Annotated in this window: 228 protein-coding genes, 2 tRNA genes, 2 other RNA genes and 2 pseudogenes (2 of these 234 running past the window's edge); 74 read left to right on the forward strand and 160 right to left on the reverse strand. The window is 37.2% G+C overall.

The features are described 5' to 3' along the window. From G6R40_RS07385 to G6R40_RS07395, 3 genes are all read right to left on the reverse strand, one after another. Window positions 1–776: the 5' portion of a pyruvate dehydrogenase complex E1 component subunit beta gene (locus G6R40_RS07385; protein WP_165133619.1), read on the reverse strand. Its footprint begins 208 nt before the window's first position; only the first 776 of its 984 coding nucleotides appear in the window; it begins with the start codon at window positions 774–776; its stop codon lies beyond the left edge, outside the window. A gap of 107 nt (window positions 777–883) precedes the next feature. Continuing rightward, window positions 884–1303, reverse strand: coding sequence for a DUF2147 domain-containing protein (locus G6R40_RS07390; protein ID WP_165133622.1), 420 nt, complete (start codon window positions 1301–1303; stop codon window positions 884–886). 130 nt (window positions 1304–1433) lie between these two features. Next, complete coding sequence (locus G6R40_RS07395) at window positions 1434–3353, reverse strand: LTA synthase family protein (protein WP_165133625.1); 1920 nt, start codon at window positions 3351–3353, stop codon at window positions 1434–1436. Window positions 3354–3452: 99 nt separating this feature from the next. Here G6R40_RS07395 and G6R40_RS07400 point away from each other — a divergent pair, with 99 nt between their 5' ends. From G6R40_RS07400 to G6R40_RS07415, 4 genes are all read left to right on the forward strand, one after another. Beyond that, entirely contained in the window at window positions 3453–4187 is a 735-nt protein-coding gene (locus G6R40_RS07400) for a CDP-alcohol phosphatidyltransferase family protein (RefSeq protein ID WP_165133628.1), read from the forward strand. 46 nt (window positions 4188–4233) lie between these two features. Next, window positions 4234–4998, forward strand: a complete 765-nt coding sequence (locus G6R40_RS07405; RefSeq protein WP_165133631.1) for a 3'-5' exonuclease — start codon at window positions 4234–4236, stop codon at window positions 4996–4998. A 9-nt stretch (window positions 4999–5007) separates the two neighbouring features. Beyond that, complete coding sequence (locus tag G6R40_RS07410) at window positions 5008–5616, forward strand: fumarylacetoacetate hydrolase family protein (RefSeq protein WP_165133634.1); 609 nt, start codon at window positions 5008–5010, stop codon at window positions 5614–5616. Between the two features lie 128 nt (window positions 5617–5744). Beyond that, entirely contained in the window at window positions 5745–6188 is a 444-nt protein-coding gene (locus G6R40_RS07415; protein WP_165133637.1) for a universal stress protein, read from the forward strand. 84 nt (window positions 6189–6272) lie between these two features. Here G6R40_RS07415 and G6R40_RS07420 read toward each other — a convergent pair whose 3' ends face one another. Next, the gene (locus G6R40_RS07420; RefSeq protein WP_165133640.1) at window positions 6273–6506 is read right to left on the reverse strand and encodes a DUF6341 family protein; all 234 of its coding nucleotides are present in this window, start codon (window positions 6504–6506) and stop codon (window positions 6273–6275) included. 43 nt (window positions 6507–6549) lie between these two features. On the opposite strand from G6R40_RS07420, the gene G6R40_RS07425 reads away from it, so the two are divergent. Both G6R40_RS07425 and G6R40_RS07430 read left to right on the forward strand, forming a co-directional pair. Beyond that, window positions 6550–7458, forward strand: coding sequence for a DUF6427 family protein (locus G6R40_RS07425; RefSeq protein WP_165133642.1), 909 nt, complete (start codon window positions 6550–6552; stop codon window positions 7456–7458). Between the two features lie 2 nt (window positions 7459–7460). Beyond that, on the forward strand, window positions 7461–8042 hold the full coding sequence (locus G6R40_RS07430) for a DUF3109 family protein (RefSeq protein WP_165133645.1): 582 nt from the start codon (window positions 7461–7463) through the stop codon (window positions 8040–8042). Between the two features lie 6 nt (window positions 8043–8048). Here G6R40_RS07430 and rnpB read toward each other — a convergent pair. The 4 genes from rnpB to G6R40_RS07450 form a co-directional block, all read right to left on the reverse strand. After that, an RNA gene (gene rnpB / locus G6R40_RS07435) (RNase P RNA component class A) lies at window positions 8049–8357 on the reverse strand. 351 nt (window positions 8358–8708) lie between these two features. Continuing rightward, on the reverse strand, window positions 8709–10976 hold the full coding sequence (locus G6R40_RS07440; protein WP_165133648.1) for a TonB-dependent siderophore receptor: 2268 nt from the start codon (window positions 10974–10976) through the stop codon (window positions 8709–8711). 196 nt (window positions 10977–11172) lie between these two features. Then, window positions 11173–12249: a PorV/PorQ family protein gene (locus G6R40_RS07445; protein WP_165133651.1), complete on the reverse strand. Its 1077-nt coding sequence runs from the start codon at window positions 12247–12249 to the stop codon at window positions 11173–11175. After that, window positions 12249–13154: a DMT family transporter gene (locus G6R40_RS07450; RefSeq protein WP_165133654.1), complete on the reverse strand. Its 906-nt coding sequence runs from the start codon at window positions 13152–13154 to the stop codon at window positions 12249–12251. The genes G6R40_RS07445 and G6R40_RS07450 overlap by 1 nt, the downstream gene beginning before the upstream one ends. 70 nt (window positions 13155–13224) lie before the next feature. On the opposite strand from G6R40_RS07450, the gene G6R40_RS07455 reads away from it, so the two are divergent. From G6R40_RS07455 to G6R40_RS07485, 7 genes are all read left to right on the forward strand, one after another. Next, entirely contained in the window at window positions 13225–14010 is a 786-nt protein-coding gene (locus G6R40_RS07455; protein WP_165133657.1) for a TerC family protein, read from the forward strand. A gap of 555 nt (window positions 14011–14565) precedes the next feature. Further along, entirely contained in the window at window positions 14566–16194 is a 1629-nt protein-coding gene (locus tag G6R40_RS07460) for an acyl-CoA carboxylase subunit beta (RefSeq protein ID WP_165133660.1), read from the forward strand. A 30-nt stretch (window positions 16195–16224) separates the two neighbouring features. Beyond that, complete coding sequence (locus G6R40_RS07465) at window positions 16225–16851, forward strand: hypothetical protein (RefSeq protein WP_165133663.1); 627 nt, start codon at window positions 16225–16227, stop codon at window positions 16849–16851. Window positions 16852–16972: 121 nt separating this feature from the next. Then, window positions 16973–17245 (forward strand): DUF2089 family protein, encoded by a 273-nt coding sequence (locus G6R40_RS07470; RefSeq protein WP_165133666.1) that lies wholly within the window; start codon window positions 16973–16975, stop codon window positions 17243–17245. A gap of 4 nt (window positions 17246–17249) precedes the next feature. Then, window positions 17250–17834, forward strand: coding sequence for a hypothetical protein (locus tag G6R40_RS07475; protein WP_165133669.1), 585 nt, complete (start codon window positions 17250–17252; stop codon window positions 17832–17834). A gap of 10 nt (window positions 17835–17844) precedes the next feature. Next, window positions 17845–19197 (forward strand): alpha/beta hydrolase family protein, encoded by a 1353-nt coding sequence (locus G6R40_RS07480; RefSeq protein WP_165133672.1) that lies wholly within the window; start codon window positions 17845–17847, stop codon window positions 19195–19197. Between the two features lie 65 nt (window positions 19198–19262). Beyond that, window positions 19263–19925: an HAD family hydrolase gene (locus G6R40_RS07485; protein ID WP_165133675.1), complete on the forward strand. Its 663-nt coding sequence runs from the start codon at window positions 19263–19265 to the stop codon at window positions 19923–19925. Window positions 19926–19960: 35 nt separating this feature from the next. Here the strand turns inward: G6R40_RS07485 and G6R40_RS07490 are convergent, their stop codons facing one another. The 14 genes and pseudogenes from G6R40_RS07490 to lptB form a co-directional block, all read right to left on the reverse strand. Further along, window positions 19961–21352, reverse strand: a complete 1392-nt coding sequence (locus tag G6R40_RS07490; RefSeq protein ID WP_165133678.1) for an arginine decarboxylase — start codon at window positions 21350–21352, stop codon at window positions 19961–19963. A 90-nt stretch (window positions 21353–21442) separates the two neighbouring features. Further along, complete coding sequence (locus G6R40_RS07495; protein WP_165133681.1) at window positions 21443–22057, reverse strand: thiamine diphosphokinase; 615 nt, start codon at window positions 22055–22057, stop codon at window positions 21443–21445. Beyond that, entirely contained in the window at window positions 22058–22642 is a 585-nt protein-coding gene (locus G6R40_RS07500) for a cob(I)yrinic acid a,c-diamide adenosyltransferase (protein ID WP_165133684.1), read from the reverse strand. It lies immediately after the preceding gene. Between the two features lie 42 nt (window positions 22643–22684). Further along, window positions 22685–23266, reverse strand: coding sequence for a hypothetical protein (locus G6R40_RS07505; protein WP_165133687.1), 582 nt, complete (start codon window positions 23264–23266; stop codon window positions 22685–22687). 132 nt (window positions 23267–23398) lie between these two features. Next, entirely contained in the window at window positions 23399–25129 is a 1731-nt protein-coding gene (locus G6R40_RS07510) for an ABC transporter ATP-binding protein (protein WP_165137578.1), read from the reverse strand. Between the two features lie 259 nt (window positions 25130–25388). Continuing rightward, entirely contained in the window at window positions 25389–25808 is a 420-nt protein-coding gene (locus tag G6R40_RS07515; protein WP_165133690.1) for a DUF6691 family protein, read from the reverse strand. Window positions 25809–25897: 89 nt separating this feature from the next. Further along, on the reverse strand, window positions 25898–26461 hold the full coding sequence (locus G6R40_RS07520; RefSeq protein ID WP_165133693.1) for a YeeE/YedE family protein: 564 nt from the start codon (window positions 26459–26461) through the stop codon (window positions 25898–25900). Window positions 26462–26471: 10 nt separating this feature from the next. Next, the gene (locus G6R40_RS07525; protein ID WP_165133696.1) at window positions 26472–26681 is read right to left on the reverse strand and encodes a DUF6132 family protein; all 210 of its coding nucleotides are present in this window, start codon (window positions 26679–26681) and stop codon (window positions 26472–26474) included. Between the two features lie 31 nt (window positions 26682–26712). Next, a complete protein-coding gene (locus G6R40_RS07530; protein WP_165133698.1) occupies window positions 26713–27351 on the reverse strand; it encodes a methyltransferase domain-containing protein in 639 nt (212 codons plus the stop codon). A gap of 9 nt (window positions 27352–27360) precedes the next feature. Next, window positions 27361–27675, reverse strand: coding sequence for a rhodanese-like domain-containing protein (locus G6R40_RS07535; protein ID WP_165133700.1), 315 nt, complete (start codon window positions 27673–27675; stop codon window positions 27361–27363). Next, entirely contained in the window at window positions 27675–29084 is a 1410-nt protein-coding gene (locus G6R40_RS07540; RefSeq protein ID WP_165133702.1) for an MBL fold metallo-hydrolase, read from the reverse strand. The genes G6R40_RS07535 and G6R40_RS07540 overlap by 1 nt, the downstream gene beginning before the upstream one ends. A 184-nt stretch (window positions 29085–29268) precedes the next feature. Continuing rightward, window positions 29269–30060, reverse strand: coding sequence for a sulfite exporter TauE/SafE family protein (locus G6R40_RS07545; protein ID WP_165133704.1), 792 nt, complete (start codon window positions 30058–30060; stop codon window positions 29269–29271). Window positions 30061–30272: 212 nt separating this feature from the next. Beyond that, window positions 30273–30896, reverse strand: coding sequence for a Crp/Fnr family transcriptional regulator (locus G6R40_RS07550; protein WP_165133706.1), 624 nt, complete (start codon window positions 30894–30896; stop codon window positions 30273–30275). A 341-nt stretch (window positions 30897–31237) separates the two neighbouring features. Continuing rightward, a pseudogene (lptB, locus tag G6R40_RS07555) lies at window positions 31238–31963 on the reverse strand (LPS export ABC transporter ATP-binding protein); the annotation flags it as partial. Between the two features lie 224 nt (window positions 31964–32187). On the opposite strand from lptB, the gene G6R40_RS07560 reads away from it, so the two are divergent. Continuing rightward, complete coding sequence (locus tag G6R40_RS07560; RefSeq protein ID WP_165133709.1) at window positions 32188–32958, forward strand: TrmH family RNA methyltransferase; 771 nt, start codon at window positions 32188–32190, stop codon at window positions 32956–32958. A 51-nt stretch (window positions 32959–33009) separates the two neighbouring features. Here G6R40_RS07560 and G6R40_RS07565 read toward each other — a convergent pair whose 3' ends face one another. Beyond that, window positions 33010–33240 (reverse strand): hypothetical protein, encoded by a 231-nt coding sequence (locus G6R40_RS07565; protein ID WP_165133711.1) that lies wholly within the window; start codon window positions 33238–33240, stop codon window positions 33010–33012. Window positions 33241–33422: 182 nt separating this feature from the next. Between G6R40_RS07565 and G6R40_RS07570 the strand changes: the two genes are divergently transcribed. Together G6R40_RS07570 and G6R40_RS07575 are read left to right on the forward strand one after the other, a co-directional pair. Beyond that, window positions 33423–34601, forward strand: coding sequence for a hypothetical protein (locus tag G6R40_RS07570; protein ID WP_165133713.1), 1179 nt, complete (start codon window positions 33423–33425; stop codon window positions 34599–34601). Next, window positions 34591–35220 carry a hypothetical protein gene (locus tag G6R40_RS07575; protein ID WP_165133716.1) on the forward strand — a complete coding sequence of 210 codons (630 nt, stop codon included), beginning with the start codon at window positions 34591–34593 and terminating at the stop codon, window positions 35218–35220. Before G6R40_RS07570 ends, G6R40_RS07575 begins: the two co-directional genes overlap by 11 nt. Window positions 35221–35275: 55 nt before the next feature. On the opposite strand, the gene G6R40_RS07580 is transcribed toward G6R40_RS07575, so the two are convergent. The 4 genes from G6R40_RS07580 to G6R40_RS07595 all read right to left on the reverse strand — a co-directional run bounded on the left by G6R40_RS07580 (window position 35276) and on the right by G6R40_RS07595 (window position 37788). Continuing rightward, window positions 35276–35491, reverse strand: a complete 216-nt coding sequence (locus G6R40_RS07580) for a hypothetical protein (protein ID WP_165133719.1) — start codon at window positions 35489–35491, stop codon at window positions 35276–35278. Between the two features lie 176 nt (window positions 35492–35667). After that, window positions 35668–36240, reverse strand: a complete 573-nt coding sequence (locus tag G6R40_RS07585) for a 5-formyltetrahydrofolate cyclo-ligase (RefSeq protein ID WP_165133722.1) — start codon at window positions 36238–36240, stop codon at window positions 35668–35670. Then, the gene (locus G6R40_RS07590; protein WP_165133725.1) at window positions 36241–36471 is read right to left on the reverse strand and encodes a ferredoxin; all 231 of its coding nucleotides are present in this window, start codon (window positions 36469–36471) and stop codon (window positions 36241–36243) included. A gap of 21 nt (window positions 36472–36492) precedes the next feature. Then, on the reverse strand, window positions 36493–37788 hold the full coding sequence (locus G6R40_RS07595) for a peptidase U32 family protein (RefSeq protein ID WP_165133728.1): 1296 nt from the start codon (window positions 37786–37788) through the stop codon (window positions 36493–36495). A 344-nt stretch (window positions 37789–38132) separates the two neighbouring features. Here G6R40_RS07595 and G6R40_RS07600 point away from each other — a divergent pair, with 344 nt between their 5' ends. Beyond that, window positions 38133–39653: a trypsin-like peptidase domain-containing protein gene (locus G6R40_RS07600; protein ID WP_165133731.1), complete on the forward strand. Its 1521-nt coding sequence runs from the start codon at window positions 38133–38135 to the stop codon at window positions 39651–39653. A 52-nt stretch (window positions 39654–39705) separates the two neighbouring features. Here the strand turns inward: G6R40_RS07600 and G6R40_RS07605 are convergent, their stop codons facing one another. The 3 genes from G6R40_RS07605 to G6R40_RS07615 all read right to left on the reverse strand — a co-directional run bounded on the left by G6R40_RS07605 (window position 39706) and on the right by G6R40_RS07615 (window position 43412). Further along, window positions 39706–40599, reverse strand: coding sequence for a DUF72 domain-containing protein (locus tag G6R40_RS07605; protein ID WP_165133734.1), 894 nt, complete (start codon window positions 40597–40599; stop codon window positions 39706–39708). Window positions 40600–40713: 114 nt separating this feature from the next. Further along, window positions 40714–42369, reverse strand: a complete 1656-nt coding sequence (locus tag G6R40_RS07610) for a ribonucleoside-diphosphate reductase subunit alpha (protein WP_165137581.1) — start codon at window positions 42367–42369, stop codon at window positions 40714–40716. A 68-nt stretch (window positions 42370–42437) separates the two neighbouring features. After that, window positions 42438–43412, reverse strand: a complete 975-nt coding sequence (locus G6R40_RS07615; protein ID WP_165133737.1) for a ribonucleotide-diphosphate reductase subunit beta — start codon at window positions 43410–43412, stop codon at window positions 42438–42440. Between the two features lie 419 nt (window positions 43413–43831). Here G6R40_RS07615 and ssrA point away from each other — a divergent pair. The 3 genes from ssrA (at window position 43832) to G6R40_RS07630 (ending at window position 46951) form a co-directional block, all read left to right on the forward strand. Continuing rightward, window positions 43832–44230, forward strand: a transfer-messenger RNA (tmRNA) gene (ssrA, locus tag G6R40_RS07620). 135 nt (window positions 44231–44365) lie between these two features. Next, the gene (locus tag G6R40_RS07625) at window positions 44366–44809 is read left to right on the forward strand and encodes a hypothetical protein (RefSeq protein ID WP_165133740.1); all 444 of its coding nucleotides are present in this window, start codon (window positions 44366–44368) and stop codon (window positions 44807–44809) included. A gap of 276 nt (window positions 44810–45085) precedes the next feature. Beyond that, window positions 45086–46951, forward strand: coding sequence for a DEAD/DEAH box helicase family protein (locus G6R40_RS07630; RefSeq protein ID WP_165133743.1), 1866 nt, complete (start codon window positions 45086–45088; stop codon window positions 46949–46951). Here G6R40_RS07630 and G6R40_RS07635 read toward each other — a convergent pair. Beyond that, a protein-coding gene (locus tag G6R40_RS07635; RefSeq protein ID WP_404850127.1) for an IS3 family transposase occupies window positions 46927–48284 on the reverse strand; the annotation gives its coding sequence in 2 pieces (ribosomal slippage) (window positions 46927–47946 and window positions 47949–48284; 1356 coding nt in all). The genes G6R40_RS07630 and G6R40_RS07635 overlap by 25 nt on opposite strands. Before the next feature lie 298 nt (window positions 48285–48582). Between G6R40_RS07635 and G6R40_RS07640 the strand changes: the two genes are divergently transcribed. After that, window positions 48583–49218: a hypothetical protein gene (locus G6R40_RS07640; protein WP_165133746.1), complete on the forward strand. Its 636-nt coding sequence runs from the start codon at window positions 48583–48585 to the stop codon at window positions 49216–49218. Window positions 49219–49291: 73 nt separating this feature from the next. Here G6R40_RS07640 and G6R40_RS07645 read toward each other — a convergent pair whose 3' ends face one another. From G6R40_RS07645 to G6R40_RS07660, 4 genes are all read right to left on the reverse strand, one after another. Continuing rightward, window positions 49292–49651: a winged helix-turn-helix transcriptional regulator gene (locus tag G6R40_RS07645; RefSeq protein WP_088656295.1), complete on the reverse strand. Its 360-nt coding sequence runs from the start codon at window positions 49649–49651 to the stop codon at window positions 49292–49294. Window positions 49652–49731: 80 nt separating this feature from the next. After that, the gene (gene tet(36) / locus G6R40_RS07650; RefSeq protein WP_088656287.1) at window positions 49732–51651 is read right to left on the reverse strand and encodes a tetracycline resistance ribosomal protection protein Tet(36); all 1920 of its coding nucleotides are present in this window, start codon (window positions 51649–51651) and stop codon (window positions 49732–49734) included. A 252-nt stretch (window positions 51652–51903) separates the two neighbouring features. Further along, a complete protein-coding gene (locus G6R40_RS07655; RefSeq protein WP_088656288.1) occupies window positions 51904–52953 on the reverse strand; it encodes an integrase core domain-containing protein in 1050 nt (349 codons plus the stop codon). Window positions 52954–52958: 5 nt separating this feature from the next. Next, the gene (locus G6R40_RS07660) at window positions 52959–53240 is read right to left on the reverse strand and encodes a hypothetical protein (protein WP_045089652.1); all 282 of its coding nucleotides are present in this window, start codon (window positions 53238–53240) and stop codon (window positions 52959–52961) included. A 173-nt stretch (window positions 53241–53413) separates the two neighbouring features. On the opposite strand from G6R40_RS07660, the gene G6R40_RS15155 reads away from it, so the two are divergent. Then, complete coding sequence (locus G6R40_RS15155) at window positions 53414–54862, forward strand: IS1595 family transposase (protein ID WP_228455817.1); 1449 nt, start codon at window positions 53414–53416, stop codon at window positions 54860–54862. Next, the gene (locus G6R40_RS07670; protein ID WP_038694170.1) at window positions 54859–55362 is read left to right on the forward strand and encodes a trimethoprim-resistant dihydrofolate reductase DfrA49; all 504 of its coding nucleotides are present in this window, start codon (window positions 54859–54861) and stop codon (window positions 55360–55362) included. The genes G6R40_RS15155 and G6R40_RS07670 overlap by 4 nt, the downstream gene beginning before the upstream one ends. Window positions 55363–55565: 203 nt before the next feature. On the opposite strand, the gene catB is transcribed toward G6R40_RS07670, so the two are convergent. Continuing rightward, window positions 55566–56195 (reverse strand): type B chloramphenicol O-acetyltransferase, encoded by a 630-nt coding sequence (gene catB / locus G6R40_RS07675; protein WP_010256763.1) that lies wholly within the window; start codon window positions 56193–56195, stop codon window positions 55566–55568. 395 nt (window positions 56196–56590) lie between these two features. Next, window positions 56591–57817: an EreD family erythromycin esterase gene (ere(D), locus tag G6R40_RS07680; RefSeq protein ID WP_165131291.1), complete on the reverse strand. Its 1227-nt coding sequence runs from the start codon at window positions 57815–57817 to the stop codon at window positions 56591–56593. 357 nt (window positions 57818–58174) lie between these two features. Between ere(D) and tet(X) the strand changes: the two genes are divergently transcribed. The 3 genes from tet(X) to G6R40_RS07695 all read left to right on the forward strand — a co-directional run bounded on the left by tet(X) (window position 58175) and on the right by G6R40_RS07695 (window position 61962). Next, window positions 58175–59341, forward strand: a complete 1167-nt coding sequence (gene tet(X) / locus G6R40_RS07685) for a tetracycline-inactivating monooxygenase Tet(X) (RefSeq protein WP_005783159.1) — start codon at window positions 58175–58177, stop codon at window positions 59339–59341. A gap of 229 nt (window positions 59342–59570) precedes the next feature. Further along, on the forward strand, window positions 59571–61253 hold the full coding sequence (locus G6R40_RS07690; RefSeq protein WP_221628977.1) for a class I SAM-dependent DNA methyltransferase: 1683 nt from the start codon (window positions 59571–59573) through the stop codon (window positions 61251–61253). Next, on the forward strand, window positions 61186–61962 hold the full coding sequence (locus tag G6R40_RS07695) for a hypothetical protein (protein ID WP_165133749.1): 777 nt from the start codon (window positions 61186–61188) through the stop codon (window positions 61960–61962). The genes G6R40_RS07690 and G6R40_RS07695 overlap by 68 nt, the downstream gene beginning before the upstream one ends. 277 nt (window positions 61963–62239) lie before the next feature. Here G6R40_RS07695 and G6R40_RS07700 read toward each other — a convergent pair whose 3' ends face one another. The 4 genes from G6R40_RS07700 to G6R40_RS07715 form a co-directional block, all read right to left on the reverse strand. After that, a complete protein-coding gene (locus tag G6R40_RS07700; protein WP_165133752.1) occupies window positions 62240–62767 on the reverse strand; it encodes an antirestriction protein ArdA in 528 nt (175 codons plus the stop codon). Between the two features lie 359 nt (window positions 62768–63126). After that, window positions 63127–64335, reverse strand: coding sequence for a TCR/Tet family MFS transporter (locus G6R40_RS07705; protein WP_131540172.1), 1209 nt, complete (start codon window positions 64333–64335; stop codon window positions 63127–63129). 220 nt (window positions 64336–64555) lie between these two features. Then, window positions 64556–65605: an integrase core domain-containing protein gene (locus tag G6R40_RS07710; RefSeq protein ID WP_088656288.1), complete on the reverse strand. Its 1050-nt coding sequence runs from the start codon at window positions 65603–65605 to the stop codon at window positions 64556–64558. Window positions 65606–65610: 5 nt separating this feature from the next. Further along, complete coding sequence (locus tag G6R40_RS07715; protein WP_045089652.1) at window positions 65611–65892, reverse strand: hypothetical protein; 282 nt, start codon at window positions 65890–65892, stop codon at window positions 65611–65613. 237 nt (window positions 65893–66129) lie between these two features. Between G6R40_RS07715 and G6R40_RS07720 the strand changes: the two genes are divergently transcribed. From G6R40_RS07720 to G6R40_RS07750, 7 genes are all read left to right on the forward strand, one after another. Then, the gene (locus G6R40_RS07720) at window positions 66130–66702 is read left to right on the forward strand and encodes a Crp/Fnr family transcriptional regulator (protein WP_088656289.1); all 573 of its coding nucleotides are present in this window, start codon (window positions 66130–66132) and stop codon (window positions 66700–66702) included. A 62-nt stretch (window positions 66703–66764) separates the two neighbouring features. Next, entirely contained in the window at window positions 66765–67613 is an 849-nt protein-coding gene (locus G6R40_RS07725) for an SDR family oxidoreductase (protein WP_088656290.1), read from the forward strand. Between the two features lie 109 nt (window positions 67614–67722). Beyond that, complete coding sequence (locus tag G6R40_RS07730; protein ID WP_317164490.1) at window positions 67723–68109, forward strand: translesion error-prone DNA polymerase V autoproteolytic subunit; 387 nt, start codon at window positions 67723–67725, stop codon at window positions 68107–68109. Then, on the forward strand, window positions 68106–68471 hold the full coding sequence (locus G6R40_RS07735; protein WP_088656292.1) for an iron chaperone: 366 nt from the start codon (window positions 68106–68108) through the stop codon (window positions 68469–68471). Before G6R40_RS07730 ends, G6R40_RS07735 begins: the two co-directional genes overlap by 4 nt. Window position 68472: 1 nt before the next feature. After that, on the forward strand, window positions 68473–69729 hold the full coding sequence (locus G6R40_RS07740) for a Y-family DNA polymerase (protein ID WP_088656293.1): 1257 nt from the start codon (window positions 68473–68475) through the stop codon (window positions 69727–69729). A gap of 3 nt (window positions 69730–69732) precedes the next feature. Further along, window positions 69733–70059, forward strand: a complete 327-nt coding sequence (imm45, locus tag G6R40_RS07745) for an Imm45 family immunity protein (protein ID WP_088656294.1) — start codon at window positions 69733–69735, stop codon at window positions 70057–70059. A 72-nt stretch (window positions 70060–70131) separates the two neighbouring features. Then, window positions 70132–71346: an IS256 family transposase gene (locus tag G6R40_RS07750; protein ID WP_175617476.1), complete on the forward strand. Its 1215-nt coding sequence runs from the start codon at window positions 70132–70134 to the stop codon at window positions 71344–71346. 288 nt (window positions 71347–71634) lie between these two features. Here the strand turns inward: G6R40_RS07750 and G6R40_RS07755 are convergent, their stop codons facing one another. The 10 genes from G6R40_RS07755 to G6R40_RS07800 form a co-directional block, all read right to left on the reverse strand. Further along, window positions 71635–71856, reverse strand: coding sequence for a hypothetical protein (locus G6R40_RS07755; protein WP_165133755.1), 222 nt, complete (start codon window positions 71854–71856; stop codon window positions 71635–71637). A gap of 122 nt (window positions 71857–71978) precedes the next feature. Next, window positions 71979–72614: a hypothetical protein gene (locus tag G6R40_RS07760; RefSeq protein ID WP_165133758.1), complete on the reverse strand. Its 636-nt coding sequence runs from the start codon at window positions 72612–72614 to the stop codon at window positions 71979–71981. 12 nt (window positions 72615–72626) lie between these two features. Next, the gene (locus G6R40_RS07765) at window positions 72627–73547 is read right to left on the reverse strand and encodes a relaxase/mobilization nuclease domain-containing protein (RefSeq protein ID WP_165133761.1); all 921 of its coding nucleotides are present in this window, start codon (window positions 73545–73547) and stop codon (window positions 72627–72629) included. Beyond that, window positions 73540–73989, reverse strand: a complete 450-nt coding sequence (locus G6R40_RS07770; protein WP_165133764.1) for a plasmid mobilization protein — start codon at window positions 73987–73989, stop codon at window positions 73540–73542. The genes G6R40_RS07765 and G6R40_RS07770 overlap by 8 nt, the downstream gene beginning before the upstream one ends. Before the next feature lie 69 nt (window positions 73990–74058). Then, entirely contained in the window at window positions 74059–74967 is a 909-nt protein-coding gene (locus G6R40_RS07775; protein ID WP_165133767.1) for a toprim domain-containing protein, read from the reverse strand. 358 nt (window positions 74968–75325) lie between these two features. Further along, on the reverse strand, window positions 75326–76318 hold the full coding sequence (locus tag G6R40_RS07780; RefSeq protein ID WP_165133770.1) for a RepB family plasmid replication initiator protein: 993 nt from the start codon (window positions 76316–76318) through the stop codon (window positions 75326–75328). Next, window positions 76318–76605: a DUF3853 family protein gene (locus G6R40_RS07785; RefSeq protein WP_165133773.1), complete on the reverse strand. Its 288-nt coding sequence runs from the start codon at window positions 76603–76605 to the stop codon at window positions 76318–76320. The genes G6R40_RS07780 and G6R40_RS07785 overlap by 1 nt, the downstream gene beginning before the upstream one ends. Before the next feature lie 243 nt (window positions 76606–76848). Further along, window positions 76849–77772 (reverse strand): hypothetical protein, encoded by a 924-nt coding sequence (locus G6R40_RS07790; protein WP_165133776.1) that lies wholly within the window; start codon window positions 77770–77772, stop codon window positions 76849–76851. Further along, window positions 77769–79043, reverse strand: a complete 1275-nt coding sequence (locus G6R40_RS07795) for a site-specific integrase (protein WP_165133779.1) — start codon at window positions 79041–79043, stop codon at window positions 77769–77771. The genes G6R40_RS07790 and G6R40_RS07795 overlap by 4 nt, the downstream gene beginning before the upstream one ends. A gap of 254 nt (window positions 79044–79297) precedes the next feature. After that, complete coding sequence (locus G6R40_RS07800) at window positions 79298–80149, reverse strand: T9SS-dependent choice-of-anchor J family protein (protein ID WP_228455818.1); 852 nt, start codon at window positions 80147–80149, stop codon at window positions 79298–79300. A 294-nt stretch (window positions 80150–80443) separates the two neighbouring features. Here G6R40_RS07800 and G6R40_RS07805 point away from each other — a divergent pair, with 294 nt between their 5' ends. The 3 genes from G6R40_RS07805 (at window position 80444) to G6R40_RS07815 (ending at window position 89642) form a co-directional block, all read left to right on the forward strand. Continuing rightward, a complete protein-coding gene (locus G6R40_RS07805; RefSeq protein ID WP_165133785.1) occupies window positions 80444–82264 on the forward strand; it encodes a transcriptional regulator in 1821 nt (606 codons plus the stop codon). A gap of 252 nt (window positions 82265–82516) precedes the next feature. Further along, a complete protein-coding gene (locus G6R40_RS07810; protein WP_165133788.1) occupies window positions 82517–88603 on the forward strand; it encodes a T9SS type A sorting domain-containing protein in 6087 nt (2028 codons plus the stop codon). 79 nt (window positions 88604–88682) lie between these two features. Next, window positions 88683–89642 (forward strand): phosphatidylinositol-specific phospholipase C, encoded by a 960-nt coding sequence (locus G6R40_RS07815; RefSeq protein ID WP_165133791.1) that lies wholly within the window; start codon window positions 88683–88685, stop codon window positions 89640–89642. A 40-nt stretch (window positions 89643–89682) separates the two neighbouring features. Here the strand turns inward: G6R40_RS07815 and G6R40_RS07820 are convergent, their stop codons facing one another. From G6R40_RS07820 to G6R40_RS07970, 31 genes are all read right to left on the reverse strand, one after another. Next, window positions 89683–90369: a hypothetical protein gene (locus G6R40_RS07820; RefSeq protein ID WP_165133794.1), complete on the reverse strand. Its 687-nt coding sequence runs from the start codon at window positions 90367–90369 to the stop codon at window positions 89683–89685. 18 nt (window positions 90370–90387) lie between these two features. Next, entirely contained in the window at window positions 90388–91758 is a 1371-nt protein-coding gene (locus tag G6R40_RS07825; RefSeq protein ID WP_165133797.1) for a DUF4403 family protein, read from the reverse strand. Window positions 91759–91855: 97 nt separating this feature from the next. Further along, a complete protein-coding gene (gene rplQ / locus G6R40_RS07830; RefSeq protein ID WP_165133800.1) occupies window positions 91856–92365 on the reverse strand; it encodes a 50S ribosomal protein L17 in 510 nt (169 codons plus the stop codon). An 8-nt stretch (window positions 92366–92373) separates the two neighbouring features. Beyond that, window positions 92374–93369, reverse strand: a complete 996-nt coding sequence (locus tag G6R40_RS07835) for a DNA-directed RNA polymerase subunit alpha (protein ID WP_165133803.1) — start codon at window positions 93367–93369, stop codon at window positions 92374–92376. A 32-nt stretch (window positions 93370–93401) separates the two neighbouring features. After that, window positions 93402–94010 (reverse strand): 30S ribosomal protein S4, encoded by a 609-nt coding sequence (gene rpsD, locus G6R40_RS07840; protein WP_165133806.1) that lies wholly within the window; start codon window positions 94008–94010, stop codon window positions 93402–93404. 19 nt (window positions 94011–94029) lie between these two features. After that, window positions 94030–94419, reverse strand: a complete 390-nt coding sequence (rpsK, locus tag G6R40_RS07845) for a 30S ribosomal protein S11 (protein WP_009087288.1) — start codon at window positions 94417–94419, stop codon at window positions 94030–94032. A gap of 15 nt (window positions 94420–94434) precedes the next feature. Further along, the gene (gene rpsM, locus G6R40_RS07850; protein WP_165133809.1) at window positions 94435–94812 is read right to left on the reverse strand and encodes a 30S ribosomal protein S13; all 378 of its coding nucleotides are present in this window, start codon (window positions 94810–94812) and stop codon (window positions 94435–94437) included. A 16-nt stretch (window positions 94813–94828) separates the two neighbouring features. After that, complete coding sequence (gene rpmJ, locus G6R40_RS07855) at window positions 94829–94945, reverse strand: 50S ribosomal protein L36 (RefSeq protein ID WP_007839480.1); 117 nt, start codon at window positions 94943–94945, stop codon at window positions 94829–94831. A 46-nt stretch (window positions 94946–94991) separates the two neighbouring features. Next, entirely contained in the window at window positions 94992–95207 is a 216-nt protein-coding gene (gene infA, locus G6R40_RS07860) for a translation initiation factor IF-1 (protein WP_165133812.1), read from the reverse strand. Between the two features lie 7 nt (window positions 95208–95214). Beyond that, a complete protein-coding gene (gene secY / locus G6R40_RS07865; protein WP_165133815.1) occupies window positions 95215–96597 on the reverse strand; it encodes a preprotein translocase subunit SecY in 1383 nt (460 codons plus the stop codon). Window positions 96598–96607: 10 nt separating this feature from the next. After that, window positions 96608–97057: a 50S ribosomal protein L15 gene (gene rplO, locus G6R40_RS07870; protein ID WP_165133818.1), complete on the reverse strand. Its 450-nt coding sequence runs from the start codon at window positions 97055–97057 to the stop codon at window positions 96608–96610. 70 nt (window positions 97058–97127) lie between these two features. Beyond that, the gene (rpmD, locus tag G6R40_RS07875; RefSeq protein ID WP_165133821.1) at window positions 97128–97310 is read right to left on the reverse strand and encodes a 50S ribosomal protein L30; all 183 of its coding nucleotides are present in this window, start codon (window positions 97308–97310) and stop codon (window positions 97128–97130) included. 10 nt (window positions 97311–97320) lie between these two features. After that, entirely contained in the window at window positions 97321–97836 is a 516-nt protein-coding gene (rpsE, locus tag G6R40_RS07880; protein ID WP_165133824.1) for a 30S ribosomal protein S5, read from the reverse strand. Between the two features lie 20 nt (window positions 97837–97856). Further along, window positions 97857–98207: a 50S ribosomal protein L18 gene (gene rplR, locus G6R40_RS07885; RefSeq protein ID WP_165133827.1), complete on the reverse strand. Its 351-nt coding sequence runs from the start codon at window positions 98205–98207 to the stop codon at window positions 97857–97859. Between the two features lie 17 nt (window positions 98208–98224). Then, window positions 98225–98770: a 50S ribosomal protein L6 gene (gene rplF, locus G6R40_RS07890; protein ID WP_165133830.1), complete on the reverse strand. Its 546-nt coding sequence runs from the start codon at window positions 98768–98770 to the stop codon at window positions 98225–98227. Between the two features lie 19 nt (window positions 98771–98789). Next, on the reverse strand, window positions 98790–99188 hold the full coding sequence (gene rpsH / locus G6R40_RS07895; protein WP_079667189.1) for a 30S ribosomal protein S8: 399 nt from the start codon (window positions 99186–99188) through the stop codon (window positions 98790–98792). Window positions 99189–99338: 150 nt separating this feature from the next. Beyond that, window positions 99339–99608 carry a 30S ribosomal protein S14 gene (rpsN, locus tag G6R40_RS07900; protein WP_165133833.1) on the reverse strand — a complete coding sequence of 90 codons (270 nt, stop codon included), beginning with the start codon at window positions 99606–99608 and terminating at the stop codon, window positions 99339–99341. A gap of 4 nt (window positions 99609–99612) precedes the next feature. Further along, window positions 99613–100164 carry a 50S ribosomal protein L5 gene (gene rplE / locus G6R40_RS07905; RefSeq protein ID WP_165133836.1) on the reverse strand — a complete coding sequence of 184 codons (552 nt, stop codon included), beginning with the start codon at window positions 100162–100164 and terminating at the stop codon, window positions 99613–99615. Window positions 100165–100174: 10 nt separating this feature from the next. Beyond that, a complete protein-coding gene (rplX, locus tag G6R40_RS07910; protein WP_165133839.1) occupies window positions 100175–100504 on the reverse strand; it encodes a 50S ribosomal protein L24 in 330 nt (109 codons plus the stop codon). Window positions 100505–100523: 19 nt separating this feature from the next. After that, window positions 100524–100892 carry a 50S ribosomal protein L14 gene (gene rplN / locus G6R40_RS07915; protein ID WP_165133842.1) on the reverse strand — a complete coding sequence of 123 codons (369 nt, stop codon included), beginning with the start codon at window positions 100890–100892 and terminating at the stop codon, window positions 100524–100526. Beyond that, window positions 100892–101146, reverse strand: coding sequence for a 30S ribosomal protein S17 (gene rpsQ, locus G6R40_RS07920; RefSeq protein WP_165133845.1), 255 nt, complete (start codon window positions 101144–101146; stop codon window positions 100892–100894). Before rpsQ ends, rplN begins: the two co-directional genes overlap by 1 nt. A gap of 14 nt (window positions 101147–101160) precedes the next feature. Further along, window positions 101161–101346, reverse strand: a complete 186-nt coding sequence (rpmC, locus tag G6R40_RS07925; protein ID WP_165133848.1) for a 50S ribosomal protein L29 — start codon at window positions 101344–101346, stop codon at window positions 101161–101163. 13 nt (window positions 101347–101359) lie between these two features. Next, window positions 101360–101785, reverse strand: a complete 426-nt coding sequence (gene rplP / locus G6R40_RS07930; protein ID WP_165133851.1) for a 50S ribosomal protein L16 — start codon at window positions 101783–101785, stop codon at window positions 101360–101362. Window positions 101786–101870: 85 nt separating this feature from the next. After that, entirely contained in the window at window positions 101871–102590 is a 720-nt protein-coding gene (gene rpsC, locus G6R40_RS07935) for a 30S ribosomal protein S3 (RefSeq protein ID WP_165133854.1), read from the reverse strand. Window positions 102591–102598: 8 nt separating this feature from the next. Further along, the gene (gene rplV, locus G6R40_RS07940) at window positions 102599–102997 is read right to left on the reverse strand and encodes a 50S ribosomal protein L22 (protein WP_165133857.1); all 399 of its coding nucleotides are present in this window, start codon (window positions 102995–102997) and stop codon (window positions 102599–102601) included. A 2-nt stretch (window positions 102998–102999) separates the two neighbouring features. Beyond that, entirely contained in the window at window positions 103000–103278 is a 279-nt protein-coding gene (gene rpsS, locus G6R40_RS07945) for a 30S ribosomal protein S19 (RefSeq protein ID WP_079667180.1), read from the reverse strand. Window positions 103279–103280: 2 nt separating this feature from the next. Further along, a complete protein-coding gene (gene rplB, locus G6R40_RS07950) occupies window positions 103281–104102 on the reverse strand; it encodes a 50S ribosomal protein L2 (protein WP_165133860.1) in 822 nt (273 codons plus the stop codon). Window positions 104103–104125: 23 nt separating this feature from the next. Next, window positions 104126–104416, reverse strand: coding sequence for a 50S ribosomal protein L23 (gene rplW, locus G6R40_RS07955; protein ID WP_165133863.1), 291 nt, complete (start codon window positions 104414–104416; stop codon window positions 104126–104128). A 6-nt stretch (window positions 104417–104422) separates the two neighbouring features. Continuing rightward, a complete protein-coding gene (gene rplD, locus G6R40_RS07960; RefSeq protein WP_165133866.1) occupies window positions 104423–105052 on the reverse strand; it encodes a 50S ribosomal protein L4 in 630 nt (209 codons plus the stop codon). Then, window positions 105043–105666, reverse strand: a complete 624-nt coding sequence (gene rplC, locus G6R40_RS07965; RefSeq protein WP_165133869.1) for a 50S ribosomal protein L3 — start codon at window positions 105664–105666, stop codon at window positions 105043–105045. Before rplC ends, rplD begins: the two co-directional genes overlap by 10 nt. Window positions 105667–105877: 211 nt before the next feature. After that, entirely contained in the window at window positions 105878–106318 is a 441-nt protein-coding gene (locus G6R40_RS07970; protein WP_165133872.1) for a low affinity iron permease family protein, read from the reverse strand. A gap of 149 nt (window positions 106319–106467) precedes the next feature. Between G6R40_RS07970 and G6R40_RS07975 the strand changes: the two genes are divergently transcribed. Then, entirely contained in the window at window positions 106468–107448 is a 981-nt protein-coding gene (locus G6R40_RS07975; protein ID WP_165133875.1) for a hypothetical protein, read from the forward strand. Between the two features lie 3 nt (window positions 107449–107451). After that, window positions 107452–110130, forward strand: a complete 2679-nt coding sequence (locus tag G6R40_RS07980) for a hypothetical protein (RefSeq protein WP_165133878.1) — start codon at window positions 107452–107454, stop codon at window positions 110128–110130. Between the two features lie 79 nt (window positions 110131–110209). Here the strand turns inward: G6R40_RS07980 and G6R40_RS07985 are convergent, their stop codons facing one another. Continuing rightward, the gene (locus G6R40_RS07985) at window positions 110210–110782 is read right to left on the reverse strand and encodes a DUF3667 domain-containing protein (protein WP_262887640.1); all 573 of its coding nucleotides are present in this window, start codon (window positions 110780–110782) and stop codon (window positions 110210–110212) included. 229 nt (window positions 110783–111011) lie between these two features. Next, on the reverse strand, window positions 111012–111812 hold the full coding sequence (locus tag G6R40_RS07990) for a class I SAM-dependent methyltransferase (protein WP_165133881.1): 801 nt from the start codon (window positions 111810–111812) through the stop codon (window positions 111012–111014). A 189-nt stretch (window positions 111813–112001) separates the two neighbouring features. Here G6R40_RS07990 and G6R40_RS07995 point away from each other — a divergent pair, with 189 nt between their 5' ends. From G6R40_RS07995 to G6R40_RS08015, 5 genes are all read left to right on the forward strand, one after another. Then, window positions 112002–113018 (forward strand): nucleoid-associated protein, encoded by a 1017-nt coding sequence (locus G6R40_RS07995; RefSeq protein WP_165133884.1) that lies wholly within the window; start codon window positions 112002–112004, stop codon window positions 113016–113018. Window positions 113019–113082: 64 nt separating this feature from the next. Beyond that, window positions 113083–113442 carry a hypothetical protein gene (locus tag G6R40_RS08000; protein ID WP_165133887.1) on the forward strand — a complete coding sequence of 120 codons (360 nt, stop codon included), beginning with the start codon at window positions 113083–113085 and terminating at the stop codon, window positions 113440–113442. A 77-nt stretch (window positions 113443–113519) separates the two neighbouring features. Continuing rightward, window positions 113520–115901 (forward strand): TonB-dependent receptor, encoded by a 2382-nt coding sequence (locus G6R40_RS08005; protein WP_165133890.1) that lies wholly within the window; start codon window positions 113520–113522, stop codon window positions 115899–115901. 38 nt (window positions 115902–115939) lie between these two features. Beyond that, window positions 115940–116500 (forward strand): hypothetical protein, encoded by a 561-nt coding sequence (locus G6R40_RS08010; protein ID WP_165133893.1) that lies wholly within the window; start codon window positions 115940–115942, stop codon window positions 116498–116500. A gap of 161 nt (window positions 116501–116661) precedes the next feature. Further along, window positions 116662–117996 carry a trigger factor gene (locus G6R40_RS08015; protein WP_165133896.1) on the forward strand — a complete coding sequence of 445 codons (1335 nt, stop codon included), beginning with the start codon at window positions 116662–116664 and terminating at the stop codon, window positions 117994–117996. A gap of 276 nt (window positions 117997–118272) precedes the next feature. Here G6R40_RS08015 and G6R40_RS08020 read toward each other — a convergent pair whose 3' ends face one another. Further along, the gene (locus G6R40_RS08020) at window positions 118273–119145 is read right to left on the reverse strand and encodes a M23 family metallopeptidase (protein WP_165133899.1); all 873 of its coding nucleotides are present in this window, start codon (window positions 119143–119145) and stop codon (window positions 118273–118275) included. A gap of 216 nt (window positions 119146–119361) precedes the next feature. Between G6R40_RS08020 and G6R40_RS08025 the strand changes: the two genes are divergently transcribed. After that, window positions 119362–120372 (forward strand): NAD(P)H-dependent glycerol-3-phosphate dehydrogenase, encoded by a 1011-nt coding sequence (locus G6R40_RS08025; protein ID WP_165133901.1) that lies wholly within the window; start codon window positions 119362–119364, stop codon window positions 120370–120372. 205 nt (window positions 120373–120577) lie between these two features. Here the strand turns inward: G6R40_RS08025 and asnS are convergent, their stop codons facing one another. The 7 genes and pseudogenes from asnS to G6R40_RS08060 all read right to left on the reverse strand — a co-directional run bounded on the left by asnS (window position 120578) and on the right by G6R40_RS08060 (window position 125608). Further along, on the reverse strand, window positions 120578–122026 hold the full coding sequence (asnS, locus tag G6R40_RS08030; protein WP_165133903.1) for an asparagine--tRNA ligase: 1449 nt from the start codon (window positions 122024–122026) through the stop codon (window positions 120578–120580). A gap of 315 nt (window positions 122027–122341) precedes the next feature. Beyond that, window positions 122342–122884, reverse strand: coding sequence for a ribosome maturation factor RimM (gene rimM, locus G6R40_RS08035; protein ID WP_165133905.1), 543 nt, complete (start codon window positions 122882–122884; stop codon window positions 122342–122344). Window positions 122885–122896: 12 nt separating this feature from the next. Beyond that, a complete protein-coding gene (locus G6R40_RS08040) occupies window positions 122897–123454 on the reverse strand; it encodes a 30S ribosomal protein S16 (protein ID WP_165133907.1) in 558 nt (185 codons plus the stop codon). A 122-nt stretch (window positions 123455–123576) separates the two neighbouring features. Then, the gene (locus G6R40_RS08045) at window positions 123577–124086 is read right to left on the reverse strand and encodes a nitroreductase (RefSeq protein ID WP_165133909.1); all 510 of its coding nucleotides are present in this window, start codon (window positions 124084–124086) and stop codon (window positions 123577–123579) included. Between the two features lie 35 nt (window positions 124087–124121). Continuing rightward, window positions 124122–124535 (reverse strand): annotated as a pseudogene (locus tag G6R40_RS08050) (GNAT family N-acetyltransferase); the annotation flags it as partial. A gap of 91 nt (window positions 124536–124626) precedes the next feature. Next, entirely contained in the window at window positions 124627–125076 is a 450-nt protein-coding gene (locus tag G6R40_RS08055; protein WP_165133911.1) for a hypothetical protein, read from the reverse strand. An 82-nt stretch (window positions 125077–125158) separates the two neighbouring features. Beyond that, window positions 125159–125608 (reverse strand): copper resistance protein CopD, encoded by a 450-nt coding sequence (locus G6R40_RS08060; protein ID WP_165133913.1) that lies wholly within the window; start codon window positions 125606–125608, stop codon window positions 125159–125161. Between the two features lie 307 nt (window positions 125609–125915). Between G6R40_RS08060 and G6R40_RS08065 the strand changes: the two genes are divergently transcribed. Further along, window positions 125916–128069, forward strand: coding sequence for a M3 family metallopeptidase (locus G6R40_RS08065; RefSeq protein WP_165133915.1), 2154 nt, complete (start codon window positions 125916–125918; stop codon window positions 128067–128069). Between the two features lie 79 nt (window positions 128070–128148). Next, a complete protein-coding gene (locus tag G6R40_RS08070; protein ID WP_165133917.1) occupies window positions 128149–128526 on the forward strand; it encodes a YchJ family protein in 378 nt (125 codons plus the stop codon). Window positions 128527–128528: 2 nt separating this feature from the next. Here the strand turns inward: G6R40_RS08070 and G6R40_RS08075 are convergent, their stop codons facing one another. Further along, complete coding sequence (locus G6R40_RS08075; protein WP_165133919.1) at window positions 128529–128768, reverse strand: VF530 family DNA-binding protein; 240 nt, start codon at window positions 128766–128768, stop codon at window positions 128529–128531. A 128-nt stretch (window positions 128769–128896) separates the two neighbouring features. On the opposite strand from G6R40_RS08075, the gene G6R40_RS08080 reads away from it, so the two are divergent. The 3 genes from G6R40_RS08080 to G6R40_RS08090 are packed head-to-tail and all read left to right on the forward strand — an operon-like array spanning window position 128897 to window position 133300. Then, complete coding sequence (locus tag G6R40_RS08080) at window positions 128897–129049, forward strand: hypothetical protein (protein WP_165133922.1); 153 nt, start codon at window positions 128897–128899, stop codon at window positions 129047–129049. A gap of 6 nt (window positions 129050–129055) precedes the next feature. Then, entirely contained in the window at window positions 129056–130261 is a 1206-nt protein-coding gene (locus tag G6R40_RS08085; RefSeq protein WP_165133925.1) for an exonuclease SbcCD subunit D, read from the forward strand. Continuing rightward, the gene (locus G6R40_RS08090; RefSeq protein ID WP_165133928.1) at window positions 130262–133300 is read left to right on the forward strand and encodes an AAA family ATPase; all 3039 of its coding nucleotides are present in this window, start codon (window positions 130262–130264) and stop codon (window positions 133298–133300) included. It begins immediately after the preceding gene. 209 nt (window positions 133301–133509) lie between these two features. On the opposite strand, the gene G6R40_RS08095 is transcribed toward G6R40_RS08090, so the two are convergent. Together G6R40_RS08095 and panD are read right to left on the reverse strand one after the other, a co-directional pair. Beyond that, window positions 133510–134511, reverse strand: coding sequence for a lysylphosphatidylglycerol synthase transmembrane domain-containing protein (locus tag G6R40_RS08095; protein ID WP_165133931.1), 1002 nt, complete (start codon window positions 134509–134511; stop codon window positions 133510–133512). A gap of 4 nt (window positions 134512–134515) precedes the next feature. Further along, on the reverse strand, window positions 134516–134866 hold the full coding sequence (panD, locus tag G6R40_RS08100) for an aspartate 1-decarboxylase (RefSeq protein ID WP_165133934.1): 351 nt from the start codon (window positions 134864–134866) through the stop codon (window positions 134516–134518). A 335-nt stretch (window positions 134867–135201) separates the two neighbouring features. Between panD and G6R40_RS08105 the strand changes: the two genes are divergently transcribed. Then, complete coding sequence (locus G6R40_RS08105; RefSeq protein WP_079668296.1) at window positions 135202–135492, forward strand: HU family DNA-binding protein; 291 nt, start codon at window positions 135202–135204, stop codon at window positions 135490–135492. 59 nt (window positions 135493–135551) lie between these two features. Here G6R40_RS08105 and G6R40_RS08110 read toward each other — a convergent pair whose 3' ends face one another. From G6R40_RS08110 to G6R40_RS08120, 3 genes are read right to left on the reverse strand one after another with little or no spacing between them, the layout of a single operon-like run. Beyond that, complete coding sequence (locus tag G6R40_RS08110; RefSeq protein ID WP_165133937.1) at window positions 135552–136199, reverse strand: acetyltransferase; 648 nt, start codon at window positions 136197–136199, stop codon at window positions 135552–135554. Between the two features lie 11 nt (window positions 136200–136210). Beyond that, window positions 136211–136816, reverse strand: coding sequence for a sugar transferase (locus G6R40_RS08115; RefSeq protein WP_165133940.1), 606 nt, complete (start codon window positions 136814–136816; stop codon window positions 136211–136213). Between the two features lie 50 nt (window positions 136817–136866). Beyond that, on the reverse strand, window positions 136867–138021 hold the full coding sequence (locus G6R40_RS08120; RefSeq protein WP_165133943.1) for a glycosyltransferase family 4 protein: 1155 nt from the start codon (window positions 138019–138021) through the stop codon (window positions 136867–136869). A gap of 188 nt (window positions 138022–138209) precedes the next feature. On the opposite strand from G6R40_RS08120, the gene G6R40_RS08125 reads away from it, so the two are divergent. Both G6R40_RS08125 and G6R40_RS08130 read left to right on the forward strand, forming a co-directional pair. Then, window positions 138210–138755, forward strand: a complete 546-nt coding sequence (locus G6R40_RS08125; RefSeq protein WP_165133946.1) for a hypothetical protein — start codon at window positions 138210–138212, stop codon at window positions 138753–138755. Between the two features lie 87 nt (window positions 138756–138842). Continuing rightward, window positions 138843–139898, forward strand: coding sequence for a lactonase family protein (locus G6R40_RS08130; RefSeq protein ID WP_165133949.1), 1056 nt, complete (start codon window positions 138843–138845; stop codon window positions 139896–139898). A gap of 458 nt (window positions 139899–140356) precedes the next feature. Here the strand turns inward: G6R40_RS08130 and G6R40_RS08135 are convergent, their stop codons facing one another. The 8 genes from G6R40_RS08135 to G6R40_RS08170 all read right to left on the reverse strand — a co-directional run bounded on the left by G6R40_RS08135 (window position 140357) and on the right by G6R40_RS08170 (window position 150527). Continuing rightward, a complete protein-coding gene (locus tag G6R40_RS08135) occupies window positions 140357–140905 on the reverse strand; it encodes a hypothetical protein (RefSeq protein ID WP_228455820.1) in 549 nt (182 codons plus the stop codon). Window positions 140906–140915: 10 nt separating this feature from the next. Next, window positions 140916–143372: a DUF6923 family protein gene (locus tag G6R40_RS08140; protein ID WP_165133952.1), complete on the reverse strand. Its 2457-nt coding sequence runs from the start codon at window positions 143370–143372 to the stop codon at window positions 140916–140918. A 614-nt stretch (window positions 143373–143986) separates the two neighbouring features. Next, a complete protein-coding gene (glyA, locus tag G6R40_RS08145; protein WP_165133955.1) occupies window positions 143987–145258 on the reverse strand; it encodes a serine hydroxymethyltransferase in 1272 nt (423 codons plus the stop codon). Between the two features lie 199 nt (window positions 145259–145457). Next, a complete protein-coding gene (locus tag G6R40_RS08150; RefSeq protein ID WP_185670480.1) occupies window positions 145458–145925 on the reverse strand; it encodes a regulatory protein RecX in 468 nt (155 codons plus the stop codon). Between the two features lie 114 nt (window positions 145926–146039). After that, a complete protein-coding gene (locus tag G6R40_RS08155) occupies window positions 146040–146759 on the reverse strand; it encodes a DUF6090 family protein (RefSeq protein WP_165133958.1) in 720 nt (239 codons plus the stop codon). Between the two features lie 290 nt (window positions 146760–147049). Continuing rightward, window positions 147050–147511, reverse strand: a complete 462-nt coding sequence (locus tag G6R40_RS08160) for a hypothetical protein (protein ID WP_165133961.1) — start codon at window positions 147509–147511, stop codon at window positions 147050–147052. Further along, the gene (locus G6R40_RS08165) at window positions 147511–147891 is read right to left on the reverse strand and encodes a RidA family protein (RefSeq protein ID WP_165133964.1); all 381 of its coding nucleotides are present in this window, start codon (window positions 147889–147891) and stop codon (window positions 147511–147513) included. Before G6R40_RS08165 ends, G6R40_RS08160 begins: the two co-directional genes overlap by 1 nt. Window positions 147892–147941: 50 nt before the next feature. Next, window positions 147942–150527, reverse strand: a complete 2586-nt coding sequence (locus tag G6R40_RS08170; protein WP_165133967.1) for a putative LPS assembly protein LptD — start codon at window positions 150525–150527, stop codon at window positions 147942–147944. A gap of 45 nt (window positions 150528–150572) precedes the next feature. Here G6R40_RS08170 and G6R40_RS08175 point away from each other — a divergent pair, with 45 nt between their 5' ends. The 4 genes from G6R40_RS08175 to G6R40_RS08190 all read left to right on the forward strand — a co-directional run bounded on the left by G6R40_RS08175 (window position 150573) and on the right by G6R40_RS08190 (window position 152422). Next, on the forward strand, window positions 150573–151868 hold the full coding sequence (locus G6R40_RS08175) for an N-acetylmuramoyl-L-alanine amidase family protein (protein ID WP_410497359.1): 1296 nt from the start codon (window positions 150573–150575) through the stop codon (window positions 151866–151868). A gap of 60 nt (window positions 151869–151928) precedes the next feature. Further along, window positions 151929–152003 (forward strand) — tRNA-Glu (locus tag G6R40_RS08180). An 81-nt stretch (window positions 152004–152084) separates the two neighbouring features. After that, window positions 152085–152339, forward strand: a complete 255-nt coding sequence (gene rpsT, locus G6R40_RS08185) for a 30S ribosomal protein S20 (protein ID WP_165133973.1) — start codon at window positions 152085–152087, stop codon at window positions 152337–152339. An 11-nt stretch (window positions 152340–152350) separates the two neighbouring features. Beyond that, window positions 152351–152422, forward strand: a tRNA-Glu gene (locus G6R40_RS08190). 73 nt (window positions 152423–152495) lie between these two features. On the opposite strand, the gene G6R40_RS08195 is transcribed toward G6R40_RS08190, so the two are convergent. The 23 genes from G6R40_RS08195 to G6R40_RS08305 all read right to left on the reverse strand — a co-directional run bounded on the left by G6R40_RS08195 (window position 152496) and on the right by G6R40_RS08305 (window position 179425). After that, window positions 152496–157622, reverse strand: coding sequence for an Eco57I restriction-modification methylase domain-containing protein (locus G6R40_RS08195; RefSeq protein ID WP_165133976.1), 5127 nt, complete (start codon window positions 157620–157622; stop codon window positions 152496–152498). Then, window positions 157615–158295, reverse strand: a complete 681-nt coding sequence (locus G6R40_RS08200; protein ID WP_024565606.1) for a hypothetical protein — start codon at window positions 158293–158295, stop codon at window positions 157615–157617. Before G6R40_RS08200 ends, G6R40_RS08195 begins: the two co-directional genes overlap by 8 nt. Before the next feature lie 75 nt (window positions 158296–158370). Then, complete coding sequence (locus G6R40_RS08205) at window positions 158371–160743, reverse strand: JAB domain-containing protein (RefSeq protein ID WP_024565605.1); 2373 nt, start codon at window positions 160741–160743, stop codon at window positions 158371–158373. Between the two features lie 12 nt (window positions 160744–160755). Next, window positions 160756–161478, reverse strand: coding sequence for a hypothetical protein (locus tag G6R40_RS08210; RefSeq protein WP_024565604.1), 723 nt, complete (start codon window positions 161476–161478; stop codon window positions 160756–160758). Further along, entirely contained in the window at window positions 161468–162316 is an 849-nt protein-coding gene (locus G6R40_RS08215; protein WP_024565603.1) for a M23 family metallopeptidase, read from the reverse strand. Before G6R40_RS08215 ends, G6R40_RS08210 begins: the two co-directional genes overlap by 11 nt. Next, window positions 162306–164300: a type IV secretion system DNA-binding domain-containing protein gene (locus G6R40_RS08220; protein ID WP_024565602.1), complete on the reverse strand. Its 1995-nt coding sequence runs from the start codon at window positions 164298–164300 to the stop codon at window positions 162306–162308. The genes G6R40_RS08215 and G6R40_RS08220 overlap by 11 nt, the downstream gene beginning before the upstream one ends. Window positions 164301–164548: 248 nt before the next feature. Beyond that, window positions 164549–165418, reverse strand: coding sequence for a DUF4138 domain-containing protein (locus G6R40_RS08225; protein WP_024565600.1), 870 nt, complete (start codon window positions 165416–165418; stop codon window positions 164549–164551). 2 nt (window positions 165419–165420) lie between these two features. After that, the gene (traM, locus tag G6R40_RS08230) at window positions 165421–166629 is read right to left on the reverse strand and encodes a conjugative transposon protein TraM (protein WP_024565599.1); all 1209 of its coding nucleotides are present in this window, start codon (window positions 166627–166629) and stop codon (window positions 165421–165423) included. Beyond that, window positions 166625–166978: a hypothetical protein gene (locus G6R40_RS08235; RefSeq protein ID WP_024565598.1), complete on the reverse strand. Its 354-nt coding sequence runs from the start codon at window positions 166976–166978 to the stop codon at window positions 166625–166627. The genes traM (G6R40_RS08230) and G6R40_RS08235 overlap by 5 nt, the downstream gene beginning before the upstream one ends. 2 nt (window positions 166979–166980) lie before the next feature. Beyond that, on the reverse strand, window positions 166981–167595 hold the full coding sequence (gene traK / locus G6R40_RS08240; protein WP_024565597.1) for a conjugative transposon protein TraK: 615 nt from the start codon (window positions 167593–167595) through the stop codon (window positions 166981–166983). A gap of 5 nt (window positions 167596–167600) precedes the next feature. Beyond that, entirely contained in the window at window positions 167601–168851 is a 1251-nt protein-coding gene (locus G6R40_RS08245) for a type IV secretion system protein (RefSeq protein WP_029738611.1), read from the reverse strand. A gap of 2 nt (window positions 168852–168853) precedes the next feature. Beyond that, complete coding sequence (locus G6R40_RS08250; RefSeq protein ID WP_228414504.1) at window positions 168854–169564, reverse strand: hypothetical protein; 711 nt, start codon at window positions 169562–169564, stop codon at window positions 168854–168856. Window positions 169565–169688: 124 nt separating this feature from the next. Further along, the gene (locus tag G6R40_RS08255; RefSeq protein ID WP_024567401.1) at window positions 169689–170354 is read right to left on the reverse strand and encodes a hypothetical protein; all 666 of its coding nucleotides are present in this window, start codon (window positions 170352–170354) and stop codon (window positions 169689–169691) included. Window positions 170355–170356: 2 nt separating this feature from the next. Further along, entirely contained in the window at window positions 170357–171064 is a 708-nt protein-coding gene (locus G6R40_RS08260) for a hypothetical protein (protein WP_024567402.1), read from the reverse strand. A gap of 43 nt (window positions 171065–171107) precedes the next feature. Beyond that, entirely contained in the window at window positions 171108–171653 is a 546-nt protein-coding gene (locus G6R40_RS08265; RefSeq protein ID WP_228050503.1) for a hypothetical protein, read from the reverse strand. Window positions 171654–171816: 163 nt separating this feature from the next. Then, window positions 171817–174891 (reverse strand): TraG family conjugative transposon ATPase, encoded by a 3075-nt coding sequence (locus G6R40_RS08270; RefSeq protein WP_165133979.1) that lies wholly within the window; start codon window positions 174889–174891, stop codon window positions 171817–171819. Continuing rightward, on the reverse strand, window positions 174863–175177 hold the full coding sequence (locus G6R40_RS08275) for a hypothetical protein (RefSeq protein WP_024567405.1): 315 nt from the start codon (window positions 175175–175177) through the stop codon (window positions 174863–174865). Before G6R40_RS08275 ends, G6R40_RS08270 begins: the two co-directional genes overlap by 29 nt. A 1-nt stretch (window position 175178) precedes the next feature. Further along, window positions 175179–175502: a DUF4134 domain-containing protein gene (locus G6R40_RS08280; protein WP_024567406.1), complete on the reverse strand. Its 324-nt coding sequence runs from the start codon at window positions 175500–175502 to the stop codon at window positions 175179–175181. 36 nt (window positions 175503–175538) lie between these two features. Beyond that, window positions 175539–176072, reverse strand: coding sequence for a hypothetical protein (locus G6R40_RS08285; RefSeq protein WP_024567407.1), 534 nt, complete (start codon window positions 176070–176072; stop codon window positions 175539–175541). 62 nt (window positions 176073–176134) lie between these two features. Then, window positions 176135–176788, reverse strand: coding sequence for a ParA family protein (locus tag G6R40_RS08290; RefSeq protein ID WP_024567408.1), 654 nt, complete (start codon window positions 176786–176788; stop codon window positions 176135–176137). Window positions 176789–176790: 2 nt separating this feature from the next. Then, complete coding sequence (locus tag G6R40_RS08295; RefSeq protein WP_024565586.1) at window positions 176791–178260, reverse strand: relaxase/mobilization nuclease domain-containing protein; 1470 nt, start codon at window positions 178258–178260, stop codon at window positions 176791–176793. Next, entirely contained in the window at window positions 178257–178607 is a 351-nt protein-coding gene (locus G6R40_RS08300) for a hypothetical protein (protein WP_024565585.1), read from the reverse strand. The genes G6R40_RS08295 and G6R40_RS08300 overlap by 4 nt, the downstream gene beginning before the upstream one ends. A 23-nt stretch (window positions 178608–178630) precedes the next feature. Continuing rightward, window positions 178631–179425 (reverse strand): hypothetical protein, encoded by a 795-nt coding sequence (locus G6R40_RS08305; RefSeq protein ID WP_024565584.1) that lies wholly within the window; start codon window positions 179423–179425, stop codon window positions 178631–178633. A 1220-nt stretch (window positions 179426–180645) separates the two neighbouring features. Between G6R40_RS08305 and G6R40_RS08310 the strand changes: the two genes are divergently transcribed. From G6R40_RS08310 to G6R40_RS08325, 4 genes are all read left to right on the forward strand, one after another. Beyond that, window positions 180646–181896, forward strand: coding sequence for a site-specific integrase (locus tag G6R40_RS08310; protein ID WP_165133982.1), 1251 nt, complete (start codon window positions 180646–180648; stop codon window positions 181894–181896). Window positions 181897–182425: 529 nt separating this feature from the next. Beyond that, a complete protein-coding gene (locus G6R40_RS08315) occupies window positions 182426–183499 on the forward strand; it encodes a DUF932 domain-containing protein (RefSeq protein WP_165133985.1) in 1074 nt (357 codons plus the stop codon). Between the two features lie 52 nt (window positions 183500–183551). Further along, the gene (locus tag G6R40_RS08320) at window positions 183552–183962 is read left to right on the forward strand and encodes a hypothetical protein (RefSeq protein WP_165133988.1); all 411 of its coding nucleotides are present in this window, start codon (window positions 183552–183554) and stop codon (window positions 183960–183962) included. Window positions 183963–183964: 2 nt separating this feature from the next. Continuing rightward, window positions 183965–184480, forward strand: coding sequence for a hypothetical protein (locus G6R40_RS08325; RefSeq protein ID WP_165133991.1), 516 nt, complete (start codon window positions 183965–183967; stop codon window positions 184478–184480). Between the two features lie 253 nt (window positions 184481–184733). On the opposite strand, the gene G6R40_RS08330 is transcribed toward G6R40_RS08325, so the two are convergent. Together G6R40_RS08330 and G6R40_RS08335 are read right to left on the reverse strand one after the other, a co-directional pair. Continuing rightward, window positions 184734–185117 (reverse strand): response regulator transcription factor, encoded by a 384-nt coding sequence (locus G6R40_RS08330; protein WP_165133994.1) that lies wholly within the window; start codon window positions 185115–185117, stop codon window positions 184734–184736. Between the two features lie 309 nt (window positions 185118–185426). Continuing rightward, entirely contained in the window at window positions 185427–186200 is a 774-nt protein-coding gene (locus G6R40_RS08335) for an XRE family transcriptional regulator (protein WP_165133997.1), read from the reverse strand. 77 nt (window positions 186201–186277) lie between these two features. Between G6R40_RS08335 and dinB the strand changes: the two genes are divergently transcribed. Next, window positions 186278–187417 carry a DNA polymerase IV gene (dinB, locus tag G6R40_RS08340; RefSeq protein ID WP_228455821.1) on the forward strand — a complete coding sequence of 380 codons (1140 nt, stop codon included), beginning with the start codon at window positions 186278–186280 and terminating at the stop codon, window positions 187415–187417. A 14-nt stretch (window positions 187418–187431) separates the two neighbouring features. Beyond that, window positions 187432–190371, forward strand: a complete 2940-nt coding sequence (locus G6R40_RS08345; RefSeq protein WP_165134003.1) for a DNA polymerase III subunit alpha — start codon at window positions 187432–187434, stop codon at window positions 190369–190371. Here G6R40_RS08345 and G6R40_RS08350 read toward each other — a convergent pair. The 19 genes from G6R40_RS08350 to G6R40_RS08440 all read right to left on the reverse strand — a co-directional run bounded on the left by G6R40_RS08350 (window position 190368) and on the right by G6R40_RS08440 (window position 203371). Further along, window positions 190368–190658, reverse strand: coding sequence for a helix-turn-helix domain-containing protein (locus tag G6R40_RS08350; RefSeq protein WP_165134006.1), 291 nt, complete (start codon window positions 190656–190658; stop codon window positions 190368–190370). The two genes, G6R40_RS08345 and G6R40_RS08350, sit on opposite strands and share 4 nt — an antisense overlap. Then, entirely contained in the window at window positions 190639–190950 is a 312-nt protein-coding gene (locus G6R40_RS08355; RefSeq protein WP_165134009.1) for a helix-turn-helix domain-containing protein, read from the reverse strand. Before G6R40_RS08355 ends, G6R40_RS08350 begins: the two co-directional genes overlap by 20 nt. Before the next feature lie 175 nt (window positions 190951–191125). Further along, on the reverse strand, window positions 191126–191413 hold the full coding sequence (locus G6R40_RS08360) for a molybdenum ABC transporter permease (RefSeq protein WP_165134012.1): 288 nt from the start codon (window positions 191411–191413) through the stop codon (window positions 191126–191128). Window positions 191414–191526: 113 nt separating this feature from the next. Continuing rightward, window positions 191527–191976 carry a DUF3872 domain-containing protein gene (locus G6R40_RS08365; protein WP_165134015.1) on the reverse strand — a complete coding sequence of 150 codons (450 nt, stop codon included), beginning with the start codon at window positions 191974–191976 and terminating at the stop codon, window positions 191527–191529. Window positions 191977–191987: 11 nt separating this feature from the next. Further along, window positions 191988–192548 carry a conjugal transfer protein TraO gene (locus G6R40_RS08370; protein ID WP_165134018.1) on the reverse strand — a complete coding sequence of 187 codons (561 nt, stop codon included), beginning with the start codon at window positions 192546–192548 and terminating at the stop codon, window positions 191988–191990. A 21-nt stretch (window positions 192549–192569) separates the two neighbouring features. Further along, a complete protein-coding gene (gene traN, locus G6R40_RS08375; protein ID WP_165134021.1) occupies window positions 192570–193472 on the reverse strand; it encodes a conjugative transposon protein TraN in 903 nt (300 codons plus the stop codon). A 24-nt stretch (window positions 193473–193496) separates the two neighbouring features. Further along, a complete protein-coding gene (gene traM, locus G6R40_RS08380) occupies window positions 193497–194834 on the reverse strand; it encodes a conjugative transposon protein TraM (RefSeq protein ID WP_165134024.1) in 1338 nt (445 codons plus the stop codon). Beyond that, entirely contained in the window at window positions 194821–195108 is a 288-nt protein-coding gene (locus G6R40_RS08385) for a nitrogen regulatory IIA protein (protein WP_165134027.1), read from the reverse strand. The genes traM (G6R40_RS08380) and G6R40_RS08385 overlap by 14 nt, the downstream gene beginning before the upstream one ends. Window positions 195109–195128: 20 nt before the next feature. Further along, window positions 195129–195566 (reverse strand): hypothetical protein, encoded by a 438-nt coding sequence (locus G6R40_RS08390; RefSeq protein ID WP_165134030.1) that lies wholly within the window; start codon window positions 195564–195566, stop codon window positions 195129–195131. Between the two features lie 10 nt (window positions 195567–195576). Then, window positions 195577–196200, reverse strand: coding sequence for a conjugative transposon protein TraK (gene traK, locus G6R40_RS08395; RefSeq protein ID WP_165134033.1), 624 nt, complete (start codon window positions 196198–196200; stop codon window positions 195577–195579). A gap of 26 nt (window positions 196201–196226) precedes the next feature. After that, window positions 196227–197222, reverse strand: coding sequence for a conjugative transposon protein TraJ (gene traJ, locus G6R40_RS08400; RefSeq protein WP_165134036.1), 996 nt, complete (start codon window positions 197220–197222; stop codon window positions 196227–196229). Window positions 197223–197224: 2 nt separating this feature from the next. Then, window positions 197225–197857 carry a DUF4141 domain-containing protein gene (locus G6R40_RS08405; protein ID WP_165134039.1) on the reverse strand — a complete coding sequence of 211 codons (633 nt, stop codon included), beginning with the start codon at window positions 197855–197857 and terminating at the stop codon, window positions 197225–197227. Window positions 197858–197884: 27 nt separating this feature from the next. After that, on the reverse strand, window positions 197885–200386 hold the full coding sequence (locus tag G6R40_RS08410) for a TraG family conjugative transposon ATPase (protein WP_165134042.1): 2502 nt from the start codon (window positions 200384–200386) through the stop codon (window positions 197885–197887). After that, window positions 200383–200715, reverse strand: a complete 333-nt coding sequence (locus tag G6R40_RS08415) for a DUF4133 domain-containing protein (protein WP_165134045.1) — start codon at window positions 200713–200715, stop codon at window positions 200383–200385. The genes G6R40_RS08410 and G6R40_RS08415 overlap by 4 nt, the downstream gene beginning before the upstream one ends. An 11-nt stretch (window positions 200716–200726) precedes the next feature. Further along, complete coding sequence (locus tag G6R40_RS08420; protein ID WP_165134048.1) at window positions 200727–201032, reverse strand: DUF4134 domain-containing protein; 306 nt, start codon at window positions 201030–201032, stop codon at window positions 200727–200729. Between the two features lie 207 nt (window positions 201033–201239). Further along, a complete protein-coding gene (locus G6R40_RS08425) occupies window positions 201240–201866 on the reverse strand; it encodes a conjugal transfer protein TraD (protein ID WP_165134051.1) in 627 nt (208 codons plus the stop codon). A 10-nt stretch (window positions 201867–201876) separates the two neighbouring features. Further along, window positions 201877–202194, reverse strand: a complete 318-nt coding sequence (locus G6R40_RS08430; RefSeq protein ID WP_228455823.1) for a DUF3408 domain-containing protein — start codon at window positions 202192–202194, stop codon at window positions 201877–201879. After that, window positions 202191–202592: a DUF3408 domain-containing protein gene (locus G6R40_RS08435; protein ID WP_165134054.1), complete on the reverse strand. Its 402-nt coding sequence runs from the start codon at window positions 202590–202592 to the stop codon at window positions 202191–202193. Before G6R40_RS08435 ends, G6R40_RS08430 begins: the two co-directional genes overlap by 4 nt. Before the next feature lie 11 nt (window positions 202593–202603). After that, on the reverse strand, window positions 202604–203371 hold the full coding sequence (locus G6R40_RS08440; protein WP_165134058.1) for a ParA family protein: 768 nt from the start codon (window positions 203369–203371) through the stop codon (window positions 202604–202606). Window positions 203372–203828: 457 nt separating this feature from the next. Here G6R40_RS08440 and G6R40_RS08445 point away from each other — a divergent pair, with 457 nt between their 5' ends. The 4 genes from G6R40_RS08445 to mobC all read left to right on the forward strand — a co-directional run bounded on the left by G6R40_RS08445 (window position 203829) and on the right by mobC (window position 207911). Further along, window positions 203829–204077: a hypothetical protein gene (locus tag G6R40_RS08445; RefSeq protein WP_165134061.1), complete on the forward strand. Its 249-nt coding sequence runs from the start codon at window positions 203829–203831 to the stop codon at window positions 204075–204077. Between the two features lie 2 nt (window positions 204078–204079). Further along, window positions 204080–204544, forward strand: a complete 465-nt coding sequence (gene mobA, locus G6R40_RS08450; protein ID WP_165134064.1) for a conjugal transfer protein MobA — start codon at window positions 204080–204082, stop codon at window positions 204542–204544. Continuing rightward, a complete protein-coding gene (mobB, locus tag G6R40_RS08455) occupies window positions 204519–205808 on the forward strand; it encodes a conjugal transfer protein MobB (protein WP_165134067.1) in 1290 nt (429 codons plus the stop codon). The genes mobA and mobB overlap by 26 nt, the downstream gene beginning before the upstream one ends. Window positions 205809–205910: 102 nt before the next feature. Beyond that, window positions 205911–207911, forward strand: coding sequence for a conjugal transfer protein MobC (gene mobC / locus G6R40_RS08460; RefSeq protein ID WP_165134070.1), 2001 nt, complete (start codon window positions 205911–205913; stop codon window positions 207909–207911). Between the two features lie 63 nt (window positions 207912–207974). Here the strand turns inward: mobC and G6R40_RS08465 are convergent, their stop codons facing one another. Both G6R40_RS08465 and G6R40_RS08470 read right to left on the reverse strand, forming a co-directional pair. After that, window positions 207975–208871: a helix-turn-helix domain-containing protein gene (locus tag G6R40_RS08465; protein WP_165134073.1), complete on the reverse strand. Its 897-nt coding sequence runs from the start codon at window positions 208869–208871 to the stop codon at window positions 207975–207977. Window positions 208872–208988: 117 nt separating this feature from the next. Continuing rightward, window positions 208989–209852 (reverse strand): helix-turn-helix domain-containing protein, encoded by an 864-nt coding sequence (locus G6R40_RS08470; protein WP_165134075.1) that lies wholly within the window; start codon window positions 209850–209852, stop codon window positions 208989–208991. 131 nt (window positions 209853–209983) lie between these two features. Between G6R40_RS08470 and G6R40_RS08475 the strand changes: the two genes are divergently transcribed. The 7 genes from G6R40_RS08475 to G6R40_RS08505 all read left to right on the forward strand — a co-directional run bounded on the left by G6R40_RS08475 (window position 209984) and on the right by G6R40_RS08505 (window position 218545). Beyond that, on the forward strand, window positions 209984–210433 hold the full coding sequence (locus G6R40_RS08475; RefSeq protein ID WP_165134077.1) for a pyridoxamine 5'-phosphate oxidase family protein: 450 nt from the start codon (window positions 209984–209986) through the stop codon (window positions 210431–210433). A 4-nt stretch (window positions 210434–210437) separates the two neighbouring features. Beyond that, a complete protein-coding gene (locus tag G6R40_RS08480) occupies window positions 210438–210620 on the forward strand; it encodes a MarR family transcriptional regulator (RefSeq protein ID WP_165134079.1) in 183 nt (60 codons plus the stop codon). 571 nt (window positions 210621–211191) lie between these two features. Further along, the gene (locus tag G6R40_RS08485; RefSeq protein ID WP_165134081.1) at window positions 211192–212598 is read left to right on the forward strand and encodes a TolC family protein; all 1407 of its coding nucleotides are present in this window, start codon (window positions 211192–211194) and stop codon (window positions 212596–212598) included. Between the two features lie 14 nt (window positions 212599–212612). After that, on the forward strand, window positions 212613–215777 hold the full coding sequence (locus G6R40_RS08490) for an efflux RND transporter permease subunit (protein ID WP_165134083.1): 3165 nt from the start codon (window positions 212613–212615) through the stop codon (window positions 215775–215777). Between the two features lie 2 nt (window positions 215778–215779). Further along, complete coding sequence (locus G6R40_RS08495; RefSeq protein ID WP_165134085.1) at window positions 215780–216877, forward strand: efflux RND transporter periplasmic adaptor subunit; 1098 nt, start codon at window positions 215780–215782, stop codon at window positions 216875–216877. Window positions 216878–216879: 2 nt separating this feature from the next. Then, window positions 216880–217602, forward strand: coding sequence for an NADPH-dependent F420 reductase (locus G6R40_RS08500; protein WP_165134087.1), 723 nt, complete (start codon window positions 216880–216882; stop codon window positions 217600–217602). Window positions 217603–217717: 115 nt separating this feature from the next. After that, window positions 217718–218545, forward strand: coding sequence for an RteC domain-containing protein (locus tag G6R40_RS08505; protein WP_165134090.1), 828 nt, complete (start codon window positions 217718–217720; stop codon window positions 218543–218545). 52 nt (window positions 218546–218597) lie between these two features. On the opposite strand, the gene G6R40_RS08510 is transcribed toward G6R40_RS08505, so the two are convergent. Together G6R40_RS08510 and G6R40_RS08515 are read right to left on the reverse strand one after the other, a co-directional pair. Next, window positions 218598–224030: an N-6 DNA methylase gene (locus G6R40_RS08510; RefSeq protein WP_165137596.1), complete on the reverse strand. Its 5433-nt coding sequence runs from the start codon at window positions 224028–224030 to the stop codon at window positions 218598–218600. Next, complete coding sequence (locus tag G6R40_RS08515) at window positions 224017–224454, reverse strand: DUF1896 domain-containing protein (RefSeq protein ID WP_165134093.1); 438 nt, start codon at window positions 224452–224454, stop codon at window positions 224017–224019. Before G6R40_RS08515 ends, G6R40_RS08510 begins: the two co-directional genes overlap by 14 nt. A gap of 172 nt (window positions 224455–224626) precedes the next feature. Between G6R40_RS08515 and G6R40_RS08520 the strand changes: the two genes are divergently transcribed. Continuing rightward, complete coding sequence (locus G6R40_RS08520; RefSeq protein WP_165134096.1) at window positions 224627–224803, forward strand: histone H1; 177 nt, start codon at window positions 224627–224629, stop codon at window positions 224801–224803. 36 nt (window positions 224804–224839) lie between these two features. Here the strand turns inward: G6R40_RS08520 and G6R40_RS08525 are convergent, their stop codons facing one another. The 6 genes from G6R40_RS08525 to G6R40_RS08550 all read right to left on the reverse strand — a co-directional run. Then, the gene (locus G6R40_RS08525) at window positions 224840–225721 is read right to left on the reverse strand and encodes an ORF6N domain-containing protein (RefSeq protein WP_165137599.1); all 882 of its coding nucleotides are present in this window, start codon (window positions 225719–225721) and stop codon (window positions 224840–224842) included. Then, window positions 225711–227804, reverse strand: coding sequence for a type IA DNA topoisomerase (locus G6R40_RS08530; RefSeq protein WP_165134099.1), 2094 nt, complete (start codon window positions 227802–227804; stop codon window positions 225711–225713). The genes G6R40_RS08525 and G6R40_RS08530 overlap by 11 nt, the downstream gene beginning before the upstream one ends. A gap of 2 nt (window positions 227805–227806) precedes the next feature. Then, the gene (locus G6R40_RS08535) at window positions 227807–229288 is read right to left on the reverse strand and encodes a DUF3945 domain-containing protein (protein ID WP_165134102.1); all 1482 of its coding nucleotides are present in this window, start codon (window positions 229286–229288) and stop codon (window positions 227807–227809) included. 95 nt (window positions 229289–229383) lie between these two features. Next, window positions 229384–229665, reverse strand: a complete 282-nt coding sequence (locus tag G6R40_RS08540) for a helix-turn-helix domain-containing protein (RefSeq protein WP_165134105.1) — start codon at window positions 229663–229665, stop codon at window positions 229384–229386. A 25-nt stretch (window positions 229666–229690) separates the two neighbouring features. Further along, window positions 229691–230044, reverse strand: a complete 354-nt coding sequence (locus G6R40_RS08545; protein WP_165134108.1) for a helix-turn-helix domain-containing protein — start codon at window positions 230042–230044, stop codon at window positions 229691–229693. Between the two features lie 264 nt (window positions 230045–230308). Continuing rightward, window positions 230309–230686: the final stretch of an RteC domain-containing protein gene (locus G6R40_RS08550; protein ID WP_165134111.1), read on the reverse strand. It continues 468 nt past the right edge of the window; only the last 378 of its 846 coding nucleotides appear in the window; the start codon falls outside the window, past its right edge; the stop codon is at window positions 230309–230311.

The following is a 230686-nucleotide window of genomic DNA, read 5'->3' on the forward strand; positions in this document are numbered from 1 at the left end:
AAAATCACTAATCTGTTTGTCTTTTTCACAGATTCTAAAATCGTATCATAATCCAAAGGTCGTACAGTTCTAAGATCGATAACCTCTACAGAAATCCCGTCTTTCTCCAAATCAGCAGCGGCTTGCATCGCCAACTTCATAATTTTTCCGAAAGACACCAAAGTTACATCTTTACCTTCTTTTTTGATATCTGCTTTTCCGATTGGAATATAGTATTCTTCTTCTGGAATTTCCATTTTGTCACCATACATCTGTTCTGACTCCATGAAAATAACAGGATCATTATCCTGGATTGCTGTTTTCAAAAGTCCTTTTGCATCGTAGGGATTAGATGGCACCACAACTTTAAGACCTGGACAGTTGGCATACCAACTTTCAAAAGCCTGAGAGTGCGTTGCTCCTAATTGTCCTGCAGAAGCAGTGGGCCCACGGAAAACAATTGGGATATTCCATTGTCCACCACTCATTTGGTACATTTTAGCAGCGTTATTGATAATTTGGTCAATCGCAACCATAGAGAAGTTGAAGGTCATATATTCCACAATTGGTCTATTACCATTCATCGCAGAACCTACTGCAATACCAGTAAAACCAAGTTCGGCAATTGGCGCATCGATAACTCTTTTTGGACCAAACTCGTCCAGCATACCTTTTGAAGCCTTGTAAGCTCCGTTGTATTCGGCTACTTCCTCTCCTACTAAATATATGGATTCGTCCTTGCGCATTTCTTCGCTCATAGCTTGAGCAATGACTTCACGAAAAGTATATTCTTTCATGTATTGAAAAATTTAGACTACAAAAATATAGATTTTTTTTTATTATTCACCTAACATAAAAAAGCAAGCCCAAAAAGAGCTTGCTAAATTTCTATAAAAACGCAATATTAATCTGCTTTTTGCCAAGTTTGAGTTCTTCCTAATAAAGAAATTCCCATATAACCTCTTACATTAAGCTTATCGCCATCTCTTGTAATCGTGCACTTATAGGTTTTTCCATTTTTAGGATCTGTAATTGTTCCTCCTGTGAACTCGCTTCCATCTTTTGATAAACCGCGGACAACTTCCATACCTAAAATTGGTTTTCCTTTTCTGTCATCTTTACAACCTGTACAATTAGGATCTGCAGGTTTTATCAGCAACTGTACAACTTTTCCGTAATACTTTCCATCGGATTTTTTAAATATCTCAACATAGGATTTTGCCTTTCCTGTTTCGTCATCAATCGTTTTCCATTTTCCTTCGATTTGCGCAAAAGACATTGCGCTAATGAATATTGTTGCGAAAGCAAGCATGATTTTTTTCATAATTTTAAATTTTATAACAATGTTATGATAAAGGGATCTTGTTAAAGTTAAATTAACTTTGGATAAAAATAAATAAATATTCTATACCTACAAGCTTTTTTTAATTATAGAATCTAAAAATGATATGCTATTAATACAATTTTCGATTAATAACACGATCCATATAATCTTGATACCAAGCTTTTACCTTTAAAAGATCAAACTCTTGTTGTTTAGACCTTGGCTGATTAATCAGATTTTCTGTAAGCCCCAAATCCGCTTTATTATAAATCCCAATTACATCTTTGCCATCGAAAGTATAAATGTAATCGCCGATAATCATTTGTTCTTGTATCGAATTAGAGTTCACAATAATATTTGGTTCTTCTTTATCGGACACCAAACTTCTTCCCCAACTTCGTATTGATTTTTTATACCCCATCAAATCTGCTAAAGTTGGGTAAATATCAATTTGTTGTACAAAACGCTTGTCAACACCTTCTAGTTTATATTTCGGATTTGGGGAATAAAACAACATCGGAATTGCAAAACGGTTCATTGCTTTTTGATATTCATCATAATGTATCATATTGGTATGGTCCGCGGTTATCACAAAAATTGTGTTTTGGAACCAAGGTTTTATAGAAGCCGTTTCAAAAAATCTCTTCAAAGCCATGTCGGTATATTGCATCGGCTCATGAATTGCCAAAGGTCCTTTTTTAAACTTCCCATTATATTGTTCCGGAATCTTGAATGGATCATGAGAAGATGCTGTGAAAATCGTTGACATAAATGGTTGCGTTTTCCCAATATTATTTGCGAAATACTGGAAGAAAGGTTCGTCCCAAATAGCCCAAATCCCATCAAAATCCTCATCATTATTATACTCATCTTTCCCAAAATAATGTTTGAAACCAAGAATATTTCCAAAACCTTGGAATCCCATACTGCCATTGGGCGCACCATGATAAAAACTCGTGTCATACCCCATATCATTCGCTACAGAAACGATAGATTGAATTTTTTGATTGGAATAAGGCGAAGACGTAAAAGCGTCCGTCAAACTAGGAATACCTGCCAAAATAGAACTCATCCCATGAATGGATTGACGACCATTAGCAAAAGCATTAGTGAAAATTAAACTATGCTGCGCCAAACTATCCACAAACGGCGTGTAAGACACATAATTTTTAATATTTGATTCTTTATTAAAAGCGCCAGAATATTCTTTTCCAAAACTTTCTACAATAAAAATAACAATATTCGGCTTTTCCTCAACTTCGCGTTCATAATATTTATATGGCTGAATTTCCTCAGTAATAAACGCTTCATCAACAAAATGTACGAGCTTAAAACTATTGGTATTTATAGTTCTAAAAAACGAAAAAACACTATTGAGAACAACATTTGCTAAAGTTGGATTCTTGACATGTTTGTTAGCATCAACCAGATTAATGGGTCTTGTACTGTGTTTAAAATCGCCGCGAATACCACCAACAACCAAAGTCGCCGTTACACACAACATCAAAATGCTTGACACAAAATAAACAACTAAATTCTGAGGTTTTCGATAATTGACTTTAACAGGTTTATACAAAAACACCCAAAAGACCATACAAACTATAAAACTTATTGGCACAAGCGGGCTTTGCAAAATCCCATTGAAAAAGACTTTCCAAAGATTTGACTCGTGTTCTACAACAGACAAAACCGACGATGTTAAACGTGATTGACTGAATTTAAAATAAACAAAATCACCAAAGTTGAAAGAATATGCAATTCCGTTTGTTATAAAATACCACCAACACAAAAATTTTTGATATCCAGCTTTTGTATTGACAACAATAGGGACCAAACTCAGCAAGATAAACACCGAATTGACATACAAAATCGCTGTTGTATCGAATGCCGTACCGTAATATGAAATGCTAAAATAATCGCCAATACTATCTATCGGCAACAAATCTTTATTAAAAATCCAAAACAAAAATCTTGCGATTTGATAGAAAAAAAACACTAACGCAAGGCGATATATCAGGACCAAAAATTCCTGCCATCTAACATCTTTCATCTTGCAAAAATACAGATTTTAGTATTTTAGAAACAGAATCATCTATTTTCTTTACAGAATTCTTAGATGGCCGAACTCAATATTTTGTATTTTTGTCTCATGAATTTCATTAAAAACAACCTAGCCAACGCTTTTACGCTTGCCAATTTATTTTCTGGTTGCGTAGGTGTCATCCATTTATTAAACAACGATTACAAAACAGCAGGCTTTTGTCTAATCCTGTCTTTGGTGCTGGATTTTTTCGATGGATTTGTAGCGCGTGCGTTAAAATCCAACAGCAATCTTGGCGTACAACTGGACTCGTTAGCGGACATGGTGAGTTTCGGATTTTTCCCGGGCGTTGTCCTTTACAAATTTTTGGAAGTCTACGGTCATACCGCTTTCGGAATCGATTTTCCTTTTGAGATCAAATATCTAGGATTTTTTGTGACTTTATTTTCGTGTTTACGATTGGCGATTTTCAATCTGGACGAAGAGCAAACCTATTATTTCAAAGGTCTTAATACGCCGACTAATACTGTATTTTTATTTGGTTTATACTTTTTAAATCAAAATCAAATTGCTAGTAACACAGCATCCTTTTTAGAATTAAATAATATTCTAAATGCGGAGGTATTAATCGTTTTAACCATCATTTGTAGCTGGCTTTTGGTAAGTCCTATTAAAATGATTTCAATGAAATTCAAGTCGATGAAATTGGAAGACAACCATCCAAAATTGGCTTTATTAATTGGCGGAATCATCTTGTTAATCGCATTAGGCGTCAATGCTATTCCGTTTTTGGTGATTTATTATATTCTCATTTCGTTAGTATTTCAAAAACAACTTAAATAGATCTAAAGTCTAAAAAAATTAATTCATAATTCATAACTAAAAAAGAATGAATCTCAAATTATATAAACCCCTTTGCGTTTTCGATTTAGAAACAACAGGAACCAATGTTTCTACCGACAGAATTGTTGAAATGTCTATTCTAAAAGTTAATCCAGACGCTTCTAAAGAAACCAAAACGTGGTTGGTAAATCCTGGAATGCCAATTCCGGAAGCTTCAAGCTTGGTACACGGCATCTATGACAAAGATGTGATGAATGCGCCTAGCTTCAAAGATATCGCTCCAAAAATTTTAGAAATGATAAAAGATTCGGATTTGGGTGGTTTCAATTCTAACCGTTTTGACATTCCTGTTCTGGCAGAAGAATTACTTCGTGCAGGAATGGATTTTGACCTTAACAAGCACAAATTTGTTGATGCACAAACGATTTTCTTTAAAAAAGAACCGCGTAATCTTGGCGCAGCTTATCAATTCTATTGTGGAAAAACTTTAGAAAATGCACATTCTGCCGAGGCGGATACTTTAGCAACTTTCGAAGTTTTGGATGCTCAAATCGCAAAATACGAGGATCTTCCAAATGACATCCAAGGTCTCAGCGAATATTCTTTCCATCAAAAAAATGCTGACTTAGCAGGTTTTATCGGTTATAATGATAAAAATGAGGAAACTTTCAACTTCGGAAAATACAAAGGACAAACGGTAAAAAGCGTTTTCCAAAAAGACCATGGCTATTACGGTTGGCTGCAAAATGCGGACTTCCCATTGTACACGAAAAAGATATGGACAAAAATCCAATTGATGAGCAAATTTTAAAATCCAATCATGAAAATAATCTGCATAGGCCGCAACTATTCTGAACACGCCAAAGAGCTAGGAAACGAAATTCCCGAAAATCCTGTCATTTTTATAAAACCCGACACAGCGGTTCTTAAAAAAGATACAGACTTCTATATTCCCGAATTCAGCAAGGATGTGCATTACGAATTGGAAGTGGTTGTTAAAATCTCAAAAGGCGGAAAATATATCCAAAAAAATAATGCTTCCAAACATTATGATGAAATAGGATTGGGCATCGATTTTACAGCGCGTGATCTCCAAAGTCAACTGAAAGCAAAAGGTCTTCCTTGGGAACTTTCAAAAGCTTTTGATGGTTCTGCTGTTGTGTCTGAATTTCTGAATAAAGAGGATTTTAATCTGGAATCGCTTCAATTCTCTTTATCGAAAAATGGTGAAAAAGTCCAAGATGGCAACACGAATGATATGATTTTTGATATCGACAGCATTATTGCATTTGCTTCTCAATACTTCACATTACGCGTGGGCGACCTTATCTTTACAGGAACACCAAAAGGTGTCGGAAAAGTTGAAGAAAACGATATTTTAGAAGGTTTTCTAGAACACAAAAAACTTATATCACTTCGTATCCAATAATTATTTAATAAAGAATTACTATCTTTATAAAGAGAAAATGATTAATTAAAAATTAATAGTATTAAATTATTAATTCGCAATTAACATCAAATATTTCAAATAGTTATAACCTTGAAAAATATTTCACCATGAAAAATATTATTCTTCCAATCGATTTTTCTGATAGCACCGACAAGCTTATAGATTATGCTATTTCTTTCGCTAAAGATGTGACTGCAAAAATCCATCTTATCCACGTAAGTCCAACTGATATTGGATTTGTAATAAGTGACATGGGCTATCAATACTTCCCCGAAGTTGAGGAAAACGAGTTGAAATACGAATTAAAAGAACTCAACCGACTAGAACAATATGTAATTGCACAAGATATTGATGCAACCCATATTCTAAAACAAGGTAATGCAGCGGAAGTTATTATGGATTATGTCAAAGAAAAAAATGGAGATTATATTGTCATGGGTTCTCATGGAAGAAGTGGGATTTATGATGTTTTTGTAGGTTCATTAACAAAAGATCTAACTAAAAACGCAAACATCCCTGTCGTTGTTGTCCCATGTCGAAAAGAAAAATAGTGGTACTAAAACCATATTCCTAATAGATAAAACAAAGCCTACATTATTAATAATGTAGGCTTATATTTAATATAATCAATTTATTTAACCTTCGTTTTTGTAAAGTTTGGGATCGTAGTAAGGGAATTTGCCTTCTGTTTCAGAATGATACTCTTTATCCTTATCACCACCTAAAGTAACTACCAAAATGTAGCACCAATAAATGAAAAATCCAGAAGCTACGATAAATAGCACCCAGTTTATGATATTTCCTGCAAAATCAAAGAACCCGAAAGTCCATGTGAAAACACTACCTAAGAACAACCAGAAAGATGTCATTGCTTTTCTTTTTTTAAATTAACTTTGCACAAATTTATAAAAAATGTTTCGATTACTTTCTAAAGAAAGCAATATTTTTTCAATTCCCGTTTATATCGGTTTTCTACTGCTTATCATCATTGCATTCAACGCTATGGATATCAACAGGTTAGACGCTATATCCGCTGTTATTACATTTGCTGGGATTTCGTTGGGATATTTTTTATTTAACAAGCTGGACCTTACCTATCAGACACATTTACCTTTATTCCTTTACACTTTTTATGTGTTTGCCTTTTATCCAGGAGACCTCAGCATTGGTCTGGCTATCACACTTTTGATCAACTCTTTTTTACTTTTAATATTAACCTCAACCAGCGACAAGCTGAGAAAAGGCTCTTATCTTCTGGTTGGCGCCTTGCTGTGCATCAACTATTTGTTTCTACCCATTTTTTGGCCTTTAATCTTCTTTGTCATCATCCATATTTTTGTAACTTCTGGAAAGGCTTTGGCCAATTTGTTTCGCTTATTTTTTGGAGCTTTGTTGATTCTAATCATCTATTTCAGCGTGATGTACTGGATGGATTACGAAAGTTGGGATAATAAATATTGGCCTTTGAGCGCCAATTTCAAAATGGTGAACGAGTTTTCGAATCTCTATTTTATAACGCCTATTATTTTAATGATAATCTATGCGGTGTTGGACCACTTCAGACATTTCAATGAGAAAAGTCCTACCAGCAAATATAAATATACTTTTTTGCTGCTTTTTTCCTCCGCATTTTTAATATCCATAATTTTGTACATGGGAACTTATTACGAAATGCTATTGGTACTAGGTCTTCCTGTAAGTATTATTTTAAGCCGAATGCTAAAGTTTTTTCCTAAATATTGGATGCAAGAACTTGGACTTTGGACCATCATTATGTCGCTGTTTTTGTTTAAAATAGCACCTTATATATTTCAAATTTAGATATGATTCAGTTAGATGATAAATTAATTTCCGAAGATATTTTTTCTGAGGAATTTGTATGCAACCTTTCCAAATGCAAAGGTGCATGTTGTGTAGATGGTGACACTGGCGCACCGCTTGATGAAGACGAACTTCCTATTTTAAAAGAGATTTTCCCGAAGATAAAATCTTATCTACGACCAGAAGGCGTTTTGGCAATAGAAGAACAAGGCACGCATGTTATCGATAACGAAGGCGATCTTGTAACGCCATTGGTTAACAATGCAGAATGTGCTTATGTTATTTTTGATGAAAAAGGCTGGACAAAATGCGGCATCGAAAAAGCTTATGAAGACGGGATTATCGATTGGAAAAAGCCGATCTCCTGTCACCTCTATCCCATACGTGTTACCAATTACAAAACCTTCACAGCACTTAACTACCACGAGTGGCCTATTTGTAACGACGCTTGTACACTAGGAAAAGAATTAAAGGTTAAAATTTATCAGTTCCTTAAAGAACCTTTGACAAGAAAATATGGCACCGAGTTTTATCAAAACCTAACGGACGCTGCCGAAGAGTGGGAAAGAGAATTTAATTCTTAACAAAAAAATAAAAGAAGCGCTATAAGCCGGATTCTGTGCCCTCCCAAAAGAGGGTGCTTGTTATTTATCTGATTTGCAAATTACTCTGCAACTTTAGCTGCTTACCCCTCGCCAACGACCGAGCCGACCTTAACTGGCGATATACTTAGCATTGCACCGCATAGAGTTTACCTGGTTTCACTACAGCCGAACTGTACCTGCTTTCTGTTGCACTTGTCCTACGCTCGCGCGTGACGGATGTTATCCGCTATGCTGCTCTGTGGTGTCCGGACTTTCCTAGCCTCCCGAAGGATTCTCAACAAGCCGCACTTCTTTTATGCGCCAAAAGTATTACTTTTTAAGCTATATAAAAAAGTTTTTTATTCAATAAATTAATCACTGCTGTCAGCTTTTTTTAACAACAAACGCTTGAGATGCGAAAATAGCAAGCTTGGTATCCATCAAAAGCAAGCTTGTTAATGGGCAATAGCAAGCTTGTCATCGGGTCATGACAAGCTTGCTATTTTTTGACCCTCGCAAAGCCGCTCTAGCAGGGCTTTACAGAAGGGCTAATTTTTGATTTTAAAAAACAATTTAATGACATGTTTTTAGGCTTAAAAAAAATAAAACCCCAAAGCTTTTAAGAGAACTTTGAGGTTTATAAATATAGTGTAGATATAGTAAATATTAAAGCTTATAAGTCAATGTAACATAGAAATTACGTGGTGCAATTGGATTAACCGAGTAGTTCTCGTGTACGTTATAATTAACGACATCAAAAATGTTATTAACTTTGGCCTGAATCATGAATTTCTTCCACTCGTAGCCTGCTGAGAAATAGACCGTCGTATAGTCTTTCAGTTCAAAAATGCGACTTACGCCATTACGGCCATCCAGGCTAGAAGAGCCACCGTTTTTGGTATCGTTCCACCCGGCAAGACGATCACCGATATAATAGGCTCCTGCACCCAGTTTAAGCCCTTTTAGCTGGTCTGTGAATTTATAAAACACCGACAAATTGGCTGTTGTAGCTGGTGTTCTTACCAATCTTTGTTTTTCGACATAGCCTGTTGTTTCGGGCGTATCCAGATAGACAGCGTTGTTGTACGAGAAACCTCCTATTATTGAAAGATTGGGTGTTGGGTTACCTGTAATATCCAGTTCTACACCGCGGCTTCTCATTTTGCCTGAGTATTCTTTTAACATGCCCGATGGATCAATTTGGTTGCCATTTTCATCCAAGGCATTTTGATAATAATTTTGATAAATAATTTGATAAACAGAAAGGTTGAGCGCTACTGCATTGTTCCAAAAATTCTTTTTCGCGCCTACTTCGTACTGATCGATATTGGTAGGTTTCAAGCCTTCATTATTAATATCTATCCCAACATTATTTGAAAAGGAATTGGTATAAGTTGCAAAAATGGACAAGTTATCATTCGGCATATATACAAGTCCTAGCTTAGGAGAAATAGCTTGGTCCGACGTTTGCGAATTTTTGACAATTGTCTTACCATAAGCCTTTCCTGCTACGGCATATTGTGTTTTTAAAGACGGCATGTTTTCAACATACGACCAACGAAGTCCTGCAATAACTTTGAAGGTTTTGCTAAGGCTAATGAAATCTTGTGCATAAACACCGAGTCTTCTTGATGTTGTTCTGGTTTTGCCAAAAGTTTTTGAGTCTGGCATGGTTCCCGAAACCCAAGTTGATGGATCATCCAGATACAGCAAGTCTGTTGGGCTTCCGTTATTCCCGTAGATATAGGATGTTCCGTATTCTTTATTATTAGCAGGATTAAAGAACGTGAACGAATCCGATTGTCCAAAGTCGCCATCGGCACCTATTAGAACTTTGTGCCCAATTTTTCCTGTATTAAATTCTCCATTTAAGTTAACCTGAACAGATCCGTAGTTTTGCTCGCTATATGTTTTGGAAAGATTTCTTTTATATCTATATCTGTTATCAGCCGTTGTTTCCCAAGAAACCCGCTCTGTTGAGAAATAGTCTTTCGTATAATTTTGGTAAGATGCAATTGCGTCTAGCGTCCACTTATCGCTTAACTGGCGTTTGTAAGTAACAGTGGTTGACGTTTGTTGAACATTTTGATACTGCCAAGGTGTTCCCAAAAAAGCATTTATAGGAAGCATATCATTCAGTTTATAACTCTTATCGGTATTAATGATACTTCCGATTCCAAAATCAGGCGTTGAATCATTTTTAAGATAATCCGCTTCAACAATCAATTGGGATTTCTCTCCAAGATTAAATATAAATGATGGATTAACATAGAATTTATCCGAACTAACAATATCTCTGAAACTATCAGCATGTTCATACGCCATATTGATTCTCGCAGCAACATTTTTAGAAAGTGGTCCATAGACATCGACTGTTGGCTTGTAGCTATTCCAACTTCCCACGTTCATACTAGCACTTCCTCCAAAGTGGAAACGAGGTTTTTTAGTAATCATATTAATAACACCACCAGCAGCGGTATTGCCGTACATCATCGCGTTGGCACCTTTAAGAACCTCAACACGCTCTAGTCCAGAAATTTCTGGAAAAACACCACTGTTAACGCGACTTCCGTTTTTGAAAATATTGTCGTTTCCTAAAATAAAACCTCGCCCACCAAAACTATCTTGCGAGTTTCCACGAGATGATGTGATATAAACGCCATTTACATTTTGTAAGACATCGCTTAACTGTTTGGCTTGTTGTTCTTCAATAACTTCATGGGTTACAATTGCAATAGGTTGTGGCGTTTCCATCATCGTGAGATTGGCCTTATACGACAGAGGTTTTGCTTTGTTTGGATTACCAGTTTTATGCAAAAGCACATCTTCAATCTGTTGAATCCTTGCTGTATCGCTTACGACTTCATATTTCATCTGGCCAAATGCGAAACCAGAAATTGTGATTAAACCTAATGCAATTATATTCTTATTCATTGTTATACTTATTTAGAAAGATTTAAAATAACAATGCGAATTTAGGAATTCTTAACTTTTAGACAAATTTATTTTTAACAATTCTAAATAAAAACACAAACAATAATGCAAGTAATTGATTTTCAAATACAAACAAAACATGATATTTCTCAACAAAAACTATTGAGAATAAAATAAAATATGAAAACTCGAAAAATTAGTTTCGGAAAGCTTGCATATCAAGCTTTAGAGAAAAGAAGTTTGAATAAAAATTGGAACCTCCAATTCCGGAATTCGTAATCGCATAGTCCAAAGTAAGGCCTTTATATTTAATACCTATACCAGCGCTTGGCTGAAAAGAAACTTTCCTTTTTAAACTTTCAATATCTGTAATATTACTGAACTGATTAACACCCAATCTCACAAAAACCATATCTTGGAATGCTAGCTCAGCACCAGCATAAGGTGTAATACTTGCAAAATCTGTTGATATTAAAGAAGGCGTTTTAGCAAAATCAATATTAAGTCCAGCTTCTGGCAAAAGTTTCAAATCTCGGTTGATTTCAAAAAGGCGACTCGCTCCGACATTCAGCTTTGGCATTGTAATTTCCAACTTGTCGGCTGGCGCTGGGTTAAATTCTTCCCCATTGACAATAGTTGACAATTCTTTTTCGTTAATCGTCCAGAAATTGACTGTTGTCGTGGCATCGCGCAACATTGCACCATAGTTCCAACCATTATCTGTTTTATAAATTGCACCAAGATCGAACCCGAATCCATAGCCACTCGCGAATTTTCCGATATTACGATACACGATTTTTGCATTAACCCCGATATTCAATCGGTGATTTCCAGATGGATTAAACGCATAAGACAAAATCGCGGCGTAGTCTGCAGTCGAAAAAGATGAAATTTTATCATAATCGATATTGCCTTCTGGATCGATCATTTGGGTTGTGTTAAGAATATTATCAACCCCTAAACGTACCAAAGAAATCCCAAAAACACCATTCTCAACAGATTTGGCAAAAGCAACATAATCGTATTTGGCAATCGATTCAAAATACTCGGCATGCATTGCGGAGGCTTGCCAATCGCGTTCTACACCATTAAGCCCTGCGGGATTCCACATCGGCGCATAGACATCTTCTTGATTTGAGATTACCGCACCGCCCATACCAAGACCACGTGCGCCAGCGCCAATGTTTAAAAATTCATTAGAATACTTACGAATGATTTGGGCATTCGACAAACTAATAAGCAAAAGGCATATAAAAAATAAATGTTTCTTCATTAATCTATTGTCTTGTTGGCTTCGACTGTTGCTAGTTTTTTTCTTCTTTTGGACTTTATCAAACCATTAACTACGATGGATAAAATCATAACAGCAGAAGCGATATAAAATATCGGACTCATATGTTCTGACGCGCCAAAGATAAAAAAAGCTAATATAATCCCATAGACCGGTTCAAGATTAACTGTTAATATCAACGTAAATGGTGAAATATACTTCATCAGTTTAATACTTTCAAACATCGGATACGCCGTAAACAAACTCGCTAATAAAATTACTAACGCATAATCATGCATACTTATTTCGTTAAGGAAAGATAATTGTCCTGTTAGCAAAAAAAACAATGAAATAATCGCCCATCCACCAAATATCTCATAGAAAATAATATTACCAGACGATACTTTGCCATACATTTTACCATTAAAAACAGAAAAAACAGTTCCACACAAAGCACAAATGATACCGTAGAAAATCCCCAATTTGTATTTCATTTCAGCATTGAAAATGAGTAAAATGCAGCCAACAATAACAATCCCAATCAATATTTCCAGCCAATCTATTTTTCTACGAAATACAATAGGCTCTATAAAAGCGGCAAACAATGTTGACAGGGACAAACACGACAAGGCTATAGAAACATTCGACACCTTTATCGACTCGAAAAAGAAAAACCAATGTGCCGCCATTACGCTACCAATACCAATTAACCTCAGCAAGTTTTTGCGATCTACTTTCAGACTTTCTTTTTTAATAAATCTTAAATAAATAAATAAAAAAAATGCTGTAAAAAGCATCCTATAAAATACCAATAACGCAGCATCTATCTGAATTAATTTTCCTAAAATAGCGGTGAATCCCCACAAAAAAACAATGAGGTGTAATCTAACGAGATGCGAACTTAACATTATGTAAAAGTATTGTAAAAACTTAATGCAAACTTATAAATAATAAAAGTATTTTTGCAAAAATAAAAGTATGGAATTTCTACAAATATTCGCCTCAGTAGATGCGCTCATCGCACTACTCACCTTAACTTTTCTAGAGATAATCCTCGGGATAGACAACATTATTTTCATCTCAATAGTTACTGGAAAATTACCACAAGACCAACGCAAGCGTGCAACCAGAATAGGACTTTTCCTTGCCATGTTTATGCGTATCGCTTTATTATTTGGGATCACTTGGCTCATCGCTATGAAAGCATCGCTCTTTAGCATCAATTGGGGTTGGTTCAGCGCAAACTTCACGGGACAAGCCCTGATACTTTTTGCCGGTGGTATATTCCTGATTTATAAAAGCACCAAAGAAATCCACGAAAAAGTGGACAACAAAGGCGAACACGAAAAAGAATTAGCCACAAGTTCTGGCGCAAAATCTTTCGCAAATATCATTTTCCAAATCCTTTTAATCGACTTGGTATTCTCGGTTGATAGCATCTTAACGGCAGTCGGGATGACCAATGGCGTACAGGGCGCACTACCTATTATGATAACTGCCGTTGTCATTTCCGTTGGTGTTATGATGTTGTTCGCGGTGCCAGTCGGTAATTTTGTTAATCAAAATCCATCTATCCAGATATTAGGTTTGGCCTTTTTAATTTTGATTGGTTTTATGCTTTTAACAGAAAGTATGCACCTATCAGGCGCGATTCTTGGCGGACAAGAAGTGGGCGCAGTGCCAAAAGGCTATTTGTATTTTGCCATATTCTTCTCTCTCGTTGTCGAATTCCTCAACATGAGAATGCGTAAGAAAAAAGCTTAAATTTAAAATCAAATCATAGTCCCCACTTTCTCCATTGACAAGTGGGGACTTTTTTTATAAGCTCTACGTTCAACAATCATGTAATGTCAATTTCAAAAATACAGAACCACATAATTTTAGTTTTAAGGAATTCGATCTAGATATTAATTAAATTTCTTGTTGTTTTTAAAAGTTTAAAAAATCCTCCAACCCAAATCTTGGACTCGCCGACCTTTAGATTTAGGTTCCAAATAGAAGCCTTGCTGTTAATTAATGAAAATTATAGGTTAATAACCGAAAACTTGCGCTTAATAGCGTTTAATTTTTGGGGAACTAAGCTTAAATTCAGGCTTCATAAATCAAAATTTCTGGTCCAGAACCCCAAATTTTGAGTTCACAAAGCCAAAGGCTTGTATTTTTTACGCCAACACATCTATCTATAACCACAACGGATATGTTCTCAACCACAAAAATCACGTATATAAGCCCAAATTATAAGCAATAAATTTTAATTAAAGCTTCAAATTTTGTCCGTATCTATAAAAACGAGTATTTTTAAAGCAATAAAAATAAATAATGGATTTAGAATTCAATAAACGAGAAGACCAAAACAAGCTGAAACTTTCAGAAATAAACAGGCACTATAATAAAATCAAAAAAGGTGGCGGTGACAAGGCTTTACAAAAGCAACACGACCAAGGCAAATTAACAGCCCGCGAACGTATCGACTATCTTTTGGACAAAAACACAGATAGCATAGAAGTAGGTGCTTTTGCTGGCTATGACATGTATGAAGAACATGGCGGATGCCCTTCTGCTGGCGTTGTCGTGGTAATAGGTTATGTGTCTGGAAAACAATGTATCGTGGTTGCCAACGATGCTACCGTAAAAGCAGGCGCTTGGTTCCCGATAACAGGAAAGAAAAACCTTCGTGCACAAGAAATCGCTATGGAAAACAGATTGCCAATTATCTATCTTGTAGATTCTGCAGGTGTATATCTTCCTATGCAAGACGAGATTTTCCCTGACAAAGAGATGTTCGGGCGGATCTTCCGCAACAATGCAAAAATGAGTTCTGCAGGCATTGTACAGATTTCGGCGATTATGGGAAGTTGTGTTGCAGGTGGCGCTTACCTTCCGATAATGAGTGACGAAGCCATGATTGTTGATGGTACAGGAAGTATTTTTTTAGCGGGAAGCTATCTTGTAAAAGCCGCAATTGGCGAATCCATAGACAACGAAAGCCTAGGCGGCGCAACGACACATTGCTCTATTTCTGGCGTTACAGACTACAAAGCTAAAGACGACAAAGACGCTTTGGACCGTATCAAAACGATTATGAAATCTATTGGCAGCTACGACAAAGCTGGTTTTGACAGATGCGAAAGCTTTCCACCAAAAGAAAACCCAGACAACATTTTTGGCATTATGCCTGTTGGTCGTTCTGAGCAATACGACACGTTTGATATTATCAAATGCCTTGTTGACAATTCCGAATACGAAGAATACAAACCAGACTATGGGAAAAGCATTATCTGTTGTACCGCAAGAATCGATGGCTGGAGTGTAGGCATTGTCGCCAATCAAAGAAAATTAGTAAAAAGCGGTAAAGGCGAAATGCAGTTTGGAGGTGTCATTTATTCGGACTCTGCAGATAAAGCAACGCGTTTTATCGCCAACTGTAACCAGCGAAAAATTCCTTTGGTATTCTTACAAGACGTTACGGGTTTTATGGTAGGTTCTAAATCTGAGCATGGCGGGATTATTAAAGATGGTGCGAAAATGGTGAACGCCGTTTCCAACTCTGTGGTTCCGAAATTCACCGTCATCACAGGAAATTCTTACGGCGCAGGAAACTATGCCATGTGTGGAAAAGCTTACGATCCTAGATTAATCGTTGCTTGGCCTTGGGCAGAGCTAGCTGTTATGGGCGGACAACAGGCAGGAACTGTTCTTCTCCAGATCCAAGAATCTGCACTTAAAAAACAAGGAAAACAGATTACAGAAGAAGAACGCAAAGAGATTTTAGACAAAATTGTTGCTAACTACAACAAACAAATTGATCCAAAATATGCAGCAGCAAGATTATGGACAGACGCAATCATCAACCCAATAGACACCAGAAAATGGATAAGCATGGGTATAGAAGCCGCTAACCATGCACCAATAACAGAAAAATTCAATCTAGGTGTGATACAAGTTTAGAAATAACACAACAACAATAAAAAACACAATATGAAAAAAACTTTAAGCTTGGTTTGTATTAACCTAAGCCTTTTTGCTTTTGCACAATGTAACATCATTGGTCCTGGTATCATCAAAACAAATGAGAAAGCCAGCTATCGCATCGAAACCGAAAATGCACAATGTACGAATTGCTACAAATGGGCAATCCAAGAAAATAAGGATTTCATTAAGGGTGACGCACGAAAGAGCGCAATCGATATTATAGCAAATAGAGAAGCGAATGTTGTTTTATCTTTAGCGGTCTTAACCACGTCTGGCATTGAGCAATGCAGCCGTCACATTGACATCGCTGTCGCGGATCACAAAGTGTTTGATGAACATCCAGAACCTATTGATGAAAAGACTTGTGATATACCAAACCTAAATTACACAGAAGTAAAATATGCTTTGGGAAAACTTATTTTGATTCCCGAGCAAGACAATCCCGACTTTTCTTACACTTGGATTAGCACACTAAAAAATGCTGAAAAAATAGAATCCAAGGAAAGGAATCCTCAGTTTTCCTATTCGGATGAAAATCCAATAGAAACAATCCAGTTGGTTTTATCTTCTAAGAAGTGTACAAAACTGTCCATCAGAACTTATAAAGAAGAATTCTGGCAACAAAATCAATAGAAGCTTATCAAAGCCTTTCCATCGCGAAAGGCTTTTTTTTATAATATTAATTAAACTTTATTAATTAAATGTTTAATTTAATTAAAATGTTTTTTAACTTTGTTAAAGTAAAAATCAAACTATGGAAATGAAACTTCCTATTTTTTGTCCCAGTTGCGAATCTGCATTACGGGTTTCTCAAATGACTTGTAATAATTGTCCAACCACTGTGAATGGCGATTTTGATTTGCCTTTGTATCTAAAACTTAATAGAGAAGATCAAAATTTCATCTTAGAATTTTTCTTGAGCAGCGGCAGCATTAAAGAAATGGCGAAACAAGCCAATATCTCCTACCCTACAATGCGCAACAAATTGGACGACCTTATCGAAAAAATAAATTCATTAAAATCTTAAAACCATGAATTGGACTATACTCTTCAACCCTTTAGCAAAACTTCCTGCAAAACCCATTCTTCTTGTCGGAATTATTAGTGCCGTTATTGGCTCATTTATTTCGCAGTTCAATCATACTATATTTGATGGGTTAGTTGATGCGCACACTTATCAACTACTCACTTATACACAAGCCATTACAGCCAATTTGGTCAATATTATTTTGCCTTGTGTATTTTTATTTATTTTGGGGCGATTTATCAATCCAAAAACCAGAATGATTGATATTCTTAACACTTCTTTCCTATACAGAATTCCAATTTATATTATTCCGTTTGTTACAAGTTTTCCAAGTATGAAAAGCATCGAAGCTAAGATTAATGAACCTATGATGAGCATCAAAGATCTTCAGTTTTCATCCGACGAAATAACGATGCTTATTATTTTCTCCTGCATCAGCCTTGCCATTCTTGCATATGCGATTGCACTTTTGTTTATGGGATTCAAAACAGCGACTAATGCTAAAAAAGCTTGGCATTATTTGGCTTTTGTAGGTGTATTTATCCTTTGCGAGATTTTAAGCAAATTCATCATTCATTCTTTTTTATAAATTCAGAATTATGAAACAACAATTTTTAATATTAGCATTTTTATTGACGGTGTTTTTTATAAATGCCCAAAATATTATTGGTAGCTGGAAAGGGGAAATTGAATTTTCTGGACAAAAATTAACCTTAATTTTCAATCTAACAGGAAGTCCAGACAATCTAAAAGCTACTATGGACAGCCCAATGCAAGGAGCAAAAGATATCCCAATACAAAAAGCAAGTTTTATTGGTAAACAACTTAATATTAATGCAGAAAACCTAGGCATTACGTATTTAGGAATTTTAAAAGACAATAAAATCTATGGGAAGTTTATGCAAAGTGGATTGAGTTTTGATCTTATATTAACACCATTTGACACTAAAAACACTTCTGTTTTTAACCGTCCACAAACTCCAAAACCTCCATTTGATTATCCTATGGAAGAAGTAAGTTTTGTAAACCCAAATGATAAAAATATTTTAGCAGGGACTTTAATCCTCCCAAAAGACAAAAAAAACTTCCCTATCGTTGTTTTAATAACTGGTTCTGGAAAACAAAATAGAGATGAAGAACTATTCGGACATAAGCCTTTTGCTGTTATTGCTGATGATTTTGCGAAAAAAGGAATTGGAACTTTAAGACTAGATGACCGTGGAGTTGGCAGTTCCAGCGAAGGAAATATCAATGATACTTCAACGAATTATGCAGAGGATATTGGTGCAGCTGTAGATTTTTTAGTAAAAAAAGCTTATAAAAACATTGGACTTGTTGGTCACAGCGAAGGTGGAATGATTGCACCAATGGTTGCAGTTAAAAATCCAAATGTCAAATTTATCATTTCATTGGCGGGTCCAGGAGTTCCAATAAATGAATTGATGTATCAGCAAAATGAAGATATTTTAAAACAAATGCAACTTCCAGAAGACATTATCAAAAAGGATTTGAGCAATAAAAAGTTAATGTTCGATTATCTGGCTACTTATAATGGAAAAAACATTAAATCTGATTTTGATAATTTCTTAACTATAAAACTATCAGGAATTTCAGAACAAGAAAAGAAAGCTTACTTAGAACTCACAATGCCTTGGATGTTGTATTTTATTCAATATAAACCTTCGGAAAATTGGTCTAAAATTAAAATACCAGTATTGGCTCTTAATGGAAATCTTGATACACAAGTTGCAGCAAAGCCTAATCTTGACGCTATAAAAACAGCTTTAATAAAAGCAAAAAACAAGAATTTCAAAACTAAAGAAATCTTAGGTGCTAACCATTTATTTCAAACTGCAAAAACCGGAAGTCCCAACGAATATTCACAAATTGAAGAAACATTCTCACCGAAAGTTTTAGACATAATGAGTGAGTGGATTTTAAATTTAAAATAACGATAAAGCCTTTTCAAAATTTGAAAAGGTTTTTTCTTTCCTTATCTTTGCAAAAAATTAAAAAAATGCCTTTAAAAGCTGTTTTATTCGATATGGATGGTGTTATTGTGGATACCGAGCCACTGCATCGCAAGGCTTATTTTGGGATGTTTGATTATTACAATATGACCGTAGATGATGCATTGTTCAGCACTTTTACAGGTCGCACAACAGATAGCGTTTGTCTAGAACTTATCGAGCGTTTTAACATCCAAGCTGATAAATATGATTTGATAAAAAAGAAACGCGATATTTTCAAAGTTTTGTTCGACAATGACCCTGAATTTGATTTAATTCCAGGAGTAAAAAAATTAATTCAACATTATTTTGATAATGATATTAAATTGGTTTTGGCTTCTTCAGCAAGTAGCATAACTATTGAAATGGTTTTTGAAAAGTTTGAATTAGATCCCTATTTTATCGGAAAAATTAGTGGTGCAGAACTAAAAGAATCGAAACCCAATCCCGAAATATTTTTAAAAGCAGCCAGCATTGCCAATGAACCTATTGAAAACTGCATGGTAATTGAGGATTCTACTAATGGTATTTTAGCTTCTCACAGAGCTGAAATTTTCTGCGCCGCTTATAAAAGCGAACATACTTTACAACAAGATTATGCTCTAGCCAATATTTTGGTTGCCGATTTTAAAGATTTGGAATTGGAAAAAATTTCTCAATATTTTAATTAAAAAAAGCTGGAAGAGTATCCAGCTTATACTACTTTTTAATAACCTAAAAGTTTCAGTATATCTTGAGGTTGTTGCTCTTCCTGAAAGACTTTGTATATAAAATTACCTTCTTCATCTTGATCGATCAGGATATGTTTCGGTTGTGGAATTAAACAATGGTGAACACCGCCATAACCACTAATGGTATCTTGGTACGCGCCCGTATGGAAAAACCCAATATATAATGGCCTTGTGTCGTTATAGACAGGAAGATAAATGGCATTGGTATGCTGTTCAGAGTTATAATAGTCATCTGAATCACAAGTTAAGCCTCCTAAAAACACCCTTTCATAAGTATCGTCCCAACGGTTAAGTGGCAACATGATAAAGTGACGAGAAATTGCCCAAGTATCTGGCAATGTTGTCATAAATGACGAGTCAATCATATTCCATTTTTCTCTATCGTTTTGACGCTTCTGAGAAATCACACGATAAAGTGTAGCACCGCTTTCCCCAACAGTAAAACTACCAAATTCGGTGTAGATATTTGGTGCTTCCACGCCTTCTTCATCACAGAATTTTTTAATTTGAGAAACAATCTCATCAATCATATATTGATAATCGTAATCAAAATTAAGAGAGGTTTTTATTGGGAAACCTCCACCAATATTTAAAGAGTCTACTTCTGGCGCAATTTTTTTCAAACGTGCGTACACGCGAAGACATTTGTACAATTCGTTCCAATAATAGGCGGTATCTTTTATACCTGTATTAATGAAGAAATGTAACATTTTTAGTCTTGCATTAGGGTGATCCGCTATCTTCTGACTATAATATGGGATAATATCACGATACCCAATTCCTAAACGAGAGGTATAAAATTCGAATTTCGGTTCTTCCTCAGAAGCGATACGAATTCCGATGTTAAAAGTTGTATCAATGCTTTCTGTCAGCTTATCAAGCTCACGATAATTGTCCAAAATGGGTGTAATATTTTCAAAACCAGAATTGATCATTTCCGAAATTTTCATTAAATAATCATCGGTTTTAAAACCATTACAAATTACTTCGATATTTTTATCTACTTTTCCTTTTGTATGGAGACTTTTAACGATGTCCATATCAAAAGCCGAAGAGGTTTCGATAGAAATATCATTTTTAATAGCTTCTTCCAAAACGAAAGCAAAATGGCTTGATTTTGTACAATAACAATATCGGTAATTTTTTTCGTATCCATGCTTTTCAAAAGCTTCTCTGAACCAAGATTTGGCACGTTGGATATTGTGAGAAATTTTCGGAAGATAATTGAGTTTTAAAGGGGTTCCGTATTGTTCAACAACGTCCATTAAAGGAATATCGTGGAAGGTCAATTTATTCTCCTCAACATTGAATTCTTGTGTTGGAAAATAAAGAGTCTGGTCAATTAACTCCGAATATTTTATTTTCATTTCTTAAATCCTGATTTTACAAATTATACATCTGCAAAATTAAATAAAAAAAGATGCTAAATGCACCTTTTAATATATTTTATGACAAACTTATTGTCCTATGAAAATTAATAAGTTTCCTTTTGCATATTGGATGACAACTTCATCATTTTCAGCAATATTTCTTGTGCCTACGCGTTCACCCATTTTCAGATCTTCTTTATAAAGTGGCCATTTCAAACCCTGTGTTGTTATGCTTTCTGCTTTTGGGAACGGAAAAAGTGAAATTATTTTGTCTTTTACACCAGAAATATTAAAGTTTTTTGGAATAAAATAATAACTCGAAAACTCATCAAAAAAACGAATTTCCATTTTTGTTCTCATAAAATCGGCAACACTTAGATTGCCCAGAAAATGATCCATCTCTCCACCACTCGCACCATAAACATCTACATTAGGAATCCCTTTTTCTAAAATTATTTCTAAGGATTTCTGGAAATCTGTTTTGTTTTGATCGGGAGTAAGGATAAATTTTTCATTAACAAAATCCAGACGTTCGTGCGAATCAAAATCTCCCGAGATAAAATCGAGTTTAGAAACAATTTCTGAATCAAATTTTAAAAGATAATCCAACGCGCCATCCGTACATGCAATAAGTTTATAACTAAAAAACTCGGGCAAATTTTTAGGCGGTTCACCGTTTATAAAGAGCAAAGCTTTGTTCATTTATTTCGGTGCTCTTTCGTTAGGAATCCAATATTCTTCTGGCTCATTCTCGATTTTTGAAATGTATCTTGCCAATACAAAAAGATAGTCGGAAAGTCGGTTCAAATATTTTATCAATTCTGGACGAACTTCTTCGGTTTCGTTTAAGAAAACAAGACTTCTTTCGGCTCTTCTGCAAACGGTTCTTGCGACATGAAAATGTGTTGCTGCTTTTCCACCGCCTGGTAAAATAAAATATTGTAAAGGCTCCAGTTCTTCTTCAAAAGCATCTATCCAATGTTCTAATTCTTCGATTTCCGATTCAGAGATGATTAGAGATAATCGTGATTTTCCGTTGGCTAAAAACAATTTATCGCTAGGTGTTGCAGCTTCGGAACCTACCGTAAACAAATCAAACTGAATTTTTCGCAGTTGTTCCAAAACAGGAATATCATGCACGTAAGATTTTGCAACGCCAATAAAAGCATTGAGTTCATCAATATTTCCGTAAGATTCTACCCTTGCCGAAGCTTTGGAAATTCTTGTTCCACCGTAAAGTCCTGTTTCGCCTTTGTCGCCCGTTTTTGTATATACTTTGAATGTCATTGCTGTAATTTTAAAGTCTAAAATTAATATTTTTAAATGATTTTAAGAGGCAACTTCCATAAATTGATAAATAACTCCTGTTTTAGGATTTACAATAATGGTAGACTTATTAGGTAATCGGTTGATTTTGTAGAACTCAATAGAATGATCTGTTTTTACTTCATTTAAAAAATTAGAATCAAAAGTGCCTTCGGGAATAAATTTTTCAAAAAAACTAAATTGATCTATAAATTTTTTACCATCAATTTTTCTTGCTTCTTTATCGGATTTTACCTCATCGGTTGTAGGTTGAGCCGCCATAAGTTGTAATAAAGCTGCTTTGTCTGCTTTGTATTTTAAGAAATAGGCCGGACTTCCGTTCGGAAATTTTATTTTTTTGCCCTTAAATTCTGTAATTAAATGAGGCTCTGCTCCAGAAAAAATCTGCTCAAACTGAACATCTTCGGCTTTAGTAATAGAATTAATAGAGGTATTAATGGTTTCGTTTAAAGTATTTTGAACAACTTCCTGCGTTTTTTGCTTAGCTGTTTCTGTAGCTTTGTCGATGCTTTCATTAATCTTTTCTTCAACTTTATTGCAAGAGACTAAAAATAATGTTGATAGTATAATAACGTAATTTTTCATTTCAAAAATTTAACTTTTTATCGCAACAATTTACCTGCCAAGATTTATTTAGCATTTAGCTTCAATTTGTAAACCACAAAATAAAATTCAAGCTAAATATTGAAAATAAAATATTTTGAATATTTCAAAAAATCAATCTTCTTCTTTAAAAGTTTTCACCAATAAATCGAGGTTTAAACTTCTTGCCGAAGCATCAAAAATTTCTTTGTAAACGCCCTCCTGATGGTATAATTCGTCATGTGTTCCGTTTTCCACAACGCGACCTTTTTTCATTACATAAATCCTATCCGAATCGATAATTTGAGATAAAGAATGAGAAATAATAACCACCGTTCTCCCTGCTTTTATGGCATCTAATGAGTTCTTAATTTGTTCCGTAGCAATCGCGTCCAAACTCGCAGTGGGTTCGTCCAAGAAAATAATGGGTGGATTTTTCAGGAATAATCTTGCAATCGCAATTCGCTGTTGTTGACCGCCAGAAAGTTGCGTTGCATCATGTTGATAGGCCGTTGGCAAATCCAGAATTTGTTCATGCAAATAGGCTTTTTTTGCAGCTTCTTCAACTTCTTCAAAACTCGCATTCATATCGCCGTAACGAATGTTATCTTCGATGCTTCCTTTAAAAATATGATTTTTCTGAAGCACCAATCCTAAATCACCTCTCAAAAAAGTATTGTCATATTCATTAAGATTTACCCCATCTAAATGAATATTACCCGAATCTGGAAGATAAAATTTGCACAACAAATTAATAATACTCGATTTTCCTGCGCCTGAAAGTCCGACCAAAGCAGTGGTTTTTCCAGCTTCTATCAGCATATCGACATCAAGAAGAGCTTGCGTACCGTTGGGGTAAGTGAAATTAACATTTTGAAGTTTAAACTCACCTTTAATTTCTTTTTCCACAAAACTGCCGCTGGGTTCTGCTTCTTCATCCGCATTTAAAATATCAAAATAACCTTCGGCATAAATCATGGCATCGTTCATATCATCATAAATCCTGTGCAACTGACGAATAGGCGAAGAAACGTTGTTAAAAAGCATGATGTGAAGCATAATTGCGCCAATCGTCATTTGCTGATCGAGCACCAAATACACCGTTAACAATATGATTAAAACCACACCAATTTGTTCGATAAAAGTTTTTAAACCATCATAAAAAAAGTTGGTTTTACGCGTGTACAACTGACTTTCCATAAGTTGCATCTGCAAATCGTATTGTTTTTTACCTTCAAATTTTTCACGGACAAAACTTTTAATCACCAAAATAGAATTAATGAGATTTAAAAGTCCAGAGGTCTTTTCCTCACGTTGATTTCTAAGCTGACGACGAACGCCAGAGAGTTTTTTTGCTTGCATATTGCTCACCCAAAAGTAAATCGGAACAACAATTGTGGAAACCAATCCCACATACACATTTTGCATATACATCACCACCAAAGCGATAATGGAAGTCGTAAACAAGGGCAAAATATCGATGAAAAAATTCTGAACCAATTTTGTTAAACTCTCAATTCCTCTGTCGATGCGGGTTTGAAGTTTTCCAGATTCGTGGTTTTCATCATTAAAATAAGCAACTTTATAGGTTAAAATTTTATCAATTGCGCGTTGAGCCAATTCTGAACTTACATTAATTCGGATTTTTTCACCGTAAAATTTTTGTCCAAAATTGATGAAAATATTAGCGATTTCTTTCACCAAAAGAATAATGGTGACGACGATTAACACATGAATCCCTTCTTGCATCGGATTTGGTAAATCTATTAATTTCTGAACCTCATCCACCGTATATTTAAGAACAATTGGGTTCACCTGTGCTGCCAAAGCGCCCAATAAAGTGAGAAGCAACGTCCAAAAAATCATTAAACGATAAGGCTTAATGAAAGGTTTGAGCTGTTTAAAAATTCCAAAAATGGTGATAGTTCTGTTAAAAGGATTTTTCATATTCTTTCGCGAACCTTAAATTTAGGAAAAAAAGATAAACCGAATAGAGAACAAAAAGAAAGAGCAAAGATTTTGTTTTCACTCATCTTTGCTCTTATATCTTGATTCTTGGCTCTTGGCTCTTGAATCTTAATTCTTGATTCTTGATTCTCGATTCTTGACTCTTGATTCTTGATTCCTAATGTGGAAGTTTCTCTCTGAATTTCCCGTACACCCAAGTTCCGAGGATTGCTGACAATAAGGTAACACTTACCACCAAAGCACCCGTTCCTATTTGTGCAAACAATGGTCCTGGGCAAGCACCTGTAATCGCCCAACCAAATCCGAAGATTAAACCTCCGTAAATTTGACCTTTATTGAATTTTTTATCAGCGATTTTTATCGGTTCGCCATCCAAAGATTTTATTTTGAATTTCTTAATCAACCAAACTGAAATCATCCCAGTAACCACGGCACTTCCGATAACACCGTACATGTGGAAAGATTGTAAACGGAACATTTCTTGAATTCGGAACCAACTGATGAGCTCCGCTTTTGTAATAACGATTCCGAAAAATATTCCGGCTATTAAAAACTTTATATAATCTATTGTTTTCATTTTTTATTTTTAAAATTAATAGATTCAAGACTTTATTTTAAAGTTAACTTAAATCTTGACTCTTGGCTCTTGATTCTAAAACCTCAACTCTACAAAGACAAAATCCAAGGCATTACAAAATTAGCAACGATAAATCCGCCCAACATAAAGCAAATAGTTGCCACCAAAGAAGGCCATTGTAAATTTGCCAATCCCATAATGGAATGTCCACTTGTACAACCTCCTGCGTAACGCGTTCCGAAGCCTACCAAGAAACCTCCCACCACGAAAAGGAAAAAACCTTTCAAAGAAAATAAAGTTTCCCAATTCATAAAATCGGCTGGAATAATGCTCGAAAAATCTGTAATTCCGTAGCCCGCCAATTCAGTTTGAAGATCAGGATTTACAGCAACAGCTTGTCCATTAGAAAGAAAATTGAAAGCGACAAATCCACCAATTAAAATTCCGATAACGAAAACTAAATTCCAGATTTCACTCTTCCAATTGTATTTAAAAAACGGAATATTCGCTGGTGCACAAGACGCACAAATGTGTCTTAAAGACGAAGAAATTCCGAAGGTTTTATTGGCTAAAATAAGTAATATAGGCACCGTAAGACCAATGAGTGGCCCCGCAACATACCATGGCCAAGGTTGCTTGATAAGTTCTAACATTTTTTATAATTTATTCTTTAATTTTATTTTTATCTTTTTTAAACATTGAAAAAAATACACCTCCCATAAAAGCACCATAAATACTGCTGTTAAAAGGTTTTGATGTAATAGCGCAACTTCCTGTGCTACATCCTATAAAATTCCAATACAGAAATCCTGCAATAGCACCAACAACAGCGCCTAAAATGACAATTTTATTGTTTTGAAAAAAAGTATTCATATTGTTTCAATTTGGAGTTAATGGGACAGAATTATTTTACAACGAGTTCTACAAAAACTTCTGACCCTTTTCTTGGAGGGATAGAATTGTAACATTCTTCCATTTTTTTAATCTCAAAATAAGGTTCGAAAATCGGTTTGTACTCACATGGACAACCACCAAACGGCGGACCTTGTTTCTTGAAAGTGGTATCGAACATGACGCCTACAATTTTACCTTTTGGTTGCAAAAGTTCGGCAGCTTTTTTAGCGTAATCTTTTCTCATTAATGGCGGAATAGCACAGAAAAAAGTTTGTTCCAGCATTAAATCATACTCACCTTTATGTTCGAAAAAATCGCCTAACAAAACTTTTATTTGAGGATCATTTCGGAATTTACTTTGAAGAATTTCCACCGCTTTTGGTGCAATATCAATTAACGTAATATCCTGAAATCCGTTTTTTAAAAGATATTCAGCTTCATAAGCATTTCCGCAACCTGGAATTAAAATCGAGATATTTTTATCCTCAACTTTGTCCATATAATCGGTAATTGCGGGCGATGCGTAACCAATATCCCAAGAAGTTTCGCGATTTTCCCAACGCGTTTCCCAATAATTTTTATCCAAAGGAAGATCGCATTGCGTAACGCAACATTGCATATCTGTTTTGTTATGGTCTTCTGTATTCATTTTTCACTTTTAACGGGTAATGTTTTTCATATTTTGCAAAGAACCGCCATTAAAAACATTGGTAATTCCGGCTTGTTTTAAAATAGATTGCGCTTGTTTGCTGCGCATTCCACTTCTGCAAAATACAACAATATTTTCCTTATTTTTTAATGATTTTACTTTAGAAGAAATTTCATTCAACGGAATATTCACCGCATTTTTTACACTTCCAGAAGCAAATTCACCTTTAGAGCGAACATCTATTAAAGTAGCTCCGTTATTGATAACTTCGACTAGTCTTTCCGAATCTTCGGAGCCAAAAAGTTTTTTTAAAAATCCGAACATTATGACATTATTTTAGATTGACAAACAAATTCAGTTTTGGGAACATCTGTTTTTGAAATGGCATTGAAACCACCTTCAACTTCAGAAAAATTATGATAACCACGCGCTTTCAAAATACTTGCAGCCATCATACTTCTGTATCCACCCGCACAATGTATGTAGAAATGTTCATCAGCTTTCACCTCTCCAATCCAGTCATTAATATACGCCAAAGGTCTTCTGTAAGCGTTTTCTACGTGTTCAGCTTCGTATTCGCTTTCTTTACGAACGTCTATTACTTTTACATTTTCATTAAACTCAGTTTTAAATTGCGTTGCAGAAATTCTGTTCACGGTATCAATTTCTTTCCCTGAATTTTTCCAAGTTTCAAAACCTCCCTCTAAAAATCCTAAAGTATGATCGAAACCAACTCGGCTCAATCTGGTAACGGTTTCTTCTTCATCACCAAGATCTGTAATCAACAAAATAGGTTGTTTAACATCTTTTATCAAAGCGCCTACCCAAGGTGCAAAATCGCCTTTAAGACCGATATTTACAGATTGAGGAATATAGCCTTTTGCGAAATCTGCAGCCGAACGAACGTCTAAAATTAAGGCTTCTGAATTTTCTACAACCTCCTCAAATTCCGTTACAGAAAGCGCTCTCAAACCATTATTAAGAACCTCATCAAAATTTTGATAACCCTGCTTGTTCATCGCTACATTCATCCCAAAATAAGCGGGAGGCGGCAACAAACCATCTGTAACAGCTTTTATAAACGCTTCTTTATTAGGTTGATTAAGGGCATAATTGGTTTTCTTTTGGTTTCCTAAAATATCCACCGTTTCTTTCTGCATATTTTTACCACAAGCCGAACCCGCGCCATGAGCAGGATACACCGTAACGTCATCCGCTAAAGGCATAATTTTATTTTGTAAACTGTCGTAAAGCATTCCCGCCAAATCTTCTTGTGTCATGTTTGCAGCTTTCTGAGCCAAGTCTGGACGACCAACATCTCCTAAAAACAATGTATCTCCAGAGAAAATTGCAGTTTCTTTTCCGTTTTCATCGATCAAAAGATAGGTGGTACTTTCCAAAGTATGTCCAGGTGTATGAAGCACTTTAATTTTGATATTTCCAATTTCGAAAATTTGTTCATCTTCTGCGATAATAGCTTCAAAATCTGGGTTGGCTGTTGGTCCGTAAACAATTGCCGCACCTGTCTTTTTACTTAAATCTACGTGTCCACTCACAAAATCTGCGTGAAAATGGGTTTCGAAAATATATTTTAAACGAACATTATCTTTTGCTAGTCTATCTGTATAAGATTGCGTTTCACGAAGCGGATCTACAATCGCAGCTTCACCATTTGAAACAATATAATAAGCTCCCTGAGCTAAACATCCTGTATAAATTTGTTCTATTTTCATATTCTTTATTTTAGTTGTACAAAGTTCTTGATAAATAAATTCCTGCACAGTTACTTTTGTTACATTAGGAGTTTTTTAGAAGTTAGAGGTTAGAAATTAGATTTTAGACTTTAGACTTTAGACTTTAGACTTTAGACTTTAGACTTTAGACTTTAGACGAAACTAATTCAAAACTTCTAATCGATTAAAAAAACATTTCTTTTACGATGACAAAAATGCCCATCACAAGGACAAACCAACCAAAAGCGGGTTTTAGTTTTTTACCATCAATATTTCTGGAAAGTCGGCTTCCTATTAAAATTCCTATAATTGCCATTGTGGTAATGCTCAATAAAAACTTCCAATTGACTTCTCCAAAGTGTGCATAAGAGGTTACAAAACCGAACGCAGAATTAATAGCGATAATCAGTAAAGATGTTCCGATGGCTTTCTTCATAGGAGTTTTCAGTAAACTTACCAAAGCTGGAATAATTAAAAATCCGCCACCCGCACCTACAAATCCTGTTATAATTCCTACCAAAAAACCTTGAAAAACCACCAATGGATAATTGTAATTTTGATGAGAGGTATTATTTGGTTTTGTATCTTTTTTTATCATTTTAAATGCAGCCATCAACATTAAAACCGCAAAAACAAGCATTAAAAAATTACTTTTGGTGACTTCAAAACCACCAATGTTGAAAAGTACGTCTGGAATATGAGGTAAAATTTGCTGTCTGGAAATATACACTCCAATTATTGAAGGGATACCAAATGCAAAAACCGTTTTAAAATCTATTAATTTATTTTTGAAATAAGTGGTTGACCCCACAAAACTGGTTGCTCCCACTACAAAAAGCGAATAAGTAGTGGCCAAAACAGCGTCTACATGAAAAAGATACACCAATACAGGAACCGTAAGAATACTTCCGCCACCGCCGATTAATCCTAAAGAAATTCCTATTAAAATTGATGCTAAAAATCCTGCTATCTCCATTCTCTTGTTTTGTAATGCAAAATTCAGCAAATCAAAAGAGATGCACAGCTACTTTTGTTACAAAAGGATTTTTTGGTTGATGGTTTTTGGTTTTTAGTAATAAGTTGTAAGTCTGAATATCGGCTGAATTTTTACGAACGAAGTTCAAGAAAACTAATTTCTTGATTCTTGACTCTTGGTTCTTGACTCTTGGTTCTTGGCTCTTGATTCTCCTAAAGCAAAGTAATTTTGTTGCGTCCAAGTTGTACTTCACCGTTTTCTTCGAGTTGCTTCAGAAGGCGAGAAACCACTACACGCGCAGTTCCCAACTCGTTAGCAAGTTGTTCGTGAGTAACGTTGAGGCTATTAGATTGTGTGAGTTCAGCTTTCTTTTCGAGGAGGTTTAATAATCGTTCGTCCACTTTTTTAAAAGCAATTTCGTTGATGATTCCAAGAAGTTCTTCGAAACGTTTATGATACAATTTAAAAATATAATCCAACCATTCTGGATGATCTTTTATAAACTCTGAAACTCTGGTTACTGGAAGAAAAAGTATTTCGGCATCTTCCTCTATTTCAGCTTTCACTTTACTGGTTTCGTTGTGTAAACCACCCAAAAAAGACATAATGCAAGATTCGCCAGCTTTAATATAGTACAAAAGTATTTCTCGACCATCTTCCTCAGTACGCACCACTTTCATAGCACCTTTTGTGACAATAGGAATCGATCGTATTTGAGAATTTTCGTCCACAATAATATCTCCAGCCTGATAGTTTTTTATCATGCTGTATTCATATAATTTTTCTAGAAGTTCCGGTGTGGACTGAAATTCTTGTTTTAATTCTGGGCTTTCCATTTTTATATTGTTTTAGTATCAAACGATGTTAGAAACTTCATTTTCTGACTGGAAAGTTTTTCGGCTTGGTTTTTAATTTCGTCCAAATTTCTATTAGGTCGCAATTCTATTTTTTGGAGGATGAAAGAATTGTGTGCGTTTTTGTCCACCACTTCAGCAAAAATATGTTCGATTTCAGAATTGGCCAAAGAAGCAAAACTGATATCCTCAAAACCATGAAGAAGTTTTAAATCGCTTGTATTTTGGAAAGTATCATCTGCATAAGATTGAAATTCTATTTTTGAATCAAAATCTCCAGCCCAGATATTATACACCCAATGTTTTGATTTTGGTTTATCTTCAATTTTCTGATAAACGAAGTTTTCACCCAAATAGGCTTCACGAACTTGTGGATCATTCGCTAAATCTTCCGGAAGACCTTCTTTTAAGATTTTCCCTTCGAACATAATGTAGGTTTTATTGGTAATCGCTAAAGTTTGCTGCACATTGTGGTCGGTAATTAAGATTCCAATATTTTTGTCCACCAAACTTCTCACAATTTTCTGAATATCTTCCACCGCAATCGGGTCAACCCCCGCAAAAGGCTCATCTAGAAGGATAAAATTCGGACTTGTTGCTAAACAACGGGCAATTTCTGTTCTACGTCTTTCACCTCCAGAAAGCAAATCGCCACGGTTTTTCCGAACATGTTCTAAAGAAAACTCTTCAATCAACTCATCACATTTCATCTGCTGTTGTTTTTTGGAAAGCTTTGTCAATTGTAGAACTCCTAAAATGTTATCTTCCACAGACAATTTTCTAAACACAGAAGCTTCCTGAGCCAAATATCCGATTCCTTTTTGAGCTCTGCGATACATGGCATCGCTGGTGATTTCTTTATTATCGAGGAAAATTTTACCAGAAGTAGGCTTCACCAATCCAACAATCATATAGAAAGAAGTAGTTTTACCTGCTCCATTGGGTCCCAACAAACCTACAATCTCACCTTGTTGAACCTGTACCGAAACACCTTTTACCACCTTTTTAGGTCCGTATTCTTTAATTAAATTTTCTCCTCGTAGAATCATACAACAAAGATAAATATTTTTTGAATCTAAATAACTTTCTATAAAGGACTTCGGTGTTGAATTTTTTAGCCCCGATTGAACGGTATGTCTGAGCTCATCTCGAAAGAAAGGCAAAAGAGCTGGCTCGAGATAGCGAGTAGTGAAAGCGGGAATAGCTCCTGAAAAGCTATCAAAATTTGGAAAAAGCTAAAAATATTACCGTAATTTGCTGAAAAATTGCTGAAATGCAGATTATTGAAAGTTTTCAAAACGAAAAAATAAAGAAAATAAGCCGTTGGCTGACTAAAAATAGTGATCGAAAAAAAGCGGGAATTTTTGTGGTGGAAGGACAACAAGAGAACGAACGTGCTTTGCAATTTGGTTATGAAGCGATTGAGTTTTATATCGCACCTCAAATTTTTGGAGGAACAAATCCTTGCGAACCGATCCATTTTGTAAGTAATGCTGTCTATGAAAAGTTGGCTTATCGCGGGACAACAGAAGGTATAATTGGGGTTTACAAAAATAAAGAACTGAATATCGATTCTTTAAAAATAAAAGACAACTCAACAGTTATTATTCTGGAAAGCATTGAAAAGCCTGGAAATCTAGGAGCTATTTTAAGAAGCTGCGAAGCTTTTGGCATTGACGCATTAATTGTTACAGATCCTAAAGTTGATTTTTTTAATCCGAATGTTATCAGAAGTAGTGTTGGTTGTCTTTTTGGAATGAATTTTTGCGCGGTAACCAATGCAGAAGCCTACGAATTTTTGCAAAAGGAAGATTTCGAGATCTATACCACTTTCATGTCAGATGGCGCCAAGGATTTAGCGTCTAGAAATATGACGGTAAAAAGTGCTGTATTATTTGGGACCGAACATTCGGGCCTGAGTGATTATTGGAAAGACAAAGGAAAAAACACCTTAATTCCTATGGTCGGCAGTATAGATTCTTTAAACTTAAGCAATGCCGTGGCAATAACTTGCTATGAAGCTTTAAGACAAAAAAGGAAATAAAAAAAACCGTTTCGAAATTCGAAACGGTTTTCATTTACAAATAATTTTTAATTATTTTGTAGCTTCTTTAACTTCAGCAGCAGCATCTTGTACTTTAGCAGCAGCAGAATCAACAGTTGCAGCAGCAGAATCAACTGTAGCAGCAGCAGAATCAACAGTTGCAGCAGCAGAGTCAACCATAGCAGCAGCAGAATCAGTGTTAGCAGCGTCTACGTTTTCAGTTTTTTTACAAGCTACAAGAGCAACAGCAGCGATAGCAGCTACAAATAATGACTTTTTCATAATAAATTAAATTTAATTTTGTTTGTTATTTTAAATGAATTCTTTTCTGTTCTTTCAATTTGAACAGGACAAAGGTATGGTGAGAAAAATATTTGTGTTAGAAAATTAATTGTAATATCTTTGTAAAATAGTTTTACAAATAAACATTACTGTAATACAGGTAATTATAAATTTTTCAAATATTGGACAATTTAGAAATTTTATACTTTGAACAGCTAAAAAAGGAGGTAGAAACTAAGTATTTAGAAAATCACACCCCTTCTCAAGCTGATATTAGCAAATGGAAAGGAATAGATATTATCTACTTCCAAGAAGATTTGCGAAAATATGCTAAAGGCAACATCAGCGAAAAATCTTTTTACACTTACTTCAAAACGGCTCCTGTAAAGAAATTGCCGAGAATTGACATGCTAAATTTGTTATCAAATTACGCAGGTTATGAATCTTGGTTTAATTATAAAAAATTAAAACCTATTGAACTTCCTAAAGAATCTATCCAACAAGAAGTTATTTTTGAGGAAAAGGCTCTAGTAAATGATAATACATCTACGGAACAGGACTTACCTCTAACAAATTCTATAGAAAATACAGTTCCAAAAATATTAAATACTTTAGAACCTGAAGCCGAACAAGAACAACTAATCTCAATAGAAAAAAAGGACATTCTAAAAGAAGAAATAAATAATATTTTACAAATAAACAGCACTGATAATCAAACAACAAAAGAAAAAAAACAGATTAACAACTCTAATTTTTTTAAAAGAAATATCTGGTATTTGATAACCAGTGTATTAAGTCTTTTAATTTTATTTTTAATTTTTAGAGATCAATGGTTAATTAATGATTTTACGTATAGCTTTATCGATTCGGATAGAAACACCTTAATTAAAGACGAATTGGATGTTAAAATCTTAAATGAAAACGAATCTCCAATTCTCATTCGTGTTAAGCCGAATGAACCTTTTAGATACAGCACCAAAAGTAAAACTTTAACCATGATTGTATCGTCGCCATTTTACAAAACAGATACAATAAAACGCAATCTAGAAACAGCACCAAGCAACGAAAATATTGAACTAAAACCGAATGATTACGCCATTCTGTTGTACTATTATTCTCGTTCTATTAAAGATTTCAAAAAGAAAAGAGAGCAACTCAATCAATTAATTAGTGATAACGCTCAAATAACCCAGGTTTATGACAACGAAACATATGGCGTAGAGCGACTTGACAAACAAAAATACATTAGCCTTGTAACCTTACCAACAACTGCTTTGGAAAACCTGAATGTGATTGACACACAGATGAAAAATGGAAAAATTGTACTTATCCGCTTTAAAATTTCTACCAATGAAAAGTAAACTACTACACGGATTATTCGTTGCAATTGCAATAGTTTCTATGGCGTCTTGTAACAAAAAATACGAAGGCGACACGACTATCAACGATGTTAAATATAAAAATAACCGCAATACTATCCCTTCCATAAAAATGGATAGTGCACAAGCGATTAACACCATTACAAAGCAAAAGATACAAGATCTCTTGGATCTTTCCACGCTTTATATCTCAGGAAATAAGGACACTGAAATAGATTCTGTAATCTATGCACAAATGCAAAGTTACTTTTTGAAGCCCGATTCCTTGCAATTGAAACCTCTTTTCAAAGATCTGGATAGTCTAAAAGTACGCTACGCCAACATCAACAAATTAAGCATTCAGCGGCAAATAGTTGGCAAAGACACTTTTGACATTGCAAAATTCAATGTTGAGTATTTTAATAATAAAAAATTATTCATAGGAAGTTACGAACGTGACGCACAATATGTCTTAAAATCGGTTCCCACAAAAGCAAATAACGAATTTAAGTTCTATTTCAAGAATTTTTATGATGAATTGAATAAAAAAGAAGATAGCATAAAAACGATTATCATACCACCAACAACAACAAATTTACCTAAAGCATCTTCTGGAAAATAAAACAATAAAGCCACCGAGACTCGGTGGCTTTATTTAATAATTTAGTTTCGGATGATTATTTAACCGCCTCAACAGCTTCTTTAACTTCAGTTTTTACAGAGTCAACTTTCGCCTGAACCGAATCAACTTTTGCAACAGCAGTATCAACTTCTTTAGATAAAGAATCCATATCTGTAGCTACTGAATCAACTTTTGTATCAACTGTTTCTGCTTTCTTACAAGATACTACTGCTAATGAAGCGATAGCTACTGCGAAAAATACTTTTTTCATAATAAATGGTTTTTTAATTATTAATATATAAAATCTGTGTTTCGTTCTTTCATTTTGAACATTCCAAATTTATAACACTAAAAACTATGAATAAAATAATTCGCTTGTAATGTTTTTGTAATCTATTTTACAAATTTAAACACTGATTTACAATGAATTAAAACAAATCGAAACTTTTAAAATACAAAAAAATAATTAGGAGTTATTAAATAATCTAGCCGAACATCTGTTTTAAAAACATTATCAACACACTCAACTGGCTTATAAAAAGAAAGACCAATTTTTGAAATAACTTTATTTTCCTCAAAAAACTTATCATAAAATCCTTTTCCGTAACCAATTCTATTTCCTAACGGATCACAGTAGACCAACGGCGTGATGCAAATATCAAACTCAATTTCTCCATAATCCAGATTGCTTACAGGCTCTTGGATATTCCATTTGCTTATTTTAAATTCAGAATCTGGATTGATTTCAATAGAAATAATTTTATCACCGACGACTTTTGGAACAAAAATTCTAATATTATGTTTGAAGCAATAATCAAAGAAAAAGCTGGTATCTATCTCATTTTTCGAAACAATGGGCAAGAAGCAATGGATTTTAGAATTTGCTTTAATTTCAAAATTAGAAATAAAAGTGTCAAAGATTTCTTTAGAAAATAGAAAAACCTCGTCTTTTGACAAGGTCATTCTTTTTTCTAAATATTTTTCTCTTAAAACTGATTTTTGTTGAAAAATAGTATCCATCTAAATTTCTTTAACTGAAATTATATTAACCGGACAAGCTTTTGCTGCTTTATCACAAGATTCAAAAGCGTCTGGAGATGGTGTTTTTATTGTAAAAAACCCTTTTTTCTCTATGGATTTAAGAAGCACAGATTTCCCATCTTTTTTAGACATTCTAAAATAGTCTGGTGCAAACTCTGCACAATAATTACAGCCGATACACTTATCTCTTTGCAATGTTACAATAACCATTAACTCTGAATAAATTTAAAATTAATGAGAATAAACACCTTCTTCTACATTATTCTGCTGAGTGCCTGGCTCTTCAACCTTAACAACTTTATAAAGTTTATCAGAAGGACGAACTCTAAAGTCGGTTTTAAAAGTTACAACGTCTGATTTTGTCGCTTTTGTAGCATCATCTTTAGCATCTACTTTGAGACCTTCTATTACCATCTCTTGTGAACCTGTCGTTGGGCCTTGGATCAAAACGGTATCGCCTTCAGCTAAATCATAAGCTTCGATTAAAAATTCAGCAATCTCGGATTTTGGATAATAGTGTCTTCCTTTTCCGATATAGACTTTTTTCTGTGTCGCACTAGAACCAGAATTAGCAGACCACTCTCCTAACTCTTGACCAAGATAATATCCAGACCAGAAACCGCGGTTATAAACCGTTTCTAATTGCTTCATCCATTCCGCAACTTTTTCTTGAGAGAAAGTACCTTCCGCAACACTATCGATTGCTTCACGATAACATTTGGTTACCATCGCAACATATTCTGGAGCACGTCCACGTCCTTCAACCTTCAAAACTTTAACCCCAGCATCTGTAATTTGGTCTAAAAATCCGATGGTACAAAGATCTTTTGGCGACATCATATATTCGTTATCCAATTCGATTTCGAAACCAGAATCTTGATCGATTACAGTATATTTTTTACGACAATTTTGCTTGCACGCACCTCTATTTGCTGATGAGTTGTGAGAATGAAGGCTTAAATAGCACTTTCCTGAAACCGCCATACATAAAGCACCATGACCAAAGATTTCAACTTCTACCAAATTACCAGAAGGTCCTTTAACCTGTTCTTTTTCAATTTGGCTACAGATTTTTTTAATTTGGCTAATACTTAGCTCACGGCTCATCACCATTGTATCTGCAAACAAAGCATAAAACTTAACCGTTTCAATGTTGGTTACATTAATCTGCGTCGAGATATGCACTTCCATACCGATTTGTCTGGCATAAGCAATCACTGCTTGGTCCATAGCAATTACTGCTGTAAGATTGGCTGCTTTGGCTTTGTCTAGGAGTGTTTTTATGATTGACAAATCATGATCATATATAATTGTGTTGAGCGTCAAATAAGTTCTAACACCTTTTTCTTCACAACGTTTTGCAATCTCTGGAAGATCGTCAATTGTAAAATTCATGGAAGCGCGAGCACGCATATTAAGCTGCTCTACTCCGAAATAAACAGAATCTGCCCCATTGTCAATCGCCGCTTGTAACGAAGTAAAATCTCCTGCGGGAGACATTAGTTCTATTCTTCCTGTTTTTGTCATTTTATTATCAATAAATTTTTGCAAAGGTAATTAATTTATTCTTGATTAAAATAATTCCCAATTGATAGTTTTGTTCGTTTACAATCACCGTTTCTATGACAAGATTTCATATTGCTGAACAAATATTGACAAAATTTCCTATTACATAATGAATAGAAGTTAGGATAGTATTATAAAAAGACTTTAAAACAGTTTAAAAAACTCTTAAAATCAGTCAATATTTATTAATTTATATTTAATAATGGTTAAATTTTGTTAAATATGTAACACTAAGTTTTTAGTTTATACTTATTTAGCATTAAATTTGTTAGACAATAATCAAAATAAAAAAAAAGAGATATAAAATGAAGAATACTTTAAAAAAACTAATGCCATTAGCTGTTGTGGGTGTTTTATCTGGAGCTACTACTTTTGGAGCTATTAAATATTTCGATCCGCAAAACTCAGGAGAAGATTTCTCTTATTTCACAAAATCAAGTCCGAAAGCTAACTTCGTAGGCATGAATTCGGCGGCTGTAGGTGACGACTTTGTAAAAGCTTCCAAAACTACCGTTCCCGCAGTTGTTACCATAAAAAATTATTCTGACAGATCCGCACAAAGAGCACCAGACAAAGATTTATTCGATTTCTTTTTCGGTAACCCATTTGGTCGCGGTGGTCAACCACAGCAACGTCAACAAACACCTAAAAACATGCCTTCTGGTTTAGGTTCTGGCGTTATTATCTCACCTGATGGTTATATCATTTCTAACAATCACGTTATTGCAGGTGCTAATAAACTTGAAGTTGTATTAAGCAATAAAAAATCATATATCGCAAATCTTGTAGGAACAGATCCTAACACAGATATAGCATTATTAAAAATTGAAGAAAAAGGCTTACCTTATCTTAATTTCGCAAATTCTGATGCGGTAGAAGTTGGGCAATGGGTTTTAGCTGTTGGTAATCCGCTGGGACTTAACTCAACGGTAACAGCTGGGATTATTTCAGCAAAAGGTAGAAGTATCGATCTTCTTAGCCAACAATCGAGAACACCAATTGAAAGTTTTATCCAAACGGATGCTGCTATTAATCCAGGTAACAGTGGCGGGGCTTTGGTTAACGTAAGTGGTGACCTTATTGGTATTAATACCGCTATCTCATCCAATACTGGCTACTACGAGGGTTATGGTTTTGCAGTTCCTTCTAATTTAGCAAGAAAAATTGTTGAAGATATTAAGAAGTTTGGTTTGGTGCAAAGAGGCTTCTTAGGTGTTGGTACACTTGATCTATCCAACGACAACCAAGTTATGGCATACAATCAAGAGAAAAAAGCCAATTTAAAAACAGGAAATGGTGTCTATGTACGAGAAGTTAGTGATAATAGTGGCGCGGGCGATGCAGGAATAAGAATTGGAGATGTTATTACGAAAATAGATAATACAGACATCAATAGCTACGCAGATTTGTCATTCGTAATTGGCAGCAAACGTCCTGGCGACAAAGTTGCACTTACCTATACAAGAAATGGTAAAGCGACTACGACTACGGTAGTTCTTAAGGATCAAAAGGGAAATACTTCAGCAAGAAGCAAAGCCGACCTTAGCGTGACAGAAAAAATTGGTAGCGACTTTGACCCATTAAGTGACCGAATTAAAACCAACTACGGACTAAACAGTGGCGTTATCGCAAGAAATGTTGTTGAAAATAGTGAAATGGACAAAATTGGCGTGGTAGATAATTATATCATTATCGAAATAAATGGCAAACCTGTTAACAGTCAAAAAGATGTAGAAAAAATCCTTAACGATTATAAAGGAAATGTCCAAGTAAAGTATGTTGACGAATATGGCAGAATTACCACAAGAGGATTCAAAATGCCATAATAAAATATGAGTCATAAAAAGAAAAGCAGCTCGGTTGAGCTGCTTCTTTTATTTAAAACAAAGTCAATTTCGATGGCTCCGTAGCCATTTGCGGAATATGGAGGTTTTCGCCCCAAGTTTTATTTAATTTCTCAATAAAATGTACAGATAACAAAGGTGAGGCTTTTTCAATGTTTTGGTGTACGAAAAAATACAAATGTTCTAAACCTTGTTCTTTCCAAATTGTCAAACGCGTCAACCAATCGTCGAGTCTTTTATAATCGCTTTCTGCATTGGCACCAACATAGCGTATAAAGGCAACGGGCGTAGTCAATCGCATGTGCAACATATCGCGTCGTCCCGCTGTATCAACAATAATATTTGTAATATTATATTTTTCAAAAAGCTCACAAGTTTGGTTAAAAACCTCTTCGTCTGTAAACCATTCTGTATTTCGGAGTTCGATAGCCAAAGGCACATCACGAGGCCAATCTTTGACAAATTTTTCTAACCGATCGTAATCTTTAGGTTTAAAATTATCGTGCAATTGTAAAAAAACCATTCCCAACTTTTCATCAAAATTCATAACGGACGTTACAAACTGCGTTACAGGCTCTGTGACGTCTTTCAGTCGTCGAAAGTGCGAAACGGTATTGGTAATTTTTGGAAAAAATTTAAAATCGTCTGGTGTTTTGTCTTTCCATGTTACGACTTGCTCAAGCGAAGGCATTCCGTAGAACGTTGCATTCAGCTCAATCGAATTAAATTGTGTAGAATAATAGCTTAATTCGTCTTTTGTTCCTTTTGGGTAAAAGCCTTTTAGGTCGGTTTTGTTCCATTTGGCGCATCCAATTTCGATGTCTATTAGACCAGATTTATTTAGATTTAAAATCGTTTTAGTTTGTGGATGATCAGTTGGTAAACTGAAATCTATTTTTGAAGGATCTTCAACTTGTCCGAATTTCATTTTAATACAATTTAAAGTTTAAAGTTAGAAAAAATTGTTTTATTTCATTTTTAAATCTAAAATAAAAAAGCCATAGAAAAATCCATGGCTTTTATATCAATTATTTATTATCGTTTAAGCTTCGCAAGAAGAACATGAAACGAAGTTGACCATCAGTTCTTTAGAAACCGAAGAACTTCTTTGATAGTATAGGGTTTTAACACCTTTTTTCCAAGCTTCAATCATCAAATAGTTAACATCTTTAACAGGCATTGTTGACGGTATCTGCAAGTTAAGCGATTGCGCTTGGTCAATATATTGTTGTCTTTGCGCTGCCTGAGAAATAATCTCCATCGGAGAAATCTCTCTAAAGGTTTTAAAGACTGCTTTTTCATCTTCTGTTAAACCTTCCAGATGTTGTACAGAGCCGTGGTTAAGCATAACATTTCTCCAGGTTTCTTCGTTATCAAGACCTTTTTCTTCTAACAATTTAGCCAAATATTTGTTCTTACGCATGAAGTTTCCTTTTGCCAAACCAGCTTTATAATAGTTGGAAGCGAATGGCTCAATACCTGGCGAGGTTTGTCCCAAAATTGCAGAACTGGACGTTGTAGGCGCAATAGCCATCAAAGTTGTATTTCTCATGCCATAGCCTTTCAACATATCTGACTCGCCATAGATATTTGCTAACTCACGAGATGCTTGTTCGGCTTCTTCTTTAATATGTCTGAAAGCGCGTGCATTGAATTGTGTTGCTTCAAAACTTTCAAACGGAATCATATTTTTTTGTAAATACGAATGGTAGCCTAAAACGCCTAAACCTAAAGCACGGTGTCGCATCGCGAAGTTACGTGCAGAAGTTAGGTAATAGTTACCTTCGGTTTTTTCAATAAATTCTGATAAAACTGCGTCGAGGAAATAGATAGCCAATTTAACAGCATTGGTATCTTTCCATTCGTCATACAATTCCAAATTCATGGAAGAAAGACAGCAAATGAAAGATTCATTGGTTGTTGATGGCAACATAATCTCCGAACAAAGATTACTTGCATTAACCATCAACCCTGCATCTTTATAGACCTGAGGTTTGTTTCTGTTAACATTATCTGTAAAGAAAATATATGGCAAACCTTTTTGTTGACGGCTTTCCAAAACTCTTGCCCAGATTTTACGTTTTTCCATATCGCCATCTACCATATCTTGCATCCAATAATCTGGAACACAAATCCCTGTAAATAGATTTTGAATGGGACTTCCGATATCTTTAATCGACAAAAATTCTTCAATATCACCATGGTCAACATCAAGATAAGCTGCAAAAGCACCGCGTCTTACGCCACCTTGGGACACAACATCCATCGCGGTATCAAATAACTTCATGAACGATACTGCTCCAGAAGATTTTCCGTTGTCTGTCACGGCTGTTCCACGATTTCTTAATTCTCCAAAATAACCAGATGTCCCACCACCGATTTTGGTTTGCATGATAACCTCACCCATTTTGTGTGTGATCCCTTCGATGCTATCAGGAATATGAACGTTAAAACACGAAATCGGCAATCCTCTTTGCGTTCCCATATTGGCCCACACCGGAGATGAGAAGCTAATCCAACCTTTGACAATCATTTCTTTGAAAGCCGGTTGCAATTCAGGCTTAAATAATCTTTTCGCTGCGGCCGTTGTAATACGGTCTATTGCACCTTCTACAGTTTCTCCTTTAAGAAGATAGCCTCTGTTAAGCATTTGCTCGGACTCTTCGTTGAGCCACCAGATATCGATATTTTCGTCCATCATAGATTGGTTATATTGGGAATCACAAGGTGTGATGTTATATTTAAAATTAAAAAATAAAATTGAGTTTAGAACAAATCGTTTGCTGTAATCGATTTGTCGTGCTTTGTATAATCAACTGGTCTTTTTGCAAAAAAGTCGTCCATAGAATTGGCAAAAACCTCTTCTTCGAACCATACCATTGGCTTGTATTGTTCTGGAGAAACATTGTAACGGGTTTTCATTCCGATTTTCTTTAAAGAATCATCTACACGGTATTTCATAAAGTTAAGAAGATCTTCTTTTGAGAAGTTGTCCAGCTCGCCATTCATAAAAATCCAATCAAGAATCTCTGCTTCCAATGCGATAGACTCATCCACTAAAGTATAAATATCTTCGATGTCAGAATCGCTTAATAAGTCTGGTTGCTCTTCTCTGATTTTATTAATTAAATAAATACCAGCATTGGCATGGATCTGTTCGTCCACCGACGTCCAAGCAATAATGTTGGATACATTTTTCATAAAACCTTTGAACCTTGTAAACGACAAAATAATCGCAAACTGAGAAAACAAAGACACATTTTCTATTAGGATCGAAAACAACAACAATGAAGAAACGTATTCTTTGGGCGTTGTAGAATTAGCGTGTTTCAAAACATTTGAAAGGAAATCAATTCTTTTACGAATTGCTGGAATTTCAATAACCTTATTAAACTCCTCATTGTAACCCAAAACTTCTAACAATCTAGAATAAGCTTCGGAGTGACGGAATTCGCATTCAGCAAACGTTGCTCCCAATCCATTGAATTCTGGCTTTGGCAAATGGTTGTAAAGATTACCCCAAAATGTTTTAACAGAAACTTCAATTTGAGCAATAGCCAAAAGAGCATGTTTTACAGCCATCTTCTCATGTGGTTGTAGCTGAGAATGAAAATCTTGCACATCTGCCGTAAAATCTACTTCAGAATGCACCCAAAACGATTTGTTAATAGCTTCCACAAATTGTAAAATCTCTGGATACTCAAACGGTTTGTAGCTTACTCTTTTATCAAAAATGCCCATAATTTTTACTTTTTATTCGCGTTTTATACTATTTGTGATGTAATTTAGATCGATTAAAAACGACTACCTATTTCAATTTCAAGAGATTAAATGTTTTGATTTTGAAATAAATCAGCCTCACAAAAATAGAAAAGGAAAGTCTAAAAAAAAATCGAAAAGTCCCGAAAAGTCCCAAAAGCATGTTAATATTTTAAAAAGTTTTCCACAGAATTCGCCAAGACCTGATTAACAAGCGGTTAAGCAAACCTCCTTGTTGTTTTATTCCATTTCAACCAATCCAAGTTTAAACATCCAAACATAAACGGCTAATTATCAGCATTTAAAAAACAAACAGAACCACTTAGAGCTTTTTCTATTCTGTAGATTATCCCAGTTAATAAAAAACACGATATAATTTTTGTATCTTTGCAGACACTTATGGGGTTGACTGGTTTCGACAGCAAGACCAATGCATAAGTAAGCATGCAGAGAACCGTAGCGCGATCTCTTAAATCCCTTGCTACAAATTTTTAACTGGCAACGAAGAGTTCGCTCTTGCAGCTTAATCCGAAGTTTAGTAGGCACAAGCGCTTTCCCGAAGATAGTAAGGAAGCAAGATGTCTCGCCATCGCTCTGTTCTGCGGCGTTGGATTTTGGGGCATAGGAATGCAGAAATAAGGTTTTGGGCACTTTGACCAAAGCTCGAAAATTTTAGAAGATAAGCTCAAAGTTGGCGGTCTGTTGTCTGCTTTGGGTCGAAAACCAATAACAGAATAAGCATGTAGAAAGCCTATGTATTGCTTGTTTGGACGAGGGTTCGAATCCCTCCAACTCCACAATCGCACCTGTAAATCAATGATTTACGAAAATTACACCCAAAATTACACCCAATTTTTTAAAATTGGGTGTTTTTTTTGAATTACATTTTAAGGATTCTATAATTTTCTATCAATTGTTTTTGTAATTTTGATTTTATGCTCAAACACATTAATTCTATCGAATATTTTTACTTTCAAATAGGTGGTTATTTTGAAGGGAATAGACAGATAATTATTAAAGATAATTATTTTGAGTTGATGAAATCACAATACGGATTTTCAGAAAACATCTTATCTAAAGAAAATCACTTAACAATCAATTCAATAAGTAGCTTAATAGAAGTACTCAATGATATTTCTCTCTTATCTTGGGACGAAAACTATTCAAATGAGGATGTAATGGATGGCACACAATGGGAAATTGAAATAAAATACAATAATCTTAAAAAAATAAAAAAATCCTTTGGAAGCAATCAATTTCCTTACGTTGACAAAATAAATAACACCATCTCTTCCAAAAATTCAGATAATACTCCAGATTTTTTAAAATTGATAGTTGTACTCAATAAAATAGTTAAAAAGAAAAATTTCTTTTACTAAATCTTGCAACCTACTTCTATTTTAGATTCAAAAAACTCACAATTTATATTAGGTTAAAGGTATTTTTCATTAATTCTATAACTTTTAAATCAGGCATATTATCTTTAATGTGTCATTTTATTTTAACTATTTTCAAAATTTATTTTTAATTCCCTACTTAATAATAGTTAAGATTATTGAATTGAATTTAAAAAGAAATGAAAATTATGTTTTTCCGTAATTTTCTTTCATTTGCTTTTTGTAATTTTGAGAATTATATAATTCTTAAAAACAAATATGCCGAATAAATTTCTATCTATTCTTGATAAATACCGTAAAATTTCATTTTCTGAAAAAGATAAAGGAGAACGTTTTGAAAGACTAATAAAAGCCTATTTATTAACTGACCCTAAATATTCAAACTTATTCAAAAAAGTTTGGCTTTGGAATGAATTTCCATCAAAAGCTGATTTGGGAAGCACGGATACAGGAATAGATTTAGTTGCATTAACCAATAATGGCGATTATTGGGCGATACAATGTAAGTGTTATGCTGAAGATACAACCATAGACAAGAAATCTGTAGATACTTTTTTGGCTACTTCTAGTAGAACATTTAAAGATGTTGAAACTATAAAAACCGTTCACTTTGCTCAAAGATTATGGGTTTCTACATCTAGTAAATGGACAAATAATGCCGAAGAATCACTTAAAAATCAAAGTCCACAAGTTTCTAGAATTAATGTTCACGATTTAGCAAATGCACCTGTAGAATGGGAAAAATTAGAAAACAATATTACAGGCGAACAAGCAAGAACCAAAAAATATCCTCTTAAAAAACATCAAAAAGATGCTCTTGAAAAAACACATGAATATTTTCAAGAAAATGAAAGAGGAAAACTAATTATGGCTTGTGGAACTGGTAAAACATTTACTTCGCTTCGTATTGCTGAAAATGAAACCAATGGAAAAGGGTTGGTTCTTTTTTTAGTTCCTTCTATCGCACTTCTTGGACAAACTTTGAATGAATGGAGTGCACAATCTTTAGAAAAGATAAATCCAATCTGTATTTGCTCTGACCCAGAAATTACCAAGAAAAAAACTAAAGTTGAGGATATTGATACTTCTTCAGTAATTGATTTGGCTTTGCCTGCTTCTACCAATGTTCCCAATATTATTCATCAATTCAAAAGTTTAAAATTATATTCTAATGATGGAATGACAGTGGTTTTTTCTACCTATCAATCTATTGAGGTCATTTCTAAAGCACAGAAAGAATTAGCCAAAATTTATCCTGAATATTCGGAATTTGATTTAATTATTTGTGATGAAGCACACCGAACGACAGGCGCAAAATTGGCTACAGAAGACGAATCTGCTTTTACCAAAGTACACGATAATGACTTCATTAAAGCCAAAAAAAGGCTTTATATGACCGCTACTCCTCGTTTGTACGACCAAGAAACCAAAAGCAAGGCAGCTCAAGCCGAAGCTTTACTTTGGTCTATGGACGATGAAAAAATTTATGGCGAAGAAATTTACAGAATTGGTTTTGGCGAAGCCGTTGAAAAAAAATTACTTACCGATTATAAAGTTCTCATTCTTACTTTGAGTGAGAACGATGTTCCGCCAGTAATTCAGAATATGATTTCTAATGGGGAACACGAAATAAAAATAGATGATATGCCGAAATTAATCGGCTGTATCAATGCACTTTCTAAACAAGTTTTGGGCGATGAAGGTTTAATAAAATCTACAGACCCTAATCCTATGAAACGTGCAGTTGCGTTTTGTTCTACCATTGCAAATTCCCAAACTATTACCCAAACTTTCAACGGAATATCTGGGGAATATATTGAAGTGTTACCTCAAGAAAATAAAGATGTTACGGTTTCTGTAGCCTCAAAACATATTGACGGTTCTATGTCTGCCACACAAAGAGAAGAACTTCTTACTTGGCTAAAAGATGAACCCAAACAAGATGAATGTAGAGTGCTTACCAACGTAAGATGTTTGAGTGAAGGTGTAGATGTTCCTTCGCTTGATGCAGTAATGTTCCTTTCTGCTAGAAATAGTCAGGTGTACGTCTTCAAACTAAATTGGACAGTTTCAGTTAAATCCTTAAGGAGTATTTCGGATTATAAATTTATTAATTTTTGTTGATTATACAACTGTCTTCTTTTTTTGATAGAATGCTCTTTTATTTGCTTTCTTTTTTCTAAAATCTGCTCAGATCTTCCAAAATAGACATCGGCTGGAGTCAAGTTGTTTAATGACTCGTGGTAACGATTTGTATTGTAATTATTTACAAATATTTCCAATGCCTCTATGAGTTCTTCTGGATGATAAAAATGATTCAATTTCACCACGTTTTTCATCGTTCTGTGATAGCGTTCAATTTTGCCCTGAGTCTGGGGATGCATGGGTCTTCCATGAACCTGTTTCATCTTCAAATCCTCTTTCAGATAGGTTTTCAGCTCATTTGAGATGTAACAAGGTCCGTTGTCTGAAAGTAATCTGGGTTTGACTTTGGACTTCAATTTTGCTTTTTCAATCGCTGTATTTACCGTTCTTTTTACATCTTCGGCTTTCATCGAATCACAAAGTTCCCAATGAATGATATATCTGCTGTAATCGTCTAAAATCGTACTTAGATAGTACCAACCCCAACCCACAATTTTGAAATACGTGAAATCCGTCTGCCACATTTGATGTACAAAATTGGTTTTATCTTTAAATTCATTTGCAGCAGCAATCAAAAAATGATTAGGTGCCGCTATCAAGTCCCTTTGCTTTAAGATCCGATAAACGCTTGATTCTGAAATAAAAATACCTTGTTCATCTGTGATTTTATGTGCCAATTCTCTGGAAGAAAGCTCGGTATGTTCTAGTGCGATTTCCACTACCAAATCTTTTTGTTCCTCGGGGATGCTGTTCCATTGTCTTTTGCTCTTTCTTTTTGAGGTTTTTAAGCCATCATAACCATTTTCAAGATATTTTTGATACCATTTATAGAAAGTGCTTCTTGCAATTCCAAAGCTCTCCAAAGTACGCTTGACGCCTATTTCACTGGTGGTAACGCTTTGAATTAGTTCGTATTTCTCTCCTGCTGATAATCTCATATATTTTCTGTATTTATGGATCAATCCAGCATGTCTAAACTTTTTTTTACGATGTCGTAACGCAGAACCAAATCAGCTACCATCTCTTTGAGCCTGGCATTTTCCTTTTTTAAATCTGATACTTCATCACTGGTCGCTTCCCTTTCAACATCTCCGTTGAGTCGTTTTTTACCAGCTTCCATAAATTCTTTGTTCCAAGCATAAAACTGAGATTGGGCAATGCTGTGTTTCCTGCATAATTCTGCTACAGAAGTCTCAGCGCGAAGTCCTTCCATCACGATTAAAATCTTTTGTTCGGCTGTAAAAATCCTGCGCGTATTCTTGCGAATGTCTTTTACAAATGTTTCTGTACTTTTTTTCTTCGGTGTTCCCATAATTAAAGCTAATTCTTTTTTTGAAAACACTCCTTAAGTTTTTATATTATAATGTCCACTTTTTGCTGACGATTTACAGGAAGAAGTAATTAAAATTATTCTAATTTCAAAATCATCAAAATGGAAAAATTTAATAATTGAAATAGAAAAAGATAAATATTTAAGAGGACATATTGCAATTTTATTACACTTTGCAGATATATTTGAACATTATAACAATGATCCAACGTTAAGTTGGGACAATGAAACAGAAAGAATAATTTTTGATAATCTTTCAAAATATTTTTCAATTTATAAAATGTTTTTTGATGATAAAGGTTTAAAAAATTATGAAAATGAAAATTTTAGAAGCGCTATGCTTTGTATAGGAGATTATCTAATATATTCTAAAAATTGGAATTTCATTCAAAATGAATCAAGAGATGTAAGTTGGAAAAGATTATTTAGGGAAGTTAATAATTCGAAATTTAGAAATAATATAAGTGTTCTAAAAGATTTATTTGATGAAATTGATTTAAAACTTTCTGACAAACAAAATTTACAAAGTATTATTAAGAAATATAAACCAAATGTAAATGATTGGAGGTTGGAGTTTGTCAATAATCCAGAAACCATAAAATTAATGACATACTATGTTAAATTTAATGAATCTTCTAGTGAAATTTATCTTTTAAATGCGCCAAAATTTAGTTCAAATGCAATTGATTTAGATATATACTTAATAAAAAAACAACTAGAGAAAAAAGGCATTTCATCGAGAATATTATTTGACGAAAAATATTGGAAATCAATTATCAAAGGAATTGGTAATAGACAAAGTAAAGTTATACATTATGGCATTAAAGAGAAAAATTTTGTGGTAATACAACATGGAAAAGAGGATTTTGTATGTATCCGAGAAATTGTAATAGCTGCCACAAAACAACTCAGCTAAATTATATTATCGATAGAAATAGTGCCTATATATTCTTTGGATATATAAGCACTGTTTTTTATTTAAAGTCCATTTAGTCTTCATCTTCAGCATTAAACAACTCCTCATAGAACTTTCTATTTTCCTCGCCCCATTGGTCCAATGCGTCTAGAATAGGAAATGCGGAACGACCTAAATCAGTCAGAAAATACTCAGTACGAGGTGGTTGTTCTGCATAAATTTTTCTATCTATAATCTTATACTCCAACAATTCTTTAAGTTGTTGATTTATTACACGTTCTGTTGCATCAGGCACCTCCTTGAATATCAGACTTGGGCGTAGTGGCTTATCTCGAAGTGCTTCTATGATGCAAATTTTCCACTTTCCGCCAAGCACCTGCATAGCAATGCTATAACCACATTCTAGATATATAGGGATTTTTCTTTCAGACATAATTGTATAGTTAATTTGTAGGAACAAGATACAAAAATAGTGCGAGAATGCATTCTTTGATTATTTTGCTTATCATTCTCTTATCCTAATTCCTTCTCAAACATATACATCAATTTATCTTTTTCATTCAGTTCTACACTTCTGCTTACCTTTTTATTGGTGATTTGATAGCCCGAAAATCGAGTAACAAAAATGCCCAAGCCTTGAGTGTAGGAGCTGACTTCTGCTGAGTATTCTTTACTAGTATCTAAAGGAATTTCACCCAAAATAGTAGTCCAATCACCATCTGAAGTAATAGTAGATATTTCGCCTTGCATCTTGTTGATGTCTGTAATAGCCCTAGCATTCACAGCTATTGGAATTTGCAATTTAAAATCTAAGATTGGCTCCAACAACTCAACATCAGCTTGTTGTAAAGCCAATCGAAAAACATAGGGAGCTAAACTTCTAAAGTCGGCAGGTGTGCTCACTGGACTATAATAGATTCCGTGAGAAAAAGTGACTTTAAGGTCGGTTACTTCCCAGCCATACAAACCCGATTCACAGGCTTTCTTGACTCCATCGAATACTGCATTCTGAAAAGATTGATTCAAGTAGCCCAATGAAATATCGCTCTCTATCGTAAGTCCCGCACCGATTGGCAAAGGTTCTATAATCAAGCCAATAGATGCCCAATAAGGATTAGGTGGCACTTCGATATGAATGGTGTATTCCGATTTCGTTTTCAGACGTTCCTTATAAATCGTTTTCACCTCTTCAAAGTAAGCATCTACCGAAAATCGCTCCTCCAACAAAGTCAAAATAACTTCCCGTTGAGTTGCTCCATAAAGAGAAACTTCTAGCTCATTATTATCAGCATTGATACCAAACGTTAAAGATGGATCTTCTACCGATAATACATTCATAGCAGAAATTAATTTACTCCTATCCTCTACTTTGGCAGGATGTATAGATGATTTGAGAGCAGGACTAGGAATATTCAATTTATCAAATAAACTTGGCATTGTTCCTAAATAATCACCTACCATCAGACTTTCGGCATGGTCTAAAATTGCAATATCGTTTGTAGAAACTTCATCTACATCTATTTCGTTTCCAGCGTAAAAGGTCTTTAAACTTCTTATTTTCAGATTCTCATCTGAGCCATTGAGGTTGTATGATTTTCTTGTTCTAAGGCTTCCCCCTATAATCTTTAGATAGGCTCGTTTCTGTTCCTTCTTATTATGCTCAATTTTATAGACATAGGCAGATAAATCGTTCTCTTGAGGTAGAGATGTTTCAATAAAAGTAGTGATTGAGTTTAGCAAATCTTCGATACCAATGCCATACATTGCTGAGCCATGGTAGATAGGATGTAGTTTAGCGAATTGAACAAGATGAATCATTGAACTCCAATAGTCTGAATTTGAGAGTTGCGTATCGCTTAAGTATTTTTCAAGCAAAGAATCATCTTTCTCCAAAATTGTTTCTCTGTCCTTTTCTGATATGTTGTGTATTGTACAGCTAGAAGTTAAAATCTTGCCATCAACGGATTGCATAAGAAGAATATCTTTTGAAAGGCTATTTTGTATTTCGAAATAAAGCTGATTTAGATTTACTCCCTCTCTATCTATTTTGTTGATAAATAGAATGGCTGGAATTTCTAGTTGTTGCAAGACATTGAACAACAATCTCGTTTGAGCTTGAATACCCTCTTTAGCAGACACCACAAGAATAGCACCATCTAGCATTCTAAAAGTGCGTTCCACTTCTGCTAGAAAGTCCATGTGTCCAGGAGTGTCGATAATATTAATCTTTGTATCGTTCCATTGAATAGACGTTGTAGAAGCTCTAACGGTGATACCTCTTCGTTTTTCAATATCCATCGAATCGGTTGTGGTATTACCTTTGTCCACACTTCCACGTACCTCAGTTGCTCCACTAGCAAATAGCAAGTTCTCAGTAATGGAGGTTTTTCCTGCATCAATATGTGCAAGAATACCTATATTTATAGTTTTCATTTGATTTTGTAAATAATATAGCGGATGCTTTGTAGAAATGCATCACATAAAAAATACATCCTTGATGGTAGAATGTACCACAAGAACTTGAATTCGTATTTCTAATTATATTATTTACTGCCGCATAGTGTGACAAAGGTAGAAAATAAATTTTAAAATCAACTGTATTAGCCCGTAATAACCGAGCACATTAATTGTATTTAATCTTTTTTATTACTTTTGTATCGGACAAGCTGATCCGATGGTGATATATTATACCGAAGGATTTATTGAAGGGGTGTTACTGTAAGTAATTGCCCCTTTTATCATTGACTGAAGAGCTATTTCATTTCTTCGTGGCATTGAGCCACTTGAAATGAGGACAAGCTGAACCTCAGGATCCTTATTGCCCGATGGTATGTCATCATTTTCTTTTCGCTGGCTTTCGGCGTACTTTTCCCTGTATTCTACAGGAGAACAGTATTCCAGTCTATGAAATATCCAATCCGTGTTGTAGTCATTAATAAATTGATTAATACTGTTATAAGCTTCCTCAAAGGAAGAAAATGTTTCTGTTTGCAACACCTGTTCTTCCAGGGTGCGGTGAAACCGCTCTATTATCCCGTTGCATTGCGGTGACCGTACAAACGCTTTGGACACCTCCAATCCCAGGAATTTCATTTCATTCATAAAATCAGCAGAGTCATACTGCGAGCCATGGTCGCTTCTTAATTGCAACTTCATTCCTTTACACACATCCTTACCTACCGAACCGAAAGTCTTCCGTACAGCGGCCCTAACAGGCTCCATGGCGGCAAACCGGTTGCCTTTCCTTGCAATATGCCATGAGATAATCTCATCGTTAAAGTGATCGATCACACCAAAGAACCAATGCCAACCTGACCCATCAATCCAAAACCTCTTCCCGTCAGTGGCCCACATTACATTGGGTGCATCCGTGATTATAGTACCATCATGTTCGCGCTTATTCGTCTTCCCGGGCCTTCTGTAGGGGCTCAGCAGGTTGTTTTCCCGCATGATGCGGTTCACACGTGCCTTGCCGGCTACCAGAGCGTTTATCTTCCTTTTACCCATGCGCTTCTTCACTTTCAGATAACCTTCAGCGTTGAATGTACTCTTCTTAATTTCTTCCTTAATCTCCTGTAAAACCTCTTCATCGCTATGCTTGGGTTTTCTGCCCCGTTTCCCTGTTTTGGGAGTAGGGTTTTCATACCAGGTGCTGCTGCTGTAGCCGACTACCTTGAATATCAAACGCTTCGGATATGGTTTCCCGGTTAATGGATAATGTTCCTCTATCAGCATGGAGATTATTTCCTTTTTAGTTTTGCTGCCAATTCGTTCTTTTTTTTTGTGAGTTCGAGCTCCATCTGCAGTTGCCCGATCTTACGCTCGGCAGCACCCAGCCTCGAATCGTCGGGTTTACGTTTGAACCCGTCGGTACCACTCTCGATAAATTGATCCCGCCAAAGGTTGATATCAGCCAGAGTAACTCCGTATTCACGGCTAAGCAGCTCCGGATCCTCTCCACGCAACAAGGATAAAACTAATTCAGCCTTGATTTTCGATGTAAAATTTTTCCTCTTTTCCATAGCAGTTGTAAAAATAACTTTTATTTTTTACTGCTCGGTTTATTTGAGGGCTAATATATAGTGCAAATATAATAGGTAAAATATTTAGAATCAACTTGAAGTAAAAAAATAATCTGATTCTCCGCAAACACACCTAATATTTTTAGTATATTAGCGCTCAAAAAGCAGGGATTATGAACATATTCAGTTTTACGGCTCATTTCGGTTCGGAGGAAGATTGTCGTTTGCATTTCAAGGAGCAGCGTGATAAGGAAGGGGTTGTCTGCAAGCGATGCGGGGGCACTTCCCATTATTGGTTACAGGGTAAATGGAGTTATGAATGCAAAGGTTGCCGTTTCCGCACCTCGTTGCGCAGCGGTACGAACATGGAGAGCTCCAAGCTGCCGTTTCTGGTGTGGTACAAAACGATGTTCCTGATGAGTTGCACAAAAAAGGGATTCTCCACCAACGAACTCCAGAAGCAATTAGGATTGAAGCGTTACGAACCGGTATGGGCGATGGTACACAAACTCCGCAGGGCGATGGGCAACCGGGATGCAAGGTATACACTGGAAGGGATGATAGAACTGGATGAGGGTTACTTTTCGGTGGCCAGTAAGGAAATCGAGCGAGGCAAGGGTACACGTGGCCGGGGAGCCGAGGGAAAGCAGAACGTTGCGGTGATGGCCGAAAGCACCCCGTTGGAAGATATCGAAACGGGCAAAAAGGAGAAGCATGTGCGTTATTTCAAGGCCAGGGTACTGGATAGCCATCAAAGTGAAGGAACCAACGGGTTGTCGGTTGCTGCACCATTGATCATCAACTATATTGATAGCGCAATGATGTTGGCTGATTTTAAAAAAGCACGCGACTTGAAACCAGATGCGATCATTTGTACCATGCATTGGGGAACTGAATACCAAAGCTTGCCCAACAGTTATCAGAAAAAATGGGAAAAGTTTTGTTATGACCAAGGCGCAGATATGGTCATAGGTGGTCATCCTCATGTTTTACAGCCTGTTGAATTGAAAGAAGTTAACGGGAAACAGCGGCTAACAGCTTGGTCACTGGGTAATTTCGTGTCCAATCAGCGGGATCGTTACAAGGATGGCGGTATGATTTTGCGGGCTGATTTGGTAAAAAGTAGCGAGGCAGTCAACATTGAACACGTGACACATACCTTCACTTGGGTTTATCCGCGTCAAGAAGCTGCAGTGAAACCATTTTATATTCTACCGGAGTTTGATTATGGCATCCATCGTCCGGATTTTTTCACCCCTGAGGTACAAACCAAAAGCAACTTGTTTTACACCGATTCAAGAGCACTTTTTCAAAGTCATTCGAAAGGATCTGTTGAATATAAGGTAGATGCTGATTCCACGGTTGTGACTCATTACAAATTGCTTTTGTCAGGGTATTATGCCCAAGAGTATTCAGAAGGGATACTTCGCAATCCAATTAATTTCTCAAAAAAATTCACCCCAACGATCCACAAGGTGGTGGCTCCGGATGGAACCTATCATTGGGTAATTGGTTATTTTCTCACGGAAGAAGAGGCCAGGGGAACACAGGTTCACGATGCAGTAATTCCAAATCCCCGCATGGTGTTCATTTCACCTACAATTTACAAAGTACTTCCATGAAAGTAGCATTGATTGTTGCTGTTGATCAGCAATTCGGTATTGGAAAGAACAATGATTTGATGTGGCATTTGCCTGCAGATATGAAATTTTTCAAAGAAACAACCACGGGACATATTGTGGTTACAGGTAGAAAAAACTACGATTCCATTCCGGAACGTTTTCGGCCGTTGCCCAACCGCGAGAATGCGGTCTTAACACGCAATACCGAATATCATGCTCCTGGAGCAGTTGTTTTTTCTTCCTTGGAATCCTGTTTGGATCATTATAAAAATGAAGTGGAACGAACCGTTTTCATAATTGGAGGCGGACAAATTTACCGAGAAGCTTTAGCGCTTGATTGTGTTCAAGAGATGTTTATTACCCATGTGCAGGGCGAATTTGGTGCAGATACCTTCTTCCCGAAATTCGAAGCTGTCGCTTGGAATGTTGAAACGGTAGCAACCCAAGCAGTGGATGAGAAAAATGCCTATGCGTTTGAAGTGAAAAGGTATTGGAGGTAACGTGATTACTTGATGAGAAATAAGAAATCATTGTCTACCTACTTTCGTTATATTTGATCAAATAAAGAAACAAACCTGCACAAAAACATCAAGTATTATGCTGTTTTGTACAGAAAAGCCGTATCAATAAATAAGTTATGTGTAATTTTAGCCGCAAACGCAGTTAAAACAAAAAGGCTCCGAATTTCGGAACCTTCTTTTTATCATTTCATTTTTCTAAAAAACTTGTACAACAAATCGATTTTATTTGAACAAAGAATTGGCATTGCTTCAAAAAGGGTTTCTTCATCCCATTCCCACCATTTCATTTCCTGCAATTTTTGGATGTCATCATCACTAAATCTCTTTTTTATCAATTTGGCTGGATTTCCCCCTACAATTGAATAAGGTTCAACATCTTTTGTAACCAAAGCACGACTGCCAATAACAGCTCCATCTCCTATCTGAACTCCTGGCATTATCATAGCTTCACTACCAATCCAAACATCATTCCCAACAACTGTATCTCCTGCTTTTTGAAATCCATCTTGGCTTTTACTGAAAACATCAAATTCAGACATATAAAAAAATGGAAAACTGGAAATCCAATCATATTTATGACCTTGATTACCTGCCATTATGAAACTTGCACCGCTCCCTATTGAACAATAAGAACCGATAATTAGTTTATCGACATCATTCCTGTCCGGAAACAGATAACGAGCACAATCGTCAAATGAATGACCGTGATAATAACCAGAATAATAAGAATATTTACCCGAAATTATATTGGGATTAGTTATGTGGTCTTTGATTATTTTTCCTTTAAAAGGACTTTCGAAGTAATTTTTCATTATTTAACATATTTAATTTACAATAAGAGACAATAAGGAAACGAAGAATAATACTAAACTATTCTCTTCCTATACGTTGCGTAAAGTAAATTTGCTAATCTGATAATTTCATCTGACAAAGATACTAAAAAACTACACATAACATCGCATTGGCAAAATGGCGGGTTAAGTTCAAAATTCAACTTTTGTGCTTTTTATTCCGCCGAATGTGTCCCACATTCAGCTTTTTTTTAATAATTTAGCTTCTGTGGAAACACATCGGCTACGTCACTGCTAAATTGAACTTTCGGTTCAATTTATCCGCCACTTCGCCAATGCGTTTCCCGTTATGTGAAAGAATAAAACGGCACCTCCAAAAAAGAAAGTACCTTTTCGAAATCAAATTTACATTATTCTCAATCCACTATTTCTGAAACAGTTGATTTTTCTATTAGGAAAATCCCATCAAAAGAATCTACTATTTCAGTTTTTAGATATATAGAATCAAAACGAATCTTACTACAATTTTTTAATTCCTTACTTTTATTGATTATTAAACAGCATTCTTTTCCTGATAATTCCTGCATAAAAAATTCAACAGAATCCGACTCTGGAGAATCAAGTGGAAATTTATCAACCCTAAAACCAAATTGATAATCATTATCAGGATACAATGCGGCAGTTTCTCCACGTAGATTAGTTATTGCAAATGCTTTGTATTTTTCTCCAAAAGTCATCGAAAGTCTTTGCCCCATTGGATAACAACTAATAAATCCGTCAAAATCCACCGGAGTTTTTTGAATGTGAGCATTGTGGGCAACTAAAATAATCTTTTTACCAAGTGAATTTTTCAAAAACCAATCAATACTTTCTGCCATATACTGGTCTTTTGCTCCCATATCTCCCTCAATTCCCTTTTCAGTAATGAAGCTTTCCATAGCATCAGCATTATAATTCATATAAATCAAGCCTTTAACTTGATGAAGTATCGATTGAAACTCTAAACTTTCCAGTTTTGGTTGAAGAGTGACCAAACGAATGTAAACTTTTAATAGCAATGCTTTTAATTCATTATGTTCAGCTTCATCAAAAAGCGATAAATTTAACGCAAGCTGAGAAGTCGAATAGAAATCAAATTTCTCAGCAAGATTTAAAATCTTCTGTAAGACATCAGAAGAAACGATTGAAAGTCTTTGCAAATAATCAGATACAATACGAAAGTTTGGAAAATAAGAACCTCCATTTTTAGGAATATCCACACCTAAAAAGGTAATTTGATTATTATTGTCTTGATTATACCGACGAAGCCATAGCAAAGTATCTTTAAACTCATTTGGATAATAAAAGTGTGACAGTAACTTATCCAAATCGTCGAATGGAATTTGTGATTTTATCCACTTATCAACTTCTAATCCTTCAGAAAAACCAAACTCAAATGCCAAGGTGTCAAAATCACATTCAGTTACTAAAAACTCAATAACTTGATGCCTGAATGTAAAAAACTCTTTTATGAAATGTGCGTTTTCGCCTAAACCAACAATTGTAGAAGAATCAAAATATTCTCGAAATCGAAAAAGACTTTGTTTTATGGATGTATTATTTTCCGAATTAAACGGAAAAGTTAAGGGTTTTATATTTTTCATTATTACCTTATTTTAAATTAAAAATTAACGTACCAAATAGCAACCGTCTCAAAAAGACGATTTAATAATTTACTTTAATTTTTAATTACCAAGGCTTGCTGAAATACATAAAATGTGAATTATTTGAATACAAAGATACTAAAAATTCCTTCACATAACATCGCATTGGCAAAATGGCAGGTTAAGTGCTAAATTGAAAGTTTCTGCATTTTATTCCGCCGAATGTGTTCCACATTCGCTTTTTATTTGTAAGTTAGCTCTGTGGAAACACATCGGCTACGTTCTCGCTAAATTGAACTTTTTGTCCAATTTATCCGCCACTTCGCCAATGCGTTTCCCGTTATGGGCCATTTTTGAATGACAATGCGAATAGATACAGACAAACAAATGAATTTACTTAGTGATAAGAACGTTGCAATAATTGGTGGTGGACCCGTTGGACTGACTATGGCAAAATTATTACAGCAAAACGGCATAGACGTTTCAGTTTACGAAAGAGACAACGACCGAGAGGCAAGAATTTTTGGTGGAACCCTTGACCTACACAAAGGTTCAGGTCAGGAAGCAATGAAAAAAGCGGGATTGTTACAAACTTATTATGACTTAGCCTTACCAATGGGTGTAAATATTGCTGATAAAAAAGGCAATATTTTATCCACAAAAAATGTAAAGCCCGAAAATCGATTTGACAATCCTGAAATAAACAGAAATGACTTAAGGGCTATCTTGTTGAATAGTTTAGAAAACGACACGGTTATTTGGGATAGAAAACTTGTTATGCTTGAACCTGGTAAGAAGAAGTGGACACTAACTTTTGAGAATAAACCGAGTGAAACAGCAGATTTGGTTATTCTTGCCAATGGCGGGATGTCCAAGGTAAGAAAATTTGTTACCGACACGGAAGTTGAAGAAACAGGTACTTTCAATATACAAGCCGATATTCATCAACCAGAGATAAACTGTCCTGGATTTTTTCAGCTATGCAATGGAAACCGGCTAATGGCATCTCACCAAGGTAATTTATTATTTGCTAACCCCAATAATAATGGTGCATTGCATTTTGGAATAAGTTTTAAAACACCTGATGAATGGAAAAACCAAACGCAGGTAGATTTTCAAAACAGAAATAGTGTCGTTGATTTTCTTCTGAAAGAATTTTCCGATTGGGACGAACGCTACAAAGAATTGATTCATACGACGTTGTCATTTGTAGGATTGGCTACACGGATATTTCCTTTAGAAAAGCCTTGGAAAAGCAAGCGCCCATTACCCATAACAATGATTGGGGATGCCGCACATTTGATGCCGCCTTTTGCAGGGCAGGGAGTAAATAGTGGGTTGGTGGATGCCTTGATATTGTCTGATAATCTAGCCGATGGAAAATTTAATAGCATTGAAGAGGCTGTTAAAAATTATGAACAGCAAATGTTTATCTATGGCAAAGAAGCACAAGAAGAATCAACTCAAAACGAAATTGAAATGTTTAAACCCGACTTTACGTTTCAGCAATTGTTAAATGTATAAAATGGAATAAAACGGCACATAACAAACAAATTGGCAATAGAGCCGGTGAAGTACTTCTATTGAACTTTTGTGCAATGTTGAAGATTAGTAATTCTATTCAACATTTGTGCTAAAAGTCGGCTCCATCGCCAATTTGCCAGCCGTTGGCGGCAAAGCTAACGGACGACCGTGCTAACATCAGCAGTCCGACAAAAATCCGTTTTGACTTTGTTGCCGTAACGGAACGGCAATGGCAAAAAAAGAAGTACTGACAGATTTTTGGGTAAGAGATATACTCAAAGAAGCAAACATAGATTTACATCCACAAGGAAGCAACATCAAAGAAATTGACGAAGCCCTAAAAACCGCTTCAAAAGCAGGAACAGGCAAAGTCGGATTTCCTGAATATTGCGGAGTTGTCAAAGATTTTGTTCTCATCATTGAAAACAAAGCAGACGTTTCGCAACACATCAAACGCAACGACAAAGACGTAATTTGTAGCGAAGTTGCAAACGTGAAAAACTATGCTGTAAACGGTGCGTTGTTTTACGGATTACACTTATCAAAAAACACATCTTACAAAAAAATCATTGCCTTTGGAATTTCGGGCAATGAAAAACGCCACAAAATCTCGCCTATTTTTATTGACGAAAGAGGCGGTTACAAAGAGTTGGAAGACGTTGAAACGTTTACACTTTTCAACGAAAAGAACATTGACGAATACTACACAAAAACCATTCTCAAAGAACAAACGCCAGACGAAAAGACAACCGAAGAAATTCTGAAAGACGCAAAAAATCTTCACGAAGATTTGCGGAATTACGGCAGTATTCAAGACAAAGACAAACCTTTGATTGTTTCGGGAATTTTGTTGGCATTGCGAGAAATGGAATACAAAGGTTTCAACATTGACAGCTTAACAGGCGACCAAACCACAACAGACGGAGAAAAAATTTACGAAGCCATTGAGAAAAACCTGAAACGAGCCAACGTAGCACCGCAGGTAAAAAAAGACAAATTATTGAGCCAATTTTTGGTAATCAAAGATACGAAAGCGATTAACGAAGTCAATGAATATTTAAAGAAAACGCCACTCAAACATTACACCGAATTTCTTTACGAGAACATTTACAAAAACATCAAATACATTCATTCGGCAGAGGATTATTTGGGGCGTTTTTATGGCGAATTTATGTCGTATTCGGGTGGAGACGGACAAAATTTAGGCATTGTATTGACACCAAAACACATAACCGAACTGTTTTGCGAGTTGGCAGAGTTAAAAACAACTGACGTTGTTTTTGACCCTTGTTGCGGAACAGCAGGTTTTTTGATTGCTTCAATGCACGATATGTTGCAGAAAACGGACAATCCGAAACAACAAGCCGACATTAGAAAAAATCAGTTGCACGGTTTGGAGTTACAGCCGTATATGTTCACGATTGCAACAACCAATATGATTTTGCGTGGAGACGGAAAAAGTAATTTGGAGCAAGAAGATTTTTTGAAACAAAATCCTGCACAATTACAGCTCAAAGGTTGCACCGTTGGAATGATGAACCCACCCTATTCAATGGGAAGCAAAAGCAATACGAGTTTATACGAAATCAATTTTACCGAGCATTTGCTCAATTCCATAACCCAAGACGGAAAAGTAATTGTAATCGTTCCTCAATCTTCAATGACAGGAAAATCCAAAGAAGAACAAGCGATAAAAGAAAACATTTTAAAACATCACACATTGGAAGGCGTGATAACGCTGAACAAAAACACATTTTACGGAGTTGGAACAAATCCGTGCATTGCGGTTTTTACAGCAGGAGTTCCGCACCACAGTGCAAAGTTCAGAAAAGTTTACTGTAACGATGAAAACCTATTTATCAATAATTTTTGTTTTATTTTTTTCTATTTCTTTCGGACAAGGCATACTTGAACCCGGTGTGCGTTTAAGAGATGAAGGAAAATATGACGAATCTATTAGCTATTATCTTAACCAAAAGAAAAAGGGACATTGGGATTGGGGATTTAAGTATAATTATACAAAAGTTCTTGCGCTAGCAGGACAAGTAGATAGTTGCTTTTTCTATTTAGAAGAAAATATTAATGAACGAATTGCAGTACAATCTTTAAGTGACATAGAATTTATTGGAATTAAAGAAGATAAAAGATGGACAACTTATGAGGAAAGCGTAATTAATAAACATATTCCTTGTAAGGACGTAACTTTTAGTGCCGAGATCTTTAGAATTATAGCTTTATCAGAAAAAGAGAATACTAATATTAAATTACTTTTTGAGTTAATAAATAAAAAGGGATGGCCAAAAAAAAGTCAAGTAGGAGATGCCTCTAATTATATATTTGCTAGATTAAGATATGAAGATTTGTTTTTAGTACAAGCTAAGAAACACTTAAAAGAATTAGAAGAGTTGTGTATAAAAGGCGAGATTGACTGTAAGTATTTTGCCGATACATATGATTTAATACAAAAGAAGGCTAAGAAACCGCAAAAGTATGGGACGATTTTTAATATAGATTATGATAACGATTTTAAAAGAATCTATTACAAATTTGTCGATGAAAAAAAAATTAATAAATGGAGAACTGAAATAGGACTAAAAAAATTGGAAGAATATAGTGGTTAAAGCAATTATGGCTAATATTGTATTGACGAAATGGAGATTTTAGAGATAAATTATCCCCCTTTTTTTTGTTGTAAAATTAATTCTTAACAGCTCTATGTTTACTATTGAATCCAAACAATCCTAAATCATATTCTAAAACTTTACTAATTAATAGTTTACTTTAATTTAAAAATGAACACCCTTATGAATAAAGTATACGGAATATAAAGACAATAAAGCAAAAGGAGTTATCTAAAAATCAGGTAACTCCTTTTGTTATATATTAATCAAAAAATGATTAGCTATTTCTAAATACATGACCATTTTCGTAAGTATAATCACTAATAAAAAGGTCTCTAGCAAAGCTATCATAATCAAAGTATGATTTGACAAAATCAGAAAGATCATAACATTCATTAACTATCTGATAGGCGAAGTCTTCTTCACTACTATAATGTCCTTGATAATCCTCTTCAAATAGTTCAAATAAAGCATCTATATTCTCTGATGTAATATCATGATTGTCAATACTTATCCAAGCTGAAAAAGCCTCTAAAGTAGTATACTGTAAATCTGATACTTTTTCAATAATTGAAAAGATATTTTCTGAAAGGTTACTTTCTGAGATTAACTCAGATGGAATATTTTCCCAATCTTGAAACATAAACTCTGGATCTGTTTCATCAGAATGAAGTTCTGAGCAAAACTCATAAAACTCTTCAATGGAGCTAAAGTTATTTAATTCAATCCAATCTCCTTTAATTGAACCATTGTTATACTTAGCATAAGTACCAACATAAACTTTTGAGTGCATTAAATTTTCCATGATACATAGTATTATGACCTTAGGGTCTGGTTAATTTCAAAGCACTTGAGTTTTGATTTTTAGATTACATCAAGTTTTATAAAATAAATACGCTCAAAGCTTGAGGAAGATTTATTGAAGTAATTCAGAGGACTTGAACTTGTAAAGACTAAAAAGCTAAAAAACTTTGCCTATTGAAATACTAGAGCAAAGGCTCTTAACTATAGAAATTAAATTTGAGTAAACGAATAGGCTAATTATTGAAGTTTGTAGTTGATAAAGTAATAAGAAAGATTAATGGGAGTTTGAAAAGGTTTTTTTTAAATGTTTTACACATCCCCCCTCAAATATTTATGAATAGAGGATGTGTAATGATTAAGTTATTTTCTACTGTACTGTATTATTAAATATAAACTAGTGCTAATTAATAGTGCTGATAGTATAAAGGCAATACCTGGTAAGTATAATGGAGCATTGTCTTGTGTAAAAAAATAAAAACAATAGGTGAAAATAGGAGGACCTATTATAGTTGTTAACCCGTTTAAGCTTCCCAATACTCCTTGTAATTCTCCTTGATATTGTTGATTAAGAGATTTAGACAGCATAGATTGAAAGCCTGTCTGATGAATACTTCCCAGTAAATAAAGTGTAATTCCTATCCATAGTTGTTGTACTGATGTACTAAATCCCAATAATATTAATCCTATACAACTTACAATTAACCCAATGTAGATAAGCTTCTGATCAGATAGTTTTTTTGAAAGGTATTGGAGAAAATAGGCTTGTACTACAAAACCTATAATTCCTATTATAGTTAGAGAAAATCCTACGTGTTGTTTACTCCAATCAAATTGCATCATAGTAAAAAATGACCAAGTACTCTCCATACTGTGTGAAGCCGTTGATAATAAAAAGAATACGAAAAATAAAACTGTAAGTTCTTTAAATTGTTTAATACTTTTCAAGGTTTGTAAAGGAGAGAGGCTAGCAAAGCTAATTTGTTTTTTAGTACGCAAGTTATTTGTCTCAGGAAAGTAAAAGTATCCATAAGTGACGTTTAATAAACCTAAGATTCCTGCAAAGTAAAAGGGGTAGGTTAGGTGGTACTCTCCTAATAACCCTCCTACTAAAGGTCCAATAATAAAGCCAATATTAAACGCCGCGTTTAAATAACCAAAATATTTGGTTCTGTTAGTACTAGTTGTGATATCCGTAATTGCAGCGGAAGCTACTGCGAATGTAGCTCCTGTAATACCGGCTATTAACCGACTAATAAACAACACCCAGTACTCAGTAGCTACAGCCATTATAAAGCAATCTATAGAGAATCCAAGTAAAGAAAGCAGTAATACATTTCTACGTCCATAATAATCACTTAGAATACCAAGAATAGGTGCAAATATAAATTGCATAAATGCATATGCAAGGGTAAGTATTCCGCCATACTTGGCAGCTGTACTTAAATCAGCGTTTAAGACTTTTTCTAATAATTCGGGTAATACTGGAAAGATAATACCAAATCCAGCACTGTCTAATATAATAGTGATTGTAATGAATATTACAATACTGTTTGTTTTGTTTGATGTCATGATTATATATAATAAAATAACTGTACCCTAAAGTTTAGGTACTATCTAAATTTTCTAAGTTTCCTTTTAAAAAAGGATAACTATAATTCTCAATGTTATTTTACTATTGCTGCATAATAGTGCAAATATAATGTATTAGCCCGTAATAACCGAGCACATTAATTGTATTTAATCTTTTTTATTACTTTTGTATCGGACAAGCTGATCCGATGGTGATATATTATACCGAAGGATTTATTGAAGGGGTGTTACTGTAAGTAATTGCCCCTTTTATCATTGACTGAAGAGCTATTTCATTTCTTCGTGGCATTGAGCCACTTGAAATGAGGACAAGCTGAACCTCAGGATCCTTATTGCCCGATGGTATGTCATCATTTTCTTTTCGCTGGCTTTCGGCGTACTTTTCCCTGTATTCTACAGGAGAACAGTATTCCAGTCTATGAAATATCCAATCCGTGTTGTAGTCATTAATAAATTGATTAATACTGTTATAAGCTTCCTCAAAGGAAGAAAATGTTTCTGTTTGCAACACCTGTTCTTCCAGGGTGCGGTGAAACCGCTCTATTATCCCGTTGCATTGCGGTGACCGTACAAACGCTTTGGACACCTCCAATCCCAGGAATTTCATTTCATTCATAAAATCAGCAGAGTCATACTGCGAGCCATGGTCGCTTCTTAATTGCAACTTCATTCCTTTACACACATCCTTACCTACCGAACCGAAAGTCTTCCGTACAGCGGCCCTAACAGGCTCCATGGCGGCAAACCGGTTGCCTTTCCTTGCAATATGCCATGAGATAATCTCATCGTTAAAGTGATCGATCACACCAAAGAACCAATGCCAACCTGACCCATCAATCCAAAACCTCTTCCCGTCAGTGGCCCACATTACATTGGGTGCATCCGTGATTATAGTACCATCATGTTCGCGCTTATTCGTCTTCCCGGGCCTTCTGTAGGGGCTCAGCAGGTTGTTTTCCCGCATGATGCGGTTCACACGTGCCTTGCCGGCTACCAGAGCGTTTATCTTCCTTTTACCCATGCGCTTCTTCACTTTCAGATAACCTTCAGCGTTGAATGTACTCTTCTTAATTTCTTCCTTAATCTCCTGTAAAACCTCTTCATCGCTATGCTTGGGTTTTCTGCCCCGTTTCCCTGTTTTGGGAGTAGGGTTTTCATACCAGGTGCTGCTGCTGTAGCCGACTACCTTGAATATCAAACGCTTCGGATATGGTTTCCCGGTTAATGGATAATGTTCCTCTATCAGCATGGAGATTATTTCCTTTTTAGTTTTGCTGCCAATTCGTTCTTTTTTTTTGTGAGTTCGAGCTCCATCTGCAGTTGCCCGATCTTACGCTCGGCAGCACCCAGCCTCGAATCGTCGGGTTTACGTTTGAACCCGTCGGTACCACTCTCGATAAATTGATCCCGCCAAAGGTTGATATCAGCCAGAGTAACTCCGTATTCACGGCTAAGCAGCTCCGGATCCTCTCCACGCAACAAGGATAAAACTAATTCAGCCTTGATTTTCGATGTAAAATTTTTCCTCTTTTCCATAGCAGTTGTAAAAATAACTTTTATTTTTTACTGCTCGGTTTATTTGAGGGCTAATATAAATTTTAAAATCAACTATCCTAAATCGTTATCTTAGAAAATCCGTTCATACCTATTCCTGATGAACTAAACACCGAACAAGAAGATGACATAGTGGGATTGTGGAGCTGGGATGGGAAAGGAAAAGTTGTTGTAAATTGTACATTTCATAATAAATGATTGCTAAATTAGATACACCATATGAATCAACTAATAAACTATATCAAAACCTATGTCGCATTATCAGATGAAGAGTGCGAAGTGCTCATGTCTTTATTTGAAATAAGGAAACTGCGAAATAATGAGGTGTTTTTTGAAGAAGGGCAAATAGCAAATGAACTCTATTTTGTAACGAAAGGCTGTATCCGATTATTTTACAAAGTGGATGTGGATGAGAAAACAGCTTTTTTCTATTCGCAAGGGCAATTTATATGTGCTGGAGAAAGCTATAATCTAGGTATTGCTGCTAAAGAGAATTATCAGTCTATGGGTCAATCTGAGATAGTTATATTGGATAAGAAGAAGGTAGAAACTTTGCTCCAAAAAGATTCCAAGTTTGAAGCAATAGGACGTATAGCTACCGAAAATGAATTGATTGCCAGTCAAAAGATAATTGCATCTTTTGTTACTCAAACAGCCGAAGAGCGATACCTTGAATTATTAGAAAGCAATAGCGAACTTTTTCAGAATGTGCCTCAACAATATATTGCATCTTTCCTCGGTGTATCACCTGAAACATTGAGCCGCATCAAAAGTCGCATTCTGAAACGATGATTTCTTGACAATCGTCAAGTACAATAGCTAATTCATCACCCTATCTTTACAGCAAAAAGGACATGAAAAAAGTATTAGTTGCTGGAGCTACTGGTTATTTAGGGAAACACATTGTCAATGAGCTAAAAAGTAGAGGATACTGGGTAAGAGTATTAATCAGAAAAGAAAGCCAAAAGAAATTGTTCAAAGATGTGGACGACTTTTTTGTAGGAGAAATAACCATGCCCAAAACACTTGTTAGTATTGCAGAAAATATAGATTGGGTGTTTTCTACCATTGGCATCACAAGGCAAAAAGAGGACTTGACTTACATGGATGTAGATTATCAAGGAAATGTGAACTTGTTATACGAAGCTAAAAAATCAGGAGTAGAGAAATTTGAATATATTTCTGCCATTAATGGAGATAAACAAAGACACTTAAAGATTTTTGAGGCAAAAGAACGTTTTGTAAATGAATTGAAATCGTCAGGTTTGGACTATTGCATTATGCGTCCTAATGGTTTTTTCTCAGATATGAAGGACTTTTTAGAAATGGCTAAGAAGGGGCGAGTTTACTTGTTTGGTGATGGACAGTTTAAGCTCAACCCTATAGATGGTAAAGATCTAGCAGTTGTTTGCGTTGACAAAATGATTGCTGGCAACAGAGAGGAAACTGCTGGAGGACAAGAGATACTGACACAAGAGGATATTGCCAAAATAGCATTGCGAGTTTTGAATAAACCTCTCAAGATTACTTTTCTGCCAGATTGGACTCGCAAACTCTCTATTTGGGTGTTGCGAACATTCACATCTTCCAAAGCATATGGTCCATTTGAATTTTTCCTTTCAGCTATGGCTCAGGATAATATTGCAAATCAATATGGCAAGTTAAAGTTGGAGGATTTTTATATGACGATTTTGAAGGAATAATTATTGCCAAATAGAATCTATCAAGAATAAAAATATTCTTTCCTACCTTTGCTCCATGAATAAAACAAACCTCAAAATACATCCATCCGACCAAAGTCTAGAACTCTCTTTGCCCTATGCAGATGGAGGAATCAAGGCTGGGTTTCCTAGTCCAGCGCAAGACTATATTGAAAGTGCTATCGACTTGAATAAGGAGTTGATAAAACATCCTGCATCCACTTTCTATGGACGTGTAAAGGGTGATAGCATGATAGATGCTAATGTGCATGATGGCGATATTCTAGTGATTGACAAATCGCTAGAGCTTCAGAACGGTGATATGGCCGTTTGCTTTATTGATGGTGAGTTCACTATCAAATACATCAAACTAGAAAAAGATGTTATTTGGCTAGAACCAGCCAACGAGAATTATGAACCAATAAAAGTGACAATCGAAAATGATTTCTTAATTTGGGGAATTGTAACGTATTGTATTCAAAATAAGAGGAGGAGATGAAAGAAGAAACAATAGAAACATACATCCAAAAGTTTCCTGAAAATATTCAAGAGATTTTAAAGAGAGTGCGAGAAATAATTTTGTCGTGCAACACTGAATTAGAAGAAACTATAAAGTACGGAATACCAACTTTTATATTACATGGTAATTTGGTGCACTTTGCTGCATATAAGAAACATCTAGGCTTTTATCCAGATCCGTCAGGTGTTGAAGCTTTTAAAGATAAATTAGAAGGATATACCATATCTAAAGGAGGTATACAATTTCTATACACTGAATCCATTCCTTACGACCTTATTGCTGAAATTACACTATTTCGTGTAAAAGAGAATATAGAAAAAGCACAAAAGAAGTCTGTTTAATATGATAGGACTCATCGACTGTAATAATTTCTTCGCATCATGTGAGCGAGTTTTCAATCCAAATTTGGATGGAAAACCTATTGTTGTGCTTTCGAATAATGATGGAGCAATAATTGCAAGAAGTGAAGAGGCTAAGAGGTTAGGTGTGAAGATGGGTGTGCCATTCTATCAAATCAAAGACTTAATAAGACAACAAAATATCAATGTATTCTCTTCAAATTATACACTTTATGGAGATTTATCAAGGCGAGTGATGTCCATTTTAGCTGAGCAAGTTCCCGAAATAGATGTGTATTCTATTGATGAAGCATTCTTGGACTTGGCTGGTATCGAAAACTTTTCAGAATTTGGACAGAAACTAGTGAGAACAACTTGTCGAAGTTCTGGTATACCTGTCTCACTTGGTATTGCTCCAACACGCACTTTAGCCAAATTGGCTAATAGCTTTGCCAAACGATATCCTGCTTATAACAAAGTTTGTATAATGGATTCTGATGAAAAAAGAATTAAAGCTTTACAGAAGACTCCAGTAGGATACATTTGGGGCATAGGGAGGCAAACGACCAAGACTTTAGAATATTATGGAATCAAAACAGCTTACGATTTAACTCAAAAATCTCGTTCATGGGTGCGTAGCAAGATGACTGTTGTAGGTGAACGTACTTGGTTAGAACTACATGGAGAGCCTTGCATCACTTCTGATTCTGTAGTTGAAAAACAACAAATTTGCACCTCTCGCAGTTTTGGTGAAATGGTTACAGACTTCGATTCTTTACGAGAATCTATTGCTAACTTTGCATCAGCTTGTGCTGCGAAGTTGAGAAAACAAAATTCATTAACACAGGGCATGATTGTTTTTGCTTATACCAATCGCCACAGAGAAGATTTACAACAATATTTTCCATCTAAGGCAATGCAATTTTCTTTCCCTACTGCTGATACAATGGAGATAATCAAGCATGCTAGTTGTGCTCTGAAAGAGATTTACAGAGAGGGTTATGAATACAAAAAAGCTGGAGTTATACTTACGCATATCATCAGCGAAACCAATTATATGCACGACCTTTTTGACCCAAGAGATAGAGAAAAGCAAAAACGCATTTCGCAAATGATAGATTCCATCAATCAGAAGAATGGCACAAACTGCATTAAACTAGCTGCTCAAGGCGTTGGAAAGGCTGATTGGAATCTGCGAAGAGATTTTCTATCAAAGTGTCCTAGTACGAAGATTGGGGATATAATAGAGATAAGAGGATAGAAAATGGAACAAAGATCAAGATTACTAGACTATAAGCAAGATATAAGTAGAGGGTGTGTATTTCGCTGTAAAGCAAAATATCCCTATGAGGAGGTCGTAGACTTTATGGTTGCCGAGTCTTTTGATAATGGAGAATTACGTTATGTCTTGTATGTTATATCTGGATATAAAGCAGGTTCTCTATTGGTAAGATTACCTAAAGATGCACTATCCACTAATTTCGGTCTAAATTGGAAGTGGGTTGTTGAGAACTGGAATGATTGGATTTACTTAGATTGTGGAGTTGAGGATGTTTGGGTAGTAGAAAAATCAGTTCCTACTCTTGATTAAAGGAGACTGTAAAGTAAACTGTGTCAAATAATAAATTCATTTTTTTATTACTTTTACACAATAGTTTACATTATGGAAGATTTTGATTACAAGTCCTTTCAAGCCAAGGCGCTGGAGCAGCTAAAAGCCGGCAAGCCTCTTTTAGGAAAAGACGGTGCATTTGCGCCATTACTGGAGAACCTTCTGAATGCAGCATTGGAGGGTGAGATGGATGTTCACATGGATGAAGAGGAACGCTTATCGGGTAATCGCCGCAATGGATATAATCGCAAGCAAGTTCAGACTTCCCTGGGTGAGGTTACAGTTCACACGCCACGAGACAGGGATTCCCGGTTTGAACCGGAGTTTATCAAAAAGCGGGAGCGTATATTGGCCGAAGGTGTAGCTGACCGCATCATTGGCTTATACGCGTTAGGCAACAGTACGCGGGAGATCAGCGACTGGATGGAGGAGAACCTGGGTAATCGGGTTTCAGCCGATACAATCAGCGCCATTACCGACAGGGTGCTGCCTGAACTTCAATCCTGGCGTACCCGTCCCCTTGATTCAGTCTATCCCATAGTATGGATGGATGCCATCCACTACAAGGTCATGGATGATAAAAACCGACCGGTTACCCGCGCCATTTACAATGTGCTCGGCGTTGACCGCAACGGGCATAAGGATCTGCTGGGAATGTATATTTCCAGGAGTGAAGGTGCCAATTTCTGGCTCTCGGTACTGACTGATTTACAAACACGGGGAGTACGGGATATTTTAATAGCCAGTGTGGATAATCTGGCCGGTTTCTCCGATGCGATCAATAGTGTGTTCCCGGAAACCATCGTTCAGAGCTGCATTGTGCATCAGGTGCGCAACTCCCTTAAATATGTTGCCAGCAAGTATCAAAAAGCCTTCATGAAGGATCTCAAGCCCGTTTATCAGGCTGTAAGCAAGGAACAGGCAGAAGTGGAGCTGGACAATCTGGAGTTGAACTGGGGCGAACAATATCCACTGGTGATAAAATCCTGGCGGGACAACTGGCATAAACTATCAGCCTATTTCCAATATACTGACGCCATCCGGCGACTGATCTATACCACCAACACGGTGGAGGGATACCATCGTCAGATTCGCAAGGTGACAAAAAACAAAGGGGTTTTCACAAACGACACGGCGTTGGAGAAACTGGTTTATCTGGCCTACCGTAATATACGTAAAAAGTGGACTATGCCCTTGAAAGATTGGGGACAGACAGCCCAGCAACTGGCTATCCTTTTTCCGGATAGATTTAAACTTTTCGATTAATTTATTGACAATAACAGGAATTCAATATTTTTCATTAGTTTTGTGGTGACCAACAAAACGATGGCGATGCTTTGCACCATTGGAACATAAAAACGATTAGGGGGTCGACCCCTAACCGTTTTTGACCAACTAAAACTCAGGTCTCAGCATTACCCATTAGAAAAAAGGTGCCCAATTAACTATAAAAATAAAACCTGACACAGTTTAATTTACACAACCAGGATTTGGTTTTCGAGAATAGGAAAAAGGTAATTGACTATATTGTCAATTCTATGATTTAATTTAAGATTATGACTTTGATGCGTTTTCAGTACAAAATTTATCCACCACCATTCCAAGCTGAAATATCGTTTTTACTTGGTGTCGTTTTTTCAGAGAATGAATAATTTTCTCAATAGAAGACTTTGAGTATATGGAGAAATTTTTTGTTTCTTTAAAATTTTCAGCTATCTCATTTTGACTGTAACCTTTCTTGAGTAACTCAATAATAGCTTTCTCTACATCGTTCATTTCGAGCATAATTTTTGGTAAAAATACATTTTTATTTGAAAAATGAGTTTGTAGAGAAAGCTAATTTTTATTTAGGTAAATCTTTAACCAGCAACAATGAAGTTTTTGTAGTAATTTTAAAACTATTTTTCTAATCTCGCCTCAAAACCCTCCTTAAATCTCAAAAAATCTTCTGCTTTTTTAGGATTATTTTTAATCCAAAGTTGCATAATTTCAGTGTTTTCTTTTAGGATTTTTATTTCTTTTTCATCAATTATTCTTTTTCCTTCACCAGCAATTTCATTTAAAATATCTTGGCGAAGTACGGTTTTTGCTTTGATGCTTTCTTTATACCAAGTTGTTGCGGAATTAATGGAAAAAATCAAAGTGAAAATCCCCAAAATAAAAGTTCCAAATCCTCCCCAAATAAATTTCCCATTCCTTTTTATTTTCCTTTCCAGGTTGCCATAAAAATCAATGGTTTCCTGAGAGAGTACTGTTTCTGTTTTGGTAGGAATATTGGCAAGAAATTCAACTCTTTTTATTTGTTCCAGCTCATAAAAACTCAATATTTCCTTATAGATTTCTTTCACTACTTCAAAATCTAATTGTTTTTGACCAATCGCCAAAACTAAATCTTCAATATCTGCACTCAATTTTGCATTAGATTTCAGATTTTCGATGTTGGATGTAACTGCTTTCTCGTTTGATTTTATCACATTTTCAAGCAATTCCATTCCATTGCTTTTCGTTTCTTCGTTTTGTTTTTGATTTTCCATTTTTTGATTTTTTTATCTTGATTTTCTCTTCTTTTTCCTTAATAATTCGTCGTCTGAATTGAAGACATAAGTTGGTTGTAAAAATTGCTCAATTGCTTTTCCAACTTCTTTAATTACGGAATTGCTTTTTAGTTCATTTCCATTAATTTCTTGGTTAGAATTTTCAGAAAAAATAGTTTCGTTATTTAATTTCTTCTCATTATTTTCATTCAGAATTGCTTTGATGTCTTTAATTTTCAACTTGTTGGTAATTTCAGAAAGTTTGTACCCTGACTTATAAATCCTTTCTGTATTGGGATTTTTGTCTTTCTCCATCACAATTCGCATTCCCGAAACGCCAACTTTCGCATTCGTAGATAACTGAACTTCAAAACCTTTTGCCTTCATTTTTAGAATAAGTTCATCAAAGTTTTTCGCTGTTTTTAATGTTTCTTTTAAGTTTTTTAGCATCAATGCTTTTTTCTGAATCCCTATTTCCACATCGGTTAACAACCCTTTTTCTTTGCAAACTGCTCGAACTGCTTCTCCAAATCTTCGTCCAATATCGTGTGATTTTACCGTACATTTCCCTGAAATGTCAATTCTGTTCACAATAAAATGAAGGTGTTTTTGTTTTGTGCTGTTATGAATATCCAATCGAAATTGGTTGTTTTCGGTCACTCCAATTTTTTCTAAAGCTTTGGTGGCAATTTCTGTAAATTCTTGATCCGTCAAATTTCTTCCGATTTCGTCTGGCTGAGAAATATATCCCGTTAAAGCCCATTTTTTCACGTTTGAATTTCTATCTGCGACGGTTTTCATTTCTTGAAATTGAGCTTCAGTCGTTGAACTCAAAATGCAATTAGAAGCCACCATTTCCGCAGTTCCTTTGTCGTTTCCGTTGTATTCTAAAGCGATTTTGGTGATGGTTCTTGTGGTCGCTGAATTATTCATTTTTCTGAATTTTTGAATATAAATAGTGATGAATCAAATCGACTGTAGTTTCAATTTTTGCTAATATTTCTTTCTTATTTTCAAAAACAGTCCATTCTCGATTTCGCAACAAATTGGTTATTTTTTTGAAATTATTACCAAATTGAAGTAATGTTTCATCGGTTTTAAATTCATTGATTTTTAATTCTTTTTCAAACAAAACATTTCGGATATAAGTTGATAGTTTTAGCGGAGATTTTTCTTGTTTTTGAAGGAGTGTTTCATATTCAGAATGGGTCATTCGTATCGAAATCACTTTATCTAATTTTTTATTTTCTTTGGTTTTCAAACCACCTTTCCTACCTAATTCTTGGAAATGTTTTTTTCTTTTTTCCTGAGCAATTTTGACTTCATTTTCTTGGGTGGCTTGGTTGATAAATTCTTGTAAAAAATCGTTTTTCATTGCTTTAATTTCAGAGTTTTAAAAAATATTTCTGACGATAGGAAGAAATCAAAAATCCCAATTTTACAATCAGCGACCACGCTTATTGTAAACTTTGGGTACTTTTTGCACTAAAGAACCGCCGAGTTTTTCTTCTAAGTTTGGAGAAGACATTGCCCAATCATTCAAATCCTTGAAATCTTTGTACAAAATCCTGTCATCTTCCACATTTTCAAATTCCTTCTTAAGAGTTTCTATAGCTCTATTCCCTGCTTCGTCATTGTCAAAATAAAGCCCAATATTTTTGTGATTTTCGAGTAAACTTTTAATTTTAGAAATCATCGAAACTGAATTTAAAATGATGTAATCAGACTTTTCATCGCTCAAAGATTTTTCTATATTTTTAAAGGAGAGAAAATCAAAAAAACCTTCAAAGATTTTCAAATTTTCAGAACCATTTTTAATCATTGAAACATCTTTTTTTCCTAAACAAATTTTGGAATATTTATTGCGAATTTCGTAACCTCCAGAATCGTTTTTAAAACCAATTCCGAAGTAATTTTTGTCATTCATTCGATAATGAATTTCTTTTAAAAATTTTCTTTGTTCCCAAACTTTTCTATTTAATAAATATTGAATTAAAGCAGGGTGTGAAATTTCATCTTCTACCACTAAAATTTTATAATTTTTTTCTTCAATTTCTTCTAAATTCTCTTGCTTCTGAAAGGAAGATGAAAAATCCATTTCTGAAATGATTTTCAAAGCTTCTGAAACCGAACATTTTTTGATTTCTTGTACCAAAGAAATTGAATCATAAACTTTACCTGTACCAAAATCTAGTGCCGTGTTTTTTTTCAAACTCACGGAAAGGCTCGGAACTATTTCTTCTCTATTAATGGCAAAATACATCGCTAAATCTCCAGAAATTTTGGCTGGAAAAACATTTAATCTTGCCAACAATTCTGTTAATAAAATATTCTTTGCTTGTTTAATATTCATTTTTTTTGATTTTTTTTCTTTTCAAAAGCAAAAAATATCGGAAACATTATCTTGCTTTATGGAGTTTTTTATTATTTTTAAATTATTGAAATTGAACATATTATAGTTTGTTCATTTATCCACATTTATTATTTTTTTTATAGAAATTAAAAAATTAATAACATTAATATAATTAAGCATCAATCTATTAATGCTTAAAATCTTTGATAGATACTATGAAATTGGATTTCTTTTTTTCAAAAAAACGGAAACATTATCCCTAATTGCGGAAACATTATCCAAAATCTCGGAGATAATATCTTTTATTACGGAAATAAAATCCACTAATGCGGAAACAAAATCCCTATTTTCGGAAACATTATCCTTTTATTTCTTCTAAAAGTTTGAAAACCGCTTTTATATAATTTTCTCCATCCAAACCATTTTTAATTTTCCTTTTTAAAATTCTTGATAAGCTTTCATAATCTCTGATTTGATAAAGATTTTTCATTATTTTTACTTGATTATCATTAAGCTTTCTCTTTACTTTTAAATAGTTTAATGCGCGATTGATTTGTAAAGTTTCTAGTGTAGGAAACTCTATATTTCCAACAGATTCTTTAGTATGATAAATGACAAACAGAAAAGTGTCTTTTGTTCGAGAATAGTTGAAACTTATGTCATTAAAGGTGTCCAAATCTGCCTTTACTCTTTTCAAAAAATCTCTATCAAAACGATAGCTTCCTTCATATTTATTTGGTGGAATATTAAGCTCTTTCAAAATCTGTCCATACTCTTTTGTTACTTGTTTGATTTTTTTAAATTTTAAAATCCACAAAAGGAATCTCAACGTGTTACTAACTGATGTTTCATAAGGTAAATCTTTAAGTAATGAAAAATAATGATTCATATTGAGCAAATTCTTCATCACCGCTTTATCCATCTTAAAATAGATATATTTGTGATTCCAACTCGGCTCTAAAATAAAGGGTACTGCCCTAAAACCATTGATTTTCTCATCTTTCAACCTCATCCAGTTTATATTTGTCATGCTTATTAAGGCTTCTTGTATAGTAGCATTTTTCATTATCTGTTTAGGATTAAGCTGATTCAAAGGAATTGCAAATTCAACAATACTTTGATTAGTCCAGCCTTGGTGATAATCGTCAATGGACAACTGAAATTCTCTTTTAGTATCAAAAGATTTCACATTAATAAAAAGAGACTGCTGTTCTTTAATGGCTGACAAAATCATTACAATTATCCGTTGCTCAATAATTGAGGTATTCTGGGTAATCAAAATTTCCCTAAAATCATTGGAAATCAAAACTTTCTTTCGGGATTTTGGTACAAAGACTTTCTCCGACTTCATTATCTGCCGATTTTTTGGTTTTTCTTTAAAAGTTCCAATGCTTTTTCTACATCGATGATTATTTTCCTTCCATTTTGAATGATTGCTTCATTTATTACACCGCTCTTTTTTAGTCTTTTTGCGGAAGATTCACTACAATTTAGAAGTTTTTGGATACCAGAAATACCATAAACATATTTCTTTTCAGTAGGTTCATTCGTTGTTGAAATTCCGGATATACTTGACTGGATGAGTTCCACTAACTCACTACCTTGCATCTGCCATATTGGCTTTTCTTTTAGGTTCATTTTTTGAAATTTTTCTGTTAAACAATAGCCGTGTACTTTGGCATTTCTATGCTCGAACAGGACAAATTTCTAAAGTTTTTTTGGTGGTATTTTGTGGTAAAAAGTATATTTTTTTTGTAAAATAAAATAGCAAATAATTGAAAATCAATCATTTGCTTTAAAGTATTTATTTTGTTTTGTGGTTTTTCTCCAATATAACATTTAATTAATGTTATTTGGTATCAAATCTTTTAAAAACCATTGTTATTTGACACAAAAAAAATCGTAAAAAATTTTATTTTCATCTTTTTTATAGCCATGTTTTGATATTGATCCTTTGTTTAAATCTAATAAACTGCAAACATGACTTACCCATTTATCTTTATTTAATTTTAAGCCTTTAACTTTTTTTGATAATTCATTCAAAGGAAAATTGATTAAAGTTCTATTTGTAACACTTTTTTTACAATCTGTTTTTGGGTTTCTATTATTGATTATCAAATGAAAATTTTCTTTCGTAAGGATTTCTATATTAATAATTTCATTTTCAGCCAAAATTTTCCATAATTCATAAGTATAGTCAAACTTAAAAATATCTTCATCCATTTCTAAAACTTCCTCATTGGGAAAAGAATTTCTAATCTCTTTTAGTATTTCTGATGATGCATGATAAGCAAGTGTATAATAATCTTCCTTAATCCATAAAAACACCTCCTTACCAATTTTAAATTCAGAATTTATTTTTACTATCTCAGTTTTGAAATAGTCACATTCCTTATCTTTTAGCCAATCAGGCATTTTATTTTTTTCATCTCTAATTTCTCTAATATCATTTTCAAGGATAGAAATTTTATTTAAATATCTATATTCTAAAAATTTTATAAAGAGCATCTCTCTATCAAAATTCTTAATTTTATTATAATTAGACTTATAATTTATTTTATATTCTTCAAGTGTTTTGATCAAACTATTTAATATGGCAGGATCAATTTTATTTTGAATGATAATCATAATCAATCTCTCAAAATCAATATTTTCTAATTTTGTAAAATCAAACTTGTTTTTCTTTACTATATTATATTCATTTTCATCATAGATAAAAGTATCTAATAACAAAGATTGGTTTAAATTCTTAAAAATATCTTTGATTTCTCTTATTTGTGCTAAAATTTCTTCTGGAATTATCATATTTTATCAAATTTTTTCATAGCATTAGCCTTAATGTTATCAGCAATATCTATGTAAGGTTTCATAGATTTGTAGTCAGAATGTCCCGTCCATTTCATTACCACGTTTACAGGTATTCCAAGTGAAAGAGCATTGCAGATAAAGGTTCTTCTTCCTGCATGAGTTCCTAGAAGTTTATATTTTGGTGTTACTTCGTCTATTCTATCATTTCCTTTGTAGAATGTAATTCTTATAGGTTCATCTATTCCTGCTAATTCTGCAAGTTCTTGCAAATAATCGTTCATTTTTTGGTTAGAAATTACTGGCAAGGCTTTATTTTTGGCAAAAGGAATTTTTTTATATTTTTCTAAAATTTCTTTAGTATTTTTATTAAGTTCAATTACTAAACTATCGCCAGTTTTAACGGTTGTGATTTCAAAATAATCTTCTTTTATGTCGGAACGCTTCAAATTATACGCATCACTGTATCTAATTCCGCTGTAGCAAAGGAAAATAAAGACATCTTTCACTCTTTCTAAATAAGTTTTATTGTTGGGTACTTTATATTCTTTCAGCTTTTTCAGTTCTTCTTGGTTTAGGAATATGATTTTCTTTTGAGTAGATTTTAATTTTGGTTTAAAGGTTTCGTAAGCAAAATTATTATTATATCCTTTAGATTTTGCCCATCTCAAAAACCATTTCAAAAATCCTATTTGTTTTTCGATGGTACTATTTCTCATTTCGGGTACACTCCTTAAAAATTCCACATAATTCGTTAAGCCTTTCTCATTTAAATATGAAAAGGATAATTTAGGGTTGAAATCCCACAAATGATTTTTTACTGTTCCAAATTTTTTGTAAGTAGAAGTAGTCCAATTTTTCAATCTACCATTTTCTTTTACAAATTCATCAAAATAGTCAAAAAACAGTTTCTCTTTAATTGGGCTTCCTTGATTTTCGATGGCTAAATTGAATAGATGCTTTATTTCCTCTTTATTTGGGATTCTTTCTTCAATTTCAAATCTCTTAAAAATATTTTGTATTTCAAGTTCGTATTCAGATAACTTTGCATTGATATCCGATGCAGATTGTTTGAGTTTATTTGTGCAGTTGTTTCTTACTTTTCTTTTAGAACTGTCCCATTTGTCCATATCTATTCTGATACCAGTAGAAAGTTCAATTCTATTTCCAGAATAAGTTAGTCGAATTCTTATTGGTACATTGTCAGAAATTATTTTACCTTTATACTTTCTGTTCTCTAAATCAAAGACTATACTTCTTTTAATAATCATTTTTTTACACCCATTTTTACACCCACAAATGTATGAATTTTATGAACATTTAAGATACTAAAAGAAATGAAGTTTTTATAATCTATTGATTTTCAAATCAATTAAGTTTTAATGACACTTAAAGAAACTAAAGGTTAAAATCCCTCCAACTCCACTAGAATCCGCGCTAAACCAATGGCTTAACGCGGATTTTTAGTTTTTGTCATAGCTATTCTCGTAGTAGCCTTTCCTAGTAGCCTCACGCAAACGGCTCATTAATCCTTGATAAACCTCAAGATTTCATGTTTATTTTCTGTATAAATGTTAATGATATAAACACCTTTGTTCAATTGTCTTACATCGACACTATTTAAGTTTTTGCTTTTTTTCTCAAAAACTTTTTCCCCATCAATAGATAAAATTACAACTTTGTGAATCTCTTTCTTTGAATTGATAAACAAAATATCTTTAACAGGATTTGGGTAAATTTTAATTTCGTGTGCAACTGAAGCATTCGTCGTGTGCAATGTTTTGGACTCTGTATATTCTACTGTATCAATCCCTATAAAATCCGAGTTCATACCTTCTAAGCCAGCATTAGTAACATAATAACGAAAAGCAATGCGTCCCGAAGTAGGCTGGTCGAGATCCGAAATTGTAACTGTGTACTTTTTCCAATCTGTAGGATAATCTGTTTTTGTAAGAGCCGGATTAATTGTAAGTAGGATTTTAGAAAAATCACCAACATCTGTCGCAGAATTTCCTGTGTCTGTGCTAGCTCCATTATTACTAAAACGCACTTCTAAACGATCTGGAATCGTGTTCAGCCTTTTTCTCGTGTAAAAACTAAAAGTATCGCCATTTCTAAAAATCCTGTTCGGCGTTATCAACCAATTGCTAATGTTATTATCGTTTCCAAAACCGCTTGCATTGTTATAATTGGCCGCAATATAATCTTTTGCGCCTCCTTCGTAGGCAGAAAAAACTTTAACATCGCCTTGCGACCAATCATTCTGTCCTAATGCAGAACTCTGATTTTTCATGTGCCAATCTTTGTACGCAAGATCCTGAATTTCGACAAAATTCTCGATATAAGATTGCGCTTGCATCTGAGCTCCAAAGCCCATGACAAGAAGAGATAAAATCAGGTTCGAAAATTTATATTTTTTTTGGATTGTTTTTGCCTTGTTATTAAAAGACTTTGTGCATGTAGTGTTCATAAATAATTGGAAAGCTCAAAAAAACAAAAAAATCGATGATAAGATAAAAATTTGAGCGTTACAAAAGCGCTACAATTAACTTAAAACAATCAAATCTTTTAACAATCAAGCAATTGCGTATTTAATAATTTTATTTAGAATTATTAATAATTTGATTAAAATAATCCAATATGAACAATTTTATGCCTACAATAATCAATTATGACAATAAATTCAATTGTTGAAAAATCAAAATTAGTTATCTTTGACAGTTATTCTACTATACTTTCCATGAAGAGGTTTTTACTATTTTTTTATCTTATCAGTATTTCATTTTCCAAAGCGCAATCTTTAACTTCTGAAGAACTAATAGAAGCTTGGTCCGACTCTTCTCTGTATCAAACAATTTCCTATCATAAAACCGAACAAGATCTCTATAAAAATTTTAACAACAAAAACGCGCTTGACATGGTTAAGAAAATTGAGTTGCACTTGCGCGAAAAGCCAGACATTCGTATTTCTTTAAGATTATTGATGTATAGTGAGGCCATATTCTATATGTTGAACATGAAAACTGACCAGTATTCTATGAATAAATTAAAAAAAGCCATAGAAGAAGATGTTAAAAAAATTGGAGACGAACAGTTGTCACTTGAACTGCAAAGTGTTTACAATGAAAAAGACTACACCTACGATACTATAAAAAACCTAGACGACAAATACAAAGTTATTTATCAGCAAGAAAAAATTGGTGAAAAATATTTCCCAACATTATACAGGAGGCATTTTTATTTATCTTATAGATATTATGGAAGACAAGATTTTAACAAAACTATTTCTCATGCAAAAAAAGGCCTTGTGCTTTTAGAAAAGGATAAAAACATTGTAGACTATAAGGTCTATTTTAGACTTTTGGATCTCTTAGGCGCTTGTTATAACGAAATAAACCAACCCGAAAAGGGTCTATATTATTATACAAAACTAGATCAAGTTTCTAATGATTTTTTTAAAAATAATAGAAAACCAATCTATTATTTCCCGGGAGACCACAATACGTTTGACTGGTCTATAGTAGCCAAAGGAGGAATAGGTCAAGCTTTGATATTACAGAACAAATGCAACGATGCAAAGCCTTTACTTACAGAAAGCTACATAAAATCTCACGAACAAAAAGAATATTACAACGAGGGGAAAGTCTTAGCATTACTTGCACAATGTGATTTTAACGAAGGAAAATACAAAGAAGCACTTACTAATTATGATAAAGCCTTAACTGCAACCAACCTGACTGGCGCTGACAAGAACACAAGATTAAAAACACTTCTTGGCTTGTCCAAAACCTACAAAGCATTAGGAAAAAAAAATGCATCTGAGAAGTATTTCACTAAATATATTGATGAAAAAAATGCGCTTAAAACCAATCAAGACAATCCTAACGAAACCAGACAGTCAGAAATTAACAAAGCTATTAAGACAAAAAGTATTGTTAGGCTTTTAGGAATTTTCGTGGTTGTAGGTTTGATAATTATTTTTCTCTTGGTGTACTTGTTTCGTCGGTACAAAAAAGGTGCGAAATTATCGCTAAGAGAAAAAGAACGAAAGCTCAAACAGAAAGACATCTTAATTGAGAAAACCAAAGAAGAGCAGATCAAAGTACAAACACAGATTAAAGAATTTAAAAATAAACTGGAGGAAAAGTCCAAATTAATAGAAGCCATTGAAAGCCAACAAGTGGACTCAGAAGAACTGAAAGCGCTAAAAAGCTCTACTATTTTGACCAACGAAGAGTGGGAAATTTTTAAACAAAAATTCATAAAATTCTACCCCTATTTTATCCTAAAATTAATACAAAAATATCCACAACTTACCACCGCAGAAATAAGATACCTTTGCTTGATAAAGCTAAATATGTCAAGCTCACAAATAGCTTCTACTTTGGGAATTTCACCTTCATCTTTACGCGTTACGTGGTATCGAATAAAGAAAAAAATAGAGCTTTCAGAACAAATTCAGGCCTATGAGTTTGTAGAAAAAAATATTTAATCAAACTCTCAAAACTAAAAACCCGCATAAAACCGCCCAAAACAACCAACTGACTAACAGTAACTTAAACTTTGTAACGAATTTGTAACTCAAAATTACACAAAGAGGTTTACTGATTATTTGATATTTGTTGCGGATACCGATAGTATCCAAAAACTTTAATAACTGTTCTATTCTACCTTGTAGTGATAGGAAAATGATACTCGGAGAAATATCTTAAATAATCAACCTTTTTAAATTAATTTTTTAAACATGAAAAGACAAATCTTTACATTGGGTTTGCTGTTAACAGTTGGGCTAATTAATGCTCAAACAGCAAATAGCAACAATGTATTTTATGTGAAGCAAGGGGCTTCTACAGCAAATAGCGCAGGTAATTCTTGGGAGAATGCCCATGGTGACCTTGGTGCAGTGCTTGCAAAAGCTAAGCAAAATGGTACTGTCGCTAAAATATATGTTGCAAAAGGGACGTATAGCCCTACAAGAGACAAGACTTACAATGTTCAAAATGCAAACAATAGAGATTTAAGCTTTAGAATCCCTCATGACGTGTCTGTATATGGTGGCTTTAATCCTGAGAAGGGTATTGTAACAGAATCTCAGAGAAATTTTTCAAAAGACAATGAAACTATTTTATCGGGTGCATACAATAATGCTGCATATTATTACAATGTTGTTGTTGTGCAAGAAACAGATTTTGGAACCTTAGATGGAGTTAGCATTGTCAATGGTAAGGCTGATGGTACCAATTCTGCTAACGGGTTGTTCAGAGGCTTTGGTGGAGCTGTACATGTTAAAGATGCTACTTTGAACATACTCAACTCACGTTTTTATAATAATTATGCCGTTGACCGTGGTGGTGCTATATATGCGGAGAGATCAAATGCTAAAATCACATTGATTAACACCGAGATCTACAACAATAAGGCTAATGGTGACGGTAGTGCGGTTTATCTTAGTGAACAAGCAAAAGCATATATTGTAAACTCTACGATTGTTAAAAATGCTTCAGAAAATACTAGTAACGGAGGTGCATTACATGTAAGACGAAGTGGTAAGTTTTATGTTTACAATACTATCCTTTGGAATAATACCAAAGGAGGCGGAGGTCTTTCTGGGATGTCTGGAGGATCGGCTTCAGATTTTGTGATGAGAAATTCTATTGTTAATAACAACACTGCGAACTATTACGGTGAGCAATATAGAAATTTGGTATATCATGAATATCCTCAGTTTACTGATTATGCGAATAATGATTTTAGTCTAAAAAGTACAAGTTATGCAATCGATAAAGGTAAAGTTTCTTATCTCGATGAAAACGGAGGAGGCAATACTCGAGACCTTAATGGTAATCCTAGAAAAAATGGAACTCGTCTAGATATTGGTGCATATCAAAATCAAAAACCATTTACATTTGGTAGCATAGTCTATGTTAACCCCAACGCAACTGGAGGGAATGGCTCTGGCAACAGTTGGGAAAATGCATTGCCTAATCTTGCTGATTTATTACAATTAGTAAATTTTAGAACAGAGAAATCAGCTACATTAATACCGGGTAGTACAAATTATCAAGATAATTTCGCTGGGACGACAATATATGTAGCAAAGGGTCAATATCAACCTATATACAACGCATTTGATTTTAATCTAGATGCTGATCCTAAAAAAACGAGCTTCTTACTATCTAAAAATGTTAAAATATACGGAAGTTTTGATCCAGAAAATGGCATTATAACATTAGCTCAGAGAAATATGAACTCTAGTTTATCCGAGCTATATGGACCTAATAGAAAACATGTCGTTATAGCGGCAGGAGCAAAATCTACTGGCGCTGTATTGGATGGCTTCAAAATCAGAGGTGGTAACGCTGATGGTGGCGATAACATGGATGTCAATGGACAGTCTCTAAGTAGTAAATTTGGAGGTGGTCTAATGATCCAAGGCGCTAAAATAAAAACAAATAAATTAATATTCACAGGTAACAAAGCATTAGAACGTGGAAGCGCAATATATGTTGAAAAATCTGATGGTGAACTAGTTATTTCTAATAGCTTATTACATAATAACGAACCATCAAAATTTGATACAACATTAGAGGGTAGTGCAATTTATCTAAACGATAATGCTGTTGCGAAAGTTATAAATACTACGGTAGCGAATAACCTTTCTAACAGTGACAGCGGTGGTGCTCTGCATGTAAAAGCAGGTGGTAAGTTTTATATTTACAATACTATTTCCTGGAACAATATCAACACTTCGCAAAAATTATTGAATCTTACGGGTGGTTCTAGTAATAGTTCCAATTTTGAAGTTTACAATTCTATAATTAATGCCAATAGCAACCCAGATGGTGAAGGAGGAAATGGTCACAATAATGGTGATAATGCTGGAAAAATCAATTTCAGATCTTTCAATCCTTTATTTGTAAATTCCCTAGGAGGTAATTATACTTTACAACAACTAAGTTCAGCAATTAATCAAGGTGATAATAATTATTACACTACTTATGTGGGCAGTATTCCTGACCAAGACATATTTGGTAAGTCAAGAGTCGTAGATGGTACAATTGATATTGGAGCATTCGAGAACGAAGCACCTATTAAACCAGACGTAGCCAATACTTTATATGTTAAAAAAGACGCTACTGGAACAGGAAATGGAAGTAATTGGATCAATGCATTTAATGAACTAGCCGATGCTTTAAAATGGGCTAACCAACAAAGCAGCTTCAAATCCTTTACAGCTGAAAATCCTTTAAAAATTAAAGTTGCATCTGGCACATATGAGCCTTTATATAATCCAGCTAATTTAGAACGTGAGACAGATACAAAAAATCGTTCTTTTGTAATGGTTAAGAATGTTCATGTTTCTGGAAGTTATGATCCAACTACAGGCAAGCAAACTAGCGTTTTAGGAGATAAGAAAACTGTCCTTAATGGAACTAATAGTTATCACCTAGTAATTGCTGCTGGAGAAAATTCTAACAATTCTGTTTTAGAAAGTTTCCAACTTCAGAATTCTACTGCAAATGGAACTAATAGCTACAATGTTAATGGCCATGATATTAATAGAGATAAAGGCGCAGGTGTATATGTGGTAGCAGAAAACTCTAGCAAACCTGTTCATTTATATTTAAAAAATATAGTAGCTAATAATAACAAAGCTAACGAAAGAGGTGGATTTGTATACGCAGACAGAGATGGATCCAATCTTTACATGTTCAATACTTTAGCATATGATAACGTTGTAGCTAATGGTACAGAAGGTGGTAGTGTTGTCTTTTCTAATAATAAGGCGAAAGTAAATATTATTAATTCAACCATCGCAGATAACAAATCTAATAATGCTGGAGGTGGCGCATTACACGTAGCAGACAATGGAACTTTTAATATCCAAAACAGTATTATTTGGAATAATAAAAACAAGTCTAATGTAAACGCCAATATGACTGGTGGTATCGATGCCAATTTTGTAGTTAATCGTAGTATTATGAACAAAGATGGTAACCATGGTAATGATTCTCATGATAATGGAGAAAATAATGGAAAAATCAACTTTTTGATTTACGATCCAGAATTCAAAGATGCCATTAATAGAGATTACTCGTTAGATTCGACAAACGCTAGTCCTGCTTTAGACCAAGGTGACTACGAAATTTATAAAAGTTTAGCAAAACCTTTCACTGGAGAGGATTACGATATAGCAGCTAACCCAAGACTTTTTGGTAAACTAGATTTAGGAGCTATCGAAAATCAATCAGAAAATGTAATAAAACCAAGTGCAGACAATACACTTTATGTAAAGAAAGGAGCAACTGGTAATGGATCAGACTGGAACAATCCTGTAGGAGAACTTGCAGATGCTTTAAAATGGATAAACCAAAGAATTGATCCTGTTGGAAAATTAACAATAAAAGTTGCAAAAGGTACTTATACTCCAAAATATAATGCTGTAGATTTTAACAAATATTCTGCAGAAGTTGATAAGACCTTCTTAATGGTAAAAAATGTTCATATCTATGGTGGCTATGATCCTGACAACGGTTCACAGAGAAATACACAAACTGCACAAACCATTTTATCGGGTAATGATAAAAGTTATCACGTTGTGGTATCTGCAGGAGATAAAGATGCTGATGTAAATGTTTTCAGTAAACTTGATGGTGTAACCATTACAGGAGGTAAAGCTAACGGATTAGGTGGTGCTACAATCAATGGTGAAGGCATTAACCAACATTATGGAGCTGGTATCTATGCTGATAATACCCGTCTGAAAATTCATAGTTCTATTTTCAAAAACAATGAAAGTATTACTGGATCTAACGGAAATTATGGTAGAGCAGCTGCTCTGTATGCGGAAGGCAATAGTGATATTGTACTATCTAACTCTTTACTATTTAAAAATAAGATAGACGGAGAAGGAAGTGCAATATATGCAAACGACGGTGATACCTCTGTTAAGATTGTAAATACAACAATTGTAGACAACCTTACTACATCTAGTGGTCCTACAGGCGCTGTACATATCGCCAATGGTGCAGATTATTACATTCAAAACTGTATTGTTTGGAACAATAGAAACAAGAATGGTTTTGCAAACCTTACAGGAGGTGATAGTAATGATTATGGATGGAATGTTAACAATTCTATTATCAACAGAAAAAGTAACCTTGTGGGAGATGGAGATGGTCACAATGACGGCGAAAATGGAGGTAGAATCAACTTCAAAAGCTATGATCCAAAATTTGTAGACGCTGCAAACGAAGATTATTCATTGCAACCAACAAGTTCTGCTATTAATGCTGGTGATAAAAACTATTATCTAGCAGTAGGCTCGGCAACTGACTTGGATGTCTATGGCAATACCAGAATTAAAGAAAATTCTATCGATATTGGCGCTATTGAAAGTATCAAATCTGTAGCAAAAAATCCAATAGCACTTTATGTTGACTCTAATGTATCATCTACTAGTGACAAAACAGGAGACACTTGGGCTAATGCAATGCCAAACCTTGCAGATGCGTTACAATGGGTAAGCAGAATGAATAATACATATACTGCACAAAACCCATTAAAAATCTATGTCGCTAAAGGTACACAAAAACCAATGTATAGTTATAATACTAAAACTTACAGAAATGACCAAGGTAGACCTTCTAGTGATGACGATAATGAAAAAATCGATTCTGATTTCGAAGTTGATATTAATGGTGACAAGAAAAAACATGCATTCTTTATTCCTAACAATGTAATTGTATATGGTAACTACAATCCAGTAACTGGTATTCAGGAAAAAGGAGATGCAATTCCAGGAACAATCCTATCTGGTGCTGTTGATAAAAACCATCATATCATTGTAACATCAAAAAGCAACGGAAAAAATGTAGTAGCTTCGTTAGAGAATGTTATTATAGAAGGAGCTGACGCAGTGGGAGAAGGCAATGTTAATGGTATTGCACATTATTATGGCGGTGGCGTTTATGCAGAAGACGCAACGATTAATCTTAAAAATGTTGTCGTAAGAAACAATAAAAGTGACGAGCGCGGAGCTGGGTTATATGCCGAGAAAAATGCCAAAATCAATGTAGTAAACTCAATTTTACACAATAACGTGAGCAATGGAGATGGTAGCGCAATGTACTCTAATGACTATGCATTAATTAAAGTTGTTAATTCAACAATCGTTAATAATACTAGTAACACAAACGAGAACGGCGGTGCACTACATGTTAAAGCTAAAGGAAAATTCGAAGTCTATAACAGCATCCTATGGAACAATAAGCGCAAGGGAGGTGTTATTACTAACCTTACAGGTGGTAACGAAACCTATTTCACCATTGCTAATACAGTGATGAATCCAGGAAGTACACCACATTTAAGTAACAACATCAACTACTTTACATTCGATCCAGAATTTGAAGATGTTGACAACAATGATTTTAGATTAAAATCTACAAGTGAGGCTATCGACCGAGGTAACAATGATGATTATATCGCTTCAGGAAATGACATCAATATTGACCTTGATGTATTAGGCAATAAGAGATTAGAAAATCTGGTTATTGATCTTGGCGCATACGAGTACTTTAAAGACAGTAGTTTATCAACTGTCGACAACAATACTCACGCCACGGCTAAGGTATATCCAAATCCAACATCTGGTGTTTTCATTATCGATTCTCCACAACAGGAAACGGTTGCCATCTACAACATCACAGGACAGTTTATTAAAACCATCAATGTGAAAGTAGGTAAAAATCAAATTGATATTACGGGATTACCAGCGGGTCTTTATATCATTAAAGCCCAAAAATCAAGTCATAAAATTATTAAGAAATAATATGACAATTCATCAATAATTGAATATTTAGCAGCACGAACTACGTTTTGTGCTGCTATTTTTAAAAAAAATAGTCATTATGAAAATAAATAAAATTTACTTTTTGTTACTTTTCTCCATATTACCTCTTTTGTCATTTCATACAACTGACAAAAAGATTACAACAACGCCACAGGCTAATAACTGGATGAGTTTTTTTGGAGATAACAGACCTTTACATTTTATTTCTATACCTGGCACCCATGATTCTGGCGCACTCCATGATGGCAACACTTTGGGATTTACCACGTATGCGAAAACCCAAGACTACTCCATCGCAGACCAGCTCAATTTTGGTATTCGGTATTTAGATATTAGATGTAATTATAAAGATGGCGAGTTTAAAATATACCATGGCTCTGTGGACCAAAAACAAGATTTTGATGATGTGCTAAAGACATGTCGATCTTTTCTTGCCGCTAATCCATCAGAAACGATCATTATGAGTGTTAAACAAGAAAAATCAAACATTACTAACAATACCTACTCACAGCGCTTCTATCAATATACACAAGCTTATCCTAATTTGTTTTATCTGGGCAATAAGATTCCGAATTTGGGGAAAGTAAGGGGGAAAATTGTTCTGGTAAGACGCTTTATATCAGGAGATAATTTTGGAATCAATACTTATTCTAATTGGCCAGATAATGCAATAGCCGACGTGACCAACGCCGACAAAGTGAATTACTATTTTCAAGATGTCTATAAAGTGCAATCTAATACTACTAAATTTAATCAGATAAAAGAAGTTAACGACCTCAGTAAAAAAGAACAAAGCATGAGCAGAGACAATAGAAAATTCTATTTTAACTTTACCAGTGGACAATTGCAAGGTTCTTCGGGAAACAAAATAAAAAATGTCTCCAACGTTATCAATCCAAAAATACTTGACTATTATGCCGAAAGTGAAAATCAAAACAATTACTTAGGAATGGTCATTGTCGATTTTGCAACAGCCAATTTGGCCAGAACAATTTATATGACAAATTTTAATCAATAGTATTTTTTTTTAAGTATTATCTAACAAAAAAGTTCTGAAATTATTCAGAACTTTTTTTATTGAGAATCATAATGATTTGCTTCATGGTATTAAAATCAAAATCATTGGTCTTTATATTTTTATTAATGGTTTCTCCTTTATCTGGAAAAAGAGCAATAAGTTTCTTTTTATTCTTAGGAAATTCAACAAATTTACCATCTGCTAGTCTAAGATAATATACATCTGGTTCTTCTATGAAACGGTTTGGCATATCTTTATCAAAAGACGAAGCAGCATATTCTCCTTTCTTAAATTTTCTCGAAATCCTTCTATATGCGCTAACATCTTGTCCATTAATATATTCAAACAAGTAGCCTTTAATTTTCTTTCCTTTATACGTGTATTCCGCAAGTATGACCGTATTTTTTAAATCTGGAAAATATATTGGGCTGTACCAATCCTCTTTTCCCATAAGCAGCATTTGTCCGTTTTGTAGAAATTCAAAAGCATCCAAAGATGCATTATACCGCACACTTGTCAACTTTTCATTATTACCGATTTTGGCTTCTCTGAAGCTGTCATTTCCCAAATAAGGATTTCCTTCGGTTTCCAAATTAGCTTTGTACCCATCTTTCAATAATAAACTTCTCGCATCATTACTCATATTCTGAATATGCATAGGCGCACTTTCTTGTGCAAAGGCAAATGCTGAGATTAAAACACTAAAACAAATTGATTTTATTTTCATATTTTTTCTTTAAATATACTAAAAATTCAGTCCAGAAATTACCAATTGTAATTTCGCTTTGGTATCAACCACAGCGGTAATGTAGGTAAGTGTTAAGATAAATTGACTTGGTTTCAGATCCACAACTTGTCCCGCTAATTTCAAACCTGGAAAATACTCTTTATTAAAGCTTTCCTTAATACTTTCTTTAGAAGACGCAATCATATCCTGCATCGGGATACCATATTCTTGTTCAAGCATTTTTCGAATTTTACCCTCGAACAAGACAGTAACTGCTTTTTGAAAAACATTTTTGGTTTTAAGATTAAAATCGGTATCGGATAATACTATTTTTTGATTCGCTTCATCATAAGCTGGTTTTCCTTTGACAGTTGACGTCCCATTGACATAACCCGATGTCCGGATCTCAAGGACTATCTCATCTTTATCCGGAAAAACCGAAATCGCTTCTACTTTAACTTTTCTAGAAGGACTTCCTAGTTCTATTTCTTTATTCAAAAACTGTTGTTCTGCCAAAATTGTGGCCTGGTGAAAACTGATATTCGTTGTTGTCTGCAACACAAAATCATCCGAAATGTCGCTTTTAGAAATATAATTAGGGACTTGTTTTACCAAAGCAGAAGCGGACGGTACTAGCCCAACAAAAGTCTCAGAAACCAAAGCCAGCCCAACATTCGTTTTTATTTTATCGGCAAAAACTTCGATAGGTTTAAGATAAGTTTTTTGTGGTGTTATTTTCAACCACGTATTATATTCTTGCGAAATGTTAATCGGCTTTGCAAATTGATTCCATGCCAAAACCAAGTAAGGTTGTAGCTTAAACGAACTTTTAATTTGTGTATCTATCACAGAAGTGAATTTGTTTTGTTGTTCCTTTAAAGTCGATTCTACAAAACTTGCAATGGGTATCTTTACTTTTCCATAATCCAATACAGGCTTGTCTTTCCACACAAATCCTGCACTTTGCGTCGAGGTTGTTAGCGTCCAATCTGGATTGGTAGAAATGCTGGAAATAAAATTCATCACCAGATTAAAACTCGTGTCTTTGTAAACATACACGCCCATTGTGCCATAACCTTTTTCTGCCCAAATCTGTAAAGGGACAGAAATCATCAACCGATTATTCGTCAAAGCTTTTATTCTAATATTTGATTGCTTGTTAACCTTAACTTTGAACTGATCGTTGTTGTTATCTGTGAAAGATTTGTCTTCATAAATAGTCCCTGTAACCGATTGGTTAACAAGGTGTTCAATTTCTGAAATAGGAATCTCAATGGGAAGGCTGATATTGGAAGGAATTTTTGGGAGATCTATCGCATTTACCTCGCTATTTTGGTTAAAAGCCCATAAAAAACTTAGGCTAAATAACCAACTAAAAAAATACTTCATACTGCATATTTCGACAAATGTAATAGATTTCTGCCAAGTATAAAAATAAAAACGCCTTACAAATTGTAAGGCGTTTTTGGTATCGGTAAAAACTGAATTATTCTTCAGTTTTTTCTTCTGTAGAAGTTTCTGCAGCTGGCGTTTCTTCAACTTTCGTTTCAGCAACTGGAGCTGTTTCCTCTTTTTTAGTAGCAGGTTTTCTACTTCTTCTTGTTGTTTTCTTCTCTTCTGCTTTAGGGTTGTAAAGCTCGTTGAAGTCCACCAACTCGATCATAGCCATATCTGCTGCATCACCAAGTCTGAAACCAGTTTTGATGATTCTTGTATAACCGCCGTTTCTTTCAGCGATTTTTGGTGCTACAGTTCTGAAAAGTTCTGTAACAGCTTCTTTACTTTGTAGGTAAGAGAATACAGTTCTTCTGTTATGAGTTGTATCTTCTTTAGCTTTAGTAAGAAGAGGTTCAACATAGGTTCTTAAAGCTTTTGCTTTAGCAACTGTAGTGTTGATTCTTTTATGTTCAATTAGGGAACAAGCCATGTTAGACAGCATTGCTTTTCTGTGCGGCGCCGTTCTACCTAAGTGATTGATTTTCTTTCCGTGTCTCATTGTAAGGATTATTTATCAGCGTCTAACTTATATTTTGCAACATCAAACCCGAAATTTAGTCCTTTTGCGTGAACCAATTCTTCAAGTTCTGTTAAAGATTTTTTACCAAAATTTCTGAATTTCATCAAATCAGACTTACTGAAAGCTACAAGTTCTCCAAGCGTTTCTACTTCTGCAGCTTTTAGACAGTTAAGGGCTCTTACAGAAAGATCCATATCTGCTAATTTTGACTTAAGTAGTTGTCTTGTATGAAGTGTTTCTTCGTCGTATTGGATAGATGCTTTAACCGCTTCTGTCTCCAAGGTAATTCTCTCATCAGAGAATAACATGAAGTGGTAGATCAAGATCTTAGAAGCTTCTGTTAATGCGTTTTGAGGACTGATAGAACCATCTGTCTCAATATCCAAAACAAGTTTTTCGTAGTCTGTTTTTTGCTCTACACGATAGTTTTCAACACTATATTGCACTTTTTTAATTGGGGTAAAGATAGAGTCAATCGCAATAGTACCGATAGGTGCATTGTTTGACTTGTTTTGTTCCGATGGAACGTAGCCTCTACCTTTTTCAATATTGAAAGTAATCTCAAAGTTTACATCTTTAGTAACATTACAGATAACTAGGTCATGGTTAAGAACTTCAAAATTGTTCATCCCTTTTCCTAAGTCACCAGCAGTAATTACTTCTTGTCCAGAAATTTTCACATTAACTTGCTCGTTAGTTGCATTTTCTGTTGTAGCTTTTAGACGTAGTTGTTTAAGATTAAGTATGATTTCCGTAACATCTTCAATCACACCTGGAATAGTTGAAAATTCGTGCTCTACGCCTTCTATTTTGATAGATGAAATAGCATATCCTTCCAGAGAAGAAAGCAAAACTCTTCTCAATGCATTACCGATTGTTAATCCAAATCCTGGCTCAAGAGGTCTAAACTCGAATTGACCTTTGAACTCTGTAGAATTAAGTAGGATTACTTTATCTGGTTTTATAAATGTTAAAATTGCCATAGTTTGGTTGAGCAAAAATTTGAAAAAAATTATTATTTAGAGTATAATTCGACGATTAACTGTTCCTTGATGTCTTCCGGAATTTGGATTCTTTCAGGAGCAGAAACGAAAGTACCTTCTTTCTTCTCGTCATTGAATTGTAACCACTCGTAATTTGCTTTTGATGCTAATGCATTAGCTACTACTTCTAGTGATTTTGATTTTTCTCTTACAGCAATTACATCACCAGCTTTTAATAAATAAGAAGGAATGTTTACCAACTCACCATTAACAGTGATATGTTTGTGAGAAACTAATTGTCTTGCAGCAGATCTCGTTTTTGCGAAACCTAATCTGTACACAACGTTGTCTAGTCTAGACTCACATAGTTGTAAAAGAACTTCACCTGTTACTCCTTTGCTTCTATCAGCCTTTTCAAAAAGGTTAGCAAATTGTCTTTCTAAAATACCGTAAGTATATTTAGCTTTTTGCTTTTCAGCTAACTGAATTGCATATTCAGACTTTTTAGCACCTCTTCTTTTGTTAGGTCCGTGTTGTCCAGGAGGTTGGTTTTTTCTTTTTTCGAAATTTTTATCGTCTCCGTAAATTGCTTGACCAAATTTTCTAGCAATTTTAGTTTTAGGTCCAATATATCTTGCCATAATGGGGTAATTCTAAAAATTAAACTCTTCTTCTTTTAGGTGGTCTACATCCATTGTGCGGCATTGGCGTAATATCTACAATTTCGCTAACTTCAATACCTGAGTTGTGGATAGTTCTGATAGCAGACTCTCTACCTGCACCTGGACCTTTTACAAATACCTTAACTCTTCTAAGACCAGCTTCGTAAGCTACTTGAGAACAGTTTTCCGCTGCCATTTGTGCTGCGAAAGGCGTATTCTTTTTAGAACCTCTGAATCCCATTTTACCGGCAGATGCCCAAGAGATTACTTCTCCGTTTTTATTTGTTAAAGAAATGATGATGTTATTGAAAGATGCTTGGATATGCGCCTCACCAATAGCTTCAACTTTTACTTTTCTTTTCTTAACAACTTTAGTTTGTTTTGCCATAATAAATTCTACAGATTATTTACTTGCCTTTTTCTTGTTAGCAACAGTTTTTCTCTTTCCTTTACGGGTTCTAGAATTATTTTTAGTCCTTTGGCCTCTTAAAGGTAATCCCAGTCTGTGACGTATTCCTCGTTGGCATCCTATATCCATTAATCGCTTAATGTTCAATTGCACTTCAGAACGTAATTCTCCTTCAACTTTGATGTTGTCTGAGATAAAACCTCTGATGGCAGCCAATTCATCGTCATTCCATTCGTTGACTTTCTTGTCTTCGCTGATTCCAGCGTTCTTCAAAATTTCTGAAGCTGTACTTCTTCCTATACCGTAGATATAAGTAAGACCGATAACGCCTCTTTTGTTCTTTGGTAAATCAATACCTGCAATTCTCGCCATAATTTAATAGTGGTTGTTAACCTTGTCTTTGTTTAAATTTAGGGTTCTTCTTGTTGATTACGAACAATACGCCTTTTCTACGTACAATTTTGCAATCAGCACTTCTTTTTTTAATAGATGCTCTAACTTTCATTTGAGAGTAATTTTCTTAATTTTATTCTATTATTACATTTAGACAACTAGTATCTAAAAGTGATCCTTCCTTTTGACAAGTCGTATGGAGACATCTCCAGTCTAACCTTATCTCCGGGAAGCAATTTGATGTAATGCATTCTCATCTTACCAGAAATATGGGCAATAAGTACATGCCCATTTTCAAGTTCTACACGGAACATTGCATTGGACAACGCCTCAACAATTACTCCGTCTTGTTCTATATGCTTTTGTTTTGCCATACAATTCTTATACGTCGTTAGATGATCTTGATAATTTAGATTGCATCAACCCGTCATAATGATGGTTCAGCAGATATGTATTAATTTGTTGTACGGTATCTAAGATAACCCCAACCATAATCAATAAGGATGTCCCGCCGAAAAACAGGGCAAATCTATCTGTCTGAACAAACGCTCCGTGCACTATTGCCGGAAGGACTGCAAAGATAGATAAAAAAATCGCACCTGGCAAGGTTATTTTTGACAAAATATCATCCAAGTAATCTGCGGTTTCTTTCCCTGGTCTTACCTTAGGAATTAGACCTCCATTACGTTTTAGATCATCAGCCATCTGATTAACTGGAATTGTAATCGCAGTATAAAAGAATGAGAATATGATAATCAATAATGCGAACAATACGTTGTATTGCCAGCTGAAAACATTTTTGAAGCCTGCCAAAAATGTATTAGACTCATCTACTTTCGTTAACAATCCTGGTACGAACATCAATGCTTGTGCAAAGATAATTGGCATAACTCCCGAAGCATTCACCTTCAATGGAATCCATTGTCTGGCACCTTGCATCAGATTTCTGTTAACACCACCTCTTGCCTGCGCACGACTCACATACTGAATCGGAATCTTTCTTACTGCAACTGATAAAATAATAGCTAATAATACTACTAATAACCAGAACAATATTTCTACTAGAATCATGATAGTTCCAAAACCACCTTTACCCGTCTGCGTTGTAAACTCTTGGATAAATGCTGTTGGAAGATCCGCTAAGATACCTACCATGATAAGGATAGAGATACCGTTACCAATACCTTTATCAGTAATCTTTTCACCCAACCACATTGCAAATACAGATCCTGCTACTAGAATAACAATACTCGGTAGCCAGAACATGATAGAATTTGGGTCAATGTAATATGCGGACTGGAATTGTCCGTAAGGTAAAAAGAACTGCGTCACCGATGTTAAATATGAAGGTGCTTGCACCAAACATACTGCTATCGTTAACCATCTCGTGATTTGGTTTAGTGTATTTCTACCACTTTCACCGTCTTTCTGTAATTTTTGCAAATAAGGAATTGCCATACCCATCAACTGCACAATAATCGATGCGGAGATGTAAGGCATAATCCCTAATGCCATGATAGAAGCTCTTGAGAAAGCTCCACCTGTAAATGACGAAAGTAAACCCAAAAGGCCGGCCCCTTGTTGGTTCCCGCCTTGGTTTTGGTAATGTTGTAGAAGGTTCCCTACTTCCGCCATGTTAATAGCAGGAAGAGAGATATAAGATGCGAATCTATACACTAGGACTAAGGATAGCGTTAATATAATTTTATCGCGCAATTCCTTAAGGTTCCAAATGTTTTTAAGTGTTTGTATAAATTCTTTCATTAGATCTTAATTAAAGAGTGATTGCTTTACCTCCAGCTTTAGTGATAGCTTCTTCTGCAGATTTTGTAAACTTGTTAGCAGAGATAGAAACATTTGCTTTAAGCTCTCCTCTGCCTAAAATTTTGATTAAATCATTTTTAGAAGCTAATCCGTTAGCAACCAATACATCTTTAGTAATCTCACCAGAGATCGATTGTGTATCGATAAGAGTTTGGATACTATCTAGGTTGATAGCTCTATATTCTTTTCTGTTAACGTTTTTAAAACCAAATTTTGGCAATCTTCTTTGTAAAGGCATTTGACCACCTTCAAATCCGATCTTCTCAGAATAACCAGCTCTAGATTTTTGACCTTTGTGACCTTTAGTAGATGTACCACCTTTTCCACTTCCTTGTCCTCTACCAATTCTTTTAGAATTGTGAGTAGCTCCTGATGCTGGTTGTATGTTATTTAAATTCATTACGATTATGATTTTTAAAATTATAATGTAATGATCTTTAGAAAAGACCATTACATTATGTATACATTTATTATTTCTCTTCTTGAACTTCTAGTAAGTGGCTAACTGCAGCAACCATACCTAAGATAGCAGGTGTTGCTTCGTGTTCAACTACTTGGTGAAGTTTTCTTAATCCTAAAGCTTCTAGCGTTCTTTTTTGGGTTTTAGTTCTACCAATAGCGCTTCTTACTTGTTTTACTTTAATCTTTGCCATTGTTTTTATATTAACCGTTAAACACTTTACTTAGGGAAACACCACGCATTCTAGCGATTTCTTCTGGTCTTCTGATATCCAATAATGCTTTGAAAGTTGCCTTTACAACATTATGTGGGTTAGAAGAACCTTTAGACTTAGATAATACGTCTTGTACACCAGCAGATTCTAGTACTGCACGTACTGCACCACCAGCGATAAGTCCTGTACCGTGAGAAGCTGGTCTCAAGAAGATATCAGCACCACCATATCTAGCAGTAGTCTGGTGAGGAATCGTTTTGTTAATAACAGGTACTTTTACTAAGTTTTTCTTAGCGTCCTCAACAGCTTTAGAGATTGCAGAAGCAACTTCTTTAGATTTACCTAAACCGTAACCAATAACGCCATCTTCGTTACCAACAACCACGATAGCAGAAAATCCGAAAGCTCTACCACCTTTAGTTACTTTAGTTACTCTGTTAACAGCAACCAGACGATCTTTTAATTCTAATCCTCCAGGTTTTACTCTTTCTATATTGTCTAACATATTATTTCTGAATTTAAAAATTAGAATTTAAGACCTGCTTCTCTAGCGCCATCAGCCAAAGCTTTAATTCTACCGTGGAATACGAAACCGTTTCTATCGAAAACGATAGTCTCAATACCTGCCGCGATAGCTTTCTCAGCGATTTTCTTACCAACTGCAGCAGCAGCTTCCGTCTTAGTACCATTAGCAACACCTTTCTCACGAGAAGAAGCGAATACTAAAGTTTTACCCTCTTTATCATCTACAATTTGAGCGTAGATTTCTTTATTACTCTTATAAACAGATAATCTTGGTTTCTCAGCAGATCCTGAAATCTTACCTCTAACTCTTCTTTTGATTCTGTTTCTCTTTTCAACTTTTGTTAATGCCATTTTCTTAAATTTTAAAATTAAGCAGATTTACCGGCTTTTCTTCTGATGATTTCACCTACGAATTTCACACCTTTTCCTTTATAAGGTTCAGGTTTTCTGAAAGATCTGATCTTTGCAGCCACCATCCCAAGAAGTTGCTTATCGTGAGAAGATAGAGTAATAATAGGGTTCTTACCTTTTTCTGTCAATGTATCTACAGTAACTTCTTTTGGAAGTTCTACAACGATACCGTGAGAGAAACCTAGAGCCAACTCTAATTTTTGACCAGAGTGTGATGCTCTATAACCAACCCCTACAAGTTCTAATTGCTTAGTAAATCCTGTAGAAGCACCAACAATCATATTGTTGATAAGCGCTCTGTATAGACCATGAAGCGCTTTGTGTTGCTTAGAATCTGATGGACGAGATACTGTGATTTGTCCATCTTTTTCTTCAATCGAAATTCCTTCTGTTAACTCTTGAGAAAGTTCTCCTTTCGGTCCTTTAACTGTAACGATACCATTTGTATTGGAAATCGTAATACCAGCGGGAATTTCTATAATTGCTTTACCAATTCTTGACATTATTTCCTAGTATTAAAAATTAATAAACGTAGCAAATTACTTCGCCTCCTACTTTTTCTTCTCTTGCTTTCTTGTCTGTCATCAAACCTTTTGAAGTAGAGATGATAGCGATACCTAAGCCGTTAAGAACTCTTGGAAGTTCTGCAGTACCTTTGTACTGACGTAGACCAGGTCTAGAAGCTCTTTGGATAGATTTGATAGCGGGCTTGCTAGTTTGTTTGTCGTACTTTAAAGCGATTTTGATAGCTCCTTGAACACTGTTGTCTTCAAACTTGTAGTTTAAGATATAACCTTGGTCAAAAAGAATTTTCGTAATCTCTTTTTTGATTTTCGATGCAGGAATTTCCACCACTTTGTGGCCTGCGCTTTGTGCGTTCCTTACTCTAGTTAGGAAATCTGAAATTGGATCTGTTACCATTTCTTTATTATTATTTGGTTAAGGATAGCTAGTTTTGACCTCTGATGTCAGATTTCGGACATCGGATTACAAATTTGACTTTGTAATCTGATGCCGTCTATCTTATATCTAAGAGTGCCAACTTGACTATCTAGATTAATTTTGTGTTGACTACCAACTTGCTTTTTTAACTCCAGGGATTAAACCTGCATTGGCCATTTCTCTGAAAGTTACTCTCGAGATCCCGAAAGTTCTCATGTAACCTCTTGGACGACCTGTAAGTTTGCAACGGTTGTGTAATCTTACTGGTGAAGCATTTTTTGGAAGTTTTTGTAGCGCTTCATAATCTCCAGCTTCTTTAAGAGCTTGTCTTTTTGCTGCGTACTTAGCTACTGTAGCTTCTCTCTTGCGCTCACGCGCTTTCATTGATTCTTTAGCCATTTCCTTAGTTCTTTTTGAACGGTAAACCGAAGTGAGTTAATAATGCTTTAGCTTCTTTATCTGTCTTTGCAGTTGTCACGAATGTAATGTCCATCCCTTGGATTTTCTTTACTTTATCGATAACGATTTCTGGGAAGATAATTTGTTCGGTAATACCTAAGTTATAGTTACCTCTACCATCGAAACCTTCTGCTTTGATCCCAGAAAAATCTCTAATACGCGGAAGCGCAGAAGAAGTTAATCTGTCTAAGAACTCATACATTTGGTTTGCTCTTAGTGTTACCATAGCACCAATCGGCATACCTTTTCTAAGTTTGAAATAAGCTTCGTCTTTTTTAGACACAGTACCCACTGCTTTTTGTCCAGTGATAGTTGTTAATTCTTCTACAGCATAGTCAACAATTTTTTTGTCTTGTGTAGCTGCACCAAGTCCTTGGCTCACAACTATCTTCACTAATTTAGGCACTTGCATTACTGATTTGTACCCAAATTCTTCCATCATTGCAGGAACAATTTTGTCTTTATATGCTTGTTTGGGTCTTGCGATATATTCCATTGTAATCTAATTATAAAGTTTCACCAGATTGTTTTGCAAATCTTACTTTCTTGTCACCGTCTACTTTGTAACCAACTTTAGTAGCTTTTCCTGTTTTAGGATCAACTAACATCACGTTAGAAATGTGGATAGATGCTTCTTTTTCAACAATCCCACCTTGAGGGTTTTGTGCAGATGGCTTAACGTGTTTTTTCACGATGTTAAGACCTGCTATTATAACTCTGGCGTCTTTACCTTCTTTCTTTATCACTTCAATAACTTCACCAGTTTTACCTTTGATTTCTTTTCTTCCAGTAGTGATGATGACGTTATCTCCTCTTTTGATTTTTAACTTTGTCATTTTCTTAAAATTTTAAAAATTAAAGTACTTCAGGAGCTAATGAAATGACTTTCATATATTCTTTATCTCTAAGCTCACGAGCAACTGGTCCGAAAACACGTGTTCCTCTCATTTCTCCAGATGCGTTAAGTAATACACAAGCATTATCTTCGAACTTGATGTAAGATCCATCTTTTCTACGAACTGCTTTTTTTGTTCTTACTACGACTGCTTTAGAAACTTGTCCTTTTTTTGCATTCCCTGACGGAGTAGAATCTTTGATAGTCACTACGATTTTGTCTCCTACAGATGCATATCTTCTTCTGGTACCTCCCAGAACTCTGATAACCAATACTTCTTTAGCACCAGTATTATCAGCTACTTTTAATCTTGATTCTGTTTGTAACATTACTTAGCTCTTTCTATGATTCTTACTAATCTCCATCTTTTGCTCTTGCTCAAAGGTCTTGTTTCAGAAATTAAAACAGTGTCCCCTTCGTTGCACTCGTTGTTCTCGTCGTGTGCGGTATATTTTTTCGTTTTCAAAACGAATTTACCGTACATCGGGTGCTTCATTTTCATGGTCTCACTAACAACAATGGTTTTTTCCATTTTGTTGCTGGAAACAACTCCGATTCTTTCTTTTCTTAAATTTCTTTCCATTGTAAAATGAAATATTATTGTTTGTTAGTTAACTCAGTATTAAGTCTAGCGATTGTTTTTCTTAAATCTCTGATCTGAATTGGATTTTCAATCGGACTGATTTTATGTGCTAAAGTTAATTTGTTAAGGTTAGCTTTAGCTTCAGCTAGTTGATTATTCAAATCCTCAACGCTTAAGTTTTTGATGTCAGCTTTTTTCATTGTCATTCAGATATTAAAGAGGTTTAACAAAATCGTTAGCAACTACAAATTTGGTAACTACTGGTAGTTTTTGAGCTGCTAATCTCAAGGCTTCTTTTGCTACGTCGTAAGGTACACCACCTACTTCGAACATAATTTTACCAGGTTTAACTACAGCTACCCAATATTCCACAGCACCCTTACCTTTACCCATACGTACTTCCGCTGGTTTTTTAGTAATTGGCTTATCTGGGAAAATTTTGATCCATAGTTGACCTTCTCTTTTCATATATCTTGTTGCAGCGATACGTGCAGCTTCGATTTGTCTTGCAGTGATCCAAGCGCCTTCTGTAGCTTTGATCCCGAACGTTCCGTATGCAAGTTGACTACCTCTTTGGGCAATCCCCTTCATTTTCATTTTATGAACTTTACGGAATTTGGTTCTTCTTGGTTGTAACATAATTTAAATTTTAGATTTTGGATTTTAGATGTTGGATTTTAAAAAAGTAACGGTAATTTAAAATTTAATGGTCTAAAATTTTGAATTATTTTTTATCTCTTGAAGGTCTTCTGTTATCTCGGTCACCTCTAGATGGTCCTCCTTTTTTAGGTTGTCCCACTAGTGGAGAAAGATCTCTCTTACCATATACTTCGCCTTTCATGATCCACACTTTTACACCTAGTTTACCATATTGTGTAAGTGCTTCTCCGATGTGATAGTCAATATCTGCACGGAAAGTTGACAATGGGATTCTTCCGTCTTTGAAAGATTCTGATCTTGCCATTTCTGCACCGTTCAATCTACCAGAGATTTGAACTTTGATACCTTCTGCTCCCATTCTCATTGTAGAAGCGATTGCCATTTTCACAGCTCTTCTATAAGAGATACGGTTTTCGATCTGCTTAGCGATGCTGTCTGCTACTAGTACTGCGTCTAGTTCTGGTCTTTTGATTTCGAAGATGTTGATTTGGATATCTTTTCCTGTCAACTTCTTCAATTCTTCTTTTAGTTTGTCAACTTCTTGACCTCCTTTACCGATGATAAGACCTGGTCTTGCTGTTGTAATAGTTACAGTAACTAATTTAAGCGTTCTTTCAATAAAGATTCTTGAAATTCCACCTTTAGATAATCTTGCTTCAAGGTATCTTCTGATTTTGTAGTCTTCAGCGATTCTGTCACCGTAGTTTTTTCCACCAAACCAGTTTGAATCCCATCCTCTGATGATACCTAATCTGTTACCAATTGGATTTGTCTTCTGTCCCATACCTTGAATTAGTTTTCTTTATTACCTAAGATTAATGTAACGTGGTTAGATCTTTTTCTGATTCTGTAACCTCTACCTTGCGGTGCCGGTCTTAGTCTCTTTAATTGTCTTGCACTATCCACAAATATTTCTTTCACGATAAGGTTAGCTTCTTCGATATCAGCACCTTCGTTTTTCGCTTGCCAGTTGGCCATAGCTGAAAGAAGTAACTTTTCTAATTTGTTAGAAGCTTCTTTCTTTGAGAATTTAAGGATATAAAGAGCTTTGTCAACATTCTCTCCTCTGATGATATCAGCAACTAATCTCATTTTTCTTGGAGAAGAAGGACAGTCGTTCAAACTAGCTTTTACCACATCTTGGTTAGCTGCTTTTCTTGCTAATGCGCTATCTTGCTTTCTTTTTCCCATGATTATCTGCTACCTTTATTTTTGTTACCACCGTGACCTCTAAAAGATCTTGTCGGAGAAAATTCACCTAACTTGTGTCCTACCATGTTTTCAGTAACGTAAACTGGAACAAAAGTTTTCCCGTTGTGTACTGCGATGGTTTGACCTACCATGTCTGGAGAAATCATAGATGCTCTAGACCATGTTTTAATTACAGTCTTTTTGTTAGACTCGATGTTTGCTTGTACTTTCTTCTCTAATGTATGATGAATGAAAGGTCCTTTCTTAAGTGATCTTGCCATAATTATTTTCTTTTAGATACGATGTAACGGTTAGACACTTTGTTTTTCTTTCTAGTTTTGTAACCTTTAGCTGGCATACCGTTTCTAGATCTTGGGTGACCTCCTGAAGAACGTCCTTCACCACCACCCATTGGGTGATCAACAGGGTTCATAACAACCGCTCTTGTTCTTGGTCTTCTACCTAACCATCTGCTTCTACCAGCTTTACCAGATACAGTAAGTTGGTGATCTGAGTTAGATACAGATCCAATCATTGCGAAACATTCAGTAAGGATCATTCTAGATTCTCCTGAAGGCAATTTGATGATTGCATACTTACCATCTCTTGATGTTAACTGAGCTGAAGATCCAGCAGAACGAGCTAATGTAGCACCTTGACCTGGTTTCAATTCGATACAAGAAATAACTGTACCTAATGGAATGTTTTTCAATTTCATTGCGTTACCGATGTTCGGTTCTACGCTTTCTCCTGAAATGATTTTTTGATCAACTTTAATTCCGTTTGGAGCGATAATATATCTTTTCTCTCCGTCTGCGTATTCAACTAATGCGATGAAAGCAGTTCTGTTCGGATCATACTCTACAGTTTTTACCGTAGCTTCAACATCGAATTTGTTTCTTTTGAAGTCGATAATTCTGTATTTCTTTTTGTGTCCACCGCCGGTGTAACGCATGGTCATTTTACCAGTTTGGTTACGTCCACCTGACTTTTTAATACCAACTGTTAGAGATTTCTCTGGTTTGTTGGTAGTAATTTCCTCAAAATTGTTAACAACTCTGAATCTCTGTCCCGGGGTGATAGGTTTTAATTTTCTAACAGACATTACTATTATTTATGATTAATAAATTAATTTACTGCAAAAATATCGATTACTTCTCCAGCTGCTAAAGTGATAACAGCTTTCTTCAATTTGTTGGTTTTACCAACTTGTAATCCTTTTTTTGTATATTTTGAAGAGACTTTAGGCGCATAAATCATGGTTCTAACGTCTGCCACTTTAACACCGTAAGCTGCTTCTACCGCTGCTTTGATTTGGATTTTATTCGCTCTAGTATCAACTAGGAAAGAATAAGCACCTCTCAAATCTGTAAGATAGTTCGCTTTTTCTGAGATAATTGGTTTAATTATAACTGACATGATTTCTTATTTCTTTAAGTTTTCTTGAAATTTTTCTACTGCACCTTCTAAGAACACAATCTCTCCTGCGTTAACTAAGTCATAAGAGCTGATCTCGTTATAAGTCATCACTTTTGTCTTAGGTAAGTTTCTTGAAGATAGATACACATTCTTATTAGCTTCTGCTAAAATGTAAAGAGATTTTTTTCCTTCAAAACCTAATGCATTGTTCAAGTTGATAAACTCTTTAGTTTTAGGCGTTTCGAAGTTGAAAGCTTCTAATACTTTAATAGAGTTATCTCTCATTTTTTGAGACAATACAGATTTTTTAGCCAATCTCTTAAGCGCTTTGTTCAATTTAAAACGGTAATCTCTTGGTTTTGGACCAAAAACTCTACCCCCACCTTTGAAAGTTGGCGATTTGATATCACCATATCTCGCAGATCCTGAACCTTTTTGCTTTTTAAGTTTTCTTGTAGAAGCCGTAATTTCGCTTCTTTCTTTTGATTTATGAGTACCTTGACGCTGAGCAGCAAGATATTGTTTCACTTCTAAGTAAACCGCATGCTGATTTGGCTCGATACCGAAGATTGCTTCGTCTAGAGTTACTTTTCTTCCGGTTTCCTTTCCTGATGTATTTAATACTACTAGTTCCATTTTCTGATAATTACATAAGAATTTTTAGCTCCCGGAACAGCACCTTTTACTACTAAAAGATTTTGCTCTTCATCTACTTTTAACACTTGAAGGTTCTGTACAGTCACCTGCTTGCCTCCCATTCTTCCAGCCATTCTCATCCCCTTGAATACTCTTGAAGGATCTGATCCCGCACCGATAGAACCTGGAGCTCTAAGTCTGTTGTGCTGACCATGAGTCGCCTGCATTACACCTCCAAAGTTGTGTCTTTTAACAACCCCTTGGAAACCTTTACCTTTTGAAGTCCCTGTTACATCAACATACTCACCTTCAGTAAATAAGTTAACTTTAACTTCTTCTCCTACTTTTGCATCAGCGAATCCATTATGGAATTCAACCAATTTCGCTTTAGGAGCTGAACCAGCCTTTTTAAAATGACCAGCTAACGCTTTTCCAACGTTCTTCTCACTCTTGTCATCGAAACCTAACTGCACAGCCTCGTAGCCGTCGTTCTCAATGGTTCTGACCTGTAAAATCGAGCATGGACCAGCTTGAATAACTGTACAAGGAATGTTTTTTCCTTCTTCGTTAAACAAAGATGTCATACCGACTTTTTTACCAATAATACCTGACATTGTTTAATATTATATTCTTAATTCTTGTATTAACACTCAGCATTTTACGGGTTTTTGTAATGTTCTATGTCTGAAATAGGCATACTCCTTCCCTAAAATGAGTGTGCAAATGTATGAATATTTTAATAAACTCCAAAAAAAATTTAAGAAATTATTTGATTTTTTGATAGTTAGCCTATTTTGAACAAACTTTACAGTCAAAGGCTTGCGATTAAGTATTTTTAAGTTTTGCTGAATGATTTTTCACAGCTGCATCTATCGAATGTGATTTATGAATATCGGATTCTTTCTTTGCTAATTCTGCTAATTTCACAAAATAAGTATGCAGCTGATCCAGATCCTTCTCCGTGAGATCTTCTATATCCACCATACGATTGCTAGCCTCTTTGCTAGCTGCTATCAATTCATTAAGTTTAATTTGTAAAGCTTTAGAATCTTTGTTCTGTGCTTTTTGGATAAGAAACACCATAAGAAAAGTAACAATTGTCGTTCCCGTATTAATTACCAATTGCCAAGTATCAGAATAATGGAAGAAAGGGCCAGAAGCCACCCAAATTAAAACAATAAGTAAAGCGCCCAAAAAAGCATTGGAACTTCCAGTGAAAAAAGTCGCCCAATTCGCAAAACGTTCAAAAAAACTTTTAGATCTCATAATTTCATCGATATAATTAGCAAAACGTCGTCCAGCAAAGCAAGACTTTATTATCTTCGTAAGTTAAACAAAACTACAAAATGTTTTGACCAATTTTCATAATTAAATCCTTAACATTTTGAAAGTTGAGTCAAGAAACAAATAAAAAAATGAAACATATATATTGGTTTTTCTTACTAATCATTTTTAGTTCTTGTCAAAAAGAAGTGCAGCACGACTACGGATTTTACTATTGGCGAAGCAATTTTGATCTGAGTAAAGACGAAACAAGACTTCTTAACCAATCGAAAGTTCCGGTCTTATATACGCGTTTTTTTGACGTGCAGAAAAAAGGCAATGCTTACGAAGCAGTAGGCGTTCTTCAGAAAAAGCATGAAAATTCGGTTTCAAAGAAAATTGTCCCCGTCATTTTTATAACGAACGAAACTTGGTACAAAATTTCAAAAAAAGACATTACATTCCTTGCTCAGAAAACTACAGATCATATTAATAATCTTGCGAAAAAATTTGATTTTAAATTGGAAAACGAAATCCAAATTGACAGCGACTGGACAAAAAGCACAAAAGACGATTATTTTTTATTTTTGAACGAATTAAAACGGATTTCAAAAAAAGACATAACATCAACGCTACGACTTCATCAAGTGCGGGACAAAAAAACAATGGGTATTCCGCCAGTTAAGAAAATGTATTTGATGTGTTACTCAACCTCTTCGCCTTTGGAAAACTCGGATAAGAACTCCATTTTAGATTTAACATTATTGAAAGCCTATCTCCGCGACCTTGAAAATTATCCTGTAAAACTAGACATCGCTTTACCAATTTATTCTTGGGGAATCGTCACCAACCATCTTGGAAAACACAAATTGATAAATGCCATAAAAACTTCAGATTTAGAAAATAAAAATTTTGAGAAAATAAATGATAACATGTACAAAGTTGTAAAAGATGATTTCTATTTTGGCATGTATCTCAACAAAGGCTTCGAGATAAAAGTTGAAGAAGTCCCAGAGTCTGATATTTTAGAAAGCATTAACTTTATCGATACAAAACTGAACTATCCCTATCATATTATATATTACCATCTGGACAATCAGTTTACACAACATTATAAAAACCTAATAAAATAACCTATGAAAAAAATTGGAATTGGCGTTCTTTTAAGCTTCGCACTTCACCAACAGTCGCAAGCTTGCTCTTGGTACGATCCAGACTACGAATATTTCAACATTTTCACGCAGAGCATTATTAAAGACAAATCATATTTACCTTTTTTACTCACCTACTCCAATCGTTTTTATGAAGGCTCAACGCATGTACATGACGAAAATATTGAAGCTTGGCAAAAATTCTTTGGAAACAAATTCAATTATGCGGAGACAGAATATCTGGTAAACAAAATCTCTTATGCAGAACTTAACCAATTCAAAAAAGGAACTGGCAACAATCCTTTTTTATCAAAATTGGGTTCTAATTTTTACAAGCAATATCAGGAAGCCATCGACTATCTTTTGGAAGCCAAATATCTGGAACCTTATATGCAGATCAAATATGTTGAGAGCCCGAACAGTTTTTACTATCGAGAAAATGATAATCCTGTAAATGCTACCAATCTGGATTATGCCAAAACAATTTTAGCATTAACCAATCTTTATAATGCCGCAAAAAATCCCGAAATAAAACTAAGATACGGCTATCAACTTGTAAGGTTTAACCATTATACACAAAACTATCAACAGGCGATTGACAGTTTTAAAAAATATGTTGAGCCTTTAAAATTAAAAACAGCACCTTATTTTTTAGCATTGGATCAAATGGCTGGCGCGCAACGTGGTCTCGGAAATGGACAAGAAGCCAACTGGAATTTCTTCAAAGTTTTTTCTTTTTCAAAATCGAGAAAAGAGTCGGCTTTTGTATCGATGAAATTATCGGACAGCGCTTCTTTCAAAAACATTATGAACCGCGCGCAATCGCCAGAAGAAAAAAACATGGCCTATTTTCTTTTGGCTTATCAAGAGTATAACAACCCGATTCCTGCTATGGAAAAGATGTACGACATCGATCCCAATTCGGAAATCCTGAAAGTTCTGGCAGCACGAAGCATTAATGATCTCGAACGCAGTTATCTTCCTACCTACTATAATACAACTTTAGAAGAAAACAATACAAGCACAGAAAACAAAACTGATAATAAAGAAACGTCTTCTACAACAAGAGAAACCAAGAAAACCGACGTTTCGTTTTGGGACAAAATTGTCAACTTTTTCAAAAACCTATTTGGAGGAAATAGCGACAATCCAACCGAAAGAAGTAGCGACCAAAGCGACAAATCTTATCTGAATAACCCTAACAGAATTCCGTTTTTCTCGGCTAATGACAATTTGTGGAGCGACAACGATAAAGTCCTCAACTACATCGACGATTTGGATAAATTTATCAATAAAACAAAAGACAAATCCAATGACGAATATTGGAAAATTGCTTCGGCATATCTCAAATTTTTGAAAAAGGATTATGATGAAAGCATGGACATCCTCGGTTCCATTAAAACAAACAATCCAGAATACATTCAGGAAATCAATAAAATGAAAGCCTTGAACACGATTGTCTCGCAACCGAAAATAGATGCGGCTTTCGAAGACAAATTAATGTCTGAGTATAAAGACTTCTTTGTAAAACCCGAAAAAAAGAAAGACAGCGTGGATTATTACGACTATCCTACACCTTCGACTTCGGATTTCTTAGTGGACATTTTAGCAAATCGATATTTTCTGCAAGGTGAAGATGGCAAAGCCTTTTTGATGAACAACAGGCTTTCGGATTTGCAATTCAGTCCCAACTTAGAACTTGCCAAAAAATTGGAAGCTTTCATTAAAAAAGACAACAAAACCGCTTTCGAGAAAACAGTCATCGAAAAAAACATTGACATCAAAGGAAGTCCAGAAGCCTTCTTCAATCTTATCTATGGCGATCAAGAAATGCGAAATGCCAACTTTGTAAAAGCCAAAGATTATTATTCAAAAATTAAAAACTTTGGCGGACTCCACGCAATTAGCTCATTTTATTACGACGAAGAAGAAGCGCCAAAAGTTGACCCAACCGCTTACGATGGTTTTAGCAATATTTCGTCTTTGGTCTTTGGACACAACATTTGGGAAAGCTTTAGCAGTTCTGAATCTGAAAGTATGAAAGCCGAAAATTACATCTCAGAATTCCCAATGATAAAATCCAATATGAACAAATTGGAATTGGCAACAACATTGGTTGAGCTACAAAAATTAGGTTCAGCAAATGGCCAAAAAGCGGCCAACGCCAATCAACTTATTGGTAATATGTTGTACAATACTTCTATTTTGGGATATTTCCGTCAATTGTTTGTGATGGATTCTAACAATGCTGGTTGGAGCAAGTATGATTTTTGGAAAACCGATACGCCGTACAAATATTACTATAAAAACTATTCGTACACGAGTTACATCAAACCAGAGAATTTTGATTTGTCGATTAATTATTACAAAAAAGCTTTAGACCAAACAACTGATAAAGAACAAAAAGCAAGAATCCTTTTCCAAATGGCAAGTGCTGAACAAGGAAAATATTACCAATGGGAAAACAAACAGGATAGCAACCTGAAATGGGATGATCCAAGTTACGAGCAAAAACAAAAGACCTTTGATAGCATGCTTAACAAAACCAAAAATGACAAATACAGAACTTACTTCGCACAGTTAAAACAAAACTATGCTGACACACAATCCTTCAAAGATTTGCAAAGCAGTTGTCTTTATTTTAAATATTATACCACGAAGTAAACTTAACATTAAAAAAAGCGGTCGCTCTATTCTGAGGCCGCTTTTTTTATGGGACATCGAAAGTAAAAGAATTTCTCTTCTAGCTTCTGGACTTTATAAAGCCCAGTATTAATCCAAAAAGAATTGAAAAAAGCATATACGAAACGATAACACCAAGACTTCTCAATATTAATGAGGTTTTTGAATAATGATATGCCGAAAAAAATTGTTTGTAAAACCAAAATGCATACACCAACAAAAGAATATTGATAAGACTAAAAATAATCGTCAATACATATATATTGCTATAAAAAATTGTCAACAGCACAAACAACAAATTCATCAAAGATTCGACAACGGTTTTATAAGAGTTTAAAACAAAATGTTCTGTGAGATTGAGTTTTGCTTTTCGAAACCATAAAAAACTAAAAACCGAATAAAGCGGAATTGTTAAAAGCAAAAGTGTTTTGGGATATTTTTTCGCAAATTCTTCAAGTCCGCTCACAGCATCTTTCCCACCTTCGGGCATCAGGTCGGCTTGACTTACCAAAGCATATTCTCCAAAAAAATGTATCATTGCCAGAATAATCAGCAGCAAACTTACAAAACTGAAATAGCCTACCCTTTTACCATTAATAAACTCCCGAACGCTGTGTCCCGGTCGTGTGAACAATTCTTTGATTGTGAAAAAGATGCCATTGTCAACATGCCAAATACCGTGAATTAAATCATGCGTAACAAAATGCTTGAGCGAATACCGGTGGATATTTGCCTTTTGTCCACAGTTTGGGCAAAAATTTTCAGAAATTGTACGACACAATTAAGGCAATTACTAGAGTTTCCCATCAAATTTTGAGACTCGGATTTTTAGTTCGTAATATGTCTGCGCAATCTTAATTGTTTTATTTCTTTTCTGCAAGGATAGAATACAGAATCGGAATCTTTTCTCCGAGATGTTTGACTCTATATTGTTTCGGTGCGACTTCTATTGAGTTGTTAAAAATATTGTAAGGCGAATAATCATATTCTTGAAAGTCAGATAGTGTCAGTCCATTTTTTAGCAAGCTGCTGACCACTTCGCTCATGCTATGATTCCAAGTCACGTAAGATTGTGAAATACTCGCATTTTTGTCGGCATAAGTTCCGTTTTCTGTTTCGACAATCGGTGCTACATTAAAATAATTGTAGGCAACTTTTGTAAAATCATCATCAAACATCCAAACGAGAGGATGAAACTCAACCATCACAAATTTCCCATTTGGTTTTAAAAATTTTGAAATCAGATTTCCCCATTTATCCAAATCTGGAAGCCACATAATCGTACCATAACTTGTAAATACAATATCGAATTGTTGATCCAAATAATTTTCTAAATTATACAAATCACAACAAATAAACTTTGCATCGGAGTTGCTTTGTTTTGCAATTTCCCGAGCGCTTTCAATGGCTTTGTCTGACAAATCCACGCCCGTAACTTTGGCACCAAGGCGGCTCAGCGATATCGTGTCTTGACCAAAATGACATTGCAAATGCAAAATAGACTTCCCTTGAAGATGACCCAGCAGTTCCAATTCGATTGGATTTAATGAGCTTTCACCTTTCAAAAACCCTTTAAGATTATAGAACTCCGATTTCAAATGTGTATCCAAACGATTGTTCCAAGAGGCCTTATTAATTTCTATGTAATTATTGTCTGTTGTCATATTAATTAATGTATTAGAATGATTGGGCAGAATCAAATATAAACATTAGTAAAACCTGCTTAAACTATTTTTAAATAAATTTTAAACTTTCCAATCGATACTTTACAAATAAAATATAAAAAGACTTGCATTTTTTGCTATGGAATGTTAACTGCCGTTTCCTATCTTTGCAATCCAAAATCAAAACCAATGTTCTCAAAAATAGTTGTACACAAAGTCGGTAACAAAATCAATGGTGATGCGTTAATTCTTTCTCAGGACGAGTTGGATCTTCACGAAGACATGAAGGAATTGCTCGGAACTATTTTCCTCAGCGCTTTCAAGTCGGAAGAGCAGTTTCATTTTTACAGCGATTCTTATTTGGTGAACAATCCTGTGTACAGCTCTGTTACAGAGATTTTTGAAGACAAAAACAAATTCCTCTGGGAGTCCGAAAATATTGCAAAACACCTTTATGAAGCTGCAGAAAATCCGCGTATTATGAACGGTGAATTGTTCATAGTTTATTTCGATGCAGAAGAAAATCCTGAAGGTGGAAAGATTGACAAAATAGGAATCTTCAAAACAGAAAAGAAAGAAGCTTTCCTAAAAATCCAACAAAAAAACGAGAATTTTGAAATCGAAAAAGACTTCGGAATCGGGCTTTCAAAAATTGATAAAGCCGCTTTAATTTATAATAACGATAAAGAATCTGGCTACATCTTGTCCGTTGTGGACAACAACAAAAATGGCGACATGTATTATTGGTTCGAAGATTTTTTAAAAGTAAAGCAACGCGACAACGACTATTTTCACACCCAAGAAACTTTGTCGGTTTACAAAGATTACATTACGACACAATTGCCACAGGAATTCGAGGTTTCCAAAGCAGATCAAGCGGATTTCTTGAACAAATCCATCAATTTTTTTAAAGAAAAAGAAGAATTCAAATACGATGATTTTGTCAACGAAGTTTTGGTTGACGAGCATGTTATAGAAAGTTTTTCCAACTTCAAAACCGATTACGAAAACGATATGCAGATGAGCATTTCTGAGGATTTCCCAATAAGCACAGCAGCGGTTAAAAAACAGCAAAGACACTTCAAATCTGTTATTAAATTAGATAAAAATTTCCACATCTATATCCACGGCGATCGTCAAAAAATTGAGCAAGACCAAGATGAGAAAGGTCGTTTCTACAGACTTTATTACGATGCAGAAAACTAATTCGTAACAAAATCCGTTAACAATAGACCAATCAGAAAGACTTAAAAAAGTTTCGTTTTGTAAAATGATTAAAACCCAACAACATCAAAAAGCGATAATTTCTGGCTTTATAGCGGGATTATATCTGTTGTTGCTTGTGTTTTCTCCGTACTTGCATCAACATAATGCAGATCCTTATTTTGGTTTTTCAAACACCAAAAACCCAAAGTTTGAAAATATTTCTCAGGAAAAAATAGGTAGTGCAAACGATTGTTTGGCATGTCATTTTTCAACGACCAACCACAGTATTGCACCGAAAACTTTTGAATTTAAGATTTATAATTCATTTTCTGAAAAACCAGAATTTTCTCATCTTAAAGAAAATTTCTTAAGTTTTGAAACCACACGTCTTTACCTTCGTGGTCCTCCTGTTTATCAGCTTTAATTCGATTTTATTAAAAAAATCTGTAATTCTCAATTACAGAAATTTCGTGTATTAAACTGATATTCAATTCAAATAAAATGAATAAAATTTTAAAACTTCTACTCTTTTTGGTAGGAGTCACCCACCATGCCCAACAATATAATATTGCTGGCGTGGTAAAGGATTTCCATGACAAAACGGCTCTAAGAAATGCTAAAATTGTTATCGGAACATCAACGGCAACAACCGACAACAATGGAAAGTTTGAGATAAAAAATCTAAAATCCGATGTATATACTATAATTGTTACACATCCAGATTGTGATGCTTATCAATCCAACATTGAGCTTAGCAAAAGTCTAAATCTCGAAATCCTTTTAGAACATCACAGCAATGAGATTGAGTCCATAACCATACATGCTGCGCACAAATCCAAAGGCGCCATTATTGTAAAAACTTTGGACCAATCGACTATTGAGAAAAATGCCACCGAAAATCTAGGAAATCTGTTGACCAAAATATCTGGCGTCAGCACTTTGAAAACGGGTAACAGCATTGCAAAACCTGTAATCCACGGAATGTATGGCAGCCGAATTTCGATTATCAACAATGGTGTGAAATTGGCCGAACAAGAATGGGGCGTAGAGCATGCGCCCAATGTTGACATCAACAATTTTGAACACATCGACGTCATCAAAGGAGCATCTGCTCTAAAGTATGGTACCGATGCTGTTGGCGGTGTGATCGTCCTAGAACCTGAAATTTTCAAAAAGAAAGACAGTCTAACGGGATCAACCAATATTTCGGGAATTTCTAACGGGCGAGGATTAGGATTAGATTTAAAACTTTTAAAAACATGGCAAAATGCTTGGGCTATAAAAGTAAATGGAAGCTTCAAAAAACTTGGCGATTTATCGACACCCGATTATAATCTGATGAACACTGGAATGGATTTTTCGTCATTTAATATAAGTGTTCAGAAGAACGAGTTCAAGCAAGGGATTTCTTTTGATTATTATGTCACTAATCAGAATTTAGGTATCTTCCGTGGTTCTCATGTGGGCAACGACAAAGATTTTTATCTTGCTATGACGACGCCACAACCTATCTACATGAGAGATTTTAGTTATTCTATCGACAATCCACGTCAGGAAATAGCACATCATATTGCTAAAGTTTCGGCTTTCAAGCGTTTTGAGCATTTTGGTAAAGTATCGGCAACCTATAGTTTCCAATACAATCATCGACAAGAATTCGATATCCGTCGTGGAGATCTTAAGAATACGCCGAGTATGGATTTGGAATTGATAACCCATCAATTAAATCTAAACGATTTGCTGGAACGCGAAAAATGGTCTTTAGAAACTGGCATCGACTTGATATATCAGAACAACTATTCGAATCCGAAAACCCAAAGTCGTCGTTTGGTTCCTAATTATGATAAATATTCGGGAGGCCTATATTCAATTTTTAAATATAAAATCGCAAATAACTTTCAAGCGGAAATCGGTGCACGTTATGATGTAACACATTATAATGTAACGAAATGGTATGACATCAAAGATTGGACAACTAACTATGCTAAAGATTTTTCGGAATTTTATGTAAGAACCAATCAAAACAGAGTTTTGACCAATCCTATCCTCAATTATCACAATTTGTCTTATAATGCAGGATTAGACTGGAAAATTTCTCCAGAATTCAGCATCAAATTCAACTATGCAAGAGTGGAAAGAACGCCTAATATTGCAGAACTTTTCGCCGAGGGTCTTCACCACTCTGCTGCTATTATTGAAAAAGGAAATATGCGCTTGCAAAATGAGAAAGGTAATCAGCTCAATCTTTTGATAGACGGAAAACTTCATCTGCTTGGCGGTTTAGACTTTAGTATTAATTCTTATTATTTTGCTACGAACAATTTCATCAACCAAATTCCGACAGGCATTCAGCAAGCGACACAGGTTGGGCCTTTCCCTGTTTGGGAGTATCAACAAATTAATGCTAAAATGTATGGCGTTGACTTGGACATCAATTGGAAACTGACAGACAATTTAACGTATCGCGGACGCGGCGCTTATCTTTATGGACAAGATACTACACACGATGAGCCACTTATTTTGATGATGCCAACCAATTTCAGCAACAATTTAGAATTTCATAAAAAAGAATGGAAAAACTTTAGTTTAAGTCTAGAAAACAAAACGGTGTTACGACAAAATCGTTTTCCAATACATAACTCTGAAATCGTATTTTATGAAGATGGCGAGGAAATTACGAAAACTGTGGATTTTAGCACACCGCCTGACGGATATAGCCTTTGGAATGTACAAGCTGGATTCAATTTAGCCAAAAATTTATACACTGGCGTAAGCATTCAAAATCTATTTAATAAAAGTTACCGCGATTATCTCAACCGACTCAGATATTTCTCGGACGACTTAGGACGTAACTTTATCTTCAATATTCGGTACAATTTTTAGTACAATCAAAACAATTCAAAATCAAAACTTTAAAAAAAATGAAAAATATAATTTCAATCCAAAAACTAAGTTTATTATTAATAATTTCCATCTTCACAATCCTAGTTATATCATGCAACCGGGACAACGATATAGAAGATGATTTTCCACAAGAAGAAATTACAAATATCATCTTACACATTACCCATGACGCAACAGGAACTACACAAAACTACAATTACAGTGTTGGCTCTGGATCTGCTCCGGCAATTAAACTGGAAGACGGTGCAACATACATTGTTAATGCACAATTTATGAATGGGAACGAAGATGTAACTAATGAAATTAATCTTGCCAAAGACGAACACTTTTTAATTTATGATTTCCCAAGATCCACGATTAACCTTGAACGTCTTGACATCCCAAATAAAGATGGAATAAAAATCGGTTTAAAAACAAAATGGACTGTTGTAAAAGCGGTGAAAGACTCTTCACCAAAATTAATTATGACTTTGATTCATGATCCATTATCTTCGAGCGAGGCACAAAACGGCAGCGCATGGGGAAGCATCTCAGGTGGCGAAACCGACTCGGAAGCAACATACGGTATTACGAACTAAGCGATTAATAATCAGAATTTTTGCTAAGATGAATTCAATTTAAACCAAAAAATTAAAATTAACATATTTTATGAGCGATTTGCTGACATTAGACCCAAGTTTAATTTTGCGAATCGCTCTTTTTTGACTATTTTTGCAAACTAAAATTTCAATTATTAAACATGAACGTTACAGCACAAAATCACGATGAAGTAAGTGCATTACTTACTGTAACATTGGATAAATCAGACTACAAAGAAAAAGTTGAAAAAACATTGATTAACTACGCTAAAAATGCGCAAGTTCCTGGATTCAGAAAAGGAAAAGTGCCATTAAGCATGGTTAAAAGACAATACGAAGCTGGTATCGCTTTTGAAGAAATCAACAAACAAGTTTCTGAAGCGTTAAACAACTATGTTAACGACAACAAACTAAGACTAGTTGGTCAACCAGTCCCTCAACCAATGAACGAGTTCGATTACAACGCAGACCAACTATCTGTAGGATTCGAGATTGGTTACGAACCAGAATTCACTATCGATCTTTCGAAATACGAAGCACCACACTTCCAAGTGGAAGCTTCTGATAAAGAAATCAACACAAGTGTAGAAAATATGCAAAAGCGTTTCGCGGAGCGTATCGCACAAGACAAAATCGGTAAAGACTCTTACGTAGCTCTAGAAGTTAAGCAAGTTGTAGAAGAAGGAGCAGAGGGCGAACACAACCACGCACCAAAACAAGTTACAGCTAGCAAAGAAACTAAAGAAGCTTACACCCTAGTAAAATCTTTGAAAAAAGACGAATCTGTAAAAGTTTCTAAAGAAGACCTTATCGCTAAAGAAGACCTTGCTAAAGAACTAGGAATTTCTAAAGACGAAGCTGAAAACATGCACCACAACGAGGTTGAAGTAACTGTTAAAGACATCTACGGTCTAGACTTAGCAGAACTTAACCAAGACATGTTTGACAAAGTTTACGGTAAAGACGAAATCAAGTCTGAAGAAGAACTTAGAGAGCGTGTTAAAAAAGAATTAGACGAGTATTTCCAACAAAACGCTGACGTATACTTCGTTAACAAAGTCTTGGAACAAATCACGGAGAAAGAAGAAATCCAACTTCCAGAAGCATTCTTGGTAAAATGGTTAATGTTCTCTAACCAAAATATCCAGTCTGAAGAGCAGGCTAAAGAAATCTTGGAAAACGAGAAAAGCCAAATCAAATACCAAATCTTGGAAGGTAAATTGATGACACAAAACGAAATCAATTTAGAATACAACGACATCTTAGCACAAGCTGAGCAATTGGTAAGAAACCAGTTAGCAATCTACGGTATCCACCACCTTTCTGACGAAGAAATCCAAAAGTACGCAGTTGAAATGCTGAAAGACGAAAACCAAATCCGTCAAATTTCCTCAGAAGTGGCAATGGCTAAGTTGAAAGACGCGATCCTTGACAAAGCTTCGAAAAAAGAAACAAAAATTTCTCACGATGAGTTTCTTGAAGAACTTAAGAAATAATTAAACTTATATTACAAAGTCCCGACACTAAATTAGTATCGGGACTTTTTTATTTGGGGCGTGCCCCGTTGTTTTCCCCTAAGCGAAGCCTTGCAAAAACAAGCGGGTCGGTCTACGCGCAGTTGCTGTTTTTGTTCGGGGCTTCCACTCCGCTCCGCCACCTCACAAAAACGAGCTCCAACAATGCGCTCCCCCCTCACGCAAATTCAGCATCAATAGAAAGATTCTCATTCTTTAGTTCATAAAAAAAACCTCTAAAAAGAGGCTTAATATAATTTATAAATTCATGAACAGTTTTGGATTAACCGGCGTATTATTTCTGTGAACTTCATAATGCAGATGTGGCCCTGTTGAACGTCCAGAATTTCCAGATTTGGCAATAACCTCACCAACCTTCACTTCTTGGTTGGCAGACACAGAAATGCTCGACAAATGTCCATACAGTGTCGCTAGACCATTGGCATGCGAAACAATCACACAGTTACCATAGCCGCCTTTTTGTCCAGCAAACAAAACCTTACCAGCCGCCGCAGCGACAACATCCGTTCCGTAAGCTACCGCGACATCAATCCCCTTATGGAACTGCATTTGGTCTTTTTCAGCAAGCGCATTTTGATCCGCTTTTGAATCGTCTTTCAAAGCAGAATTATTTGCCAAAGAAGTACTATCATTAGCTGGTTTCAATGTTTTAACAGAAGCAAAAACAGTTTTGAAAGGAATTGGATTTTTTCTAATCCCGAAGTTAGAAGAAATATAACCTGAAGTTGGAACGCCTAGCGGCACTTGTTGCAGCTTCTTCTCTAGATCCACCAAATATTGGCTATAACGATTGGACTGTTTGGAAAGGTAAACTTCGTTGGCTAAGCTATCTTTGGCAAGACTTTCAATTCTTAAATCAGACGCATTTTTTGACACCAAAAAAGCATTGATATTGCGAACCACTTGGTCCACACTTAATAGATTTTCCTTGAGCTCGCGGTGGTCAATACTATCTTTAGTAGTATTAATTTTCACGAGGTTAACTTGATAATTTTTATCATCTCTATCTGCATACAACTTACCAATAACAAAAGATTGTCCAAAAACAATCAGCAGCAAAGCCGCCAAAATAATATTTGTTTTTTTGTTACTTCTAAAAAATCTCTTCATATTTTCTATGCTTAGTATATAACTTAATAACGACCTGCAAAATTAAATATTTTTTGTAACATATAGATTTACAATATTATGTTTAACAAATTTTAATTATTTTTTAAGACTATTAAACACGGAACCCGTTATAACTATTGATTTGATATTGATTAATTTTCTTTTTAATATTATAATTGTAGCTTTGCATTATTAGTGAATTTAAGTGAATTAAAAATGGCTAAATCAAAACCATCGCAGTTGCCGATAGTCGGTGTTGTAGGAAGTGGAAGCTTTGCAACGGCAATTGTTAAAATGCTTACCGAAAACTGTAAAACGGTGCATTGGCACGTCCGAAACGAATTTGTAAAAGGTGCCATCCAATTGCGGGGACACAACCCAACTTACCTTCCAATGGTAAGCTTCAATCTTAAACAATTAAAACTAACGACCGACATCAATGAGTTGGTGGAATCTTGTGATATTATTGTTCTAGCAACGCCTTCGATTTATCTAGCTGCGACTTTAGAACATCTTAACTGCAATTATAAAGACAAGTTATTCTGTTCTGCCATCAAAGGTATTGTCCCAGAATATAATGATATTGTTGCCAATTATCTTCGTGATAAATTCCAGATTGGTTATCGCAATCAAGCTGTAATTGCTGGACCTTGTCATGCTGAAGAAGTTGCTATGGAACGTTTGTCTTATTTAACGATAGCTGCCGCAGAAGCTCAGGATTCTGAAACATTGGCTAAAATATTTTCATCGTTCTATATTAAAGTTAACCAAAGCTGCGATATTCTTGGCAATGAGTACAGTGCCATTCTAAAAAACATCTACGCCATCGGCGCTGGTATTGCAAGCGGCTTAGGCTACGGCGACAACTTCATTGCGGTGTATGTTTCGAATGCCATTCGCGAGATGGAAACTTTTTTGGAAGCCATTTATCCAGAACCGCGAGATGTTAACGAAAGCGCTTATCTTGGCGACCTTTTGGTAACAGCATACTCGTTGTTCTCGCGTAACCGAAATCTTGGAAATCTTATCGGAAAAGGCTACACCATAAAATCGGCCATCCAATCTATGAACATGGTTGCAGAAGGCTATTATGCTACCAATGGTATCTATAGCATTTGTAAAGAAAAGAAACTAAAACTTCCGATTATCAATACAATTTTCGCTGTTCTTTATGAAGAAAAAAATGCGGAAAAACAGTTTGCTAAATTAACAGACAAATTGACCTAATAATGACAAACTTCTAGCCCCGATGGCAACGGCATCCTTTGTGGTTGGCGCGAGATGACAACTAGGACTTTTGTCCAAAAGCCTTCTATCGAGCGACAAGTACAAAGATATAGTGGACAGCGGGAAAAAGCTCCTAATAATAGCGATAAATAAAATCCGCCTTTCAAAAATTTGAAAGGCGGATTTTTGTATTTTAAAAACTGAATTAAAATTCAGCGCTTTTGGGCGTTCTTGGGAAAGGGATAACGTCGCGAATATTGGTCATACCTGTGATAAACAAGACCAAACGCTCTAATCCTAAACCGAATCCTGCATGCGGCACAGACCCGAACTTGCGCGTATCGAGGTACCACCAAAGCTCTTGCTCGTCAACATGCATATCTGTCATTTTTTGTTTTAGAACATCATAACGCGCTTCACGTTCTGACCCACCGATAATCTCGCCAATGCCTGGGAACAATACGTCCATCGCGGCTACGGTTTTGTTATCTTCGTTCAACTTCATGTAAAAAGCTTTGATTTCTTTTGGATAATCGAACAATACAACTGGACTTTCGAAGTGTTTTTCAACTAAGAAACGCTCGTGCTCCGATTGTAGATCTGCGCCCCACTCTTCGATTGGATATTGGAATTTACCTTTTTTGTTTTCTTTAGAATTTAATAAAATGTCAATAGCTTCTGTGTAAGAAACTCGCTTGAAACGCTTAGATACAACATTTTGTAATTTCTCAATAAGACCTTCTTTTGCTCTTTCTTTCTCGGGTTTTGTTTTTTGTTCTTCTGCAAAACGCTTATCCAAAAATTCTAAATCATCTTTACAATTTTCAAGACAATAATTAATGACATATTTCAAGAAATCTTCTGCTAAGTCGATATTATCTTCCAAATTATTGAAAGCCACTTCTGGCTCTATCATCCAAAACTCTGCTAGGTGACGCGTTGTATTAGAATTTTCTGCACGGAAAGTAGGCCCGAATGTATAAATCCTTCCCAAGCCCATTGCAGCAGTTTCGCCCTCCAACTGACCAGAAACCGTAAGGTTAGTCTTTCTACCAAAGAAGTCCTGGCTATAGTCGATCGCGCCGTCTTCGTCTCTCGGAATATTATTTAGATCAAAATTAGTTACGCCAAACATTTCTCCCGCTCCTTCTGCATCGGCTCCCGTAACAATGGGTGTGTTGATATAGAAAAATTGGTTTTGGTTAAAATACTGGTGAATTGCAAAACTAATAGCATGACGAATTCTGAAAACGGCTCCAAACAAATTGGTTCTGAATCTAAGATGCGCTTGCTCGCGTAGTTTTTCTAAACTATGTTTTTTAGGTTGCAAAATTGTCGATTGCAATTCCTCGGTAAAGTTTTCTCCAAGAATTGTAATTTTTTTCGCAATGAGTTCTACAGTTTGCCCAGCACCTTGACTTTCTACCACTTCACCAGTTATTTTCAGAGAGGCTGCTGTATTGATATTTTTGATAATGTTTTCATCAAAATTTTCGAAGTCTACTACCACCTGCAAATTATTGATGGTAGAACCGTCGTTAAGTGCAATAAAACGATTAGAACGGAATGCTCTAACCCAACCGTAAACTGTAATGTCGTGATGTAAAACTTTCTTGTAATCTGTTAAAAGATCTTTAATTGTTTGCTTTTTCATTATCAAAAATTAATGTCCACAAAGTTATGAAATTAATATGCTTCTGCCCATTAACTATTGCAGTAAATATTTTTTTTAAGAGATTTTTCTTGTCGAATTTTTCTTGCGTGGTAACAACTAAAGTATCGTAATGCAATTTTGGAAAAAATAACAATGAAAACTCATCTTAAAAATAAACTTTAAAAATCTTTAGTAATAATTCCTAACAATTGAAATTTCAAAATCTCTAAAATAACGCAAGAAATCGCGATAGAGTTTTGTTTTTTAACACGATGAAAGAAAATAAATATTTCGAGAAACGAGATAATTTAGAAATTACTCATCTTTTTTGGAATCCGTTAAAAAAACATCCATCAAACCATCTGGCAATTGCATTTGGATATATTTTTCGTCACGGTTAACTTCAAGAATCCAATCTTTGATAATCGGAATAACAACATCACGATCTGCCAATTTTAACATAAAATAATGTTGAGCCGTTTGGTCATTCACAGATTGAATTATTCCACAAGATTTTCCATCTTCTTCGCGAATCTCGAAGCCGACAATCTCGTGATAATAAAATTGTTTACCGGACAGTTTCGGTAAAGTAGAAAGAGGAAGATAGACATCTTTCCCAAGAACCTGTTCTGCTAAAGCTTCGGTAACATTTTTGAACAAAATATTAAGCGCATCAGTCTTGCTCCAAGATGTTTTTTCAATAAAAAAAGGAACCAATAATCCGTTGATTTCAACGAATATTGATTCCAATTTATTGTAAAGTTCGGGTTGATCGGTATCCAATTTCAGGATCACGTTACCCGCTAATCCGTGCTTACGCGTAATTTTTCCTAAAAAGTAACAGTCTTCCTTACGCATAATATCAGATTATTAAGCTTCTGTATTTTCTTCAGCAGCAGCTTCTCCTTCTGCAGGGGCTTCTGTAGTTTCTTCAACTGGTGCGTTAGCAGCTTCTTCAGCAGCTTTTGCGTCAGCCTCAGCTTGTGCAACTGCAGCCAATCTAGCTTCGTTTACTTTAGCTTCAGCTTCCAAAGCAGCTTTTTTAGCATCGGCTTTTGCTTTAGCCAAACCTTCAGCTTTACCTTGTACTTTTGATTCTTTACCTTCTACCCAAGCAGCGAATCTCTTCTCAGCTTCAGCTTCATCGAAAGCACCTTTAGCAACACCACCTTGTAAGTGTTTTTTGTAAAGAGCTCCTTTGTAAGATAAAATTGCTCTAGCAGTATCAGACGGTTGAGCACCTTTGTTTAACCACTCTACAGCAGCATCAACATCCAAATTGATAGTTGCAGGGTTAGTAATAGGATTGTAAGTACCGATTTTCTCGATGAATTTACCATCTCTCTTAGCTCTTGAATCTGCTACTACGATGTGGAAAAAAGGCTTACCTTTTGACCCGTGTCTTTGTAATCTAATTTTTACTGACATATTGTTTTAATTTTTGGGATCACGTCCCGGTTAAATTTTAATAGTGTGCAAAGATAATAAATTCTTTTAATTTTAAAATTAATTATCAAAACTATTTTATTTAATCTAAAAAAATCTATCAACTACAAACCTCCCATATAGAAAAGCCCTAGACATTTTTGATTTTCTTCAATTTTCAAAGATTCTTGGAGATGATTGACCACAGCCGAAGAACTCCAATAGCACCCAATTCTGTTGGCTGTACATGTTAGATACATATTTTGCACAGCCATCGCTGTAGCAGCAATTTCTTCCCACTCGGGCACCAAAGGACTGAACTCACAAACGATAGAAATCACAATATTGGCTTTGCTTATTTTGAAACCAATATCCTGATATTTTTTCTCTAAAAAAATTTGTGGTGGCGTTGTGTCTTTATAAATCGATTGTAATTCTTCGCCTAATAACTGCTTTTCTTCACCTCGAAAAATCTTGAAACGCCAAGGTTTTGTTCTCTTATGATTGGGCGCCAAAACTGCTGCACCCAAGATATCTTCCAAAATATGCTCCGGAATTGGCGCTTCTGCGTAATCTTTTGGAAAGACACTTCTTCGCTCTTCGATGATATGTTTTAAAATTTTCGCATTTTCCATAATACAAAAATACGAATAGATTAGCGATTTTTAATTTAAGTTTTATAAATATAGTATTGTACAGCTTCCTGATTATCAAGCAATATATCTTTACAATATGTCATGCCGCAATTCTCCAAAACCTTTATTGATGCCAAATTATCTTTCATCGCACGTCCGATAATTTCGTTGAGATTCAGCACAGAAAAAGCACAATACACACAAGCCTTGGCTGTTTCGGTTGCAATGCCTTGATTCCAAAATTCTTCAAAAATATGGAAACCCAAATCCACTTCATGCGTTTGAAAATCTCTTTTCAAGCCACACCAACCTAAGCATTCTAGCCTTTGCTTATCGACAATTGCCCATCTTCCAAATCCATGTTTTGGGTATTCTTTATAATTTTGAAGAAAATTTTGCGCTTCTTCCACCTCAGAAAAAGCTTTATCACCAGTATATTTTAAAACATTAGGATTGCTATTAAGTTCAAAAAAGAATGACGCATCATTTTCTGTTAACTCTCGAAGAAAAAACGATTGGTTTCAATTATAATCTTCATTATTATAAAATCTCTTCGATACGTTGATGGATTTTATTCAAAATAAACTCGTCCCCTGCGCGCATGCCAAGCATTTTTTGAGCAATAGGACTTTCTTCCGAAATCGCATAAAACCGATCTCCTTCAAAGAAAAACTCACCTAACGACACCGAAATATAAAATCTCGCTTTATTGGTAATAACAACAGAACCCAATTGTACTTTCTCAAACTCGGTATTCACCACTTTTGCCATCGCTTTTTGCATAGTATAAAAACCGCCCAACTGCTTTTGCAGTTGATAAATCTCTTCCTGAGCTTCCTCTCGGACGCTATCATATTTTGGCGTTTTCTTAATATCGCGACTTGCTTCTATTGTAAAATCAATAAACTTTTCAAGCTTACTAATTTTCTCCGAAAGCATTGTCATAATGTGGCTTCGCAACGCACTTTTCACATAGCCTAACTTCTGCATAAACATTAATATTTAAACTAAATATAAAACAATTTAATAAAAAGATTAATCCGAATCATAGGTTTTTACTATTCACAAAAAATTATAAAGAAATTCCCCCGAATCGTATAAAACTTCCTACCAGCAAAAATCCAACGCCCAACAAAGTCACACAAATAATATGAAAAGCCATTAAAGGAAGGCTTTTAGGAGACAATTTAGGAAGCACAAAAAAGTTGGCGCTTATCGCAAACATCACCGTAATCAATAGAAATAAAAGCTTAATAGAAATTGCTGTTTCCAAAGGATTCGAATAATGAAACCAATCCTGAAATTTCACCCCAAATTGATACGACATCCAAACGCCAGTAATCACCATCACCAAAAGCGCGGGAATGCCTATTTTCTCGTATTTTCTTTCAAAATTTAAAAGAATTTCGGGGTCTTTTTTCTTTAAAACTTCTGGTAAAATTCCTATCGCCAAAACCAAATGTCCGCCCACCCAAATGCAGGCTCCCAAAAGGTGAAATATTAAAAGTAAATGATGTGACATTTTCAAAAATTATACCTCAAAAATACTCATTTTCTAGCTTAATTCTTAAGTTTTGGGCGCAAAATTCCGGCTGTCACTAGTCGCTTTCCAAGCCTTTGCTCAGCCAAGCTTTTGGAAGAGCTCCAACATGCCGTTCCATCCGGTGCGCAATTTTGTCATAAATTGACATTTGGGCATTATCTTTGAGAAAATATAATTTGTCATTTTGAACGAACATTGAGCTTGTCGAAATGAAAGTGAGAAATCTTAAAACTAGATTCATCGTTCCTTGGAATCACAAAAAAAAAAGAATTAATACAAAAAAAATATGAACATACTAACTCAAAACTTCAATACACCATTTCATACCGCACCTTTTGATCAAATAAAAAACGAAGATTATCTTCCCGCATTCAAAGAATTAATTTCAGAATCTGAGAAAGAAATCAACGATATTGTCAACAATCCAGCAGCGCCAACTTTTGAAAACACCATCGAAGCCATGGCATATTCGGGAGAAAAACTGGATGTGGTTTCCAATATTTTTTTCAATCTCAATTCCGCAGAAACCAATGATGAAATCCAAAAGATTGCACAAGAAGTTTCCCCACTTTTAACAGAATTTTCATCTAAAATTTCTCAAAACGAAAAACTCTTCGAAAGAATTAAAAAAGTGTTTGACGAAATGAGTTTACGAATTCCATCTGACAAAAAAAATCAAGATAAAAGTGCAGATGAAAAAGACAATTACAAGCTCAACGAAGAACAACAAATGCTTCTTAATGAGACTTACAAAGGTTTTGTAAGAAGTGGCGCTTTGCTGAATGAGGAGGATAAAAAGAAATTGGAGAAAATTAATATCGATTTATCCACGAAGTCGCTTCAGTTTGGACAAAATGCTTTGGCCGCAACCAATGCATATTTCAAACATATCACCAAAAAAGACGATTTGGCGGGAATTCCAGACGCGATTTTGTCTCAATATGAAGAGGAAGCTAAAGAAAGAAAGTTGGAAGGCTGGGTAGTCACTTTGCAATATCCGAGCTATGTTCCGTTCATGACTTATGCTGAAAATCGCGAATTAAGAAAGGAATTAGCGCTTGCTAACGGAAAAAAATCTTTCGATGGTGGCGAATTAGACAATCAGAATCTCATCAAAGAAATCATCACTTTAAAACAACAAAAAGCAGAATTGTTGGGCTATAAAAACTATGCTGACTACGTTTTAGAAGAAAGAATGGCAAAATCTCCAACCAAAGTTTTAGATTTTTTAAATGAACTTTTGATTAAAGCAACGCCTTACGCGCAAAAAGAAATTGAGGAATTAAAAACTCTTGCAAAAGCCGACGGAATCGGGGAAATGCAAAGTTACGACCACGCTTTTTACGCTGAAAAATTGCGTAAAGCGAAATACGATTTCAATGATGAGGAATTGAAACCTTATTTCCCGTTAAATCAAGTTCAGGATGCAGTTTTCACATTAGCAGGAAAACTTTTCGGACTGACTTTTAAAGAAGTTCACAATATTCCAAAATACCATGCTGATGTTCAAACCTATGAAGTTTATGAAGTTCAGAATCAAGAGCCAAGAGCCAAGAGTCAAGAATCAAGAGCCAAGAATCAAGATAACGAAAACCAACAGCCAATAACTGACAACCAACAACTAAAAGCCATCCTTTACACCGATTATTTCCCAAGAAAAGGAAAACGTGCGGGTGCTTGGATGACGAGTTATAAAAATCAATACACCAAAAACGGAGAAAATTCTCGACCACATATTTCAATTGTTTGTAATTTCAGCAAACCCACGAAAGACACACCGAGTTTGTTAACCTTTCAAGAAGTAACAACACTTTTCCATGAATTTGGACATGCTTTGCATGGAATGTTGGCCAATACACAATATCCGAATCTTTCAGGAACTTCGGTGAAATGGGATTTTGTGGAACTTCCTTCTCAATTTTTGGAGAATTTCTGCTACGAACCAGAATTTTTGAAAACTTTTGCTAAACATTATCAAACGGAAGAAGTTCTTCCTAACGATAAAATTGAAAAAATTGAACAGTCTAAAAACTTTATGGAAGGCTATCAAACGCTTCGTCAGTTAGGTTTCGGATTGTTGGATATGGCCTATCACACGCATCCTGAAGAGGTGAACGACATTAAATCTTTTGAGGATGCCCAAACTTTAAAAACCTCTTTGTATCCTGTAAATCCAGAAACAGCGATGAGCCCTACTTTTTCGCATATTTTCCAAGGTGGTTATTCTGCAGGATATTATTCTTATAAATGGGCGGAAGTTTTGGATGCGGATGCTTTTGCGTATTTTAAAGAAACGGGAATTTTTAATCCAGAAACAGCGGCGAAATATAAAGTTTTGCTTTCTTCAGGCGGAACAAAAGATCCAATGGAATTGTACAAAGCCTTCAGAGGCAGCGAACCTCAAGTTGAAAGCCTTTTGAAAAGAGCTTTTGGGGAGTAAAAAACAAACTTGCAGCCTTGTCAAGGCTTAAAACATTGACAAGGTTTTTTTCTAACCTCTAACCTCTAATTTCTAAACTATGCTTTGTCCTTGTTGCTCAGGAAAATCCTACACCGAATGTTGTGAAACATTTCACTTGAAAAAGAAAATTCCCAATTCTGCGGAACAGCTGATGCGTTCTCGGTATTCTGCTTACGCAATCCCCAATGGAGACTATTTAATGGAAACCACACTTCCCAGTGAAAGAAAATATCATGACAAAATGGAAATGGAAGCATGGGGAAAAACAAACACTTGGACAAAACTGGAAATTGTGAGCAAACCTTCTGAAAATAAAGTAGAATTTAAAGCTTATTTTACAGATTCTGAAGGTGAAAACCAAGTTCATCACGAGCTTTCAAAATTTAAGAAAATCCAAAATCGTTGGTTTTATGTTTCTGGGGAATTTATGGATTAGTTCTAGTTTTTTTTCTTTTTTTGTCTCAAAACATACAAATACAAACTTTCCACTTTAGCTCGTGCCCAAGGTGTTTTTCGTAAGAATTTAAGAGATGAAGAAACACTCGGATTTTCACCTGTGAAGCATCGGATGTTGATTTGTTTGCCCAATTCTCCATAACCTTTGTAGTACTCCAAGAGTTCTTCCAAAATAGCATCTAATCGTTTTCCGTGCAAAGGATCTTTTGAGTTTTGGTCCATAATTTTTTTTGTAAAAATACTAAAACTAAAGCCATTTTTAGAATGGATTAAATATTGATTTTTTTGAATAAAATAGTATTTTAGCAAGATTGGAAAAGCATTTAATTTGCTATGAAAATTGAGCCGAAATGAGCAAAAACAACGAAGCCAACAGAAAAAATCACAAAAAGAAACTCGATCAAAAGAAACGTAAAATTCAGAATGCTGAGGCTGAAAGAAAAGCACGTTTAAAACAAATTAGAGAAGATTTTAAAGCGAAGGAAAGCAACGATAACAACTAATAATTTATGAAAATTTTACATACTGCAGATTGGCATTTGGGCAAGCGTTTGGATAGTTTTTCCAGATTGGAAGAACAAATTGATGTCATGAATGAAATTGTTGCAATTGCTGATGAACAAAAGGTTGATGTCGTGTTGGTTGCTGGAGATTTGTTCGATAATTTTAATCCAAGTGTGGAAGCAGTGGAGTTGTTCTATAAAACCCTGAAAAAGCTTTCTAACAACGGAAAACGCCCAGTAATTGCCATTGCGGGAAATCACGATTCGCCCAGTTTAATAGATGCACCAGATCCTTTGGCAAGAGAATGTGGAATTATTTTTATTGGTTATCCACAAGCGAAAATTCAGAAATTTGATTTAAATGATTTTAAAATCACAAAATCGGAAGAAGGCTTTTTAGAATTAAAACTAAGTGATTTTGATTATTCTATTCGTGTTATTCATACGCCTTACGCCAACGAAATCCGTTTAAAACAATATTTGGGCGAGAATAAAGAAGAAGCTTTGAATGAAGTTTTAGCCAATCATTGGAAGAAAATTGCCGATGAATTTTGTGATGAAAAGGGCGTGAATATTTTGACGACACATCTTTATATGAACAAGCGTGGCGCAGCACTTTTAGAAGAACCCGAAGGTGAAAAACCTATAAAAATAGGAAATGCAGACATGGTGTATTCTGAAGCAATTCCAACTCAAATTCAATATACAGCTTTGGGGCATTTGCATGCTTTTGCAAATATCGGCACAGAGGAAAAACCTGTTGTTTACAGCTCTTCACCTCTTTGTTATAGCTTTTCGGAAGCTGGGCAAACCAAATATGTTTCGGTCATCGAGGCTTTCCCAAACCAAGGCGTTTCCTTTAATAAAATTGAATTACAATCAGGTCGGAAAATGGTTCGAAAAAGCTTTGATAATATCGATGAAAGTATTGTTTGGCTCGAAGAAAATCCCAATACTTTGGTGGAACTTACAATTGAATCTGATTCGTTTTTAAAAGCTGAAGAACGAAAAAGAATTTACCAAAGTCACGATGGCATTATTTATTTAATTCCAAAAGTTAAAAATAATGAAAATCAAAATTTTACAACTCAAGAAATCGACATCAGCAAAGATTTAGAAACTCTTTTCATTGATTATTTCAAATCAAAAAACGCGAACCAAGAACCCAATGAAGAACTTATGAAAATTCTTCAAGAAATTAAACAAGCCTAAATGATTCCACAAAAACTCACTATAGAAGGACTTTACTCGTATCAAGATCGCCAAACTATCGATTTTTCGAAATTGACACAAGTTGGCTTGTTCGGAATTTTCGGAGCTGTAGGTTCGGGAAAATCATCCATTTTGGAAGCGATTTCTTTTGCGTTATATGGAGAAACTGAACGTCTCAACGCGCGTGACAAAAGGGCTTATAACATGATGAACCTAAAATCTAATCGCTCATATATCGAGTTCGATTTTTTGAATCATGAAAACAAATTGTTTCGAGCTACGCGAGAATACAAAAGAAATTCCAAAAATTTTGAAGATGTAAAACCAGCTTCCGCCATATTTTACGAATTTAAAAATGGAAATTGGCAACCGCTAGAACACACCAATGCAGAAGAAATCATTGGTTTAACCTATACCAATTTTAAACGTACTATAATTATTCCGCAAGGTCAGTTTAAAGAGTTTTTGGAGTTGGGAGAGATGGAGAGGACAAAGATGATGAAAGAAATTTTCAATCTTCATCGTTTTGATTTGCAAGATGAAGTGAGTAAATTGACTAAGCAAAATCAATCTTTATTAGACCAAATGCAAGGTCATTTGCAAGGTTTTGAAAGCGTTTCAGAAGAAGGAATTTCGGTTTTGAAAAATCAACTTTTTGAGCAAAAAGAAACTACTGCAAAAATTCAGAAAGAATTTAATCTCATTAATGATAATTTCCAGCGTTTAAAGGCTTTAAAAACTGATTTTGAAAGTTTGATTCAAAAGAAAAATGACTTTCAGAAACTGAATGAGAAAAAAATTGAAATGGAAACCCAAAAACAAGAATTAGATATTTTTGAAAAGGTTTATAATGCTTTTTTTCAACTCTTAAAAGATCAAAAAAGATTTCAAACAGAATTGAAAACTCATCTTTCCGACAAAGATATTCAACAAGGAAATCTAAAGCAACTTCAAGCTAAAGTGGATGAGGTTTTACAAAAAATAGAAGTTTTAAAACCGGAATTTGAACAGCTTTCCCATAAAAAAGTGGAAGAAAATGATTTAGGATTTTTAATTCAAATTAAAACTTTTGAAACTGAAATTGAAGAAATTAAAAAGCGCACTAAAAAAGGCTTTTATAAAGTAGAAGAAGTAAAAGAACTGGAAAAAACAATTTCAGAATTTATACAAAAAACAGAAAAAGAAATTCAAGAACTATCAAAAAATCGAATAGATTCTCAAATTTTAATGAATGTTGGAAACTGGTTTACGAATAATGAAAACTTGCAGCGGAATTTTAAAAATCAGCAGCAGAAAATTCAAAATTTAGAAATTCAAAACTCAGAAGTTTCTGAAGAGTTGAGCGTTTTAAAAGTGAATGAACAGACTTTTACTGAAGATTTTAAAATCCAATTGGAAACTTTAGAAACGAAAAAGAAAAACTTAGAATCACAAAAAAATCATTTTAAAGTTCAGGAACAATTATCGCAATATGCGCATCAGCTGCACGATGGCGAAGCTTGTCCACTTTGTGGCGCTTTGGAACATCCCAATATTGTGGAAATAGAAGATATTTCTGCACATTTGAATTCTGTTGTACAAAAAATTTTGGATGCAGAAAACGAGCAAAAATCAATACGAAATCTTCAAACTCAGGTTGAGAAAATTATTTTTAAAAAGCAGAATTTCGCAGAACAATTGAAGACAGAAAAGCAAAGTTTAGAAGCTTTGAATACTCAAATTTTGGAGCATCAGAAAACTTTTATTTGGGAAGAATTTGAAGCCAACAATCCTGAATTTTTTATTAAGAAAAAAGCGGACGCTGCAGATTTGGAAACGCAAATTAATTCTAAGAATGAAGTCTTGAAACAAAAACGCGTGGACTTAGAAAACGAGAGAAAAAGTTTAGAAAAATTTGCCAAAGCCCTGCAACAGTTTGAGTTGGAAGAAGCGCGAAAATCTACTCAAATTCAGCAAAATAAAATGCATTTAAAAGTTTTAAAATATGATGATTTTAAAACAGAAAATTCTGAAAATTTGATTTTGCAATTGAATGATTTAAAAGCTAAAAATCTTGCAACAGAACAAAGTTTCAATCAATTCAATAAAGAATTAGGAGAATTGAATCCGAAATTGGCTTCACAAAAAACAGCTTTAGAATTATTGGATAAAAGAATTCTTGAGCTTCAAAAAGAATTGGAAAGTTTAAACAATCAAATTTCTGCGAAGCTTGTTGAGGAAAAAATTGATTCTATGGAAAAAGTGGACGAGATTTTGGCGTTGCCAATTGATATTCCAAACCAAAGAAAAGAAATTCAAAACTTTAGCATTGCCTTTGAAACTTTGAAAAATGGAATTGCTGAACTGGAAATTAAACTCAAAGATTTTTCTTTCGATGATAATCAATTTTCGGAAACTGAAAACCAATTTAAAACCAAAGAAAAAGAATTGTTGGAAGCGAATACCTTGCAAACCAAAACTTCTGCTGAAATTGAAAGACTTGAGAAAGAATTTAAGAAAAAAGAAGAATTATTACAGGAATATTCAACGCTGGAAAAACGAGCTGAAAATTTAAAAACCATGTTCAATCTCTTTAAAGGAGCGGGTTTTGTGAATTTTGTTTCTTCCATCTATCTCCGTCAACTTTGCGATCAGGCGAATGTTCGTTTCCACAGAATGACGAGAAATCAATTGAGTTTGCACTTGGATGATAAAGGGAATTTTGAGATTATTGATTATTTGAACGAGGGAAGAAGTAGGAGTGTGAAAACGCTTTCTGGAGGTCAGGCTTTTCAAGCCTCTTTAAGTTTGGCTTTGGCGTTGGCGGAATCTGTACAAACCAATGCTAAAGCAGAAAAAAACTTTTTCTTTATTGATGAAGGTTTTGGAACCCAAGATACCGAGTCGGTAAATATTGTTTTTGAAACCCTTACAAGTCTTCAAAAGGAAAACAGAATTGTAGGAATTATTTCCCATGTGGAAGAATTAAAAGAGCGAATTCCCATGTCTCTAAGCATCGAAAAAGATGAGGAAAAAGGGAGTAAAGTGCTTGTTTCTTAATTGAATTTATAAAAATAAATAAATCTGAGCCTTGTTAGAGCTTCTGCTTATCTGCTTTTGCAATAGGGATAGAAGCGGCTATCCTTTTGGCTTGGCGTGAGGTGGCGGAGCGTAGCGGAGCCATCCGAGCGGCAAGCTAAAAGATAATAGCGAATAGCCCGACCCGAGTGTTGGATGAGTGGCTGCGAGGGAATTGCCCTAATAAAATTTTAGAATTTACGCGCTTTTGCAAGCATGGGAATCGAGATAAGCCCCATAACCAACATGATGCAAATCTGCAGCGGCAAAGAAATAAATGAATAAATAAGTCCAATCTCTCCACCCAAGTGTGCATCTTTGCCCATGGAAAGAAACAACGCCATAAAACCAAATTTCATTGCGAGATTGAATGCGCCAATGCCTCCACTTGCAGGAATGATCATCCCAAGCGTACCAACAACCAAAATGAAAAAACCGTCGGCAAAGCCGAAATCGGACGTTTCGGGAAGTGCAAAGCAAACCAAATAAGCCGCCAAATAATAGCTCACCCAAATAGCAATGGTATAAATAAAGAATTTTAGTTTTTGTTTTAATTTAAAAATCGATGTTAGTCCATTGAGAATACCATCTATAAAGCCAACTATTTTCCCAATAACAGGAAGGCTTCTAAGTCTTTTTCGAAGTGCTAAAAACAATAATCCAGCACCAATTAAAATACCCAAAACCAATCCTATTTTGTTTGGATTAATCTTAGCGCCCGATTGTTGGTAAAAGGCTAAAATCGCATCGTATTTAAAAATCAGAGTAAGACCTAAAAAAACCAACATACAAACCAAATCGATAACACGCTCCAAGATAATTGTCCCAAAAGATTTATCAACCGGAACTTTTTCTACGCCGTAAAGCGCTGTCGCCCGGGCCACTTCCCCACTTCTGGGAATGGTTAAATTCATGAGATAACCGAATGATATGGACCACAAAGAATTGGCATTTGAGATTTGGTATCCCATAGGTTCTAGAAGTAGATTCCAACGGATGGCACGAAACCAATAGGCCAACAACCCGAACACTGCCGCAAAAAGTACCCACAAATAATTGGCTTTTGCCAAAGATGTTTTGATGACATCAAAGTCTAATCCGCGCAAAGCTAGCCAAAGGAAAAATCCTGCAAATACAATAGAAATCGCAATACTTAAAAATTTTTTGAGAGGACTTTTGGATGTGTTCTCCATTCGGTTAAGTTAAAAGGTTGGTTTCTTCGTTCGGGAAAACAATTTTGGGTTGGAAAGTTTTGGCTTCTTCAGGCGTCATTTGTGCATAGGCGATGATAATCACGGTATCGCCTTTGTGCACTTTGCGCGCGGCAGGTCCATTAAGGCAAATCTCGCCAGATCCTCTTTTACCTTTTATAACATAGGTGTCAAAACGTTCGCCATTGTTAACATTCACGATATAGACTCTTTCGCCTACGATAAGCCCTGCGGCATCGATAAGATCTTCGTCAATGGTAATACTTCCGATATAGTTAAGATCCGACTCGGTAACTTTTACACGGTGAATCTTGGATTTGAAAACTTCTATTAACATGCTGCAAATTTACTACAAATATGTATTTTCTAATAAAAACTCGTCTTAAATTATTATTATCTCCAAAAATAGTTTAAGCTAAGTTTAATATTAAAATTCAAGAATTAATAATTTGCAACTGTAAAAGACAAATATTGCTAATATCCTTATTCTATGGTGATAATGACTTAACATCATTTAAAAAAAGCCCATTATTTGGCGAAAATTCAAATTATCATATTTACAGCATTATGAAATAAATATTATATTTTTCTTTAAAAAAGGCAAAAACACTTGTGTGAAATGAAAAAAGTTTTATATTTGCTATAACAACATAACTTTAATCACATATAATTATGAACAAGTCTGAATTAATCGATGCAATCGCGAAAGATGCAGAAATCACAAAAGTAGCTGCTAAGAAAGCTTTAGAATCATTTATTAGCAATGTTACAACAACTTTGAAAAAGAAAGAAGGTAAAGTATCTCTAGTAGGATTCGGGACTTTCTCGGTATCGGAAAGAGCTGCAAGACAAGGTATCAACCCTGCAACAAAAAAGCCAATCAAAATTGCTGCTAAAAAAGTGGCAAAATTCAAAGCTGGAGCTGACTTAGCTACTGCAGTAGCTGGCGCAAAGAAAAAATAATTCTTGATTCTTTATACAGAACACATCAGGCTTTCCATTGGAAAGCCTGTTTTTTTATTTTAGTTATTAAATTTAATTGCTTTTGCAGGAATTCCGACTGCTGTACAATTAGACGGAAGAGATCTTGAAACGACTGCACCAGCACCTACTATCGTATTCTCTCCAATTTTCAGCTGATTGATAATTTTTGCCCCAGTTCCTACATACACAGAATCTTCAATATCTACTTCTCCAGAAATATTCACAGATGGCATAAAAGATGAATACTTACCTATAGTTACGTCATGTCCAACTGTACAATATAAATTAAGTATCACAAAATCTCCAACACTAATATTACATGTTAAAATTGATCCCTCGCAGATAATCGACCCTTTCCCTATAAAAACCTCATCATTCGAAATAGAGACATTTGGATGAATAAGCTTTGGATAACTAACATTTTTATTAGTTATTAGTTTTATAATTTGGGCTTTTAATTTGGGTTCTCCAATTGATATTGCAATATCTAATTTATTATGCCAGCCATTCAATTCTGCTAACCCCCCGAGGTTAGGAATACCATTAATCTTCTCACCAATCTCATAAGCATCATCAAAAAAACCAAGTAAGTTATATGTATTCGGTTTATCTCTATTGATTGCATCAATTATCGTTTTCACTTCACGACCAAAGCCTCCTGCTCCAAAAATCGCAATATCTTTCATTTATTTTATTATTAATTTTTACCATTAAAAGCTTCGATACTAACTTGACCTTCCTGCGAAATTCCTTCTCGGATTAAGACTTTTTTTATTGTTAAAAAGAATATTCTACAATCCAAAACAAAGCTGATATTATCAACATACTCTACATCCAAAGCTAACTTTCTGGTCCACGAGATGGCATTTCGTCCGTTAACTTGAGCCCAACCTGTTATTCCAGGTTTTAACTCGTGACGGCGTTTTTGTTCTGTACTATAAAGCGAGATATATTCTGGCAACAAAGGCCGCGGACCTATAAGACTCATATCACCTTTGATGACATTGATTAATTGCGGAATTTCATCAATAGAGGTTTTCCGCACGATAGCCCCTATTTTTGTTAACCGCTGACTATCGGGAAGCAGTTGTCCTTCACGGTCTTTTTTGTCATTCATGGTTTTGAATTTGATGATTCTGAAAATCTTCTCGTTCTTACCTGGACGTCTTTGTAAAAAGAATGGTTTCCCTTGATTGGCAAAATATAAACCTATCGTCACCACAATCAAAACTGGTGATAGTAAGACCAAGGCTACACTTGCAATCACAAAATCTAAAATTCTTTTTATAAAGTTTTTATACATATTTCGTTTTTTACTTTTTAAATCTAAAAAGCTTTTATTTCTTAACTGAATTAATTTAATAATCCTTGATATTCTCCCAAAAGTGCATCCCAAATTATCTGTTGTTGATAACGTTCTACAACCATTGGACGTGCGTTATTCTTTAAATTCTGAAAACGATTTTTATCGTCAATCAATCTCTGCATCGCTTGTTCCAGCGCTTTTTCATTTTTAACAGGAATAATGACGCCATTTTTGCCTTCTACAATTATTTCGTTGCAGCCATTAATATCAGAAACAATACTTGGCAATCCCATTGCACCTGCTTGCATCACAACGTTAGGAAAACCTTCCCTGTAACTAGGAAAAGTCAAGACATCTGACACCACCAAATAAGGCCGAACATCCGATTGCCAACCTGCAAGGATAATATTGGGATTGGACTTTATTTTTTTCATTGTGATTTCGGATAACGGATCCAGTTCTTCCTCAAAAGTGCCTACCAAAATAAGTTTAGCTTTAGAATTATTTTTAGAAATAGAGTCAAAAGCCGCAATCAATTCGTTAATACCTTTATCGCCGACCAGACGTCCGACAAATATAAAAACAAAATCATCTTGCTGAATATCTAATTCTTTTTTAAGATTTTCCAAGTCTTGTTTTGAAAGATTTTCAGGACTGAAATAATGGGTGTCAATCCCGTTAGACGAGCCGTTTCCGATGACTTTCAACTTCGAAGATGCTGTTAAGTGATGTTCCAAAATAAAATCCTCCAAACCTTTAGAATTGGGATAAACTTTGGTAGCCGCCGCATAAGTCAATTTTTCAACAGCCAAAAGAATCTTTCTTTTAAGACCTTTAGCCTCCATCAAAGGCAAACCTGCAACGGTATGCAAACGATGTGGAACTCCCGCCAAGCTTGCCGCTAACATACTTACAAGCCCTGCTTTTGGGGTGTGAGAATGTATAATTTCCGGATTTTCTCGCTTGAGAAATTGGTACATTTCCCATACAGCTTTTAGATCTTGCCAAGGTGTAATCTTCCGCGTCATCTCAATTGGATGTGTCTTAATCTCTAACAAATCCCCTACTTTTTCTAAAGCGATGGCATCTGATGAAACAGCCGTTAAATCAAAATACTGATTCATAAAAGTCAGTTGATTTCCCAAAAGTTTTTCTAAAGAAATGGGCACTGTGGTAACGCGGACAAGTTTTGCTTTTGACATATTTCTAAAAAACGCGGTAAAGATATTGATTTTTGAATTTTAAATATCTATCTCTATAAGTCTTTTGGTGGATATTTTTTCATCTTAAAATTGACGAACAAATATTTAAAAACAATAACTAAAAACAACCAAACATTATTAAAGCCAAATAAAGAAAACATTATCTTCGTAAAACCAAAGCAAATTTTATGAAAAAGATAATCTTAATACTATCCGTCGCAACACTCTTACATTCTTGCGTTGTTTCCACCGCAGCAAAAGCTGTAAAAGGCGTTGCAAAAGTCGGATACAAAGCCGTAAAAGGAACCGTAAACGGCATTAGCTGGGCTGTTAGCAAAGCCAATGGAAAAATAGATGAAGACCGCGTAGATGGCACTTGGAAAGTGGTTGGCGTTTACAAGGGTTCTTTCGAAGATTTTCAAAAAGATCAAAATCCAGACAATTCTTTCGCTACCGAATGTAATGATGCTTTTGATCAAATTATTTTTAAATCCAACCGCTCAAAATTCAAACCTGTCCACTGCAGCAACGAAGAAGAAAATTGGATTAAATATAAATTTGAATTCGGGAAAAATCCTTTGACCAAAGAAAAAGAAAATTATATCGAATACAACTCTAACAACTACATTACAGTGATTGATGTTAATAATAAAACGATGGTTCTGGAAGGTAACCTTATGTCCAAACTAGCTTTCTCAGGCGCCAAACTCTACCTTTTAGAAAAAGTAAAATAATTTTTAAACTCTAAAAATCTTTTGAGAAAATTATTACCCCTTGTCGTTATTTTTTTTATATACACTCCTATTTTTTCGCAAAACACGATGGTCTTTGTAGGCTCTTTCAATTGGGACAAAAACGAGGAAGGCATATATATTTTTGAACTCGACAGCATTACTGGAACGCTAACAAAAACCTCATCCGTAAAAGGAATTCTCAATCCATCTTTTCTTACATTATCCACTAATGGCAACTTTCTTTACGCTTGTACGGATAGCAAAACACCCAATGCTGGAAGCATCAGTAGTTTTAAATTTGATATTAAAAACAAAAAACTAAGTTATATAAACAGCCAAAAAACGGATGGTGAAAACCCTGTATACGTCAGTGTACACAACAATAGAAAATGGCTACTGAATGCTAATTACACAGAATCAAGTATTTCTATTTTTCCAATTGTGGAGGATGGGAGTATAGCAACACATGTTCAGCATTTTCAGTTTTCGGAAGGCAGCATTGACAAAAAAAGACAACAAAAATCACATTTACATTCGGCGGTGTTTTCTCCAAATTTTGATTATGCTTTTTTCACGGACTTAGGCGCTGACAAAATAAGAATTTTCAAATTTGAAAATGAAAATCCTAAACCGCTCCAACCAACCGAAATACCTGAAATTAAAAGCACCTTAGGAAGCGGTCCAAGACATCTCACATTCCATCCCAATGGGAAGTTTGTATATTGCATCGAGGAAATGGGCGGAAGCATCAGTGCTTACAAATTTGAGAATTCAAAGTTTGAAAACATACAAAACATTGCTACCCACAACAAGCGGTATAAAAAGGATTTTGATAATTCGGACATTCACATTTCGCAAGACGGGAAGTTTTTATACGCTTCCAATCGCGGAAAGGAAAATAATATTGCTATATTTTCTATCCTTGAAGATGGTCGCCTAGAAAACATTGGCTATCAGCGAACCAAAGGCAAACACCCTAGAACGTTCGCGATGGATGAATCTGGAAAATTCCTTATTGTAGCAAATACCCAAACGAGCAATCTCTCAGTATTTCGACGCGATTCTAAAACAGGATTATTGAAATTTCTTAACAAGGATACAAAAATTAAAAATGCTTCACATGTAATTATTAAGAAATATTGATTCTTTACTTTTCGCTGCTATTTAAAATTAAATCCTCTAAAAAACATTTAAAAAACAAAATTAGCCATCTGATACAACACGCAGTAACACCTTTACGTCCGTGTAATAGTTCCAGAAACAGGCACCATGGTACACCGAACTAAGGGATTATTGGTTGGGTCGTCTGGTCATCGTCACGGCTACAGGCAACCAACACAATTCCTGCTAAAAGAAGTACTACTAATTTTTTCATTATCAATAATTTTATGCTTTTTGTTGATACCAAAATTATTGTGAACACATTAGAACTACAATCCTTATAAATGAGGAATTTTATAATGTCATTTTTTTAAAAACCTACACGTTCTTAAAAGCAATTCGAAAATAGGGATACACCAAACAGCATTCTATAATTTGGATGTTTACTATTTGGTTTTCTTGGGCAAAATTTTTTGCTCCAAACAAAAGAGGTAAAAGCTCTATTGAGGCGCCCAGAACGACCATCTTTCTCCATTATATACAGCTAAGCGTTTTGCTCCTGGTTTAGAAACATAAACCATCATGCCTGGAGATGGACTCGGGATATTGTTAACATCGCTAACTATTGGCAATACCATTGCTTTGTCATTGGATTCAAGAACCAATACCCCATTAGCAGTGCTATTGCTAGAGCCTATAATCGCTTTAGAAGCGGGAGATTCTTGCAGATTGGTCTGTGTATTTAAGGTGGTGGTCAAATTAGCATTTTGTCCACTTAGGTCAACCCAAGTAGATCCGTTATAATATTTTACGCGTGATTGCGCTGGCACAACAGCATCTACAAGTATTGTCCCTTGTGTTGGAGAAGTTGGCAATGTGCGGACATAAGGCAATATGATACCTCTATTATTCGTATTTGCAAATTCCAAAAGCACATTGTTTTTATTAGCCGCTGTACCCTGTGAATCTCCAATAATAACCTGAGAATAAAAAAAGGCTGATAGCATTAGTGCAAAAAGAGACGAGAAAAATTTTATTTTAATTTTCATAGTTAAAATTTTATGGACAAGCTGGGACCGAAAAACACTTCCAGCTAGAATCAGAATATATTTTTAAACATTTTACTGTAGTATCAAAAACCATCATCCCTTCTTGTGGGGAAGTAATAGCAGCTAAACCGCTGGTTGGCACTCTCGTTATAACAAGTCCTTGCGTATTGGATTCTAAAACTGTATGAGCAGACTTTCGCATCATAGGCCAATTTCCATTCGCAGTTCCTGTTCTTTTCTGTAATGTTATGCCGTGTTTCGAATCTATCCCAGGAGAAATATTTGTAACGGTATTATAACAAACCGATTGCGTATCAGTATCTGTGGCTGTGTTATTTGATAGATCAGGATCAACACTATTGGCTGGTGAAGTAACCCTAGCGGTATTCGTTAAATTGCCTGTAAAAGAAACAGGAATATCGACCGTTATGGTGTAAGTTACTGTCCCTGTTAAAGGAAGGCTTATCACATCATTTATAGAACCTGTATTAACTCCCGTAATAGAAGTTGTTGCTCCGCCAGCAGCTGTTGCAGTATAAGACACATTCCCGGCAGGAATTCCGCTAGGTACAAGATCGGAGAAAGTAGCATCTTGAACCCCGAAAGGTCCATTATTCCCCACAACCACAGTGTAGGTTGTAGTGGTTCCGGGCGCATAAGTAGTTGTACCATTCGTTTTTGTTACATACAAATCACTTGTAAAAGCTATCGCAGCATTAGTACAATGCGCACCATCATTAGCACTACTTGCAGGAGAAGATGATATTAAAGTCCGTTGTCCATTTATAATATTAAATTGATAAAAACCACCTGTATTAACAGAACCAAATATTTCTCCTGTGGACGAAGCAAACATCGCTCCAAATGGAGAAATACTACTAGCCCCACCTAGTATTGTTACTGTTGCAGGGGTGGTTGACACATCAATTGAAGCAAGCCTACCATCAGCATTTACCACGCCATAAAGTTTATTATCTAGTTTTCTGTAAGCAAAATCAGAAATATTGATACTCTGTGAAATTGTTAAGGATGTGGCCGACATTGTTGTAAGATTTACTCGGTAGATGATATTATTAACACCAGATTGTTTAACAAAAAAATTACCTAAATGATCAAAATCTCCAGTATTAATCCCTCCTCCTACTGGCAAACCAGAAACAGCTCCTAAGACTGTGAACACCCCAGAAGCATTTATTCTCACAAGTTGATTTGTATTGTCTACTATACCATATATGAGACCATCTAATGGGTTCACTCCTATTGCATTTATAAAATTCGTATGACTTCCAATTGGCGGAAAAGTAAATGGATTGGTGGTCGTATTAATATTGTAAAGCGTTGAGCTCTGCGAGATATACATTGCTGAAGTACAGCCAAAAGAAGGCTCTACTACTGCGGTTATTTGGCAGACTGTAGAAGAATTACCTAGTCGAACTGTAACTGTCCTATTACCAGCCACACCTGTTCCGTTATACGTTACAGGAACTTCAACATAAGTTGAAGTTGATGTCACATTTACCTGATGAGAAGCAGTTGTAATGTCGGTTCCCGAAACATTAAGAGTGTAAGTTCCTGGTGTATAAATATCTGTAATAGGAATTCTAAGAGTTTTCGTTGATGCATAACCCGTAGAAAAAGCGGCATTTCCTTGAAATGCAGCGCTACCACAACTAAAGGTAAATGGTATATAATAAGGCACTGTCGCCAAATCAAGATTACCATACTCATTACTGCCTATGTTTATGGTTGCAACAGTTGTAGAAGCTCCTGTATTGATATTTATCCTATTAATCTGTACAGAGTTTGCGGAGCCTCCAGAAGATCCAAATATAGTAGCGGTATATACATTACCCTTTAAATAAGCCATACCTTGAATCCCACTTACTGTCGATGCGGGACCACTTAACTGCACAACTTTTGTAGCCAATCCTGTTGCAATAGCGATTTTGTACAAATACCTAGCTGTTCCTGCTGAGTTATTAAGAAACATATAGATATTATTTTCATAATCGAAAAATGTATCTGTCCCAAACGTAGTACCAGAAGCCCAATCCGTATCATTGGATGCCGGACCAATTGCTACAGTACTACCTGAAGGATAAATGGGATAAAGTGTTTTTGTATTGGATTGAAAACCATAAACTCTTCCAAAATAAGTCCCCGGTACATTATTAGTCCCCATTCCTCCAATAGGTACATTTGGAAGAGTGGCTGCCGGAGATATTATATTCCCATTTTTATATAATGAACTACTAGCTAAAGTGTTTGAATGTATAAACACTAAATTATTGGGATTTCCGCCAGGACTGTCATATCCTACAGCAAGATCACTCATATTCGCAGCGGTGGTTGCAATAGGTGAAGCTAAAGGCGTTGGAAGATTAACTGTCCCTGTAAGACTTGTTATATCATAAACTCTTCCCGTCCCCGCCAAAGACAAATAAAGCCTGTCAACTTGCTGTGACATAAGGAATTGACTCCCGCACATCAAAATTGTCAATAATAAAATTCTAAACATACATATCATATATTGCTTTTAGTTTTATATTATAAATTTTGCAAATATAATGCTTTAAAACTTCAAAATAACCAGAAAAACATTAAATTAAAAGGTCAAATTTAAAACCTTGATTACCATAACCAAAAGCACGCAAACCAGCTGCCATTACCCCTCTGTAAGTCAATTAAATACAACACAGAATATTGGCGCCCTCATAGAAAAACACCCCTCAAATTTTCTTAATTTCAAGCACAACGCACCAAACCAAACCAAACCAACGATCTATTATTAATAGAAAAAACGAAATAACAGAGCATTTATCAAATTATTTAGTTATAAAAAAGATAAAACCTAATTCCTAATGATAAATCCAAACTCATGTTTTTAATACAATTCACAACCCAATAATATCTTCCAATAATTGATTATTCTTATGAAATTCGAAAAAACACGATAGCTTCGAGATCGCTTAGCCTCGAAAAAATTATAATTAAACTTGGCAACAACTCATCACAAGCTAGGTATAACAAAAAATTCCAAAGTTTTTCAACCTTGGAATTTTCAATATAAAAAAGTTAAGTTTAATAATTAAAAAGCGCTTTGCCTTCCATTAACGCATTAACTTTAGTTTTTACAGAGTCTAAAACCTGTTCGTTTTTAATATTATCTACCACTTCCGAAATTAATGAAGCAATCACTTCCATATCATTTTCTTTAAGACCTCTTGTTGTAATTGCAGCAGTCCCTAACCTAATACCAGATGTTGTGAATGGTGATTTATCATCGAAAGGCACCATATTTTTATTACACGTGATATCTGCTTTTACTAAAGCTTTTTCGGTTTCTTTACCATTAACATTTTTGTTACGAAGGTCAACCAGCATAAGGTGGTTATCTGTACCGCCGCTTACAATATCGAAACCATTACCAATCATTGCTTTTGCTAAAGCCTGTGCATTGGCTTTAACTTGTTTAGCATAAACTTCGAATTGAGGATCGATAGCCTCTCCAAAAGCCACCGCTTTTCCAGCGATAACATGCTCTAGAGGACCACCTTGAATCCCTGGAAAAACCGCAGCATCCAAAACTTGGCTCATCATTTTGATATCACCTTTTGGCGTTTTGTGTCCGTAAGTGTTTTCAAAATCTTTACCCATCATAATCATACCACCACGAGGTCCACGAAGCGTCTTATGTGTTGTCGTCGTCACCACATGACAATGATCGAATGGATTATTAAGTAAGCCTTTAGCAACCAATCCTGCTGGATGCGCAATATCCGCCCAAAGGGTTGCACCAATTTCGTCAGCTACTTCACGGAATTTAGCATAATCCAAATCTCTAGAATAAGCAGAGAAACCAGCAATCATCATTTTTGGTCTTTCGCGAAGCGCTACCTCACGCATTTGATCATAATCGATAAGTCCGGACTCTCTTTCTACGCCGTAAGAAACAACGTCATACTGAATTCCTGAAAAGTTAACAGCAGAACCATGCGTTAAGTGTCCTCCCATAGAAAGATCCATACCCATGATTTTGTCGCCGGGCTTCAAAACTGCTAGATAAATAGCTGCATTGGCTTGCGAACCAGAGTGAGGTTGCACATTGGCATAATCAATCCCGAACAATTGCTTAGCACGTTCGATAGCTAAAGTCTCTACTTCGTCCACCACTTCGCAACCACCGTAATATCTTTTTCCAGGATAGCCTTCCGCATACTTGTTTGTAAGCACGCTTCCCATCGCTTTCATTACATTATCTGACACAAAGTTTTCTGATGCAATAAGCTCAATGCCATGTGTTTGTCTTTGTCTTTCTTTCTCGATAAGGTCGAAGATGATATCCTGATTCATTATATAACGATTTAAATTTTAATGTTGTACGAAATTAAGCCAAAACCAACTGAAAAACAAATTAACTTTTGGCTTTCAACAGCATCTGTACATTTTTTATCCTTCGCAACGCAACGACCTACAATCATCCATTAAAAACTTACAACTAATAATTTGCTTCTGGTCACAGGGCCAAGTCGAAACACCATCAACCAACAACTCAAAATTCCTCATGCATCACGTCCAAAATAACCTCATATTCAAAACCTTTAGAAATTAAAAACTTTATGATTTTATTTTTCTTTTTAAAAGTGTTGGTCTCTTTGATGTTATCTTGCTGCTTTTCAATAAAACTTCGAATCGTTTTTTTATAATCATTATCATCTATTTCGTCCCAACAACGACTGATAAGTTTCTCAGAAATTTGTTTTTGTTTTAGGTTGAGTTGGATTTTGTAGCGTCCCCAATGTTTCATGTAAAATTTCCCTCGGATATAACTTCGCACAAAGCGTTCTTCATCGAGATAACGCTCTTGGATGAGATAAAGAAGAATTTCATCTTTAGCCTCAGGGATTAATAAGAAATCTCGTATTTTCTGCTCCACTTCATAATGGCAACGATCCTGATAAACGCAGTAGTTTAACATTTTCTGTTTTATCTCTTCAAAAGTATAAGATTTCTTTTCCATAGCATTTTCCATCCAATTTAACTTATCCTCACAAAGAACGAAATTTCTGCGTTCTACGCCAAATGTTTAAAAAGTTGAGGGCGTCACAAAACGAAGTCGAAATACCCAAACATTCTAATGTTTATATTCCTTATCAATCATTGTAATAACACCTTGCATCTGAGTAATACAAGTCTGATAGTTATTGATGATATGATCGACGCCTGAAAGATAAATTTTACTTCTATTTTTAATAGGTTCCGAAGAAATAATTTTTAAAAAATTCCCTTTTGGAAAATCCACCGAATGATCAAAAATATAATCTGCATATTTAAGCTTTTGCGCTTTGTAGAAATCCGTAGAAGTCACCAACAAAGGAATATCTTCTTCATACAAATCGAGAATTGCGTTCTGAAGTTCATCGTGTTCTATAAATCCTATTTTCCCAGAAGATTTAAAACCCTGATAGCGACCTTGGTTGCCTGTAAAACCTGTAAAATTGAATAAATAATCTTTATTAGCATCGATAGAATCTTGGGAAGCCAAACTACCAGCGGGAATATTTGCTACATACGAAAAGAAACGTTTCTGCTTTTTATAGGCTTCCATATCAGTTGACAACTCTTTGATGTCTTTGTTAAGATCGACCTTCAAACCTAATAAAAAATGCTTAACCTCGAGCTGCTCGACACGATCCTCATTCCAGGCATGAAAAGCTATTGAGACAGAAACTGCGAAAATAATAATCACAATCTCCATGGCTATTTCCTTTATTTTGTGCCCAGCTTTATGCTCCTCGGATTTTGCGGTTTCATAAATTTTTTTGGTAGATTTTGCTACTTCTAGTTCAGCCATGCGTAATAGTTTAGTTTTTATTAATAAATAGGAGCTACAAATATAAAAAATCAAATTGCCTAGTAAAAAAACTTTCTCAATAAAATTATCATCAAACTTAAAATTAAAGCTTACTTAAAGCCAGTCCAGAGTATGGATAAAATATAAAGAAGCAATAAAAAGACGGACACAGAGCTTGCAAAAATAACCACCTTGTCATTCAGCACGAAGTGAAGAATCTCAAGCATTCATCAATTTCAAAATTCATAAAAACAAAAAAAGCAATCTTTACGACTGCTTTCTAAATATTATTAAATTTTATTCTGAGTATTCTGATGTTTTTTTGCCTCCATTTTTTTCTTCCTTTCGTAGATAACCTCAACGATTTTTCCACCAATCCAGGAAAAAGGAAAAAAGACTAAAAATATTGAAATTTTATAAAATGTGGGATGATAGGGATAGATAATAATATCAAGCATCGCAATGAAAAGCATGATAAAACCAATCAAAATAGCATAAGCAACTTTGGCATACTTTACAATAAGCGCCGTTATCACACCGCCAATGCTAACGCCCAGCCCACCAAAAAATAATAAAGCAGCAAAGAAAGCCCCCTCATGCTGAACCTCAACAAGAAGTTGTTTCCAATGCTCAAATGGTGCAAACTCTTTGTAGGTAATCCAACTTGGATTGATACGAATACCCAACGAAATGATAAGGCCCGCTACAAGAAGTCCACAAAAAACACCAAATAAATTTCTAAAAAAATTCATTAATCGGCGTGTGCAATCATTGATATTTCGATGTCAACATTTTTCGGAAGGCATGATACCTGCACAGTTTCTCTAGCAGGAAAAGCCTCAGCATCCAGATAAGAGGCATAGATATCATTCATCACCGCGAAGTCGTCCATATTTTTCAAAAATATTGTCGCTTTCACAACATGACGAAATCCCAGTCCTGCTTCTGTTAGAATGGCTTCAAGATTTTTCATGACTTGATGTGTACTTTTTTCGATACCTTCTTCCAATTTTCCTGTTGCAGGATCCACAGGAATCTGCCCCGAAATATACAAAACGCCATTAGCCATATTGGCTTGTGAGTATGGTCCAATTGCGGCAGGAGCATTATTAGTATTAATAATCTTTTTCATAGTTTATTTAAGGTTTATCGGCTACAAATCTAAGAATTTTTATCAACTCCTTAGAAGCTGCTTTTCGGTTGTGTAAAGCTTCGGTCCTTATATTTAATCGCGTCACTTAAGATATTGGCTTTGATACCGATGAAGAAATCATAGACCTTATAAAAACCAAAAGGAACCCAGTTAAAGTTAATCGTAAAACTACGCTGATCCCTAGAAAACCCAAGAGAGGTTTGCGATATTTCTTTGGTTACAAAGTCGTAAGAAGCCCTTCCTGTAATATTCCAAAAAGGCGTTAGTTTGATATTACCATTTAGCCCAACAGTTGCCATTTTGGAACCAAACATAGACAATCCTCGTGTGTACGCATAGTTGGCATTAATACTCAAACTCCAAGGCTGATCAAATCTGGCATAATTATCATCATCAAAATAATAATTCTCGTTTCGGATTTCCCCTTTCTTTTTATAAAGTTTGGCATAGTCATCTTTCTTCCCAAATATCTCATCACTCAACGAGTAAGACAATTGCATATTAAATCCTTGTACGCTAAAATGTCCGAAATCCTCTGTACGAATACCATTATTACCCGTAGCATCATACAAAATCTTATACGGCTCCAGAGTCAAAGTCGTGTTAAGTGTCATTTTACTGTTAAAGAAAGAGGATTGCGAGCTGATGTTAACAACCGACCATTTATTCTTTTCCGCTGCAAAGTTGTAGTTTCCAGAGATGTTAAGATTTTCAAAGAGTTTAATTTTTTTCACCCCAGTAGAGTCTGATTTAGAACGAACTTTCATTTCTAAATTATTGGCGATGTTAAACCCGATACTTTGGGTCAATCCCTGACCTGGCGAACCATAAATACCGCCTTCAAAAATGGAGTATTTGGTCATCTCTCCTCGGGAACCAAAATACTCTTTGTAATAACCCCAATTTTTCGCAGCAAAATCTGGGGTATAATTAAAACTAAGACTTGGTGTTACCATGTGTCGTACCGCCTCAACCATGGAACCTTTTTTAAAGTTCAAAAATTTATATAAGACAGTCTGCAAACTCGCTGATGTAGAGAAGGTCGAAAATCCAGCAAACTGATTTTTTGTGATATTATCAACTCGATCTGTTAAGATGTTGTAGCGTTTCTCCAGGGTTTTGGTAGTCAAGACATTGTCAACATTCGCACTCAAAGTGAATGTAAAATATTTTGCAATACTCGTATTGGTCGCCAACGCAATATTGTTACGAAGTCCCGTCTTCATGTCTTGCCACATCTTATCTTTGAACAAGTCCTCTTCTCTGGTTTGCACATAATTACTTAATGACAAGCCGGTATTTACCGTTAAATTTTCTAGTAAGCCTGTACGGACACCGGTTTTAGGTTTAAATAAGTAAAACTGACTCATTGCCACCGTGACATCCGGCAAGCGAATATCGGTAAGTCCCGTTGCAAAGTTCTGAGAATAAGTCGCATTGGCATTGATGGTTATTGGCAAACTTAAAAACCGTTTTTGCAAACTAATTCTGGAAGTTTGGCTCGTCTTTAAGTTCTCATTATTGTAAATATAATTGTTATTCAGAAGGTTGTTATAAAACTTCTGACTCGTAATATCTACCGCCGCATTGAAGGTGAATAATGGATTAGCCTTGCTGTCTTGTTGATGTGTCCAAGCAATTTTATAAGTTGAAGATTTAGAATAATCATCAAGACCTTTTATACCTCGGATAACTGTCCCAATCTCCGCATTAAAACGACCGTTATATCTATATTTCTTGAGATAATTAACTTCAGGCCTCAGATTCCAGCTCCCTTTGGTATAAAGATCGGACAAGATTTTAAGATCAAAATGCTCACCTATCGGCTGATAATAGCCCAAACCATTGAGGAAGAAACCAACATCCTGACGTTCCCCAAAACTCGGAATCAAAATTCCAGCAGAACGCTTATCCGAAAATGGTAAAATAGCAAAAGGCATCACCAAAGGTGTCGGTACTTGCTCGATATACATCTGGATAGGCCCTGTTACTACCTGGGAATTTTCTTTACCTTTTATCAATTTAATATTAGGCGCCAAAAGGTAATAATCCGCTATCGTATCTTTTTTCTTGACAAAATACTCATCGGTCGTATATTTTCCATTGCGCATAAAAAACACCGAATCATTATACTTTTTGGTTTTCTCGGCAACGATAACGCCTTCGCTCTCCTCCGTTCTGGCATTGAAAGCTACAGCCTGTCGGGTTTTGTAATTATAAATTACCTCGTCATACTCGAAGGTCTTGCCACCTTGCGTCGCTACAGCAGGCGTGGTAACGCGTCCTTTTTCGTCCAATCCACCACGCGCATATATTTTGCTACTCGACCAGTCGATACGGATATAGTCGGCATCAATCTGCATATCTTGATAAACCACTTGCGCATTTTTATCCAAAAAGGTCTGCTTGGTAGAAAAAGAGTTACGCTCGACATCGGCTTTAGTTTTCACAACATCATCCAATTGTTCCTTGGCAGGAATGCTATCATTCTTGCGAATAGTATCTTGTTTAGACCTAATTTCAATAGTTTTAGCCTCATTATTCTGTGCTAAAATATTGTTAAAAATTAGGAAAATTAAAAATAGTAGTATATTTTTGAAAATGCTTTTGCCCAAATCAGTACATCTGTAATTCGGGTCAAAATTAATTAATTTTTAAAAATTAATATGTTTACTCAAGACTTTTATTCCAAAAAATATATTTGCCTCTTATTGGCATTGCTTCCTTTATTAGGTTTTAGCCAGAAAAAATTCACTGTTATACTAGACGCGGGCCATGGTGGATCCGACATTGGTGCTAACAGAAGTTATAGCGATCTTGGTATTGTTCGAGAAAAAGATGTCACTTTGGGTGTGGTTCTCAAACTTGGGAAAATGCTCGAAAAAAATAGAGATTTCAAAGTAATCTACACTCGAAAGATTGATGAATATCCTTCGTTAACATCCAGAACCGATCTTGCCAATAGAAACAAAGCAGACTTTTTCATCTCTGTACACGTCAACTCCTCGCCAGGAAGCAGCATCACCACGCAAGGCACCGAGACCTTTGTACAAGGGCCTAACCAAAACAAAGCCAATCTGGAAGTGGCTAAAGCGGAAAACGAAGTAATCTTCCTAGACGAAAATGATAAGCAAAACTTCGCCAACTACGATCCGAGATCTCCAGAATCTTTAATTGCTTTAAAAATTCAGCAAAGCAAATATCTTGAAGCCAGCCAATGGTTTGGTGGTTTGGTAGAGGAAAACTTTGTAAAAAAAGACAAACGCTATTCGCGCGGTGTAAAACAAGCCGACTTACACGTCCTTCGTAAAAATGCCATGCCTTCTGTACTTATAGAAACAGGCTTTGTAAACAACTACGAAGACGCCAAATACCTATCATCAGAAAAAGGCCAACAAGAAGTTGCGGAAAGCATTTACAACGCATTGCTAGATTATAGAAAGGCGCTGAGTGGTGGTTTTGCAGTGCGAGAACCAGATCCTGTAAAGCCTGCAGAAGTGCCTATGAAAAATGATTTTAGAATTTTGTTAATGAGCACACCGAGCCGTTATAACGATAATGATCCTGCTCTTAAAGGTCTTAATTATATTTTACCGATTAAAGAAAATAATGTTTACAAATATTATTATGCCGTGACCAATCTGCCTTCGGTGAGAGATAACAATCTTAAAACGGCTAAAGATGCTGGCTTTAGAAATGCAATGGCGATCAGTTTCTTACCAAATCAAACATTAGGATTCGGATACTACACGTTGGAAGTTGCGGTATCTAACGACAAATTAAAAAGCGATTCTCCTATTTTAAAAACCTTGAAAGATGTCGAAAGAACCAAAGAAAAAGGAATTTTCTACTACACTTATGGAAAATTCAAAACCTTGGAAGACGCCGTCACTGCACAAAAAGACATTGAGAATAAAGGTATTAAGAATAGCATCATTCAAAAAGTATTAAAATAATTAAAAAAGATTTGCAAGGATTAAAAAAAGTATCTACTTTTGCAACCACAAAAAACTAATGGCCTATTCGTCTAGTGGTTAGGACTCAAGATTTTCATTCTTGCAACAGGGGTTCGATTCCCCTATAGGCTACCAAAAATTAATTTTAAAAAAATCTGCAAAAGATTTTGAAGTTTAAAAAAAATTCATATCTTTGCACCCAAGTTTTAGGAAATTATGGCAAATCATAAATCAGCTCTGAAGAGAATCAGACAGAACGAAAAAAGAAAATTAAGAAACAGATACTATCACAAGACTGCTAGAACAGCGATGAAAGTATTACGTAATGAAACTGAAAAGTCTGTAGCTACTGAACAATTACCAACAGTAATTTCTTTGTTAGATAAATTGGTTAAGAAAAACATTATCCACAAAAACAAAGCTGCTAACTTAAAAAGCAAATTGACAAAACACGTTAACAAATTAGCGTAAGACAATAAAATGGCCCGTTCGTCTATCGGTTAGGACCTCAGATTTTCATTCTGGTAAGAGGGGTTCGATTCCCCTACGGGCTACTACACACGCTGTAAATCAGTGATTTACGCATAGCGGGGACTAAAACAGGGACTTCAAGTCCCTGTTTTTTTATTATCTCTTTCTTCCATATTGTTGTATTTCTATTTTTTGTACATTTTCATTTTCAAAATTTTTATCAATTACTCTGATAATATTCGTCTTAAATAATTGTGAATTCTCCACCATTCTCTCCTCTAAATAACCCCTACTCTCATTAATTTTCAACTGCATTTCCTTCTCCTCCCTATACTTCTCAACCAATCCCTCCCGAACATTAGGCAAATCCTCCAACCTTTTATCCAATTCAGCAATCTTATCTTCAGTAATTTTTGTCTGCTGTTCAATCTCCGTCACATTCACGCCTTTTTGAGAAAGAATATCAATTTCCTCTTGGACTTTCTCCTTTGTCAAATCAATCGTTTTTTGATAAAATGGAAGCTGGTTTTTCCAGTATTCGGCATTGTCGCCCTCTTCCTTGGAATAGCCTAAGATTCGGTTGTAGTTATGTTGCGCTTTAGTTACTTCTTCCTGAATTTTAATAAAACTGTCATATTTTCGAAGCACAAAAGCAGAATCAGCCAAAAATTTATTTTTTTCGGTTTCAATTTGCTTTTTCATCAGTTCAATTTCTATATTCGCTCTGGTTTCGGGATTCGTGATGATGGCGGTTTTCATTTCCTGCGTGCTGATGTCAGAAATATCTAAAACATCGGCTCCCTTCTTCATTGCCTCCAAGTATCTTGCCTGTTTGGATTGCAATTTTTGAAGCATAAAGACATCAATGCTGTCATTGGTCAACATAAAGTTGATTCTTACATTTTCGTTCCTATTTCCTTGTCGCCAAGCACGACCTTCCACTTGCCGTAGAGAGGTAAAGTTGTACGGAAGAGAAAGCATGTAAATATCCGTCGTATTTTCCTGAAGGTTCATTCCTTCCTGAATCGCCTCGCTTCCGATGACCACCTTTATTTTTCTGGAATTGAAATCGTCCTGAATCTTTAAACGGTTTGGTTTGCTGGTTGCTCCGGTGATGACTCCGACTTCTTCCGGTTTGTAGCCGACCTCCCGTACCAAATATTCCCTTAGTTTCGGAAATTCCGAAACAGCTAATTCAGAGTAGATAATCTGTCCCGAATCCGGAATGTCGTTTTTGTTCTGCCGAATCAAATCCATCGTTTGTTTTAGTTTCGGAGAATCCTCTATAAACTCTTCTAAAGACGGTTCTTCTCCTTCATAATAGGGAGAAAGATATGGTGAAATCGCAATCAAACGGGCATTAAGGATATGCGTAAGAATTGCCCCTTTTTGGGTTTCGGTAAAGTTTTCATTGAGCATTTCGTATTGCTCACTCGTTAAATAGTTCTGCTCAATCTTATATTCCTTGTTGATTCGGTTGGGCCGCACCAATTCGGGATTGTCTTCTTCGCCTTTGATATCAATAAATTCAGATAAAAGTTGCTGAAACAGCGAATTGTTTTTAAAACGTCGAACATTCGCCTTGAATTTCACATCACCTTTTGCGTCAATCTCCATGTCGTTGTCTGCCTCCATAAAGGTTTCAAAGAAGGTATTCACATTGAAGTAGCCCGATTCTTCTAATCTCTTGTTCGCAATCAAGGAGAGAATAGAATAATATTCCAGTGGTTTATTGGTAAATGGCGTTGCAGAAAGCAAGGTAACATTTCTACCGTCGTTCTTTTCTTGGATGTATTGCGCAGCCATCCAAGTATTGATACCCAACTTTGAAGTCTGCTGGTTTTGATTTCTAAAGTCTGAAGCAAATCTGCGGTCTTCTATTCTTACTTTTCCTACGATATGGTTCGCGTTGTGGACTTCGTCATAAGTCAGATGGTCAAAACCAAAGTCTTCCCAATCGTAAATCTTGCCACGCTTCATTTTACCCACCAGTTCTTTTTCTTTTTCCAGTTCTTTCTGAAAATCCCTTTCGCTGATGGTGTTTACACTTCTTAATTCATTTTCTGAAATATAGGAGAACTTGGAAGCCAGATTTTGGGTAATATTTTCAGAAAAACCGATATTGTTAAAACCCTCGTAAGTGACGATGGTGATTTCCCCATCCTTGTTGTCGAATTTTGAGAGGTCGAAGTCTTTTCCGAGATTTCCCAAGACATTCACTTTGGCTTCGGGAATGGTTTCAAAAATGGTTTCCACCCACTGTTTCAGAATGCTGTCATTGGGAACGACAATCAGCGGTCTTTTCGCATTTCCTCTTTCCATCGCTTCGTGCATGGACAGGATTCCAGACAATGTTTTTCCAAATCCCACTTCATGTGCAAGTAATCCGACACCTTTCGTGGTCTGCCTTCCGATTCCGGCTTTCTGAACTTCAGTTAATCTAAGTTCTCGACCTTTAAAATTCAAATGGATTTTTGAAAACAAAGGAAACTTTGAATAGTCCGGAACATAGATGTTGTTGTAGTTTCGGTTAAAATCATTGACAAAACGCTTCCTTAAAGCGTCCGACAATTCTTCCCTCAAAAATTTTTGAAACAAGTCGTTGGCGGCGACTTTTCGTCTTTCGCGAACCAAGGCATTCCGTTCCTTGTCGCTTCCGGTAACGTTTTCGTTGTCTACAAAACTTCTTACTTCCCAAGATGAAGAACCTGCAAATGCCTCACTGGAAAGCGTTCCGACAAAATCCTTGAATTTTTCTGCAAGATTATAGGGAACCGTTACAGTTTCCGTCTGTCTTGTGTTTTGATTCCAGCGTTCCTTTTCTATGGTTCCCAAATCAAACTGGTGGACAAATTCATGATTCGGACTGATTGAGATTTCGTCTAAAGTTTTTGGTTTTGGAAGAACATTGAGGAGTAAATCCTTTTGTTTCTCATATTGATTTTCTGTTCCGCCAACCGAGAACCTGTCCTTAAAGTCTATTTCCAGTTGTTCTAATTTGGCGTAGATATTCCCTTCGGCGTAATAAAAATCGTGAACCCAATTTCCGTCCATATAGTTGGCAAATTGGTAGTGCTTACCGTGATTGTTTAATGTGCCGTCGTAGGAAGTGTCCCGAAATGCCTCAATCTGTTCTTTAGTAATATCGGTACTGTTCTGAAGCGAGGCATTCACAATTTCATCGGCTTTGAAAAATTGGTATTTTAAAACCCCTTTCTTGATTTCCGGTTTGGTCTGAATTCGATATTCCGCATTTTTCTCTTTGTGGGACTGGATAATTTTATCCGCTTTACGATGAATTTCATCAATTTGGTCTTTCGAAAAATTTGGGGGATTATCAAAAATTTGGGTTTGGAGTTTGAAATACTTCTCAATCTCCTTTTCAATTGCGGGAGATTTGAATTTTACTTCATTAAGTCTGGAAAGAACTTGCTCAATTTTATCTTTCGTTTCTGCAAGGTCAATTTCTTCTGTTTTAGCGGGAATGGTGTTTTCTAAAGTTTTGCTTTTTGATTCTCCTTTAGGTTGATCAACCTCCAAAAACAAATCTTCAAAGAGGTTTCCAATTCTTTCGGTCTGCTTTTTATTTTTGAGTTGCTCAATCCTAGATAAGGCGTCCTCTAAATTTCCATAGACATAGTTTTCCAACCTCCCAAAACGGTTGGTTTTCTCTCGGGTTTCCCCTAAAATCCTGTCGGGATGTTTTTCAAAATAATTGGAAATATCTGTAGAAATTTTCTGGGAATTTTTTTGCAGAATAATAATGTCCGTTCCTACCTGAGTTCCGGCAAAAGCACCATTCGGCAGACGAAAACCTTCCAAAATATCTGCATTTTTTAGTTGGGCTTGTCGGTTCAACCAACCCGAAGGAAGCACCATTGCCAAAACTCCATTGGGTTTAAGAGAATCTAAAGACCTTTTGACAAAATAGTCCTCGTATTTGGAGATTTTGGGTTCTTCTCCCAAACCTTTGTATAATCCGCGATGGTCGCCGTAGGGTGGATTACCGATAACCAAATCGTATTTTTCGGCAAATTCCTTCTTGTTGCCTTTCTCTTCGATAAACTCGGTTTCAAAGGAGCGGAGATGGATGTGGGCTTCGGGATGAAGGATTTTCGCAATCTTTGCGGTGGTTTCGTTGATTTCAAAGGCAGTGATATTGGACTTGATTCCCAATTCTTTCACTGCATACAGAAAATTTCCCGTTCCAACGCTGGGTTCCAATACCGAAATTTCCTGCCTGTTCTTAAACTGGTCTTTGATTAAATTTCTGACGGCATCTACAATCCTTGAATCGGTGTAGTATTCATCCAAAATACCCCTGCCTTCTTTAGCTGTTCCGCCACTTTTGAATTGATGACAGATCTCTTTTAAATCCTCGGTAATGTTAAGACTTTCCTTGAGTTTAACTTGCTTATCGCTGGAAACAAAACAAGCTGCGGAAACAACTTCCGCAACTTGTTCATTGGTCAGTTTTTGACCTTTATATTTTGAAATAAGAACCCCTAATGCCTCATTGTTTTGAGTAGATGTTTTTACTATTTCTGCTATTCTATTGGATACATTTCTCCCGGATACGATTCCGCCCAAGGAATGTTCTGCTCCCTCATTTTTTGCAGCATTTTGCGGTTGTGTTCCGTCAACGGGTCCTCGCTCTGGTTTTCCGACCAGATGCTTCCAGATTGTGTCTTCAAGTCCATTTCCAGTATGGTTGCCGTCCACAGCTTGTCCTCCAAAGTGATTTCCGTTTTGCTTGGGTTTGCTTGTTTGGTTAGATTCTCCAGAATTTCGTTGAGAAAGTTCGGCTCCCAAGTGCTGAGTGTCGGAAATTCCTTCGGATTGAGTTCCATCGTCTTCATTTCTTATCGTTTTTTGTTCAACTAAAGTAGTATTTTTCTCTTGAACTTGGAGTTTATTTTTTAAATATTCTTCCAGGTTTTGGTTCCCATTTTCAGAAATTCCATACAGCAGGCGGATGTCCTTGATATTTTTATTTTGAAATTCATTGAGGATTTTTTGTGTAGACCTATTTCCGTCATCATCACCGGTTAGACACAGAAATATCTTTCCGTCGTAGTTTTTAAACCGTTCGACAAAGCTTCCAGTATTTTCATTATAATTGAGTGTTACAAGGGTTCTGCCGTTGTTTTGATTGTTTAGTTTCAAAAGTTCCAAAAACGAATCTTTGTCGTTATCGCTGTTAAAGACAATCAGTTCGTTTTTAGTTCCCTCAATAATGGAAATTTCTGAACTAGAATGATTTAAATAGGATGTCTCACTCACTTTTTCTGTTTTTTACGAAGTGGTTGAACTCAAAAATGTCTTTCGCCGTGTCGTCCCAGTTTTTTCTTGGAAGCAGTTGCAGGCTTACAAAGATGTCGGTCTTTTTATTGTAGGAATCGATGCGCTCCAATCTTCCGCCATAATCCTTTTCGGCGTGTCTGTAGAGGGAATACGGCAGAATCGTGTCTGTCGGATAGATGTAGAAACGGGTATAGTTCCAAGGCGAATTGATTTCGAAGCGTCTGTATTTTTTCTTGAATAACACCGTGTCGGAGAGTTTCCGCCTGTTATTATAGTTCGGAATCATTTCTTTTGAGAATATGGCGCCGTCCTTCTTGTTCCAAACCAATGCGGGTTTTTGTTTTTCAAGAATATCGGAAAGTATGATGTTGCCGTTTTCAGCATCCAATGGATAGCAGAAAGAATCTCTCACGAGATAGGCATTTTGATTCATTTCGGGAAAGGTGTGGTTTGGAACCAGTTCGATAATTTGGTTTTCCGAATAACTCATTTTCGAGATGTGGAAACTCTGCATCTTGTCCAATCCTCTGGAGGCATCAAAATAGACATTGGTAATGAGGTCGATTCCGCCTTTTTCGGATTTGATTTCCTTGTGGCAGGAATTTAGGATAAATACTGAAACGAAAACTAAAAATATGGATTTGATGTTCATAATGATTACATTTTAAAAAAAGCGGCAAATCAAAATTTGACTTACCGCCTTCGGATAATAGTCAGGTATTATTTATTATCGTTTGATGCTCTGTTCCTTCACATGGGCTTTCTCCTGTTTTTCTTCATTTTCCATTCCCTGCAAAGGTTTGTTGGTGTTGATGCGGTTCATGTCGTTGTCGTAAAGGTTCAGGTTCTTGTATTGCGGATTGAGCACTGCTTTTCCTTCCACCACCTTGTCGTCCATTTCAAATTTCACTTTCACCACATTTCCTTTTTCAAGTGACTTGATGGTGTTATCCCTGTATTCCGGCTTTTCGAAAACGAGGTTGGCTTTTTCCACGATTTTGTCGGTATCGACACCGTAGTTTTTGTAGAAATTCTGGAACATATAGTTTCCTTTCTCCGTCTTTGGCTCCTCAAAGTTGAACTGCACGAAGGCGGTTTCCGACTGGTCGCTTTTGGGGTTGTGGAACTCGATTTTCACGCTCCGTCCCTCCAAAAGATTTACGGCTTCTTTTGCGGTAAAGGTATTTTCTCTGTTTACCGAAAAATTGTGGGTGATTTCTTCGCCTTTCTCGTTCTTCAATTTGGCGTCGTAAGAGTTGAGGAAAACACCACCCGTTTCCGTCTTGTTGAATTTCAAGGCAAAATCAACCTTGTTTCCGGGCAGTGCCTTGTCCGAGGAAGTTTTGATTTCGAATTGCTGGTTTTTGGACTTGATGCCTTTTTCCAATTCTTTGTGAAGTTTTTCGTCTTCGCCGAAACCGAGGTATTTAAGCTGATTTTTTAGATAATCTACCTGGTTGAATTCTTTTTGTGTTTCCATAATGTTTGGGGTTTGATTGTTAAAATATTCTTTGTTTTTATTGAGGTGTTGTGTTAAGTCATCTCCGTTCATTTTGGCGTAATCTTTTATAGAAGGCTCTCCAATGATGTCGTCTATCGAAAATCCTGACCTTGTGGCATCCATTTCTTCTTTAAATCTCGAATGAAAATTACTTTGGCTGAATAAATTGCTCCGTTTTTTCTCATCGGGAAGAAAAAGACTTTTAAGGGAATCGATGATTTTTTCTGTTTCCTCATTTCCCTCGTAGGTAAGCAGTTCTCCGCCAACGAATAGCAAAACATGGTCTTCCGGCTTTCGATACAGCTGGATTTTTGAGGCAATCTGGCTGTAGTTCACTTTGTCGTCTTCCGTCAAGGAGATTTCAAATTCGTGCTTGGTATGACCTTCGGAATCGTCAATAAACAGTTTGACGTAATCCTTTTGTGGTGGTTCTTCCATATTTCTAAAATTTTTAGAGTAACTATTATTTAGGTTGTTTTCCGATACGCCGACAATGGGTTCCGCATTCAGATGGTTCTTGCTGAATTTGTCCAAAAGGTGGTCATAGACGTTGATTTTGGTCTTTTCGTAAAGGGAGTGGTAGTTTCCGCTTTCCAATAAAATCGCATCCAAAGCCGTGAACCCCATCAGTTCGAGTTTGTCGCGGTATTCCTTGTACATCTGCTCGTTTACATTGTTTCCATAAAGGATGACACCCGTTCCGGCGTGAATCGTCATCAGTTCGGTCAGTTTCTCGAACTGTCGATGCTGCGGAAGAATGAATTTCCCAACGATGTCGTTCGCATTGTTCAGGATGATGGCTTCCGTCTTGTCGGACAGTCCAAACTTTTGGCTTGAAATGTAGGCGGCGGAATCTTCGGGACTGTTGATTTTGAACGGCTGATAATTGGCGGCAAAAATCTGCTTGTTAAAGGAAAAGGTGCTGACTTTTCCCTGCTGTTGATTTTGCTCGGAAAGTTCCAGAACACGGTCGCTTCCCAAATCTCCGTTGAATACCAAATATTTCCCCGAACGCAGATTGATGACGATGCCGTCTTCCACCTTTATTCCTGTATGGTCGAAAATTTCGTGCAGTCTTTGCAACATGAGTCGGTCATGTTTGCTCGAAATCAGTTGTCCGCTCGGATGGTTGTGGACGAGCGTGATGCTTTCGGGCTGCATTTTGAAGACGTTTCCCGTCAACAACCGTAAATCCACAACGGTGGAAGTAATTCCGCCTGTCGAAAGATGTTGAACGAGATAACTGTCGTCCTTGAATTTGTAGAGTGCAAAGGTGTGTTCCACCGCCTCGTCTTCAAGCGCACGGAAAAGCCAAGCCACATCGTTCACATCAGAAATTTTGGTTCCCGCCATGAATGAAAGACTTTTGTTTTCCGAAAACTGCCGCTCTACGAGCGCAAAGTCATTGGCGTAACCTTGATTGTCCTTTTCCCGTAGGATGGCGGAATTTGGGTCAGCATCATTTCTCCCACTGAAGAGTTTGTACGGTAATATTTCGCCCGCCGACGTTTTGAGATATTGCGTATCCTCGTCCGTCGGAAATTGGAAATTCGTGTTCGGTCCATATTTGCTCTGGTAATTGATCGTTTCTGTTTCCATCTTTTCAAAAATTTATCTGCGGAATCCACGGCGTTTTTCCTGTTCCTGTTCGATTTCCTGTTCGATTTCTTCTTCCTGCTCTTCCCGGTTTCTGTTCGCGTCTTCGTACCTATCCCTGTCATTGACGTTCAGGTCAATTTCGGAATTGCCACCTTTTGAAATCTGCTTCTCATCGGGTGAGATGCTGTTTACGGTGTTGATTTCTCTGGAAACGATGTTCAAGTCGTTGGAAATTTCCTTGGCGATTTCGGGATATTGGTCGATTTTATCCATCAGGAAATTTTTCAGTTTCTGAAGTTCGTTTTTGTAGCGGTTCATTTCCGCGACATCCTTCTTGTCGGCAATGATTGCGGTGAGTTCGGTGGCATTTTTAATGAGGTCGAACTCGGCGACGATGTTGTTTTCCTTGTCGTAGATGAATGCCTTTTTTTCAAGCGAAAGTTTCTTCTCATTTTTGTTTGAAAGGTCTTGAATAGTGGAATACTCAATTCCATCCTTGCTGTTTCTGAGGATTTCGGAGATGCTTTTATCCCGCTCCAGAAAGATGACTTTCAGTCGGGTGTTGTTTTCCGTGAGTTGGAAAGTTGCCCTGTTTTTGTCGTTGTCTGCGACAATCGTGTAGCCCTGCAGAAATTTTTGGATGTCGTCCGCTTTCAGTTTTTTTGAAAATGACAAATCTTCATTGATGATTCCGAACTTTTTAAGTTCTTCGGTAGGTAGGTTTTCAGTTTGCATAGTAGGTTGCTATTAAATTGTTTGCTTTGTTTAGGTCGTTTAAGAAATGGTAGGGATTGATGCTTTGTCCAAACTCCTTTACTGCAAAATGCAGGTGCGGTCCGGTAGAGTTCCCTGTGTTTCCACTTTTCCCGATGATGAAGCCCGCCCTGACTTTTTCTCCGACTTTGTAGTAGATTTCGGAGAGGTGGAGATAGGAGGTTTCAAATCGGTTGAAATGTTTGATTTTGATGTAGTTTCCACCGCCTTTGGAATCCCAACCTGCTTCGGTAATGATTCCATCAAGCACGGCGTGAACATCTTCGTAGTTGGCTTTGAGGTCAATTCCGTTGTGCATTTTTGCAGTGCCGAAAATTGGATGCATCCTTGTTCCGTAAGGCGAAGTCACGCTAATTCTATTGCGCAAAGGCATTGAGATATTTTTCCGTAAACCTTCAAAGGTGGTTTCAAAATCCTTTTCCTGCTTTTTTTCGGGTTGAAAATTTTGCATCAGTTCAAATAGTGAATCTTTCATCTTTTTGTAGTCCACGTTACTTTGATTGTTTCCATTATGGTAGTTTTTAAGCATCGTCTTTAGAGAGTCGATTTGACTCGTTAACATCTTCATTGAACTTTCGGTTTCGTTTTTCAGTTCCGATTTTGGGGTGATGTTGAAGATTTCTTTCCACGATTTTTTCTCCTTTTTTTGGTTGGAATTCTCCTCTTTTGGGGTTTCCATAATTTTAAAGTCTTCCGTTTTGTGTGGTTTTGTCGGCATCAGCGTATTGAATTGAGCCATGGAATAACCGCCTGTTAAAAGGAGAATTGTTAATGTTATTATTGTCGTTCTATTTTTCATTTTTAGTAAATTCATTTACGATTAATTCAACCTCCTTATTGATTTTTCTGAAGTTGGTCATCAGGACATCGTTTTTCCTATTGTTTCCCATTTTGTCGACAAATGAGTAATAGGAAGGCATTTTCACATAGTTGTGTTCTTCCTGTTTGATGGCCTTCATATCCAAATTGATTTTGCCGTTCATCGCCGAAGTTTTGTATTCCTCGGTGTCGTTTTCCTCGCCCTGAGCAATCATTCCGACCATTTCGCCAGTTTTGAGCGTCGCAATTTTTCCTGCAGGAATCATAAAGTCCATTTTCTCGTTGATGCTGGTCGTCGTTCCTTGTTGGGAGATGGATTGGGAATAGGATTTTTGCTTGATTTTTCCGAACAGTTTCTCCAGCCATTCCAGAGTATTTTTGTCCCTTGCGGAACCTGAAAGGATATTTCCAACAATGGCGGAAATGGTGTCGGCAACTTCTTTTTTGTAAAACTGTCGGAGTTGTGGGATTTCCTGAAGTCCCAATAAGACCGCCACTTTGTTGCTCCTTGCGGTCGCCACCACGTTGTCGATTTTATGTATGTAGATGGTGGGAAACTCGTCAGCAATAATTCCTCCCGGCAAATTGTGTTTGGAGTTGATGAGTCGTAAAGTCCTGTTTAAAACCGATGAATAAAGGGCGGAATTGATGTCCTGCGTTCCTGGATCGGATGCCAAAATCAGGATGGAAGGATTCTCCCTGTTCGTAATTTTTAGTTCCACTTCGTCGCCCGAAAACACCCAGAAACTTTCCTTGGTCGCCAATCGTGAGAGAAATATCTTCAAGGTTCCGACCTGTCCCTCCAACTGGTCAAATGCCTTGTTTTCATACGCCGTCTTAAAGGGAGAAAGCAGTGAGAATATTTCCTCGTTGGTAAAAAGTGTGTCAAAAATCTCCTTGTAACTTCGGTTCATAAAGGACAGGATATGTGGTAAATCCGAATATTTTCCGTCCTCGTAGGTGGCAAAAAAGTAGATACTCGACGAAAGAAAGTTGATGGCAGATTGGGTGAAAAAAGCATCGGAGCCGCCTCCCGAACTTGAACCTCCCTTTTGGAGCGACGATACCATTGACTCCGCCATTTCCTGTGCTTCCGCCAAGGTTTGGATGTATTCTTTTTTCAATGGATTTACCCTTTTGGATTTTTCTACCTCGTTCAGATTGATGACATGAAAATCGTATTCATACCCTGAATCTTTGCTTTTCTTCAACAGATAATGGTAGTAGGCAATCTGCGCCAAATCGGGAAACTTGAAATCGTAAATACACAGGCAGAAGCCTTTCGCTATCATTTGCCTGATTGCGGGATTGATGATTCCGAAAGACTTTCCACTTCCAGGCGTTCCAATCACCATCGTCCCACGAAATGGATTGATATTGACCCATCCCTTGTTGATTTTTTTACTGTATCTGAAGAGATATGGGATATTGATCGAGGTGTCCGTTTCTACCAGTTCCTGATTTTGGGCAAAACTTTCTTCCTCTACATTCCATCGGTCTTTTCCCATTTTTTGTTGCATGAGTTTTGAGATGGCGTCTGCTCCCATTTGAAGGATTACTGCACCCAAAAAAGACAATACGGCATAGATGACCTGATAAAGATTCAGTGCAGGAAAAATTTTAGGGAGTTTGGAGTTTCCTGCCTCGTTTTGCCAAACGAGTGAAGAAAAAATCATCAACAAGCCCAATATCATGGGGATTACGATTTCCGTGGCGATGTTCAAATCCTTTTTCTTCTTCGCCTTTGTCCCGACAGCAACCAATCCAATCAGAATCAGGGTCGCAAACTTTGCGTTGATGGGTGGGTAAAAGAAACTCATCTTCGAGAAATTTTTCAATAGATTTGAAACTATAGGAATATCTGCATCGAGGTAGAAAAGCGACGCACAATCCAATGCCACGACCGCATAAACCGCCTTCTGAAGGAATCCGTAAATCTTAATTTGGTGTTGTTGTTCCTGCATTACTTCCTATAAATTGTAGTTTTTTAAAAACTCTTTCTCTTTTTCCTCAATACGGTCTTTACCATAAATCTTCACTGCAATCTCCTTATACCACGCTTTCAGATAAGCCATTTTTATAATTTCCTTTTCTATTTCCTTCTTTGCTTTTCTGAGACGGAATAAAAAAAATATGGATATGCAAGAAGCGATGAAAGCGATGAACGCCAGGAGAAGGACAATAATTAATTCTGTTGGTAATGGGTTCATAACTAAAATGTATCTGCTTTTAAAATATCTGAATAATTCACCTTCATCTCGATGGTTCTTCCCGAGAGTTGTTCCTCAATCAGGCGGATCATCATCACCTTGCTGTTCGGAAAAGTGAATTTTTTGAAGACATAGATGTTTCTGAAATTTTTCCTGAAATGTTTCGGGGCGTAAAGTCTAAAAATCGGTGTCATCTCGATGCTTTGATTGTTGGTCGCCTTGTAGATTTTTTTGTCCTCGATGGAAAATTTTAGGTCTTCGATATCGTAACTCAGGTTCGAGCTGTTTTTGAAGGTCATATCGAGAAAGATGTAGTCGCTGATAACGTACACATTGTTGAGCTGCATACTGAGTTTAAGGTCTTTTTGCTCCCTGATTGGATTTTCTTCCGTCTTCTTCTGGATGATGTCCATCGCAAACTTGGTCAGCTCCAAGTTGGAAAAACGGGTTTTGTCCAGTTCAATCGGCTGCATCTCTTCTGGCTGGATATGGATGTTGGTCACGGTGTTTTTATTTTCCGAATTTCTGTAAATAGCCTTATATTGGGCAATAAAAGACTGACCTACAACGGTTATTATTCCTATTTTGTCGCCATTCAATAAAGAGGTGGTTTTTGCCTTTTCCTTTGGGTCGACGTTGGTAGGAGCATCCGTGATCTTGATTCTCGCGATATTGATGTTCGGTAGATCACCCGTGAGTTTTTGGGTGGACAAATCCACATATTGGATGGGTTCCGGTGAGATGATGTGCAGGTTGACGCCCTCCGTAATCACTAGTTCGGGCAATTCCGAAATGACTTGTTCCTTGGTTGCGGTTTGGGCAATAAAAAGGTTGGATATAAGGAATAATAGGATATTGATTGCTGTTTTCATTTTTATTTCTTTTGTTGGTTTTGTGAGTCTTTAAGCTGTTTTTCGTCGATGAGAAATACATAGGAGTTGTATTTCAGTTTGGCTTTGTTGGTTTTAATGAGGTTGGCTATGGATTTGGAGGTGGAAGTGAACAATTTTGAGCCGATGCTCGTGAAAAATCCCTGTCCGCCCATATCCATCTGTGTTCCCTGTACGGAGTTGCTCCCCATTTCCCGAATCATGTCCCTGAAGACGCTTTCCGGAACATAAAGTCCCTTCAAACCGTCGATATCATAGATGGAAAGGTTGACGGGAAGAATTTCTCCCTTGGTAAATACCGAGACAATCTTGAGGTCAACCCGCTGCATGGAAAATCCCGAGATTTGCCCGTAAAGGATGGAGCCTTTCTCAATTTTTCTGTTGCCGACGAAGATGTCTTCCAATAATCGGAACCGGATTCTGCTTCCCAGAAATCCCTTGTTGTTTTCATCAATGACGGCTTTGATAAAACTGTTCTCATTTTCCCTGTAGAAGGCATTGAACTCGCTGTTGATTCCCGACTTGCCGACATTGAAGGTGGAATTGAGGAACTCGTCCATCTTTTCCTTGTTTGCCTTGAGTTTCTGTTCCGCCAAGAGTTTGGCTTGGTATTCGGGATCCCTCGCTTTTTCTAGGGAATCCATGACGAGCATCTGCTGTTTCAGATATTTTACGGGGTCTTGCTGTGCATTTTGATTACTAGATTTTTGATTTTCTGAAAGTTGCTCATTTTCCTGTTTCCCATTGGACTTGTCGTTCAGCATTCGGATGATTTCAGAAGACCTCTTGAAATCCTTGTCCTCATTTTGCTGTTTTGGATTGTAATAGGAAGAGTTGCCTCCTTTTGACGCCTGCTGATTTTGTCTGCTGGAGACCGCCTTCAGTGAATCGATCTTTCTTTTCTGGTCCAAAGACAACTGGTCTTCATAACTGAGCAGACTGTCCTCTTCCTTGTCCAATCCTCCGAGCATCGTCCTGTTGTCGTCCTTCTTGAAAAAGGCGTCGTAGGCATCGTTCTTCGTCATGATGGAGTCCCGTGTTTCTCCCAGAGACAGGGAAAGTTCTTTCGGCTTGTCCTTTTTAGAGGTGTCCTCTTTGGTAAATTGGGCACCTACATACACAAAGAGCAGCAGGAACGGCAATGCCAGAAGGGGCATCACATATTTTTTTTCCTTAAAGTTGATTTTCTTAATGTCCATGTTGCAGTTCTTGGTATTGGTTGTACAAATATTCTATTCTCAGGCTGTCTTCTTTTTGGAGTTCTTTTCGGTCCCTTTTCATTTTTAAAATTTTGAGTTCATTAACTATTTTCTCCATTTCTTTCTCTTGGTTTTTATTAATTTGCTGGGTCGTGTTGCTTTTGGAATAGAGGTTTGGGGGCTTGATTTTAAATGTCGACTGGCTCGGAAAGAAAATTCCCTGTATCAGCGATCCGATAAAAGACACGGAGAGAAAAACCATCGAATGGGTGAAAAACTTCTTCGGATTTTTTGCCGCCCATTCCAATCCCTTTTTTGCGGTTTGTTTTAGAAAATTTTTCATCTTTAATAGGAATTTTTGGTTTGGTTGGAGATTTCCTCGTTGTCGATAATCCTCCAATTTTTAAGCATCACACCGTGCGGATTGTTTGGACTTCGGATGATGTCCTCAAAGTATCCTTCGGTAATCAATTTTCTTGTAATCACGGCAGACTTTCTGGTAATCATCTGCTTTCCGAAAAAGGAGAATTTCTGTTGCTCCATATTGAGCGAGATGGAATCCGTATGAATACTGACCATGGAACTGGAGGCCACAATCTGGTTGTAGAAGCCTTTTTCCTTGAGATTGGTGTATTCTTTTTTTCCGCTGTCGTCAATGAGGTACAGTGATTTTTGAATATTCTCCTTGATGTAGGCATCATCGGGAGCCAAGGTGAAAAATAGTCGGTGGAACAGTTCAATTTGGGCTTTGTATTCTACGGGTCTGTTTAACAAGACATCGGTCTGCTTTGCCAGTACCGGAACCCCGTTGTCCAAAATGTAGATGGATTTTCTTGAATCCTGAATCATCCGATAGGCAAAGAAGAAGCCCGCCAATACGATAATTACGGCAAATGCTATTGTTCCCAGCGAAACTACCTTGTTGATTTTTATTCTTTGTTCGATATTTTTGATCAGCATCTTATTTATTTTTTGTTGTTATTCATCGCACTGTTGACCATTCCCGATGCGGAACCTGATGCAGCCGATTTTGCTGCTGCTCCCGCTACGGAAGCTCCACCGGTTTTGGCTGCCAATACCGTTGTTTTAGCGGCACTCGCCATTCTTCCAGCAGCACTCTTCATCTTGGTCATCGCACCTGCACCTCCCGCTGTAACAATGGTGTCGGCAATGGTGGGCGTCATCAATACCCCGATTCCCGTCACGATATAGGCGACACAGGTAAAGAGCTGGTTGTAGATCATTCCCGAATTGCTCACATAAACCATCAAGGCATCTAAATTGGTGATGGTTCCATTGGTTAAAAGCGTGTCATACCGCTCAATCTCCATTTCATAACCCGAAGCGATCAGTTGCTGACCAATATTGATGATGGTATAGGCTACAAAGGTGTATAGGTTGATGTTGATGAACTTGGAAACCCAGCTGTACAGCGAGTTTTCAAATCCTGGAACGAGCGCCATACCTACCGCAATAGGCCCCAAAATAATGAGGATGTAGGCCCAAATTTTTTGGATGAAGAAAATAAGGTAGACACAGATTCGAAGGATGGAAAGGCAAACGAACTCGATAATTTCTGCAACCAGTTTTTGGAGCTGGAACTCCATCCGTAACTGCCATTCCTTGATGGGTTGGATGAGTTTGTCCAGTCCCTCGCTGATGTCGAACCAAGAGTCGTCGGCATCTTTGCCGGTGTTGTTGATGACGTCCTGCTTCGCATCCTCGTCGGCTTTCAGTTTGATGACGGCATCGAGTAGCTGCTGCTGTTTCTTGAATCGTTGAATCCTCAAATCATTCACTTCGGACTCAATGTCGCTGAAAATGGCGATTCCCGGTTCTGCAATGGCTTCAAAGGGTGCCTGAATCAGATTGACAAAACCACTCCAATACACCAGGGTAAATCCAATGAGGATTGGTTTGAGCATCGGGGTGATTTCCCATTCCCGGTCGCCCGCCGCCATTTGCCAACCCATGTATCCGAGATACATCAACGCTCCCAGTCCTCCGATCGCCCTTCCAACCAAAGCGGATCCGACAGCACCGTCTTGAACGCTGTTGTCCAGTTTGGTAAAGACCTCCATAAACCATTTCTCAAATGCGCCGTCGCCCTTTAGAAATTGGAGCAGGTTGCTGTAGTCGCCGTCGGTTTGGGCAAAGCCGATTATCGGCAGCAATATTGCCAAGAGGCAAAATAAGGGTGTAGTATTTCTTTTCATCACTAAAATTTATGTTTGTACTGCTGCATCGTGTTGTGGATGATCTGCTTGTCGGAAGCGGGAGTCCAAGCCTGTGGCAATGCATAAGGCGAATGGTTTTTCAGAATATTTTTATAGTCCAAAAGAAGTGTCGTCTTATCGTTGTGTTTCCTTAATTCCTGCACGAACCTTCTCCATTTGATAAGGGTGTCATGGTACATCAAAAAGCGTTTTCCTCTCGGCATATCCATCGACCTCGACATTGAATATTTTTCCTTGATTAAGTCCAATTCCTCCTGAAGTCTTTTTAAAGTTCCCGTGGTATTGAGCGTTTCGTAGGTTTGCTGGTTCTTCAGCCTCCATTCGATAAAGTTTTGAGGATTGTCTGGAAATTCGGTAATGGGTCTGAGCATCCTTTTGTAGTAGAGCAACCAGAGCGGGTCTGCATCGACCGTCGCCGAAGTCCAATGGGCAAAGTCTTGGACGCTTCTTTTATAGATGGTGTCGGATGCCGCCTTTATCTTTTTTGCCTCTTCCTCTTGAAATTTCACTTGGGCAAAACGCTGGTTTTGAAGTCCCGTCGGTTTTAGCGGTCGGATATCTTCTCCATCCTTATAATCCCTGTTTCTGCTGGGAGCCCACATTCCCCAAACGGTGGCATACGCGAAGTTGGTCTGAATCCCCAAAAGGTATTTTGGATAGGGACGCCAATCGCCCCAACTCTGGAACACCATCCTTTTGTGCTGGGCTACGATGGAGGGGTCGTTCAAACGCTTTACGGTAAACTGCCCGAATACGCCGACTGCTGTCAGCAAAAGCGGAACGAGGGCAAATTTTTTAACTAATTTTTTCATCTTTTTAATTGAATATGTATTTGTATTTCTGGATAATGTCTCCGACAATCGCCCTGTCGATATTGAGGTAGTTTCTTAGCACTGGAACCTGGTACAGGTACGGAATCTTCTTGGCGTTTTCTAACCGCAATATGATGTAGAGGATGTTTCCATTGATGTTCCGAACTCGGGTAAACACCTTTTCAATAAGCATCTCCCTGTCCATCGGATCCATCAGGAAATCCTTGTTCTCGTTCAAAATATCCTGCGTGACTTCCTGCTTGAGTTTTAAGGTCTGTTTGCCGATTTCGACATAGTATTTGGAAACCAAGACGGCATATTCTGGATGTTGCGCCGACAAGTCCAGCATTTTGTTGGAGTTGTTCGCTACCTTTCCCAGATATTGGTACAGATAGATTAACTTTTTGCTCTGCGTGAGTGCCGAGTTGACATTTTTTAGTTGTTGGTAGATGTATTCCTGAATGGCGATGACCTGTGCAGTCTTGTTTTTAATGTCGTCGTACAGTTCCTTCTGTTTTTCATAAGAGTTTAGAAATGCCTGCTCGCTTCCCAGCCTTACGCCGTGGTTGGTGGTCATCTGCACCAAGAGTTTGTCGTTGATAACAATCTGCTGTCCGCTTACAAAACCAACAGAAAAAAACAAGATTCCTCCGATAAATAGTTTTCTCATTTTTAAAAGGATTTGATGTTTTTCATAATGTTCTCGACCACCTGTTTGTCCCGATTCACATAGTATTGAAAGGCTCTTTTGTTTCGTAAGACTTTTGCCTTGATGTCCCGAATCTTTAAAAGCATATGGGTAGAATTTCTGCTCAGCGTCTTGACTTCTCCCAAGGCATAATCCAATAAAATCTTGCGCTCCGACTTTTCCATCTGGTTCATTGCCCCATAGGAAACCACAATCCCGACAATCAGCCTCGTCACCATTTGCAGATCATCCACAAACTGAACCTGTGAAGGCAGAACCGCGATGATGGAATAAGGTGCGGTACTGATTTCATGGATAATGGCTTGCTGGTTTTGGGTGATTTTCGTAATCTCCCTGCTCATCGCAATTCCTGTGGGAATCGCTTGAATGGCGAACGATACGATTCGAAGTCTGTCCTGAATTTTGGTCACCTTGTCCTTGAAATTGTTCCACTGGGTTTTGTTGGCGGTTTCCACCGTGGCATTGGCAATTTGGTTTTTCCGCATCTCCTTCTGCCTCTCGTTTTCATCCATCGTCGCCTTGATTTCTAGGTTCATCATCGGAAAGGATACGTTTTCCTGCTGCCAAGACGGCGTGGAGCCGCCACTGGATGAAGTGAGCACAAAATAAATCAGCAAGCCCCCAAACCCCCGAAGGGGGCTTTTTAAAGCGTTAATTATGGGATGTTTCATTTTCATCTTATTTTTTTACATTGTTCCCCTTTGGGGACAGGGGCTAGAAATTTCTTTTGTATCGGTTCATAATATTTTCTACAATTCCCTTGTCGGTATTGATGTATCCTGCAAATGGATTGATGGAGTTCCAGAATCCCAAACGATTGGCTTTTTCCAGTCTTAACTTGATTGCCAGAAGCCAAAGCTTTAGGTTTTTGACATTCTCGGAAATGTTGTGCAATATCTTGTATCGGTCTCCCGCAGTGGCAAGGTTCAGCTCTCCCGAGGCGAGGATGTCGGAGACATCAGTCACTATTTTTATACTCTGTTCATAGGTTTTCTGTGAAGCCTTTACCCCGAAAATGGCATATTGTGGATGTGCCGATGCCAACTGAACTACCTGCGATGAATAATTGTAGCATTTGTTGAGTTCCGAATAAATCTCCTTCACCTGGATTCCGTTCTGCAAGGTTCCCGAAACTTCCTTCAGACCTTTCAGAATCTTATTCTGAATATCGTTGGCAACCACCATCTGGGTTCCCACCCACGCTTGGGCATCCTTCAGTTTGGAGGTTTCATCAATCACATCGTTCTGCTTGGCTTTCAAGTTTTCTGAATAGAGGATCATCGCCGCCGTTACCGTCGGGTCGATGTAGGTGTTTTGGGAGAAGCCCCATGTCCCCCAAAGGGGGAGAATCAACAGGAAAAGCCTCCTCCAAACCCTCCAAGAGAGGGAATTTATTGAAAGTCCCCTTTGGGGATTTTGGGGCTTATACTTTTTCATATTCCTCGTGTTTTTGGTTGATTAATTCTGAAAAATGGATATTTCGGTTTTCTAGTTCCTGAGAGATGATTTTGAAGATATTTTGTCCTTTGTTGGTCTTCTTCATCATTATGTAATACGAAACCACTTTTTTGTCCAATGGCTTTTGGTAGAGGTTGACGAGCGATACCAAGTTCTCAAGGCTGTCTCCAAAATTTTTCAAATCGGATACAATTTTTTGCAGAGCCTCGTCGTAGTTTCCGTATTGTTGGACATAATATTCGACTGCTGATTTTTCGGGCTTTTCCGTGGTGTAGGTTAAATACTGCTCCAGGGAAACCTCATTGCCGTAAACTTCTCCTTTGGAACCCCGCTTCAGATAAAATTCCTTGAAACGGCTTCTTCCAAACTTGTTGTTTAAATTATTGATGGTGAAAATCTTGTTTTGCTCCACCTTGTTCAATGAAAGCAGTGAGGCGATCTTGTCGAAGTTGTCCTTAAACTTCGTCTGGTCTAACAATATGAAGGTATCGGAGTTGTTGATGATGCTGTTTTTTACGACAGCATTTCCGATGATGTCGTCCAATTCCTGTGTAACGACCACCGCCTCTCCCCAAAATTTCCGAACCGTCTTGTAGAGATAGAGAATATATCCGCCCATCAGTTTGCTGGCAATAGCCTTCCACGCTTCCTCGATGATGAGTGCCTTTCTTCGGTCTTTTCGAAGCCGCATCTTCTGAATAAAAGTATCCATGATGATGAGCGTCACAATCGGGAAAAGTTTCGGATTGTCTTTCACATTGTCGATTTCAAAAACAATGAATGGCTCGTCAAAGAGCGTGTTGTCTGCACTTTCGTTGAGTGTCGTTCCATATCTTCCGCCTTTGTAGAAATCCTTCAGCACGAACAAGAATGTCCTTAGATTAAATTCCTTTTCGGTGATGTGGTGTTTCTTATTGTTCAGGTAAAGGGGCAGAAATTTATCGCAGTAGTCATAGAATCCGTTGAAGGAAAGTTCTTTTGCCTCCAATTTTTCTTCGAGCTCCTTAATTTTCTTGATGATGGTTTTTCGGAAGGACTCGTTCCATTCTTCCGCCGTTTTCGGCTGCCTGATAATCTCGTTGGACTTGATGAGGATGAGTTGCGTCTCATTGTAGATTTTTCTCTTATCTTCATCGTTCAGGGTTTCATAAGCTTCGTAAACCTTGTAGAATTTTTCGCTGTCGTAATTCGGGTTGTTCATATTCTTGTCCGGATGATATTCGATGGCGAGTTTTCGGAAAGCCTCCTTAATCTCGTCAGAACCTGCATCGAAAGCGATTCCCAAAATATCGTAATAGTTGTACTGTCCGTTCGACTGGATCTCAAAATCTGAAATAATGTCTTCCTCGTGGATGTTGTATTTGTTCAGATAGAGAATGAGTTCCTCCGAGGTCTTATGCTCATACCACCTGGTTCCCGAATTGAAATATTGGTGGTAATACGACATCAGCACATTGTCCAAAATAGATTTTTGTGCGGACGACATCGTGGCATCGGGACCTTGCCAAATCAGGAAAATCAAATTGGTCAAAAATTCTATTTTTTCGATGTTGAACTCTTTCTTGTTCATCAAAAAAGGATTCATGGTGATTGGTTTTTCTTCAGTGTATTGGATGTATCTCCCGCCTTTGTATTTGCAGGTTCCCGAATAGGAATCTCCCGTGTCCACAATGACCACGTCATAATTGTAGGTCAGGTATTGCTCAACGATATTGTTCATCAGGAAGGACTTTCCAGAACCTGACGGACCGAGGACAAACTTGTTTCGGTTGTTGATTCTTCCTGTCTTCATCGGCAAGTCCGCCGGATCAACTTTCAATGGAACGCCTTGTCGGTCGGTAAAACGCAGATAAAAATTGGATTCCTCGTTCACGGGGTAACTTTCTTTAAAAAAAAAACACAAGGCCGCTTCGCTTGTCGTCATAAATAAATCGTATTCCCGAAGTTCCGTGGCATTGCCTGGAATGGCGGAGCGAAATAGTTCGAGCTGGTTGTAGGCGTTCTTGGAGACGATAATTCCTTTCGTAAAAAGCTTGTTCTCGATCATCGACTGTATTCCTTCCATTTTTTCCAGTGTATGTGTTGAAAATATTAGGGAGAAATGGGCATTGACCACGAGTTGTCCGTCGATGGCGATATTGTGGAGAAGCGTTTGGATTTCTTCCGCAATAATGGCGTTGGATGGAGAGTTGTTTGCCGCCCCCTCGTGCTTCTTTTTCTTTTTGTCGAGTTCCCGCTGTTGTTGCGCCTGCAGAGGAATGGTGATGACCTGATTGTAGATGATGGTTTCGTAATCCTCCAATTCGTTGATGAAGGTGAAGTTGTCCACCGCCGTTTCCGAGGCTGCTCCGTTTCCTCCCAATATGGAAAAAGGATCTATTTCTGAAGGCAGGTCGATATTTTCGACATCCACATAGGAAATATTTTTGACGAAGCGGTTTCCGATTTGGAGATATTCGTTGGTACTTTTGATATTGTCAAAAACCGGGGTTTCCGTAAACTGCATCGACAATACACCCGAAATGTAGTATTCAAAATCTTTCTCATATAAAAATTGGGGTTCGCAACCGCTCTGCTTCAAGAGCATCAACACCTTTTGGCATTTGTCGCGAAGTTCCTTGTAACTTTTTTCGGAAAACTGGTAGTGCTTGTTTTTCTTCTTGAGTTTGTCGTCCACAATGTCCGTAAACAGGAGTACCGTTTCGATGGTTTTAAATAGTCTTCCGTCAAAATGCTCGGAGTATTTCTGCTGGAGGAACTGGTTGGAGGATTCGGCGGTATATCTCTTTTTGGAAAAGATGTCGAGTTTTTGAACGATTCTTCCTTCGCCAATAATGGATACGACTTGATTCAGCACGGTATGGAAGTTCAGGTAGTTGTCTGGGTCGGCGGAATACTGTTCCACAATGTTCTTAATTCTGATGCCGATAATCGGATTCCCGTACTGTCCGAAGAGGACATCAAAATCCCATCCAAAATCCTTTCCGTAATCGTAGCCGATGAAGGGAATGTCAAATGCCTGTTTCTTTGTCTTTACCATCTTTTAAAAATCTTTTGTTGTTGAGTTTTTTTGGAAAAATGAATATCTGGTCAAAATTTTTGGTCTTGTCGTAGAGTCCGTTTTTGTCCTGCTTCTTGAAAATGAGGTAGACACCTCCTGCGGTTACCAATAAACCTAATAATGAACCCAGCAATCCGAATTTGGATAAGATGAGTGCCGCAACCACACCTGCGCCGATGACGGCTACCGCATAAATGATGTATTTGCCTTTGAGTCCGAAGAATACAAGGGGTTTTTTGAGCCCCTTGTACAGGTAGTATCCCATCTTAAGCAAAGAATGCGGTTACAAATTCCGGAACCACGATAAGGAAGATCATCGCACCGCCGTAGCCGAGGATTTCTTTGTTGACATCCTGGTCGCCGTTCGTCCATTTGTTGTACACCCTCAATCCTCCGATAAATCCTACGAGTCCACCGACTGCCTTTAATATCAGCTTGATGGGGTCCCAATAGTCCTTAATGTCGGAAGCGGCATTGGAGATGGCGGTCGCTCCGCCCTGCGCAAGCATCGGGGTCATTGCCAGCATCACCAAGGCAAGGGTTAGAACTTTCTTTTTTGTCACGTTTTTTCTGATAAAATTTTTCATCATTTTTAAAATTTAGGTTAGTTATGTATGGTAAATTGGTTAAATCGTCGAGTGGTAAACCTTTTGTCCCTCAATATTGTCCACCAGTTTTACGTTGGTTTCAGAAAGGTTGACAAATTCTTTCCATTGGTCTTTCTTGCTCTGTGCATCATTTTTTTTCTTGGAAACTATTGGCTCAATAATTTCTGGCTTTTTGCTGATTTCCGTTTGCTGTGGCGGATTTTCATGGTGTTTGGTTTCGGGCTGTTTTGAGCTGGTCCCATCCAAATCCTCTTCCTCTTCAAATCGTTTCCTCAATTCTTCCAAACTGGGATTGTCTTCAAAATTGTTCTGTCTTTGAATCGGAATGGGTTCGCTTTTTAGGAATGATTTCGGGGTTTTGAGATTTTCCACATCCTCGATGCCGATCAAGGTGGGTTCCTCATTCTCCGCCTGTGCAAAGTCGCCGAGTGAGTATTCTTCTGCAACATCGGTCTGAACGGTTTTCTCTTTTTTTAGGAAAAGGTCGTAGACGATATTTCCGGCATAGTACAGAAAGTAGGCTCCTAAAAGGATGAGTGAGTATTTTAACATAATGTATTGATTTGAGGTTTGTGGTTTATGGATTATTTTTTTCTTGTCTCTTTTGTCTCTCGTTAAAGCGCAACTTTTTTGACCTCGCTGATCTGCTGTATAATTTCGTCGAACGGCTTCTTTACGGCGTATTTTTGCTCGTAGGTGAGTTTTCTCGTGTCGATGGTTTGGAGGCAGTTTCTCTTGAACACGGGATTTTCTAGTAGAGTTCCGTATTTTGCCAACTCGATATCCATTTCCTTTTGGTTGAGATATTTGTAGCCCTTGTCGTATTTGGAGCGGATGAAGATTCTTTCCGCCTCGCTTTCCAACAAACCCAGAAGATTTTTGAATACCAAGGTTGATTTTACGGACACATCGGAATACTCAAAGGGAATGATGATGAAGTCGCTGTACACCAAAACATCGCTGTATCTCTGGTCCAGTGTTCCCGCCAGATCGAACAGGAACAGGTCTTTGCTTTCTTTCAGGTCGACAACCTGTTCCAAGTCCTCGAAAGGCGGCTCATCGTCATCTTCGCCAATGACTTCCACCTCGTAGAGTTTGGGCAGTTCCGAGTCCGCATCCTCCCTCCATTTGTTGAAGAAGGATTTTTGGTAGTCGAAATCAAACACCTTGATCTTCCTTGTAGAAATTCTGGAGAGATAGTTGGCGAATGCGATGGCGAGGGTGGTTTTCCCTGTTCCGCCTTTTTGGGTGGCAAATGTGATGATCATTCTTATGTTCTTTTTTTATTTTTGCGTCTTTTTCTTAACTCTTCTTCGGCAGGGTCTCTCCCTGTTCCTCCCGACGGTTTGGTGAATTGGAAAATCAGGTCGTCTATGGTTCTATCCAGTTCCTTGGAAAGATTTTCATCTCTACTTTCCGGTGTCAATTCTTTGCTTGGATTGAGGAATTTTTGATAGGCATTCTCTCCAATTAAGTTTTCCAATGAACCCACATAATGCAGTTTGGAGTGGACGGCATAATATTTTCCATCTTCCGATTTTATGAGGTGGACATCCTTGTTATTCTGTGTTTCGACATAATCCTTTACCTCGTTTTTTATGGCGTTGAAAACCTCCCTGTTCTTTATTTTCTTAGACTCGAAAAGCATAAATTCTATTATAGCGTTTTCGGGATTCTGGCGTTTCAGATGCTCCATTAATATTTGTTTTGAAAAACTGTCCGCCAGATTATAGTCCTTTAGACTTTCAAAAAGTTTCTTGTCAATTTTCTCATCGGTCATCTCAAACAGGTCGTCCATCTTCATGATCTCACTTCCCTTGAACACCTTTCCCGATTTGTGGTCGATGATGCTGTATCCGAAGGGTTTCTGTCCGTCCTTGTGGTGGAAGACCACATCCAGTCCGTAGATGTCCCGCAATTTTTTCTGGAGCTCGCTCTCGAACTCTATCTTGGGTTTCCAATGGTCGCTGTGCCTTTCTTCCGGTAGCAGTGATTCCTGCGCCCTTCTGTCCTCTACCTTGAAGACTTTATTGGAACAGAGGTCTTTGTATTTGCTCAAAATGGCTTTCAGCTGTCTCATTCGTCCGTTGTCCGAATTGGGGGTAAAACTGATTTGGTTACCGTGGATGGTTTTAAGTTTTACCCCGTTCTTCAGAATGGAAAAGTCATTTTCATCATTTGTGTCTTTAGTTAGTTTGAACCCGCTTCTTTCAAGCAGGAGTTCCAGTTGGCTGAGTGAAGCAATTTGATAGTTTAGCAGTTTTTCTAATTTTTCCTCGGAACTTACTCCGTATCGTTTTTCTAGTGTATCTGCCAATGCTTTTTGGGCTTTCAAGCGTTCGTAACTGTCGTTGATTTTCTTTCCGGTCTGCTTGTCAACCCTTGTGGAGACGATATGGACGTGGTTGTTCTCGGTGTCGCTGTGGTAAACAACTATGAACGGCTGTTTTCCGTAGCCCATTTCCTGCATGAAGTCTTTGGCGATTTCGGTGATTTCTTCCTTGCCATGATTCTGATATTTTGCAGAAATGACGGCGTGGAACTGTGGTTTCTTTACCTTCTCATTTTTTGAAATGGATTTGAAGTAGTCCCGAACCTGCTCCGGACTGCTTTCCCCATTGATGAAGGAGGGAAAGTTTTTCATCAGCATCAGTTCTCCTGTTCCTTTCTCCATCTTTTTGTCGTTGTACTGAACGCCGTGAAAATCCGAGCCTGAAGCAGGAATAATCTTGACAATCATTTTGCGAGCATTTCATAGATCTTTTCGAAGATTTGGTTTTGCTGCTTCTTCAATTTGGCGATTTCTGAAAGCTTTGCGGTGAAGTTTTTCAGTTCTGATTCCGAAATAAACTTTTGTCCGTTTGCAATTTTCGCTACCTGGTTGATGTTGGTCTCTATCTTGATGAAGACGTTGTCTTGTTTTTCAATGAACGCCAGTATCTGTCTTCTTTCGTTGTCTAAAATTCTGTTCTCAACTGATGCCGTCAGTAAGTCGGTCAATGTGAGGTTTCTGTCTTTGCATATTTTTTTCCAGTCCTGTTTTTTGGTTTTGGATATTCTGAATTTTATGTAGTCTTCTTTTTCCATTAAGGACTTTGTTGAATCATCAATTAGGGCAGATAAGGCTTGATCCAGTTGGAATATCCTTGAACTTCTCCGTAGGTGTAGTAGGATGTGGACATTGCGTTTAGGGAGGTTTGCGGAATCTGGATGCTGTAATTCTCCAGCAGGGCTGGAAAATATTGCGTGGAATTTTCCGTATGCAGTAAGACAATCTGGTTGGGAATGTATCCGATGTCGCTGTAGATGCTCGCAATGCTGATGAAGGCGTTTCCCGTAATCGGTGCGGAATCAGAAGACCTGTACATCTGAAACCATACATTTACAATTCCCTGTACTTTTCTGAACAAAACCGCTCCCTTTAGTCCTCCGAAATTTTTGGTTCCAATGGTGTAATATTTTGAGGAGGTAAGATAGGCGTGGCTATTTCCCGAATAGTTTACAGGGGCGGACCAAGTTGAAGTTGCTGTCAGTGCGGCGGTGCTGTTGGGATCGAAGGTGAGTACAATTCTGTATTCGACAGGCTGTTTCTCCTTTGCGAAATTCTGCCATACGTTGCCGTCAAAATAATACATTCCTGATTCTGAAATATTGATGACCTGCCCCGAAAGATTGGAAGCCGGAGCGGTGGCAAATACAACCGCACCTTTTTTTGCCTGTGTGTAAAACTTGTTCGCCAACTGGTCGCCCGTTATCCTTGGAGGAATAATCCCGTCATGATGTGAGGTGTCGTTTGGTTTTCCTACTACATCAAAAGTAGTTTCGGGTGTCTGTGTGTTTATTCCGACCTGCGCATTGAGGTTGATGGCAAAAAGTGTCAGGAGAACATAGAGGGTTGCTTTCATTTTTTTGATTAAAATTTCTGTTGCAAAATTGGGACATCAAATCCGTGAAAACAATAGTGTTCATGGGGCGTGGGCTAAATAAGAACAATTTAGACGAGTTTAGATTCTCCGAAGATTAAAAAAGAATAATTTAGACGAGTTTAGATGCTTGAACCAGATTTGGTGATTAAAAAAAACAAGTTCCGCCGTTTTTTCCCCTTTTGCAAAAAGGCAAGACCGTCTTTGTCCCAAAACTTGAAAAGTTTGTGGGTACAAAGACACATCTTGCAACAAAAGTTTACTGATTTTTTTAGAGGTCTGAAAAGGTTCCTCGAATGCTTATATTAGGGTTGTTTTGCGGTTTTTTATGATAAAGTTGCTTTGGAAGGAAAAAAACATGGAAAACGGGGAGAATTGAGGTGTAACTTTTCTACCCACGTTTGCGAGTAGGATGTGGCTGATTTACGCAGGTTGCATGATAACCTGTAGCTAAATTACCCAACTTATTGAAAAAGATAAGTTTATTTGGTGCAGGTTTTGAAGGAAGGTGTGTCTTTTTATCATTGAAATTTTTGTCAGAATGCTTATCATTTAGGAAAATGTAGGGTGGGTCTATTTTACCCAGGTTGATTTTGAACTTGTGTCTATTTTTCGCAGGTGGTTACTTTGGGAGTGCATATTTAACAAAAGAATCGGAAGGACTGAAAATTCTGTAGATGATTATTTCAGAGTTATTTTTTAGATTTTAGTTTAGATAATCTTGGAATTAAAAATAATGAAAAAGATTCTCTTGGAAATGGGCTTTTTTACGCGGCTTTGTGATTGGGATGTGCCCAATTTACGCAGGTTGAAAAATTGCCTGTGGTTAAATCAGGCAGGTTTTTGAAAAAGATGACTTTATTTGTTGAGAATTTGCACTAATAATGCACGGAAATCCCTCGTTTCTGTAAGAAATCTTAGCATTAACAATTATTTTCCTAAAAAAAGATTATTAAAATGTAAAGATAAGCAAAACGGTTAAACCCGTTATTATACAATGCTTTATAAAAGTGTAGTCTTGTTTGAGAACTCTCTGTCCGAAAGGTTTTGGGCTTGAAAATACAAAGTTAGGTTCCTAAATCGTTACCTATTGAGTTGGTAGCCAATAAGTACTAACAGTTTATATTTCAGTCTTTTGCACCTCTTTTTACGTTTCCTTGTAACTCAATGTAATTTAATTTTAAACATTAAACATTGTGGTTATGGAACAGACAAAAAGGTCAACGTTTAAATTGCTTTTCTACCTGAAAAAGAACGAACCAAAAAAGAACGGTAATGCTCCGATTATGGCACGTATTACCATTGACGGAACACCTAAAACTTTCGGAACAAAGTTAGAAATTAACGCAGATAATTGGGATTTAAAGTTCGGGAGGGTTTTAGGAAAGAGTGCGGAAGCAATAAGGATAAACAAAAAATTAGACAACATACGAGGTCGTATTGATACGATTTACGAAGATATGCTCAAACACGAGGGCTTTGCCACCTCTCAAAAAGTAAAGCTCTCCTTTTTGGGCGTTGGTGTAATGGACAATGCTATCCTAAAAGTTTTCAACGACCAGAACGACCAATTTAAAAAATTGGTCGAAAAAGAAGAACGCTCAGAGGGTACTTACAATAAGTATATCACAGTTTGCAATCATCTTTCCAACTTTATACAGTTACGCTATCATCGTGATGATATGGCTTTCCGTGAATTGAATAACGATTTTATCCGTGAGTTTGATTTTTACCTACGTTATGATATACAATTAAGCCATAATACAATTTGGGTTTATACAATGCCTGTTTTGGCTTTGGCAGAGTTAGCTATTAAAAAGGGCTTGATACGTGAATATCCTTTTGAGGATTACGAAATCGGTATGGAGGAAACCGACAGAGGTTACATTTTGAAAGAGGACGTTGAGAAACTAATGCTAAGTAAGCCACCACACCCACGGTATGAAGTTGTAAAAGACCTGTTTATTTTCAGTTGCTTTACAGGGCTTGCGTATGCGGATATTAAGAAATTGAAAAGAAGCAATATACAATCATTTTTTGACGGTCATCAATGGATTATCAGCCGGAGAAAGAAATCAGATGTTTCTTCCAATGTTCGTCTGATGGATATTCCAAAGCGTATCATTGAAAAGTATATAGGCACTACCCGTAATGATTTTATATTCCCTATTCCAACCAATGTCACGTGTAATAAGCATATCACAAAGTTGATTGAAAATGCAGAAATTATTACAGAGCAAAAAGTAACTTTCCACACAGCAAGACATACATTCGGAACAATGTTTTTGACCGAGGGTGTACCGCTTGAAAGCTTAAGCAAAATGATGGGGCATAAAAATATTTCTACCACACAGATTTATGCAAAGATTACCAGCCAAAAAATTAGTAAGGATATGGATTTAGTTACTCCGAAATTTAAGGCTATGGAAGAAGCATTTTTGACAGCTATCTAATTAAATTCAAACAGATAAATGAACAGAACTTAACGGTTCTGTTTTTTTTTTTGCTCAATTTTTAATCGCCAAAGCACATTTACCTCCCTTTCCAATCCCTCGCTGTAAAAGAGCTTTTGGCTACTTCTTAAACAGAAATTTAAAAAACGCCCTGCCCCCAATATCCCCCATTTCCAGCATTTTTGAAATCCCTGTTGGTCAGGCTTTCATAGCCTGATTGTTTATCTCCATTTAAAAAATAGTTGGAACCATTTCCCATAAAGTAACCGGTAAAAAGGCAGCCAAGTTATGACGGGCAGCCACCGCACCCACCCACCAATAAAAAAAACGAATGAACGGTTTCCCCCTAAAGGAACCCCCATTAAATCATTTTTTTTCTTGGTTTTCGCTATTGCCCGTCTTGATTGTCCGCTTTCTTTTTTCCGGTTTTTCTTTTGGAAAAATGATTTGCGAAGCGAGGCGGAGCAAGCCACAGCAGGAAAGAGAAAAGCGAGCGTAACATATTTTTTAACATCAAAATTTTATCAAAATGGCACACAACATCAATTACAACGAGAGAACAGGGAAACACAGTTTTTTATCTGTTAAACAAAAAGCGTGGCACGGGCTGGGGCAGATTGTCGAGCAGTACCCAACAAGTACAGAAGCTATCATACACGCAGGTTTAGATTATGAAGTAGAAAAAGCACCTCTATTTACCAAAGGTTCGGGTATTATCGAAACAGCCGACAGCATAGAGTTAGGTAGCACCGAATTAGAAGTACCTAACTATTTCGCTAACATTCGCACCGACAATAACGCAGTTTTGGGAGTAGTCGGTAAGGATTATCACATTGTACAAAACCGTGAAGCATTCAATTTCTTTGATGCTATTGTGGGTGGAGGCGACGGCATTTTATACGAAACGGCAGGGGCTTTAGGCAAAGGGGAACGCATTTTTATCACGGCAAAACTGCCCGACTATATCCGTGTGGGAAATGGCGACGACGTGACGGAAAAATACATCTTCCTAACAACCAGCCACGACGGAAGCGGAAGTATTACGGCAGCGTTTACACCTATTCGCATAGTTTGTCAAAACACCTTAAACGCCTCTTTGCGTACAATGACAAATGTTGTGCGAATTAAGCACACATCGGGAGCAAAATCCCGTATCGAAAACGCTCACAAGATTATGGGGCTTGCCAACACTTTGAGCAGTCAGTTAGAGGGGATTTTCAACCAATGGACGAAAATAAGAGTAACCGACAGAGAAGTAAGAAAGCTAATCCAAATGGCACTTAGCCCTAATAAGGAAACGTTAGAGCTTATCAAAAAAGGTGCGGAAGATGAAGTTTCTACCGTATTTAAAAACACCGTAGAGAATGCTCTTACTTACGCAATGGAAAGTGAAACCCAACTAATGGACACAACAAAGGGTACTTTATTCGGAGCATATAACGCTGTGACAGGCTACTATCAAAACGTAAAAAAATACAATAATGACGAAGCCAAGTTACAGAACATTGTATTAGGTGGAACGGCTCAACGCAAATCACAAAAGGCATTTAATCTATGTACCGCCTTTGCGTTAGACGGTGCGGAAATCTTAAACTTTAATTAAATAACAACAGGCTACCGCCATAAACGGTGGTAGCCTACTAAAAACAAGAGATATGAAAGCATTACATAAAATGGACAATTTGGATAGAGGCGAATTGCTTTGCAAGTTATTCCCCGAAGAAATGGCGAACATTCAGAACGCTATAAAAAAGCAGTGTGATTACTTCCTGCACAATGAAATCGCCTTTAGAGAGGGTTGGCATAAAAAGGGATTTTTTACCGCAGATTTTTGGTACTGGCTTGTCCAGAATGCACACAGGGTAATAGAGAAGAACGAGGACAAGCTACTGAAAAAGCCCCGTTGGTTCGCAGACCATTTTTTTGACGGACACAATGCAATATTTGCGATAAACTGCCTTATTGAATATGCACAGGCAGAAGAATGTACACCCAATCTGAAACAGGCTATACACCTAATTTTCGGGAATGAGCCTTTATTAAAAGTAACCCTAAACGATAAATAATTATGGCTAATTGGTGCAATAATACGGTTGTTTTCGAGGGACACCCGAAAGCAATCGAACAAATAAACGGGCTATTTAAATCTATGGCAGATAGTCAAAAAATTGACGATGTAGGACAGTTACCCGATTTTATACAGGATAGTGACGGAGATTATTTCTACAATATCGAACAGTACGAGGGTTTAACAAACGAGTTTCATTATGAAACGAAGTACACCCCCAATACGGAAACCGTGAAGTGGATAGCGGAGCATTTTAAAGTAGATTTTACGCTGGAGTATGAGGAATTAGGTTGCAAGGAATACGGTAAAGTAATATTTGAGGGCGGCATATTGACGGACATTAGTTTAGACCAGCAGGACATTGACAGCTTTACATTAGACGAAGCAACAGATACCTACTATTTTGAGGGAGAAGAATACGACAGTGAGTGCGAAATACTCGAAACTTTGCTGGAACGTAAAATCGAAAATCATTTTAATAGCATTAAAAGCCAAGCTATAAAAAAGCCAAGTTGATAGATTTGCCAATATGGTTAAGCAAACCGAAAAAATAAACTACCGCCCGACCTCAAAAATCGGGCGACAAAAAGACAGATCCTACCGATGGTAGGGCAGTCTTTTTGTATTATTATGGTGCAATCCTTTTAGGTTGCGATATTTTACGTGGGATATTCATTATCCCTTTTTGCTATTGAATGTACTTCTTTTCTTACCACATTAGCGACCAAAGAAAAGAAGCAAAAGAACGTCGCTTCTAAGAACAGATATTTTAAACTTTCTCGATAGCTCTTTTAAAATCGTCTGTATCGCTACCGATTAGCAGATAACTTTTTATTCCTATTTCCATAAGAGCCTGTACCGTTTCATCTGTATCACCATCCCCATAGGCAATTAGCCCGATACTTGGGTATTTGGCTTTTAATTCCCGAAGCTGTGCAAGCACATTATTGTCGTGAAATTTGAGGTCAATAATAATTGCTTTAGGGAGTTTACTCAAAGCAGATAATTGAGATAACCCGTCCTGAACATTCTCCGAACGGAACAATATTTCAATTCCTGAAGCAATAAGGTCGTTGCAGGCAATATCAATAAGAGGGCTTTTATCATTGATAAACGCAATGCTGTTTTTTGGGGTTTTGTTTCCTGTGTCCATAACTGATAATTTTTATTTTGTTAGTGGAGCCTACCCAAAAAAAAGCGTAGGCAATCACACTTACCGATACTAAGGCACTGGTACGCCGAAACCCCGAATAAGCGGACGCCCACGCCTATTGCGTGAGCGTTCTTACTTATTGCCTCGGGGTTACGAAAAATTACCAGTTTTTAGTACCGAGTTTTAAAGCAAAAACACTTTAAATATTGTCTATATTTTCAAATACAAATATAGTGAAGCTAATAATGTTCAGCAACACTAATTCGTTAAATTGGAGGTTTAGAATATCGGCAAATTGTAATTTAACTTTTAGGAGGACTTTTCACGTAACATTTTTACCTCCGCTTTCACTTCTTTCAGCATTTGAAGAATGAGGATATTATCCAACTGAAAATCCGACTTTGAAAATTCCTTTGTGGCAATACTGCAAGCAAATTCCCAAATTTCCAAAATATCAGATAGGTGGATAGTATAGGTATTATAAAAGTCATTATCGGGGCTTACTTCCAAATCTTCTGTAAAGATTTTAGAGAGCCTCTTATAAGTCAATCCCTCACTTCGGGTAACAAAAATATAGGTTTTGCCTACTTTCAAATCGGCACGGTTTTCAAAATATCTCCCTACGATATACGAACCGTCAGGGTGCGGTGGCATTGAGCCGCCCTCCGCAGGGAAAGCCCTGTATTTGCCAGCAGGAAGAAAGGGCAAAGAAATGGTTTGCAGACTTTCGATATATTCGGGGTCTGCATATCCGTTTAGATAACCCATTGTTGCTTTGTGGGGTACAATTTCGATTTTGTTTTCGCCTCGGCTATCTACCTTTATAGGGAGCAAAATACGATTATCGGGCAGTTCCAAAATCTCTTTTAAATTGTACCTTTTCAAATCCACAGAAACCAACAAGTCAATACTGACATTGTAGTAACGTGAAATTCTAAGTAGTATCTCAATCGGCGGTTCAGCAAAATCATCTTCATATTTTCCGTAACGCCCACGGGTAATAATAAGGTCATCGGCTACCCGTTGTTGAGAATAGCCGAGCTGACCTCTTAAATACCTTATGTTTTCTGACAATATTGACATTGCGAAGATTTGTAGCAACAAAGGTAAAAATTTTTGCTACAAATCTTAGTAATTTTGACACAAAGAATTTGTGCGTTATGGAGAAGACGATTGTACATTGTGATTTAGATACCTTTTTTGTTTCGGTAGAACGCTTATTAAATAGCGACCTTATCGGGAAACCCGTTTTGATTGGCGGAAGTTCCGACCGTGGCGTGGTAGCTTCGTGTAGTTACGAAGCACGGAAATTCGGTGTTCATTCTGCAATGCCTATGCGTTTAGCAAGGCAGCTTTGCCCCGATGCCGTTTTGGTTCGTGGCGACCACGACCTATATAGCAAGTATTCCAATATCGTTACCGAAATTATTGAAGAAAAAATACCTGTAGTAGAAAAAGCATCTATTGACGAACACTATTTGGATATGACAGGAATGGATAAATTTTTCGGAACGTGGAGGCTCACACAGGAACTACGCCAGCGTATCATCAAAGAAACGGGATTGCCTATTTCGTTTGGTCTTTCAGTTAATAAAACCGTAAGTAAGATTGCAACAGGAGAAGCCAAGCCCTGTGGAGAGCGAAAAGTGGACGGCGGTATGGAAAAACCATTTTTAGCACCACTGTCCATTCGCAAACTCCCTGGCATTGGCGAAAAAACTTATCCATTGCTACGCAATATGGGCATATCCCATATTTATACCTTACAACAGATGAATGTATTTACAATGAGGCAGGTTTTGGGAGAGAACGGCGTAACCATCTGGAACAAGGCAAACGGCATCGACAAAAGTGCGGTTGTACCGTTTCATCAACAAAAGAGTATGAGTAAGGAGCATACTTTTGAACAGGACACGATTGATATGGAGCTACTTAGGAGGTTAATGCTTTCTATGGTGGACGAATTGGCTTTTGACCTACGCAAAGACGGTAAACTGACCTCTTGCGTAACGGTCAAAATCCGTTATAGCAATTTTGATACAAATACCACGCAGGCAAAACTTTCCTTTACAGCTTCCGAGCGTGTTATCTCGCAAAAGGTACTTCAGTTATTTGACAAACTGTATAGTCGCCGTATGCTTATCAGGCTGGTAGGTGTAAAATTCAGTAACCTTATTGCAGGCTCATATCAGGCAGATTTATTTGATGATACCCTCGAAGATATGAACCTTTCCAAAGCAATGGATAAAATCAGAATGCGGTATGGGCATAATTCAGTAATACGTGGGTTTGCCCTTTAAAATTTATTATTAGTATGTTACTAAATCTGCATAGCTATTATAGTTTGAGGTATGGTACAATGAGCATTGCAACGCTCATTGAGAACCTCCGTGCCTATGGCTATGAAACGGCAGTGTTGACAGACATTAATAATTCATCGGCTACTCTTGATTTTATCAAACAATGCCGTGAAGCAGGTATAAATGGATTGGCAGGAATGGAGTTCCGAAATGATAACCAGCTTTTATACGTGGGGATTGCCAAGAACGAACAAGGTTTTAAGGAACTAAACGATTTAATGACCCTTGCCAACCGTACAAAATCCGCATTGCCAAGTACAGCTCCCGAATTTCAGAATGTATTTGTAGTTTATCCTTTCGGTACGGTAAAAGAAGCCGAACTAAAGGACAATGAATTTATAGGCATACGTCCACAGGAAGTAAACAGGTTTATATTAGCCCCAAAAAAGTATTGGGAGAGCTATGTAATGTTACAGCCTGTTTCGTTCCGTCAGACCGACTTCCAACTACACAAACAGCTACGTGCTATTGATAACAATATCCTTATTTCACAATTATCGGCAGAGCAAATCGGAAAAGAAACAGAATTTTTCATAAGCAAAGCCGAGCTTTTAAATGCTTACAGTCCTGTACCAAAACTCATAGAAAATACCAACAATTTATTAGCGGATTGCAGTTTTGATTTTGATTTCAAGAACACTAAGAACCGCAAGACCTTTACAGGCAACCGATACGATGATAAACAGCTATTGTACAAATACGCCATTGATGGATTTGCCAAAAGGTACGGAGTAACTGACAAGCTGGCTAAAGAGCGTGTATTAAAAGAATTGGATATAATAGACAACCTCAACTTTTCCAGCTATTTCTTAATCACAGACGACATTTGTCGATATGCGAGAAGCCGTAATTTTCACTATGTAGGCAGAGGTAGCGGAGCTAACAGCATCGTCGCATACTGTTTGGGAATTACGGACGTTTGCCCCATTGAGTTGAACCTATATTTTGAACGCTTCCTAAACCCGAAAAGAAAAAGCCCTCCCGATTTTGATATAGATTTTTCGTGGCGTGACCGTGACGAAATGTACGATTACATTTTCAGACGGTATCAGAGCGAACATACCGCCCTAATGGGTGCGATGGGTACGTTCCGTGACCGCTCCATTATACGTGAATTAGGTAAAGTTTACGGATTGCCCAAAAGCGAGATTGACCGTCTTGTGAACGAACCTGAAAATATGCTTAATAAAAATGAGGTAACAAATACAATTCTGTCAGTTTACAATCAAATGGCAGATTTCCCGAACCAAAGGACGATACACGCTTCGGGTGTGCTGATTTCTGACAAGCCACTCACTTGTTATTCTGCATTGGATTATCCACCAAAGGGACTACCTACGGTACAATACGATATGTATGTAGCGGAGGATATAGGCTTTGAAAAGTTTGATATTCTTTCGCAGAGAGGTATCGGGCATATCAAAGACTGTCGGGAAATAATCAAATTGAACAAAGGTAAAACGGTAGATACTTCCGACCCCAAACGCTTTTTTACCGACCCTGTGATTGCCGAGCAATTACGGTCAGCCAATACCGTTGGTTGCTTTTATATTGAAAGCCCAGCGATGAGGCAGCTTATCAGCAAACTGCAATGCGACAATTATTTGACGCTGGTTGCCGCAAGCTCTATTATTCGCCCCGGAGTGGCGAGTTCAGGAATGATGCAGACTTATATCGAGCGACATTACAACCCCGAAAAGGTGGAGTATATACACCCAGCATTTAAAGAACAGTTGGAGGACACTTACGGCGTTATGGTTTATCAGGAGGACGTTATGAAAATCGGGCATCACTTCGGCGGATTGGATTTAGCCGAAGCTGATGTTTTACGGCGTATGATGAGCGGAAAATACCGCAACGTAAACCATTTGGGAGAGATTGAGGATAAGTATTTCGCTAATTGTAGGGCAAAGGGTTATCCTGATGAGGTAGCAAAAGAGGTTTGGCGACAAATGAAATCCTTTGCTGGGTATAGTTTCAACAAGGCTCATAGTGCTTCTTTTGCCGTGGAAAGCTATCAGAGTTTGTTTCTCAAAACTTACTATCCGTTGGAATTTATGGTAAGCGTATTGAATAATTACGGCGGTTTCTATTCACGGGAGGTTTATATCAATGAAGCAAGAAATGCAGGCGGAAATATCTGCCTACCTTGTGTGAATAAGAGTGCCTTTGATACGTCCATTGAGGGAAGCGATATTTATTTGGGATTTGACTGCCTGTTGAACCTCGAAAACAGATTGGCACAGCTTATCCCCGAAGAACGCAAACGCAACGGGGAATATTTGAGTTTGGAAAATTTCAATCTACGAACGGGTGCAGGATTGGAGCAGATTATTATTCTTATTCGCTCAGGAGCATTTCGCTTTTTGCGGACAGGTAAAAAAGAGTTGCTTTGGGAGGCTCATTTGCTTTTGAACAAGAGCAGAACCACCCACACACAAGTAGGACAACTGTTTACCAATACTGTCGAACGACCGCAGTTACCTGTATTCGTAACAGACGAATTGGAAAACCTATACGATGAAATTGAGCTAATGGGCTTCCCTGTGTCGGGCAGTATGTTTGACCTTGCCAAGTCGGATTATCGGGGCAATGTTACAGCGAAAACTTTAGTTCCTTATTGTGGACAGATTGTGAGAGTTGTAGCCCATTTGGTAACGTACAAAACAGTCCGTACAAAAAATGGCACGATTATGAAATTCGGCACATTCATAGATATAAACGGCGACTTTATTGATACGGTACACTTTCCGCAAAGCCTGCAAAAGTTTCCGCTTCGGGGCAAAGGATTGTATCTTATCGAGGGTAAAGTGGTTGTTGATTTCGGTTGTCCTGCAATTGAAGTGCAACGCTGTGCTATGATGCCGATTAGACCCGACCCGAGAAGCGTTTAATCTTTAGCGTTTGTATAATTCTGTTCCAAGATGGTCAGAATATCACTCTCCTTATAGATAATCTTGCCCCCTATCTGAATAAATGGCAGGATATTATCATCACGGTATTGCTGTAAAGTGCGTTTGCTAATGTGTAACAGCTTGCACACGTCTTCACCCGACAGGTAAATCTCCCCGTTCATTACAGGACGGTAGTTTTTCAGTATATCCTCAATATGGTTTCGCAACCGTGTTATCATTTCCTGATAGGCAATGATTTCTTCGGTATCATTCGTCAGTAAATCCATTTTCAACAGTATTGTACGGTTCTCCGGCTTCGAGCAAAGCCTGAACGTCCGAGCGTTTATAATAATTCTTACGGTTCAGTTTGGAGTAAGGCAGTAAGCCTTTGTCTTTGTAGGTCTGCAAAGTTCGCTTGGTAATATTCATCATCAAACAAACCTCCTGATTATCGAGCCACTTTTCTCCTTTGAAAATCGGGTCATATTTCCGAGTAGCATTTTCAGTCAGTTCCAAAAGCTCTTTTATATCATTCTTCATTCCGTCCAATGCGGACTTTTGTATAGCGATAACTTCCATAGTTTGCTTATTTTTTCTGTGGAAGTCGAAGATATTAAGGCTTGTTACAGGGGTATGGATTGTTGCACCCTTTGGCGTTGAAAGGCAGTGTTTGGCGTTTTATGTTTACCACAAACGAAAAATCGGATAACCTTTGGAGCTATCCGATTTTGAAAAAAATACTATTAGAAAAAAGTCAGCTTTGGGCAGGTTGCTCTGTCTTTACTTCTTGTTTCTCCTTATCCTTTTTCATTTGGCTATAAGTCCAAATACAGACAATGCCGAGTATAATCAAAGCGTAAGCAATCCATTTGCCGACACGTTCCAAAAAACGTACAAATACGGCGGTAGAATACCTCGAAAACATTTCTACACCAGCAGCACTACGCCTGTAAAACTTCCTGCGGTTTATCCAATAAATAAGCCCAATCGCAACGACAATAACAAAAATACCAAACACTAATTGAGCTGTAACCGTATCCATAGCTATATGATTTATAATGAAGTAAATTTAAACAAAAACGCCTTACATTGGATGCTAAAAAGTAAAAAACCGACCTGTTTCAAGTCGGTTTTGCTTTTATGTTTCAGTATCACTTAATCACTACTGTTAAACTGAAAACTTATTTGTTTCTCATTTCCGAAGCTGTCAGAAATCCAAACCTCAAAGGATTGTGATACGGTAGAAGATGAAGTGTAATACAACCGGAATTGCTCCGTTGGCAATGGGTACAAATCGTTTGGCAGATATGGCGGTTCATCATAATACCTTAATGTTCCCGTTCCGTCAAATTGGAAGTAACGGAGATAATATTGTGTATTTTGGTAGTTACCGCTACGCTGTATGGTTATTCTGATTTCTACTGTTTGCCCATTGGAAACCTCTTTAGGTACGGGCATTACATTGACCTCGAAAGGAAAATCGTTCTGTATTTCGAGTTCATCATCTTTGCTACAAGATACCAGCGAAATAGAACCTGACAGGATTGCCAGCATTACATATATCGGCAGTAATCCTGTTCTGAATTTATTAAATATTGCTATCATCGTTTCAAATTTTAAAAGTTAAACCTTAATCCCACACCTGCGGACGGTCGGAATTGTCGTAAATCCGTACCCCATAAGACCTTTGTACGCCCTTGCAGGATAAGCACAAATCGGTCAGACAGGTACGTTTCAAATGTGAGCCGTCCACCAGCTCCGTAAACAAAATTGTCCTCGCTCAATATTTTTGCACCGTCATACAACATAGCTTCGCCACGGTTAATGTTCTCATAACCGACTACTCCCGTTATACCTGAATTCAACGTAATGTTCTTACGGCTGTCGCCCAGCAGGAAGAAACTGTAACCGCCCTCAGCAGTATAGGTTTCCTGCGGTATTCGTTGGTCTTTATAGTCGTGGTATTGGTGCGTGTATTCCAAAGCCCAAATCTGATAATTGCCGTTTTTGCCATTTACGGTCATACCGATATTGATATAATAATCATTACCGATTTTATCATCAGATAATACACCAACATTTACTTCCAATCCTTTCTGTTTTGGGAGCATTCTTTGTGCCTGTGTAACCGTGATGGCCACAAAAAGTAGCATCACGGTATAGATATACTTTTTCATTGTTATTACTTTAAAGGGTTATTAAAATTTCAGGTGCATATCACTGATTACACGAGCTTTGATTAAGTCCGAATTTTCGACCTGAACTGTTTGATGTCTGCCTCCGTTTTTCTCAAAAATCTCAATCAGCAGTACCTTGTCATCGGTAATCGTGAATTTGTCTAACAGGAAAACATTTTGTTCAGTAGATTTTCCACTTATTCCGTCCTCCAATGGCTTGTAAGTTCGTAGCGGTGTCAATGCCCGTTCCTGCACTACGGTACGCTTAGCGACCTTTTTATCCACGACTTTGAAATTGATAAAGTCTATTTCAAACGGTACATTGGTTTTGTTTCTCAATTCCGTATGGAAGTAATATTTGCCGTTGTGAATGTAGATACCTTTCAGGATAAACTGAATACCGAAACTCTTAGCCCCTATATGCTTCACGATACGCTTGTCTTTCTTGTAAATGGTTTCCAATAACAAGCCTGCCAAAGACGGAGAATTATTGCCCAACTCCTCAAACAGCACATCATTTCCGTTGGTTTTATCTATTGCCTTTTGCATTGTCAGCAGGTCATAGCTTAATACATCAGGATAGCTACTGTAATACACATCAAAGGAGTAATAACGTCCGTCATTCGTGATAACGGAAAAATTGGTTTCGGTTTCAAAATCCCTTACCGATGCTTTTACACGCAATACGTTTTCAGCATCTTCCGCCTTTCCTGCAATCAGGTATTCGCTTCCCAAATCCACATATCTTATTCCGGACGGGAAAATCAAATGCGAAGTTTTATCGTAGGTCACTTCCATTTTGTAGGGTTCTATCTTGCCCAAAGCAAGCGGAGTTTTTGCATTTACACTATCTTGTGCAAAAGAAGTCACGGCAAAGCCGATGGTCAGGGCAACCGCCCAAAAGGTTTTAAAAAGATTTTTCATTTGTTTAAAAATTTGAGTTCAACATTATTGTTTTGATACCAAAAAGACCTGATGTCCTGCCTTTAGCGTAACTTTTGGTGTGCGTACTTTCTTGGCGAAATAGCCCGAAATTCCCTGCACCACGCCACGACTTAAATCGGCAGCGACTTGTTGTCCGGCATTTTGTGTCAGCATTACACTTGTTCCGCCCGTTTGGCTCATATTCCCAGCCATTTCGGTAAGTGCATTCATTTCAGGAGAGTAAGGAACATAAAGTCCTTGCTGTCCGTCCAAATCATAAATGGTAATATCCACAGGGATAATATTTCCCTCTAATTCGATAGAGGTAATTTTGAGCTGTAAACGTCCTCCTTGAAACTTGGCATTGGCAGTAACAATCGTTCCTTGTGGGATTGTACGGATTGGGGTTTTGGCAGGTTCTAATAATCGCAATCTTACACCTGTTTCGCCGACAACCGTCTGTGCATCGTGTACACAGGCTTTGATGCTATTTTTTGGTTGTACCACTTGCTCGGTAGCACCAGCAGTATAAAAACCTCGATTTCGGGTTTCGCTCCAATCAGCTAAAAAGGCACTATCCGTAGGCTCACGGTACAAAGCGGACACGGTATTTTTTCTTGCCGCAGTAAACGCCACAAAATGCTCTTTCTGATTGCTTGATGACCCCGAAGCCGTACCGTTTACAGGTACGTTTTCTGCGGTGCTTGTGTTGGTATTTTGCGGAAGATATTTTGCTGCCATTTCATAGGATTTCTCCATTAAAGCAAGCTGGTCATCTACGGTTACAGGCTTGGGTACATTTTGTTCCGCTAATTGCTCTTTGAGTTCGTCCAACTGTCTGCGAAGTTCTATTGTTTCCGAATTGTCGTCATTATAAAATGACCCCAATGTACTTTGCATATTTCGGTAGCTGTTCAGTGCAGGATTGCCGTTTCTTCCCGAATTTCTGCCACTACCAAAGTCGTAGCTTTCTTCTTCCTTAGCAAATTCATCAATTGGTTCGTCGTTGTTGTCCGTGTTCCAATAATCTGAAAGCGTAGTCAAAGCATTTCGTTTCTCTTGGTCTTTTTGTTCGAGCATTTCAAGCTCATAAGCCTTGCCCTTATTGTCGGGTAGTCCGGCTCCGGTAGCTTGTGGAACGGCATCGTTCAGACCAATGTTCTCGATTTCGTTTTTGTCTTCCGACGGTTTAAAAATCAAATACATACAACCCACGAAAACAATACCCATTAAACCAAAAATCATTGGCTTTTTAAGTTTTTCCGTTTTGTTCTCTGTACCGTTTTGCAGTACATCAGCGGTATCTTTCGGGTTTCCTTCAGTTACCCGAACAACCGACTTTTTGTTCTCATTTTCTTTCATAAATCCTATCTTTTAAAATTGTTGTTAATGTGTCCTGCAATCTTACAGGGCTTTCGTTCTTTTTGAGGACAGGGTTTTCGATATGCTCAATGTGCATATCGTTTTTTGACTGTTTGGTATCGTACCATACTTTGGCAACCACCCCTACGGTCAGTAGCAGATAACCGACAAAGAAGTATAGCGTATAGAGGTGCTGTTTGCCCACGGGCAAAGACCGCCAACACTCGTCCTGCCTGTCAAAAAACCTGTCCATATTTTCCCTTAATTTTTTCATACTTTAATGATTTTGGGTTATCACATTCTAAACCCTTTTTTTCGGGGAGTAACCTGTTCTTTAGGTTTTTCGCTTACTTGGGCAATTGCTTCTTTTACGGTCGGAAACGAGCTTGCAGTAAGATTGGTCAACTTGGTTTCCTTTAATAATTGTCCGTATTGGTCAGCTCTCTTGATATACATTTCGGTTTCTTGTAAATCGAATTTCCCGTTCTCGTATTTTACCCACATATTGCACTGAATATTGGGCTTATCCTCGCCATTCCATTGCAGGTAAGTGGACAAATGCAGGTAATTTGCCAATAAAGGGGTTTCTTTACCGTTGTTCCAAGCCTCTAAAAATTCACTGATGCTGTCCTTTAGTTTGCCAGCACAGTAGCTCTCCGTATGGAAGTAGCCATCATACCCCTTATCGGTAAGGGTTTTGGCAAAGGTTTCTAAATCAAATTGCTGTTTCATATCCTTGATTTTATCGGTTAATGACCTCTATATCCCGATTTTCAACGACTGCGAACTTTTCGATATTAAACCCTTGTGGGTTATTATCCGACCTTACCGAGTTCACTAAATAGCAGGAAGTAATCAGGTTACGGCGTGTTACGTTACTTGACCGTATGATGAATTGTTTGGCATAAGTCCGCACCGAATAGGGATAATTGTCGAAATTGCATACGACACTATCCACTTCAATGCGTTGTTGTACGTTCCCTGATATGATACGGGAGTAATACCCTTTCTCCGACAAGTCTTTGTAATAGTCAAAGGCTGATTTGTCGGCAAGGTTGAATGCCCTTGCCATATTGCTCTCGATAGCATTTTTATCGGGTGCAAGCGTGAAGAAAAGCTCGTGAAAACGTCTGACGTGTTCTCTTGCTTCCACAGGTCTGTTAATCGAAGCATTTTGCGACAAAGCAAGCATCAAAGATTTGCCATTGTCAAGAACATAGATTTTTTGGCGTTGTTCATTGGCAAAGTTGTAGGATTTCCACACGGCAAATCCTACTACGCCAATACAGAGAACAGCAAACACAATTGCATACAGACGTATCTGCCGAAAGCTATTCTCTACATTTCTTAAAGTTTTAAATTCCATTTTTTTAAATGATTATTCGTTTTACATTATTTTTTGAGTAGCTGACCTCCGATATTTCCGGCAGCAGAACCAGCTCCGGCACTTGCCACGTTTCCGGCTTTCATAGCGGCTTGGTTTACGTTTCGTGTAAAGTTTCCTGCACCACCAGCCTGAATTACCCAGCCTGTCACAGTTGGAACAGTGAAGTAACCCACGATGCCGATAATCATAAAGATGATGTAAACCGTATTACCCGTATCGGGTATGTAGGTCGGGTCAGCGAGCATCTGTATATCCTTTTCGATAATAAGGGATTGAATTTTGGCAAGCATTGAACTAAACAGGTCGGCGACGGGCAACCATAGATAAACGCTCACATATCGGGTCAGCCATTGCGTAAGTGTGGACTGAAAACCGTCCCACACTGAAATCGCAAAGGCTATCGGCCCCAATATGCTCAACACGATTAGAAAAAATGTTCGTATCGTATCAACGACCAATGCAGCAGCTTGGAACAGTACTTCGAGCAGGTTGCGAAACCAATTCTTAATGGCTTGCTCGGTTTGGTAGGCAAACCTATCCATATACATACCCGACATTGTAATCAGGTCGCCCGGCGACCAGCCCAATTCTTCGAGCTTTGCGTCGAACTCTTCGTTTGATACTAAGTACGCAGTTTCGGGGTTTCGCAGCATTGCTTCACGTTCCAACAGGTCTTTTTTAGCCTGCAAATCATTGAGGTCAAGCACCTGATTTTCGAGTATGGCGTGCGTACCCTGTACCACCGGACTTAGCACCGCATTGATTGTTCCCAAAACGATAGTCGGAAAGAACATAATGCAGATGCCTAATGCGAACGGACGGAGCAAAGGATACATATCAATGGGTTCGGCTCTACTCAATGCCTGCCATACTTTTATAGCGACATAGAACAAAGCACCCAATCCGGCTACTCCTTTAGCCACTGCCGCCATATCGGCGGACAGTGGGAGCATCTCATCGTACAATGAGCGTAAGACTTCGTGCAGATTTTGAAATTCCATAACTACCAATATTTTTGGTTAGGAGTTCCGTACAAGTCAAGTACTCGTTTGGTATTGTTCTGTTTCTTTGCTCTCAGGATACTAACAGAGATATTCTTGTTGGTGTAGTAGCGTACAAGGCTGTGGTATTCTTTTACTTCTTTATACACTCGGTCGATAATATCCATACGCTCTTTGTCATTTAGTGACAAGCCTGTGGAGGATACAATCTGTTTCAGTTCCTTTAGCAGCTCTGTACTTTCGTTTAACAAAGCAGAGTAACCGTTTGCGATTGCAGTCAATTCCTGTGCAGAGAAATTCGGGTCGTTCATCATTTTGCCGAAATTCTGAACATACATTTCCGATACATCGCCCACCAGCAAAACAGTCTGTTGCACCTTACGGGCATCTTTCACAAGGTTATTGACCGCTTTCAGCTTGTCGTAATACTCCTTGCCTTGCTTATAAACTTTTTCAACCTCTTTGAAGTTCTTAACCACATTGCTCACAGTTGAGGAAGTCTGTACGATTTCGTTCGCACTGTTGAGAATACCTGATGCCAAATTTGCAGGGTCAGTTACTACAAATTGAGCTTTTGCACTCGGTGCAACGGCAAACAGCATTGCCGTAAGCACCATTAAAAACAGTTTTTTCATTGCCTTAAAATTTTTGATTGTTAATTACTATTGATTTACATTGTCACGCCGTTGCATAGCGATATGCTTAATGGCGAGTTCTACGTTACCGTCCAATTCGGAAGCGAGTTGCATCACTTCCATTTTTTCGGTTTCCTCCGTTGTGTAAGCCAAATATTCTTCAAGGCTTACTTCCGTTGCGTACACTGCCGAGTGTGTTCCGCCCAATCCTATCCAAACCTCCTTGTAAAGTCGGCTGGCATCGTTGTTCATATTGATAGATAATACCTGACCTTTCTCTTTGTCCGTAAGTCCCAACATCGCCTGTATGTCGTCAAACTTGTTCATATACTTGCGTTGGTCTAAGAGGATTTTACAGTCGGAGTTATTGATGATACTTTCCTTGACAATAGGCGACTGGATAATATCATCGACCTCTTGCGTTACAACTATGGCTTCTCCGAAAAATTTCCTGACGGTTTTAAACAAATACTTGATGTATTCAGCCATTCCCTCTTTGGCGATTGCTTTCCAAGCCTCCTCAATCAGTATGAGCTTGCGAATACCTTTCAGCCTCCGCATTTTGTTGATGAACACCTCCATAATGATGATTGTGACTATCGGAAAGAGGATTTTGTGGTCTTTTATGGCATCAATTTCAAACACGATAAAGCGTTTGGACAAGAGGTCTAATTGCTTATCGGAGTTCAACAGATAGTCATACTCTCCACCACGATAATAAGGTTCTAAAACATTCAGGAAATTGGCTATATCAAAGTCTTTTTCCCTGACTTGTTTTTCTTCGAGTACCTTGCGATAATCGCCTTTCACGTACTCGTAAAAACCATTAAATGACGGGTAAGTATCGTCTTGCTTGATACGGTCAATATAGCCGGAAACGGCATTGGACAATGCTACTTCTTCCGAACGGGTTGGCGGTTCATCATCACGTTTCCAAAGCGTGAGTATCAAAGTCTTGATACTCTCACGCTTCTCAATATCAAAAACGCCGTCATCGGTATAGAAAGGATTAAAAGCAATTGGGTTGTCTTCTGTGTATGTAAAGTAAACGCCGTCTTCGCCTTTTGTTTTACCTTTTATCAGCTCACACAATCCCTGATAAGAGTTACCCGTATCTACCAGCAGTACGTGTGCACCCTGTTCGTAGTATTGACGTACCATATGATTTGTGAAGAAAGATTTTCCCGAACCAGATGGCCCAAGTATGAACTTGTTGCGGTTCGTGATAATCCCCTTTTTCATTGGTAAATCGGAAATATCCAAATGGATTGGTTTTCCTGTAAGCCTGTCCGCCATTTTTATACCGAACGGAGAGGGCGAATTGTGGTAGTTGGTTTCTTCTGTGAAGAAGCATAAAGCTGGCTCTATGAACGTGTAAAAACTTTCTTCCGCAGGAAAATCCCCAGCATTGCCAGCCATTCCAGCCCAATACAGCGTAGCTACGTCGGTAGTATTGTGGCGTGGCTTGCATTCCATAAGTGCCAATGCACTACCGCAATCGTTTTTCAACTGTTTGAGTTCCGCAGGGTCTTCCGACCAAGCCATTATGTTGAAGTGCGACCTTACAGAAGATAGCCCGAAGCTGTGGGCTTCGTTCAGGTACTTCTCAATCCATTCTTTATTGATTTGGTTAGCACGGCTATACCGAGCCAAAGAGTGCATATTACGAGCAGATTTCTCAAATCTTTGTAGGTTGTCTTCGCTGTTATCCAAGAATATGTATTGATTGTAAATGTGGTTACAGCTCAACAACAATCCTACGGGAGCAGCAAAAGATAATCGGCAGTCGCTCCGGTCTGTGGATAGCTTTTCAAATCGGGTATCAGCCGAAACGGTTGCAGGCAGGTCGTCTGTATCGGACAAGGTGTGCAAAGACAGCCTTTTGTTTCCGATACGCACTTCTTCTGCCCCAAGTGCTATATCCTGCATTGGTGTTCCGGCTTCTCTCGAAAGTGTGAGGTATTGTTCCAGCAAGCCCTGTTTCTCGTCCGTACCGATTATATCATCTTCGGTCAAACGTCGCAGGGTTATAAAACCGCTATCGTTCACGATACGCTCAAACTGTGCGACCGCTTCCATAAATCGGTGTATCGTTTCCTTATTGATTTCCTTTGGAATGAGTGTGCCTTTGCAAAGCGAACTAAAGTTGCTTTGCATACGCATTCTGTTCTTGGTCGTCTTTGTCAGAAACAGATAGCAATAATGGTTCAGGAACGGTCGCTCGTTGAAATGGCGTTGATAGGACTTTGAAAGAAAACTTTGGTCTTCCTGTGCCAAATCGGGAGCGTAGCTTTCCTTGATGTACCAATCCTGTTTGTGGATTACCGTGAAATCAGGTAAGGTCTTGATTGCCTTATGCCACGCCGAGTGAATGGCTTCATACTCGGCAGAAGCTACGGTAAAAAGTTCCGGCAATCGTACTTCAAAACAGGCGGTAATGTCTGCATCTTTGGATAAGATACAGTTGTTCTCTACTGCCAGCAATGGAAACTTATGTTCCAATGTGGCTGTTTTTGCTACATTTCTCATACGGATTTCGGTTTAGGAGTGAATTTTAAATACCTGTGTACAGGCTTGCGACAAATGATATAGCGAGGGTGTCTTTTTCTCGCACCTACTTTCATAAGCCCGTGTTCACCGTATTTTTTGTTCAGCGAGAATGTTTGCCACACAATGAGTGAAGCACCACCAGCTCCGAGGAACAGGCAGATGTAATTACTTACGCCAGCCATATACAATATCATCACGAAGATGAGCGTACCGAGCAAACCACCAGCGAAGATGAACAGGTATTGAGCTTTCAGCCCTTTAAACTCTACCGTCCTGCCAATGCCTTTGTTAATGTTATAACTGTTCATAAAGCAAAGGATTACAGGAAGAATGAACGTAAGATGGTTGCAGCTACAATCAGGAAGATACAAGCACCAAACCAGCTTGCCGCTGTTTTACTCGTGTCGGGGTCGCCCGAACTAAATTTGTTATACACTTTTACACCACCAATCAAGCCTACGACCGCCCCAATCGCATAAATCAATTGGGTTGCTGGGTCAAAGTAGGACGTTACCATTTGGGTCGCTTCATTGATACCTGCCGACCCGTTTCCTTGTGCAAACGCACCAATTCCTGACAGCATCGCCATTGCCGTCAGCAAAACTTTTTTTCTTTGTTTTTCCATAATTGAAACACATTAATTTGTTATCCTTAACCCACACCTTGCGGGCTTTCGGGACAAATGTCTTATGGAAAATGAGGTGGTGTTAGAAAGTGGCAGTCAAAGGAAGTGTTTGGCGTTCAGTGGCTTTATATTGGTATAATGGAGCATAAAAAAACGCCAAACATTTTACGGTTTGACGTTTCTTTTTTTGAGTGTGATACGGGAGTTTTATAAAAACTCCTCAATGTCAAAATCATCTTTCCGCAAATTGGAAGAACTGTTTTCGGTTTCAGTTGTAAGCGTGCTATCCAAAAGCTCGGCAATCTTTTGGGAGGCATCTTCCATTGAACTTTCCAACAAGCTTAATAATTCGGTTCCCTGTAATCTTTGAACTATATCAATCGCTGTTTCCTTTTGGGCTGGCTCTAATTTCTCTTTTTTAAGCAAGACCCCCACGTCTGTCAGTTCTTCAAAGGTAACCCCTTGGGCAAAACCGTCATCGCCTGCGGAAGTTCTGTTCCCGTTCAATTCTTCTTCCTCCTCTTTCAAATCGGGTTCATTGCTGAAAACCTTGTCCAGCTCCCCCTGCGGAATTTGAATACCAACGTTTTCATTTTCGTCGTATTCGATGTCTAAATTATCAGGGTTTACCTCCGGTTCTGCAATTTGGCGTTCAGTGGCAGTATTTGGCACTGATTGGCTTCTTACAGGCTTGGGTTGCCCCATAATATCGGGCAGTTTCGGATTGGTTTTTTCCTGCATCGGTTTATGCTCCGACTTCCACTTAATGATAACCTTATCCTGCAAAAGCAAGAAAATGACTATCAAAAGGCATATTACAATTACTATTTCCATAATCAAGTTGTTATTCAAATGGAGATTTGTGCTTTTCGTTGAACTCCTTTGTAATCATATTCTCAGACACCCTGAAATGGTGGTCAAGGATATTGTTGAGGTAGGCAAACAGCGGAATTTTATCTTCGCCTATAACCTGTACAATACGGCTTAAACGCTCGTGATGCTCTGAATTGAGGTAAATACTTTTATTGCCCCGTTTCTGCGTTTTGTTCATTTGCAGAAATGCGTTTTCATACGTTACCTGAACTTTGTTATTCTCACTTTCGGAATGGTTGCTTAGAGCAACTGCATTCTTCTTCTTGTTTTTCTTTGCTTTTTTCATCATAAAATGGGTTTAAAACGTTCGTTGAAATAATTTGTAATATCGTCGCCAAATTCCCTAAAATGGTATTCAAGGATATTGTCGATGTACGAGTAGAGCGTTGTCTTTTCTTCTCTTGATAATTGCACAATGCGGAGCAACCTTTCGTGATATTCGGGGCGTATATAGACTACTTTTCCATTACGTCCTGACGGAAACCGATTAACTAAAAATGTGTCCTCATAGTCCGCTTTTTTAGCCGAGCTGTTACGAGCTTTTTCCCTCGGTTTTGTTTCCTTTGGGGTTTCCTGTTTTTTCGTATCGGGTTGGACATCGGGTTCATCACCGCTAATGATGTTCATTAGATATTCCTCATCGACATCGGGCTTTTCAAAATCGTTGTTCTTTTTATTTATAGCCATAGTTTAAGATTTTAGAGATGAACGATTTTTAAAAATTCTTCGACAAACAAATCCAATCGGGTTGCTTTCATTGGTTGGGCTTCAGGAGCAAGTAAACTTGACCGGAACACATAACCGCTCGTATCTTCTCCCTCTTTTCTAAACCGCTTGCTGTCCATAATCCTTGTTTCCATAATAGATAAATCAAGTTCTTCAATCACCCTCTGATATGCTTCATACAAGCCTGTCCTTTCCCTGCCGTCCACTTGGTTCCAAAACAGCCACAATTTTTGCTTTACGTTATTGTCTTCGGTTTGAGGAAGCCCGAGGAATGCTTTAGTAAAACCCAATGTGCTTTCAACGACCAATCGGTCAGCGGTAATCGGCGAAAAGATAAAGTCCATTTTTTTTAAGGTGGTAAGCACACCTTTGGTATTTGCCGTTCCCGGCAAATCAAAGAAAATCACGTCCGGCTCTACCGCCGATTTCTTGATATATTCCGATGCCATATCCAAAGCCGTTTCAGCCTTGCATTTAATTATCGGATAGGCTTTTTTAGCGATTTCCTGAAACTGTTTCAGTGCTGCCTTTTTATGGTAATCATTTTGAATGATAGTTCTCTTATCCCGTTCACGCATTTTGGTCAGGCTGTGCTGTGGAAAGTCGCAATCCATTACCACGACATTGTAACCCAAGCGGTAGTGAAGCACACTTGCCAGCAAGGTGGTCATCGTCGATTTTCCTACACCACCTTTTTGGGTGGCGAAGCTGATTTTTAAAGTTTCTTTTGTTGTTTCCATTATTTAAAAATTTATTGTTTCACGTTTTGTCATTTTAAAAGGATTGAATTTGGGTTTATTGAAAAATTCACTTTTTACCTTTTTTCTGTATTTCCTATTGTATGTTTTCCTACCTTGTTTTTTGCTTTCTTTTCTGTCTTGGCAGGTTGTAAACCTTGCAAATGATAAAGTGCTTTACCGCTTTTATGCTTTTGCACTTTTATAGTTTTATGCTTTTAAAACCTTATTCTTTTATTACAAAGAGCCTGTTTTCCAATCCTGTCTTATTACCCGTTTAGATACTTGTTTTCATTACCTGTTCAGATACTTTGTTTTACTGCCTGCACTAAAACTTTAGGGCAAATAAAGCGAATGATTTATCTGGTTAGTGGGATGTGGCACTGTTTGGCGTTCATTGGCGGTGTTTGGCACTGTACGGCAGTACAATGCTTTCATAAAGAGGGCTTTACTTTGTATAATGATTTTTATTAACGGATTTATGCAAAACCGAAGAGGTAAAATGGATTTTAACAGCGACGGCTTCGAGCCGTTTTTCCCTGTTAAATTCAATCCGACCCGTAGGGCGGATTTTTGTGTTCATCAGAACACGGCAAGTTGTGTTTTGAGCATCTCGAAACGATTTCCGATGCTCAAAACAACTTGCCCTTGCAGGGAGCAGAAAACGTCCTCCGAAGTCGGCGTTTTGTATGAACTTAAAATGGATTAGTGATGAATGAGAACAGCAAAAAGCAGTTAAAAAAGACAGGGCGTCCTCTTAAAAACGACCCTGCGAAAATCCGGTACACGATTTCTTTTAACGAGGAAGAACACGCCCGTTTTCTTGCCCTGTTTGACCAATCGGGTATGCAGGTTAAAGCACATTTTATAACGTCCTGCATCTTCGACAAGACGATGAAGTCCGTTCAAATTGATAAAGGAACAGTTGATTTCTATATGCGATTGACTTCGTTTCACAGTCAATTCCGCTCAATCGGGGTTAATTATAATCAGATTGTAAAGCTGTTGTATAAGAGTTTTTCAGAGAAAAAGGCATCGGCATACCTGTATAAATTGGAAAAACAAACGGCTGAAATGGTGCAATTATTCAAAAAAGTTGTGGAAATAACCGAGGAATTTGATAAGAAACACCTCAAAAACAGCCTTAAAAATGATAGCGAAAATCGGAAGAAGTGAAAATTTATACGGTGCGTTGGCGTACAATAACCTAAAAGTTGAAAAGGAAAACGGACAAATCCTGTTTGCCAATAAGATTATTGAAACAGCAAACGGGCAATATTCCGTTGCACAATTAGCACAATCTTTTGCTCCTTATTTGATGGCAAACCTCAATACCGAGAAACATACCTTGCATATTTCACTCAATCCAGACCCGAATGATAAAGTCAGCGATGATACATATCGGGAAATGGCACAGCAATATATGCGTGAAATGGGCTACGGCGAACAGCCTTTTGTAGTATTTAAGCATACCGACATTGACCGCTCTCACATTCACATTGTATCGGTCTGTGTGGACGAAAACGGTAAAAAAATATCGGATAAATTTGAAAAAATACGTTCGATGAATATTTGCCGAGAACTCGAACAGCAACACAATCTCATACCAGCTACGGACAAGGAACGCCAGCAGAACAACAAGATTTTTAAACCTGTGGATTATAAAGCAGGCGATGTAAAAAGTCAGATTGCTTCGGTAGTTCGGCACTTACCGAACTACTATCAGTATCAGTCTTTGGGAGAATACAACGCTTTGCTTTCTCTTTTTAATATTACCACCGAGAAAGTGGAGGGCGAATTGCAGGGAAAAATGCGACAAGGTTTATTGTATATTCCGTTAAATGAAAAAGGAGAAAGAGCCGGACACCCGTTTAAAGCTTCCCTGTTCGGAAAGAATGCAGGGCTACCAGCTTTGGAATTGCATTTTGCGAAATGTAAAACGGATTTGAAAGACAACCCGACCAAACAGACACTCAAATCAGCCGTTACCATTGCCTTGCAATCTACGGCTGATGAATTGAGCTTTAAAAAGCAGTTATCCGCACAAGGTATAAATGTGGTAGTGCGAAGAAATGACACCGGACGGATTTATGGTATGACATTCATAGACCACAATTCCAAAACCGTTTGGAACGGTTCACGATTGGCAAAGGAACTTTCTGCCAATACCTTTAATGATTATTGGAACAACAACATCAAGCCCGACATTAAAGAGCCTGACGAGCCACAAGAAAAAAAATCCACATCAAATGATGCGGATCTTCCCACGGAAGAACTGCATCATTTGTTCGACTTAAACATTCCTGACAAAAAAGACGACGGCTTGATTGAAGCCTTTGGCGGCTTGCTATTACCTGAAGCACAGGGCGAAGATTACGAGGAACAGGACTTTGCAAACAAATTGAAGAAAAAACGTAAACGCAAAAGAGCGTTACAATAACATTCAGCCAAACACCGCCACGTACTGCCATTGACTGCCACAATCTTATAGCCACGCTATACAGCTCATAAATTCACGCCCGAACATTTAAAATTTTTTATAATGCAGGGAGAAGACGATTTAAGAGGCTTAGCCAAGATTATGGCTTTTATGCGAGCAGTAAGCATCATTATAGTATTGATGCACTTGTATTGGTTCTGTTACGGGTTCTTTATACAACGTGGCTGGACATTGGAAATTATCAATAAGATTTTAGGAAATTTCAATCGAACGGCAGGACTATTTGAACATACCTTATATACCAAAGTTTTCGCTTTGGTTTTGTTGGCTTTGAGCTGTTTGGGGACGAAAGGTGTTAAGGACGAAAAGATTACTTGGGGCAAAATTTATGTAGCATTGGTTATCGGCTTCGTCCTGTTCTTTTTAAACTTTCCATTACTAAAACTACCATTAAACACCGCTACATTTCTGTATATCCTGACCACAAGCTTAGGCTATATCGCTTTAATGGTGGCAGGAGTTTGGATGAGCCGTTTGCTGCGTAGCAATTTAATGGACGACGTATTCAATAACGAAAACGAGAGCTTCCAGCAGGAAACCAAGTTAATGCAGAATGAGTATTCGGTTAATCTGCCCACAAAATTTTACTACAAAAACAAATGGAACGACGGTTGGATAAATATCGTAAATCCGTTTAGAGCAACGATTGTGTTAGGAACGCCAGGCTCCGGAAAATCCTACGCCATTGTAAACAATTATATCAAACAGCAGATTGAGAAAGGCTTCTCAATGTACATTTACGATTTTAAGTTTGACGACCTTTCCACGATTGCCTACAATCATTTATTAAAGAACAGGGATAAATATAAGGTTCAGCCAAAATTCTACGTGATAAACTTTGACGACCCACGCAAGAGCCACCGTTGCAATCCGCTCAACCCCGACTTTATGACGGACATTAGCGATGCCTACGAAGCCGCCTATACCATAATGCTGAACCTCAACAGGTCGTGGATACAGAAGCAAGGGGATTTCTTTGTGGAAAGCCCGATTATCCTATTAGCAGCCATTATTTGGTACTTAAAAATCTACGATAACGGTAAATATTGTACCTTTCCCCACGCCATTGAGCTACTGAATAAAAAGTATGCAGACGTATTTACTATCCTGACTTCTTATGCCGATTTGGAAAATTATTTGTCGCCCTTTATGGATGCTTGGCAGGGCGGCGCACAAGACCAATTACAGGGGCAGATTGCTTCAGCAAAAATTCCTTTATCGAGAATGATTTCCCCAAGTTTGTATTGGGTTATGACTGGCGACGATTTTTCTTTAGACATTAACAACCCAAATGAGCCTAAAATACTTTGTGTAGGTAACAATCCCGACCGCCAAAATATCTACTCCGCAGCTTTGGGTCTGTACAACTCCCGAATTGTCAAGCTCATCAACAAGAAAGGACAATTAAAGAGTTCGGTAATCATTGACGAATTGCCTACGATTTATTTTCGTGGCTTGGATAATCTTATTGCAACGGCGAGAAGTAACAAGGTAGCAGTTTGTTTAGGCTTTCAGGATTTTTCGCAATTAATACGTGATTATGGCGACAAAGAAGCTAAGGTTATTCAGAATACGGTAGGTAATATTTTTAGCGGTCAGGTAGTGGGCGAAACGGCAAAGAGCCTGTCAGAGCGTTTCGGAAAAGTATTGCAAAAACGGCAAAGTATGACCATTAACCGAAATGATAAATCTACTTCCATATCCACTCAATTAGACAGCCTTATTCCGGCTTCCAAAATCAGCACACTTACACAAGGTATGTTCGTGGGTTCCGTGTCCGACAACTTCGACGAACGTATCGAGCAAAAGATATTTCACGCTGAAATAGTGGTCGATAATGAAAAGGTTGCGACCGAAACCAAAGCGTATCAGAAGATACCGCAGATTTTATCATTCACAGACGACAACGGAATGGACAATATGAAACGGGATATTGAAAGCAATTACCGTCAGATAAAGTTAGACATTGTTCATATTGTGGAAAGCGAAATGGAAAGGATAAAGAATGACCCCGATTTACAGCACTTAATTCAACAAGATTAATTCAATACAAGCAAAAAAACGGGCTATAAGTAATAGTCCGTTTTTATTATCCTAATTGATTATTTAGTTCATTCTCCTGTATTCAATCGGCGTATGTCCGACCTGTTGTTTGAAAAATCTCGTGAAATGTTGAGGGTATTTAAAGCCCAATTCCTCGGCTATTTCATTGACCGTCTTATGTTCATCAAATATTTTGTGCTTGGCGATTTCGATGATTTTGCCCTGAATGTATTCCTTAGCGGTTTTACCTGTTTCTTTTTTTATCAAATCGCCGAAATAGCTTGCCGATAAATGAAACTTCTCTGCACAGTACGCTACTGATGGCAGACCGATTGTTTTCGGTTTATCGGATAAAAAATACTCATAAAGCAACCGCTCGAATTTTTCCAAAATTCCCCTGTTTTCATTTTCCCTTGTGATAAACTGACGGTCATAAAACCGTATGCAATAATTCAACAGCAATTCTATATTGGAAGCAATCAGCATTTTGCTATGCTTATCCACAGCGTGACGTAGTTCGTTCTGTATCTTGGTAAAACAATCCAATACAATCTCCCTTTCTGCATCTGACAGGTGCAGGGCTTCGTTCACATCGTAAGAAAAAAAAGTATAGTCCTTGATACGTTGTGCTAAAGACGTACCTTTTAGCAATTCCGCATCGAACAATAACCCCCAACCCTGTGGCGTAAACTCTTTCAATCGGTGCTTAACACGCATTACCTGTCTTGGCGCAACAAAAATCAATGTTCCTTCCTGATAATCGTAATGGTTACGCCCATATTTCAATATCCCACACTTCAAATCATTTAGATATACGGCAAAAAGGTTGAGGTTAAAAGCAAGCGACGGCATTGCTCCAACCTCTGCAAAATCAAAAACAGTGACAAGAGGATGAAACGTTTCAAGCCCACGTAGCTTATTGTATTCTGAAATACTTTCAATTTTCAATATATCATCCATAGCACGATTATTTATTACAAAGTTATACATTCCTGAAACACAGTAACTATGTCACCCTCAAAATCAGTAAAAAAGGTAGCCAATATGCAATTCATATACCTGTCAAAAATATGTTCCTTAATTCAAAAATTTTATTGCCTTTCTATAATGAAGCGGACTGCACCCCTTATGCGATTTAAAATATCGGCTTAGATAGGATTGGTCGGGAAAATTTAGCTGTTCGGCAATTTCCTGAAGCGAATAATCCGTTTTGTAGAGCAAGGTTTCAATTTCAATAATCAGGCGTTTATCAATCATTTCTTTGGGCGATTTAAAATTGGCATTCTCTGCCGTAATCTTCCTCAAATATCGTGGTGTAATAGCTAACTGGTCGGCATAAAAAGCCACATTGCGTTCCTTTTCGTAATGTTCGTCCAATATGGAAAGAAACTGAAAGAACAGCGACCGTTTATGGGAATACGTTTTAAACAGGTGGCTGAAATGGTTTTGGCATTTATCATATAGATAGATGAAATAATTCTGTAAAAAATTGAACCGCATCAGCTCTACCATTTCATTAGTCTTTTCGCCCGATACCAATTCCGCATTGTCCATAAGCACATTCAGATTTCTTAACAAAGTGCAGTTTGGTGTATGCTGGAAAAACGGCGTATCACGGAGAAAGAGAAAAAGAGAACTCCCAAGACGTAAACTGGTATTGTCCATCAATTCGCTTGAAAAAACAAACATCCTTACCCTGAAATCTTCCGAGGCAGAAACAAGGCTGATAGTGGACTTCGGTAAAACAATTAATTCCGTATCGGGAATAATCCGGTTTTCCAATACCCCGATGGTCAGCAAGGCTTCACCACTGACACACAATAGGGCAAAGCCCATTTCCAATTTGTAATGGTTGGACATAAACATACGCAGGTCGGTTTCACGATAAGCGAACTCCTCGTTCAACCATTCAGAAATGTGACCATTGTCATTTTTTGACATAAAACAGCATTATAAATATTGCAATGTACGATATTGTTCCGTTTTTGAAAAATTTTGGAGTTTTTATGAAAACAGAAAAGCAGCTTGATGTAGTTAATTTTGCCCTATAAAGTTCATTAAAACAATTTATTATGAAAACGATTTTAGAATTTCTAAGAGCAAATGCTCCCTATTCTTTGGCTACCGTAGAAAACAATAAGCCAAAAGTCAGACCGATAGGTTTTCTATTGGAAGTAGATGGCAAATTGAGTTTTTACACCAGTAAGGTCAAGAACGTGTACAAGCAACTTGAGAGTAATGCCAACGCCGAAATATGTGCATTGGGAAAAATGGGATGGATGCGTATTTCGGGTACGGTTACCTTTAACGACAGTCCTGAAATTACCCAAAAATGGCTTGAAGTAGCCCCGTTCTTAAAATTTGTCTATAAGGACAGACCCGAACTTTTAACGGCTTGCAGTTTTGATGGCATTACGGTAGAGTTCAGACCTGTACAGGGGAGTGATGTGCCTGAATTTGTCGCAGGATGGGAAACCTTTAAGGATGCAGAGGGCGGTATCGTGTACACCAATACATACTAAAGTTATGGAAGCAACCGAAAAAAAAGTATTGGAAACGATGCTAAAAATAGGCGTTCCCACCAATGCAGGCAAAATAGCCGAGCAATCGGAAATGGACAAGAATGAAGTGATAAAAGCGATGAAAGTATTAAGGGAAACCGGACGTATCGTGTCGCCTAAACGATGTTTTTGGCAACCCATAAAATAAACGATTGAAAGAGATAATAGAACGATATGAAACATTTGATGGTGTGCAAGAACTGCACAGGTATATAGCCGCAGGAATTAAAAAATGCCGTTGAGCAGATTGATTGTGAAATCACAATCGGGTGTATAAAAAAATGTGCAAGCAGATACCCCGAACTGAAAGGAAAGGCTTACGGATTAATCAATGACGAATTTACAATCTGTGAGAGCAAGGAAGAACTATTGCTAAAAATTGAGGAAGCAGAAGATGTTTTGTTGTAGCCCAATCAATGAGTATCATACCCCTTTTTACTTCTTGTTCTTTACGCTGGTTATATTATAACATCTATTGCCCACAGACGGCTCAAAGCCTCTTGGTTTTATCTGTAAAATCAAGAGGTTTTTATTTCAGACCATTTCAAAAGCAACTGCCACTATCCATTTTATAAACCCAAAATCAGCAAAAATGGTAGAAAATACAGCAATCCGTATAAGTTTCATCTTGGCTAACATCAAGACCTTTGTAAATGAATAAATTGGGGTAAGTGTAAATTTTCACTTCGGCTTGCTCCTTTACGGATAAGATGCACATTATGAGCCAATATTTCAGAATACTGTCCATTGCAACGTATATAAGCGTTTCGATGCTTTTCGTATTTTCGGGCAAAACCTACGGACAAATACTACCACTTAAAGAAGCAATTGACAAGGGCGTTTCCAATTTCGGCGGATTGAACGCCAAACGAAATTATGCCAATGCTTCCAATGAAAATGTGATAAGGGCAAAACGGGAATACCTGCCTAACCTAAATCTGTCAGCCCAACAAAACTACGGAACCATCAACGGTCAGAACGGAGCAATGTACGGGTTGAATGGTCTTGGGGTTGCTTCATCAGGATTACCGTTACCGGAGCAGAATTGGAACGCTGCATTTGGAGCATTATACTTGGTCAATGTCAATTGGGAGTTTTTCAATTTCGGACGGACACAGCAACAGGTACGGCTTGCCAAATCCGATGCCGATGTCTATAAAAAGGACTACGAGCAAGAGATATTCCAACATAAGGTAAAGATAGCCGCCGCCTACCTTAATTTGTTGGCAAGCCAAAGGTTGCTCACTTCACAGGAGCGAAACCTGCAAAGAACCGAAGCATTTTATAATAATGTAGCAACCCGAGTAAAAAATGGATTGTTGGCAGGCGTAGATAGCGTAACCGCTTCCGCAGAAGTGTCCAAAGCCAAAATACTTTTGAACCAAACGAAAGAGCAGGTTAAGGTACAGAACAACGAATTGGTAAATTTCTTAGGAGAAGAACCCTATAATATTATCAGCGACACAACATTCATCAATAAAAGACCACAGGCAACCCTTTTTGCTAACAATGAAAATCCCGACCATCCCACACGATTGTTTTTCCAAAGCAAAATAAACAAGAGTTTGGCACAGGAAAAACTATACAAAAAACAGTATATGCCCTCGTTCCTGTTATACGGTGTGTATCAGACACGGGCATCGGGTTTCAGTTCGGATTATGCAACCGACCAGACCGCATTTACACAAAACTATTTTGATGGCATTTCGCCCGACCGACAAAACTACCTCTTTGGTGTTGGAGTTACTTGGAATTTGACCTCAATAAGCCGTTACAGCAAAAATGTAACTGCCCAAAGACTGATAACAAAAGGCTTGGAAGAAGAATACAAAGCGATTGACATAGAACTCCGAAACAGGGAAGATGCCGCCGCTTCAAGATTGGAATACGCTATTGCAAACCATAATGAAGCACCCTTGCAGGTCGAAGCCGCCCAAAAAGCATACATACAACGGCTAACCTTATATAATAACGGTCTAAGTACATTGATTGACGTTATCAACGCACAATATTTGCTCAATCGGGCAGAAACAGACCGTGATATTGCCTTTGTAAATGTATGGCAGGCGTTGCTGATGAAAGCCGCCGCAAACGGAGATTTCAACCTGTTTATTAATGAATTTTAATTCCCGAAAAAAATATGAATTTAATACGATTTGCACTCCGTAAACCCATTTCCATCCTTGTACTCGTAGCAGGGATATTGTTCTTTGGAATAGGCTCAGTTCGGGATATAAAAGTAGATATACTCCCGAAAATGGATTTGCCCGTTATCTATATATCACAGCCGTTCGGCGGTTATACGCCCGACCAGATGGAAGCCTATTTTACAAAGAATTATGCAAGTGTCCTACTCTTGGCAAATGGCATTAAGTCCATCGAAACGAAAAACCTGCAAGGGTTGAGCCTTTTAAAGCTGACCTATCACGAGGGTACGAATATGGCACAGGCGGCAGGAGAACTGACCGCATTGGTCAACAGGGTTCAGGTAGCCTTTCCACCGTCTTCACAGCCACCCTATGTAGTCCGTTTTGATGCTTCGTCCTTACCTGTCGGTCAATTAGTCCTAAAGAGCAAGACCCGAAGCAACAATGAATTGCAGGAATTGGCAAACAACTACGTCCGTTCATCTTTTACGTCCATTCAGGGATTGACAGCTCCGCAGGCTTTCGGTGGAAGCTCACGGACAATAGAAATCAATGTTGACCCTGCAAGGCTAAGGGCACACAATCTTACTGCCGACCAATTGGTACAGGCTATAAGACTGAACAACCAGACCGCCCCATCGGGGAACGTAAGGATTGGGGATTTGAACTATATGACCCCGACCAATACAAGTATCAAAGTATTGGAGCAGTTTGCAGAGATACCATTATTCAAAGGAGAAGTAGCCAATGTCAGGTTGGGCGATGTGGCTACCATTAAGGACGGAGCAGACCTTTCGACAGGCTATGCCCTTGTGGACGGCAAGCGTTCGGTTTATATTAGTATTGCCAAAGCCGCCGATGCTTCCACGTGGGAAGTGGTTAAAAATCTGAAAGCAAGCCTGGCCAAAATACAGAACTCATTGCCTGAAGACGTGGAGGTTTCCTACGAGTTTGACCAATCCGTATATGTTATCAACTCCGTTAAAACATTGGTAACGGAGGGTGCTATCGGAGCGATATTGACAGGACTAATGGTTATCCTGTTTCTTGGCGACAGACGAGCCGCATTAATCGTAATACTTACCATACCTATTTCGGTAATTGCAGGGGTATTTTTCCTCAAACTTTTTGGGTTTACCATTAACCTGATGACGTTGAGCGGACTTGCGTTATCAATCGGAATTTTGGTTGATGAAAGTACCGTTACGATAGAAAACATACACCAACACCTTGATATGGGCAAATCCAAAGCAAGGGCAATCGTTGATGCCTGTTTGGAAATCGCCTTACCAAAATTGCTTATCCTCTTGTGTATTTTGGCAATGTTTGCCCCTGCAATCACAATGAGCGGAATGGCAGGTGCGTTGTTCCTGCCGCTTTCCTTAGCCATTGGTTTTTCTATGATAACCTCTTTTCTATTATCGCAGACCTTTGTGCCGGTAATGGCAAATTGGCTGATGAAGACACACAAGAAAGAAACCGAAAACAAAGAGCCTAACAAGCCCAACCGCTTTGAAAAAGTTAAGGTTTCTTTTGTCCGTTTGCTCGATAAGCTAATGGCTGTCCGTAAAATAGCTACTATCGGCTACTTCATAATCATTACGGGAATTGCTGCCCTATTGATAACCACCATAGGGCGTGACGTAATGCCAAAAGTCAATTCGAGCCAATTCCAATTAAGGGTACGTGCGCCGGAGGGTACACGTATGGAACGTACCGAAGAAATAACAAAAGATATACTTAGGATTATAAACGAAACCGTTGGCGAGCAGCACGTGGGCATTTCGTCTGCCTTTGCAGGAACGCACCCTGCATCAAGTTCAACCTCTCCGATATACCTGTTTATGTCGGGTTCTCACGAAGCCGTTTTGCGGGTTGCTTTGAAAGATTATCGGGTAGATATGGACGATTTCAAAGACAAGCTACGGGAGCAGATACTCAAAGCACATCCCAACCTGAACCTGTATTTTGAACAGATAGACCTTACCGATAAAATTTTGGGTAAAGGTTCGCCAACACCAATCGAAGTAAGGGTTGCAGGCAGGGATAAGAAAGTCAATAAAGAATATGCCGACAAACTGATTGCACTATTAGAAAAGGACAATACATTCAGGGATTTGCAGACATTGCAATCAACCAACTATCCGGCAATGGACATCAATATCAACCGCACACGAGCCGCAGAATTAGGGGTGGATATGAGCGAAATTTCCCGTTCGTTGGTCGCTTCGACTTCTTCATCAAGATATACCGAGAAAAATATTTGGCTTGATGAAAAGTGGGGCTTTGCCTTTAATGTACAGGTGCAGATACCGCCCGATAAAATGGGCAATATTTCCCAACTCGGTCAGATACCATTACGCAACAATTCACTCCGCCCCGTACTCGGCGATGTGGCAACGCTAACCCCGACAACCGTCAACGGTCAGACAGATAATATCGGTGTAATGCCCTATCTATCTGTTATCGCCAATCTGCACCATAAAGACTTAGGTACGGCATCCAAAGCAGTAGAAAAAGCGATTGCCGAATTGGGAGAACTACCGAGAGGGCTTACCATTCAGCAGGTCGGACTTACCGAAGTGCTTGACGAAACCCTGTCAAGCCTGCAAGGCGGTCTTTTGGTAGCCGTAGTAGTAATATTCCTGATGCTTGCCGCCAATTTCCAATCGTTTAAAGTATCATTTACCGTATTGAGTGCCGTTCCTGCCGTAGTTCTCGGTTCGTTACTCTTGTTATTGGCAACAGGTTCAACACTCAACCTGCAATCCGCAATGGGGATTATCCTTTCCGTAGGTGTTTCCATTGCCAATGCCGTTTTGCTGATTACCAATGCCGAAACACTAAGGCGTAACAATGGTGATGCCATTAAATCGGCAAAAGAAGCCGCTTCCGTGAGGTTGCGACCAATCATAATGACAAGTATTGCGATGATTGCAGGAATGTTGCCGATGGCAATCGGTCACGGAGAAGCAGGCGAACAGACCGCTCCGCTCGGTAGGGCTGTTATCGGCGGTCTGATATTTTCGACAATTGCGGTACTGATTATACTTCCGCTGGTCTTTGCTTGGGTACAGGGCAAATCAAAAACGCAATCCGTTTCCTTAGACCCTGATGATAAAGACAGCACTTATTACGAACCATTAACAGAACAATAAAAATGAATACACAGAAAATAGGGCTTATCCTCTTTTTATCCTTGCTTTTTATAGCTTGCGATAATACACCAAAAGAGAAAGAAAAATCGGTCGCAGATACTCCCCAACAGGAAGCCGTTGCAACCACTTTTACGTTGAAAAGGGATAGTATTACCTCGGAGGTTAGATTGCCTGCCGAGTTGCAGGCATTCCGTGAAGTGGATTTGTATGCTAAGGTCAGCAGTTACGTGAACAAACTTAATGTAGATGTAGGTTCGCAGGTCAGGGCTGGTCAGGTATTGATACAGTTGGAAGCACCCGAAATCGCTTCACAGTTGAACGCCGCCAAATCCAACCTGCATTCCCGTGAAGCTATCTATACAGCAAGCAACAGTACCTATCAACGGCTTTTGGAAACGAGCAAGGTCGAGGGTACAATATCCAAGAACGATTTAGAACAGGCATCTTCAAAAAAAGATGCAGATTTGGCACAGTTCAAAGCCGCACAGGCTACCTATCAGGAAGTACAGACAATGCAAAGTTACCTGCAAATCAAAGCACCTTTTGATGGTATAATAACAGTAAGAAATGTCAATATCGGGGCGTTTGTCGGAGGAGGCACACAGACACCTTTGCTTTCCATACAGCAACAGAACCATTTGAGGTTAGCCGTATCCGTGCCGAGTGCCTATTCGGGCTATCTCAAGACAGGCGACCAACTTACGTTTACTGTACCTTATATCAAAGGGGAAACATTCAAAGCAAATATCAGCCGTATGGCAGGGGCATTGGATAAAACACTCCGTTCGCAGTTGGTGGAGTTGGATATCCCCAATGCTGATAAAAAACTATTGGCAGGAACGGTTGCCGATGTTTCCATATCGCTGAAAAGTAGAAATAATCCATTTGTAGTACCCAAAACCGCTGTTATGACTACCCAAGAGGGCGTTTTTGTAATTAAAGTAGCAGATAATAAAGCACACCATATAAAGGTGGAACTTGGTTTGGAAACAGCAGAGAACATTGAGATTTTCAGCGACCAACTTGCAGAAAATGATACGTTGATGGTCAAAGCAACAGAAGATATAACTAATGGAAGTACGGTAAATCAAACCAAATAGTTATGAAAATCGGAATTATCGGAGCAGGAAATATGGGGCAGACTTTGACAAAGCATTTTGTCAAAGCAGGTCACGAAGTTTCCATTGCAAACTCAAAAGGTGCTGAAACCTTACAGGTATTGGCTTCGCAAATCGGTATAGAAGCCGTATCGGTTTATAAAGTGGCAAGAGAAAATGAATTGATAATAATCGCTATACCACAATCGGGCATTTTGAAGTTGCCCAAAGACTTATTTAATGGTGTATCAGATGACGTTATCGTTATAGACAATTGTAATTATTTCCCATTAATCAGAGATGGTATTATAGAAGAATTGGAGAGCGATTTGACCAACTCGGAATGGGTATCAAAGATTATTGGAAGACCTGTCATTAAAGTATTTAATTCTATAAACTTCAAAAGTTTGGCAGAAAAAGCCCGTCCAAAAGGCGACCCCGAAAGGATTGCCCTTTCCGTATCGGGAGATAACAGCAGGCACAAAGAAATAATCCGTAACCTGTTAGACCAAATAGGCTTTGACTTCTACGATAACGGATTATTAAAAAACTCTTGGAAACAAGAGCCAGTAACGCCAGCATATTGTACAGATTTAACCCTGCCAAAATTAACAGAGGCAATGCAGGACTTTTATCAGCAGAAAACCGCCGAAGCTATGGCGTATATACGTGAGCAAAGAAAAATTAAGGAAGAAAACATATTAAAAGAAAAACAGAATAACCAATGATAAATTGTTTGACTATTTTATTTACAAACAAGTATTGTAGTATGTAAAAATTAGAGGGTATTATAAATATGTGTAAGCGTTTTAGAACTACTCCTAATGTTAAAAATGTAACTGTATGGAACAATTTTATAACGAAACACTGAACAGAATAAAAACGGTAGCTCTCGAATTTGAGATTAAAGCCGATTATTCTTTACACGAACTTGAAGCTATTCTCAATGAAATAGTTAAAGAGCTTACGAAAGTAAAAAAGTACATTCTTAAAAATGGATTTGCCGGTACTGATGAAGAAATTTTGTTTTTCAAAGTCCATAAACCAAATATTGTTTCAAACCTTATCTATTATAATGCTATCTATAAAATAGAAGCAAAGAAACCTTATGGTGGGCAACAGGTTTTAGAGGATTATCTCGTCAAAGAATTATCGGAACTCAAAAGGTTTTACGACAGAAATATCGAGTTCTGTAAATATTACCGGACTAACAGTACCTATCTCGACCATAAATATTTTGTACGAGAACAACACGACATAAAACTAAGTTTAGATACTTTTTCTTTTGAAGCAGATAGTCGTTTTTCTACTTCACACGATTTTAAGGTCGCTAAGATTATCGCAAATGACCGTTTGGAAATTTATCTTGAAAACCAGCTAAACAATACTAATCAGAAATCATCATTTGAAAATTGTTCATTAAAATGGACTGCGAGTAAAGCCGCAGCGACCGAATTGATATATGGACTTTATTTATCAGGGGTTTTCAATAATGGACAAGCAGATATTGTCGTTATTGTTAGACACTTTGAACACCTTTTCGGTATTGATTTAGGCGATTTTTACCATACATTTACGGAACTAAAATCCCGAAAGATAAACCGAACCAAATTTTCTGATGAAATGCGTGAAGCATTGATTAAAAGAATGGACGAACAGGACGAGAAGTAGCATCAAAAAGTCCGACACAAATCAAGAAAAAGGGCTTATAAAAGCCCTTTTTTTACAGTACTCCTCGTGGCAAATGAATACCTTTTGTGCGTACAATACTGTCCGAGAATTTTGGTGTTTCTTGCTTTTTTTCCACTTGTTCCGCAGGTTCTCCCTTTTTCTCTGGTTCGATAGATAGCTGTATCTTTCGCTCTATTGCCGCCAGCTCCGTTTTGAGTTCGCTTAGTCGGCTCTCCTTAGACCACGTACCATTAACGACCTCCTGAAGTATCGGTATATCCTTTTTGTAGCTGGCAATGTTTTCCTGTTCCTTAGCCATAAGTGGCGGTAGTTTTTCCAACGCTCTCAAAAAGTTTACAGAGGCGGTTTCAGGGTCTTTGGCAATCACACCAAAATTGTGGTTATACTTAATGTTACCCTCTCCCTGTACAAAAAATCGGTTTACCCGAATATCTACGCCGTCTTTTTCGGACATTTCCGTTTTAACCAATAGCTGAAATCCGTACAAACCACCAATCTCCTGATAATCCCCACCTGAACGGGCTTTATCGGCAATCTCGTTGAGCTTGGTTCCAACCTGTTTGGCGTTCGCATTAGGAGATAAGCCGTCCAACTGTACAGGATTTAAGATTTTGCCATCCTGCCGTTTTTGTATGCGTTGCTGTAAGTTGTCCCAATCGGTTGTCATTCGGATGAGGCGTGATTGAGCTGCGCTAAATTCTTCTGTATAGTTTTCTAATTTGGATTTTGCACTATACTTGGAACGGTTAAACGCTTGCTTTTCGCTTTCCAATCCGGCAATCTGTTTTTCAACTCTTGCCTTATCCAGCAGGTCTGTGTTTCCTGACAGGATTGCCACGTATTCAGAGAAATTCATACCCGATTTTTCGTCCATACTGCCCTCGTCAATAATTCTCTTACCAAGATTGTTGGACTTTAATTGGTCGATAAAAAGCTGTTTGTTAAACAGCAGGTTAAATTTGTAGCTATCCAGCGATTTCTCCACGGCATATATGATGACATCTACTTTGTTATCGGCAAAATGTTTGGCAATCTCATTGCCTTTACGGATTGCCCTACCGTCACGCTGGGCAAGGTCGGATGGTCGCCACGGTGTGTCCAAATGATGAACGGCAACAGCTCTTTTCTGTGCGTTCACACCTGTTCCAAGCATACTCGTTGAGCCGAACAGCACACGGATTTTACCCTCGTTCATTCCCTTGATAAGCTCCTTACGTTGTTTGTCGGTTTTGGCTTCCTGAATAAACCGGATTTCATTCGCAGGTATGTTGTGGTCTTCCACGAGCTTGCGTTTGATTTCAGAGTACACATTCCACTCGTTCGGCTTATATGTTCCCAAATCCGAGAACACGAATTGTGTTCCTTTCTGTGCATTGTATTTATTGTAATATTTCGCAATATTATTGGCACAGTGAGAGGCTTTGTTGTCGGGGTGGTCTTCGTATATACCGCTTACCATTCGCATATCCAATGACATCTTACGGGCGTAATCCGTTGCGATAAGCATTTTCGCTTTTTCTTCCGATTTTGATAACGGGTGTCTTCCCAGCAAAGTTGCATCGCCTGACTTCGCAAATTCCATCAGGTTCTGTATAAACTCCGCTTGGTCGGGCGTAGGCGGAATGTTGTAAAGGATTTCGTTTTTTTCAGGACGGTCAATGCCTATATCCCTTGCCGTCCTATAATCCGTTATTTCCGAGTAGAACTGTGCAAGCTCCGGTACTTTGATGAAATAACGGAAGCGTTCTTTTGCTACAATATTGTTGGCGACCGAAAACTCGTAATCGGTCGTCTTACGTGCGTAAATAGCTGCCCACGCATCAAAACAGTTAATGCCCTGTTTTTCCAATGCCCTCGGGCGTAGGTATTTGAAAAGCAAGTACAATTCGGTCAATGAATTGCTAATAGTCGTTCCCGAAAGAAAGGTAGCCCCCATATCCGCATTGGTTCGCTCCTGAATGGTACGGATAGCAAAAAGCAGGTTCATTGCTTTTTGGCTACCGTCCACGTTACCCAATCCAGCAACACGACTATGACGGGTATTGAACATTAGATTTTTAAATTGGTGGCTCTCGTCGATAAATAAATGGTCTATACCCATCATTTTAAAATCGACTATATCATCTTTGCGGTTCTCAATATCGTGCTGTAAAGTCTTTAGCTTCACTTCGAGATTGTCTTTTCGCTTGATAGCTCCGGCAAGCATACCCCTTGTTACTTCCGCACCGTCAGCCTCCATTGTATATAGGTTTCGCTCCACGTTATCCAATTCTATTTCGAGGATTTCCTTTTGGATTTCGGGGCTTTGGGGTATCATTCCGAATTGGTCGTGCGTGAGAATTACACAATCCCAATCATTGTTTTTTATATCCCCGAATATCCGGAGGCGTTTTTGTGGAGTGAAATCTTCCTTGCCAGGGAACAGTATCTTTGCGTGTGGGTACGCTGTTCTGTAGGCTTCGGCGATTTCGTGTACATTACTTTTTAATCCTATTATCATTGGTTTGTGTGCCAAGCCCAAACGCTTCATTTCCTGTGCGGCAGTACACATAACCAATGTTTTCCCAGCACCGACCTCGTGGTCGCAAATAGCACCGTTATTCAGCTTAATCATCCAAACGGTGTCCTTTTGACTATTGTACAAGTCTTCGATACCTAATGCTTTGCGGTCTAAGCCTGCAAAATCCTGATGGCTTCCGTCATAGTTTGGACGTACAAAACAGTTAAAGGTATCGTTGTATTGGTCGGTCAGTCGGGTTTTGAACTCATCACTTTGGGCGTGTAGCCAATCTGTAAAAGTGGTGCGTATTTCGTCAATTTTGGAATTAGCCATTTGTATAGCTTCCATATCTTTGACCTTGACTTCCTGCCCGTCTATTTCGACTTTCTTGGTTATATCGGGTGTGGTATTGACAAGGGCGTGCTTCATCAAAGCCACGCCGTCAAACGTCCGGCTTTCAGCCTTGACCGCATACTTGACCCAAATGTTTTGATTGCCCTGATTACAGATTACGGAAAAATCATCGGAGCTGTCCGAATAGTGGATTTTTACATCTGCATCAAAAAGGTGTGAGGCAAATTTGGCATAAACGCCAGTGGGTATCCAGCGTTCGCCGAGGTTGAAGTCCAGCTCCTCAAATTCGATACGTCTTGGTCTGGCTTCCACTAATGCCGTAAGGCTTTGTTTGGCTTCCTTATCATCGGGATTTTGTTCAACGCAGGCTCTGATTTCTTTGGCTTTTTCAACTACGTTACCAGCTATCCAGCGTTCGGCTATTTCGTACTCCCTTTCCAATGGATTATAGAAAATACGACCGTGTAAATGCTCTTTCAAGGCATCGGCGGTCATATTGCTGATTTCGGACATATAGTCCAAATCCACACTTCCGTATTTGTTCAACGAGGATGCTAATGCTTCTTGTGGGTTGTCGGTTGCTAATCTTGTGGTAGAGAAACTTACGGGGTGGCTAAATATATCCGCTTTCTGAACGATGCCGCCTTTCACACGCTCCAAATACGGAATTTCCTTTCCTGCACTGTCGGTCTTTATCAGCTTGATATTATCGGCACTGTTCAAGTTGCTATACTTTTTGACAAAGGCATCGTACAGGCGGTTAAGGTTTTCTCTTTCCTCCTGATGCTCCGTTTGTTTTTCGGCTTCTTTTTGATACAAGTCGTTGTAAGTATCACGCACGGCAATATAGGCTTCGGCTCTTGCTTGTTGGGCTGACGGCAGTTGCAAGGGATGGAAAATTGCCGTTCCGTTTTCTTTATCAACCTCCTGCAAATGACCGACCCAACCATTGTCCACAACAAGACAGTCGTTACGGTGGTACGACTGCAATTCCTGACTATATAATGCAGGTTCGGGAATGGTAACAGGAACGGCTACGGAAACGGCTGGCTTGTCGGCTTGGCCATTCCCGTTTTGTTGTGAAAACAAATCTCCGGTTGCTTCCTGTTCATTGCTGTTGGGTTGGCTTGTTCTATTTACCGTACCATTAGGAGCAGGAGGCGTGTACGGTTGTTGCATCGCCTCACTGAATAAGTCCGTTTGGCGATTGATAGGCGTTCTACGTCTATTGATTGTTTGCCTTTTGGTTCTTGTGGCTCGCTTGGGTGGAGCAAGAACGGCGACAGGTTCGCCAGCATTTGCAAACAGGTCGAAAATACTTAACTGCGTAAATTCTTGTGGGCTTTCCTGCACAATGGTTGGTGGCGTAAAACGAGGGAGTTCCGGCTGAATGATTTCACGCTCTATAACCGGAGGTGGTGTTGGCTGTACCGGAATTTGTACGATAGGCTCATCGTTTTGTCTGCCTCTATACAAAGATAAATTCAGATACTTTCCAAAATCATCGGAAAGCATTTGTTTAAGGTTCTTGGCAATGCCTTCAACGCCGCCTTGGTGGGTATAGATTAGAGCAGGTTGCCCGTAAGGGTCGGTATCTACTTTCCAATGCGTATTTATAATTCTTGCACCGTCATTAAATATTGCATTGCTGGGTGTACCATATCCTGTTTTGTTGCTTTGGCAAAACAGATCTTCCCTTTCGGTCAGATTTTGTTTTGCCGTATTCTTTTGCAGGATTATCAGGTCGGAGCCGACCTCTGTACCTGCATAATCCGAAAACAGATTATTAGGTAAGCGGATAGCCGAAACCAAATTGTTGTTTTCCATTAATACCCTGCGTATCGGCTCATTCTTCGGACTGTTTAAAATTCCCTGTGAAGTAATGAATGCCTGCAAACCGCCCTCACGGAGCATATCATTCCCTTTTAAAAAGAAATAGTTATGAATGCTTCGGGCAGCTTGTATTTTTGCAGGGTCTTTACTTCGGGAATACGAAAGGTCAAACACAGAGGTATCGCCAAAAGGGATATTGCTTGCAATAACGTCATAGTTGTTTTGTTCCTTCTCGGGGATTTCCTCAAAGCCACTTACACGGATATTGCTTTCAGGATAGAGGTGCTTTAGGATTTTGCCTGTGAGTACATCCTTTTCATAAGCAGTAACTTTGGTTTGGCTCTCTGCAAAGGACTGAACAAAAGCCCCGATACCTGCGGAGGGTTCGAGGAATTTGTCAATGTTCAAGCCGCTATCACGTATTGCCTGTGCAATGGCATCTATAACCTGTGGCGGTGTATAAAAAGCAGTCAGCACCGAGCTTTTCATACTATCCACGTATTGGCGGTATTGCTTTTCATCCGTAGCGTTTTCTTTTAGAAGTTGGTGGAGTTCCTGCGTAATCGGGAATAAATCGTGTTCGGTCTTCCTCCAATGATTGATGTCAATTTCATTTGCTATGGGGTTCAATACGAATTTAAGACCGCCAAATCCGCTATAACGCATCATTAGCAGTCTTTCTTCTGCGGTCGCTTGTCGCTTCTCCTTTTCCAATGTAAAAGCAATCCGCAGGGCTTCGATATTGTGCTGGAGGTGCTGAAGTTTACTGAAGCCCATTTTCATCAATCCATATTGTGATGGTTCCCGTCAGTTCGGTATAGAGGACATCAAACTCGTAACCGTAGGCAAAATCATCGGTCAGTTCATACTTGGCAAATACTGGTTCACAGATTGGGAACATTTTAAGAGCGAATGGTCGCAGTTCCTCATCTGCCATTAGGGTATCGAACTCATTGCATACGACTTGAAAAACCGTATCAAACTTGGAAAAGTGCAAACCCTCAAAGAGTATGTAATTGGCAATCTCATTGCATTGGTCGATAGCATTGCCAGAGCGGAACGCACCCTCGTAAGCATTTGTAGCCCACGAAGAACGCTGGTCAATAAATTTTTGGTCGTGAGCTTTTTCAGGGAAGCTACTGTTAAGGTGTTCTTGCAGTCGTAAGCGGAAATACGACAAGTCTTTTTGCTGTGTACTCATAATAAATTATGTTTTAGAATTTTTGCGTAAATCCTAAAATTAGAGCAGGCAGTAAAAGCCTTTGAAGATGTGGCAGGGTTTGGCTTTGAAAGGCGGGATTTGGCGTATTAGTATATCATATAAGGTAGAAAAACGTATTTTTGTGCTGTACAAATTTTAATTCACTATCATAATGAACGAACTAATTGAAAAAATCAACGCAAGCTATGAAGCGTTGAAAGCTGATGCACAATTGCAAGTAGAAAAGGGAAACAAAGCGGCAGGTACAAGAGCACGTAAGACTTCGCTTGAATTGGAGAAACTTTTAAAAGAGTTCAGAAAAGCATCTTTGGAAGCATCTAAAGGCTAAAAATCAAACCCTCCGAATTTTCAGAGGGTTTTGTTTTTATGGGTTGTTCAAGAGTTGAAGCATTCTGCCGACCTCTATATCCATTCGGGAAAAGGCAAACCACTTTTTACCCAAATCTTTCAGTGATGCTCCAATATGGTAAAGTTCCGTATCGTCAATAATCAAAAAGCGGTCGTGGGCATCGGAAAAAGTCTTAATCTCAATCGTAGGATATTGGCTGTTGTAGCGTTGCAAGTCAAGGCGTAGCTGATTGCTGATAGCTTTGGTGTAGATTTTTGCGGTTACATTATCCTTACGCTTACCCAATAAGGTCAGCACTGTATCATCTGCATAATTGTCGAGCAAGATAATGGAGCTTTCGGCACTTCGAATAATATCGGAAACAAAAGTATAAGCATCAAAGACCTGCCCGTTATAGAAAATGCCTTTGTCACTTTGGAGCTTGTCGCTTTCCAAAGCCTTAAAGATTTCCTCAATCTTTTGGTCGGTTTCTAATTGCTTTATCTCAATCTTATCCAGCCTATGAAACAGAGAGGAGTTACTGATGAGCATTCTCCGCATTTCGACAAATGCGTCCATTATCTCAATACTAACATTTACAGCCACGTCGGAGCGAAGCACTGCCGATAGCATCGCAATTCCTTGTTCGCCAAAAGCATAGGGCAGGTAACGTCTTCCGCCTCGCCCAATGTTTGAGGTTCCAATTTGGAACTTCAAAAAATCCGCTTCCTCATCAGTCAGTTGAAAACAGAATTTTTCGGGAAACCGCTGCATATTTCGCTTTACGGCTTTGTTCAGATTTTTTGTTTCTACCTGATATAATTTAGCGAGGTCGCTATCCAGCATTACCTGTTTGCCTCGTATGGTATAAATCAGATTGCTGATTTCTTTGGGTACAATTGTTGGCTTATTTTCCATTGCGTTTATTGGATTTATTTTTCTCAAACTCAAAGGAGCTTTCGGCGTTCTCATTCAATACGATATAGGCATCGAATTTCTTTCCGGCTTTGCTTTTCATTCCCTTAATCAAAGGGCTTTTGCCATTATTGACGAGGCTTGTAATATCGGCTATGCTTAACTGCACCTCACAAACCCTACGAAATTGTACCCAATTACAATGTTCGTCAGGGCATTTGACAATCTTATCACGGATAATCAATTGTTGGCTTTTGCATTTCGGACAGGTCAGTTTAGGCAGGTTCTCATTGGCAAGGGAGCTTTGTAGCAATTCGTCAGTTATAGACTTTGCGTAGGTTTCCATTTCTCTTAAAAATACCCTCGCATCAACTTCGTTGTTTTCGATTTTCTGCAAAGCCAATTCCCATTCGGCAGTCATAGCCACGTTCGCAATTTTGCGGTCTTTGACTAATTCATATACCTGCAATCCCTTTTCAGTCGGGATTAAGGATTTCTTTTCCCGTTGGATGTAATTACGGGTAAATAGGGTTTCTATGATTGCCGCTCTTGTCGCAGGCGTACCTATACCGATATATTGCAGGGCTTTTCGTTCGTCCTCATTTTCGATTTCCTTTCCTGCATTTTCCATTGCCGACAATAGTCCGGCTTCTGTAAAAAGTACAGGCGGTTTTGTTTTCTTTTCCAAACAGGAGGCTTCTTTGATTTTCAATTCGTCGCCTTTTTTGAGTTCGGGCAAGTCCTGTATCGGTTCGGTGTCATCGTCCGAGAAACTGCCTTTTATGGAACGCCAGCCAGCCTCTAATATCTTACAGCCTTTCAGCGTAAAATCGTAGTGCGATACTTCTAACGCTATATCGGTAATCTCTTTTACGCAGGCTTGTGATATGGCTTCGAGCAGTCGAAAGGCAATCAGATTATACACTTTTGTTTCGTCCGCATTGAGTGCAGACGGAATTTTGTCGGTAATCAACAACCCGTGGTGGTCTGTTACACGCAAATCGTTTACAATTCGCTTATTGAAACGACCCCACTTCAATTTTGAAACAGCTTGCTTAAAATTTTCGTTGTCCTGTAACGCTCTTACAAGGTTGGGGATTTCTGCCCACATATCTTCCGGTATGTATTTACTTCCGGTACGGGGATAGGTAATAAATTTTTGTTCATACAGGCTTTGAGCGATATTGAGTGTTTGTTCGGCAGATAGGTTCAGCTTTTTGTTGGCTTCCTTTTGCAGTCCTGTGAGGTCAAACAATAAGGGCGGTTGCTCCGTGATATTCTTACTTTCCACAGATACAACCGTAGCCGTTCCGTGTCTTTGGATTGACCGCAAGGTATCTTCGGCTAACTTTTGTTCCTCCCATTTGGTTTTTGAGATACTTTTAAAGTCAATATCCTCTTTGCGGTGCAATAGCTGAATTTGCCAATACTTTTTAATGGAGAAACTCTTGTTTTCCAAATAGCGTTTGCAAATCAACGCCAACGTAGGCGTTTGCACTCTGCCCAGCGAGTAAATGCCATTGCCTGCGGAGATACTCAATGCTTGTGTGGCATTGATACCCACCAGCCAATCGGCACGGCTTCTGCCTTGTGCAGCCTGATACAAGCCGTCAAATGCTGCACCGTCTTTCAAGCTGTCAAATCCTTGCTTGATTGCTTTTTCGGTAAGCGAGCTTATCCAAAGCCGCTCAAAGGGTTTACGGCATTTCAGGTACTCGTAAATATATCTGAAAATCAACTCTCCCTCACGCCCTGCATCGGTAGCAACGATAATGCTTTCGCTTTTATGGAATAGTTCTTTGATGACTTTCAGTTGCTTTAATGCTCCTGTATCGGCTTGATAGCCTTTATCCTTTTTGACCTTGCGAACGGTCAATATAAACGGGTTCGGGAGGATGGGCAGAGAAGCCCTGTCAAACCCCAAAATCCCATAATCTTCAGGCATTCCCAAGCCAATTAAATGACCGAATGCCCACGTAACAAAATAGCCGTTGCCTGTTAGATAGCCGTCCTTTTTCTCGGAAGCTCCTAACAAGCTTGCTATTTCCCTTGCTACGCTTGGTTTTTCTGCAATAACTGTTTTCATAATTAACTCACTTTTCTACTTCTTGACTTTGCAGGGGCTTTTGGATTATTCTGTTGCTCCTGTTGCTTTTCATTCTTCGGTCTTTGTTGCCCCGATTTTAAAGGCTCTTTGAGATTTTTAGTTGCTTCGTTGGTTTTACCCTCTGAATTGACCGCAGTTTGTGTTTTGTGAGCTTCGGTAGGTTTAACACGCTCCTTGTATTGATTAGGAAACTCAAAATTGGTTTTACCCGTTTCTTTGTTGAAAGTGATATAGCCATTATAAGGCTGGTCTTTTTTATCTTTCAACTGAACATAGACCGTTTGCCCGTCTTTGAATTTGTTGTGTTGTTCGTCGGTCAGTTCAGTACCTCTGAAAACTCTCGGAGCTTCCTGTGGCTGGCTTTGCTGATTTGCTTGTCGGTTATTTTGGGATTGCTGACGATTATTTCCTCTATCAAATAGGTACTCTAAATAATTTTTGTCCGCATTGTACTGTACCGTTGCATCAAAGAGTTTTCCTTTTGTTGAAGTCATACCCTCAACGAATAGAGGTTTACCCTCCAATAAGGTTTGTTTTTGTTCCTCGTTAAACTTAACCCCTTTCAATTCATCGGGGATATTGATTAAAGAAGTTCGGAGGGCGATAAGCTCATTGGTAAGCCTGTCCACACTGATAATGGACGGTATAAGTTCGCCTGTCTTTGGGTGTACCAAATCAACTACTCGCCCCATATTACCCGTTTCGAGCAGGTTTTTTTTATCTTCATCGGTAAACTTATGATTGAAAAATTCTCTGTGTAGGTCTGGGGAATTGCGGACACCGTGTGCCATTACAACAACCTCGCCCTTTTCATCTTGCCGTAACTGTAAACGTGCTTGTGAACGGTGGGCTACCCCTCCAAAATTAGCGTCCATATAGACAAGTTCATTCGTTTTATACCCCCTTAATAAAGGGTCAAGCAGGTTTCGCTTTTCGAGGTATTCCTTTGTTATTCCAAAGTTGTTCAATGTTGCCCAATCAATCTGTTCCGACTTGAAACGGTACTCGTTTGTTTCCGGTGTTGTCTGTGTTGTTGCCATATCATCTTTATTTTCTTGTTTTTGTTCCTGTTTCGGGTCAGTCTTTACCTCGTGCTTTTTCATTTCCTTTTCGCCTTCCGGCGTAGGCTTATCTACCTGTTGTTGAAATTGCTTTGCTTTTTCGACTACATCGTCTGCACCCACTTTGAAGAATGCAAAAGGGGTTGGGTTTTTTAACTGTCGCCAAAAGTTGGAAAAGAAGTTGGTAATGAAATCTCCGTGTTTGTCCACACGTAGAAATTCGGATTGGTTATTTATAGTTGGGTCAACGGTTTCTAAATTTCCGTCTTTGTCAATACCCTTAACGGCTTGGATTTTCATTTTTTCCTTATCCAGCACTAACAGCACGTCCGAAAGTTGCTCAGGTACTTCCTGTGCAACTTGTTCGGGTGCTTTCTCTTGATTTAAAGTTTCTTCGCTCATAATCTGAAAATTTTAAAGTTCAATGCCGAAAGTAAAGGAAGTGGTTACTGCATAACCCAAAGTGGCACTCTAAGGCAGTCAAAGGCAGTGTTTGGCTACTTATTAAAACTTTCCCTAATAAACTGATGTATATCGGATAGCTTGTAATAGAGCTTTCCGCTTATGGTATAGTAAGGGAGCTTGCCAATGGAGCGATAACGTTGGAGGGAGCGGTTGCTGATTTTCAGCATTTGCAATAAATCCTGATTGTCGAGCAGTTCCTCGCCGTCTATGCTGTTGCGTTTTTTTTGTAAATCGTCGATATGGTTGCTCAACATATCCAGCCTGTCCATTATTCGCTCCATCCACGACAAAAATTCCATTCTATCAATATTCATAGCTATTACTTTCTAAGAGTTCATACTATTTCTTACCTGATTTCAGTTTTCTGCCTTTTTCGATATAGCTTTTGCCCTTTGCCATAAGCTCCTCAACATATTCGTCACTACTTTGTATGGCATTAGTATTAAGCAAATCCTTGATTGCTCCAATCGTATAGAAGTATTGCCCGTAGATTTTGGAGTAAGTTATTTCGCCTTTGGTACGCATACGCCACAACGTTTTTTCGCTGATATGCAGATATTGGCAGACTTCGTGATTGTTGAGCCACAAATCATCATAGCTTGTGTCGTCCAATCTTTTCAGGTAATCAGCAATGGCATTGATACGGCTGTTGAGCTGTTGCCACGCTTCTTCTTCAATAGTTATTATTTTCATTGCACAGTTTTTAAATGTTCACTATGCAAAACTCCTAAAGGTGGCAGTGTTTGTCCGCCAAGCCTCGCCAATTGGTTTGGCGGTTTTTTGAAAATTTTTGCAATTAGCAGAAATCCTTTATTTGATAAGTGTTTTAAAGGATTTGGAATGTTTTAAGTAAGGTAAATACCACCATTTGCCAATTGGTATATAGTTGGCAATAGATAAAATAAAAAGGCAGTACACTTTTGATGTACTGCCTTAAAAATAGAGTTGCATTAAATTCTAAAGGTCTTTATCCATATATTCTTCTAACGAAACTTTAAGTACGTCTAAGAACAACGTTCGTGAGCCACTTTTAGTTTTCATTCTATGGAATGTGTGATGTAAGTCGTTTAGTGTAATGCCAAACAGTATTTGAAACATAAGACTGATTTTTCTGACACTTATTTTACCGTGAGAAATTGCACCAGAGGCGTATAGAGCATAGATTAATTCTGTAAGTGCATTCTTTGTTTCCGTCCAAAAAATATCTTTGGAACGTTCAGGCTTTTGTGCAATTAAATCGGGGTTTTCCTCAGGATTTATTTTTGAAAGCAGATAAGTATAGAGTAATTCGTTGGCTATAATCCTTGCTGTCTTGTAATCGTAAAATGTAGAAAA

The organism is Chryseobacterium sp. POL2 (assembly GCF_011058315.1).
Taxonomy (GTDB): domain Bacteria; phylum Bacteroidota; class Bacteroidia; order Flavobacteriales; family Weeksellaceae; genus Soonwooa.

Excerpts from the sequence above, each read along its gene's own strand:
- G6R40_RS08235 (WP_024565598.1), bottom strand. The coding sequence starts at position 166,978 with ATGAAAAATTTTCTAAAACAAACCGCAAAAAAGGGATTGGAATGGGCG.
- G6R40_RS07690 (WP_221628977.1), top strand. The coding sequence starts at position 59,571 with ATGGCAAAAAAAGAAGTACTGACAGATTTTTGGGTAAGAGATATACTC.
- G6R40_RS08010 (WP_165133893.1), top strand. The coding sequence starts at position 115,940 with ATGAAAAATATAATTTCAATCCAAAAACTAAGTTTATTATTAATAATT.
- G6R40_RS08445 (WP_165134061.1), top strand. The coding sequence starts at position 203,829 with ATGATTTTTATTAACGGATTTATGCAAAACCGAAGAGGTAAAATGGAT.
- rpsD (WP_165133806.1), bottom strand. The coding sequence starts at position 94,010 with ATGGCAAGATATATTGGACCTAAAACTAAAATTGCTAGAAAATTTGGT.
- G6R40_RS08150 (WP_185670480.1), bottom strand. The coding sequence starts at position 145,925 with ATGGAAAAGAAATCTTATACTTTTGAAGAGATAAAACAGAAAATGTTA.
- rpmC (WP_165133848.1), bottom strand. The coding sequence starts at position 101,346 with ATGAAAAAAGCTGACATCAAAAACTTAAGCGTTGAGGATTTGAATAAT.
- rimM (WP_165133905.1), bottom strand. The coding sequence starts at position 122,884 with ATGCGTAAGGAAGACTGTTACTTTTTAGGAAAAATTACGCGTAAGCAC.
- G6R40_RS07625 (WP_165133740.1), top strand. The coding sequence starts at position 44,366 with ATGCTCAAACACATTAATTCTATCGAATATTTTTACTTTCAAATAGGT.
- G6R40_RS08205 (WP_024565605.1), bottom strand. The coding sequence starts at position 160,743 with ATGGAAACAGAAACGATCAATTACCAGAGCAAATATGGACCGAACACG.
- G6R40_RS07995 (WP_165133884.1), top strand. The coding sequence starts at position 112,002 with ATGTTCTCAAAAATAGTTGTACACAAAGTCGGTAACAAAATCAATGGT.
- G6R40_RS08015 (WP_165133896.1), top strand. The coding sequence starts at position 116,662 with ATGAACGTTACAGCACAAAATCACGATGAAGTAAGTGCATTACTTACT.
- G6R40_RS07630 (WP_165133743.1), top strand. The coding sequence starts at position 45,086 with ATGCCGAATAAATTTCTATCTATTCTTGATAAATACCGTAAAATTTCA.
- mobA (WP_165134064.1), top strand. The coding sequence starts at position 204,080 with ATGAATGAGAACAGCAAAAAGCAGTTAAAAAAGACAGGGCGTCCTCTT.
- G6R40_RS07390 (WP_165133622.1), bottom strand. The coding sequence starts at position 1,303 with ATGAAAAAAATCATGCTTGCTTTCGCAACAATATTCATTAGCGCAATG.
- G6R40_RS07480 (WP_165133672.1), top strand. The coding sequence starts at position 17,845 with ATGAAACAACAATTTTTAATATTAGCATTTTTATTGACGGTGTTTTTT.
- dinB (WP_228455821.1), top strand. The coding sequence starts at position 186,278 with ATGGAGAAGACGATTGTACATTGTGATTTAGATACCTTTTTTGTTTCG.
- G6R40_RS08315 (WP_165133985.1), top strand. The coding sequence starts at position 182,426 with ATGGCACACAACATCAATTACAACGAGAGAACAGGGAAACACAGTTTT.
- traK (WP_165134033.1), bottom strand. The coding sequence starts at position 196,200 with ATGGAATTTAAAACTTTAAGAAATGTAGAGAATAGCTTTCGGCAGATA.
- G6R40_RS08370 (WP_165134018.1), bottom strand. The coding sequence starts at position 192,548 with ATGAAAAAGTATATCTATACCGTGATGCTACTTTTTGTGGCCATCACG.
- G6R40_RS08295 (WP_024565586.1), bottom strand. The coding sequence starts at position 178,260 with ATGATTGTCAAGATTATTCCTGCTTCAGGCTCGGATTTTCACGGCGTT.
- mobB (WP_165134067.1), top strand. The coding sequence starts at position 204,519 with ATGATAGCGAAAATCGGAAGAAGTGAAAATTTATACGGTGCGTTGGCG.
- G6R40_RS07430 (WP_165133645.1), top strand. The coding sequence starts at position 7,461 with ATGATTCAGTTAGATGATAAATTAATTTCCGAAGATATTTTTTCTGAG.
- G6R40_RS08025 (WP_165133901.1), top strand. The coding sequence starts at position 119,362 with ATGGCTAAATCAAAACCATCGCAGTTGCCGATAGTCGGTGTTGTAGGA.
- G6R40_RS08385 (WP_165134027.1), bottom strand. The coding sequence starts at position 195,108 with ATGAAAAAATTAAGGGAAAATATGGACAGGTTTTTTGACAGGCAGGAC.
- G6R40_RS07485 (WP_165133675.1), top strand. The coding sequence starts at position 19,263 with ATGCCTTTAAAAGCTGTTTTATTCGATATGGATGGTGTTATTGTGGAT.
- G6R40_RS08470 (WP_165134075.1), bottom strand. The coding sequence starts at position 209,852 with ATGTCAAAAAATGACAATGGTCACATTTCTGAATGGTTGAACGAGGAG.
- mobC (WP_165134070.1), top strand. The coding sequence starts at position 205,911 with ATGCAGGGAGAAGACGATTTAAGAGGCTTAGCCAAGATTATGGCTTTT.
- rplO (WP_165133818.1), bottom strand. The coding sequence starts at position 97,057 with ATGAATTTAAATAACATACAACCAGCATCAGGAGCTACTCACAATTCT.
- rpsT (WP_165133973.1), top strand. The coding sequence starts at position 152,085 with ATGGCAAATCATAAATCAGCTCTGAAGAGAATCAGACAGAACGAAAAA.
- G6R40_RS08310 (WP_165133982.1), top strand. The coding sequence starts at position 180,646 with ATGGAACAGACAAAAAGGTCAACGTTTAAATTGCTTTTCTACCTGAAA.
- G6R40_RS08330 (WP_165133994.1), bottom strand. The coding sequence starts at position 185,117 with ATGGACACAGGAAACAAAACCCCAAAAAACAGCATTGCGTTTATCAAT.
- rpsQ (WP_165133845.1), bottom strand. The coding sequence starts at position 101,146 with ATGGAAAGAAATTTAAGAAAAGAAAGAATCGGAGTTGTTTCCAGCAAC.
- G6R40_RS07425 (WP_165133642.1), top strand. The coding sequence starts at position 6,550 with ATGTTTCGATTACTTTCTAAAGAAAGCAATATTTTTTCAATTCCCGTT.
- rplX (WP_165133839.1), bottom strand. The coding sequence starts at position 100,504 with ATGACAAAGTTAAAAATCAAAAGAGGAGATAACGTCATCATCACTACT.
- G6R40_RS08005 (WP_165133890.1), top strand. The coding sequence starts at position 113,520 with ATGAATAAAATTTTAAAACTTCTACTCTTTTTGGTAGGAGTCACCCAC.
- G6R40_RS08535 (WP_165134102.1), bottom strand. The coding sequence starts at position 229,288 with ATGAGCGAAGAAACTTTAAATCAAGAGAAAGCACCCGAACAAGTTGCA.
- G6R40_RS07735 (WP_088656292.1), top strand. The coding sequence starts at position 68,106 with ATGAAAGAAGAAACAATAGAAACATACATCCAAAAGTTTCCTGAAAAT.
- G6R40_RS08505 (WP_165134090.1), top strand. The coding sequence starts at position 217,718 with ATGGAACAATTTTATAACGAAACACTGAACAGAATAAAAACGGTAGCT.
- rpmD (WP_165133821.1), bottom strand. The coding sequence starts at position 97,310 with ATGGCAAAGATTAAAGTAAAACAAGTAAGAAGCGCTATTGGTAGAACT.
- G6R40_RS08060 (WP_165133913.1), bottom strand. The coding sequence starts at position 125,608 with ATGTCACATCATTTACTTTTAATATTTCACCTTTTGGGAGCCTGCATT.
- G6R40_RS08290 (WP_024567408.1), bottom strand. The coding sequence starts at position 176,788 with ATGATCATCACATTTGCCACCCAAAAAGGCGGAACAGGGAAAACCACC.
- G6R40_RS07820 (WP_165133794.1), bottom strand. The coding sequence starts at position 90,369 with ATGAAAATAAAATCAATTTGTTTTAGTGTTTTAATCTCAGCATTTGCC.
- rplW (WP_165133863.1), bottom strand. The coding sequence starts at position 104,416 with ATGTCAGTTATAATTAAACCAATTATCTCAGAAAAAGCGAACTATCTT.
- G6R40_RS08325 (WP_165133991.1), top strand. The coding sequence starts at position 183,965 with ATGGCTAATTGGTGCAATAATACGGTTGTTTTCGAGGGACACCCGAAA.
- G6R40_RS07585 (WP_165133722.1), bottom strand. The coding sequence starts at position 36,240 with ATGGATACTATTTTTCAACAAAAATCAGTTTTAAGAGAAAAATATTTA.
- G6R40_RS08475 (WP_165134077.1), top strand. The coding sequence starts at position 209,984 with ATGAAAACGATTTTAGAATTTCTAAGAGCAAATGCTCCCTATTCTTTG.
- G6R40_RS07445 (WP_165133651.1), bottom strand. The coding sequence starts at position 12,249 with ATGAAGAAACATTTATTTTTTATATGCCTTTTGCTTATTAGTTTGTCG.
- G6R40_RS07420 (WP_165133640.1), bottom strand. The coding sequence starts at position 6,506 with ATGACATCTTTCTGGTTGTTCTTAGGTAGTGTTTTCACATGGACTTTC.
- G6R40_RS07700 (WP_165133752.1), bottom strand. The coding sequence starts at position 62,767 with ATGGAAAATTTAATGCACTCAAAAGTTTATGTTGGTACTTATGCTAAG.
- G6R40_RS07990 (WP_165133881.1), bottom strand. The coding sequence starts at position 111,812 with ATGACAACAGACAATAATTACATAGAAATTAATAAGGCCTCTTGGAAC.
- G6R40_RS08355 (WP_165134009.1), bottom strand. The coding sequence starts at position 190,950 with ATGGAAGTTATCGCTATACAAAAGTCCGCATTGGACGGAATGAAGAAT.
- G6R40_RS07790 (WP_165133776.1), bottom strand. The coding sequence starts at position 77,772 with ATGATAATTCCAGAAGAAATTTTAGCACAAATAAGAGAAATCAAAGAT.
- G6R40_RS07610 (WP_165137581.1), bottom strand. The coding sequence starts at position 42,369 with ATGGACGAAAATATCGATATCTGGTGGCTCAACGAAGAGTCCGAGCAA.
- G6R40_RS07800 (WP_228455818.1), bottom strand. The coding sequence starts at position 80,149 with ATGGGCTTTGGAGCTCAGATGCAAGCGCAATCTTATATCGAGAATTTT.
- G6R40_RS08070 (WP_165133917.1), top strand. The coding sequence starts at position 128,149 with ATGCTTTGTCCTTGTTGCTCAGGAAAATCCTACACCGAATGTTGTGAA.
- G6R40_RS08525 (WP_165137599.1), bottom strand. The coding sequence starts at position 225,721 with ATGGAAAATAAGCCAACAATTGTACCCAAAGAAATCAGCAATCTGATT.
- G6R40_RS07455 (WP_165133657.1), top strand. The coding sequence starts at position 13,225 with ATGGAATTTCTACAAATATTCGCCTCAGTAGATGCGCTCATCGCACTA.
- G6R40_RS07705 (WP_131540172.1), bottom strand. The coding sequence starts at position 64,335 with ATGACATCAAACAAAACAAACAGTATTGTAATATTCATTACAATCACT.
- G6R40_RS08435 (WP_165134054.1), bottom strand. The coding sequence starts at position 202,592 with ATGGCTATAAATAAAAAGAACAACGATTTTGAAAAGCCCGATGTCGAT.
- rpsM (WP_165133809.1), bottom strand. The coding sequence starts at position 94,812 with ATGGCGAGAATTGCAGGTATTGATTTACCAAAGAACAAAAGAGGCGTT.
- G6R40_RS07495 (WP_165133681.1), bottom strand. The coding sequence starts at position 22,057 with ATGAACAAAGCTTTGCTCTTTATAAACGGTGAACCGCCTAAAAATTTG.
- G6R40_RS08055 (WP_165133911.1), bottom strand. The coding sequence starts at position 125,076 with ATGCAGAAGTTAGGCTATGTGAAAAGTGCGTTGCGAAGCCACATTATG.
- G6R40_RS07465 (WP_165133663.1), top strand. The coding sequence starts at position 16,225 with ATGAAAAAAACTTTAAGCTTGGTTTGTATTAACCTAAGCCTTTTTGCT.
- G6R40_RS07595 (WP_165133728.1), bottom strand. The coding sequence starts at position 37,788 with ATGACAAAAACAGGAAGAATAGAACTAATGTCTCCCGCAGGAGATTTT.
- G6R40_RS08490 (WP_165134083.1), top strand. The coding sequence starts at position 212,613 with ATGAATTTAATACGATTTGCACTCCGTAAACCCATTTCCATCCTTGTA.
- G6R40_RS07565 (WP_165133711.1), bottom strand. The coding sequence starts at position 33,240 with ATGAAAAAGTCATTATTTGTAGCTGCTATCGCTGCTGTTGCTCTTGTA.
- G6R40_RS08485 (WP_165134081.1), top strand. The coding sequence starts at position 211,192 with ATGAGCCAATATTTCAGAATACTGTCCATTGCAACGTATATAAGCGTT.
- G6R40_RS08350 (WP_165134006.1), bottom strand. The coding sequence starts at position 190,658 with ATGGATTTACTGACGAATGATACCGAAGAAATCATTGCCTATCAGGAA.
- G6R40_RS08040 (WP_165133907.1), bottom strand. The coding sequence starts at position 123,454 with ATGTCAGTAAAAATTAGATTACAAAGACACGGGTCAAAAGGTAAGCCT.
- G6R40_RS07580 (WP_165133719.1), bottom strand. The coding sequence starts at position 35,491 with ATGAAAAAAGTATTTTTCGCAGTAGCTATCGCTTCATTAGCAGTAGTA.
- G6R40_RS08045 (WP_165133909.1), bottom strand. The coding sequence starts at position 124,086 with ATGGAAAATGCGAAAATTTTAAAACATATCATCGAAGAGCGAAGAAGT.
- G6R40_RS07590 (WP_165133725.1), bottom strand. The coding sequence starts at position 36,471 with ATGGTTATTGTAACATTGCAAAGAGATAAGTGTATCGGCTGTAATTAT.
- rplF (WP_165133830.1), bottom strand. The coding sequence starts at position 98,770 with ATGTCAAGAATTGGTAAAGCAATTATAGAAATTCCCGCTGGTATTACG.
- rpsE (WP_165133824.1), bottom strand. The coding sequence starts at position 97,836 with ATGTTAGACAATATAGAAAGAGTAAAACCTGGAGGATTAGAATTAAAA.
- G6R40_RS08140 (WP_165133952.1), bottom strand. The coding sequence starts at position 143,372 with ATGTCACAGCAAGTTGACAGGCTTTATTTGTCTTTGGCGGGGACGGGA.
- G6R40_RS08440 (WP_165134058.1), bottom strand. The coding sequence starts at position 203,371 with ATGGAAACAACAAAAGAAACTTTAAAAATCAGCTTCGCCACCCAAAAA.
- traM (WP_165134024.1), bottom strand. The coding sequence starts at position 194,834 with ATGAAAGAAAATGAGAACAAAAAGTCGGTTGTTCGGGTAACTGAAGGA.
- rplC (WP_165133869.1), bottom strand. The coding sequence starts at position 105,666 with ATGTCAGGTATTATTGGTAAAAAAGTCGGTATGACATCTTTGTTTAAC.
- G6R40_RS07490 (WP_165133678.1), bottom strand. The coding sequence starts at position 21,352 with ATGAAAATAAAATATTCGGAGTTAATTGACCAGACTCTTTATTTTCCA.
- G6R40_RS07720 (WP_088656289.1), top strand. The coding sequence starts at position 66,130 with ATGAATCAACTAATAAACTATATCAAAACCTATGTCGCATTATCAGAT.
- G6R40_RS08000 (WP_165133887.1), top strand. The coding sequence starts at position 113,083 with ATGATTAAAACCCAACAACATCAAAAAGCGATAATTTCTGGCTTTATA.
- G6R40_RS07475 (WP_165133669.1), top strand. The coding sequence starts at position 17,250 with ATGAATTGGACTATACTCTTCAACCCTTTAGCAAAACTTCCTGCAAAA.
- asnS (WP_165133903.1), bottom strand. The coding sequence starts at position 122,026 with ATGAAAAAGCAAACAATTAAAGATCTTTTAACAGATTACAAGAAAGTT.
- G6R40_RS08125 (WP_165133946.1), top strand. The coding sequence starts at position 138,210 with ATGAAAAAGATAATCTTAATACTATCCGTCGCAACACTCTTACATTCT.
- G6R40_RS08105 (WP_079668296.1), top strand. The coding sequence starts at position 135,202 with ATGAACAAGTCTGAATTAATCGATGCAATCGCGAAAGATGCAGAAATC.
- G6R40_RS08545 (WP_165134108.1), bottom strand. The coding sequence starts at position 230,044 with ATGAAAATAATAACTATTGAAGAAGAAGCGTGGCAACAGCTCAACAGC.
- G6R40_RS07810 (WP_165133788.1), top strand. The coding sequence starts at position 82,517 with ATGAAAAGACAAATCTTTACATTGGGTTTGCTGTTAACAGTTGGGCTA.
- rplE (WP_165133836.1), bottom strand. The coding sequence starts at position 100,164 with ATGGAATATATCGCAAGACCCAAACAAGCATATAAAGACAAAATTGTT.
- rplR (WP_165133827.1), bottom strand. The coding sequence starts at position 98,207 with ATGGCATTAACAAAAGTTGAAAAGAGAAACAGAATCAAAAGAAGAGTT.
- G6R40_RS08155 (WP_165133958.1), bottom strand. The coding sequence starts at position 146,759 with ATGGCTGAACTAGAAGTAGCAAAATCTACCAAAAAAATTTATGAAACC.
- G6R40_RS07550 (WP_165133706.1), bottom strand. The coding sequence starts at position 30,896 with ATGGAAAGCCCAGAATTAAAACAAGAATTTCAGTCCACACCGGAACTT.
- rplV (WP_165133857.1), bottom strand. The coding sequence starts at position 102,997 with ATGGGAAAAAGAAAGCAAGATAGCGCATTAGCAAGAAAAGCAGCTAAC.
- traN (WP_165134021.1), bottom strand. The coding sequence starts at position 193,472 with ATGAAAAATCTTTTTAAAACCTTTTGGGCGGTTGCCCTGACCATCGGC.
- G6R40_RS08410 (WP_165134042.1), bottom strand. The coding sequence starts at position 200,386 with ATGAGAAATGTAGCAAAAACAGCCACATTGGAACATAAGTTTCCATTG.
- G6R40_RS07660 (WP_045089652.1), bottom strand. The coding sequence starts at position 53,240 with ATGGAAAAGAGGAAAAATTTTACATCGAAAATCAAGGCTGAATTAGTT.
- G6R40_RS07795 (WP_165133779.1), bottom strand. The coding sequence starts at position 79,043 with ATGATTATTAAAAGAAGTATAGTCTTTGATTTAGAGAACAGAAAGTAT.
- G6R40_RS08405 (WP_165134039.1), bottom strand. The coding sequence starts at position 197,857 with ATGAAAAAACTGTTTTTAATGGTGCTTACGGCAATGCTGTTTGCCGTT.
- G6R40_RS07775 (WP_165133767.1), bottom strand. The coding sequence starts at position 74,967 with ATGAATATTAAACAAGCAAAGAATATTTTATTAACAGAATTGTTGGCA.
- G6R40_RS07540 (WP_165133702.1), bottom strand. The coding sequence starts at position 29,084 with ATGAAAATAGAACAAATTTATACAGGATGTTTAGCTCAGGGAGCTTAT.
- G6R40_RS08255 (WP_024567401.1), bottom strand. The coding sequence starts at position 170,354 with ATGAGAAAACTATTTATCGGAGGAATCTTGTTTTTTTCTGTTGGTTTT.
- G6R40_RS07525 (WP_165133696.1), bottom strand. The coding sequence starts at position 26,681 with ATGAATACTTTTTTTCAAAACAATAAAATTGTCATTTTAGGCGCTGTT.
- G6R40_RS08065 (WP_165133915.1), top strand. The coding sequence starts at position 125,916 with ATGAACATACTAACTCAAAACTTCAATACACCATTTCATACCGCACCT.
- catB (WP_010256763.1), bottom strand. The coding sequence starts at position 56,195 with ATGAAAAATTACTTCGAAAGTCCTTTTAAAGGAAAAATAATCAAAGAC.
- G6R40_RS07395 (WP_165133625.1), bottom strand. The coding sequence starts at position 3,353 with ATGAAAGATGTTAGATGGCAGGAATTTTTGGTCCTGATATATCGCCTT.
- G6R40_RS07410 (WP_165133634.1), top strand. The coding sequence starts at position 5,008 with ATGAAAATAATCTGCATAGGCCGCAACTATTCTGAACACGCCAAAGAG.
- G6R40_RS08210 (WP_024565604.1), bottom strand. The coding sequence starts at position 161,478 with ATGCAAACTGAAAACCTACCTACCGAAGAACTTAAAAAGTTCGGAATC.
- G6R40_RS08530 (WP_165134099.1), bottom strand. The coding sequence starts at position 227,804 with ATGAAAACAGTTATTGCAGAAAAACCAAGCGTAGCAAGGGAAATAGCA.
- G6R40_RS08215 (WP_024565603.1), bottom strand. The coding sequence starts at position 162,316 with ATGAAAAATAGAACGACAATAATAACATTAACAATTCTCCTTTTAACA.
- G6R40_RS07695 (WP_165133749.1), top strand. The coding sequence starts at position 61,186 with ATGAAAACCTATTTATCAATAATTTTTGTTTTATTTTTTTCTATTTCT.
- traJ (WP_165134036.1), bottom strand. The coding sequence starts at position 197,222 with ATGGAATTTCAAAATCTGCACGAAGTCTTACGCTCATTGTACGATGAG.
- G6R40_RS07605 (WP_165133734.1), bottom strand. The coding sequence starts at position 40,599 with ATGAAATTCGGACAAGTTGAAGATCCTTCAAAAATAGATTTCAGTTTA.
- G6R40_RS08250 (WP_228414504.1), bottom strand. The coding sequence starts at position 169,564 with ATGGTGTTCCAGAGTTGGGGCGATTGGCGTCCCTATCCAAAATACCTT.
- G6R40_RS07970 (WP_165133872.1), bottom strand. The coding sequence starts at position 106,318 with ATGAGATCTAAAAGTTTTTTTGAACGTTTTGCGAATTGGGCGACTTTT.
- rpmJ (WP_007839480.1), bottom strand. The coding sequence starts at position 94,945 with ATGAAAGTTAGAGCATCTATTAAAAAAAGAAGTGCTGATTGCAAAATT.
- G6R40_RS08335 (WP_165133997.1), bottom strand. The coding sequence starts at position 186,200 with ATGTCAATATTGTCAGAAAACATAAGGTATTTAAGAGGTCAGCTCGGC.
- rplB (WP_165133860.1), bottom strand. The coding sequence starts at position 104,102 with ATGTCTGTTAGAAAATTAAAACCTATCACCCCGGGACAGAGATTCAGA.
- G6R40_RS08085 (WP_165133925.1), top strand. The coding sequence starts at position 129,056 with ATGAAAATTTTACATACTGCAGATTGGCATTTGGGCAAGCGTTTGGAT.
- G6R40_RS08345 (WP_165134003.1), top strand. The coding sequence starts at position 187,432 with ATGTTACTAAATCTGCATAGCTATTATAGTTTGAGGTATGGTACAATG.
- G6R40_RS07755 (WP_165133755.1), bottom strand. The coding sequence starts at position 71,856 with ATGAACGATGTAGAGAAAGCTATTATTGAGTTACTCAAGAAAGGTTAC.
- rplP (WP_165133851.1), bottom strand. The coding sequence starts at position 101,785 with ATGTTACAACCAAGAAGAACCAAATTCCGTAAAGTTCATAAAATGAAA.
- G6R40_RS07835 (WP_165133803.1), bottom strand. The coding sequence starts at position 93,369 with ATGGCAATTTTAACATTTATAAAACCAGATAAAGTAATCCTACTTAAT.
- G6R40_RS08390 (WP_165134030.1), bottom strand. The coding sequence starts at position 195,566 with ATGAAACAGCAATTTGATTTAGAAACCTTTGCCAAAACCCTTACCGAT.
- G6R40_RS08095 (WP_165133931.1), bottom strand. The coding sequence starts at position 134,511 with ATGGAGAACACATCCAAAAGTCCTCTCAAAAAATTTTTAAGTATTGCG.
- G6R40_RS07440 (WP_165133648.1), bottom strand. The coding sequence starts at position 10,976 with ATGAATAAGAATATAATTGCATTAGGTTTAATCACAATTTCTGGTTTC.
- G6R40_RS07405 (WP_165133631.1), top strand. The coding sequence starts at position 4,234 with ATGAATCTCAAATTATATAAACCCCTTTGCGTTTTCGATTTAGAAACA.
- G6R40_RS08495 (WP_165134085.1), top strand. The coding sequence starts at position 215,780 with ATGAATACACAGAAAATAGGGCTTATCCTCTTTTTATCCTTGCTTTTT.
- G6R40_RS07780 (WP_165133770.1), bottom strand. The coding sequence starts at position 76,318 with ATGAAGTCGGAGAAAGTCTTTGTACCAAAATCCCGAAAGAAAGTTTTG.
- G6R40_RS08260 (WP_024567402.1), bottom strand. The coding sequence starts at position 171,064 with ATGAAACATCCCATAATTAACGCTTTAAAAAGCCCCCTTCGGGGGTTT.
- rpsK (WP_009087288.1), bottom strand. The coding sequence starts at position 94,419 with ATGGCAAAACAAACTAAAGTTGTTAAGAAAAGAAAAGTAAAAGTTGAA.
- G6R40_RS08110 (WP_165133937.1), bottom strand. The coding sequence starts at position 136,199 with ATGAAAGATATTGCGATTTTTGGAGCAGGAGGCTTTGGTCGTGAAGTG.
- G6R40_RS07460 (WP_165133660.1), top strand. The coding sequence starts at position 14,566 with ATGGATTTAGAATTCAATAAACGAGAAGACCAAAACAAGCTGAAACTT.
- G6R40_RS07760 (WP_165133758.1), bottom strand. The coding sequence starts at position 72,614 with ATGGAAAATCAAAAACAAAACGAAGAAACGAAAAGCAATGGAATGGAA.
- G6R40_RS08280 (WP_024567406.1), bottom strand. The coding sequence starts at position 175,502 with ATGATGAAAAATTTTATCAGAAAAAACGTGACAAAAAAGAAAGTTCTA.
- G6R40_RS08160 (WP_165133961.1), bottom strand. The coding sequence starts at position 147,511 with ATGAATTTTTTTAGAAATTTATTTGGTGTTTTTTGTGGACTTCTTGTA.
- rplQ (WP_165133800.1), bottom strand. The coding sequence starts at position 92,365 with ATGAGACACGGAAAGAAAATCAATCACTTAGGTAGAACGGCGCCGCAC.
- G6R40_RS07510 (WP_165137578.1), bottom strand. The coding sequence starts at position 25,129 with ATGATTTTTTGGACGTTGCTTCTCACTTTATTGGGCGCTTTGGCAGCA.
- G6R40_RS08500 (WP_165134087.1), top strand. The coding sequence starts at position 216,880 with ATGAAAATCGGAATTATCGGAGCAGGAAATATGGGGCAGACTTTGACA.
- infA (WP_165133812.1), bottom strand. The coding sequence starts at position 95,207 with ATGGCAAAACAAAAGCATATAGAACAAGACGGAGTAATTGTTGAGGCG.
- G6R40_RS08465 (WP_165134073.1), bottom strand. The coding sequence starts at position 208,871 with ATGGATGATATATTGAAAATTGAAAGTATTTCAGAATACAATAAGCTA.
- G6R40_RS08135 (WP_228455820.1), bottom strand. The coding sequence starts at position 140,905 with ATGAAAATTAAAATAAAATTTTTCTCGTCTCTTTTTGCACTAATGCTA.
- secY (WP_165133815.1), bottom strand. The coding sequence starts at position 96,597 with ATGAAAGAATTTATACAAACACTTAAAAACATTTGGAACCTTAAGGAA.
- rplN (WP_165133842.1), bottom strand. The coding sequence starts at position 100,892 with ATGTTACAAACAGAATCAAGATTAAAAGTAGCTGATAATACTGGTGCT.
- G6R40_RS08270 (WP_165133979.1), bottom strand. The coding sequence starts at position 174,891 with ATGGTAAAGACAAAGAAACAGGCATTTGACATTCCCTTCATCGGCTAC.
- imm45 (WP_088656294.1), top strand. The coding sequence starts at position 69,733 with ATGGAACAAAGATCAAGATTACTAGACTATAAGCAAGATATAAGTAGA.
- G6R40_RS07750 (WP_175617476.1), top strand. The coding sequence starts at position 70,132 with ATGGAAGATTTTGATTACAAGTCCTTTCAAGCCAAGGCGCTGGAGCAG.
- G6R40_RS08130 (WP_165133949.1), top strand. The coding sequence starts at position 138,843 with ATGGTCTTTGTAGGCTCTTTCAATTGGGACAAAAACGAGGAAGGCATA.
- G6R40_RS07815 (WP_165133791.1), top strand. The coding sequence starts at position 88,683 with ATGAAAATAAATAAAATTTACTTTTTGTTACTTTTCTCCATATTACCT.
- G6R40_RS07520 (WP_165133693.1), bottom strand. The coding sequence starts at position 26,461 with ATGTTAGAACTTATCAAGCAACCTTGGCCATGGTATGTTGCGGGGCCA.
- rpsN (WP_165133833.1), bottom strand. The coding sequence starts at position 99,608 with ATGGCTAAAGAATCAATGAAAGCGCGTGAGCGCAAGAGAGAAGCTACA.
- G6R40_RS08090 (WP_165133928.1), top strand. The coding sequence starts at position 130,262 with ATGATTCCACAAAAACTCACTATAGAAGGACTTTACTCGTATCAAGAT.
- glyA (WP_165133955.1), bottom strand. The coding sequence starts at position 145,258 with ATGAATCAGGATATCATCTTCGACCTTATCGAGAAAGAAAGACAAAGA.
- G6R40_RS08480 (WP_165134079.1), top strand. The coding sequence starts at position 210,438 with ATGGAAGCAACCGAAAAAAAAGTATTGGAAACGATGCTAAAAATAGGC.
- G6R40_RS08515 (WP_165134093.1), bottom strand. The coding sequence starts at position 224,454 with ATGAGTACACAGCAAAAAGACTTGTCGTATTTCCGCTTACGACTGCAA.
- G6R40_RS07645 (WP_088656295.1), bottom strand. The coding sequence starts at position 49,651 with ATGTCTGAAAGAAAAATCCCTATATATCTAGAATGTGGTTATAGCATT.
- G6R40_RS08285 (WP_024567407.1), bottom strand. The coding sequence starts at position 176,072 with ATGTTAAAATACTCACTCATCCTTTTAGGAGCCTACTTTCTGTACTAT.
- G6R40_RS15155 (WP_228455817.1), top strand. The coding sequence starts at position 53,414 with ATGAACATATTCAGTTTTACGGCTCATTTCGGTTCGGAGGAAGATTGT.
- G6R40_RS07715 (WP_045089652.1), bottom strand. The coding sequence starts at position 65,892 with ATGGAAAAGAGGAAAAATTTTACATCGAAAATCAAGGCTGAATTAGTT.
- G6R40_RS07655 (WP_088656288.1), bottom strand. The coding sequence starts at position 52,953 with ATGCTGATAGAGGAACATTATCCATTAACCGGGAAACCATATCCGAAG.
- rpsH (WP_079667189.1), bottom strand. The coding sequence starts at position 99,188 with ATGGTAACAGATCCAATTTCAGATTTCCTAACTAGAGTAAGGAACGCA.
- panD (WP_165133934.1), bottom strand. The coding sequence starts at position 134,866 with ATGTTAATAGAAGTTTTCAAATCCAAGATTCACCGTGTAAAAGTTACC.
- G6R40_RS08420 (WP_165134048.1), bottom strand. The coding sequence starts at position 201,032 with ATGGAAAAACAAAGAAAAAAAGTTTTGCTGACGGCAATGGCGATGCTG.
- G6R40_RS07500 (WP_165133684.1), bottom strand. The coding sequence starts at position 22,642 with ATGACATTCAAAGTATATACAAAAACGGGCGACAAAGGCGAAACAGGA.
- G6R40_RS08365 (WP_165134015.1), bottom strand. The coding sequence starts at position 191,976 with ATGATAGCAATATTTAATAAATTCAGAACAGGATTACTGCCGATATAT.
- G6R40_RS07615 (WP_165133737.1), bottom strand. The coding sequence starts at position 43,412 with ATGGGCATTTTTGATAAAAGAGTAAGCTACAAACCGTTTGAGTATCCA.
- G6R40_RS08430 (WP_228455823.1), bottom strand. The coding sequence starts at position 202,194 with ATGATGAAAAAAGCAAAGAAAAACAAGAAGAAGAATGCAGTTGCTCTA.
- G6R40_RS07670 (WP_038694170.1), top strand. The coding sequence starts at position 54,859 with ATGAAAGTAGCATTGATTGTTGCTGTTGATCAGCAATTCGGTATTGGA.
- G6R40_RS08305 (WP_024565584.1), bottom strand. The coding sequence starts at position 179,425 with ATGAAAGCAACCCTCTATGTTCTCCTGACACTTTTTGCCATCAACCTC.
- G6R40_RS08425 (WP_165134051.1), bottom strand. The coding sequence starts at position 201,866 with ATGGAAATAGTAATTGTAATATGCCTTTTGATAGTCATTTTCTTGCTT.
- G6R40_RS07640 (WP_165133746.1), top strand. The coding sequence starts at position 48,583 with ATGTTTTTTGATGATAAAGGTTTAAAAAATTATGAAAATGAAAATTTT.
- G6R40_RS07470 (WP_165133666.1), top strand. The coding sequence starts at position 16,973 with ATGGAAATGAAACTTCCTATTTTTTGTCCCAGTTGCGAATCTGCATTA.
- G6R40_RS07560 (WP_165133709.1), top strand. The coding sequence starts at position 32,188 with ATGCAGATTATTGAAAGTTTTCAAAACGAAAAAATAAAGAAAATAAGC.
- G6R40_RS07505 (WP_165133687.1), bottom strand. The coding sequence starts at position 23,266 with ATGAAAAATTACGTTATTATACTATCAACATTATTTTTAGTCTCTTGC.
- G6R40_RS07575 (WP_165133716.1), top strand. The coding sequence starts at position 34,591 with ATGAAAAGTAAACTACTACACGGATTATTCGTTGCAATTGCAATAGTT.
- G6R40_RS07530 (WP_165133698.1), bottom strand. The coding sequence starts at position 27,351 with ATGAATACAGAAGACCATAACAAAACAGATATGCAATGTTGCGTTACG.
- G6R40_RS08075 (WP_165133919.1), bottom strand. The coding sequence starts at position 128,768 with ATGGACCAAAACTCAAAAGATCCTTTGCACGGAAAACGATTAGATGCT.
- G6R40_RS07535 (WP_165133700.1), bottom strand. The coding sequence starts at position 27,675 with ATGTTCGGATTTTTAAAAAAACTTTTTGGCTCCGAAGATTCGGAAAGA.
- G6R40_RS07770 (WP_165133764.1), bottom strand. The coding sequence starts at position 73,989 with ATGAAAAACGATTTTTTACAAGAATTTATCAACCAAGCCACCCAAGAA.
- G6R40_RS07600 (WP_165133731.1), top strand. The coding sequence starts at position 38,133 with ATGAAGAATACTTTAAAAAAACTAATGCCATTAGCTGTTGTGGGTGTT.
- G6R40_RS07765 (WP_165133761.1), bottom strand. The coding sequence starts at position 73,547 with ATGAATAATTCAGCGACCACAAGAACCATCACCAAAATCGCTTTAGAA.
- G6R40_RS07450 (WP_165133654.1), bottom strand. The coding sequence starts at position 13,154 with ATGTTAAGTTCGCATCTCGTTAGATTACACCTCATTGTTTTTTTGTGG.
- G6R40_RS07400 (WP_165133628.1), top strand. The coding sequence starts at position 3,453 with ATGAATTTCATTAAAAACAACCTAGCCAACGCTTTTACGCTTGCCAAT.
- G6R40_RS07805 (WP_165133785.1), top strand. The coding sequence starts at position 80,444 with ATGACAATAAATTCAATTGTTGAAAAATCAAAATTAGTTATCTTTGAC.
- G6R40_RS08540 (WP_165134105.1), bottom strand. The coding sequence starts at position 229,665 with ATGAATATTGATAGAATGGAATTTTTGTCGTGGATGGAGCGAATAATG.
- G6R40_RS08415 (WP_165134045.1), bottom strand. The coding sequence starts at position 200,715 with ATGAACAGTTATAACATTAACAAAGGCATTGGCAGGACGGTAGAGTTT.
- G6R40_RS08020 (WP_165133899.1), bottom strand. The coding sequence starts at position 119,145 with ATGAAGAGATTTTTTAGAAGTAACAAAAAAACAAATATTATTTTGGCG.
- G6R40_RS07740 (WP_088656293.1), top strand. The coding sequence starts at position 68,473 with ATGATAGGACTCATCGACTGTAATAATTTCTTCGCATCATGTGAGCGA.
- G6R40_RS07825 (WP_165133797.1), bottom strand. The coding sequence starts at position 91,758 with ATGAAGTATTTTTTTAGTTGGTTATTTAGCCTAAGTTTTTTATGGGCT.
- G6R40_RS08200 (WP_024565606.1), bottom strand. The coding sequence starts at position 158,295 with ATGAACATCAAATCCATATTTTTAGTTTTCGTTTCAGTATTTATCCTA.
- G6R40_RS08115 (WP_165133940.1), bottom strand. The coding sequence starts at position 136,816 with ATGTATAAAAACTTTATAAAAAGAATTTTAGATTTTGTGATTGCAAGT.
- G6R40_RS07975 (WP_165133875.1), top strand. The coding sequence starts at position 106,468 with ATGAAACATATATATTGGTTTTTCTTACTAATCATTTTTAGTTCTTGT.
- G6R40_RS08120 (WP_165133943.1), bottom strand. The coding sequence starts at position 138,021 with ATGTCAAAAGCAAAACTTGTCCGCGTTACCACAGTGCCCATTTCTTTA.
- rpsS (WP_079667180.1), bottom strand. The coding sequence starts at position 103,278 with ATGGCAAGATCACTTAAGAAAGGACCTTTCATTCATCATACATTAGAG.
- G6R40_RS08300 (WP_024565585.1), bottom strand. The coding sequence starts at position 178,607 with ATGGAAAAAGAAGACTACATAAAATTCAGAATATCCAAAACCAAAAAA.
- rpsC (WP_165133854.1), bottom strand. The coding sequence starts at position 102,590 with ATGGGACAGAAGACAAATCCAATTGGTAACAGATTAGGTATCATCAGA.
- G6R40_RS08520 (WP_165134096.1), top strand. The coding sequence starts at position 224,627 with ATGAACGAACTAATTGAAAAAATCAACGCAAGCTATGAAGCGTTGAAA.
- G6R40_RS07785 (WP_165133773.1), bottom strand. The coding sequence starts at position 76,605 with ATGAACCTAAAAGAAAAGCCAATATGGCAGATGCAAGGTAGTGAGTTA.
- rplD (WP_165133866.1), bottom strand. The coding sequence starts at position 105,052 with ATGGAACTAGTAGTATTAAATACATCAGGAAAGGAAACCGGAAGAAAA.
- G6R40_RS08360 (WP_165134012.1), bottom strand. The coding sequence starts at position 191,413 with ATGGATACGGTTACAGCTCAATTAGTGTTTGGTATTTTTGTTATTGTC.
- G6R40_RS08225 (WP_024565600.1), bottom strand. The coding sequence starts at position 165,418 with ATGAAAACAGCAATCAATATCCTATTATTCCTTATATCCAACCTTTTT.
- G6R40_RS07710 (WP_088656288.1), bottom strand. The coding sequence starts at position 65,605 with ATGCTGATAGAGGAACATTATCCATTAACCGGGAAACCATATCCGAAG.
- G6R40_RS07980 (WP_165133878.1), top strand. The coding sequence starts at position 107,452 with ATGAAAAAAATTGGAATTGGCGTTCTTTTAAGCTTCGCACTTCACCAA.
- G6R40_RS07515 (WP_165133690.1), bottom strand. The coding sequence starts at position 25,808 with ATGAAAACAATAGATTATATAAAGTTTTTAATAGCCGGAATATTTTTC.
- traK (WP_024565597.1), bottom strand. The coding sequence starts at position 167,595 with ATGCTGATCAAAAATATCGAACAAAGAATAAAAATCAACAAGGTAGTT.
- G6R40_RS07545 (WP_165133704.1), bottom strand. The coding sequence starts at position 30,060 with ATGGAGATAGCAGGATTTTTAGCATCAATTTTAATAGGAATTTCTTTA.
- G6R40_RS07725 (WP_088656290.1), top strand. The coding sequence starts at position 66,765 with ATGAAAAAAGTATTAGTTGCTGGAGCTACTGGTTATTTAGGGAAACAC.
- G6R40_RS08245 (WP_029738611.1), bottom strand. The coding sequence starts at position 168,851 with ATGAAAAGAAATACTACACCCTTATTTTGCCTCTTGGCAATATTGCTG.
- G6R40_RS08220 (WP_024565602.1), bottom strand. The coding sequence starts at position 164,300 with ATGCAGGAACAACAACACCAAATTAAGATTTACGGATTCCTTCAGAAG.
- G6R40_RS08080 (WP_165133922.1), top strand. The coding sequence starts at position 128,897 with ATGAGCAAAAACAACGAAGCCAACAGAAAAAATCACAAAAAGAAACTC.
- G6R40_RS08510 (WP_165137596.1), bottom strand. The coding sequence starts at position 224,030 with ATGGGCTTCAGTAAACTTCAGCACCTCCAGCACAATATCGAAGCCCTG.
- G6R40_RS07415 (WP_165133637.1), top strand. The coding sequence starts at position 5,745 with ATGAAAAATATTATTCTTCCAATCGATTTTTCTGATAGCACCGACAAG.
- G6R40_RS08275 (WP_024567405.1), bottom strand. The coding sequence starts at position 175,177 with ATGGGATACTACCTGTACAAGGGGCTCAAAAAACCCCTTGTATTCTTC.
- G6R40_RS08165 (WP_165133964.1), bottom strand. The coding sequence starts at position 147,891 with ATGAAAAAGATTATTAATACTAATAATGCTCCTGCCGCAATTGGACCA.
- G6R40_RS08320 (WP_165133988.1), top strand. The coding sequence starts at position 183,552 with ATGAAAGCATTACATAAAATGGACAATTTGGATAGAGGCGAATTGCTT.